Origin of the sequence: Bacillus sp. M6-12 (assembly GCF_002860285.1) — a bacterium.
GTDB lineage: Bacteria > Bacillota > Bacilli > Bacillales > DSM-1321 > Peribacillus.
In genome coordinates, this window is record NZ_PGVF01000006.1 from 230687 (window position 1) to 461372 (window position 230686).

The 230686-nt window shown below is 41.1% G+C and carries 217 protein-coding genes, 4 tRNA genes, 1 other RNA gene, 4 pseudogenes and 3 riboswitches (2 of these 229 cut by a window edge); of the genes and pseudogenes, 168 read left to right on the top strand and 58 right to left on the bottom strand.

The window, feature by feature from the left end; translation table 11 throughout:
• The 4 genes from CVD28_RS09405 to hpf all read left to right on the top strand — a co-directional run.
• Positions 1-14, top strand: partial view of a hypothetical protein gene (locus CVD28_RS09405; RefSeq protein ID WP_142384752.1) — the end only. The gene continues 1531 nt to the left of window position 1, outside the view; 14 of the gene's 1545 nt are visible here — the last part of the coding sequence; its start codon lies off the left edge, out of view; its stop codon occupies positions 12-14.
• A gap of 69 nt (positions 15-83) precedes the next feature.
• Positions 84-1529 carry an S-layer homology domain-containing protein gene (locus CVD28_RS09410; RefSeq protein WP_219621190.1) on the top strand — a complete coding sequence of 482 codons (1446 nt, stop codon included), beginning with the start codon at positions 84-86 and terminating at the stop codon, positions 1527-1529.
• Between the two features lie 65 nt (positions 1530-1594).
• Entirely contained in the window at positions 1595-3904 is a 2310-nt protein-coding gene (locus CVD28_RS09415; protein WP_180954089.1) for an S-layer homology domain-containing protein, read from the top strand.
• 219 nt (positions 3905-4123) lie between these two features.
• The gene (hpf, locus tag CVD28_RS09420) at positions 4124-4681 is read left to right on the top strand and encodes a ribosome hibernation-promoting factor, HPF/YfiA family (RefSeq protein ID WP_101592118.1); all 558 of its coding nucleotides are present in this window, start codon (positions 4124-4126) and stop codon (positions 4679-4681) included.
• Positions 4682-4823: 142 nt separating this feature from the next.
• On the opposite strand, the gene CVD28_RS29075 is transcribed toward hpf, so the two are convergent.
• Positions 4824-5837, bottom strand: a complete 1014-nt coding sequence (locus tag CVD28_RS29075) for an HD-GYP domain-containing protein (RefSeq protein WP_308315072.1) — start codon at positions 5835-5837, stop codon at positions 4824-4826.
• Positions 5838-6202: 365 nt separating this feature from the next.
• On the opposite strand from CVD28_RS29075, the gene CVD28_RS09430 reads away from it, so the two are divergent.
• Genes CVD28_RS09430 through CVD28_RS09440 form a run of 3 tightly spaced genes read left to right on the top strand, consistent with a single transcriptional unit; the run spans position 6203 to position 8157 of the window.
• Complete coding sequence (locus tag CVD28_RS09430) at positions 6203-6769, top strand: chromate transporter (protein WP_101592330.1); 567 nt, start codon at positions 6203-6205, stop codon at positions 6767-6769.
• Complete coding sequence (locus CVD28_RS09435) at positions 6766-7296, top strand: chromate transporter (protein ID WP_101592119.1); 531 nt, start codon at positions 6766-6768, stop codon at positions 7294-7296. Before CVD28_RS09430 ends, CVD28_RS09435 begins: the two co-directional genes overlap by 4 nt.
• 15 nt (positions 7297-7311) lie before the next feature.
• Positions 7312-8157, top strand: a complete 846-nt coding sequence (locus tag CVD28_RS09440; protein WP_101592120.1) for a DUF1028 domain-containing protein — start codon at positions 7312-7314, stop codon at positions 8155-8157.
• A gap of 33 nt (positions 8158-8190) precedes the next feature.
• Here CVD28_RS09440 and CVD28_RS09445 read toward each other — a convergent pair whose 3' ends face one another.
• A complete protein-coding gene (locus CVD28_RS09445; protein WP_101592121.1) occupies positions 8191-8505 on the bottom strand; it encodes a helix-turn-helix domain-containing protein in 315 nt (104 codons plus the stop codon).
• 233 nt (positions 8506-8738) lie between these two features.
• Between CVD28_RS09445 and secA the strand changes: the two genes are divergently transcribed.
• The 11 genes from secA to ltaE all read left to right on the top strand — a co-directional run bounded on the left by secA (position 8739) and on the right by ltaE (position 23782).
• Positions 8739-11252 (top strand): preprotein translocase subunit SecA, encoded by a 2514-nt coding sequence (secA, locus tag CVD28_RS09450; protein WP_101592122.1) that lies wholly within the window; start codon positions 8739-8741, stop codon positions 11250-11252.
• A 402-nt stretch (positions 11253-11654) separates the two neighbouring features.
• A protein-coding gene (prfB, locus tag CVD28_RS09455; RefSeq protein ID WP_101592123.1) for a peptide chain release factor 2 occupies positions 11655-12756 on the top strand; the annotation gives its coding sequence in 2 pieces (ribosomal slippage) (positions 11655-11726 and positions 11728-12756; 1101 coding nt in all).
• Between the two features lie 364 nt (positions 12757-13120).
• Entirely contained in the window at positions 13121-14422 is a 1302-nt protein-coding gene (locus CVD28_RS09460; protein ID WP_101592124.1) for a transcriptional regulator, read from the top strand.
• A 36-nt stretch (positions 14423-14458) separates the two neighbouring features.
• Complete coding sequence (locus CVD28_RS09465; RefSeq protein WP_101592125.1) at positions 14459-15946, top strand: M81 family metallopeptidase; 1488 nt, start codon at positions 14459-14461, stop codon at positions 15944-15946.
• Between the two features lie 17 nt (positions 15947-15963).
• On the top strand, positions 15964-17574 hold the full coding sequence (locus tag CVD28_RS09470; protein WP_101592126.1) for an N-acyl-D-amino-acid deacylase family protein: 1611 nt from the start codon (positions 15964-15966) through the stop codon (positions 17572-17574).
• Positions 17575-17634: 60 nt separating this feature from the next.
• Complete coding sequence (locus CVD28_RS09475; protein WP_180954090.1) at positions 17635-18858, top strand: MFS transporter; 1224 nt, start codon at positions 17635-17637, stop codon at positions 18856-18858.
• Positions 18859-18976: 118 nt separating this feature from the next.
• Positions 18977-20314: a D-serine ammonia-lyase gene (locus CVD28_RS09480; RefSeq protein ID WP_101592128.1), complete on the top strand. Its 1338-nt coding sequence runs from the start codon at positions 18977-18979 to the stop codon at positions 20312-20314.
• Positions 20315-20692: 378 nt separating this feature from the next.
• Positions 20693-21556, top strand: coding sequence for a YitT family protein (locus tag CVD28_RS09485; RefSeq protein WP_101592129.1), 864 nt, complete (start codon positions 20693-20695; stop codon positions 21554-21556).
• Between the two features lie 51 nt (positions 21557-21607).
• Entirely contained in the window at positions 21608-21961 is a 354-nt protein-coding gene (cccB, locus tag CVD28_RS09490) for a cytochrome c551 (protein WP_101592130.1), read from the top strand.
• 202 nt (positions 21962-22163) lie between these two features.
• Entirely contained in the window at positions 22164-22748 is a 585-nt protein-coding gene (locus CVD28_RS09495) for a DNA-3-methyladenine glycosylase I (RefSeq protein ID WP_101592131.1), read from the top strand.
• A complete protein-coding gene (gene ltaE, locus CVD28_RS09500; protein ID WP_101592331.1) occupies positions 22748-23782 on the top strand; it encodes a low-specificity L-threonine aldolase in 1035 nt (344 codons plus the stop codon). Before CVD28_RS09495 ends, ltaE begins: the two co-directional genes overlap by 1 nt.
• A gap of 199 nt (positions 23783-23981) precedes the next feature.
• On the opposite strand, the gene CVD28_RS09505 is transcribed toward ltaE, so the two are convergent.
• Positions 23982-24764, bottom strand: coding sequence for a GNAT family N-acetyltransferase (locus tag CVD28_RS09505; protein WP_101592132.1), 783 nt, complete (start codon positions 24762-24764; stop codon positions 23982-23984).
• 457 nt (positions 24765-25221) lie between these two features.
• On the opposite strand from CVD28_RS09505, the gene ftsE reads away from it, so the two are divergent.
• The 6 genes from ftsE (at position 25222) to CVD28_RS09535 (ending at position 32776) form a co-directional block, all read left to right on the top strand.
• Positions 25222-25908, top strand: coding sequence for a cell division ATP-binding protein FtsE (ftsE, locus tag CVD28_RS09510; protein ID WP_101592133.1), 687 nt, complete (start codon positions 25222-25224; stop codon positions 25906-25908).
• A complete protein-coding gene (gene ftsX, locus CVD28_RS09515) occupies positions 25898-26791 on the top strand; it encodes a permease-like cell division protein FtsX (protein WP_101592134.1) in 894 nt (297 codons plus the stop codon). The genes ftsE and ftsX overlap by 11 nt, the downstream gene beginning before the upstream one ends.
• Positions 26792-26910: 119 nt before the next feature.
• Positions 26911-28245 (top strand): murein hydrolase activator EnvC family protein, encoded by a 1335-nt coding sequence (locus CVD28_RS09520; protein WP_101592135.1) that lies wholly within the window; start codon positions 26911-26913, stop codon positions 28243-28245.
• 329 nt (positions 28246-28574) lie between these two features.
• Positions 28575-30032, top strand: coding sequence for a S41 family peptidase (locus tag CVD28_RS09525; RefSeq protein ID WP_101592136.1), 1458 nt, complete (start codon positions 28575-28577; stop codon positions 30030-30032).
• 290 nt (positions 30033-30322) lie between these two features.
• Positions 30323-31516, top strand: a complete 1194-nt coding sequence (locus tag CVD28_RS09530; RefSeq protein ID WP_101592137.1) for a PDZ domain-containing protein — start codon at positions 30323-30325, stop codon at positions 31514-31516.
• Between the two features lie 417 nt (positions 31517-31933).
• The gene (locus CVD28_RS09535; protein WP_101592332.1) at positions 31934-32776 is read left to right on the top strand and encodes a manganese catalase family protein; all 843 of its coding nucleotides are present in this window, start codon (positions 31934-31936) and stop codon (positions 32774-32776) included.
• Positions 32777-33157: 381 nt separating this feature from the next.
• Here CVD28_RS09535 and ypfJ read toward each other — a convergent pair whose 3' ends face one another.
• Positions 33158-34000: a KPN_02809 family neutral zinc metallopeptidase gene (ypfJ, locus tag CVD28_RS09540; protein ID WP_101592138.1), complete on the bottom strand. Its 843-nt coding sequence runs from the start codon at positions 33998-34000 to the stop codon at positions 33158-33160.
• 688 nt (positions 34001-34688) lie between these two features.
• On the opposite strand from ypfJ, the gene CVD28_RS09545 reads away from it, so the two are divergent.
• Positions 34689-34850: an aspartyl-phosphate phosphatase Spo0E family protein gene (locus tag CVD28_RS09545; RefSeq protein ID WP_101592139.1), complete on the top strand. Its 162-nt coding sequence runs from the start codon at positions 34689-34691 to the stop codon at positions 34848-34850.
• Between the two features lie 360 nt (positions 34851-35210).
• Positions 35211-36440, top strand: coding sequence for a benzoate/H(+) symporter BenE family transporter (locus tag CVD28_RS09550; RefSeq protein WP_257985816.1), 1230 nt, complete (start codon positions 35211-35213; stop codon positions 36438-36440).
• A gap of 92 nt (positions 36441-36532) precedes the next feature.
• Here the strand turns inward: CVD28_RS09550 and CVD28_RS09555 are convergent, their stop codons facing one another.
• On the bottom strand, positions 36533-37675 hold the full coding sequence (locus tag CVD28_RS09555; protein ID WP_101592140.1) for a zinc-dependent alcohol dehydrogenase: 1143 nt from the start codon (positions 37673-37675) through the stop codon (positions 36533-36535).
• A gap of 542 nt (positions 37676-38217) precedes the next feature.
• On the opposite strand from CVD28_RS09555, the gene CVD28_RS09560 reads away from it, so the two are divergent.
• Positions 38218-38667 carry an SRPBCC family protein gene (locus tag CVD28_RS09560; RefSeq protein ID WP_101592141.1) on the top strand — a complete coding sequence of 150 codons (450 nt, stop codon included), beginning with the start codon at positions 38218-38220 and terminating at the stop codon, positions 38665-38667.
• A gap of 90 nt (positions 38668-38757) precedes the next feature.
• Here the strand turns inward: CVD28_RS09560 and CVD28_RS09565 are convergent, their stop codons facing one another.
• Complete coding sequence (locus CVD28_RS09565) at positions 38758-39201, bottom strand: C40 family peptidase (RefSeq protein ID WP_101592142.1); 444 nt, start codon at positions 39199-39201, stop codon at positions 38758-38760.
• A 265-nt stretch (positions 39202-39466) separates the two neighbouring features.
• Here CVD28_RS09565 and CVD28_RS09570 point away from each other — a divergent pair, with 265 nt between their 5' ends.
• Both CVD28_RS09570 and CVD28_RS09575 read left to right on the top strand, forming a co-directional pair.
• Positions 39467-41932 (top strand): S8 family peptidase, encoded by a 2466-nt coding sequence (locus tag CVD28_RS09570; protein ID WP_101592143.1) that lies wholly within the window; start codon positions 39467-39469, stop codon positions 41930-41932.
• Between the two features lie 222 nt (positions 41933-42154).
• Positions 42155-42493, top strand: coding sequence for a hydrolase (locus tag CVD28_RS09575; RefSeq protein WP_101592144.1), 339 nt, complete (start codon positions 42155-42157; stop codon positions 42491-42493).
• A 90-nt stretch (positions 42494-42583) separates the two neighbouring features.
• On the opposite strand, the gene CVD28_RS09580 is transcribed toward CVD28_RS09575, so the two are convergent.
• A complete protein-coding gene (locus tag CVD28_RS09580; protein WP_101592145.1) occupies positions 42584-44131 on the bottom strand; it encodes an N-acetylmuramoyl-L-alanine amidase in 1548 nt (515 codons plus the stop codon).
• 409 nt (positions 44132-44540) lie between these two features.
• Between CVD28_RS09580 and CVD28_RS09585 the strand changes: the two genes are divergently transcribed.
• From CVD28_RS09585 to CVD28_RS09605, 5 genes are all read left to right on the top strand, one after another.
• Entirely contained in the window at positions 44541-44759 is a 219-nt protein-coding gene (locus CVD28_RS09585; RefSeq protein ID WP_101592146.1) for a CsbA family protein, read from the top strand.
• Between the two features lie 358 nt (positions 44760-45117).
• Complete coding sequence (gene uvrB, locus CVD28_RS09590) at positions 45118-47097, top strand: excinuclease ABC subunit UvrB (RefSeq protein WP_101592147.1); 1980 nt, start codon at positions 45118-45120, stop codon at positions 47095-47097.
• A gap of 7 nt (positions 47098-47104) precedes the next feature.
• Complete coding sequence (gene uvrA, locus CVD28_RS09595) at positions 47105-49978, top strand: excinuclease ABC subunit UvrA (protein WP_101592148.1); 2874 nt, start codon at positions 47105-47107, stop codon at positions 49976-49978.
• A gap of 357 nt (positions 49979-50335) precedes the next feature.
• Entirely contained in the window at positions 50336-50656 is a 321-nt protein-coding gene (locus CVD28_RS09600) for a DUF4870 domain-containing protein (protein ID WP_101592149.1), read from the top strand.
• A 23-nt stretch (positions 50657-50679) separates the two neighbouring features.
• Positions 50680-51783 (top strand): DUF4097 family beta strand repeat-containing protein, encoded by a 1104-nt coding sequence (locus CVD28_RS09605; protein ID WP_101592150.1) that lies wholly within the window; start codon positions 50680-50682, stop codon positions 51781-51783.
• Between the two features lie 159 nt (positions 51784-51942).
• Here CVD28_RS09605 and CVD28_RS09610 read toward each other — a convergent pair whose 3' ends face one another.
• The 4 genes from CVD28_RS09610 to nagA form a co-directional block, all read right to left on the bottom strand.
• On the bottom strand, positions 51943-52515 hold the full coding sequence (locus CVD28_RS09610; protein WP_101592151.1) for an N-acetylmuramoyl-L-alanine amidase family protein: 573 nt from the start codon (positions 52513-52515) through the stop codon (positions 51943-51945).
• A 74-nt stretch (positions 52516-52589) separates the two neighbouring features.
• Entirely contained in the window at positions 52590-53315 is a 726-nt protein-coding gene (locus tag CVD28_RS09615) for a GntR family transcriptional regulator (protein ID WP_101592152.1), read from the bottom strand.
• Complete coding sequence (gene nagB, locus CVD28_RS09620) at positions 53312-54061, bottom strand: glucosamine-6-phosphate deaminase (RefSeq protein ID WP_101592153.1); 750 nt, start codon at positions 54059-54061, stop codon at positions 53312-53314. The genes CVD28_RS09615 and nagB overlap by 4 nt, the downstream gene beginning before the upstream one ends.
• A 23-nt stretch (positions 54062-54084) precedes the next feature.
• Entirely contained in the window at positions 54085-55263 is a 1179-nt protein-coding gene (gene nagA, locus CVD28_RS09625; protein ID WP_101592154.1) for an N-acetylglucosamine-6-phosphate deacetylase, read from the bottom strand.
• A gap of 223 nt (positions 55264-55486) precedes the next feature.
• Here nagA and hprK point away from each other — a divergent pair, with 223 nt between their 5' ends.
• Genes hprK through CVD28_RS09650 form a run of 5 tightly spaced genes read left to right on the top strand, consistent with a single transcriptional unit; the run spans position 55487 to position 59418 of the window.
• Positions 55487-56425 carry an HPr(Ser) kinase/phosphatase gene (hprK, locus tag CVD28_RS09630; RefSeq protein ID WP_101592155.1) on the top strand — a complete coding sequence of 313 codons (939 nt, stop codon included), beginning with the start codon at positions 55487-55489 and terminating at the stop codon, positions 56423-56425.
• A gap of 47 nt (positions 56426-56472) precedes the next feature.
• Positions 56473-57282, top strand: coding sequence for a prolipoprotein diacylglyceryl transferase (gene lgt, locus CVD28_RS09635; protein WP_101592156.1), 810 nt, complete (start codon positions 56473-56475; stop codon positions 57280-57282).
• A 24-nt stretch (positions 57283-57306) separates the two neighbouring features.
• Positions 57307-58254: a nucleoside recognition domain-containing protein gene (locus tag CVD28_RS09640; protein WP_101592157.1), complete on the top strand. Its 948-nt coding sequence runs from the start codon at positions 57307-57309 to the stop codon at positions 58252-58254.
• Positions 58244-58897, top strand: coding sequence for a pyrophosphatase PpaX (gene ppaX, locus CVD28_RS09645; RefSeq protein WP_101592158.1), 654 nt, complete (start codon positions 58244-58246; stop codon positions 58895-58897). Before CVD28_RS09640 ends, ppaX begins: the two co-directional genes overlap by 11 nt.
• On the top strand, positions 58894-59418 hold the full coding sequence (locus tag CVD28_RS09650; protein WP_101592159.1) for an acyltransferase: 525 nt from the start codon (positions 58894-58896) through the stop codon (positions 59416-59418). Before ppaX ends, CVD28_RS09650 begins: the two co-directional genes overlap by 4 nt.
• A gap of 79 nt (positions 59419-59497) precedes the next feature.
• On the opposite strand, the gene CVD28_RS28710 is transcribed toward CVD28_RS09650, so the two are convergent.
• Entirely contained in the window at positions 59498-59632 is a 135-nt protein-coding gene (locus tag CVD28_RS28710) for a hypothetical protein (RefSeq protein WP_257985817.1), read from the bottom strand.
• A 302-nt stretch (positions 59633-59934) separates the two neighbouring features.
• Here CVD28_RS28710 and CVD28_RS09655 point away from each other — a divergent pair, with 302 nt between their 5' ends.
• The 15 genes from CVD28_RS09655 to CVD28_RS09725 all read left to right on the top strand — a co-directional run bounded on the left by CVD28_RS09655 (position 59935) and on the right by CVD28_RS09725 (position 73847).
• Entirely contained in the window at positions 59935-61110 is a 1176-nt protein-coding gene (locus CVD28_RS09655) for an ATP phosphoribosyltransferase regulatory subunit (RefSeq protein ID WP_101592160.1), read from the top strand.
• A complete protein-coding gene (gene hisG / locus CVD28_RS09660; RefSeq protein WP_101592161.1) occupies positions 61103-61756 on the top strand; it encodes an ATP phosphoribosyltransferase in 654 nt (217 codons plus the stop codon). Before CVD28_RS09655 ends, hisG begins: the two co-directional genes overlap by 8 nt.
• Before the next feature lie 44 nt (positions 61757-61800).
• Positions 61801-63066 carry a histidinol dehydrogenase gene (gene hisD, locus CVD28_RS09665; RefSeq protein WP_101592162.1) on the top strand — a complete coding sequence of 422 codons (1266 nt, stop codon included), beginning with the start codon at positions 61801-61803 and terminating at the stop codon, positions 63064-63066.
• 100 nt (positions 63067-63166) lie between these two features.
• Positions 63167-63754 (top strand): imidazoleglycerol-phosphate dehydratase HisB, encoded by a 588-nt coding sequence (hisB, locus tag CVD28_RS09670; RefSeq protein WP_101592163.1) that lies wholly within the window; start codon positions 63167-63169, stop codon positions 63752-63754.
• Positions 63755-64387: an imidazole glycerol phosphate synthase subunit HisH gene (gene hisH, locus CVD28_RS09675; RefSeq protein ID WP_101592164.1), complete on the top strand. Its 633-nt coding sequence runs from the start codon at positions 63755-63757 to the stop codon at positions 64385-64387. It abuts the gene before it with no gap.
• The gene (gene hisA, locus CVD28_RS09680) at positions 64387-65124 is read left to right on the top strand and encodes a 1-(5-phosphoribosyl)-5-[(5-phosphoribosylamino)methylideneamino]imidazole-4-carboxamide isomerase (protein ID WP_101592165.1); all 738 of its coding nucleotides are present in this window, start codon (positions 64387-64389) and stop codon (positions 65122-65124) included. The genes hisH and hisA overlap by 1 nt, the downstream gene beginning before the upstream one ends.
• On the top strand, positions 65121-65879 hold the full coding sequence (gene hisF, locus CVD28_RS09685) for an imidazole glycerol phosphate synthase subunit HisF (protein WP_101592166.1): 759 nt from the start codon (positions 65121-65123) through the stop codon (positions 65877-65879). Before hisA ends, hisF begins: the two co-directional genes overlap by 4 nt.
• Positions 65876-66511, top strand: coding sequence for a bifunctional phosphoribosyl-AMP cyclohydrolase/phosphoribosyl-ATP diphosphatase HisIE (hisIE, locus tag CVD28_RS09690; RefSeq protein WP_101592167.1), 636 nt, complete (start codon positions 65876-65878; stop codon positions 66509-66511). Before hisF ends, hisIE begins: the two co-directional genes overlap by 4 nt.
• A gap of 599 nt (positions 66512-67110) precedes the next feature.
• Positions 67111-68610 (top strand): tetratricopeptide repeat protein, encoded by a 1500-nt coding sequence (locus CVD28_RS09695; RefSeq protein WP_101592168.1) that lies wholly within the window; start codon positions 67111-67113, stop codon positions 68608-68610.
• Between the two features lie 112 nt (positions 68611-68722).
• Positions 68723-69673 carry a thioredoxin-disulfide reductase gene (trxB, locus tag CVD28_RS09700; protein WP_101592169.1) on the top strand — a complete coding sequence of 317 codons (951 nt, stop codon included), beginning with the start codon at positions 68723-68725 and terminating at the stop codon, positions 69671-69673.
• Between the two features lie 505 nt (positions 69674-70178).
• The gene (locus CVD28_RS09705; protein ID WP_101592170.1) at positions 70179-70637 is read left to right on the top strand and encodes an NUDIX hydrolase; all 459 of its coding nucleotides are present in this window, start codon (positions 70179-70181) and stop codon (positions 70635-70637) included.
• A gap of 42 nt (positions 70638-70679) precedes the next feature.
• On the top strand, positions 70680-71573 hold the full coding sequence (rapZ, locus tag CVD28_RS09710) for an RNase adapter RapZ (RefSeq protein WP_101592171.1): 894 nt from the start codon (positions 70680-70682) through the stop codon (positions 71571-71573).
• Complete coding sequence (locus CVD28_RS09715) at positions 71570-72550, top strand: gluconeogenesis factor YvcK family protein (RefSeq protein WP_101592172.1); 981 nt, start codon at positions 71570-71572, stop codon at positions 72548-72550. Before rapZ ends, CVD28_RS09715 begins: the two co-directional genes overlap by 4 nt.
• Positions 72551-72612: 62 nt before the next feature.
• Positions 72613-73551, top strand: coding sequence for a DNA-binding protein WhiA (gene whiA / locus CVD28_RS09720; RefSeq protein ID WP_101592173.1), 939 nt, complete (start codon positions 72613-72615; stop codon positions 73549-73551).
• Between the two features lie 38 nt (positions 73552-73589).
• Positions 73590-73847 (top strand): HPr family phosphocarrier protein, encoded by a 258-nt coding sequence (locus CVD28_RS09725; protein WP_101592174.1) that lies wholly within the window; start codon positions 73590-73592, stop codon positions 73845-73847.
• A gap of 142 nt (positions 73848-73989) precedes the next feature.
• Here the strand turns inward: CVD28_RS09725 and clpP are convergent, their stop codons facing one another.
• Positions 73990-74604 carry an ATP-dependent Clp endopeptidase proteolytic subunit ClpP gene (clpP, locus tag CVD28_RS09730; protein WP_101592175.1) on the bottom strand — a complete coding sequence of 205 codons (615 nt, stop codon included), beginning with the start codon at positions 74602-74604 and terminating at the stop codon, positions 73990-73992.
• A gap of 604 nt (positions 74605-75208) precedes the next feature.
• Here clpP and CVD28_RS09735 point away from each other — a divergent pair.
• The 16 genes from CVD28_RS09735 to ssrA all read left to right on the top strand — a co-directional run bounded on the left by CVD28_RS09735 (position 75209) and on the right by ssrA (position 90772).
• A tRNA-Arg gene (locus CVD28_RS09735) sits at positions 75209-75280 on the top strand.
• 216 nt (positions 75281-75496) lie between these two features.
• Complete coding sequence (locus CVD28_RS09740) at positions 75497-75715, top strand: hypothetical protein (RefSeq protein ID WP_101592176.1); 219 nt, start codon at positions 75497-75499, stop codon at positions 75713-75715.
• 42 nt (positions 75716-75757) lie between these two features.
• Complete coding sequence (locus CVD28_RS28000; RefSeq protein ID WP_180954091.1) at positions 75758-75928, top strand: hypothetical protein; 171 nt, start codon at positions 75758-75760, stop codon at positions 75926-75928.
• Positions 75929-76216: 288 nt separating this feature from the next.
• Complete coding sequence (gene rpoN, locus CVD28_RS09745) at positions 76217-77536, top strand: RNA polymerase factor sigma-54 (RefSeq protein WP_101592177.1); 1320 nt, start codon at positions 76217-76219, stop codon at positions 77534-77536.
• 192 nt (positions 77537-77728) lie between these two features.
• Positions 77729-77968 carry a glutaredoxin family protein gene (locus tag CVD28_RS09750; protein WP_101592178.1) on the top strand — a complete coding sequence of 80 codons (240 nt, stop codon included), beginning with the start codon at positions 77729-77731 and terminating at the stop codon, positions 77966-77968.
• Positions 77969-78139: 171 nt separating this feature from the next.
• Positions 78140-79162 (top strand): sugar-binding transcriptional regulator, encoded by a 1023-nt coding sequence (locus tag CVD28_RS09755; RefSeq protein WP_101592179.1) that lies wholly within the window; start codon positions 78140-78142, stop codon positions 79160-79162.
• Positions 79163-79213: 51 nt separating this feature from the next.
• The gene (gene gap, locus CVD28_RS09760) at positions 79214-80221 is read left to right on the top strand and encodes a type I glyceraldehyde-3-phosphate dehydrogenase (protein ID WP_101592180.1); all 1008 of its coding nucleotides are present in this window, start codon (positions 79214-79216) and stop codon (positions 80219-80221) included.
• Between the two features lie 202 nt (positions 80222-80423).
• Positions 80424-81608 carry a phosphoglycerate kinase gene (locus CVD28_RS09765; RefSeq protein ID WP_101592181.1) on the top strand — a complete coding sequence of 395 codons (1185 nt, stop codon included), beginning with the start codon at positions 80424-80426 and terminating at the stop codon, positions 81606-81608.
• 54 nt (positions 81609-81662) lie between these two features.
• Entirely contained in the window at positions 81663-82424 is a 762-nt protein-coding gene (gene tpiA / locus CVD28_RS09770) for a triose-phosphate isomerase (RefSeq protein ID WP_101592182.1), read from the top strand.
• Positions 82417-83949, top strand: a complete 1533-nt coding sequence (gene gpmI / locus CVD28_RS09775; protein ID WP_101592183.1) for a 2,3-bisphosphoglycerate-independent phosphoglycerate mutase — start codon at positions 82417-82419, stop codon at positions 83947-83949. The genes tpiA and gpmI overlap by 8 nt, the downstream gene beginning before the upstream one ends.
• Before the next feature lie 28 nt (positions 83950-83977).
• Positions 83978-85273, top strand: a complete 1296-nt coding sequence (gene eno, locus CVD28_RS09780) for a phosphopyruvate hydratase (RefSeq protein WP_101592184.1) — start codon at positions 83978-83980, stop codon at positions 85271-85273.
• Positions 85274-85667: 394 nt separating this feature from the next.
• Entirely contained in the window at positions 85668-85901 is a 234-nt protein-coding gene (gene secG, locus CVD28_RS09785; RefSeq protein ID WP_101592185.1) for a preprotein translocase subunit SecG, read from the top strand.
• A 508-nt stretch (positions 85902-86409) separates the two neighbouring features.
• Positions 86410-87150, top strand: coding sequence for an alpha/beta hydrolase (locus tag CVD28_RS09790; protein WP_101592186.1), 741 nt, complete (start codon positions 86410-86412; stop codon positions 87148-87150).
• 45 nt (positions 87151-87195) lie between these two features.
• A complete protein-coding gene (gene rnr, locus CVD28_RS09795; RefSeq protein WP_101592187.1) occupies positions 87196-89574 on the top strand; it encodes a ribonuclease R in 2379 nt (792 codons plus the stop codon).
• Between the two features lie 222 nt (positions 89575-89796).
• On the top strand, positions 89797-90264 hold the full coding sequence (gene smpB, locus CVD28_RS09800) for an SsrA-binding protein SmpB (protein ID WP_101592188.1): 468 nt from the start codon (positions 89797-89799) through the stop codon (positions 90262-90264).
• A gap of 146 nt (positions 90265-90410) precedes the next feature.
• Positions 90411-90772, top strand: a transfer-messenger RNA (tmRNA) gene (ssrA, locus tag CVD28_RS09805).
• Between the two features lie 500 nt (positions 90773-91272).
• Here ssrA and CVD28_RS09815 read toward each other — a convergent pair.
• Positions 91273-92157, bottom strand: a complete 885-nt coding sequence (locus CVD28_RS09815; protein WP_101592189.1) for a TIGR03943 family putative permease subunit — start codon at positions 92155-92157, stop codon at positions 91273-91275.
• A 12-nt stretch (positions 92158-92169) separates the two neighbouring features.
• Positions 92170-93039: a permease gene (locus tag CVD28_RS09820; RefSeq protein WP_101592190.1), complete on the bottom strand. Its 870-nt coding sequence runs from the start codon at positions 93037-93039 to the stop codon at positions 92170-92172.
• Between the two features lie 199 nt (positions 93040-93238).
• Between CVD28_RS09820 and CVD28_RS28715 the strand changes: the two genes are divergently transcribed.
• The 5 genes from CVD28_RS28715 (at position 93239) to CVD28_RS09840 (ending at position 97023) form a co-directional block, all read left to right on the top strand.
• The gene (locus CVD28_RS28715) at positions 93239-93373 is read left to right on the top strand and encodes a hypothetical protein (RefSeq protein WP_257985818.1); all 135 of its coding nucleotides are present in this window, start codon (positions 93239-93241) and stop codon (positions 93371-93373) included.
• 132 nt (positions 93374-93505) lie between these two features.
• Positions 93506-94438 (top strand): metal ABC transporter solute-binding protein, Zn/Mn family, encoded by a 933-nt coding sequence (locus tag CVD28_RS09825; protein ID WP_101592191.1) that lies wholly within the window; start codon positions 93506-93508, stop codon positions 94436-94438.
• 4 nt (positions 94439-94442) lie between these two features.
• Positions 94443-95204, top strand: coding sequence for a metal ABC transporter ATP-binding protein (locus tag CVD28_RS09830; protein WP_101592192.1), 762 nt, complete (start codon positions 94443-94445; stop codon positions 95202-95204).
• Between the two features lie 14 nt (positions 95205-95218).
• The gene (locus CVD28_RS09835) at positions 95219-96148 is read left to right on the top strand and encodes a metal ABC transporter permease (protein ID WP_101592193.1); all 930 of its coding nucleotides are present in this window, start codon (positions 95219-95221) and stop codon (positions 96146-96148) included.
• Complete coding sequence (locus CVD28_RS09840; RefSeq protein WP_101592194.1) at positions 96145-97023, top strand: metal ABC transporter permease; 879 nt, start codon at positions 96145-96147, stop codon at positions 97021-97023. Before CVD28_RS09835 ends, CVD28_RS09840 begins: the two co-directional genes overlap by 4 nt.
• A 669-nt stretch (positions 97024-97692) precedes the next feature.
• Here the strand turns inward: CVD28_RS09840 and CVD28_RS09845 are convergent.
• Positions 97693-99237 carry a sensor domain-containing diguanylate cyclase gene (locus CVD28_RS09845; RefSeq protein ID WP_101592195.1) on the bottom strand — a complete coding sequence of 515 codons (1545 nt, stop codon included), beginning with the start codon at positions 99235-99237 and terminating at the stop codon, positions 97693-97695.
• Positions 99238-99752: 515 nt separating this feature from the next.
• Between CVD28_RS09845 and CVD28_RS09850 the strand changes: the two genes are divergently transcribed.
• Positions 99753-100478 (top strand): PAS domain-containing transcriptional regulator, encoded by a 726-nt coding sequence (locus CVD28_RS09850; protein WP_142384753.1) that lies wholly within the window; start codon positions 99753-99755, stop codon positions 100476-100478.
• A gap of 526 nt (positions 100479-101004) precedes the next feature.
• Positions 101005-102705: a methyl-accepting chemotaxis protein gene (locus CVD28_RS09855; protein WP_101592196.1), complete on the top strand. Its 1701-nt coding sequence runs from the start codon at positions 101005-101007 to the stop codon at positions 102703-102705.
• 148 nt (positions 102706-102853) lie between these two features.
• On the opposite strand, the gene CVD28_RS09860 is transcribed toward CVD28_RS09855, so the two are convergent.
• Positions 102854-104128, bottom strand: coding sequence for an N-acetylmuramoyl-L-alanine amidase (locus CVD28_RS09860; RefSeq protein ID WP_101592197.1), 1275 nt, complete (start codon positions 104126-104128; stop codon positions 102854-102856).
• Between the two features lie 455 nt (positions 104129-104583).
• Between CVD28_RS09860 and CVD28_RS09865 the strand changes: the two genes are divergently transcribed.
• The 7 genes from CVD28_RS09865 to CVD28_RS09895 all read left to right on the top strand — a co-directional run bounded on the left by CVD28_RS09865 (position 104584) and on the right by CVD28_RS09895 (position 111374).
• Entirely contained in the window at positions 104584-105300 is a 717-nt protein-coding gene (locus CVD28_RS09865; RefSeq protein WP_101592198.1) for a YebC/PmpR family DNA-binding transcriptional regulator, read from the top strand.
• A gap of 264 nt (positions 105301-105564) precedes the next feature.
• A complete protein-coding gene (locus CVD28_RS09870; protein WP_101592199.1) occupies positions 105565-106635 on the top strand; it encodes a spore coat protein in 1071 nt (356 codons plus the stop codon).
• A 188-nt stretch (positions 106636-106823) separates the two neighbouring features.
• Positions 106824-107438 carry a PH domain-containing protein gene (locus CVD28_RS09875; RefSeq protein ID WP_101592200.1) on the top strand — a complete coding sequence of 205 codons (615 nt, stop codon included), beginning with the start codon at positions 106824-106826 and terminating at the stop codon, positions 107436-107438.
• Between the two features lie 262 nt (positions 107439-107700).
• Complete coding sequence (locus CVD28_RS09880; protein ID WP_101592201.1) at positions 107701-108636, top strand: nuclease-related domain-containing protein; 936 nt, start codon at positions 107701-107703, stop codon at positions 108634-108636.
• 75 nt (positions 108637-108711) lie between these two features.
• Positions 108712-109179 (top strand): DinB family protein, encoded by a 468-nt coding sequence (locus CVD28_RS09885; protein ID WP_101592202.1) that lies wholly within the window; start codon positions 108712-108714, stop codon positions 109177-109179.
• Between the two features lie 256 nt (positions 109180-109435).
• Positions 109436-110002: an RNA polymerase sigma factor gene (locus CVD28_RS09890; RefSeq protein WP_101592203.1), complete on the top strand. Its 567-nt coding sequence runs from the start codon at positions 109436-109438 to the stop codon at positions 110000-110002.
• A gap of 1 nt (position 110003) precedes the next feature.
• Positions 110004-111374, top strand: coding sequence for a DUF4179 domain-containing protein (locus CVD28_RS09895; protein ID WP_101592204.1), 1371 nt, complete (start codon positions 110004-110006; stop codon positions 111372-111374).
• 58 nt (positions 111375-111432) lie between these two features.
• Here CVD28_RS09895 and CVD28_RS28005 read toward each other — a convergent pair whose 3' ends face one another.
• Positions 111433-111588: a hypothetical protein gene (locus CVD28_RS28005; protein ID WP_180954092.1), complete on the bottom strand. Its 156-nt coding sequence runs from the start codon at positions 111586-111588 to the stop codon at positions 111433-111435.
• 193 nt (positions 111589-111781) lie between these two features.
• Between CVD28_RS28005 and CVD28_RS09900 the strand changes: the two genes are divergently transcribed.
• Together CVD28_RS09900 and CVD28_RS09905 are read left to right on the top strand one after the other, a co-directional pair.
• Positions 111782-112636, top strand: a complete 855-nt coding sequence (locus tag CVD28_RS09900) for a manganese catalase family protein (RefSeq protein ID WP_101592205.1) — start codon at positions 111782-111784, stop codon at positions 112634-112636.
• Between the two features lie 73 nt (positions 112637-112709).
• The gene (locus CVD28_RS09905) at positions 112710-112973 is read left to right on the top strand and encodes a hypothetical protein (protein WP_101592206.1); all 264 of its coding nucleotides are present in this window, start codon (positions 112710-112712) and stop codon (positions 112971-112973) included.
• A gap of 137 nt (positions 112974-113110) precedes the next feature.
• On the opposite strand, the gene CVD28_RS09910 is transcribed toward CVD28_RS09905, so the two are convergent.
• Both CVD28_RS09910 and CVD28_RS09915 read right to left on the bottom strand, forming a co-directional pair.
• On the bottom strand, positions 113111-113419 hold the full coding sequence (locus tag CVD28_RS09910) for an ArsR/SmtB family transcription factor (protein ID WP_101592207.1): 309 nt from the start codon (positions 113417-113419) through the stop codon (positions 113111-113113).
• Positions 113420-113442: 23 nt separating this feature from the next.
• Entirely contained in the window at positions 113443-114480 is a 1038-nt protein-coding gene (locus CVD28_RS09915) for a flavin-containing monooxygenase (RefSeq protein WP_374702516.1), read from the bottom strand.
• 278 nt (positions 114481-114758) lie between these two features.
• Between CVD28_RS09915 and CVD28_RS09920 the strand changes: the two genes are divergently transcribed.
• From CVD28_RS09920 to CVD28_RS09935, 4 genes are all read left to right on the top strand, one after another.
• Entirely contained in the window at positions 114759-115691 is a 933-nt protein-coding gene (locus tag CVD28_RS09920) for a cation diffusion facilitator family transporter (protein WP_101592209.1), read from the top strand.
• Positions 115692-115948: 257 nt separating this feature from the next.
• The gene (locus CVD28_RS09925) at positions 115949-117217 is read left to right on the top strand and encodes a cytochrome P450 (protein ID WP_101592210.1); all 1269 of its coding nucleotides are present in this window, start codon (positions 115949-115951) and stop codon (positions 117215-117217) included.
• 155 nt (positions 117218-117372) lie between these two features.
• Positions 117373-117741 (top strand): ArsR/SmtB family transcription factor, encoded by a 369-nt coding sequence (locus tag CVD28_RS09930; RefSeq protein ID WP_101592211.1) that lies wholly within the window; start codon positions 117373-117375, stop codon positions 117739-117741.
• Positions 117734-119866: a heavy metal translocating P-type ATPase gene (locus tag CVD28_RS09935; protein ID WP_101592212.1), complete on the top strand. Its 2133-nt coding sequence runs from the start codon at positions 117734-117736 to the stop codon at positions 119864-119866. The genes CVD28_RS09930 and CVD28_RS09935 overlap by 8 nt, the downstream gene beginning before the upstream one ends.
• A 68-nt stretch (positions 119867-119934) precedes the next feature.
• On the opposite strand, the gene CVD28_RS09940 is transcribed toward CVD28_RS09935, so the two are convergent.
• Positions 119935-121578, bottom strand: a complete 1644-nt coding sequence (locus CVD28_RS09940) for an alkaline phosphatase (protein WP_374702511.1) — start codon at positions 121576-121578, stop codon at positions 119935-119937.
• Between the two features lie 432 nt (positions 121579-122010).
• Between CVD28_RS09940 and gntK the strand changes: the two genes are divergently transcribed.
• From gntK to CVD28_RS09980, 7 genes are all read left to right on the top strand, one after another.
• Complete coding sequence (gntK, locus tag CVD28_RS09945) at positions 122011-123558, top strand: gluconokinase (RefSeq protein ID WP_142384754.1); 1548 nt, start codon at positions 122011-122013, stop codon at positions 123556-123558.
• Positions 123559-123679: 121 nt separating this feature from the next.
• Positions 123680-124114 (top strand): DMT family transporter, encoded by a 435-nt coding sequence (locus tag CVD28_RS09950; RefSeq protein WP_101592214.1) that lies wholly within the window; start codon positions 123680-123682, stop codon positions 124112-124114.
• Between the two features lie 160 nt (positions 124115-124274).
• Positions 124275-124383, top strand: a riboswitch (TPP riboswitch).
• A gap of 74 nt (positions 124384-124457) precedes the next feature.
• Complete coding sequence (locus CVD28_RS09955) at positions 124458-125219, top strand: 3-oxoacyl-ACP reductase (RefSeq protein WP_101592215.1); 762 nt, start codon at positions 124458-124460, stop codon at positions 125217-125219.
• Between the two features lie 13 nt (positions 125220-125232).
• Positions 125233-126039 (top strand): hydroxyethylthiazole kinase, encoded by an 807-nt coding sequence (gene thiM, locus CVD28_RS09960; protein ID WP_101592216.1) that lies wholly within the window; start codon positions 125233-125235, stop codon positions 126037-126039.
• 57 nt (positions 126040-126096) lie between these two features.
• Positions 126097-126903, top strand: a complete 807-nt coding sequence (gene thiD / locus CVD28_RS09965; RefSeq protein ID WP_101592217.1) for a bifunctional hydroxymethylpyrimidine kinase/phosphomethylpyrimidine kinase — start codon at positions 126097-126099, stop codon at positions 126901-126903.
• Between the two features lie 9 nt (positions 126904-126912).
• Positions 126913-127566, top strand: coding sequence for a thiamine phosphate synthase (thiE, locus tag CVD28_RS09970; RefSeq protein ID WP_374702517.1), 654 nt, complete (start codon positions 126913-126915; stop codon positions 127564-127566).
• A 405-nt stretch (positions 127567-127971) separates the two neighbouring features.
• Positions 127972-129168, top strand: a complete 1197-nt coding sequence (locus CVD28_RS09980; protein WP_101592220.1) for an acyltransferase family protein — start codon at positions 127972-127974, stop codon at positions 129166-129168.
• 185 nt (positions 129169-129353) lie between these two features.
• Here CVD28_RS09980 and CVD28_RS09985 read toward each other — a convergent pair whose 3' ends face one another.
• From CVD28_RS09985 to CVD28_RS10000, 4 genes are all read right to left on the bottom strand, one after another.
• A complete protein-coding gene (locus CVD28_RS09985) occupies positions 129354-129941 on the bottom strand; it encodes a TetR/AcrR family transcriptional regulator (RefSeq protein WP_180954093.1) in 588 nt (195 codons plus the stop codon).
• Positions 129942-130003: 62 nt separating this feature from the next.
• On the bottom strand, positions 130004-130846 hold the full coding sequence (locus CVD28_RS09990; RefSeq protein ID WP_180954094.1) for an ABC transporter permease subunit: 843 nt from the start codon (positions 130844-130846) through the stop codon (positions 130004-130006).
• Positions 130839-131750, bottom strand: coding sequence for an ABC transporter ATP-binding protein (locus CVD28_RS09995; protein WP_101592223.1), 912 nt, complete (start codon positions 131748-131750; stop codon positions 130839-130841). Before CVD28_RS09995 ends, CVD28_RS09990 begins: the two co-directional genes overlap by 8 nt.
• A gap of 137 nt (positions 131751-131887) precedes the next feature.
• Entirely contained in the window at positions 131888-132388 is a 501-nt protein-coding gene (locus CVD28_RS10000) for a GNAT family N-acetyltransferase (RefSeq protein ID WP_101592224.1), read from the bottom strand.
• Between the two features lie 243 nt (positions 132389-132631).
• On the opposite strand from CVD28_RS10000, the gene CVD28_RS10005 reads away from it, so the two are divergent.
• A complete protein-coding gene (locus CVD28_RS10005) occupies positions 132632-135691 on the top strand; it encodes an efflux RND transporter permease subunit (RefSeq protein WP_101592225.1) in 3060 nt (1019 codons plus the stop codon).
• Positions 135692-135794: 103 nt separating this feature from the next.
• Here CVD28_RS10005 and CVD28_RS10010 read toward each other — a convergent pair whose 3' ends face one another.
• Positions 135795-136433, bottom strand: coding sequence for a YczE/YyaS/YitT family protein (locus CVD28_RS10010; RefSeq protein WP_101592226.1), 639 nt, complete (start codon positions 136431-136433; stop codon positions 135795-135797).
• A gap of 157 nt (positions 136434-136590) precedes the next feature.
• On the opposite strand from CVD28_RS10010, the gene CVD28_RS10015 reads away from it, so the two are divergent.
• Positions 136591-137049, top strand: a complete 459-nt coding sequence (locus CVD28_RS10015; protein WP_257985819.1) for a GNAT family N-acetyltransferase — start codon at positions 136591-136593, stop codon at positions 137047-137049.
• Between the two features lie 170 nt (positions 137050-137219).
• Here the strand turns inward: CVD28_RS10015 and CVD28_RS10020 are convergent, their stop codons facing one another.
• Positions 137220-137579, bottom strand: a complete 360-nt coding sequence (locus tag CVD28_RS10020) for a hypothetical protein (RefSeq protein WP_180954095.1) — start codon at positions 137577-137579, stop codon at positions 137220-137222.
• Positions 137580-137946: 367 nt separating this feature from the next.
• On the opposite strand from CVD28_RS10020, the gene CVD28_RS10025 reads away from it, so the two are divergent.
• From CVD28_RS10025 to CVD28_RS10035, 3 genes are all read left to right on the top strand, one after another.
• A tRNA-Asn gene (locus tag CVD28_RS10025) sits at positions 137947-138021 on the top strand.
• Positions 138022-138031: 10 nt separating this feature from the next.
• Positions 138032-138122, top strand: a tRNA-Ser gene (locus CVD28_RS10030).
• Between the two features lie 10 nt (positions 138123-138132).
• Positions 138133-138206, top strand: a tRNA-Arg gene (locus CVD28_RS10035).
• Positions 138207-138394: 188 nt separating this feature from the next.
• Here CVD28_RS10035 and CVD28_RS10040 read toward each other — a convergent pair.
• Positions 138395-138958, bottom strand: coding sequence for a GNAT family N-acetyltransferase (locus CVD28_RS10040; RefSeq protein WP_101592228.1), 564 nt, complete (start codon positions 138956-138958; stop codon positions 138395-138397).
• Between the two features lie 308 nt (positions 138959-139266).
• Here CVD28_RS10040 and CVD28_RS10045 point away from each other — a divergent pair, with 308 nt between their 5' ends.
• From CVD28_RS10045 to CVD28_RS10055, 3 genes are all read left to right on the top strand, one after another.
• Entirely contained in the window at positions 139267-139890 is a 624-nt protein-coding gene (locus CVD28_RS10045) for a TetR/AcrR family transcriptional regulator (RefSeq protein ID WP_180954096.1), read from the top strand.
• Between the two features lie 223 nt (positions 139891-140113).
• Positions 140114-140893, top strand: coding sequence for a CPBP family glutamic-type intramembrane protease (locus tag CVD28_RS10050; RefSeq protein ID WP_101592230.1), 780 nt, complete (start codon positions 140114-140116; stop codon positions 140891-140893).
• 181 nt (positions 140894-141074) lie between these two features.
• Positions 141075-141869, top strand: coding sequence for a tyrosine-protein phosphatase (locus tag CVD28_RS10055; RefSeq protein WP_101592231.1), 795 nt, complete (start codon positions 141075-141077; stop codon positions 141867-141869).
• Positions 141870-142001: 132 nt separating this feature from the next.
• Here CVD28_RS10055 and CVD28_RS10060 read toward each other — a convergent pair whose 3' ends face one another.
• The gene (locus tag CVD28_RS10060) at positions 142002-142256 is read right to left on the bottom strand and encodes an alpha/beta-type small acid-soluble spore protein (RefSeq protein ID WP_101592232.1); all 255 of its coding nucleotides are present in this window, start codon (positions 142254-142256) and stop codon (positions 142002-142004) included.
• Between the two features lie 238 nt (positions 142257-142494).
• Here CVD28_RS10060 and CVD28_RS10065 point away from each other — a divergent pair, with 238 nt between their 5' ends.
• Complete coding sequence (locus CVD28_RS10065) at positions 142495-144636, top strand: ATP-dependent Clp protease ATP-binding subunit (RefSeq protein WP_101592233.1); 2142 nt, start codon at positions 142495-142497, stop codon at positions 144634-144636.
• Positions 144637-144690: 54 nt separating this feature from the next.
• On the opposite strand, the gene CVD28_RS10070 is transcribed toward CVD28_RS10065, so the two are convergent.
• A complete protein-coding gene (locus tag CVD28_RS10070; protein ID WP_101592234.1) occupies positions 144691-144999 on the bottom strand; it encodes a hypothetical protein in 309 nt (102 codons plus the stop codon).
• A 303-nt stretch (positions 145000-145302) separates the two neighbouring features.
• Here CVD28_RS10070 and CVD28_RS28010 point away from each other — a divergent pair, with 303 nt between their 5' ends.
• Positions 145303-146127 carry a hypothetical protein gene (locus tag CVD28_RS28010; RefSeq protein ID WP_180954097.1) on the top strand — a complete coding sequence of 275 codons (825 nt, stop codon included), beginning with the start codon at positions 145303-145305 and terminating at the stop codon, positions 146125-146127.
• 60 nt (positions 146128-146187) lie between these two features.
• On the opposite strand, the gene CVD28_RS10080 is transcribed toward CVD28_RS28010, so the two are convergent.
• Positions 146188-146454, bottom strand: a complete 267-nt coding sequence (locus tag CVD28_RS10080; RefSeq protein ID WP_101592235.1) for a DUF1450 domain-containing protein — start codon at positions 146452-146454, stop codon at positions 146188-146190.
• Between the two features lie 199 nt (positions 146455-146653).
• Between CVD28_RS10080 and CVD28_RS10085 the strand changes: the two genes are divergently transcribed.
• The 3 genes from CVD28_RS10085 to iadA all read left to right on the top strand — a co-directional run bounded on the left by CVD28_RS10085 (position 146654) and on the right by iadA (position 151244).
• The gene (locus CVD28_RS10085) at positions 146654-148183 is read left to right on the top strand and encodes an MDR family MFS transporter (RefSeq protein WP_101592236.1); all 1530 of its coding nucleotides are present in this window, start codon (positions 146654-146656) and stop codon (positions 148181-148183) included.
• Between the two features lie 440 nt (positions 148184-148623).
• Positions 148624-149829: a DHH family phosphoesterase gene (locus CVD28_RS10090; RefSeq protein ID WP_101592237.1), complete on the top strand. Its 1206-nt coding sequence runs from the start codon at positions 148624-148626 to the stop codon at positions 149827-149829.
• A 248-nt stretch (positions 149830-150077) separates the two neighbouring features.
• Entirely contained in the window at positions 150078-151244 is a 1167-nt protein-coding gene (iadA, locus tag CVD28_RS10095) for a beta-aspartyl-peptidase (RefSeq protein ID WP_101592238.1), read from the top strand.
• A 221-nt stretch (positions 151245-151465) separates the two neighbouring features.
• Here the strand turns inward: iadA and CVD28_RS10100 are convergent, their stop codons facing one another.
• Positions 151466-152335 (bottom strand): YihY/virulence factor BrkB family protein, encoded by an 870-nt coding sequence (locus CVD28_RS10100; RefSeq protein ID WP_101592337.1) that lies wholly within the window; start codon positions 152333-152335, stop codon positions 151466-151468.
• A 315-nt stretch (positions 152336-152650) separates the two neighbouring features.
• On the opposite strand from CVD28_RS10100, the gene gsiB reads away from it, so the two are divergent.
• The 3 genes from gsiB (at position 152651) to fosM (ending at position 154160) form a co-directional block, all read left to right on the top strand.
• A complete protein-coding gene (gene gsiB, locus CVD28_RS10105; RefSeq protein ID WP_101592239.1) occupies positions 152651-153040 on the top strand; it encodes a glucose starvation-inducible protein GsiB in 390 nt (129 codons plus the stop codon).
• Positions 153041-153200: 160 nt separating this feature from the next.
• A complete protein-coding gene (locus CVD28_RS10110) occupies positions 153201-153428 on the top strand; it encodes a hypothetical protein (RefSeq protein WP_101592240.1) in 228 nt (75 codons plus the stop codon).
• Positions 153429-153737: 309 nt separating this feature from the next.
• Entirely contained in the window at positions 153738-154160 is a 423-nt protein-coding gene (fosM, locus tag CVD28_RS10115) for a FosM family fosfomycin resistance protein (RefSeq protein WP_101592241.1), read from the top strand.
• Between the two features lie 711 nt (positions 154161-154871).
• Here fosM and CVD28_RS10125 read toward each other — a convergent pair.
• From CVD28_RS10125 to CVD28_RS10135, 3 genes are all read right to left on the bottom strand, one after another.
• Positions 154872-156065, bottom strand: coding sequence for a YhgE/Pip domain-containing protein (locus CVD28_RS10125; protein ID WP_101592338.1), 1194 nt, complete (start codon positions 156063-156065; stop codon positions 154872-154874).
• A 51-nt stretch (positions 156066-156116) separates the two neighbouring features.
• The gene (locus tag CVD28_RS10130; RefSeq protein WP_142384756.1) at positions 156117-156386 is read right to left on the bottom strand and encodes a hypothetical protein; all 270 of its coding nucleotides are present in this window, start codon (positions 156384-156386) and stop codon (positions 156117-156119) included.
• A 493-nt stretch (positions 156387-156879) separates the two neighbouring features.
• The gene (locus tag CVD28_RS10135) at positions 156880-157521 is read right to left on the bottom strand and encodes a cupin domain-containing protein (RefSeq protein ID WP_101592244.1); all 642 of its coding nucleotides are present in this window, start codon (positions 157519-157521) and stop codon (positions 156880-156882) included.
• Between the two features lie 471 nt (positions 157522-157992).
• On the opposite strand from CVD28_RS10135, the gene CVD28_RS10145 reads away from it, so the two are divergent.
• From CVD28_RS10145 to CVD28_RS10155, 3 genes are all read left to right on the top strand, one after another.
• Positions 157993-158586, top strand: coding sequence for a YdeI/OmpD-associated family protein (locus CVD28_RS10145; protein ID WP_101592246.1), 594 nt, complete (start codon positions 157993-157995; stop codon positions 158584-158586).
• 575 nt (positions 158587-159161) lie between these two features.
• Positions 159162-159557: a DoxX family protein gene (locus tag CVD28_RS10150; protein ID WP_101592247.1), complete on the top strand. Its 396-nt coding sequence runs from the start codon at positions 159162-159164 to the stop codon at positions 159555-159557.
• A 471-nt stretch (positions 159558-160028) separates the two neighbouring features.
• Positions 160029-160271 carry a hypothetical protein gene (locus CVD28_RS10155; RefSeq protein WP_101592248.1) on the top strand — a complete coding sequence of 81 codons (243 nt, stop codon included), beginning with the start codon at positions 160029-160031 and terminating at the stop codon, positions 160269-160271.
• A gap of 280 nt (positions 160272-160551) precedes the next feature.
• On the opposite strand, the pseudogene CVD28_RS28485 reads toward CVD28_RS10155, so the two are convergent.
• Both CVD28_RS28485 and CVD28_RS10165 read right to left on the bottom strand, forming a co-directional pair.
• Positions 160552-160909, bottom strand: a pseudogene (locus CVD28_RS28485) (alpha/beta fold hydrolase); the annotation flags it as partial.
• A 204-nt stretch (positions 160910-161113) separates the two neighbouring features.
• Positions 161114-161659, bottom strand: coding sequence for a multicopper oxidase domain-containing protein (locus CVD28_RS10165; protein ID WP_308315073.1), 546 nt, complete (start codon positions 161657-161659; stop codon positions 161114-161116).
• 567 nt (positions 161660-162226) lie between these two features.
• Here CVD28_RS10165 and CVD28_RS29260 point away from each other — a divergent pair.
• Both CVD28_RS29260 and CVD28_RS29265 read left to right on the top strand, forming a co-directional pair.
• Positions 162227-162622 (top strand): annotated as a pseudogene (locus CVD28_RS29260) (PAS domain-containing protein); the annotation flags it as partial.
• A 45-nt stretch (positions 162623-162667) separates the two neighbouring features.
• Complete coding sequence (locus CVD28_RS29265) at positions 162668-163159, top strand: methyl-accepting chemotaxis protein (protein ID WP_257985828.1); 492 nt, start codon at positions 162668-162670, stop codon at positions 163157-163159.
• A 125-nt stretch (positions 163160-163284) separates the two neighbouring features.
• Here the strand turns inward: CVD28_RS29265 and CVD28_RS29270 are convergent.
• Positions 163285-163422: pseudogene (locus CVD28_RS29270) on the bottom strand (hypothetical protein); the annotation flags it as partial.
• A gap of 134 nt (positions 163423-163556) precedes the next feature.
• Between CVD28_RS29270 and CVD28_RS10175 the strand changes: the two are divergent.
• The 6 genes and pseudogenes from CVD28_RS10175 to CVD28_RS10205 all read left to right on the top strand — a co-directional run bounded on the left by CVD28_RS10175 (position 163557) and on the right by CVD28_RS10205 (position 168668).
• Positions 163557-163955 carry a VOC family protein gene (locus tag CVD28_RS10175; RefSeq protein WP_101592250.1) on the top strand — a complete coding sequence of 133 codons (399 nt, stop codon included), beginning with the start codon at positions 163557-163559 and terminating at the stop codon, positions 163953-163955.
• A 308-nt stretch (positions 163956-164263) separates the two neighbouring features.
• Positions 164264-164692 (top strand): hypothetical protein, encoded by a 429-nt coding sequence (locus CVD28_RS10180; protein WP_101592251.1) that lies wholly within the window; start codon positions 164264-164266, stop codon positions 164690-164692.
• A gap of 121 nt (positions 164693-164813) precedes the next feature.
• The gene (locus CVD28_RS10185) at positions 164814-165593 is read left to right on the top strand and encodes a PAS domain S-box protein (RefSeq protein WP_101592252.1); all 780 of its coding nucleotides are present in this window, start codon (positions 164814-164816) and stop codon (positions 165591-165593) included.
• A gap of 348 nt (positions 165594-165941) precedes the next feature.
• A complete protein-coding gene (locus tag CVD28_RS10190) occupies positions 165942-166151 on the top strand; it encodes a hypothetical protein (RefSeq protein WP_101592253.1) in 210 nt (69 codons plus the stop codon).
• Positions 166152-167324: 1173 nt separating this feature from the next.
• A pseudogene (locus tag CVD28_RS10200) lies at positions 167325-167743 on the top strand (GNAT family N-acetyltransferase).
• A gap of 313 nt (positions 167744-168056) precedes the next feature.
• Positions 168057-168668 (top strand): hypothetical protein, encoded by a 612-nt coding sequence (locus CVD28_RS10205; protein ID WP_101592255.1) that lies wholly within the window; start codon positions 168057-168059, stop codon positions 168666-168668.
• Between the two features lie 1100 nt (positions 168669-169768).
• Here CVD28_RS10205 and CVD28_RS10210 read toward each other — a convergent pair.
• The gene (locus tag CVD28_RS10210) at positions 169769-170815 is read right to left on the bottom strand and encodes an alpha/beta hydrolase (protein ID WP_257985821.1); all 1047 of its coding nucleotides are present in this window, start codon (positions 170813-170815) and stop codon (positions 169769-169771) included.
• 482 nt (positions 170816-171297) lie between these two features.
• Entirely contained in the window at positions 171298-172572 is a 1275-nt protein-coding gene (locus tag CVD28_RS10215; protein WP_101592257.1) for an MFS transporter, read from the bottom strand.
• Between the two features lie 422 nt (positions 172573-172994).
• Here CVD28_RS10215 and CVD28_RS28015 point away from each other — a divergent pair, with 422 nt between their 5' ends.
• Positions 172995-173150 (top strand): hypothetical protein, encoded by a 156-nt coding sequence (locus tag CVD28_RS28015; protein ID WP_180954098.1) that lies wholly within the window; start codon positions 172995-172997, stop codon positions 173148-173150.
• A 262-nt stretch (positions 173151-173412) separates the two neighbouring features.
• On the opposite strand, the gene CVD28_RS10220 is transcribed toward CVD28_RS28015, so the two are convergent.
• From CVD28_RS10220 to CVD28_RS28730, 4 genes are all read right to left on the bottom strand, one after another.
• Complete coding sequence (locus CVD28_RS10220; RefSeq protein ID WP_101592258.1) at positions 173413-174717, bottom strand: alpha/beta hydrolase family protein; 1305 nt, start codon at positions 174715-174717, stop codon at positions 173413-173415.
• Positions 174718-174900: 183 nt separating this feature from the next.
• A complete protein-coding gene (locus CVD28_RS10225; protein ID WP_101592259.1) occupies positions 174901-175335 on the bottom strand; it encodes a DUF3021 family protein in 435 nt (144 codons plus the stop codon).
• A gap of 14 nt (positions 175336-175349) precedes the next feature.
• Positions 175350-175787 (bottom strand): LytTR family DNA-binding domain-containing protein, encoded by a 438-nt coding sequence (locus tag CVD28_RS10230; protein WP_101592260.1) that lies wholly within the window; start codon positions 175785-175787, stop codon positions 175350-175352.
• 84 nt (positions 175788-175871) lie between these two features.
• Positions 175872-176006, bottom strand: coding sequence for a hypothetical protein (locus CVD28_RS28730; RefSeq protein ID WP_257985822.1), 135 nt, complete (start codon positions 176004-176006; stop codon positions 175872-175874).
• 234 nt (positions 176007-176240) lie between these two features.
• Between CVD28_RS28730 and CVD28_RS10235 the strand changes: the two genes are divergently transcribed.
• The gene (locus CVD28_RS10235) at positions 176241-176564 is read left to right on the top strand and encodes a DUF948 domain-containing protein (protein WP_180954099.1); all 324 of its coding nucleotides are present in this window, start codon (positions 176241-176243) and stop codon (positions 176562-176564) included.
• A 71-nt stretch (positions 176565-176635) separates the two neighbouring features.
• On the opposite strand, the gene CVD28_RS28020 is transcribed toward CVD28_RS10235, so the two are convergent.
• Positions 176636-176800, bottom strand: a complete 165-nt coding sequence (locus tag CVD28_RS28020; protein ID WP_180954100.1) for a hypothetical protein — start codon at positions 176798-176800, stop codon at positions 176636-176638.
• Positions 176801-177148: 348 nt separating this feature from the next.
• Here CVD28_RS28020 and CVD28_RS10240 point away from each other — a divergent pair, with 348 nt between their 5' ends.
• Positions 177149-178210, top strand: coding sequence for an STAS domain-containing protein (locus CVD28_RS10240; RefSeq protein WP_257985823.1), 1062 nt, complete (start codon positions 177149-177151; stop codon positions 178208-178210).
• A 186-nt stretch (positions 178211-178396) separates the two neighbouring features.
• On the opposite strand, the gene CVD28_RS10245 is transcribed toward CVD28_RS10240, so the two are convergent.
• The 4 genes from CVD28_RS10245 to CVD28_RS10260 form a co-directional block, all read right to left on the bottom strand.
• Positions 178397-178720 carry an ArsR/SmtB family transcription factor gene (locus CVD28_RS10245; protein ID WP_101592262.1) on the bottom strand — a complete coding sequence of 108 codons (324 nt, stop codon included), beginning with the start codon at positions 178718-178720 and terminating at the stop codon, positions 178397-178399.
• A gap of 102 nt (positions 178721-178822) precedes the next feature.
• Entirely contained in the window at positions 178823-180241 is a 1419-nt protein-coding gene (locus CVD28_RS10250; RefSeq protein WP_101592263.1) for a sigma-54 interaction domain-containing protein, read from the bottom strand.
• 174 nt (positions 180242-180415) lie between these two features.
• Positions 180416-181201 carry a 3-hydroxybutyrate dehydrogenase gene (locus CVD28_RS10255; RefSeq protein WP_101592264.1) on the bottom strand — a complete coding sequence of 262 codons (786 nt, stop codon included), beginning with the start codon at positions 181199-181201 and terminating at the stop codon, positions 180416-180418.
• A 31-nt stretch (positions 181202-181232) separates the two neighbouring features.
• Positions 181233-182675 (bottom strand): GntP family permease, encoded by a 1443-nt coding sequence (locus tag CVD28_RS10260; RefSeq protein WP_101592265.1) that lies wholly within the window; start codon positions 182673-182675, stop codon positions 181233-181235.
• Between the two features lie 538 nt (positions 182676-183213).
• On the opposite strand from CVD28_RS10260, the gene CVD28_RS10270 reads away from it, so the two are divergent.
• From CVD28_RS10270 to CVD28_RS10285, 4 genes are all read left to right on the top strand, one after another.
• Positions 183214-184389: an FtsW/RodA/SpoVE family cell cycle protein gene (locus tag CVD28_RS10270; RefSeq protein ID WP_101592267.1), complete on the top strand. Its 1176-nt coding sequence runs from the start codon at positions 183214-183216 to the stop codon at positions 184387-184389.
• 166 nt (positions 184390-184555) lie between these two features.
• Complete coding sequence (locus tag CVD28_RS10275) at positions 184556-185287, top strand: GGDEF domain-containing protein (RefSeq protein WP_101592268.1); 732 nt, start codon at positions 184556-184558, stop codon at positions 185285-185287.
• A 177-nt stretch (positions 185288-185464) separates the two neighbouring features.
• Positions 185465-186253 (top strand): IucA/IucC family C-terminal-domain containing protein, encoded by a 789-nt coding sequence (locus tag CVD28_RS10280; protein WP_180954101.1) that lies wholly within the window; start codon positions 185465-185467, stop codon positions 186251-186253.
• An 85-nt stretch (positions 186254-186338) separates the two neighbouring features.
• The gene (locus CVD28_RS10285) at positions 186339-186494 is read left to right on the top strand and encodes a DUF1540 domain-containing protein (protein WP_101592340.1); all 156 of its coding nucleotides are present in this window, start codon (positions 186339-186341) and stop codon (positions 186492-186494) included.
• Positions 186495-186740: 246 nt separating this feature from the next.
• Here CVD28_RS10285 and CVD28_RS10290 read toward each other — a convergent pair whose 3' ends face one another.
• Positions 186741-187730, bottom strand: coding sequence for an ABC transporter substrate-binding protein (locus CVD28_RS10290; RefSeq protein ID WP_101592270.1), 990 nt, complete (start codon positions 187728-187730; stop codon positions 186741-186743).
• Positions 187731-187965: 235 nt separating this feature from the next.
• Here CVD28_RS10290 and CVD28_RS10295 point away from each other — a divergent pair, with 235 nt between their 5' ends.
• The 4 genes from CVD28_RS10295 to CVD28_RS10310 all read left to right on the top strand — a co-directional run bounded on the left by CVD28_RS10295 (position 187966) and on the right by CVD28_RS10310 (position 191938).
• A complete protein-coding gene (locus CVD28_RS10295; RefSeq protein WP_101592271.1) occupies positions 187966-188967 on the top strand; it encodes a FecCD family ABC transporter permease in 1002 nt (333 codons plus the stop codon).
• The gene (locus CVD28_RS10300) at positions 188967-190022 is read left to right on the top strand and encodes a FecCD family ABC transporter permease (RefSeq protein ID WP_101592272.1); all 1056 of its coding nucleotides are present in this window, start codon (positions 188967-188969) and stop codon (positions 190020-190022) included. Before CVD28_RS10295 ends, CVD28_RS10300 begins: the two co-directional genes overlap by 1 nt.
• A 34-nt stretch (positions 190023-190056) precedes the next feature.
• A complete protein-coding gene (locus tag CVD28_RS10305) occupies positions 190057-190860 on the top strand; it encodes an ABC transporter ATP-binding protein (protein WP_101592273.1) in 804 nt (267 codons plus the stop codon).
• 163 nt (positions 190861-191023) lie between these two features.
• On the top strand, positions 191024-191938 hold the full coding sequence (locus tag CVD28_RS10310) for a proline dehydrogenase family protein (RefSeq protein ID WP_101592274.1): 915 nt from the start codon (positions 191024-191026) through the stop codon (positions 191936-191938).
• An 85-nt stretch (positions 191939-192023) separates the two neighbouring features.
• Here CVD28_RS10310 and CVD28_RS10315 read toward each other — a convergent pair whose 3' ends face one another.
• Positions 192024-192155, bottom strand: coding sequence for a YuzL family protein (locus CVD28_RS10315; RefSeq protein WP_101592275.1), 132 nt, complete (start codon positions 192153-192155; stop codon positions 192024-192026).
• Positions 192156-192331: 176 nt separating this feature from the next.
• On the opposite strand from CVD28_RS10315, the gene CVD28_RS10320 reads away from it, so the two are divergent.
• The 19 genes from CVD28_RS10320 (at position 192332) to sufB (ending at position 212083) form a co-directional block, all read left to right on the top strand.
• A complete protein-coding gene (locus CVD28_RS10320; RefSeq protein WP_374702512.1) occupies positions 192332-194722 on the top strand; it encodes a 3-hydroxyacyl-CoA dehydrogenase/enoyl-CoA hydratase family protein in 2391 nt (796 codons plus the stop codon).
• 343 nt (positions 194723-195065) lie between these two features.
• The gene (locus tag CVD28_RS10330; protein ID WP_101592278.1) at positions 195066-196244 is read left to right on the top strand and encodes an acetyl-CoA C-acetyltransferase; all 1179 of its coding nucleotides are present in this window, start codon (positions 195066-195068) and stop codon (positions 196242-196244) included.
• Positions 196245-196313: 69 nt separating this feature from the next.
• On the top strand, positions 196314-198098 hold the full coding sequence (locus tag CVD28_RS10335) for an acyl-CoA dehydrogenase family protein (protein WP_101592279.1): 1785 nt from the start codon (positions 196314-196316) through the stop codon (positions 198096-198098).
• Between the two features lie 184 nt (positions 198099-198282).
• Positions 198283-198639 (top strand): arsenate reductase family protein, encoded by a 357-nt coding sequence (locus tag CVD28_RS10340; RefSeq protein ID WP_101592280.1) that lies wholly within the window; start codon positions 198283-198285, stop codon positions 198637-198639.
• 98 nt (positions 198640-198737) lie between these two features.
• Positions 198738-199121, top strand: a complete 384-nt coding sequence (gene gcvH, locus CVD28_RS10345) for a glycine cleavage system protein GcvH (protein ID WP_101592281.1) — start codon at positions 198738-198740, stop codon at positions 199119-199121.
• Between the two features lie 290 nt (positions 199122-199411).
• Positions 199412-199774, top strand: a complete 363-nt coding sequence (locus tag CVD28_RS10350) for a toprim domain-containing protein (RefSeq protein ID WP_101592282.1) — start codon at positions 199412-199414, stop codon at positions 199772-199774.
• A 5-nt stretch (positions 199775-199779) separates the two neighbouring features.
• Positions 199780-200088 carry a thioredoxin family protein gene (locus tag CVD28_RS10355; protein ID WP_101592283.1) on the top strand — a complete coding sequence of 103 codons (309 nt, stop codon included), beginning with the start codon at positions 199780-199782 and terminating at the stop codon, positions 200086-200088.
• Positions 200089-200373: 285 nt separating this feature from the next.
• Complete coding sequence (locus CVD28_RS10360) at positions 200374-200766, top strand: hypothetical protein (protein WP_101592284.1); 393 nt, start codon at positions 200374-200376, stop codon at positions 200764-200766.
• Positions 200767-200834: 68 nt separating this feature from the next.
• Positions 200835-200937: riboswitch (SAM riboswitch) on the top strand.
• Between the two features lie 87 nt (positions 200938-201024).
• Positions 201025-202341 (top strand): O-acetylhomoserine aminocarboxypropyltransferase/cysteine synthase family protein, encoded by a 1317-nt coding sequence (locus CVD28_RS10365; protein ID WP_101592341.1) that lies wholly within the window; start codon positions 201025-201027, stop codon positions 202339-202341.
• A gap of 427 nt (positions 202342-202768) precedes the next feature.
• A riboswitch (SAM riboswitch) is annotated at positions 202769-202883 on the top strand.
• A 112-nt stretch (positions 202884-202995) separates the two neighbouring features.
• The gene (locus CVD28_RS10370; RefSeq protein ID WP_101592285.1) at positions 202996-204030 is read left to right on the top strand and encodes a methionine ABC transporter ATP-binding protein; all 1035 of its coding nucleotides are present in this window, start codon (positions 202996-202998) and stop codon (positions 204028-204030) included.
• The gene (locus tag CVD28_RS10375) at positions 204023-204691 is read left to right on the top strand and encodes a methionine ABC transporter permease (protein WP_101592286.1); all 669 of its coding nucleotides are present in this window, start codon (positions 204023-204025) and stop codon (positions 204689-204691) included. Before CVD28_RS10370 ends, CVD28_RS10375 begins: the two co-directional genes overlap by 8 nt.
• 14 nt (positions 204692-204705) lie before the next feature.
• Positions 204706-205569 carry a MetQ/NlpA family ABC transporter substrate-binding protein gene (locus CVD28_RS10380; protein ID WP_101592287.1) on the top strand — a complete coding sequence of 288 codons (864 nt, stop codon included), beginning with the start codon at positions 204706-204708 and terminating at the stop codon, positions 205567-205569.
• Between the two features lie 313 nt (positions 205570-205882).
• The gene (locus tag CVD28_RS10385; RefSeq protein WP_101592288.1) at positions 205883-206248 is read left to right on the top strand and encodes a carboxymuconolactone decarboxylase family protein; all 366 of its coding nucleotides are present in this window, start codon (positions 205883-205885) and stop codon (positions 206246-206248) included.
• Positions 206249-206406: 158 nt separating this feature from the next.
• Entirely contained in the window at positions 206407-206547 is a 141-nt protein-coding gene (locus CVD28_RS28025) for a hypothetical protein (RefSeq protein WP_180954107.1), read from the top strand.
• 315 nt (positions 206548-206862) lie between these two features.
• A complete protein-coding gene (gene sufC / locus CVD28_RS10390; protein WP_101592289.1) occupies positions 206863-207648 on the top strand; it encodes a Fe-S cluster assembly ATPase SufC in 786 nt (261 codons plus the stop codon).
• 14 nt (positions 207649-207662) lie between these two features.
• Entirely contained in the window at positions 207663-208973 is a 1311-nt protein-coding gene (gene sufD / locus CVD28_RS10395) for a Fe-S cluster assembly protein SufD (RefSeq protein ID WP_101592290.1), read from the top strand.
• Positions 208973-210202, top strand: coding sequence for a cysteine desulfurase (locus tag CVD28_RS10400; RefSeq protein ID WP_101592291.1), 1230 nt, complete (start codon positions 208973-208975; stop codon positions 210200-210202). Before sufD ends, CVD28_RS10400 begins: the two co-directional genes overlap by 1 nt.
• Positions 210192-210626 (top strand): Fe-S cluster assembly sulfur transfer protein SufU, encoded by a 435-nt coding sequence (gene sufU, locus CVD28_RS10405; RefSeq protein WP_101592292.1) that lies wholly within the window; start codon positions 210192-210194, stop codon positions 210624-210626. Before CVD28_RS10400 ends, sufU begins: the two co-directional genes overlap by 11 nt.
• A gap of 59 nt (positions 210627-210685) precedes the next feature.
• Entirely contained in the window at positions 210686-212083 is a 1398-nt protein-coding gene (sufB, locus tag CVD28_RS10410) for a Fe-S cluster assembly protein SufB (protein ID WP_101592293.1), read from the top strand.
• A gap of 96 nt (positions 212084-212179) precedes the next feature.
• Here sufB and CVD28_RS10415 read toward each other — a convergent pair whose 3' ends face one another.
• The gene (locus tag CVD28_RS10415; RefSeq protein WP_101592294.1) at positions 212180-212326 is read right to left on the bottom strand and encodes a YpzI family protein; all 147 of its coding nucleotides are present in this window, start codon (positions 212324-212326) and stop codon (positions 212180-212182) included.
• A gap of 218 nt (positions 212327-212544) precedes the next feature.
• On the opposite strand from CVD28_RS10415, the gene CVD28_RS10420 reads away from it, so the two are divergent.
• From CVD28_RS10420 to CVD28_RS10435, 4 genes are all read left to right on the top strand, one after another.
• On the top strand, positions 212545-213390 hold the full coding sequence (locus tag CVD28_RS10420) for a DUF72 domain-containing protein (RefSeq protein WP_101592295.1): 846 nt from the start codon (positions 212545-212547) through the stop codon (positions 213388-213390).
• A gap of 43 nt (positions 213391-213433) precedes the next feature.
• Positions 213434-214804: a bifunctional metallophosphatase/5'-nucleotidase gene (locus CVD28_RS10425; protein ID WP_101592296.1), complete on the top strand. Its 1371-nt coding sequence runs from the start codon at positions 213434-213436 to the stop codon at positions 214802-214804.
• Between the two features lie 65 nt (positions 214805-214869).
• On the top strand, positions 214870-215172 hold the full coding sequence (locus CVD28_RS10430) for a YunC family protein (RefSeq protein WP_101592297.1): 303 nt from the start codon (positions 214870-214872) through the stop codon (positions 215170-215172).
• A gap of 324 nt (positions 215173-215496) precedes the next feature.
• The gene (locus CVD28_RS10435; RefSeq protein WP_101592298.1) at positions 215497-216600 is read left to right on the top strand and encodes an HD-GYP domain-containing protein; all 1104 of its coding nucleotides are present in this window, start codon (positions 215497-215499) and stop codon (positions 216598-216600) included.
• Between the two features lie 158 nt (positions 216601-216758).
• On the opposite strand, the gene CVD28_RS10440 is transcribed toward CVD28_RS10435, so the two are convergent.
• Positions 216759-217760: a M23 family metallopeptidase gene (locus CVD28_RS10440; protein ID WP_374702513.1), complete on the bottom strand. Its 1002-nt coding sequence runs from the start codon at positions 217758-217760 to the stop codon at positions 216759-216761.
• 267 nt (positions 217761-218027) lie between these two features.
• Here CVD28_RS10440 and lipA point away from each other — a divergent pair, with 267 nt between their 5' ends.
• A complete protein-coding gene (lipA, locus tag CVD28_RS10445) occupies positions 218028-218942 on the top strand; it encodes a lipoyl synthase (RefSeq protein WP_101592299.1) in 915 nt (304 codons plus the stop codon).
• Between the two features lie 124 nt (positions 218943-219066).
• Here the strand turns inward: lipA and CVD28_RS10450 are convergent, their stop codons facing one another.
• Complete coding sequence (locus CVD28_RS10450) at positions 219067-219753, bottom strand: YhcN/YlaJ family sporulation lipoprotein (protein WP_101592300.1); 687 nt, start codon at positions 219751-219753, stop codon at positions 219067-219069.
• 138 nt (positions 219754-219891) lie between these two features.
• Here CVD28_RS10450 and CVD28_RS10455 point away from each other — a divergent pair, with 138 nt between their 5' ends.
• Complete coding sequence (locus CVD28_RS10455) at positions 219892-220167, top strand: YutD family protein (protein WP_101592301.1); 276 nt, start codon at positions 219892-219894, stop codon at positions 220165-220167.
• 47 nt (positions 220168-220214) lie between these two features.
• On the opposite strand, the gene CVD28_RS10460 is transcribed toward CVD28_RS10455, so the two are convergent.
• Together CVD28_RS10460 and CVD28_RS10465 are read right to left on the bottom strand one after the other, a co-directional pair.
• Positions 220215-220433, bottom strand: coding sequence for a hypothetical protein (locus tag CVD28_RS10460; protein ID WP_101592302.1), 219 nt, complete (start codon positions 220431-220433; stop codon positions 220215-220217).
• A gap of 225 nt (positions 220434-220658) precedes the next feature.
• A complete protein-coding gene (locus CVD28_RS10465; protein WP_101592303.1) occupies positions 220659-220925 on the bottom strand; it encodes a DUF3055 domain-containing protein in 267 nt (88 codons plus the stop codon).
• A gap of 228 nt (positions 220926-221153) precedes the next feature.
• On the opposite strand from CVD28_RS10465, the gene CVD28_RS10470 reads away from it, so the two are divergent.
• From CVD28_RS10470 to CVD28_RS10485, 4 genes are all read left to right on the top strand, one after another.
• Positions 221154-222476 carry an EAL domain-containing protein gene (locus CVD28_RS10470; protein ID WP_101592304.1) on the top strand — a complete coding sequence of 441 codons (1323 nt, stop codon included), beginning with the start codon at positions 221154-221156 and terminating at the stop codon, positions 222474-222476.
• A gap of 1 nt (position 222477) precedes the next feature.
• Positions 222478-222915: a DUF86 domain-containing protein gene (locus CVD28_RS10475; RefSeq protein WP_101592305.1), complete on the top strand. Its 438-nt coding sequence runs from the start codon at positions 222478-222480 to the stop codon at positions 222913-222915.
• Positions 222916-223005: 90 nt separating this feature from the next.
• Entirely contained in the window at positions 223006-223773 is a 768-nt protein-coding gene (locus CVD28_RS10480; protein ID WP_101592306.1) for a TIGR01457 family HAD-type hydrolase, read from the top strand.
• 201 nt (positions 223774-223974) lie between these two features.
• Positions 223975-224739 carry an HAD family hydrolase gene (locus CVD28_RS10485; protein ID WP_101592307.1) on the top strand — a complete coding sequence of 255 codons (765 nt, stop codon included), beginning with the start codon at positions 223975-223977 and terminating at the stop codon, positions 224737-224739.
• A gap of 108 nt (positions 224740-224847) precedes the next feature.
• Here CVD28_RS10485 and CVD28_RS10490 read toward each other — a convergent pair whose 3' ends face one another.
• Complete coding sequence (locus tag CVD28_RS10490; protein WP_101592308.1) at positions 224848-225345, bottom strand: phosphatidylglycerophosphatase A family protein; 498 nt, start codon at positions 225343-225345, stop codon at positions 224848-224850.
• A 205-nt stretch (positions 225346-225550) separates the two neighbouring features.
• On the opposite strand from CVD28_RS10490, the gene yutH reads away from it, so the two are divergent.
• The 4 genes from yutH (at position 225551) to thrB (ending at position 230371) form a co-directional block, all read left to right on the top strand.
• Positions 225551-226555: a spore coat putative kinase YutH gene (gene yutH, locus CVD28_RS10495; protein WP_180954102.1), complete on the top strand. Its 1005-nt coding sequence runs from the start codon at positions 225551-225553 to the stop codon at positions 226553-226555.
• A gap of 509 nt (positions 226556-227064) precedes the next feature.
• The gene (locus CVD28_RS10500) at positions 227065-228363 is read left to right on the top strand and encodes a homoserine dehydrogenase (RefSeq protein WP_101592310.1); all 1299 of its coding nucleotides are present in this window, start codon (positions 227065-227067) and stop codon (positions 228361-228363) included.
• On the top strand, positions 228360-229421 hold the full coding sequence (gene thrC, locus CVD28_RS10505; RefSeq protein WP_101592311.1) for a threonine synthase: 1062 nt from the start codon (positions 228360-228362) through the stop codon (positions 229419-229421). The genes CVD28_RS10500 and thrC overlap by 4 nt, the downstream gene beginning before the upstream one ends.
• Positions 229418-230371 carry a homoserine kinase gene (gene thrB, locus CVD28_RS10510; protein WP_101592312.1) on the top strand — a complete coding sequence of 318 codons (954 nt, stop codon included), beginning with the start codon at positions 229418-229420 and terminating at the stop codon, positions 230369-230371. The genes thrC and thrB overlap by 4 nt, the downstream gene beginning before the upstream one ends.
• 94 nt (positions 230372-230465) lie before the next feature.
• Here the strand turns inward: thrB and CVD28_RS10515 are convergent, their stop codons facing one another.
• A protein-coding gene (locus CVD28_RS10515; RefSeq protein ID WP_257985825.1) for a NifU family protein crosses the window boundary here: on the bottom strand, positions 230466-230686 show its 3' portion. The gene runs 10 nt beyond the window's last position; the window shows 221 of its 231 coding nt (coding positions 11-231); its start codon lies off the right edge, out of view; its stop codon occupies positions 230466-230468.

Consider the following 230686-nt stretch of genomic DNA (forward strand, 5'->3'; position numbering starts at 1 on the left):
TATTGGTTAATTAGATTTCAGAATTGATCTGGTTTTTGAATATATTAAAACACCGGTTCCTAACGAATTTAGGAAGACACAAGATGAAAGGAACGAACATGACTAGACCTTTTGCATCCTTACCCAACAAACTCTATTTATCTTTTCTTGCTTTCATAATCGCCCTTTTAAGCCAAGTCACACCAGCAGGGGCGACTCCACCCGACTTGAATGGCGGAGTCAATAATGAATATACCTATGAAGAATATGTGTTTTTAAGAGGTACGCCAGAACGGTTCAGCGGAAAAGTTACCAAGACGGAAAGTGAACAAACAGACAAAAAAACAACAACATACCGTTTTACTTTAACAGGTCCAACGGCAAAGGATAAACTTACCCGTTCTGTAAGCTATGTTACCGATGTGAAGGAACGGCTGGATAAAGGACAGACAACCACCCAAACAACGGTAAAAAGCTATAGTGAAAAAATCACATTTGATAAAAAGACGTTTACTTTAGATGATTATCAATTATCTCATGGTGTTATAAGTGACAACCGTCCTGCTTCAGACTATTATTCTGGAAATATGGTGGGCAGGAAGATTTACAAAACAGATAATGATACGATTACAGTTCATTTTAGCGGCCGGAATGTAGGATATGAAAACTTTTGGGGGGCTACGGAAACCCAAATCATTGACTATGAGATGGTTTCAAGCCAAGGGACTGCCTTAATCACAAGTAAAGTATCGGACAGCAAGACAAAAACGATGAAGTATGAACCTCATGATCCGTCATTATCCAGCTTTACCGGCGGACATGCTGTGATTAGCCAGCGTAACATGATCGGTGAGTATACTTATGACATCCCTTATGCAGCCGGCACTGGAACTGTAAATGTCGGTCAGGAAATGGTTCCGAAAATTGAGCGTCTTATTGTGCCGAAATTCCGTGACCTGGCCAAGCATTGGGCAAAGGAAGATATTGAAAAGTTATACTCTTTAGGTATTTTTGATGAGAAAAGCAGCTTCTTCTCACCTAATACACCTATGAACCGCTATAAGTTTACAGTCGGCGTTTTAAAAGCTGCCGATGTACGGGTACTGGAACCGCCTAAAAATACACGTGCGCCGAGAAAACCGGTTTATGCAGATCTGGATGTTAAAGACCCTGACTATCTCTATATAGAAAGTGCGGTCCAAAAGGGAATCACAAAAGGTGTCACTGCAACTAAATTTATGCCAAAAGGTTCGTTAACAAGGGCGCAGGCCGTTACGATCCTTATCCGCGCTTTAGGATTGGAACATCGGGCACCTACTCCAGGCTATAAAACCAGCTATGCTGATAACAGCAGAATCCCGAATTGGGCAAAGGACAGCGTTTATGTAGGTACAGAAATCGGGCTGATTTACGGAGATACGAAGGGACGTTTCAATCCTAACCAGACGATGACCAGAGCAGAAGCATCTTTGCTGATTATCCGCTACCTTAATTTCCTTGAAAAAGACTTACAGCAGAATTACCGCGATGATATGTTGTTTTTTGAATAACAGAAGGCCCCCTTTATCCGGGGCTTTCTTTTTGACTAAGTTTTTTTAGAAAAAGGATGATTGAAATGAATGTAATCAGAAATAAAGCGCTCGTACGTGTACTTGTATTGCTAATCCTATTTTCTACTTTGGCCAGCCATGCCAGCGCAAACCAATTTAAGGATGTCAAGGCTGACCATTGGGCTTATCCATCCATTGAGTGGGCTGCCAAAAAAGGGCTGGTTAGTGGTTATAAAAATGGTACGTTCGGGCCCCAGAAGGTTTTAACCGAAGCAGAGTTTATTGCGATGCTTATACGCTACGACTGCAGTACGAACAAGGGGAGCCTAACGGCACGGCCTGGTGAGCATTGGTCTTCCGGCAATTATCGCTATTTTCAAAAGAAAAATATTCCATTAAGAGGTTATTCCAATAGTACACTGCGTGATAATGCCATCACCCGCGGACAGGTAGCGCGGATAGTCGCTGCCCTCGACGGCAAGGATTTAACTGAGCCTTATGCTGTGCAGTACATGTATACCAAAAATTTATCCAGCGGCATGACAGGCAAGAAGGATTTTAAGGATTATGGTGCTGGGAAGTATTTAACACGTGCCGAGGCAGCTGTATTTTTAAACAGGCTGTCAAAACGCGTTGCTTGCAGCTTCAGTGGTCTAAATGGACCGGCTGATGGAAGTGACAATAGCCTGTACACTCCATTACCGCCTAATTTTATGGGTGATGGCACAGTTTATTTTCCGGAGCCTCAAAGCCCTCCGGTAGTAAAGCAGCCACAGCCAACTAAAGATTCCCGACTGGCAGATCTGGATATTGAAAAAGGTACCCTGATTGCGAACGGAAAGGATAAGTCTTTTGTTACACTGATGCTCAAAGACTGTTATGGAAATCCGATTTCGAATGACGAATCTCTTTCATTTCAGGTGTCTTCAACCGCTGGAGCTGTCATAGAAGGAGACTGGGGAAATGATTACTATAAAGATGACTTTATCGGTTCGCAGATACGTGCATCCAGTTATTCGACAGCTGCTTACACAGATGGGCCGGAATTAACGGTTGAAATAACCGCTCCACAATCAAGCACGGTTCAACAAGATACGCTTTCGTTTCAGGTAAACCCGTATAGCGCGAATGTTAACATGTCTTGTTACCGAAATCCTGTAACCGTTCCGGTGAATTATGTTCCAAAGGCTGAACTTAGGATTGAAACGAGTGAAAAAATCTCTGCAGACGGAGTAACCACCACTCAGGTATATGCTACAATCGTGCGTCCAGGAGGACAGACAATCACCGATTATAATGGACGGGTACGTTTCCACTCAGCTTATGGAGCTTATTTTTATAACCTGGAAGCAAGCTTTTACAATGGAGTGGCAACAACAACTTTAAGATCTGTCCAGTCATCGCAGCCAATAACGGACCAAATTTCTGCTGAGTTTGTTCAAGCTGATCCCCGTTATAACGATATTGTGGCCCCGCTCCTGACTCAAGTTCACAGCACGGATATACTCTATGATTCAGGCTTGAATGCTTCGTGTCCAATCGGGGACACTGAAGTTGCATTCATCATTGACTCCTCAGGAAGCATGAGGAGAAACGACCCTGAAAGATTAAGGGTATCAAAGTCTCAGGAGTTAATTACTGAATTAAACGCAAATACTAATATTGCCTCACATTTTAATGGGAATGGAATGTGGCTTAGCGGACCGGGTTCCGCAGCAATTGTCAGCTCATCATTATATAATGTCTTCCAATCGGGCGGAACGAATATTGGGGAAGGACTAGAAGAAGCATTTAGCCGCTTTTCATCCACTTCAAATTCAAAAGTTGCAATTTTGATAACGGATGGCCGATCAAGTGAGAGTAAGATTGTTAATATGATTCGGGAAGCTCAAAATAAAAATATTAGAATCTTTACGATTGGACTTGGTGAGAAAAAGCAGCTAAATGAAGCTTTATTGCAAAGAATGGCTACAGAAACGGGCGGTGCATATTTTCATGCCCAAAAGAATACCGATATCGGTGGAGTTTATCAAATGATTCTAAATGAAATCGCCTGTGGTGTACCAAGTCCTGGCTGTTCACAATCAAGTTTGGTTTTTTCTTCACCTGCAATTGAAAAAACGAGCGAGGAATTCTTTATGCGTACATTCATTAATGACAATTGTGGCGATATAGCAAGAGTCGTTGTCCGGTTTAATGCACCTGACGGAGACGTGGATTATGATTTAATCCCTCGGGGACAAAACTTTTATGCAATAGAAAAAGGTAATTATGAAATATCTAATCTTACATTACAAGCGGGAGGAACATTCCTTGCCTATAATGACCAAGGAACATTGGTCGGGCAAATCCGGGTGCCCCTTCTAACACAATAATTTTCTGCCTTCAGATTTGTATTCAACCAAATCTGGAGGTTTTTTATTTGAGTGAATTGTTTTAGTTCACCATTGGACTCTTGTTTGTTAAACCAAATCTATCAAGTCCCTGCATAATCTCCACAATTTCGACAAATTTTTCCCCACGTTTATGAAGGAATTATAAAGGGAATGATAGAATATTATTAACATAGTCTTATTTAAAGGAGGACCCATTTTATGAATTACAACATTCGTGGTGAGAATATTGAGGTAACTCCAGCTCTTCGTGAATATGTGGAGAAGAAGATTGGAAAATTGGACAGATATTTTGCTAATACGCCAGATGCAAATGTACATGTTAATTTGAAGGTGTACAGCGATAAGACGTCCAAGGTGGAAGTGACTATCCCGATGTCTAATCTGGTTCTTCGTGCTGAAGAGAGAAAAGAAGATATGTATGCAGGGATTGATACCATTACTGATAAATTAGAGCGTCAAATTCGTAAGCATAAGACAAAGGTTAACCGTAAGTTCCGCTCAAATGGCAGCACATCAGATATGTTCGTAGCTGTTGCGGAGCCGGAAGCACCGCCGGTTGAAGAGGATGAAATGGAAGATTTAGAAGTTGTCCGTAATAAGCGCTTTGATTTAAAGCCTATGGACAGCGAAGAGGCCATCCTGCAAATGAACATGCTAGGCCATAATTTCTTTGTCTACACAAACGCTGATACCAATAGTACCAATGTCGTTTACCGCCGGAAAGACGGGCGTTACGGTTTAATCGAACCAAACTGAGCGGCACTCTTCAGTAAAACAGCTTAACAAATAGGCTAGCAGCAAAATAAACCCGCCACCTAGGTAGCGGGTTTTTACATTTATAGTGATTTAACTATTGTAATATTAATCTCTTTCCTTAAATCAAGCTCGTAAGGTGAACTTAATTCCAGTTTGGGTCTTTAATGACCCTTAGTACTGGACGAAGGGGCAAGTCTGAATGAATTTTAGCAACACCAGCTTCATATCCTGTATTCAAGATAACTCTTGAGGAAACTGGAAAAATCGCAATATATGCTAAAAAGTCCTTAATAATGGAGTAATCAAATAATATATTACCTGCAGCAGAAAGAAATTCAGCGGCTTCCTGTGCTGAATGACGTTTACGGTAATTCCTTGAGGACGTCAGAGCATCGTAAACATCTGCAATGGCAACAATCCGTGCATATTCATGAATGTTTCCGCCTTTAAGCTGTCTTGGATAGCCGCTGCCATCATATCGTTCGTGATGCTGCAGCGCACAGTGGGCCGAGAGCAATGAGATGTTCCGCTGCTTCCATAAGAGCTCAAATCCCAATACAGTATGGCTGTGCATTAAATTCCGTTCTTCTTCGGTAATGAAACCCTTTTTTTCCCATAGCCCGCTCGATACCTGGGTCATTCCAATATCGAATAGCAGTGCACCAACTCCCAAGTCGAGAAGCTGTTCAGAATTGTATCCTCTGGATATTCCTATGACTCCGGCCAGAGTAGCAACATTTACTGAATGATGGAAAAAGTAACCCTGTGCAATGACAAGGTCAGACAGGTTAACCATTATGTTATCATTGGCTAGCAAATGGTCCAATATTTCTTTAAAAACCTGTTGGTATTTCCCGAGATCCTGTGAGGAAGAAGTTTGAAGCAATGCTTTCTTGTCAAGGAGGGATGTCATCGTTTCATATACCTTCTGAACGGCTTGCTGCCGAACTGTTGGGCTAATCAGCGGTCTTGGTCTGATGCCATGGGTGATGCTGCTTTCGATATAGATATACTCGACACCTTTCTTTCGTAAGGAGGAAATATAGGGCCCGGTCAGTCTTGTGCCTCTAGCAAGCAATACTTTTCCTGTAGGTCCATATATGTGCAAGCCTAATGTATCCCCGATGTCCGCTTCTGATATATGGATTCTCTTCATCAAAAAACACCTCTAATAAAGTTTGGGTAATTTTGTAAAATACAGGAAATTAGACCACATATTTACTATTATTATAGTAATAAAGTCACATTAACATGTTAATTATGTTATAATTTGCAATAATTTTTCTGGTAAAAATATATTGTCATTTTAAATCATAAAGCGTAAAAACGTATCGCCTTATCTCGTTCTTTATTAATCTCTGAATTTATAGTAAATTAATTTAAAATATTACTATGAACGTTCTTATTCAAATGGGTAACATATTTTTCGTATAGATCTCTTTTTTGCCTATATACGTCTGGAAGGAAACCTGTTCATTTATGCAGAATAATGGATAAATCATGAAAATCGAAGGTGAGAAAATGAAGCAGGCAAATATTTTCATGGCCTTTTTTAGGGTAGGGGTCCTCGGTTACGGCGGAGGACCTTCCTCCATTCCGCTTGTCCATAAGGAAGCTGTGGAAAAGTATAAATGGATGGATTCTGATGAGTTTGGAGACACTTTAGCTCTTGCGAATGCTTTGCCTGGACCAATTGCAACGAAAATGGCTGGCTATATCGGGTATAAGGTTGGCGGAATCCTTGGGATGATTAATGGGCTGATTGCGACGATGGTTCCTACAATCATTTTGATGATTCTATTATTAAAGTTCTTGAACTCCTATAAGGATCAAGCGTGGGTAAGTGGAATGTCTGCAGCCGTGGTGCCGGTTGTTGCGGTTATGCTTGCTACTATGACCTGGGATTTCATTAAAAAATCAACAGGCTCCCAGCTAGGATGGGGCTGGACAATTTTGTTTGTGGCTGCCAGCTTGCTGCTGATGGAATTTATACATATCCATCCTGCTGTTATTATCTTTGCGCTTTTATTGGCCGCTCTTTTGAAAAAAAGTTCTTTATTACATGAGAAGGGGAAGGGCAGCTCATGATCTATTTTAAAATTTTCTGGGCATTCTTTCTGCCGGGTATCCTTGGCTATGGCGGCGGCCCATCATCGATTCCGTTAATCGAAAATGAAGTGGTGGACCGTTATGGCTGGCTGACTGTGCATGAGTTCAGTGAGGTGCTGGCGCTTGGGAATGCGCTTCCTGGACCGATTGCGACGAAAATGGCTGGATACATAGGATATGAACAGGCTGGCATCCTTGGAGCACTGGTCGCAGTTTTTGCCACTGTGGCTCCCTCGTTAATCCTGATGGTTGCTTTGATGAGCCTGCTGATGAAACATAAGGAGTCGCCGCGGGTAAAGCGGATGACAACATATGTTAGACCGGTGATTGCCGTTTTGCTTGGAATAATGACTTATGATTTTTTATTTTCATCATATAAAGGGATCGGCTGGCTTCAAACGTCTGTAATTGGGTTGATCAGCTTTGTTCTAATGGAAAAGGTGAAGGTGCATCCGGCATATGTGATAGCTGGAGCGCTGGTGTATGGCGGGATATTTTTAGGGTAAAGAGGAGCGGGAAAAATGACATTTTCAATAGTAGGATATGATCCAGCTGAAAAAGAATGGGGCATTGCTGTTCAGTCGAAGTTTCTTGGAGTAGGTGCTGTTGTTCCGTGGGCTAAAGCGGGTGCTGGAGCAGTGGCCACACAGTCATATGCAAATACGGCATACGGCCCAAAGGCGCTTGAGCTGATGGAGCAGGGCAAAAGTGCACAGGAAGCACTTGAAATCATCATCAAAGATGACCCGGATAAGGAAATGAGACAGGTAGGGCTTGTTGATGCCAATGGGAAGTCTGCAACATTTACAGGAAAAGAATGTTACTCTTGGGCTGGCGGGGTAGCCGGGGAGTATTTTGCCGCACAGGGGAATATTCTAGTTGATGAAAATACTGTCAAGAAGATGGCTGAGACATTCCTAGTGACAAAAGGAACGCTTGCCGAAAGATTGCTTGCTGCGCTTCTTGCCGGTCAGGCAGCGGGCGGTGACAGCAGGGGCCAGCAATCGGCAGCATTGACCGTCGTGAAAGAAAGAGGCGGATATGGCGGGTTCAACGACCGTTATATTGATTTGCGCGTAGAGGATCATCCGGAACCGATTAAGGAGCTCCAGCGTATTTTTAACCTGCAGCAGCTTTATTTCTCGCCTTCAAAGCCAGAGAACATAGCCAGGATTGAAGGCGATGTCCGGGAAACAGTAGTTGAGGCATTAACCCGATTAAAATATCTTGAAGACTCGGCGGCGGATGACAGGGGATTGGCCAAGGCTTTGACTGCCTATATCCATACTGAAAATTTTGAAGAGCGGGAACAGAAAGACGGATATATCGACCTTGAGGTCCTTGAATTTATGAAAAATCAAAGATAAGAGGGAAGCTGCCGAGAAAATCGGTGGCTTTTTTTAGATCTTTTCTTTCCTGTGACTGGCAATAAGTTCGCGGAACTGATCTTTTGTCACACCGGAATCTATAGCTTCATGAATCAGCCTAAGCCACTCCTCATCCATGCTTTCATTGTCTCTTTTATCTTGCAGAAGCATTTCAACAGGGATTTCGAGGACATGGGATATTTTTTCAAGGATTTGAATGGAAGGATTCTGCTGGAGGTTTCTTTCCAGGGAGCTTAAATAGGATTTGACAATACCTGCTTGATTTGCGAGCTGGCTAATGGATATGTTCTTTTCCAGCCTTTGTTTTTTAATCCGGTCGCCAATCATGGAATAACACATCCTCATAAATGACCTTTTGTTAATTTTATTCGGCGGTAAGGAGTTGTAAACACAGTTTTCGTTTTTAAAGACCCATGGTTATGCGAAGTTGTACCGATACCATATAAGTGGTAAAATTAATATTGTGTATTTTATAACGACTATGACTCTCTATGGCTTTTTTTAGAGAGTAATTATAGATAGATTTAACATGATTCTTTTTAAAAAGAGGAGCGTTTGCAATGCTTAATATTTTAAATAAAGTGTTTGACCAGAATAAACGTGAGCTTAAGCGACTGCAGAGGCTTGCTGACCAGGTAGAAGCATTGGCGCCGCAAATGGAGGGGCTTTCAGATGAAGGCCTTCGCGAGAAAACAGACGAGTTCAAGAAAAGGTATCAAGGCGGAGAGTCTCTTGACAGCATGCTGCCTGAAGCGTTCGCTGTTGTACGTGAAGCCGCGAAACGTTCACTTGGCATGTTCCCGTTTTATGTACAGCTAATGGGGGGGATTTCCCTTCATGACGGCAACATTTCCGAGATGAAAACCGGGGAAGGTAAAACGCTGACATCGACTATGCCGGTTTATTTAAACGCGATTACTGGTAAAGGCGTCCATGTTATTACTGTCAATGAGTACTTGGCGAGCCGTGACGCAGAAGAAATGGGCAAGCTGTTTGAATTTCTTGGCCTGACTGTTGGTTTAAACCTGAATGGTTTAACAAAAGAGGAAAAACAAGAAGCCTATAATGCGGATATCACATATGGTACCAACAATGAATTTGGTTTCGATTATTTGCGTGACAATATGGTTCTTTATAAGGAACAAATGGTTCAGCGCCCGCTGCATTATGCCGTTATTGATGAAGTTGACTCCATTTTGATTGATGAGGCGCGTACACCGCTGATTATTTCCGGTTCCGCCCAAAAATCAACTCAGCTTTATATCCAGGCAAATGCGTTTGTCCGTACGCTGAGAAAAGAAGAAGACTATACGTATGATGAAAAAACTAAGGGTGTTCAGCTGACTGAAGAAGGCATCAATAAAACAGAGCGGGCTTTTGGTATTGATAACCTGTTCGATATTACTCATGTGGTATTGAATCACCATATTAATCAAGCACTGAAGGCACATGTTACGATGCATCTTGATGTGGATTATGTTGTCCAGGATGGCGAAATCGTAATCGTTGACCAATTTACCGGCCGTTTGATGAAAGGGCGCCGCTACAGCGATGGCCTTCACCAGGCGATCGAGGCAAAAGAGGGCGTTGAAATTCAGAATGAAAGCATGACGCTTGCAACGATTACGTTCCAAAATTACTTTCGGATGTATGAAAAGCTTTCCGGGATGACCGGTACGGCGAAAACGGAAGAAGAAGAATTCCGCAACATTTATAATATGAACGTTATTGCAATTCCAACCAATCGGGAAATTGCCCGTGATGATAGAGCAGACTTAATCTATGCAAGCATGAATGGGAAATTCCTGGCTGTTGTAGAAGATATCGCAGAGAGACATGCAAAAGGACAGCCTATTCTTGTAGGTACTGTTGCGATTGAAACATCTGAATTGATTTCACAGCTGCTAACAAAAAAAGGAGTCCGCCACAATGTGCTGAATGCAAAGCAGCATGCAAGCGAGGCTGAAATTATCGCTGATGCCGGTAAACAGGGCGCTGTAACGATTGCGACCAACATGGCTGGACGTGGTACCGATATTAAGCTTGGAGAAGGCGTGAAAGAGCTAGGCGGTTTAGCTGTTATCGGAACAGAGCGCCATGAAAGCCGACGGATTGATAATCAGCTGCGCGGACGTTCCGGACGTCAGGGAGATCCAGGGGTAACCCAGTTCTATCTTTCTATGGAAGATGAATTAATGCGCCGTTTTGGCTCAGATAATATGAAGAATATGATGACTCGACTGGGCATGGACGATTCCCAGCCGATTCAGAGCAAAATTGTTACAAGAGCTGTGGAATCTGCGCAAAAACGGGTTGAAGGCAATAACTTTGATGCCCGTAAACAGCTGCTTCAATATGATGATGTATTGCGCCAGCAGCGTGAAATTATTTATAAACAGCGTTTTGAAGTTTTGGATAGTGAAAACCTTCGTGACATCGTTGAAAGAATGTTAGCTTCCACAATTGAACGAAATGTAGCTGCGTTTGCTCCTTCTCATGAGGATAGAGATAGTTGGAACCTTAATGGACTTGTGGATTTCATTAATGGCAATCTGCTTCATGAAGGCGATATTACCGAAGCAGACCTTTCCGGTAAAGATGCTGAGGAAATGTCTGAACTGATTCTTGCAAAAGTGAAGGCTCGCTATGATGAAAAGGAAGAGCAGCTTTCAGCTGAACAAATGCGTGAATTTGAAAAGGTAATTGTGCTTCGCGCTGTTGACAGCAAGTGGATGGACCATATTGATGCGATGGATCAGCTCCGTCAGGGTATCCACCTTCGTGCATATGGCCAGATAGATCCGCTTCGTGAATATCAGCAGGAAGGCTTTGCAATGTTTGAAGATATGATTTTGAGCATTGAAGAAGAAGTTGCGAAGTATATCATGAAAGCGGAAATCCTCAATAACCTGGAGCGCCAGGAAGTTGCGCAGGGCCAAGCTGTTAATCCAAAGGAAGATGGAGAAACAGTGAAGAAAAAGCCTGCCCGCAAAAAAGAAACAGCCGGGCGAAATGCTCCATGCCCATGCGGAAGCGGCAAGAAATATAAAAACTGCCACGGTGCATTAGAATAGAAAAGCAGCTGGACGATGTCAGCCGGGAGGGTAATTTGCCGGCAAAATCCAAAATGGCGAGATGCTGAATACTGATGCAAAACCTGCATTGTTACGGCTATAATTCCGTGAGTTAATTGGAGGAAAGCAGATTCGGGACTGCGGATTCAGACATCTGTCCGGGTTTCGGATTTATTCGACCAAAATTGATGATAATTCGTCCAGAATCTACGATAATTCATCCGGATTCCTGATTAATTCGTCCAAACCGGCCATTTATTTATCCGATTCAAAAATTGGCAGGTTCCGCTGGCAATTTTTACTTTTGAATGAGTATCATGGAAAAGAGGTCCGGCTGTGTGTGCCGCCTCTTTTCCTGTTTAGCAAGACTTAGCTGTGAAATAAAGTATGAGGTGAAGATAGATGGAATTAGCAGAAATCAGAAATGAGCTTGAGAAAACCGCTAAAACGTTAGCGAATTTTAGGGGGTCTCTTTGACTTAGAAGAGAAGGAAGCCCGAATTGCGGAATTTGATGAGATTATGACAGAGCCTGATTTTTGGAATGACCAGCAAAAGGCGCAGACGATTATCAATGAAGCCAATGCAATAAAGGATCAAGTGAACCAGTTTAAAGAGATGAATGATTCTTTTGAGGATCTGGAGGTTTCCTATGAGCTTGTTAAAGAGGAAGCGGACCCGGAACTGCAGGCTGAACTGGAAGAGGAGCTGGCGAGCCTGACGAAGAAGCTTGCTGATTTTGAGCTTCAAATGCTGTTAAGCGGTGAATACGACAGCAATAATGCGATTCTTGAATTGCATCCAGGTGCAGGCGGAACTGAATCCCAGGACTGGGGATCGATGCTGCTGCGCATGTATACTAGATGGGGCGAGAAAAAAGGCTTCAAGGTCGAAACGCTTGATTACCTTCCCGGCGACGAGGCTGGAATTAAAAGCGTAACCCTGCTTTTTAAGGGTCATAATGCTTATGGTTACTTGAAGGCTGAAAAAGGGGTACACCGGCTTGTCCGTATTTCGCCGTTTGACTCCTCGGGCCGCCGCCATACTTCCTTTGTGTCATGTGAAGTGATGCCTGAATTTAATGATGATATCGAAGTGGAAATCAGGACTGAGGATTTAAAAATTGATACGTACCGGGCAAGCGGAGCCGGCGGGCAGCATATCAATACGACCGATTCAGCGGTTCGGATTACCCACTTACCTACAGGTGTTGTAGTAACGTGCCAATCCGAACGTTCGCAAATTAAGAACCGCGCCCAGGCGATGACAATGCTGAAGGCGAAGCTTTATCAGCGTGAAATTGACGAGCAGCAGGCCCAGCTTGATGAAATCCGCGGGGAGCAGAAGGAGATCGGATGGGGAAGCCAGATCCGTTCTTATGTTTTCCATCCATACTCCATGGTCAAAGATCACAGGACCGGAACAGAATCGGGAAATGTGCAGGCCGTGATGGACGGGGAAATCGATCAGTTTATTGATGCGTATTTGCGGTCAAGGCTGCAGTAATTCTATAACAATGTTAAACAGACGACGGGATTATCCTGTCGTCTTTTTTTTGTTCTAAAGAAAATAATAAAAGGTAAGTGTTGTTGATCACTGACGTAGAGGGGCTATTTCTAGCTCCAGCGCCCAGCCCCTCGAGGTCATAAGCCAATCGCTTCGGAAGGCAAAAAGCGCCTTCTGTCAGCGCTTGTCTTATGCTTGTCGGGGCTACCCGGGCACTTCCGCTTTTTTTTGTTGCAGATTCATAACAGCTTATTTAAGGTCCATTTACAGACATTTACTTTTAATGCATCTAAAGTTAATATAGTGTTTAACTTAACAGAGAATTCAGTTTATAAAAATAATTCAAAATAAGGTGGTGGTATAAATGGAGATAAGGGTGGCTGTGATCGGCCCGGAGGATTTGATCAACCAAGTCTTCTCGCTCGGAAAATCCTATCCTGAAATTGTTATGATACCTGTTTCTTACAGTCATGAACAGGAAACATTGGAAGTAGTTCAGCCGATTCTTGATGCTGTTGATGTTTTGTTTTTTACCGGAATTATTCCCTACCAAATTACAAAAACCAGCCTAATGACGGACAAGCCAATGGTTTTTATTCCGCCTACAGGAACCGGTTTATATAGGACGCTTTTTAAAATTATTACAGAAACCACTTACAACCCTCTTCATGCACCATTAAAGATGAGTGTCGATACGATTGATAAGGCTGAAGTGGAGGAATGCCTTGAGGAACTTGAAATTATTCCGGAAAAGGTATTTCTCAATGTTGACCAGCAGGCCGATGCATTGGTGAATTTCCACCTGAAAATGTGGGAGGAAAACTCCACGCATGTAGCGATTACTTGTGTAAAATCAGTCTATGAAAGGCTAAAGGACCTTGGAATACTGGTGTATCGTGTCATACCAACCAAATCAGCCATCCGGATTTGTCTGCAAAATGTGCTGCTGGAAGGTAAGGCCTTGCTTCAAAGAAACACCCAGATTGCGATTGGGATCCTTCATTTCCACAATTTATTTGCAGCTGGCCAGCTTTCGGAATATGGCATTCAGCGGAGAAAGGCGGCACTGCAAAATCTGCTGATTGATTTCAGTGAGGAAGCTCAGGCGATTTTTGACTGGTCAGAGCGTGATGAGGTGAGATTTATTACGACTCGCGGAACTATGGAAAGGATGACTCAGAACTACAAGAAAGTACCGCTCATTAATGAAATTACAATGAAAGTAGAAATTGAGACATCGCTTGGAATTGGTTTTGGGCAGACCGCTAATGAAGCTGAACACAATGCGCATACCGCTTTAATAAAAGCGCAATCCAATAAACCGAGCTGCTTCATCGTTGATCTGGATGGAACTGTTGTCGGTCCTGTCGGTCAGAATCAGCAGCTGCAGTATTCATTGCGCAGCGACGACCCAATCCGGATGCAGCTTGTAAAAACCTCCGGGCTTAGTGTGGCGACCATTAATAAGCTGCTGTCCTTTTGTGAGAGCTTCGGGACGAAAAGTATTACGGCTCTTGATCTTGCTAATGGGCTTGGCGTGACGATCAGAAGCGCCAGGCGGATATTGGCCATACTCGAACGAAGTAATTTGGCAGTGATCGTGGGAGAAGAGCAGCCGATCCACAGGGGCAGGCCGAGGCAGCTGTATGAAATACAGCTTGCATAAAACAGCAATGTGAAAATTTTATAAAGGAGTGGGAAGATGAGAATTGCAATTGGGCAGTTAGGCCACGAAACGAATACTTTTTCTATTGTAAAAACAACGGTTGATTCCTTCAGGCTGTGGGAATGGGAGCGCGGTGCTGATGTTCTTAAGAAGCATGAAGGTGTGAAGGACTTTTTAGGGGGCATGATTGACCGGGGGAGAGAGCTTGAAATTGAAATTGCGCCAACCTTTTCTGCCTGGGCAAACCCATCTGGCCTTATTACAAGTGAAACGTATGAGGCTGGAAAACAGGAACTGCTTTCAGCCATTACGGAAGCGGGACCGGTTGATGCTATTTGTCTATTCCTCCATGGGGCAGGTGTTGCTGAAGGTGTGGATGATCTTGAGGGAGACCTCCTGACCGGTTTAAGGAAGCAGGTTGGTTATGAAATCCCGGTAGTAGTAGTTCTGGATTTACATGGCAACATTACAGAAACAATGGTCAGGGAGGCAGATGTGCTTCTAGGCAATATCGAGTACCCGCACACCGATTCATACGATAGAGGAATGGAAGCCATCACTTTGGCTGCAGACATCGCTAAAGGCACACTCCAGCCTGAGATGACTATCACAAAACTGCCTTTACTTATTCCTACAACTACTTCTTATCATTCTCCAGTAAAAGAGCTTAATGCATTGTGCCAGGAATGGGAGCAGCATCCTGATGTAATTGATTGTACGCTTTTCCATGGATTTCCTTATGCTGATATACCCGATGCCGGTGTATCGATTATAACCACAACCAATAACAACAAAGATTTAGCCCGCAAAGTTTCTCAGGAAGTCGCCCAGAAAGTTTGGGAAGAAAGAGAGAAGTTCTTTCCGCCATTGCCGTCAGCTAGTGAAGGCATTGCCCTTGCTTCAGCAAGACAGGAATTTCCTATTGTGATAAATGAGGCCTCGGATAACCCTGGAGCAGGAACGCCGGGGGATGGTACATATCTGCTTCGGGAAATGATTAAGGCCAATATAGAAAATAGCTGCTTTGGTTTTATTTATGATCCTGAAGTAGTGGAAATCGCCCATAAAGCTGGTGTCGGGGCTCAAATTGATATAGAGCTGGGAGGTAAAACCGATAGCCTCCACGGTGAACCGATTAAGATTTCCGCTTATGTTAAGTGTTTGACAGATGGGCAGTTTATCCAGTCATCGCCTATGTGGCAAGGAAGTAAGGTGAATCTGGGGAAAAGCACAAGGATTCAGGCTGGGAATGTAGATATCATCGTTTGCTCTGTAGTATCTCAAACATTCGATGAGCAGGTCTTTCTTCTCCACGGGATTGATGTTCATAAAAGCAGAATTGTTGCTTTAAAGTCATCACATCATTTCCGCGCAGCGTTCACGCCGATTGCTAAAGAAATTATTACGGTTGATTCGCCCGGGTTAGGGTCAGCGAATCTATCATTATTCCAGCATAAAAAAGTAGCACGGCCTATTTATCCGTTTGACTCAGTTTCATTGCAGCCATTGGTTCCGCAAGCTTAATAGAGGGAGTGGTTTATATGTTTGATGTAATCATTAAAAATGGACAGGTTTTTGACGGCAGCGGCAATCCGTGGACAAAGCTGGATATTGGGATTAAGGATGAAAAAATCGCTAGTCTTGGAGACTTGAGCCAGGAACAGGCAGACCAAATTATCGATGCGTCAGGAATGGCAGTATCACCGGGATTTATTGATACACATGTTCACTCAGATTTAATCTGTACGATTCCTGACCTCCATAAAATTAAGGTGCTCCAAGGAGTGACCACCGAATTATTCGGACAGGATGGCATATCTGTTGCACCAGTTTCAGAAGAAACGAAACCCTTATGGAAAAAACAGTTAAGCGGTCTTAATGGCGGTATTGATGAATGGCCATGGAACAGCGTTGAGGAATATCTGGCCTTTCTCGAAGAATCAAGGATGATTGGCAATGCTGCCTATCTAGTGCCGCATGGAGCTGTTAGAACTCTTGTTATGGGTTTTGACGGCAGGCAGGCAACCCCAGCTGAAATGGATGAAATGAGGGAGCTGGTGGAAGAAGGCATGCGCCAGGGAGCAATTGGAGTATCTTCAGGCCTGGTTTATCCTCCAAACGTTTTCTCCGATAAACAGGAGTTAATTGAAATTTGCAAAGGAGCCGCAAAGTATGGCGGAAGCTTCGTTGTCCATATCCGCAATGAAAGCATCCATTCAATCGCAGCCCTTGATGAAGTAATTGATGTGGCGAGGCAATCAGGTGTGAGGCTGCATATCTCCCATTTTAAAGTGATTGGCATAAGCAATCGAGATAAGTTTAAGACCGCACTTGAAAGAATGGAAGCTGCGAGACAGGAAGGAATTGAAGTTACATTTGACCAATATCCGTATTCCGCAGCGTCAACTGTCTTTCATGCAATCCTGCCACCTTGGATGCATTCCGGCGGCACAGAAGAATTGCTTGCGAGACTGAAAAATCCTGAGGATAGAAGCAGGATCTGCAGTGATTTTAAAAATAATACTGAATATGAGAATTGGGTGCTGAATTGCGGCTGGGAAAATATCGTAGTCACCTCCGTCCAGACACAGGCAAATAAAGCTCTTGAGGGAAAGAGTGTCATAGAAATTGCGGAAATAAGAAAGCAAACACCCGAGGATGCCGCCTTTGATTTACTGATCGAAGAAGGCGGAAGTGTTACGATGGCTATCCATTGGGGGCTGGATGAAGATGTGCTGCTAGGCATGCGCCACCCGCTGCAAATGGTTGGCTCCGATGGCATTTTTGGGGGGAAACCTCATCCGCGCCTTACCGGAACTTTTCCGAGAGTGCTAGGTAAATATGTCAGGGAGGAGGGCGCACTGACACTTGAACAGGCGATCCGGCAAATGACCGGTGCACCGGCACAGTTTATGAGACTAGCAAACCGTGGCCTAATAAAAGAAGGCTACCAGGCGGATATTGTCGTATTCGATCCGGAGACTGTTGCGGAACGGGGATCATTTGAAAATCCAATGGTAAAGCCGGACGGTATTTTGGAGGTTCTCGTAAATGGCAAACTAGCTGTCCATAAAGGAGAGTACACAGGAGAAAGAGCGGGCCAGGTATTAAGAGCAAGCCGACAATCTCAAATAAGCGTTGCCAATCTCTAACTCAATTGATCGCAGGTGTTATGACGGTTTCGAAAAAAGAAGATATAGAGGAGGAGTATGATGGGAACTTTCGCTGGGTCTCAAAACAAGCATTTTATTCTGGGTCTATTATTCGTAGGGTATCTGGTTGATTATCTTGACCGGATGGTAATGAGTGTTGCTGTTGTGTATATCAAAGATGAATTCAGTCTAGACCCTGCAGCGGTCGGAGCAATTCTTAGCGCCTTCTTTATCTCATATGCGGTTATGCAAATTCCCGGGGGCTGGATGACAGATAAGTTTGGCTCAAGAAAGGTTTTGATATGGTCGATTATCATTTGGTCCGTGTTTACGGTATTGACGGGATTCGCCTGGTCACTCGTTTCCTTATTGGTTATCCGCTTCCTGTTTGGAGTTGGCCAGGGGGGGTATCCTTCAGCATCTCAAAAGGGGATTGCAGACTACTACCCTCGTGATGAAAGGCCAAAGGCTTCGGCTTTTCTGATGTCCTCCAACTATTTTGGAATGGCGCTTGCCCCGCTGGCAGCGGCTCCGATGATTTTATGGATGGGCTGGAGAAATATGTTTGTCGTTATCGGTATGCTTGGGGTTATCCTGACTGTAGCCTTCTGGGTTTATTTTAAGCCGAAAAGTGAAATGTCACCAAATGCAGAGGCAAAGAATAAAGTGCCGGTAAAAGAGCTTTTGGCGAACGCTGAACTTTGGAAAATAACTGTTATGTGGTTCGCCGCGGGTATCGTAAACTGGGGATTGGCTTCGTGGATTCCTTCCTATTTAATGGAAGCAAGGGGAATGGATATTATGGCAATGGGCTTCTATGCTGCCCTGCCAGGTATCTCTACGGGTATCGCTATGCTGTTTAGCGGCTGGCTATTAGACAAGTTCTTTGTAAATCGTGAAAAATACTATGCTGCATTTGGGATGCTGATCTCGGGGATTTTCCTTTATCTTATGTTCACAACAAGCTCCGTTCCTTTAGCGATGCTGTATCTAAATATTTGCATGGTCTTTAAGAGCTTTGCTTTTACTGTAGCTTTCTCGCTGCCGCATAAGATGATGTCCAAGAAAATCATTGGCTCGGCTATGGGTATCATTAATATGGGGGCGCAGGGTGCAGGATTCCTTGCTCCTTTAGTAATGGGCTTCATGATCTCTTTCACAGGGTCTTACAACGCTGCATTTTATTTCCTGATCGCATGTACCGTGGTGTCCATCATTGCCGCTCTTTCTATTAAAAAACGGGACAACACCGTTCAGGCGAAAAAGATTGAAATCATTGCCTAATAAAGGAGTTTGCGGGATATATCAAGAATACATTTGAAAAAGAGAGAGGAATGCTCTGTGCGGAAACTATCCGTCAGGGCAGCCTCTTTCTTTATGTATTTGGGAAAGAGGTGCAGGGATGACAATAAAGAGTTTTCAGGAAAAAACAATAGAACAATGGAAGAAGGAGTATCCTGTATTAAAAGCAGTGGCTGATGCAAATGAAGTGTTTTGGGCAAATCCTGATTACGGGGAAAATGTGGGAGCAAGCCCATTGAAGGCCGAAAATATTGCTGATGCGGCTGAACGGCTTCAGCGTTTTGCACCGTATATTGCAAAGGTTTTTCCCGAAACAGCTGAAACAAACGGAATCATTGAATCGCCCCTGATTTCAATACCAAACATGCAGAACCATTTAGAGAATAAATATGAAGTGAAAATAGAGGGCAGCATGCTGCTGAAATGTGACAGTCACCTTCCGATTTCCGGCTCGATAAAGGCAAGAGGAGGAATATACGAGGTGCTGAAGCATGCAGAGGGACTGGCTGTTCAGGCTGGAATGTTATCTTATAGCGATGACTATACCATTCTTGATAGTGAAAAGTTTAAATCGTTTTTCTCGGAATATTCCATTGCCGTTGGCTCGACTGGGAATTTAGGCTTGAGTATTGGCATCATGAGTGCCCAGCTTGGATTCAAAGTTTCGGTCCATATGTCTGCTGATGCAAAGAAGTGGAAAAAGGATTTGCTCTGTGAAAAAGGGGTCATGGTGATTGAGTATCAGTCTGATTACAGTAAGGCAGTTGAAGAGGGCCGGCGTCAGGCAGGAGAAGATCCTAATTGCCATTTTATTGATGACGAAAAAAGCTGTGATCTTTTTTTAGGCTACGCGGTGGCAGCATCACGATTGAAAAAGCAGCTGGATAAACAGGGCATTGCCGTTGATAAGGACCATCCGTTGTTTGTCTATCTTCCATGCGGCGTTGGCGGCGGGCCAGGGGGGATAACTTTTGGACTTAAAGAGGAATTTGGGGAGTATGTTCATTGTTTTTTTGCTGAACCGACCCATTCACCATGCTTTTTGATTGGGCAGGCAACGGGCTTGCACGATCAGATTTCGGTCCAGGATTTTGGGCTGGATAACCGCACAGATGCTGATGGACTTGCAGTCGGGCGGGCTTCAGGTTTCGTCGGTAAAACGATAGGGCATATGCTCAGTGGGTGTTATACAGTAGAAGACGGGCGGCTTTATTCACTATTGCGGGAGGCGGCGGATACAGAAAATATTTTTCTTGAACCTTCAGCTGTTGCCGGGTTCTATGGTCCGGTCCAATTATGTGGCCAGCCTGCAGGACAAGAGTACCTGCAAAAACAAAATCTGCAGCAGAGTGTGAAAAATGGCACTCATATCATTTGGGCAACAGGCGGCAGTATGGTTCCTAAGGATATAATGGAAGAGTATTATCAAAAAGGGTAGGCTAACACGAAAAAAATGCTTAAATATCCAAACATAATAGTAAAACGCAAGGCATTTCACAAAGAAATTTGCCTTGCGTTTTTTTATTTTGAAAATTACTTAGGTATGCGCTAATAGCCCTGCTGAACGCGGGTGGTTATTTAATAGAGCCCAATCTTTTTAGTTATTTCATCAAAAACAAAAACAAATAATCGCAGGTACGCAGCTCCCAGGATTGAATGTATTCGGCAGGAAAGTGTGTGTAATAACGCTTTACTGCTTTATCTTGATGGCGTTTACAGCATGGCCCCCTGATGCTATACTACTTTCGGCAAATCTGGATAAAAAATTATGCTATGAATAAGATGATAGATAGTAAGAATTAATGGAGGTTAAGAGATGAAAAAGAGGTACCGGCAGCCTAAGCATCCATTTTTGGAAAAGGTAACGGAATATGGGGCTGTGCTGATTGGATCGGCTATTGTGGCTATAGCGTTTAACGTGTTCCTGCTTCCGAACCGGATTGCTTCCGGCGGGGTAAGCGGAATCAGTACGATTTTGGATGCGTTATTTAACCTCGAGCCAGCATATGTTCAATGGGCTTTTAACATCCCGTTGTTTATTATGGGTTTAATATTACTGGGAATGCAGTTTGGGGCCAAGACGCTTGCGGGAACAGTATTTCTTCCGTTTGTAGTATTTTTAACAAATGAGTGGGACGCCTGGACACTAGACCCTCTGCTGGGGGCGATTTGCGGCGGTCTCGGTGTAGGGCTTGGACTGGGCATCGTGTTTAGAGGAAAGGCTTCGACAGGAGGAACAGACCTGGCCGCTCAGGTAATCCACAAGTATACAAACCTGCCGCTCGGAACGTGTGTTATGCTAATTGACGGACTAATCGTCTTAAGTGCGGCCGTCGTCTTTGATATAGAACGCGGACTGTATGCTTTAATTGGTCTTTATGTAACAAGCAAAACTATTGATCTGGTGCAGGTCGGTTTTGGGCGCTCGAAAATGGCGATGATTATCACGAATGATGTGCTGGAAGTAAAACAGGCTATTTTAACTGAAATTGATCGTGGAGTAACAAGACTATCCGGTCATGGGGGCTATACCGATGACGAAAGACCTATTTTAATGTGTGTTGTGGATCAAACCGAATTCACAAAGTTGAAACAAGTAGTCAAAAGTATTGATCCAAAAGCATTTGTTGTCGTTATGGATGCCTCGGAGGTTCTTGGTGAGGGTTTTAAACGGGCTTAACAATGGTATAATGTAGATGTGTATGTAAATTTTGTGTAGGGGGAAATCAAAGTGAAAAAGAAGCTACTAGCTTTATTAATGGGAACTTCACTTGTACTTGCAGCTTGCGGCGGCGATGACAGCGCAGATAAAGAGCCTGCAGAAGACAAGGGATCTGAAACTACAACTGAAACTTCAGATGCTGGGGATGGCAATGAAGCGAAAATCTTTGAAAACAAATGTGCCAGCTGCCACGGTATGAACCTGGAAGGCGGAGTGGGGCCGAAGTTAGCAGATGCCGGAAGCCGTCTTTCTAAGGAAGACATCGAGAAAATCATTGCTGAAGGTAAAGGAGCAATGCCTCCTGGTTTGCTTGAAGGCGAAGAAGCTTCTTCTGTAGCTGCTTGGCTGGCTGCAAAGAAATAAATTATCATCAAAGCTAGCATTGATGATACGGGAAACCTTGTCTATGGACAAGGTTTTTTTCTTTTTCGGCGGCGAATATAACTGAAAATATCATGTATTCAACGGTTTTAAGGGAATATACATTTCGTTAAGGAAAAGGTCTTTTTTGTACCACTCTATTATGCTAGTCTGATAAAGAATAGAGAAAAAAGGGGGGCTTCCACTGGAACGGTGCGGATGGGTAAATCAGGATCCGCTATACATCACTTATCATGATAAGGAATGGGGAAGGCCGGTATATGAGGACAGGCTGCTCTTCGAATACTTGAATCTGGAAGGGGCACAGGCCGGACTCAGCTGGTATACGATCCTGAAAAAAAGAGAGAATTACCGAGAAGCTTTTGATCAGTTTGACCCGGAAAAAATACTGTCATATGATCAGAAGAAAATAGATGAATTGATACAAAATGCAGGAATTGTCAGGAATAAGCTTAAGATTAATGCAGTTATTTCCAATGCTCAGGCCTATTTCAAAGTAGCAGAGGAATTTGGAAGTTTTAGTACATATATATGGTCATTTGTTGATGGCAAACCAATTAATAACCAATTTCGAACGCTGGACGAAGTACCCGCCACTACACCCATTAGTGACAGGATGAGCAAGGATATGAAAAAACGCGGTTTTAAGTTTGTTGGTTCAACTATCTGTTATGCGTTTATGCAGGCAACAGGCATGGTTAATGATCATTTAGTTACTTGCTGCTGCTATAATAGCCAAACAGCGAAGAATGAGAGGGTTGTTTTATGATAGTTGATTTAAGAAGCGATACTGTAACAAAGCCGACGGAAGAAATGCGAAAAGCCATGTACACAGCTGAGGTCGGGGATGATGTATATGGTGAAGATCCGACTATTGGAAAGCTCGAGGAAGCGGCTGCTGATCTTCTTGGAAAAGAAGCAGCATTGTTTGTTACAAGTGGAACTCAGGGAAATCAAATTGCCGTTCTGACACACTGCCGTCCGGGCAATGAAATTCTGCTGGAGGCTGACTCCCACATTTTTTATTACGAATCAGGGGCAGTATCCGCTTTTGCAGGTGTGCAGACAAGAACCATTGCGGGGTACCGCGGGGCTATGGATCCAGCTTTAGTTGAAGCAGCAATTCGCCCTGAAGACCAGCACTATCCTGAAACCGGCTTGATTTGCCTGGAGAATACCCATAACCGGGCTGGCGGTGCAGTAATCCCGGTTTCAAATATGAAAGAGATTTATAGTGTGGCCAATCGCTATAATGTTCCGGTCCATGTTGACGGTGCCAGGCTTTTTAACTCTGCGGCTGCATTAAATATTCCAGTTTCAGAATTTACTCAATATGCGGATACTGTGCAAATTTGTTTATCAAAGGGACTGGGAGCGCCAATTGGTTCACTGCTGGCTGGAAGCAGGCAATTTATCCAGTCGGCCCGAAAATGGCGGAAGAGGCTCGGCGGCGGTATGAGGCAGGCGGGAGTTATTGCTGCACCAGGTCTTATTGCATTAACAAAAATGAAAGACAGACTTTGGGAAGATCATGAAAATGCGAGAATTCTCGAAGCAGGAATAAATGAAATTAAAGGCTTGAAGGTTATAAACAAAGTAGAAACAAATATCGTTGTGGTGGATGTTTCCGGCTTACATATTAACTCCGAACAATTTGTGGCCAGCCTGATTGCAGAAGGTATTTTGTCTGGAACCTTCGGACCAAGCTCTGTCAGGTTTGTTACCCATTTTGATGTAACCCGTTCCCAGATTGAAGATGCCATTGGGGCGATTGCACGAGCGGCTGATAGTGTAACTGTATAAAGTTAACCTTAATTACAGTTGGCAGCAAGAGGGAAACAGCTTGCTGCCAGTTATTTTTACAGGACAAGGAATGCTACGACAGCGATAAATCGCACGAAACAAAGCGTTAGCTTTGTGAGGATTTGCTGAGGTCGACGTTTGGCACAGGACGTGCCAGAAATTAGTCGACGTTCCTTTTTAGGGCGCGCTTTCGCTTTTCTTATCTGTACATCGTCCACATTCCAATGTCCTCAAAGCCCAGCCGCTTATAAATTCTTCCTGCTGCGGGGTTGTCGTAAAACAGGCAAAGTGTCTTCCCTTCAGCGAGGACATCTCTTGCAAGTTTTTGTGTAACAGCGGTCGCCAGCCCCTTTTTTCGGTATTCTGCCCGGGAGCATACACCAACAATCATAGCTGAAATGGAATTTTCCGCTGTGGTTGAAGCGGTTGCAATCATTCTGCCGTTTTCTTCTATGTAATAATTTCTGCCAGTGTTGGTTTCCATTGCTTTTAAGATCATATCACGGGCATCAGCCCGGGGAGGAAATTCTGCGATTGTTTCGCGAATGGCAACAATTCTGTCGATATCACTAATATCTGCTTTTTTGACATCTAATTTATCAGTCCCTAGATTCTGGGCTGTCCGGCACTCTGCAAAATACGTTACCTGTTTTTTGCCAAGTTTTAGTCCTTCTAGCTTTTCAAACCTCTCTACTATTTCTTTTTTTCCTGACAAGGCAGCGGTGTCTCCATATGAGCGGATGATATCAGCGAAGCCTTCTGCATCAAAGTCTCCTTTTGCATACGGAATAAAAGAGTTATAGAATTTTAAAAGCACTGCGGTAATCTCATCTTCTTCACTGAATTGAGCCCAAAGCTCCTGAAAGTCGGATTCATAGCCAAACGCTTCAATATCTCCAATGATAAAAAGATTAATAGAAGGTTCCTCGCTAAGAAAAGCCATAACCATTTCATTGTCTTCTTTACTAAGTTTCCGAATCATACCATGACACCCTTTCACCAAACATTTAGAATATACTAAGCGAAAATGCCAAATATTTCAATATAATTATTCCGCCTGAATTCCTTTGTATAGGAAAGTAGTTCGACAATGTGTCCTATTTTATGTAAAAATATCACTCTCTTTTTAGTTTGACTTATTATATAATAGATTCAACCACGTTAATTACTTCATTCCCCTTTCAAAATTTTTGGAGTTATTGTAAAAAATCCCACTTTAGTCCCTTGAATGTTCAGAAAATTCCTTGGTAAATGAAATGAAACTGTAATATTATTTAACCGTTTTTGACAAATTTTGATGATATAATGGGTCTGTGATGAAAACAGGGCTATCCTGTTATTTTTTCGCGCTTTTTGTCAAAAAACAGCTTATGTACAAGCTCTTAACTCGGTTAAAAGAAGGATGTACTTTATTAAAATGCTGATTTAGGTGGTTATATATGATTGAAATGTCTGATGTGTCCAAAACATACCCGAATGGGGTAGTGGCGGTTAGTAATATAAGCGTTCAAATTAAGCAGGGCGAATTTGTGTACGTAGTCGGGCCCAGTGGTGCAGGGAAATCTACTTTCATAAAAATGATGTACAGGGAAGAGAAACCTACTAAAGGAAATCTCCTTGTAAATGGCATCAGCATCCCGAAGCTTCGCAATTCAAAGGTGCCGATTTTTCGAAGAAATATAGGCGTAGTATTTCAGGATTTTAAACTCCTGCCAACCTTAACAGTCTTCGAAAATGTTGCATTTGCTATGGAAGTAATTGAAACGCATCCTAAGGAAATAAAGCGCAGGGTGATGGAAGTACTTGAACTTGTCGGACTCAAGCATAAAGCAAGGATGCTTCCTACTGAATTGTCGGGAGGAGAACAGCAGCGGGTTTCGATTGCCAGATCAATCGTAAATTCTCCCAAGGTTGTCATTGCAGATGAACCGACTGGAAACCTGGATCCGGAAACGTCCTGGGAGATTATGAATATTTTCGAAGAAATCCATCATCGCGGTACTACTGTTGTGATGGCTACTCATAATAAAGATATTGTTAATAATTTAAAGCATCGTGTAATTGCCATTGAAAATGGGAAAATTGTCCGCGATGAGCAGCGGGGTGATTACGGCTATGAATATTAGAACGATTGGCCGCCATTTTCGCGAAAGTGGAAAAAACCTGAGCCGGAATGGCTGGATGACTTTTGCATCAATAAGTGCGGTAACCGTTACGCTCTTACTGGTCGGAGTGTTCTTCGTTATTATGATGAACTTAAACAACTTTGCCAGCAATATCGAGAAGGATGTCGAAATAAGGGCACATCTTGATCCGGCAGCAACTCAGCAGGATCAAGAGCTGATAGAAACTCAAATTAAACAGATTTCCGGGGTAGATAGTGTTGTTTTTTCCCCGAAGGAAAAAGAACTTACCAATTTAATAAAAGACCTTGGTGAGGATGGACAGGCGTTCAGGCCATTTGAGCAGGACAATCCGCTTAACGATGTTTATATCGTCAAAACAAAGTCACCCAAGGACGTCATAAAAACAGCAAAAAAAATAGAGTCTTTCAATTATATTCAGCAAGTTAAATATGGCCAGGGATATGTAGAAAAGCTTTTTGATATAGTTGAAACATCCAGAAATATCGGAATAGTGCTGATTCTTGGCTTACTTTTTACAGCTATGTTTCTGATTTCCAATACTATTAAAATAACTATTATGGCAAGGCGGCATGAAATTGAGATTATGAGGCTGGTAGGGGCAACCAATTCCTTTATCCGCTGGCCGTTTTTCCTTGAAGGCCTTTGGCTCGGAGTACTGGGTTCTGTTATCCCGATCGTTTTAATTGGGGTATCCTACCGATACTTTTATAAATTAGCAGCTCCTAAAATAGATATTAAATTCGTTGAGCTGCTGCCGTTTACACCGTTTGTCTATCAAATATCAAGCATTATGCTTTTACTGGGAGCGCTAATTGGCGTTTGGGGAAGCCTAATGTCTGTCAGGAAATTCTTGAAGATATAAAAGATATAAAAGCCAGCGTGCTTTGCACCAATTCTTTTAATTTCGATTGCAGAAAAATATAGATTACTATCCATCGGTTATTTCGTCTGACGGGAAGAGAAAGAAAGGGGAAAAGGATTTTGAAAAGAAAAGTACTAGTTTTAAATGCAACAATAATGCTGGGGGTGGGAAGCTTATTCTCTGCTCCTGCAGCAAATGCAACAAACCTGCATGATATGGAGACAAAAAAACAGAACTTAGAGGAAAAACGCTCTACAGTTCAATCCGGCATTAATAAGGCGGATCAGACAATTGATCAGCTTCAGTCGCAGCAGGCAAAACTGGATGAACAAGTTAAGGCTCTTGATTTGGCTATCGGAGACACCAATCAAAAGATTCGTGAAAAGGAAGAGCAAATTGAGCAGACTAAAGATGATATCCAGGCACTTGAGAAAGAGATAATAGTGTTAAAAAAACGGATTGCAAAACGCAATGAATTGTTAAAGGAACGGGCGCGTTCTTTCCAGCAAAGCGGCGGAGATGTAAGCTATCTGGAAGTAATCCTTGGGTCTTCAAGCTTCAGCGACTTTGTCGACCGGGTCAATGCAGTGGCAACTATCGTTGAAGCCGACCAGGACATATTAGAGCAGCATGAAGCAGATATGAAGAGCCTTGAAGAAAAACAGGCATCTGTTGAAGAAAAGCTTAAGTCCCTTGAAAACATGCTTACTGAGCTTACCGAGATGAAAACTAAGCTGACTGGCCAGAAGCGCGAAAAGGATAAGCTTATGGCTCAGCTTAAATTGAAGGAAGAAGAAACAGAACATTTAAAGATGAGCTTGCAGGAAGAAGAAGAAATTCTTGCTGGCCAGCAGGCAGCAATCCAGAAAGCAATCGAACTTGAGAAAGACCGTCTGGAAGAATTGGAAGCTGCCAGAGAACGTGCGGCTCAAGAAGCTAAAGATAGAGCTGCCAGGGAAAAAAGAGCTGCCTCCCGCAAAAGCAATGCTGGGGGTTCATCCACTGGAGGAGGAACTTCGTCTTCAGAAGATAACAGCCCAGCACCAGCAGTTTCTTCCGGCAATTTCACCAGACCGTCAGCTGGTGCAATCACTTCCCGCATGGGATCGCGCTGGAATAAATTCCACGCTGGGATTGATATCGCACAGTCCGGGTCTGTACCAATCGTAGCTGCGGCAGATGGAGTAGTTATGCGTTCATACTATTCTTCAACATATGGAAACTGTGTAATGATATCCCATTCCATTGGCGGCCAGCTTTATACAACCGTGTATGCACACATGGAATCCAAGAGTGCCGCTACAGGCCAGGTAGTTGCAAAAGGCCAGCAAATCGGATACATGGGCAATACAGGCCGTTCATTTGGCCAGCACTTGCATTTTGAATTGCACAAAGGACCTTGGAACGTATCTAAATCCAATGCAGTTAACCCATTAAGCTATATCAATTTCTAGTTATAAATTTACTATTCTTATAACCTTTTCTTCTCTCTTTGAAACCTGTAAAAATGCGGCAGTCATATTCTGTACAAGCCATTCATATAGTGAAAGTAGACAAAAGACATCGCACAGATTGTGTGGTGTCTTTTTTAGAAGTTCTGAAGAAGTACAGATGTCTGGCTCGAGCGCCTGTTTTCACCAGGTAAAAGCCGGACGCACAACAGGACATGGCATTCAAAGCCGGCCTCTAGTGTTGTGATCAATTTGTTGCCGCTAAGCAATGAGGCAATCCTAGTCGGGCTTACCAGGGCGCTTTCGCATTTCTAATATGAGAGGGGATTCAAATGAGAAGGAAATGGGTGCTTCCAGCAGTGGCTGCCGTAACACTGACAGCCGGTGTAACAGGCGGTATATATCTTGGCGGCAGTGAGAATGGACCATTTAAGAAATGGACAGCAAAAATGGAAATGAATGCTGAAACGGACAAGCAGGGAAATGAGGCTGGCCATAAAGAGCTAGGGAAGGTTGAGCAGGCGTATGATCTTATCTTAAACAGCTATGTAGAAGAAGTGGAAAGTGAACAGCTGGTGGAGGGAGCTATCCAAGGTATGCTTACCACCCTGGATGATCCTTATTCCGTATATATGAATAAGGAAACTGCCAAACAGTTCGAGGAAACTCTGGATTCTTCTTTTGAGGGGATTGGTACAGAAATTGGAATAGAAGAGGGCAAGATCATCATCATTTCTCCTTATAAAAACTCCCCCGCTGAGAAAGCTGGTCTTAAACCAAAGGATCAAATCCTTAAGGTGAATGGTGAAAGTGTCGAAGGACAAGACCTTTACGAAACTCGTTTGAAAATCCGCGGCAAAAAAGGAACACCGGTAACTCTGGAAATTAAGCGAGATGGTGTCGCTAATCCCATTACAATTAAAATGGTGCGAGCAGAAATTCCGTTAGAAACCGTGTTTTCTGAGGTGAAGGAAGAAAAAGGGAGAAAGATGGGCTACATTGAACTTTCTTCATTCTCTAACAATACAGCAGCAGACTTCAAAACCCATTTGCAGAAGCTGGAGGAGCGGCATATTAAAGGGCTGGTCATTGATGTGCGGGGAAATCCGGGGGGGCTATTATCAAGTGTGGAAGAGATTGTTGGCAATCTGATTCCGAATGACAAGCCTTACCTGCAAATTGAAGAAAGAAATGGGGATACCCGATCCTATTTTACGAATCTAAAAGAGAAGAAGGAATATCCGATTGCGGTGCTGATGGACAAGGGCAGCGCATCCGCCTCGGAAATCCTGGCTAGCGCCCTTCAGGAGGCAGGAGGATATGCATTAATCGGCGACAGGTCATTTGGAAAAGGCACCGTTCAGCAGCCTGTGCCAATGGGCGACGGAAGCAATATTAAGCTGACTCTTTTTAAATGGCTGACGCCTGACGGGAACTGGATTCATAAAAAAGGGATAGAGCCGACTGTGGAGGTCCATCAGCCTGAGTATTTCAATCTTCAGCCATTAGCAATCGAAAATACATTAAAACGAGATGACAACAGCGAACAAATCAAGCACGCCCAGCAAATGCTAAGCGGCCTTGGGTTTGAAAGCAGCCGGGACGATGGCTACTTTGATTTGAGAACGGAAATCGCCGTTAAAGCATTCCAGCAGCAAAATGATATCGAGGCAACTGGAAAGCTAGATCGAAAAACGGCCGAGGCAATTGAAAAAGCGCTTGCTGAACAAATTAAAGATGAACAGAATGATATTCAGCTAAAAACAGCATTAAAATACTTAGCAAAATAATACCGTTCAAGAGTATGCGTATTAACTGCGCATACTTTTTTGCGGAAAAGGGGTGGAGCTGCTCCAATTGTTTGGCGGAAGATGTATGGTTTAACTTCGCTCTCACTTTATTGTGTAAACGTATGCTAACTTTTTATTCCTGTATCCAAATGGGTACTGAGTTACAACTCATGAAGGTTTATTGTTGGCAAACGGTGTACGGTGATAGGCAGAAAAGTATAGTTTTGTTACAATAGAAGCTGGTATACATAGAATAGTAGATAGCCCGGTTAGGAAAGGCTGGTGGAAGTGTGGCACAACAATGGCTGTTTAATGGTTTACTGGGATTGGGAAAGTTCCTTTTGCATCCGTTATTTTATTATTCTTTTTTTCTTTGTTTGGTTATGGGGTATCTCAGAGTAAAACGGGAAAGACGAGATTTTCATATTCGTACCTATGACGGATATCAGGAATTAAGGTTTTTGCTGCCCGGCGGATTGTTTTTCGGACTGGTTTTGTCCCTTCTTATTCTTGGAGCAGGACTTGTTATTCCTTCTGCTGCATTGCTGGCGGCCGCAGCGATTACTTTTTTATTATCATTGACCCTTAAAGTTCGCCTTTTATCGCCGGCTTATATTATGGGAGCTACCTTTTTTCTGCTGACATTTCTGACAGGAAGGGATATAAGCATCCCTTTTTTTCAGCGGGCACTGGACGAGCTTGACCAGCCGATTTATCCATCTGTCGCCATTTTGCTGGGCCTTCTCTTAATTGTTGAAGGGCTGTTAATCAGCCGGAACGGATATGTCAGGACTTCACCTGCATTAATGAGATCCAAGCGGGGACTTACTGTAGGTTCGCATATTTCAAGAAGGCTTTGGCTCGTTCCGCTTTTCATTTTGGTGCCAGGCGGAAATTTGCCTGCACTGGCTGAGTGGTGGCCGGTGTTTACATTTGGAGAAGTACATGTAACCCCCCTTATGGTACCCTTTTTAATCGGCTTTTCACAGCGAGTCCATGGACTGCTCCCTAGAGAATCGATTCAACTGAATGGACGCAGGGTATTAATGCTGGGCGTTCTTATAACAGCGATTGCAATTGCTGGAAATTGGTATCCACTGGCGGGGATTGCAGCTGTTTCACTTGCACTAATTGGCCGTGAAGGTCTGCACTATTATCAAAAGCACTCAGAGGAAAGGCTGCCATTCTATTTTTCCCGCCGCCAGCACGGAGTCATGGTTTTGGGAATTATCCCTAAATCCCCAGCGTTTAAAATGGCACTCCAGGTCGGTGAAATCGTCACAAAAGTCAACGGAATCTATATCCGAGATGAAAAGGAATTTTACGAGGCACTTCAAAAAAATGCTGCACACTGCAAGCTGGAGGTGCTGGATACGAATGGCCAAATCAGGTTTGTCCAGCGGGCGCTGTTCGAAGGCGAACACCATGAACTTGGAATATTATTTGTTCAGGATCCGAGAAGATGGGACGTTGAAGCAGGGTAGTTGCAGTTTTCAATTAAAACTATTTAGTTAGTATTAATTTATAGTTACTATTGAGAAGGACAGAGAGAGGCAGCTTGCTTCTCTCTGTTTTTTTATATGGGCAAGTGTAATGGGACTATCATCCAAAGTTCTTACCTTTGAATTGCAGTGGCTGCAGGGGAATATTTCTACCATAAATGGCTGCTTAAAAGAGATGATATGCTAGACCGTCACCATCATGATAGAGCATAATTAGAAGTCTTTAGAAGATCCTGCCTGGTTTTTGGGCAGGGTTTTTCTATGGAAAAGGGGAGGAGCCAGTTTTTAGCAGGACATGGATTATGGTCAAAAGTTTTCTTTTTTAGGGGACGGATGGTTAATAGAGAAATATCTGGGGTAACAAAGTATAGAGTTTTGAAAAATAAAGGAGGAAGAGTAATGTTTCGACATCAAAAGCAAATGCAGTTTGAGGTCAAAGTTGACCGGCCTGATCCGATGCTGGCTCGTCAAGTCCAGGAAGTTCTAGGTGGACAATTTGGAGAAATGACTGTTATGATGCAGTATCTCTTCCAGGGTTTTAACTGTCGTGGAGAAGAAAAGTATAAAGACATGCTAATGGATATTGGTACAGAGGAAATTGGCCATGTGGAAATGCTTTGTTCTCTTATCAGCCAATTGCTGGATGGCGCGTCACCGGAGGACCAGGCAGAAGCTGCAAAAGATCCTGCTACTGCTGCAATTATGGGAGGAATCAATCCCCAGCATTTGATTGTCAGCGGCCTTGGAGCCATGCCGACTAACTCCAATGGGGTACCTTGGAATGGTGCTTTTATTGTAGCAAGCGGAAACTTACTGGCTGATATGCGTTCAAACCTTCATGCAGAAACGCAGGGCCGACTTCAAGTTGCCCGCTTATATCATATGACAAAAGATGAAGGAGTACGGGCTACATTCCGCAAAATGATTGCCCGTGACCGTTATCACCAGTATCAATGGATGGCTGCCATTGCAGAGCTGGAAGAGAAAAAAGGGGTAGTAGTTCCCGCTTCATTCCCTCCTGAGGCTGAAATGGAAGCCCAGCCGCATGCTTATGAATTTTGGAACCTTTCGGAGGGCAGTGAATCCTCCGAAGGCCTTTGGGCAACAGGCAGCGCCCCAGATGGATCAGGAGACTTTGTTTATTTAAAAGAACCGGTAGCAAAAGGACAAGTTCCACAACCGCCTGTTCCTTCTGAAACATTACACCATGACCTGGATGATATAAAATTATCTGCCAAATAAAGCGAAAAAAATTGGATAATAAAAAAGATAAAGGAACGCATTCAATTTACGAATGCGTTCCTTTTACAATGATATAAAATGTGAAGGATTCCCCGTTTATTCAAACAGTGCCAGGATCTCCCCATAAAAACTAGAACTCCACCAGTATTTTCACCGGTGGGACTGAATTTTATTGATTACTGAGTTTGTCCATCATCAGTAACAATTTTCTTTGTACTTTCATCCTCCAGCTGATAAAGCTGTGATTTACGGCGTCAGAGTTGATTGTATGGCTTTTATTTTCCTTTTGCAGCCACCATTCCTCCTATTTCCCGAAAGATAGTTCCTGATAATCATAAGGAAATGGCTTCAATTTGATAAAAAACTTAGAAGCAGCTATCTTTACAAATCCTTAACTTTAAATGTATCTCCCTTGTCCAAGGTGCCTGACTGTAACCCTTTATAGAACCATCGTTTTCGCTGCTCTGAGGTTCCGTGCGTGAAGCTTTCGGGTACGACATATCCTCGGGCTCTTTTTTGAATGGTGTCATCACCGACAGCACTCGCTGCAGTTAGGGCTTCGTCAACGTCCCCTTCTTCAAGCAAGTCCATCCCCTGAGCATGGTGTGCCCAAACCCCGGCCAGATAGTCGGCCTGCAATTCAAATCGGACCTGATACTTATTGTATTCTTCTTCACTCAATTTTTGGCGGAGAGGTGCGAGTTTTTCAGTCGTCCCCAGAAGTGTCTGAACATGGTGACCAACTTCGTGTGCGATCACATAGGCCATTGCAAAGTCGCCGGGAGCCTTAAACTCACGCTGGAGTTCATCATAGAAGCTTAGGTCAATATAAAGTTTTTGGTCACCGGGACAATAAAATGGTCCCACTGATGATGAGGCTGACCCGCAGGCGGACTGAACGCTGCCCGTATATAAAACAAGGGTAGGTTCTTTATAATCCATGCCTTCCTTCTTGAAGACATCGGACCATACTTCCTCGGTATCGGCAAGGACTACAGAAACAAATTCTGAGAGCTCCTTTTCCTGCTCTGTTTCTTCATAAGGAGCAGCTGGATCTGAACCTGTACCTCCCATATTATTCAGCAGTGCCCCTGGATCGCCGCCAAGCAATGTTACAATGAGGAGGATGACTATTCCGCCAATTCCGCCACCGACAATCGTCTTTCCTCCCATACCTCTCCTATCTTCCACATTAGAACTTGCCCGTCTTCCTCTCCATCGCATGATATTTCCTCCTAGCTGAAATCTGAAGTTTTACACTGACATGATAAATGCTAGCTTTATAAGTGTTATACCCGAGTTTAGTGATATAATGCTTCAAATTGTTTTTTTGAAAAGATTTGAACGGTTATGGTTTTACACCACTCTACCTTGGGGTTGCCTTTAAAACCGGTTGAAGTATACCGGCAAAAATCGTCCTGATATGGCAAATGGCTTTAAAGGAAAAATCGAAGGAAAACTAGGCAATTTTAATAATAACGACATACTCAAGCCGAGAAGAGAGAATGTGAAAAAAGACCCATTTTCCAATCAAGCCGTTAAAACCAGCTAGCAGGAAATAAAGGTTTTGGAAGATATAACTTGTTAATAGGAATTGTGACTAAAGTACTGCAAAAAAATTTAGTGAAGCATCTATACAAATGCTTCCGAACATGTAAAAATATATACTAAAATATGCGTAAATAATAGATTTTGATTTACTTTCGGGAGATATGATTCAATAAACTGGGAATCTGTGTTCCGGCTTTTATTTTGAGTAAAAAGTCCCGATCTGAATCGGTGTACAACTAGCGGCAGTTTTTCAAAAAACGTAACACTTCTGTAACAAATATTTGGTAATCTCTATATATTTACCTATTGCAACCTTGTAATATTAAATTATTCTTTTAAATGATAGAAAGGGGCTTTTCAAATGACAATCAAATTACTGGCAACATTAATTGAATCACATCGAATAAAAATGATGGAAGCTGGATTAAAATACGGGTTATCTTCACCTATCACAATAAAACTAAGCCAGGAGCTAGATGAGTTGCTCAATTTGGAAAGAAATTTACATAACTTAGCTTGTTAACAGTCTTAAAAATATTTCTTCGATAGCTTTCCTTTGATATCTCCTATAGTCGTCTATATTATTGTTTGGAACTAATGTAAGGATACTTTCTCCATCAGCATAAAACTCTGCTTTTCTCCATAAACCCCTATATTTCTGTTCAGCAATGGGCAGGAATCCTTATACACAGCATTATATGAAATACTCTACTTGTCATTTCCCTCTGTGTTTTAAAGAGACTCCATATTATCTTCCCCATCGATTGGTAGTTTTTCGATATGAAATAAAAAATTAAATATCAGTGAATTGACTGAATATTATTGACAATCGGCCTCTCTTATTCCAATTATTATATTAATTGCAAGAGGGAGGAAGGCAGATATGGTTCAAATGGGAATGCCAAATAAAATTGAAGAGCTTCCAGGCGGAAATATTTCTAAAAGGAAGTTAAATAGCAATCCATTAAGAGATATAACAGGACAAAATTTTTCCTCAGGGCTGATTGCCAGTACCCTTGTTATGACAGGGCCAGCGCTCATCGTTTTAGAAGCTGCAGCGTCAGGTCACTTTACTCCAGAACAAACGATTAATTGGATGTTTGCAGTGTATTTTTTTGGGGGTCTTTTCGGGATACTTATGCCGCTCTGGTTTCGGATACCGATTACAGGCGGTCATTCCATTTCGGGGGTAGCCTTTTTGGCAACCATGACTTCCCAGTTTACATACTCCCAGCTAATTGGCGGGTATGTAATTTCGGGTATTTTTATATTGCTGGTCGGTTTGACTGGAGTATTTACTAAAATCATTAAATGGGTGCCTAAAGAGGTTATTGCTTCGATGCTGGCGGGGTTGGTTACCGGTTATGTGGTTAAGCTTGTTCCAGCCATTAAGGAAATGCCGCTCGTTGGGGGCTTGGCACTTGTCAGTTTTTTTCTGGTGACAAAATACAGTAAACGGATACCTGCTGTAATGGCAGCTGTGGCAGTTGCTTTTCTCGCTTTGATATTTACTCAAAATCTGGATATTGCGTCTGGGGAAATCCCTTTCTTTTTTCCTTCATTGCAAACACCTGAATTCACCTGGATGGGAATGCTGACAATTGGTATCCCGCTTGCTATGCTTATCTTAAGTAACGATGCTGCTCCAGGCATCGGGGCGTTAGAGAGCTCAGATTTTGATCCTCCCATACGTAAAATCGTTTCATTCAGCGGCGTTTTTTCCGTGATTTCGAGTTTTTTTGGAGGGCAAAGTGCAAATATCGCCGGAATGATGACCGCCATTTGTGCTGGACTGGATTCAGGCCCAAAGGCGAAGCGGTATATGGGATCCTTCGTGTCTGGGGCGGTTACCTTAGTATTTGGGATATTTGCCTGGAAGGTGGTGCCGTTCATTCAGTCACTGCCGCAGGCCTTCGTTTCCCTGTTAGCCGGCTTTGCTTTAATTGGTGTTCTGCATTCAAGTTTGCAGCAGGGCTTTTCGGAAAATCGGTACCGATTAAGTGCACTCACAGCGTTTATTGTAGCCTTATCTAATGTATCTCTTCTCCATATAAGCGCTCCTGTATGGGCTCTTGTGCTGGGCGCTGTTGTTGCACGTACGGTGGAGAGATAATGGGGATTTGACTATGAACCCTGATCCCTGAAAATTATGGCCCGTACCACTAATTTAGACGGTACGGGCCGTTGTACTTGTTATAAAAAGGATTACGGTTTTAATACAACCTTTATGCATTCATCTTCGTGATCATTAAATGTTTTGTACGCCTCACTGGCCTGATCAAGAGGTATCCGATGCGTTATGATTTCTGTCGGGTCGAATTCACCCTTTGTAATTTTATCAAATAGCATCGGCATATAATGGATAACTGGTGCTTGTCCCATTTTCAAGGTTACGTTCCGTTCAAAGATATTTCCAAGCGGGAACATGTTGTACATTGAGCCGTATACTCCGGTCAATTGGATAGTCCCGAATTTCCTTACAGCATTTAGCGCAATTTCGATTGCACTTAAAGTTCCGCCTTGAAGCTTCAGTTTTTGTTCAACAGCCTCAACCACAGATTTTTTTCCATCCATACCGACACAGTCAATGACAATATCAGCACCGCCTTGTGTCAAATGTTTAATATATTCTCCTGCATTATCATAGTCATCAAAGTTTACTGTTTCAACATTATTCATTTTTATTGCATGATTCAGCCTGTATGGGAGATTATCAACGGCTATTACCCGTTTGGCACCTTTCATCCAGGCAAATTTTTGTGCCATTAACCCTACTGGCCCGCATCCAAGAACTACAACTGTATCCCCAGCTTTCATACCCGAGTTCTCTACACTCCAATATGCGGTCGGCAGGACATCCGACATAAATAGCAGAGCTTCGTCCTCAAGTTCACATGAAGCTGGGATTACAAATGGCATAAAGTTACCGTACGGTACACGCAAAAATTCAGCTTGTCCGCCCGGATGGTTCCCGTATCTTTCGGTAAAACCAAAGTATCCTCCAGTATCTGCTATTTCTTTATTAGGATTGGAATTATCACATTGACTTTCCATTTCATGCTGACAATAAAAGCATTGGCCGCAAGAAATATTAAAAGGCAAAACTACTCTGTCTCCTTTTTTCACCTTTGTTACTTCTGGTCCAACTTCTTCCACGATTCCCATTGGTTCATGGCCTATTACATAGTCTTTTCGGGTGGGCAGTGCGCCCTGATAAATGTGAAGGTCGGAACCGCAAATGGCTGTTGAAGTGATACGGACAATAATATCTTCATTATGCTTCAGGGTTGGATCTTCCACCTGTTTTACTTGGATATCCTTCGCGCCTTGAAATGTAACTGCCTTCATAATCAGCCTCCTAAAATGTAGAATCATATGAACTATACCCATTATTTCTGTATTTATCCCTTGGATTGCACTTCTTGCTAAAAAGGAAAGTTCGTAACCGCCATTTTGCGCCAAAAAAAGACCGTCCCGTTTATTAATATTTAGGGATGGTCCTTACAAACTTGATAAGAAAGTGTTACTTTTTAACAAATACAGATGTCTAGCTCCAGCGGCCGCGACACACAGGACAGGGAACACTGCGGCTGCGATACATCGCACGAAACAAAGCGTTAGCTTTCTGAGGGTGTGCTGGTGCCGACGTTGTCAGAGGGCGTGGCGAAATTAGTCGGCCTCGAGTTGCTAGCCGAAAGGAGGAAGGAATTAATAGACTTCAAATCGGTCCTTGAGCATAATTCAGATTCCTTTTATATAAAATCTAATAATGATTGTCCCGGGCATATAGATTCATTCCTTATTGGATCTTCTAAAATAATCAAAAAGGTTTTTCCCTGCTAGTTGGAGAAATGAAAAGCATAGATACCTTTATTAGGGGGGATAACACCGTGAAGTCATGGACGAAAGAAATTGAAATAAATGCTCCCATTGAACGGGTGTGGAAACTGTTCAACGATGTAGAAAATATGCAAAAAATCATGCCCAATGTAGTGGAACATAAACCAATAAAGATTACAGAGGAGGGGGTTGGGAGCGTTTATCGCCAGAAATATAAAGAAGGAAAGCGGATTGAGGAATACGATGTTGAAACGTTGGAATATCTGGATTCTGCTGATCAAAAAAAGCTGAAGGTCGGTTTTACGCTTGCAAAAATGTTTGAAATCACCGCCGATTATCAATTGATGCGAATAGATGATAACCGGACCTTTTTCGCATATACAGTTACAAATAAGGCTTTAAAGTGGTTTGTAAAAATTTTTCTATTACTAGCAAATGATAAAGTGGTTATTACCTTTGTTGAACAAGTTAAAAGAATTGCGGAATCTGAAAATAACTAGCCAAAAAAGAGAAAGCCATTTACTGCGGCTTTCTCTTTTTTATTTATAACCAAGGCTGAACAGGGCGCTTCCGCATTTCTTATTATATACTTATATACGTTTTGCGCCGATATATTTTGGCTTCCAGTACGTATTGCTAGTGCTGGCAATAGATACACCTTTAGAAGAAGCTGCATGGATCATTTTTCCGCTTCCCATGTAAATTGAAACATGTGTCGGTCTTGCTGCTTTGCTTGGTGCAAAAAACATTAAATCTCCCGGTACCAATTTGCTTACGCGAGTGCCTTTTTTATACATTTCAGCTGCTGTGCGCGGCAAAGTCTTTCCTGCCTTACTATATGAGAACTTTACAAGTCCAGAGCAATCGAATCCTTTTGATGTCATGCCGCCCCATTTATACGGAACTCCAAGTTGAGTTTTAGCGGTTGTAATAGCTTTTGATTGTGGTGTTGTAACGGCTGCCTCACCCATAGATGGTGCAACAGTGCTTATGATGGCTGCGAGTGACAGAGCGGCGAGTAATTTCTTTAACATAATTGTTTACCCCCTGGTGTGATTTGCTAAACCTAATATTAATAGAAAAGCATAACATTACCATCACAGGAAGATTACAGTTGTGTTACAAAGGAGAGGGAAGGTGCTAATGTTCAAAAAATCATCATAATTCTACAGAAAATAAAAAGGAAAAAGATGTTTCTATAAAAATCTATCGAAATTTCAGCATAAAGTTCGATATTAATAGAGGGAAGTATTTGTTTTCCGGGAGATAAGAAAACTTTTAGAAAGAAGGATTGCAACCATGCTGCTCACAACTACAGGAAGTAAATTCCTTGCTGCTGCCCTATCTCTTAGTCTTGGAATGTTAAATATTACTTTGCCAGTGAATGCTGAAAGCCAAAAGGAATCAGAAGTCATTGTTGTTTATAAAAATCAGGAGGGAAGGGAAGATGCACTTGATCTCAGCAAACAAGTTGATCATCAATTTAAAACCGTCCCTGCTGTTGCTGTAACAGTAGAAAATAAGGAAATCGACAAACTAGAGAATAATCCTGATATTGCATATGTGGAGGAAAATATTAAATTTTCAGCTCTTAAGGGTTTTACCCGTCTTTTATCTGAAAAGCAGGTGAAAGCAAATGCATCATCGTATTCCTTCCCAAGGGAGGAGTCCCGATGGAATTTACAGGCTGTTAAAGCCGCATCAGCCTGGAGCCGCGGCTATACAGGTGAAGGAGTAAAGGTTGCCGTAATAGATTCTGGAATCGCGCCTCATCCTGAATTAGAGATTGCTGGAGGAATCTCCACTGTAGGGTATACCAATTCTTATTATGATGATAATGGCCATGGAACACATGTTGCCGGCACTATAGCAGCTAGAAGAAACGGCTCTGGCCTGGTGGGTGTTGCTCCAAATGCCCAAATCTATGCTGTAAAGGCTATGGATTCTGAAGGGAATGGGTATCTGCAGGATTTGCTTGAGGCAATTGACTGGGCAATCGTTAATAAAATGGACATTCTAAATATGAGCCTGTCACTGACAGAAGACTCAAAGCTTTTAAGATCCATGATCGACAAAGCCAATAATTATGGAATACTTGTAGTCGCTGCAGGGGGAAATAACGGCACTTCAGAAGGAAGCGGTAATACAGTAGAATATCCTGCTAAATACAGCAGTGCCATTGCAGTTGCTGCCGTGGACAGCCGGCTGAATAGGGGGGCATTCTCAGCTTCAGGGGAGGAAATTCAGTTCTCAGCTCCAGGTGTTGATGTAATAAGTACATTCCTAAACGGCGGCTATGCGGAAGCTAGTGGGACTTCTATGGCTGCTCCCCATATCGCCGGGCTATTAGCTTTATTAAAAGAGAAATATCCGAGCAAAACCAATGGGGAGCTTAAAGAGCATTTAAAAAAACATACTTTTGATCTTGGTTCAGCAGGAAAAGATACGTTTTATGGTTATGGTTTTGCTTTCTTTAATACCGAAGTTGAGAATGCCGCTCAGCTTCTTGCAGAAACAGAAAAGGCGGTTGCTTTGGCAGAGACTTCGCTTGCCATGGCTGATATTACAGATGCTCAGTCGAAGATTGATAGATTAGCAGATGGGCCAGAAAAGGATCGTTTTAATCAGCGGATCAGTACTGTAAAGAATTTTGCTGCAGAACTAGAAAAACAACCAAAACTTAAATTTGCCAAAAACGCAGTAGAAGCAGCCGAAGCATATCGAACTGAGCCATATTTAAAAAATGCCCAGGATGCGGTCCAAGATTTACCGCCCGGTTCCGAGAGAGATGCACTTGAAAGCCGGATAGATACCTTACGGTCAGCGGTTAGCAATAAAACTTTATTGGATATAGCTTCTAAAAGTGTAGCAGATGCGGAAAATTTTAAAACAAAATTATATGCAGAAAAAGCGCAAAATGCTGTAAATAGTTTGCCGGATAATGCTGAAAAAGCTGTTTTACAAAACAGATTAAAGGAAGTCCAAAGCTATTTGTATGATAAAGCATCGGCTATGGTTGCAAATGCCGAAAAAAGTCTGAAAAAAGTTGATGTAACAATTGCAGAGCAGGCGATAAGCGGTATCCCGGCAGGAATTAATACCACAATGCTCCAGAAACGTCTATATGCGGTTAAAGCTTTAATTCTGAACAACGCTAAAGCTAAAATTGCAGCAGCTGAGAAAAGCAAGAAAAAATCACTGGCAGACTCTGCTCAAGCAGCAATCAATGAGGTTATTAACGCAGGAGATAAAACTAGTCTTCAGAAGCGTCTTGATGCAGTACGTGCTTCGATTTTGTCTAACGCCAAATACAAAGTAGCAAATGCAGAAAAGTATAAGAAAAAAAGTTATCTTATAGCTGCCCAGGCTGCAGTAAATGAACTGCCTGCAGGTTCTTCGAGGACATCCCTGCAAAAAAAAGTTGATGCTGTCAGCCGTTTTATTCAGCAGGAGGCTATAAATAAGGTTACATCCGCGGAAAAAAACCTGAGCCAGAATTATGTTGATAAAGCACAATATGCAGTGAGTGAACTTCCAAATGGAAGCTTAAAGAATTCATTGCAGAAACGACTTGATGTTGTCAAAAAGAAAGTTGCTGAATTATATAAGAAGCAAGTTTCTGCAGCAGAAGGAAAAGTAAGGCAGGCAGAAAGAATTAAAACCAATAAATATAAAACAGCGGCCCAAATGGCAGTTAACGGTCTGAGAACTTCTTCTCAAAAAAACGCATTCCAAAAAAGGCTGAACGCTATAAAGACAAGATAAAGAATTAAAGTGTTAGGCCGGACCTTGCCGCTTATACTCAATGCGGTAAGGTCCTCTTTCTTTATATATAAATAGCATAACCGTAAAAATAATAGAAAAAATAGAGCTATTTTTACCGTTGCTAACAATCAATCAGAAGCAGTTTTACATTTATTAATCATAAAAATTGATTAAAGCCCGATGATTGGTGGTAGATAGTAACAAAAAGGTGGGAGGTTAACTATGGAACAGGAAAAGCGAGTGTTTTATGTGGATATTGAAAATGGAGAGGTGCTGGAGAACCCTGTAGAAACTGAGACTCAATTTAGGGTTTTCGCAACCGATGATGAAATCGCGAGGCTGAAGGGTTTGTTTGATGATAATAATGACGCTGATTTATTGACTTTCGGGGAAGCGCATATTCCCTTTCAACAATATAGTGAGCAAAAGGGGAATATTGAATACGATAAAACCATAATTGAAATTTATGGACAAATTTATCAATTGGGTGACGAGAAAGCGAAACGGCATATTGAAACCATGGGAATCAGTCCGGGAATCATAGGGAATAATGCACCATAAAAAAGAGGGCTGGTTTGAATCAGCCCTCTTCCTGCTTAATTATGAGTTTATCTTTCTTATACTATTTCAAAAATAGTGCTGGGTGTCTTGTTATGACTCAAAATATCTTACCAGTCCCTTATAGACCCCTTGAGCTACCTTTTCCTGGTATTCTGGCGATTTAACAAGTTTTGCCTCTTTAGGGTTTGAAAGGAAGCCTAACTCTAGAAGAATCGCAGGCTTTTTATTTTCCCGGATTACTTGGAAATTCCCCTCTTTTACTCCGCGGTTTGCCATTGCGGTGTGCTTGATTAATTCTTCCTGCATATAAGTGGCAAGTTTTTGCTCATTAACATTTGTCGGATAAAAGAATGTATCAATGCCGGTACTGGAACTGCCGGGAGCATTATAATGAACGCTGATGAAAACATCGGCATTGTAAGCATGGCTCACATTTACACGCTGGGAAAGTGTCAGATATGTATCAGTTGTACGTGTATGTATGACTTTTGCTCCGGCTTGCTGCAGCACTGCAGAGATTTTTTGGACCGTCTGAAGGTTTACCGTCTTTTCTAAAGTTGAAACTTCTTCCCCCGTTGCTTTTCCGCTTGTTCCCGGATCCTTTCCGCCATGCCCGGCATCAAGAACGATTACTTTTCCAGCTAAGGTTTTTACACTCTCTGGAATGTCAGGATTCTCAGGGGATGGAGCAGTTAGCTTGCTGGATACCCAGACGATGTCACCGGCAGCCGTTTTTACTTCAGCCCATTCTCCTGCTGTTGATAATCTCTCCAGCTTTGAGCCCTTTTTTTCTATTTTGATAATTTCATATTCTGTCCCTGGTCCAATTCGAAGGTTGCTATCAGTTAGCAGTGTTATAAATTTTCCTTCTGCCGGTTTCGTTTCAGCCGGTGCGGGAGCGGGTTTTGGAACAGAAGGCGCCTTGTCAGTCAAGTATGAAAGTGAAACCCAGCCTGATTTACCGCTTGGTGTCTTTACTTTTCCCCATTCTGATGTTTTTTCGGATAATTGAACAGCCGTTCCCTTTGGCAGTTTTTCGAGCACTTTTGCCTGTGTGTTGGACTGCTCCCGAAGATTAAGAGCAGGGTTTGCTGTGGTATACATTTTTACAACAATCGCTGGAACAGAAGCCGGCGGTTTAACAGCAGAAATTGGTTTAAATGAAATATATGTTTTTGAAATCCATCCAGTCAGTTTTTTTGTCGGCACAGTTACCTTTAACCAGCTGCCTTGCTGGGAGAGTACGTTAACAGCTGTTCCTTTAGTTAATATTCCTAAAGATTTACTGCTTTCGGACGCGGACTGCCGAACATTAAGCGAATTAATAGTTGTGTAGCCCGTTTGGACTTTGATAGCTGGCTCTGACGTTAACTGTTTCAGGTAATCTGAAGAAACCCAGCCGTATTTACCGCTAAATGAAATCTTAGACCATCCAGTTTTTTGTTCCAGAATGGTTACAGTCTGGCCATTAATCAATTTGCCTATAGCTTTCGATGAAATAACAGGTTTCTCTCTAATATTTAGTTTTGCAGCATTCACTTTAGCCTGGACAGCAGCGAATGCTAGGCTGCTAGAAAAAGGGACACAAATGAGTGCCAAAAGTATACAAATGAGAAGAAGTCCGCAAATCCTTTTCATGAAGCATTGCCACCTTTACGATTTATTCGCAGCTTAATAACATATGATAAACGGAGCAGGGACTTTGGCCGCGTAGTCTATGTAATATGTATTTTAGAGCCCTGCCTCCTTTCGTGCGTAACTTTTGTACTTAACTGGATAAAAATCATTGTCTTAACAGCTAATTCTGGGCGTCAAGCTAAGTCGGGCAATTAAAAATTTAAATCTATTTGTCCTTAAGCAGACAAAATGACATTTATCGTATATATCGTCAAAATGTACCGTTTTTTTCATAGGAAAATAGACTTATATTTTTGTTATGGAGCTGCAGGGTGATAATAATTAGATTTCAGAGAACGGAATGTTTATAATATGAAAAGATTCAAAAAGTATATTACCGTTCTTTCACCCTTCAAAAAGGAGAAACGATATGATAAAAATCTTGTCGGCACTGGTATTGCCTGCATTGCTGGTTATGTTATTCGCGAGAGTTACGTTTAACCAATTTGTCGGGCTGGCTCTGACTGTGGCCTTAATTGCCGCTTCTGTCTATAAGGGATATACAGACAGCTGGCTATTAATCATCCTTGATGCATTTTCACTGACATTTGGATTTTGGGTTTCAGTGAGGATTTTAAAGAGATCATAGTATAGGGACTTTTTCTAGGTGGATCTAATAAGCGGATCCATCTTTTTCTTTTTCTGATTCTATTTTTTCACTCAGCTTAAAGAGTTCATTTGCCGAAAATATCCGCGAATGAGTGTTCGCTTATTATTGGTTTCTTATACTGTATATATGGTAGAATGAGTATATAGTCTCTGGTTCAAGGGCTATAAATAAACTATGGTTCCCTTCCGCCTGTTTGTGGTGGGAGTTCGCCGTATGTTTTTCTTGCAGCAAGCATTTATGCGGCATCGACCGTTTGATATAGAAAGAAAAACAATCTTTGATGTAAAATCATTACAGAAAAATTTTTATACATTTTTTAACTTAGGAGGCTTGCCCGGTGAAAAACGAATTTGAACTGGTTTCAAAATATTCCCCCTCAGGGGATCAACCGGAAGCTATTCATAAAATAGTAGAAGGGATAAGAGAGGGGAAAAGGCACCAAACCTTGCTCGGGGCAACTGGAACCGGCAAAACCTTTACCATGTCCAATGTAATTAAGGAAATTAACAAGCCTACGCTTGTAATTGCCCACAATAAAACACTGGCCGGACAGCTTTACAGCGAGTTTAAAGAATTCTTCCCGAATAATGCTGTAGAGTATTTTGTCAGCTATTATGATTATTTCCAGCCGGAGGCGTATGTTCCTTCCACGGATACCTTTATCGAAAAGGATTCAAGCGTAAATGATGAAATCGATAAGCTGCGCCACTCTGCTACATCTTCTTTATTTGAGAGGAATGATGTCATCATCATCGCGAGCGTTTCGTGCATCTATGGTCTCGGCTCTCCGGAAGAATACCGGGAAATGGTAGTTTCGCTTAGAACGGGAATGGAAATAGAACGGAATGCACTGCTCCATAGGCTGGTGGATGTCCAGTATGAACGGAATGACATTGATTTTCAGCGGGGGACTTTCCGTGTCCGCGGAGATGTAGTGGAGATTTTCCCTGTTTCCCGCGATGAACGCTGTCTCCGGGTTGAATTTTTTGGTGATGAAATTGATCGTATCCGTGAAGTCGACGCTCTGACTGGCGAAATTATAGGCGAACGTGACCATGTGGCTATTTTCCCGGCATCCCACTTCGTAACCCGTGAAGAGAAGATGCGCAAAGCAATTGAAAATATCGAAAAGGAACTGGAGGAGCGGCTGGCAGAGCTCAGGGAAGATGAGAAGCTGCTGGAAGCCCAGCGCCTTGAACAGCGAACCCGCTATGATCTCGAAATGATGAGGGAAATGGGCTTTTGCTCTGGAATTGAAAATTACTCCCGCCATCTGACGCTCAGACCTCCGGGTTCTACACCGTATACCCTAATAGATTATTTTCCGGAAGACTTTTTGCTGGTTGTAGACGAATCCCATGTAACGCTTCCTCAAATTCGCGGAATGTTTAATGGCGACCAGGCCAGGAAACAGGTGCTGGTTGACCATGGTTTCCGTTTGCCATCAGCGCTCGATAACAGGCCGCTTCGTTTTGGGGAATTTGAAGAAAAAGTAAAGCAGGCTGTATATGTTTCAGCAACTCCAGGTCCTTATGAGCTGGAGCATACGCCTGAAATGGTCGAGCAAATTATCCGTCCTACCGGGTTGCTTGATCCGAATATAGAAGTCCGCCCTATTCAGGGCCAAATTGATGACCTTATCGGAGAAATCCAAGACCGCATTAAGAAAAATGAACGTGTTTTAGTCACAACCCTTACGAAAAAAATGTCGGAGGATTTGACTGATTATCTGAAGGATATCGGAATTAAGGTTCAATACCTTCATTCTGAGGTAAAAACATTAGAAAGAATTGAAATTATCCGTGAATTACGGATGGGGAAATATGATGTTCTGGTTGGGATAAACCTTCTAAGAGAAGGTCTGGATATACCCGAGGTTTCGCTAGTTACCATTCTGGATGCAGATAAGGAAGGGTTCCTCCGTTCTGAAAGGTCACTTATCCAAACCATTGGGCGGGCTGCCCGTAATGCAAATGGCCATGTAATCATGTATGCCGATAAAATAACAAATTCCATGGAAATTGCAATCAATGAAACAAAGCGCCGCCGGGAAACACAGGAGGCGTACAACCTCGAGCATGGAATTGTTCCGCAGACTATTCAAAAGGATATTCGCGAGTCCATCCGGGCCACCCATGCCGCAGAAGAAACTGAGGAGTATACAGCAGCTCCAAAGTTTGCTGCTATGACGAAGAAGGAACGCGAAAAAGTAATTGCAGACATGGAGAAAGAAATGAAGGAAGCGGCCAAGGCGCTGAATTTCGAACGCGCCGCAGAGCTTCGTGATTTATTGCTGGAGTTAAAAGCGGAAGGATGACGAAAACATGGCAATGGATAAAATAGTTGTTAAAGGAGCCAGAGCCCATAATTTAAAAAATATAGACGTCACAATTCCAAGAGATCAGCTTGTCGTATTAACGGGCTTGTCCGGTTCGGGCAAGTCCTCGCTTGCTTTCGATACGATTTATGCGGAAGGGCAGAGGCGGTACGTGGAGTCTTTGTCTGCCTATGCGCGCCAATTTTTAGGGCAGATGGACAAACCGGATGTTGATGCGATTGAAGGGCTTTCTCCAGCCATTTCAATCGACCAAAAAACAACGAGCAGAAACCCGCGTTCAACAGTTGGGACAGTGACGGAGATTTATGATTATCTAAGATTATTATTTGCGCGTATTGGAAGGCCGACCTGCCCGATACACAATATTGAAATTACGTCCCAGACAATTGAGCAAATGGTTGACCGGATTATGGAGTACCCGGAGCGGACAAAGCTTCAGGTGCTGGCGCCGATTGTATCCGGAAGGAAAGGCACGCATGCTAAAATCCTGGAAGATATTAAGAAGCAAGGCTACGTGCGAGTCCGGGTTAACGGTGAAGCCCTTGACCTGGGTGAGGAAATTACACTTGAGAAGAATAAAAAGCACTCAATAGAGGTCATCGTCGACCGGATTGTTATTAAGGAAGGTGTCATGGCGCGGCTAGCCGACTCAATGGAAGCCGCACTAAAGCTGGGAGAAGGAAAGGTCATAATTGATGTAATTGGGGAGGAAGAACTTTTGTTCAGCGAGCATCATGCCTGCCCTCATTGCGGTTTTTCTGTAGGGGATCTGGAGCCGAGGATGTTTTCTTTCAATAGCCCATTTGGCGCCTGCCCGGATTGTGACGGACTTGGATCAAAGCTGGAAGTAGATAAGGATCTTGTCATTCCGAATCCTGAACTTTCTCTCCGCCAGCACGCTGTGGCACCATGGGAACCAACAAGCTCCCAGTATTATCCGCAGCTGCTGGAAGCTGTCGCAAATCATTACGGAATTGACATGGATATACCTGTAAAAGATTTCACTCCCTCACAATTAGAGAAAATTTTATACGGTTCAAAGGGCGATAAAATTTATTTCCGTTATGAAAATGATTTTGGACAGATTCGAGAAAATTATATACAGTTTGAAGGCGTCCTGAAAAACGTCGAGAGGCGATATACGGAAACCAGCTCTGACTGGATTCGTGAGCAAATGGAAAAATATATGGGGCAGCATTCCTGTCCATCATGCAAGGGCTACCGATTAAAAAAGGAGACTCTTGCCGTTTTGATTCAAGGCCGGCATATTGGTGAAACAACAGCACTTTCCATCGAGGAAGCAGTACAATTTTTTCAAAGCCTTGAATTAACAGCAAAAGAAAAGCAGATTGCAAATCTGATCATGCGCGAAATTCAGGAAAGGCTAGGCTTCCTGTCAAACGTCGGTCTTGAATATTTAACGCTGAGCCGTGCAGCTGGAACCCTTTCCGGTGGGGAAGCGCAGCGCATCCGGCTGGCTACACAAATCGGTTCAAGGCTGACAGGAGTTCTCTATATTCTGGATGAACCATCGATTGGACTGCACCAGCGGGACAATGACAGATTAATTGATACGCTAAAAAGTATGCGTGAAATCGGCAATACGCTAATTGTTGTCGAGCATGACGAAGATACAATGCTTGCAGCGGATTATCTTATTGATGTAGGTCCGGGAGCAGGTGTCCATGGAGGAGCAATCGTGTCTGCCGGAACACCTGAAGAAGTTATGAATGATCCTAAATCGCTAACAGGACAATACCTCGCCGGGAAGAAGTTCATTCCGCTCCCTGGAGAAAGGCGGAAGAATGATGGCCGCTTTATTGAAATTAAGGGGGCTAAGGAAAATAACCTGAAGAATGTAAATGTGAAATTCCCTTTGGGGACGTTCATTTCTGTAACAGGTGTATCAGGCTCTGGCAAAAGTACGCTGATTAATGAAATTCTCCACAAATCCCTTGCGCAAAAGCTGAATAAAGCAAAAGCAAAACCGGGGAATCACCGGGAAATTAAAGGCATAGAGCATCTGGAGAAGGTTATAGACATTGACCAGTCTCCTATCGGCAGAACACCACGTTCCAATCCGGCAACCTATACAGGAGTGTTTGATGACATTCGCGATGTGTTTGCTGCTACGAATGAATCAAAGATTCGAGGATATAAAAAGGGCCGGTTCAGCTTCAATATAAAGGGCGGCCGCTGTGAGGCATGCCGCGGAGACGGGATTATAAAAATCGAGATGCACTTCCTGCCGGATGTATATGTCCCTTGTGAGGTATGTCATGGTAAGCGATATAACAGGGAAACTCTTGAAGTGAAATATAAAGGTAAAAATATTTCCGATATCCTGGATATGACGGTGGAGGATGCAGTCGCGTTTTTTGAAAATCATCCAAAGATCCGCAGAAAGCTGCAGACCATTTTTGATGTTGGTTTAGGATATATAACACTGGGCCAGCCGGCCACTACATTGTCAGGCGGAGAGGCGCAGCGGGTAAAGCTGGCTTCCGAGCTTCATAGAAGGTCAAATGGCCGTTCATTATATATTCTCGATGAACCGACGACGGGCCTTCATGTGGATGATATATCCCGCTTACTTATCGTGCTGCAGCGCCTTGTTGATAATGGTGATACAGTATTGGTGATTGAACATAACCTTGATGTGATTAAAACTGCGGATTATATTGTTGACATGGGGCCAGAAGGCGGAGACAAAGGCGGTACTGTTATTGCCTCTGGCACACCGGAACAAATAATGGAAGTAAGTGAATCGTATACTGGCAAATATTTAAGGCCGGTGATTACACGGGATCAAGCCAGAATGGAAAAGCTAATTGAAGAAAAAGAGCGTGAGCATGTTTAATCAAAACTAAATTGCAGAGAGAACCTTGTCATAAACGGCAAGGTTTTTTTCGTGCAGTTCATATAATGGGTTAAAATGTTTTTCTTTTAGGACAGATCTGTCCTATCCGAAATTTTTTTGTCGAATCCTTGGAATATTAGAACTAAATTTCCTGTTCAATCGTTTAATTAAAAGGGAAAGGTTTTCGGTATTTCCGGGGAAATAGGCTGGTTTGTTTATGCGGATTTTGTCTGCAGAAAATGTCGTATTGAAACGTAGCATTTGAACGAAGTAGCCTAAAAATTTGCTTGAATGAATAAGATTAAATGAAACCTTTTACAGCTATATCCGTAAGCAATGTAACAGGAGAGTGAAAAAATGGATTCAAGAAAAGTAATGGCAGGTATTAGTTATTTAAGTGTTCTGTTTGCGCCGTTTGTTGTTCCTATCATTATATTTTTCGTAGCACAGGAGGAATTTGTGAGGAATCACGCCAAAAAGGCTTTTTTGTCTCATTTAATTCCTTGGCTGGCTTTTCCGATTATCGGGTTTGCTGTTTATGCGGATTTTGCCCGCTTGAACAGTGATGGAGAAATTCCTATTTTCTTAATGATTGGGATTATAGTTTCCGGGTTGATTGGTTTTGCTGTAACAATCTGGAATCTTGTAAAAGGTATAAAGATACTTATCTCTAAATAAAATGATAAACCGGAGGCCATGCCATGAATGAAGAAAAAAAGAAAATTCTCCAGATGGTGCAGGATGGAAAGCTGACTGCAGATGAAGCGATGAAGGTTCTCGAAGAGTTGGAGCAATCAGAAATACATAGCTCCAAGAAAGAAAAAGAACTAGTAACTCAGCTTTCAGCCTATGTTCACCCGGGTGAAAATAATAATACAAATACTCAAAGCCATAAGAAAATAGTTTCAGCGAAAGAAAAGATTTTTGGGTTTGTGGATGAAGCGGTAAAGAAGTTAAAAGAAATAGATTTAGATTTTAATTTTGGTCAATCGGCAGTTGTATCCCATATCTTCCAGCATAGTGACGCCGAACTGAGGGATATAGATATTGATATCGTGAATGGAAGCATTAAAGTTTTTCCATGGGACCAAAAGGATGTCAGAGTAGAATGTGCCGGTAAGGTTTACCGGCTGAAAGAGCATGAAAATGTGAGAGATGCCTTTTTAAAGGAAGTTCACTTCTCCATAAATGATGAAAGACTAAGATTTGCAGTTCAGCAAAAGTGGATTAAGGTTGATGCGAGGATTTTTATCCCTGCTTCTGAATATAGGCGGATGAGGCTTCGCTTGTTTAACGGAAATATTGATGGGGAGAATCTGTCTGTAAAAGATTTTGAAGCAAAAACTGCAAATGGCACTGTGCAAATAAACGGACTGTCCGGAATGCAAGCTGAGGTTGAAACAGCAAACGGGACTATTGCCGTTAACAATGCAGTTCTTGGAAAGATAGAATCAGAAACAATCAATGGGTCAGTTTCCCTGACAGGTATCTTTAAGAAAATTGATGCTCAGGCGCTTAACGGCAGTATATCCTGCAATATTACAAATCGCGACTGCGACTATATCCATGTAAAAGGAGTGACTGGCGGTATTGAACTGACTGTTCCCGAAGGTGTGGCGGCTGATGGGGAATTGAAGTCCAATATAGGGAGCTTTAATGTTATACTGGACGACATTCATATAACAGAAGAAAAGAATGAGGTAGTCCAGAAGCTGCTTAAATTTAAGCCTAGTGGACTTCCGGAACATACACTTCATATATTTGCTGAATCCAAAACAGGCGGTATATCAATAAGCAGGAAATAGGGTTAGAGAAGCGGTAGCACCCTGGCGCTGGAGCTGGAGATCTATACTTCTAAAACAGATACTTTCTCACCTTTTCAAAAAGCCCTGTCATTTGAATGAATGACAGGACTTTTTCCGTTGAATGGAGATATCGTGTTTAGAATAACACCTTCAGATAAATTACTTTAAGGATGAAAAAGTATGGAGCCTCTCACTATAGTCCAGTATTCCGCCAGCAATCGCAGCTGCGCAAATTTGGCGATAGGAATCTGATTGCAGCAGTCCGGCTTCATGACGATTGGTCATGAAACCGCATTCCAATAAGACTGCTGGACAATTTGTGGCCCGCAAAACATGGAAATTGGCCTCCTTTATTCCTCTGTCCCGCAGCTTTGTGGCAGCAATTAGCCGGCCATGGATGCTGTTTGCCAGCATCACCGATTGGCGAGGAAGTGTTTTGAAAATAAATGTCTCAATTCCATGAGCGTCATCCCAGCTGCCGTTACCGTTTGCGTTGGCATGGATGCTGACAAATAAGTCAGCACCCCAGGAATTTGCAAGGCTTGCCCGCTCAGAAAGAGGCACGTCCCTATTGTTGGAATGGGAGAACAATACTTGAGCCGTTTTGTCTGTCTCTAAAAGGATCCTAACCAAGCCGGCAACTGCCCTGTTAAACTCATATTCCTTCATTCCATCAGGTGTTCTTTTTCCGGGTGTGGTAAGGCCATGCCCCGCATCCAATACAACTTTCATCCCTGATCACTCCTTTGTGAAATAGATTCATGGGATTTATATAAAAAATTAAGGGGAAAGACTCGTCCTTCACCTTAATTTCTTTGGAGTGTATGGGTAAATCGGTAACGGTCAGCCCGAAATGTGGATTTAACATACTCAAATGGTGTCCCGTCATCAAGAAAAGATATTCTTGTCATTTTCAGTACAGGGGAGCCGGGCTTTATCTGCAATACCTGGGCCTCTTCCTCATTGGCGGCAAGAGCCTCTATTTCCTGCTTTGCTTCATATATGTGAAGTCCTAATTTTTTCTCTATATAGCTATAAAAAGAGCCTATAGCCTGTTCCTCGGTGATGTCACCAGCCAATTCCGCAGGTAAATATGCCGTTTCGAGTGCCATGGGAAGCTGATCGGCAAGCCGGATCCGCTGGATAATCAGAACTTTGTTTAGTTCTGTAAGCTTTAAGATGCTTGCTATTTGTTTATTGGCTGGTTCCTTTTTAAAATAAAGGACGACGTTCTCGGGGTTCATTCCTTTTTTTAGCATTTCCTCTGAAAAACTTGTCAGGCCATGCAGTGTTTGTTCTACCTTCTTTTTGCTGACAAAGGTGCCTTTTCCTTTTTGCCGGCAGAGATAGCCATCATTAACCAGGTTCGTCAATGCCTGTCTTACTGTCATGCGGCTGATTTGATAACAATCGGCGTATTCCCGTTCAGAAGGGATGGCGGTATCCTCTTTCAGAACACCTTCCTCAATTTGCTGTCTGATCAATTCCTCTAACTGATGATAAATAGGTATAGGAGACTTTTTATCAATCATTCAAAAACCATTCCCTCGCATAATTTAAAGGCATCGCTGTCTGCTATAATTGTCACGTTTTTATGCAGTTTTAGTGCGGAAGCAGGAAAATTCTCTGAAACCTCTTCGGTGAGCAGCCGCTTTATCGCTGGAGCTTTTGCTGAACCGGATGCCAGCAGAATAATTTCTTTGCTGTCCAATATGCTTGAGATACCCATTGTGATGGCCTGTGAGGGCACCTCATCCATATTGCTGAAAAAACGGGAGTTAGCCATCCTGGTGCTGTTTTCCAGCCTGACAATACGGGTTCTGCTTGAAAAGGGGGTTCCGGGTTCATTAAATCCAATATGGCCATTTTGCCCGATTCCTAATATTTGCATATCAACTCCGCCGAGCTGCTCGATTAGTTTATCATAACGTTTGGCTTCCAGGTCAGGGTCATCCGTTATACCATTCGGGATATGAGAATGTTCAGGATGTATGTCTATATAACGGAAAAGCTTTTCATACATAAAGCTGTGGTAGCTGTTGGGATTGTTTTTCTTAAGGCCGATATACTCATCCAGATTCACAGTCTTAATTCCCCGGTAGCTGGTTCCGTTTTTTCTGTGATCTTCAATTAATGCACAGTATAGTCCTTCAGGTGAGCTGCCTGTTGCCAATCCAAGTACCATGTCAGGCTGTTCCTTTATTTTTTCAATTACCTTATTTGCTCCTAGCCGGCTCATTGAATCATAGTTTTCAGTTTTAATAATGGTAAATCTCATTTATGTCACCTCACATACTATTTTTATGAAGTTTCACACAGCTTTCCGCGGCAGAAGGTCATGTATACTTCTAGTTCGGGAGTGAGAATTACCAGATCGGCATCCTTCCCGGCCGCTATGCTTCCTTTGCGGGAAAAAACTCCAAGCTGTTTTGCAGGGTTGGAGGAAGCCATTTGGATAATCTCCATCAAACTTAAGCCAGTGAAGGAGATCATGTTTTTTATTGAATCTATCATTCTTAAAACACTTCCTGCCAGGGTACCATCCTTTAGGAGGGCCTTGCCGCAGGAAACGGAAACATCCTGTCCGCCCAAATCATACACTCCGTTCTTCAGGCATTTTGCGCGCATCGCATCGGTAATTAAGATAATGTTTTCGATTCCTTTGGCTTTTACTGCAAGCTCTACCATTTCAGGACGTACATGGATACCGTCCGAAATGATTTCTGCTTTCAGTTCGTCGAATAGAAGTGCAGCTCCAGCTGTTCCGGGCTCCCGATGATGAAGGCCGCGCATGCCGTTAAACAGGTGGGTCACATGAGTAGCCCCTGCTTGCACAGCCGCTTTCACATCTTCATAAGTAGCATCAGAATGGCCAATGGAGGCGAGTACTCCAGTTTCGTATAGAAACTGTATTAGCTCAATTCCGTTTTGCTGCTCAGGAGCCAGTGTCACAAGCCTGATGTTATGACCGGACATCTGCTGCCATTTATAGAACAATTCGATGTCAGGAGGGAGGATATACTCTGCGGGCTGAGCTCCTTTCCTGCTTTCATTGATAAAGGGACCTTCCAAATGGATGCCCAGTACTTCTGCACAACCCGGAGCATTATGATTTTTCATATATTCACCCGCATTCTCAAGAGCGGCCTCTATTTCTGCTTTCCCTTGGGTAATGGTTGTTGCAAGAAAGCTGGTCGTTCCCTCCAGGGGCAGATGTGAAGCAATAGTCCTCAGAGTTTCAGGAGTTCCATCCATTGTATCGGCACCAGCAGCACCATGAATATGGACATCGATAAAACCCGGGACAATCTTTGACCCTTTCGGCAAAGTAATAGTAACTTCTCCATTATTCCGGGGCGCATGCTCCATCGGTCCTGCCTTGCTGATTTTTCCCTCTTCTATAAGCAAAAATCCATTTGGGATGATTTCGTTTTCAAAATAGACCTCGCCATGGGTTAAAAGTATTTTTGAATCCGCCATTTGAGTAACTCCTTTTTTATTTATAAACTTGTTCTATTGTTAGAAAAAGGAATAGTTTTTCTAATTATATTGGAGTCGACATCTAGTTGTCTAGACCACCTTTTTCTCATAGCAAACTAGATAAGTTTCAGCTGTGTATGTTTGGTTCTTTCTAAAAAAGTGCTAAAATAAAGAAAGCGTAAAAAATTCTAACTGGCGATGACTCCAAAAGGGGGAACTATATATGGCAAAGGTTCGTACGAAGGATCTGATTGAAGAGTTTAAATTGGAGCTAATCAGTGGTGAAGAAGGCATCAACAAGCCAATTGTAACAAGCGATCTTTCCCGGCCCGGGCTTGAGATGGCCGGTTTTTTCGATTATTATCCTGCTGAGCGGATTCAGCTGCTTGGAAAATCAGAAATGACTTTCTTTGAAAAGCTGAATGAAAATGAACAACGGATTCGCATGGAAGAGCTTTGCCGCGACATAACCCCAGGCATCATTATTACCCGTGACCAGGAGGTTCCCCGTGAATTGATAGAAGCATCTGAACGGGAATCAGTTCCTGTGATGCGGTCAAGAATGAAAACAACCAGATTGTTCAGCCGTTTGACGAATTACCTGGAAAGCAAACTGGCGCCAACAACAGCCATTCATGGCGTTTTAGTAGATATTTACGGAGTTGGTGTATTGATAACAGGTAAAAGCGGCGTTGGTAAAAGTGAAACTGCCCTTGAACTTGTGAAAAGGGGTCACCGGCTGGTAGCTGACGATTGTGTAGAAATTCGCCAAGAAGACCAGGACACACTGGTCGGTAATGCTCCAAAGCTGATTGAGCACCTGCTCGAAATCCGCGGGCTGGGCATCATCAATGTGATGACGCTATTCGGAGCTGGAGCTGTCCGCAGCTTTAAAAGGATTTCACTAATCATTAATTTGGAGCTATGGGAAAAAAACAAACAATATGACAGGGTAGGGCTTGATGAAGAAAAATCGAAAATTATCGATACGGAAATTACCAAGCTGACTGTTCCTGTACGTCCAGGAAGAAACCTTGCCGTAATTATTGAAGTCGCCTCGATGAATTTCCGCCTGAAGCGGATGGGTGTCAATGCAGCGCAGCAATTTTCTGACCGTCTGACTGATGCAATCGGTGAAGAAGGCCAAGAAGACTCTTTTTAGATATAGAGATAAAAAAGTGAAGTAAACAGTAAAGAGAGGGAGATAGAATGGGTGCAGGAAGTAAGGCAATAGATCCAATTGCGTTTTCACTTGGACCGCTTCAAGTACACTGGTATGGGCTGATTATCGGTTCAGCTGTACTGCTGGCTTTATGGCTTGCGATGCGGGAATCTGAGAAAAGAGGTTTGGGTAAAGATACCTTTGTTGATTTAATTTTGTTTGCCGTTCCAATCGCAATCATTTGCGCAAGGATCTATTATGTTCTTTTTAAATGGGACTTTTATTCGCAAAATCCGGGCGAAATCATTAAAATATGGCATGGCGGAATTGCCATTCATGGCGCCTTGATAGGGTCTGTTCTGACAGCGATTATCTTTGCGAAAGTAAGGAATATTTCTTTCTGGAAGCTGGCGGATATAGCTGCTCCCAGTATTCTGCTCGGCCAGGCTATCGGGAGATGGGGGAATTTCATCAACCAGGAAGCACATGGCGGGGAAGTATCCAGAAGCTTTTTGGAAGGAATTCATTTGCCGCAGTTTATTATCAATCAAATGCAGATTGACGGAACCTATTATCATCCAACCTTTTTGTATGAGTCGCTATGGAGCCTGTTGGGTGTAGTCATCCTGATAGCATTGAGAAGGGCGAACCTGCTGCGCGGGGAAATGTTTTTAATTTATGTGATCTGGTATTCTATCGGCCGTTTCTTTATCGAAGGGCTTCGGACTGATAGCCTTATGCTTACAGAAAGCCTTAGGATTGCCCAGGTCATTTCTATTGTGCTGATAGCCTTGGCTGTGATCCTGATCGTCTTCAGAAGAGTAAAAGGGATAAATAAAAGATATGTAGACGCGTAGCTGCTGCTCGGGAGGGGAAATGGCATGCTGAAAAACTCTGCCAGAAAGGGGCTGGAGGTTGGCCTTAAAACAACCTGGACACTCGGAAAGGTTATATTTCCTATTACTTTAATTGTTTTTATATTGCAGTTTACCCCTGTTCTGGAGTGGGTGATTTCCGTAATCTCTCCTTTTATGAAAGTGCTGGGTTTGTCTGGTGACGCTGCTATACCGCTTGTGATCGGCAATTTTCTGAACCTGTACGCTGCAATCGGGGCTATTTTAACACTGGAACTGCCGGTAAAAGAAGTATTTATCATTGCGGTCATGCTTTCTTTTTCACATAATATGCTGGTTGAATCAAGCGTTGCCTTGAAGGTTGGAGTCAAACTGTGGGTAATTGTGGCTGTCCGCATAGGGCTTGCTATCCTGTCAGCCATAATCATAAACATTGTCTGGCAGGGAGGCTCCGAAATAGCTCAGTACGGCCTTGTCAGCTCTCAGACTCCTGAACTGTCAGGCTGGAGTTCGATTCTTTTGGCTGGCCTGCAAAAAGCAGCATTCGGAATTCTCCAGCTGGCGTTAATTGTTATTCCGCTTATGATTATTATTCAAATTATGAAGGATCTAAATTGGCTAACGGTTTTTTCAAAGAAAATTGCTCCATTTACTAGGATGCTTGGAATGAAGGAAAATACGTCAATGACGATGGTTGCCGGTTTGACGATTGGCCTGGCGTATGGGGCTGGGGTCATGATACAGGCTGTTAAAGAGGATAATGTCAGCAAAAAGGATATGACGCTGGCGTTTATCTTTCTGGTGGCCTGCCACGCTGTTGTAGAGGACACTCTAATTTTTATCCCGCTTGGCATCCCGGTTTTACCATTGTTTTTAATAAGGATTACCGTAGCAATCCTGCTGACGGTGACAATCTCTTTTATATGGAACCGTGCAGAATTGACAAGAAGGAAGGAAGCTTCATATGAGCACTGATATTACAACCTTATTATTTGATTTAGATGGAACACTAATCAATACAAATGATTTAATTATCGCTTCTTTTACAGCAACATTGAATCATTACTATCCTGATAAATATCAGCGGGAAGACATCCTGCCATTCATGGGACCGCCTTTATATGACACGTTTGTCTCCTTAGACCCGGAGCGGGTGGAAGAAATGATCGCCCGATATCGCGAGCATAATCTGGCAAACCACGATTTGATGGTGAAAGAGTTTGACGGTGTTTATGACACGGTTAAAGCATTGAAGGAAGCTGGCTATAAGCTGGCGATTGTGTCGACAAAAATTCATGATACGGTGGTAAGAGGCCTGCGCGTGGCACGGCTGGAGGAATTTTTTGATGTAGTGATCGGGCTGGATGACGTTGAAAATGCCAAACCCGATCCGGAGCCGGTGCTAAAGGCTTTAAGGCTCCTTAATTCAGAGCCGGAGGAGTCCATAATGGTCGGTGACAATCACCATGATGTGCTTGCTGGGAAAAATGCGGGGACAAAAACCGCGGGAGTGGCCTGGACGGCAAAAGGCCGTGAGTATTTAGATCAATTTGAGCCTGACTTTATGCTGAACAGCATGGAGGACTTGCTTGACATTTTAAAGGTAGCTGAAAAATGAGGCGTACTACCAGGCATCCAGTCAGCGGAGCGAATTCCCTCTGGCATGTTTATAAAACAGTTCCGTTTTTTAAGGTCGTAAAAAATTTCGCTGTGATCCAGATGGCCAGGTACACTCCTTTCCTAGGTGTGAAAAATTGGCTGTACCGCACCTTTTTGAACATGAAGGTCGGGGATCAGACGTCATTTGCCCTGATGGTGATGCTTGATGTGATGTTTCCCGAAAAAATATCGGTAGGGCGCAATTCGGTAATCGGCTATAATACAACGATACTGGCCCATGAGTATTTAATCGAGGAATACCGTCTGGGAGAGGTTGAAATCGGCAGCGAGGTTATGATTGGGGCCAATTCAACCATCCTTCCAGGAGTGAAAATTGGCGACCGGGCAATTGTTTCTGCGGGAACCCTTGTTCATAAAGATGTGCCGGCAGGCTGCTTTGTCGGCGGCAATCCAATGAGAGTAATATATACAATGGAAGAAATGGAAGAGCGGAAAAAAGCGGATCTTGCTAAAGTATGAGAACCATAGAGCGGGCTGTTTTTATGTAATTAACAATGAATCTGATTAGGGAATTGCCCGTAAAAAGGCTAATTCCCTATTATTTTTCCAGTAAAATGGATAATTCATCTTCAAGATGTTTCATGACATCCTGATACGTAATATTTTGCTCTTTTTGAGCGGTTTCATATGTTGATTTTAAGATTTCTACAAAGTATTCATATTTCGTGTCCATAATTATTGTTTTCCATGTTGTATTAGACGTTCATTTCCTATACCCGTAAAAAAGCCCGCTAAACTTGCTTAATAACTTTACATTTATAAAAACAATACCGATAAGCTGGGAAAAAGCTGCTTACATAATTTTCTGTTTTTTCTCTGGTTTTTTGGGCTCTTTTCCTTGACGCGATTCTTAAGTGGCGGTACACTACTATTAACTTCACTATATTAGCATATTAGCGAACTAAAGGATTTGTAAAATATATCGTTTTTGGAATAATATATAGATTAGATATTTCAGGTATAGGATGTGCTGTCATGACCAAGCTGTTTATGTTTGAGAAGCCACTAGGTATGAGGGACACGCTTCCGTTGTTGTATGAAGCGAAGTCAGCAGTAAGAAAAAAAATGACCGATGAAATAAAGCTGTGGGGCTATCAATTTATTGAAACGCCTGCACTTGAATATTATGAAACAGTAGGCGAGGCTTCAGCTATATTAGATCAGCAGCTGTTTAAACTGCTTGACCAGCAAGGTCATACGCTGGTTCTTCGGCCTGATATGACTGCTCCAATTGCCCGTGTAGCAGCCTCCAGGCTCTTAAATCAGCAAATTCCAGTTCGCCTGGCTTATGATGCGAATGTATACCGCGCCCAGCAGCGGGAAGGCGGCCGGCCGGCGGAATTTGAACAGATTGGCATCGAGTGCATTGGAAATGACACTGTCAGCGCTGAAACGGAAAGCATCGCTCTGATGGTGTCGGCACTTAAAACGGCAGGTTTGGCAGAATTTCAAGTGTCGATCGGCCATATTGGATTTGTCCAGGCGCTTTTCTTAAATATTCTAGGTACAGAAGAGCGGGCAAGTGTTTTGAGGAAGTTTTTATATGATAAAAATTATGTAGGTTATCGGGAGCATGTAAAATCGCTTTCGTTATCCTCCATTGATAAACAGAGGCTTCTGGATTTTCTCAGCTTAAGGGGCGGGGTTGATACCTTGCAAAAAGCGGAAACACTTATGGAAAATGCTGCAGGAGCAGCTGCGCTTTCGGAATTAAGGGAAATCATGGAGCAATTAAACGACCATGATGCGGCACATATGGTCCATATAGATTTAACTCTTATCAGTCATATGAGTTATTATACTGGCCCGTTATTTGAAGTGTATGCCGGAAATATCGGTTCTCCGGTCGGAAATGGCGGCCGTTACAGTAATTTGCTCAAAAAGTTTGGCCGCGATGTACCTGCTACCGGTTTTGCGGTCCATGTAGATAAATTGGTGGAAGCACTGGGCGAGCCTGAGTCTGCTGAACAGGTGTCCTGTATTCTCTTTAGCCAGGAAAGAAGAAAAGAAGCGCTGGAATGTGCCCAGGAAAAAAGACGGAATGGAATAAGGGCAGTTGTTCAGGATATTAATTCGGTCCAGGATGTAGACAGATTTACGGCTGCTTACCAAGAGGTTGAATTATTTATAGGGGGGAAGCGGGATGAATGAGTATGTAACAATTGCCATGCCAAAGGGGCGGATTTTTGAAGAAGCCCTGGAATTATTGCGCAAGGCAGGCTTCGTCCTTCCGCCTGAATTCGATGATTCCCGCAAGCTGATTTTAGAAGTGGAAGAAGAAAAGCTTCGCTTCTTTCTGGCTAAACCGATGGATGTTGTTACATATGTTGAACATGGTGTGGCCGATATTGGCATTGCAGGCAAGGACGTTATGCTTGAAGAGGAAAGAGTCGTATACGAACTGCTGGATTTGAAGATTAGTGCTTGTTATCTTGCAGTGGCTGGCTTGCCGGATACAAAGATGAGTGATGTTGCTCCAAAGGTTGCCAGCAAATACCCAAACATTGCCTCCAGCTATTTTCGAGAGCAGGGAGAACAGGTTGAAATTATCAAGCTGAATGGGTCCATTGAGCTGGCTCCCATGATTGGGCTTGCTGAAAGGATCGTTGATATTGTTTCAACAGGGCAAACATTAAAGGAAAATGGATTGGTTGAGTATTCGAGGATTGCTTCTGTTACTTCTCGTCTGATTGCCAATCCCGTCAGCTTCCGGCTTAAGGAAGAGCGGATATCTGAAATTGTCGATCGTCTTGCAGCAGTTATTGATAGATTAGAATCCGGAGAATCAGTATTTTAAACTTTTCTCAGATGACAGTAATAACGCAGAAAAGAGGCACAGAAATGGAAATAGAACAATTAGCCGAAGGTCTCTCTTTAAAGCGGTCGGTTGAAACCGGAACAGAAGAGCAGCGCGAGGCAGTGAAAGAGATCATTCTTAAGGTAAGGAATGAAGGAGACAGTGCTCTGTATGAATTAACGCGCAGATTTGATGGAGTCGATCTTAATAGTTTAAAAATTACCGAGAATGAAATAAATGATGCATTGAAGGAATTAAGTAAGGAGCACGTGGCAATCATTCGCGAGGCGGCAGAGAACATCCAGGGCTTTCACGGAAAACAACTGCGTAATTCCTGGATTTCAACGGATGAAAACGGCACGATGCTCGGACAAAAAATTACGCCCCTGGATTCTGTTGGTGTCTACGTGCCCGGGGGAACAGCTGCTTATCCTTCGTCTGTTCTGATGAATGTATTGCCTGCCAAAGCTGCTGGAGTAAAACGGATTGTGATGGTTACCCCGCCTTCCAAGAATGGGGGCATATCGCCAGCTGTGCTGGCGGCAGCCAATATCGCCGGCGTCACTGAAATTTACAGTATAGGCGGAGCTCAGGCGGTAGCGGCTCTGGCATATGGCACGGAAACGATTGAAAGAGTCGATAAAATTGTCGGTCCTGGAAATATTTTTGTCGCCCTTGCAAAGCGTGAAGTATTCGGGGATGTGGACATTGACATGATTGCCGGACCGAGCGAGATTGCGGTTCTGGCAGATGATACGGCGATACCTGCAGAAGTGGCAGCAGACCTGTTATCTCAGGCTGAGCATGATACCCGTGCCTGCAGTGTGCTGGTTACCACTTCAATGGAGCTTGCTGAAGGTGTTGCAGCCGAAGTCGAAAAACAGCTTGCCGGCCTCCCGCGTGAGGAAATTGCAAGGGCAGCCATTAAGGAGTTTGGCCGGATTTTTGTAACGGATACCATGGATTCGGCGATTTCAGCAGTGAACGAGCTGGCGCCCGAGCATTTGGAAATCATCACCCGGGACCCCATGAATGTAATGGCAAAAGTCCGCCATGCCGGAGCGATTTTTCTTGGAAGGTACAGTTCAGAGCCTGTGGGCGACTATTTTGCCGGACCTAACCATGTACTGCCGACAAACGGAACAGCCCGGTTTTCCAGTCCGTTGAATGTCGATGATTTCCAAAAGAAATCAAGCATCATTATGTACAGCGAGGAAACATTTAAAGCCAATTCTGAGAAAATAGCAGCATTTGCAAGGCTGGAAGGGCTTGAAGCGCATGCGCGGGCTATTGAGGCTCGCACAAAATAATTGGAATGTTGATGGTCCTCTATAACAAGCAGAAATAATATTAAGGACCTTGTCCAATGAAGAGTGGAATAGTGATTACTAACCGAGGGGGTTTTTGCGGATGGAACGTACAGCCAGAATCGAACGGAAGACAAATGAGACAAATGTTAAGCTTGATTTATCAATCGATGGCGAGGGACAGTCTTCCATTGAAACGGGCGTGCCTTTTATGACACATATGCTGGATTTGTTTACGAAACACGGTCACTTTAATATGACTGTCGATGCCAAAGGTGATATCGAGGTGGACGACCATCATACGACCGAGGATATCGGAATTTGCCTTGGACAAGCACTGGTTCAGGCGCTGGGCGACAAGCGTGGAATTAAACGATACGGTAATGCGTTTGTTCCTATGGATGAAACATTGGCACAGGTTGTGGTTGATTTAAGCAACAGGCCCCATCTGGAGCTGCGGGCAAATTTCCCGTCCCAAAAGGTGGGAACCTTCGATACAGAACTGGTACACGAGTTTTTATGGAAGCTGGCACTTGAAGCAAGAATGAACCTCCATGTGATCGTCCATTACGGGCAAAACACTCACCATATTATCGAGGCGATTTTTAAAGCGCTGGGCCGTGCTTTGGATGAAGCAACCTCCATAGATCCCCGGGTAAAAGGGATTCCATCCACGAAGGGAATGTTGTAAATGATCGGCATTGTCGATTACGGCATGGGCAATCTTTTTAGCGTCAGTAAAGCCCTTGAGCGTTTACAGGTGGATAGTTTTATCTCTGATGAGCCGGCAAAGCTTGAGAAGGCAGACGGAATCCTTCTTCCGGGAGTTGGTTCCTTTAAGGATGCTATGCATTTGCTTCATTCATTAAAACTGAATGATTTCCTGCACAGTTATGCCGAAAGCGGCAGGCCTTTGCTGGGAATTTGTCTTGGAATGCAGCTTTTGTTTGAGGAAAGCGTAGAAAACGGACTAACACAGGGCCTTTCCCTGCTCCCGGGCAAGGTAATCCGATTGCCTGAATCAGGTGAGGACGGGATCAGCTATAAGGTGCCTCATATGGGCTGGAACAGGCTTCATTTCGTCAATCCTTCCCCTGTATTAAAGGGAACCAAAGAAGACTTTGTGTATTTTGTCCACTCTTATTATGTGGCTGCAGAAGACAGAAACGTTATTCTTGCCTCAGCGAATTATGGAGTAGAAGTTCCGGCGGTTGTCGGCAAAGGAAATGTCTATGGCATGCAGTTCCATCCTGAGAAGAGCAGTGATATGGGAATGTCGCTGCTGAAAAATTTCATCGAGCTAGCAGAAGGGAAGAAAGAATAGTGGAGAATTTCGCCATTTACCCGGCAATAGATATGCGCGGAGGAAAATGTGTCCGTCTAATTCAGGGAGACTACAATCGGGAAACGATTTACGGGGATTCCCCTTTTGATATGGCAAAATCCTTCTCAGAGCAGGGAGCTGCATGGATTCATATGGTCGACCTCGACGGGGCAAAGGCTGGCCAGATTGTAAACGGGCAGTTTGTCATCCAGGCTGCCAAAGAGCTTTCGGCGAACATTCAAATCGGAGGCGGTATCCGCTCTGAAAAGGACATTGCAAACTACCTGGAGAACGGGATTGAAAGAGTCATCCTCGGAAGCGCAGCCGTTTCCGATCCGAATTTTACAAAAGAAATGCTGAAAAAATACGGCAGACATATTGCAATCGGCATCGATGCAAAAGATGGCATGGTTGCCACTCATGGCTGGCTGAATACTTCTGAAACGGAGGCAGTAGAGCTGGGCAAGGCACTTGCTGATGCCGGAGCGGAAACGTTTATCGTCACTGATATCGCCACAGATGGCATGCTGTCAGGCCCGAATGTCGAAGGTGTTCTGCGGATGGCTGAAGAAACGGGCCGGAATGTCATTGCTTCCGGCGGTATTAGCTCACTGGGAGATTTGCAAAAGCTGAAAGCCTATTATTCACAGGGGATAGTAGGCGCCATCGTCGGAAAAGCCTTATATGAAAATAGATTTACGTTAAAAGAGGCGCTTGAAGAGGTGAAATCCTCATGATAACAAAACGGATCATTCCTTGCCTTGATGTGAAGGAGGGCAGGGTTGTGAAAGGCGTTCAGTTCGTTTCACTGCGTGATGCCGGAGATCCTGTGGAGCTGGCTGAATTCTACGATCGTGAAGGCGCGGATGAACTAGTGTTTCTTGATATTTCTGCCTCCCACGAAGGCCGCGAGACGATGGCTGAGGTAGTCAAAGAAGTGGCTGCCAGACTGGCCATTCCATTTACAGTTGGAGGGGGCATTAATTCCTTAGATGATATGAAACGGATTCTAAGGGCCGGGGCAGATAAAGTTTCACTGAATACTGCGGCTGTCCTCCGTCCTGAATTAATTAATGAGGGTGCTGCCTACTTTGGGACGCAATGCATCGTTCTTGCCATAGATGCAAAATATGACCCGGAACTTGGATCTTGGAGAGTATATACACACGGCGGTCGAAAGCCGGCAGATAAAGAAGTTATTGCCTGGGCACGAGAAGCTGTGGAACGTGGTGCAGGTGAAATCCTGCTGACAAGTATGGATAATGACGGCGAAAAAAAGGGGTTCAACCTGGAATTGACCCGGGCTGTCAGTGAAGCGGTCTCTGTCCCTGTCATTGCTTCCGGCGGTGCCGGAAATGCAGAGCATTTTGAGGAAGCGTTTAAATCCGGAAAAGCAGACGCCGCTTTGGCGGCATCGATTTTTCACTATAAAGAAACCTCCGTACATGAAGTGAAACGATTTCTAAAGAGCCAAGGAGTGTTGGTCAGATGAATATAGAACAACTGAAGTTCGATGAAAAGGGACTGGTCCCTGCCATCGTCCAGGATGCAAAAACGAAAGAAGTTTTAACTCTTGCTTATATGAATGAAGAATCTTTGAAACTTTCATTGGAAACAGGCGAAACCTGGTTTTACAGCCGATCAAGACAGGAGCTGTGGCATAAAGGAGCTACAAGCGGCAACACTCAGAAAATCGTAGAAATGAAGGCGGATTGTGATCAGGATGCAATCATTGTGTTAGTAGCTCCTGAAGGGCCTGCCTGCCATACGGGTGCTGTCAGCTGCTTTGGAGAGGGAGACGAGGTAAATGCGTTGGCAGCAGAAACAAGTCCAGGCGTACCTTCGGCAGACTTTTTGCTCGAGCTGGAGCAGCTGATTGGGGAAAGAAAAGCTGCCATGCCAGAGGGATCTTATACAAAGTATCTGTTTAATGAAGGCGTAGATAAGATTTTAAAAAAGGTTGGGGAAGAAGCAGCTGAGGTTATCATCGCAGCCAAAAACCGGAGCCATGAAGAGCTGAAATGGGAGTCAGCTGATCTTCTTTACCATTTACTCGTCCTGCTGCAAGAACAAAACCTTCCTTTCCAGACTGTACTGGATGCACTTAAGGAAAGGCATAGATAAGAAAATCCCTGCAAGGGGGTTTTTTATTTGCGTTTTAAAAAATGTGTATATAAATCCGTTCACGATTTAGATGAATTGATTATAGTTAATCAGCTGAGTTTGTCATTTTTTGTCGAGAAATCGATATATACCAAAAAGCGACGATAAAATCTGAAATTTGATGATAAAATCCAGAAATTGACGATAAATTCTCGAGATCGCTGATAAAATAGCGAAGTTGACGATATTTAGATATTATAGAGGTACAGGGTATGGGTATATCGCCCCCTGAAAGCACAGAAATACCTGTTATTAACCCGAAGATCTCCCCAATTTATGGCAGCGGGATGTTTGATTTACACCTTTACGGGAAAAACAGTCATAAAACTTGTTTGTTTTTCTCCATAACGTCGCTAGATCATAGGCGTAAACATAGTTTATGTTCCATATACCCCAGTCCAAAAGTCGAAGCCGCTGAAATTTTAGTTTAATGGAATAAGTCTGGTGATATGGCATTATATCCCGCTGTTCTTTTCCTGGATAACTTCTATCCTTCTGCTTCAAATCAGCAATAGTATGCTATAATAGTAGAGTTAATCTGCTTTAAGATGGAGGACTTCATGGGGAACGATTCAAAAGGCGGCCAACAGGCCAAAATTTTACCCTTTCACCCTACAGGGGAATATTATTTTTCAAAAGGTTTAAAAGCATATCACAGACGTGATTTATATAAAGCTAAGAAATTTCTGGAACGGGCGATGGAGCTTGAGCCTAACGAGCCGATGATTGCCTGCCAGCTTGCAATTACCTGCACGGAAATGGGCGAGTATTCGTACTCAAACAATTTGCTCGAAAATATATTAAATGTTTTAGATCCATTCATGGCCGAATGCCATTACTTTTTGGCAAACAATTATGCTCATCTCGGAATGTTTAAGGAAGCTTACCGCCATGCGAATGCCTATCTTGATAAGGAAGAGGACGGAGAATTTTCAGAGGATGCTGAAGATCTTCTTGATCTCATTACTTTTGAAACTGATGAGGGCGAGGAAGGCTACAACCAGGAAGATGGCCTCATTTTTAAACAGGAAAAAGCAAGAGAGTATCTTGAATCCGGAGATTTTACACAGGCCATAGAGGTATTGTTGGAAACAATAGAGGAATACCCCGATTTTTGGTCGGCCTATAACAATTTGGCGCTGGCCTATTATTATGTTGGCCAAACCGAAGATGCATACGGGACGCTGGACACCGTTCTTGAAAAAAGTCCGGGAAATCTTCATGCACTTTGCAATATGGCTGTGTTTCATTTTTACCAGCAGAAGGATGATAAGCTGGATAAACTTGTTCAATCTCTTGCCAAGATCCGTCCAATCGTTATGGAGCAAAGATTCAAGCTTGGCGCAACATTTGCTTTGGTTGGCAAATACGACCTTGCTTATCAGTGGCTTAAACAGCTGCAGAAGAATGGATTTGAAGGGGATGCCACTTTTTATTATTGGCTTGCCCTTTCTGCCCATTATCAGGGCTATGAACATACAGCAAAGCAAGCTTGGAAACGAGTGCTTGATATAAGTCCAGACAAGGCTGGCATGGAGCCGTGGGCCGAAGGGAATACACAAACAGCAGGTTTCAGGACTCAAATGCCTTCCATTCTGAAGCGAATGGAAAGTGAATATACGGAAGAAAGACTGTTTGCTATTTTCCTTGCTAAGCATTCTTTGGAAAAAGACAAGCTTATCCAGCATTCGCTATTCATGGAAAATGAGAATCTAACAGAGCCTGAGCAAGGTTACATTATGCTGCTGGGCGGAAAAAACCAAAGCGTTAATAGCGGGATTGAATTTGCTGACCGCACTGCTGAGCTGCTCTATAAACATTACAGCATAATTCAAGCTTCAGAAGCTGGTTTATTTCTTATGTGGTTTTCCTTATTTGCGGAAGCAGTTAATGAGAACATCAAGCTGACAAACCCGGCAGCCTGGGCTGCAGCCACGGAATATACTTGGAACAAGCTTAGGGATGAGAAGAAAAGCCAGCAGGAAATCGCAAAAAAATACTATATTTCCACCTCCACATTAGCTAAATATGTAAAATTAGTGAATTCGCTCCTTCATTGAGCAAATATTTGGACTGTAAATTATTTGTTATATAGGATATGAGTAGGGAAATGCTAAAGAGTAATAAAAACAAGTCTTTGGCCACTGTATTTTTTTGAGGGAGTGAAATAAGGTGTCAGAAGAAAAAATCTATGATGTGCTGGTAATTGGTGCAGGACCGGCAGGAATGACTGCTGCTGTTTATACATCCCGTGCCAATCTATCGACATTAATGCTTGAACGCGGTATACCTGGCGGGCAAATGGCGAACACGGAAGAAGTCGAAAACTATCCAGGCTTTGACCATATTCTTGGCCCTGAATTATCGACAAAAATGTTCGAACACGCAAAAAAATTCGGAGCAGAATATGCATACGGTGATGTGAAAGAAATCATCGATGGCGAAGAATATAAAACAGTTAAAGCTGGCTCTAAAGAATTCAAAGCGCGTTCAGTAATCATTTCTGCCGGTGCGGAATATAAAAAATTAGGCGTTCCTGGCGAGAACGAGCTAGGCGGACGGGGCGTTTCGTATTGTGCTGTCTGTGATGGAGCGTTCTTTAAAAAGAAGGAACTAGTAGTTGTTGGAGGCGGAGACTCGGCCGTCGAGGAAGGTGTTTATTTAACGCGCTTCGCTTCAAAGGTAACGATTGTTCACCGCCGCGAAGAGCTGCGTGCCCAAAAAATCCTTCAGGATCGAGCATTCGATAATGATAAAATTGATTTCATCTGGAATCATACAGTGAAACAAGTTAATGATAAAAACGGAAAAGTTGGAAGTGTGACTCTTGTTTCCACAGAGAACGGTGAGGAAAAGGAATTCCCTGCTGACGGAGTATTTATTTATATTGGAATGCTGCCGTTGACAAAACCGTTTGAAAACCTGGGAATTACAAATGAAGCAGGTTATATTGAAACAAATGAACGGATGGAAACAAAGGTTCCTGGAATCTTTGCAGCGGGGGATATCCGTGAAAAAACACTGCGTCAGATCGTTACAGCTACCGGCGATGGAAGCATAGCAGCCCAGAGTGCCCAGCATTTTGTGGAAGAGCTTGCAGAACAAATGAAATTAAAAGGGTAATCTTTACAATTCGTAATTCTGTTTTAATTATTCTGTAACATATATGCAACAATGTTCGGGTATAGTTAGAGTAGTAATTGACCCCCTTTTATATTTATAAATCCTTTGGATGGCACAGTTTATGTAAACTGTGTCTTTTTTTTGTTTCCACGTGCAACTTGCGCGTAGCGGCTTTTTTTGCAGGAAATTAAAAATGCATCACACGGAACTAAGCGCATGCTTTGTGAGAATGAGGAAAGTACTGGCGTCGACATAGGACGTGCCAGACCTTAGTTGACGTGGGCACTTCCGCTTTTCTTTGATTTCCAGATATCTGTTCATTGTGGGCAGTTTTGAAAAATAGTATAATAAAAGGAATACGTTTTCATCTAAATATAGAAAAAATGCAAACAATATTAATTAAAACAATGTCTGCTTTTCTCTGTAATAGAACCATTGTCCTGAAAGTTATTGACTTTCATAAAAGTGGGACAGATGCAGAGCAAAAAGCTCCGAGGTGAAAATAGTGCAGCGTGTCACAAACTGTGTATTAGTTAAGGATAATAAAGCTTTGTTATTGCAAAAGCCTCGCCGCGGATGGTGGGTTGCTCCAGGCGGAAAGATGGAGCCTGGTGAATCGGTGAGAGATGCATGCATAAGAGAATACCGGGAAGAAACAGGTGTTTATCTGAAAAATCCTTCCCTCAAAGGTATTTTCACCTTCATTATGAAGGAAGGAGATAAGGTGCTCTCTGAGTGGATGATGTTCACTTTTTATGCCGTAGATTCCGATGGTGTCAATGTAGATGAATGTGAAGAGGGCAAGCTGGAATGGCATGCTCTTGATCAGATAAAAAACCTTCCTATGGCAGAGGGAGACACACATATATTGGAATATATGATTCAAGGGACAGGGATTATTTACGGAACCTTTACCTATACACCGGATTTTCAGCTCTTATCTTACAGGCTTGATCCAGGCTGATGAGAAAATATAGATAAATAAGTTAGCGGGGGGAAGAAGAAGTTGAGTACAGGATCTGTAAGTGAGACACAATTGGTAGTGATTACAGGTATGTCGGGAGCCGGGAAAACGGTTGCGATTCAAAGCTTTGAGGACTTAGGCTTTTTTTGCGTGGATAATCTGCCGCCAACTCTGCTTCCAAAATTTCTTGAACTGATGAAGGAATCGGGCAGCAAAATGAATAAAGTGGCCTTAGTAATGGACTTAAGGGGCAGGGAGTTTTTCGACCATTTATTCCGCGCTCTGGATGATCTTGCGGAGACCTCATGGGTTACTCCAAATATCTTATTTTTGGATGCGGATGATTCAGCGCTGGTACGCCGTTATAAAGAAACACGCCGGACTCACCCGCTTGCGCCTTCAGGGCTGCCGCTTGAGGGAATAAAAGCAGAGCGGAGCTTGCTGGAGGAATTAAAGGGCAGAGCACAGGTTATTTACAATACATCAGAGCTGAAGCCCAGAGAACTTCGGGAAAAAATTCTTACCGAATTTTCGGTTGATAAAAAACCTGTATTTACCGTGAATGTCATGTCCTTTGGATTTAAACATGGCCTGCCGATTGATGCTGATCTCGTTTTTGATGTCCGATTTCTTCCTAACCCGCACTACATTGACCATATGAGACCAAAAACCGGATTGGAAGAAGAAGTGTCAAGCTATGTTCTGAAATGGAACGAAACGCAAAAGTTCCTTGAAAAGGTAACCGACCTGCTAGGTTTTATGCTTCCCCATTATAAACGGGAAGGAAAGGCGCAGCTGGTTATAGCCATTGGATGTACGGGCGGCCAGCACCGTTCTGTCGCTCTTGCAGAATATATCGGGCACTTCTTTCAGGATGGGTATGTCACCCGCATCTCACACCGGGATATTGCAAAGAGGAAGGAAAAAAAGGAATGACCAAGAACCCAAAGCAGCCTAAAATCGTGATTATCGGCGGAGGTACTGGGCTGTCTGTCTTGCTGAGGGGATTGAAAAATCTCCCTGTTGATATCACTGCCATTGTGACGGTCGCCGATGACGGCGGCAGTTCAGGAAGATTGCGAAAAGAAATGCATATCCCCCCGCCGGGCGATATCCGCAATGTACTTGCTGCTCTTTCTGATGTCGAACCGCTTGTTGAGCAGATGTTCCAGCACAGGTTCGGCAGTACCAATGAATTGGCAGGGCATTCGCTTGGGAATTTGATTCTCGCTGCCATGACTTCCATTACCGGTGATTTTGTCCATGCCATTCAGGAAATGAGCAAGGTGTTAAATGTACGGGGAAAAGTGCTCCCTGCAGCTAACCAAAGTGTTGTGCTGCACGCTGAAATGGAGGATGGCACTATCGTTTCCGGAGAATCAAAAATTCCTTATTCAGGAAAAAGGATTAAAAAGGTATTTTTGACACCAAGGAAAATTACTCCTCTTGCAGAAACGATTCAGGAAATAAGAAGGGCGGATTTAATTGTTATTGGTCCTGGAAGCTTATACACCAGCATCCTTCCTAATCTGCTGGTCCCGACGCTCGGGAAGGAAGTTTGCAGGTCGAAAGCAAAGAAGGTCTATATATGCAATTTAATGACCCAGGCAGGAGAAACGCTCGACTATACAGCAAGTGATCATGTTGAAGCAATCTATAAGCATATGGGATGTGCGTTCATGACCACTATTCTCGTTAACAATGAACCTATTCCGGAAGATATCCAGCTCAAATATAAAGAAGAATACGCAAAACCGGTTGAATTTGATTTGGAACGGCTCAAGGAACTTGGCCTGGATATTGTCCAGGAGAAAATTATTTCTTATGAAGGAAGCGCCATTCGACATGATACAAAAAAGGTCGCGGCTTTATTATATGAGCTGCTGCCGAATGAAACCAAACCCTTGGTTTAACGTATAAAGAATATGGGCATCGGTTTTTGGATTTAGTGTAAGTGGTTTGGAGGTTGGATCGAATGTCATTCGCATCAGAAACAAAAAAAGAGCTGACAACCTTGGAAGGGAAGGATTGCTGCGCAAAAGCAGAGCTATGCGCACTTATTCGGATGAACGGGTCCCTATCGTTTTCCAATCGGAAGCTTATTGTTGATATTCAGACAGAAAACGCAGCTATCGCACGCCGAATCTATACGCTGCTGAAAAAAGTGTACCAAGTACAGGTTGAACTTCTCGTCCGAAAAAAAATGAAGCTCAAAAAGAATAATGTCTATATTGTCCGAATATCATCGGAAGCGCAAAGAATTCTTGAAAACTTAGAGATTCTTGGCGCGGGCTTTGAGATCCAGCATACTATCTCAGACAGCATTGCAGGTAAAAAATGCTGCAAGCGTTCCTATTTAAGAGGAGCTTTCCTTGCGGGGGGATCAGTAAATAATCCGGAAACTTCGTCCTATCACCTGGAAATTTTTTCACTGTATAAGGAACACAACGACGAGCTTTGTGAACTGATGAATTCCTTTGGTTTAAAGGCAAAAACGCATGAACGGAAAAAAGGGTACATAACGTATCTAAAGGAAGCAGAAAAAATTGCCGACTTTTTTAACCTGGTAGGTGCCCATCAAGCGCTGCTGCGTTTTGAAGATGTACGAATCGTCCGGGATATGAGGAATTCAGTGAACCGTCTGGTGAATTGTGAAACTGCGAATCTCAATAAAACAATAGGGGCTTCTTTAAGGCAAGTAGAGAATATACGTTTTATCGATCAAACAGTTGGCCTTGGCGTCTTGCCGGATAAGCTTCGGGAAATTGCGGAACTGCGGGTGGCGTATCAGGATGTCACCCTTAAGGAATTGGGAGAAATGGTTTCTGGAGGAGCAGTCAGCAAGTCAGGCATCAACCATCGTTTGCGAAAAATTGATGAAATAGCAGAGAAGATTAGAGCCGGGGAAGCGTAGAAATTTGGAAAGCAAAAATTGAAGGGAGAGGGAAATGAATGGTGGAGAAACAAGTGGAAGTCCGCTTGAAGTCCGGACTGCAGGCACGTCCTGCTGCACTTTTTGTTCAGGAGGCAACCAGGTTCAGCTCGGAAGTCTTTCTTGAGAAGGATGGCAAGAAAGTGAATGCTAAGAGCATTATGGGCTTGATGAGCCTGGCTGTCAGTTCGGGAGCCAGCATTATACTGAGCGCCGATGGAAGAGATGAAGAAGAAGCAGTTTCAGCTCTTGCTGCTTTTATTGAGCAGGAAATATAAAAAAAAACACCCGGCTGGGTGTTTTTTTTATAATGTATAACTTTTTTTCGTGTACAGATAACTGCTTCAGCGCCCCGCCCTGATGCATATGATGTGCTGACGCCGACGCTCTATTTTACAGGGTGCTTGCGCTTTTCTTATATTATTCTTTATCTTTTTTATTGTCAGTTGCCATTTCATTGCGAGTTATTAGCTTATCGATCAATCCGTACTCTAATGCTTTTTCAGCAGGCATGAAATTGTCACGCTCTGTATCGCGTTCGATAACATCAAGAGGCTGGCCTGTACGCTCAGCAAGGATTTTGTTTAACTTATCACGCAGATACAGGATACGGCGAGCTGCGATCTCAATTTCAGTTGCCTGGCCTTGTGCACCGCCCAATGGCTGGTGAATCATTACTTCAGAATTAGGAAGGGCAAAGCGCTTTCCTTTTTCCCCTGCAGCAAGGAGGAATGCCCCCATTGAAGCAGCCATTCCGATACAAACTGTAGATACTTTAGGTTTAATGAACTGCATAGTATCATAAATCGCCATACCGGCAGTGATGCTTCCGCCCGGGCTGTTGATGTATAGTGTAATATCCTTTTCCGGGTTTTCTGCTTCAAGGAATAACAGTTGAGCTACAATGGAGTTAGCCACATTATCGTCAATTGCGCTTCCAAGCATGATGATGCGGTCTTTCAGCAAGCGGGAATAAATGTCATATGCACGTTCACCGCGGTTTGTCTGTTCAATAACTGTAGGAATTAAATTCAAGTTATTCTCCTCCTTTTATAAGAGAGCAAATTTATATATTCCGGATAAGGGAATACTTAGTAATGTTAATGATACACCTTTTGGTCAATTTAGGTCAAACGAAAGGCCTGCCGATCGGTATTATTCGTTCGACAACACTTATACATATTTCATTGTTATGTTATTTTTGGATATTCTTTGCTTTCTAAAGAAATATGAGATTATACTTCCAATCCATGCATGGAAAAAAGAGTAAACAGTTAGCACATGCTGACCTGATAAAGGCTGTGTGAGGAAAGCTGAAGTATTCCTAAGTGATTTTACATTTACGTTTCCTTTAGTTTTTCTTAGACCGAACAACCGGCGAGGCGCAGCCCTTGTTCACTGAAAAATATGTATTAACAGCCTTTAACCATAATACCCAATGTTAGGCAAAATAAACATGAACCAATGCGAAGAATTAATTTAGGCATATATGAATTTTGAAATGAAAATATCCTTTCTGGGAAAAAGTGACCCTAAAGAAGTTTATGCCCAAAGGGTTGCAAAGATGATGGAAATGTCATATAATAATATTTGTCGGCTCAAGATTTATCGGCTGATATTGATAAAAAAATTCAAACATGCCCTCGTGGTGCAACGGATAGCACGTAAGATTCCGGTTCTTGAGATGTGGGTTCGATTCCTGCCGAGGGCGCTACTATTTACCTGATACCATTGTGTTTTAATTACACGATGGTATTTTTTTATGATCATTTTTATTTAATTAAATGGGTACATAATAAACATCAAAGATTGAGATAATGTTAAGATAGAGGTTAAGGATAATCCTTGCTAAAAATTAATAAAAAGTGGTTTGGAGGACAGGAGTCACGTTTTGTCTAAATAATAGAACAAAAAGGAGTATGCGTAAATGACTACAATGACCACAATCACTTTTGCTAATAACCAAAAAGAGTTGGATCGTAAAATTGAACAAATTATACAAGACCATGAACGACGAAATCCTGCAAGTATAGTTGAGATTTCTTACTTAGATCCGAAAATAAATGATATTCATTTTCTACCGCACCAAATCATGCAATTATTAATTGGAATACGAATAGTAGACCAAGCGAATGACAACAAATAAGCACCGTTAAGGGTGCTTGTTTTTTTGAAAAGGGGAGTAAAGGTGGCAGATCGAAACAAATACAATAATGGCGAAAAAGTAAAATTAAAAACAACAGATGAATTAGTAACAATAAAAAAATGGCAGTATATAAAAAACATGAAGGCGTACTCTTATACCGTAAAAGAGCATCCCTCAACTTTTTATTTTGAAGATGAACTTTACAAAGAATAAACGGTACTGAGACTTGCAGATACTCAGGAAAGCCATTGAAGAAGCTCAAGAATTAGCCAGGAATTTTATTAAAATAACAGTTACAGCTTAAGAAACCTTGAAGCCAGCATAGACTATGCTGGTTTTTTAGTCCTCAGTAAGACCAGGTGTTCAATTTTAGAGACAACTCAGAAAAGGGCCGTGTTCCATGTCTGCTTCCATTCATAAAATAAAAAAGTAAGCGTTTCCACTATCTTTCATTCCGCATTTTAAATAAATCATGTAAAATGAAAAAAGGGGGTGAGATGGATGAATATGAAAGCAGGGCTTTTTCAGCAACAGTCGTTAAAGCTGGCAATGACACAGGAATTAAGCCAGGCAATTGCGCTTTTGCAGTATTCTACACAAGAGCTTTCTTCTTTTTTAGAAGGCAAATCACTGGAAAATCCCCTCATAGCAATTGACCACACTATACACCATTCTTATAAACCGAGAGTTAATAAACGAAATTACGGGCATGGAAACGATCATAAAGCCTGGATTGAACAAATAAGTGATGAGCAGGAAACACTTGAAAACTATCTTTTATCACAATTGAATTTTAAGCAGCTGTCCAAAACTCTGTTAAAGGCTGTACAGCATTTAATCCATAGCTTGGATGAAAACGGGTATCTTCGTATTCCGATATCGGATATCGCAATAGAAAAAAATTTTCCTGAGGAACTGGTTCATTCAGCTCTGTCTATCTTGCAGAGTCTTCAGCCTGCAGGCATAGGAGCGAGAAGCCTTCAGGAATGTTTGCTTATCCAGGCAAGGGGAAGCTGCTGGCACGATACAGCTGAGCGGATACTCTCTGGACATTTCATCTTATTTGCTGAAAAGAAATGGAAAGAACTTTCGAAGCTAACGGGACTTTCGTTAACAGCCATCCAGGAGGTTTTTGATTATATACAGTCTTTGAATCCCCGTCCGGGCTCAGCTTTCGTTTCAGAAAAGCCGGGATATATTATTCCTGACGTTATTGTAGAATATATAAATGGGGAATATTCTATTGGGACCTTTGACGGAACAGGTTCCAAGCTAACATTTAATCAAGAATATTATCAAGAAATGAAAAACCATAAAGATCAGCAGGTTAACCAATTTATCTCCGAAAAAATGCAAGAGTTTCAGTGGATTGCCAGAAGCATTAAGCAGCGTAAAGAGACAATAATAAAAGTGATGGGTAAAATAGTCGAAAAACAGCCAGACTGCTTTTCAAAAGGCCTTACTCATTTAAAGCCAATGACGATGAAGGAGATTGCTGAGGATCTGGGGATCCACGAATCAACCGTCAGCAGGGCAGTTAAGGAGAAATTTGTCCAGGCGCCGTTTGGGACGGTTGAGATGAGAGCCTTCTTCTCAGCCAATCTGCAAACAGTTTCAGAAGACGATATTTCAGTGCTCCAGGCAAAGAAAGAGCTGCAATGTGTGATTGATAATGAAAACAAAACAAAACCACTATCTGACCAGGATATCTCTGATATACTAAAAGGAAAATGCGGAATTGTACTATCAAGAAGAACGGTGGCTAAATACCGTGATCAGCTTGGAATTCCATCATCCACAAAGCGAAAACGGTATACTTGAATTGGCAAGACAATAGAATTTAAGTGTGTGTACTTCCTGGCCTTTTTATATGAAAATCCACTTAAATTGGGCTATTTTAAAGGTAATTATTGTTTTTGGCATTAAGTTGAGTGGAGCTGAAAGCGAGCGCCTGGAGCGGCAATCAACAGCCAAGTATATCAGAACTTAATTTTTTAAAAAGGACTGACTGTTTTGACTGAACTAATTCTTTATACTAGAGATAAGTGCCCGCTATGTGACAAAGCAAAAGACCAGCTTAATGAATTTAAAAATGAAACAAGGCTATCATTTCAGGAAGTCGATATATACAGTGATGATGCCCTTATCGAAAAGTATGGGTTAATGATTCCTGTTCTTGAATGGCGCGGTGAGGTTATCCAATACGGAAACCTGGATATGGAGGATCTCCGGAAACGATTGATAAAATCCTGAGCGGAGAAACCGGTTTCGAAAAATTAACAATCGTATCAGTTGAAGTACGAAATCATTCCTGTTAGTATAAGTTGTGTAGCAGGGGTGATTTTTTTTGGAGGTTCTGGGACAAAATATGTCACAGCGGGACTAAAAAAGTCCAGCTACTCTACATATTAAGGAGAGTTGCCTGTGCGCTGGTTACTAGACATACAACAAAGATTATTGCCCGACTTCTTAAACGTTATGCAAAAGCGGTACCATATTCTCCGTTATATCCGCTCAATGCAGCCGGTTGGACGCAGGAGCCTGGCACTAAGCCTGAATCTTACTGAAAGGACGCTGCGCAGCGAGGTTGAGTTCCTAAAGGAACAAAATCTGATTGAGGTATTCAGTTCAGGAATGCGCCTGTCCGGAGAAGGTGAGGATATCCTTCAAAAATTAGAGGGAATAATGAGAGAAGTAATGGGTATAGACATAATGGAAAAAAAGTTGAGGGATGCGCTCAATCTGAGAGAGATAGTGATTGTTCCAGGCAATAGCGATGAGTCTCCATGGGTGAAAAGCGAACTTGGCAAAGCTGCAGCCGCCCGTATGAAAAGAGAGTGGCAAGGGAAAAATATCATAGCTGTGACTGGCGGTTCAACTATTGCAGAAGTTGCTAATATGCTTACACCGGTAACAAACGGACAAGAATTGCTGTTCGTGCCTGCTCGCGGCGGGCTTGGAGAGAATGTCCATAATCAGGCTAACACGATTGCAGCCCAAATGGCTCACAAAACGAATGCTTCATATAAGGTGCTATATGTTCCCGATCAGGTAAGCGATGAAGCGTATCAATCATTTTTGAAGGATCCAGGCATAAAAGAAGTGTTTTCGCTGATCAAAACGGCTAATATGGTAATCCATGGGATCGGTGATGCGATCAAGATGGCGGAAAGGCGAAAAACCAGCCTGGAAAATTTAAAGGTCATTGAAGAGGGGCAAGCTGTTGGAGAAGCGTTTGGTTATTATTTTAATGAAAATGGTGAAATTGTCTATAAAGTTCGGACAGTTGGAATCCAGCTAAATGACCTAAGGCATATTAACAGTGTTATTGCGGTTGCAGGCGGTACTTCTAAAGCAAAAGCAATTCGTTCCTATATGAAGGCAGCGCCTGCCTCGACCATTTTAATTACAGATGAAGCGGCAGCAATCGAGTTAATAAAGGGGTAATCCCTTTTTATATAAAATATTATTTCCGAATGACTAGGAGGAATTTTTCTTATGACAGTAAAAGTTGGTATTAACGGGTTTGGACGTATTGGACGTAACGTATTCCGCGCAGCAATGAACAACCCTGAAGTGGAAATCATTGCAATTAACGACTTGACTGATGCAAATATGCTTGCACACCTATTACAATATGACACTGTTCACGGTAAGTTAGGCGAAAAAGTTACTGTTGACGGTGATTCCCTTGTTGTTGCAGGTAAAAAGATAAAAGTTCTTGCAGAGCGCGATCCAGCTCAACTTGGCTGGGGCGATCTTGGTGTAGAAGTTGTTGTTGAATCCACAGGCCGTTTTACAAAGCGTGCTGACGCAGCGAAGCATCTTGAGGCTGGTGCGAAAAAAGTAATTATTTCTGCACCTGCATCTGATGAAGATATTACGATCGTAATGGGTGTTAACCATGACAAGTATGATGCAGCAAGCCATGACGTCATTTCTAACGCATCTTGTACTACAAACTGCCTTGCTCCATTTGCAAAGGTACTTAACGACAAGTTCGGCATCAAGCGCGGTATGATGACAACTGTTCACTCTTACACAAATGACCAGCAAATCCTTGACCTTCCGCATAAGGATTATCGCCGTGCCCGTGCAGCAGCTGAAAATATTATCCCTACAACAACTGGAGCTGCAAAAGCGGTTGCCCTTGTATTGCCTGAGTTGAAAGGCAAATTAAACGGTATGGCAATGCGTGTACCTACACCAAACGTTTCTGTAGTTGACCTTGTGGCAGAGCTTGAGAAAGATACAACTGCTGAAGAAGTTAATGCAGCACTTAAAGAAGCAGCTGAAGGCGAATTGAAAGGCATTCTGGAGTTCAATGAACTTCCATTAGTTTCAACTGACTATAACGGAAGCCCTTATTCTTCTTCTGTAGATGGCTTGTCTACAATGGTAATGGAAGGAAACATGGTTAAGGTTCTTTCTTGGTATGATAACGAAACTGGCTACTCAACTCGTGTTGTTGATCTAATCGACTTCATCGCAAAAAAAGGCCTGTAATATTCTTAGTTAGAAAACCGGATAATTCGTCATTAATTTGCCAATATTAGCAGATATACAAATCATGGTTATTTTGGCTGATTATGACTATAATGAAAAAGGGATAAAGGGGAGCGGGGATGTATGCCCTCTCCTCTTTCTTACTGATAAAGCTAAACAAGGGTTAATTCGCAGTCCCTAATTAAGAGGAGGTCCTTTGTCAATGAATAAGAAGTCGATCAAGGATATTGATGTAAACGGAAAACGGGTTTTTTGCCGGGTGGATTTCAACGTTCCAATGGAAAATGGAAATGTAACAGATGATACGAGAATCCGAGCAGCGATCCCGACCATTCAGTATCTATCCGAACAAGGAGCAAAAGTAATCCTTGCAAGCCACCTTGGCCGTCCAAAGGGAAAAGTTGTCGAGGAATTGAGATTGACTCCTGTGGCCAAACGATTAAGTGAACTGCTTAACAAAAATATTGCGAAATCGAATGAGGCATATGGTGACATTGCTAAAGCTGAGGTTGAAAAACTAAATAATGGTGATGTGCTGCTTCTTGAGAATGTTCGTTTTTATCCGGGCGAAGAGAAAAACGACCCGGAATTAGCAAAAGCTTTTGCTGAACTTGCGGATGTATATGTGAATGATGCATTCGGGGCAGCTCACCGTGCTCATGCTTCAACTGAGGGAATTGCTAAGCATCTTCCTGCAGTGTCCGGTTTGTTAATGGAGAAGGAATTGGAAGTTTTGGGAAAAGCCCTTTCTAATCCAGAACGGCCTTTCACTGCCATTATTGGAGGAGCTAAGGTAAAGGACAAAATCGGAGTAATTGAAAATCTTCTTGAAAAAGTGGACACCTTGATTATTGGCGGGGGACTTGCTTACACATTTGTTAAGGCCCAGGGACATGAAGTTGGAAAATCATTGCTTGAAGAAGATAAGATTGAGCTTGCTCAATCATTTATGAATAAAGCACAGGAAAAAGGCGTTCAGTTTCTTATGCCTGTAGATGTGATTGTTGCAGACGATTTCTCTCCTGATGCTAATACAAGAGAAGTAGCTATCGATGCCATTCCAGCAGAATGGGAAGCACTCGATATTGGGCCGAAAACAGCAGCTCTTTATGCGGATGCAATTAAAAAATCAAAGCTTGTTATCTGGAATGGGCCAATGGGTGTATTTGAATTTGACAAGTTTGCCGGCGGCACAAAAGCAGTGGCAGAAGCTCTTGCAGATTCAACTGATACTTATAGTGTTATTGGCGGCGGAGATTCAGCGGCTGCTGTTGAAAAGTTTAATCTTGCTGAGAAAATGTCCCATATTTCAACCGGTGGCGGAGCTTCCCTTGAGTTTATGGAAGGCAAGGAATTGCCGGGCGTAACAGCACTGAATGATAAATAAAAACAGCAACCCCTTTTAAATTACCGTCTTACTACAGAAAGGATGGTCTGCCTTATGCGTAAACCAATTATCGCTGGAAACTGGAAAATGAATAAAACGATGTCTGAGGCTAAAAGTTTTATAGAGGAAATTAAATCGCTTGTTCCTGCCAATGAGAAGATGGAGGCAGTCGTATGTGCTCCTGCCCTTTTCCTTGATCAGCTTGTACAGATAACAGAAGGAAGCGATGTAAAAATAGGTGCACAAAATATGCACTTTGAAGAGAATGGAGCTTTTACAGGAGAGATCAGCCCAGCTGCACTTGCAGATCTAGGGGTCCAATATGTGATCATTGGCCATTCAGAGCGCCGGGAAATGTTCAATGAAACCGACGAATCGGTAAACAAAAAGACAGCGGCTGCTTTTAAATACAACCTGATTCCAATTGTGTGCTGCGGAGAAACACTTGAAGAACGTGAAAGCGGACAAACGAATGAACTTGTAGGAAACCAGGTTAAAAAGGCTCTTGAAGGGCTCTCAGAAGACCAAGTTAAAAATATGGTGATTGCTTACGAGCCTATCTGGGCTATTGGAACAGGCAAGTCTTCAACTTCTGAAGATGCCAATGCTGTTTGCTCGCATATCCGCTCTGCAGTTGCTTCCCAATTTTCACAGGATGCTGCCGATGCAGTCCGCATTCAGTATGGCGGCAGTGTGAAGCCGGAAAATATCAAAGAGTATATGGCACAGTCTGATATCGACGGTGCCCTTGTAGGAGGAGCAAGCCTTCAAAGCCAGTCTTTCCTGCAATTATTGGAGGCAGGCCAGTATGAGTAAAGCACCTGTTGCATTGATCATCTTAGATGGTTTCGCGATTCGCGGAGAGCGCAAAGGAAATGCAGTAGCACAGGCAAAGAAACCTAATTTTGAGCGATTCTGGAATGAATATCCGCATGCGCAGCTTACTGCTTCAGGAGAGGCGGTCGGGCTTCCCGAAGGCCAGATGGGCAATTCAGAGGTAGGCCACTTGAATATTGGTGCGGGACGGATAGTGTATCAAAGCTTAACTCGTGTAAACGTAGCAATCCGCGACGGTGAATTCCAGGAAAATGAAACATTCAAGGGTGCTATTGATCATGCTAAAAAGAATGGTACCGACCTTCATTTATTCGGATTGCTTTCTAACGGCGGCGTTCACAGCCATATTAATCATATGTATGCGCTGCTGAAGCTTGCTGCAAAGGAAGGCATAGAAAAAGTATATGTACATGCTTTCCTTGATGGACGCGACGTAGGGCCCCAGACTGCTGAAGGATTTATCCGGGAAGCAGAGGAGCAAATGAAAGAAATCGGTGTTGGACAGTTTGCAACAATATCCGGCCGTTATTATTCAATGGACCGCGATAAACGCTGGGACCGGGTAGAAAAGTCATACCGGTCAATGGTTTACGGTGACGGTCCGACGTATTCCTCAGCGATGGAAGTTGTGGAAGACTCTTACCGGAACGGAATTTTTGATGAGTTTGTTCTTCCGTCCGTTATTACTGATGAAAAGGGACAGCCGATCGCTACAATTAAGGATAATGATGCTGTAATCTTTTATAATTTCCGTCCTGACCGGGCTATTCAAATCTCCAACACGTTTACAAATGAAGATTTTCGGGCGTTTGACCGTGGAGAAAAGCATCCGAAGAGTCTTTATTTCGTATGTCTGACTCATTTTTCGGAAACAGTAAACGGGTATGTTGCATTTAAACCGACAAATTTAGACAATACCTTGGGTGAAGTGCTGTCGCAAAATAATTTAACACAGCTCCGAATTGCGGAAACCGAAAAATATCCACATGTCACGTTCTTTATGAGCGGCGGCCGTGAAGACAAGTTTCCGGGGGAAGAACGCATCCTCATAAATTCCCCAAAGGTTGCTACTTATGATTTAAAGCCAGAAATGAGCGCATATGAAGTGACGGAAGCATTACTCGACCAAATCGAGAATGATCGTTTCGATGCGATTATTTTAAACTTTGCTAATCCAGATATGGTAGGGCATTCTGGAATGCTGGAGCCAACCATAAAAGCGGTTGAGACAGTGGATGAATGTCTGGGCAAGGTGGTAGATGCCATTATTGCCAAGGGCGGTGCCGCTATTATTACCGCTGACCATGGAAATGCGGACGAAGTAGTAACGATAGAAGGCAATCCGATGACTGCCCATACTACCAACCCTGTTCCGGTCATTGTTACCAAAAAGGGCCGGGAACTGCGCGAAGATGGTATTCTTGGTGATCTTGCTCCGACTGTGTTAGACTTGCTTGGAGTAAAGGCACCAGTTGAAATGACAGGAACATCACTTTTAAAATAACTTTTACTATCGAAGGAGAGAGTTTAATATGCCATTTATTTCTTATGTATACGCACGTGAAGTTTTGGATTCCCGCGGTAATCCGACAGTTGAAGTTGAAGTAATGACTGAATCAGGATTTTTCGGCCGAGCAATTGTTCCATCCGGTGCTTCTACTGGTGAATATGAAGCAGTAGAGCTTCGTGACGGAGATAAATCCCGTTACCTCGGCAAAGGTGTGTTACAAGCGGTAGAAAACGTTAATGAAGAAATCGCTGAAGCCATCATTGGCATGGACGTAACTGACCAGGTAGGAATTGACCGTACGATGATAGAATTGGACGGAACTGAAAACAAGGGCAAGCTAGGAGCTAACGCAATTCTTGGTGTTTCCATGGCATGTGCCCATGCTGCGGCAGAATCAGTTGGCCTTCCTTTGTACCGTTACCTTGGCGGAGCAAATGCAAAGCAGCTTCCAACTCCAATGATGAATATCATCAACGGCGGATCACATGCTGATAACAATGTGGACTTCCAAGAATTCATGATCCTTCCTGTAGGAGCACCTACATTTAAAGAAGCAATCCGCATGGGTGCCGAAGTATTCCATTCATTGAAATCCGTTCTTTCTTCAAAAGGACTTAACACAGCTGTAGGTGACGAAGGCGGATTCGCTCCAAACCTTGGCTCTAACCGTGAAGCATTGGAAGTTATCATTGAAGCGATCAAGAAGGCTGGCTATGAGCCTGGAAACGACGTCCTTCTTGGCATGGACGTTGCTTCTTCTGAGTTCTTTAACAAAGAAACAGGTAAATACGACCTTGCTGGTGAAGGCCGCACTGGCTTAAGCTCTGAAGAAATGGTCAGCTTCTATGAGGAATTGGTGAATGAATTTCCGATTATCTCAATTGAAGATGGTCTTGATGAAAACGACTGGGATGGCCACAAGCTATTAACTGACCGCCTTGGCGACCGTGTTCAATTAGTTGGTGATGATCTGTTCGTTACAAACACAAAGAAACTTTCTGAAGGTATTGAAAAAGGAATTGCTAACTCAATCCTAATCAAGGTTAACCAAATCGGTACACTTACAGAAACTTTTGATGCGATCGAAATGGCTAAGCGCGCAGGCTACACTGCAGTTGTTTCCCACCGTTCAGGTGAAACAGAAGATGCCACAATCGCTGACATCGCTGTTGCCCTTAATGCAGGCCAAATCAAAACAGGCTCTATGTCCCGTACAGACCGTATTGCTAAATACAACCAATTGCTTCGCATTGAAGATGAGCTTGGTGAATTAGCGGTATATGATGGACTAAAGTCATTCTATAACTTGAAGAAGTAATATCTTATAAAAAATCTGCCGTCAGACGTGATGGCAGATTTTTTTATACCTAGGCTTTCTTTCTAAAAAGAGCTCTGAAACTGCCTGTTGATTCCCGCTCTAGTGTCGGTCGGGAGCCTCCTCGGCATCCACGCTTGCGGTCTCCCTTGGTCCGCTTTCCCCGGGTACACTAATACTGGGAGAACACCGCCTGAAGGAAATGCGAAACATTTTCGAGGAGTCTCGCGCTTTTTGCTCCTATCAACACCAAAATCAACAATGAACTTTATCATAGCCTTAAATAATTTTTAACTTTTATAAAGGCGAATTACTGCGATGCAAATCTCCATTGTAGTCTGGCTCTATGTATGGTAAAGTTAGAGTAATGTTTATTTGTTTCGGGAGGTGGAACTTCGTGCACGCAGTTCTGGTTACACTTTTAGTTATTGTTTGTATCGCACTTATTGTAGTGGTATTGCTTCAATCCGGAAAAAGCGCGGGGCTTTCAGGTGCTATTGCTGGAGGTGCTGAACAGCTTTTTGGCAAGCAAAAAGCTCGAGGCATTGATTTGGTGCTTCATCGTATCACTGTTGTTTTAGCTGTTTTATTCTTTGTTTTAACGTTGGCTGTAACATATCTAAAACTATAATCCTAAAACAGGGATATATACATCATGGAAGTACCCGGCATCTGCCGGGTTTTTTGCATACTGTTGAATTTTTCTCTCTCTATCATGGTGTTCAAATTAAATTGAAAAAGATAGGTTTTGACATGATTAAGAGTGCTGATAACAACTGTTTTAATTTATTTATGAGGTTATAAGCCAATCACTTCCGAAGGCAAAAAGCGCCTTCTGTCAGGGCTTGTCTTGTGCTTAGGCCCACAGGATGTGGGTCAGAACGGCGTTGCCCCAGGACGGGGCGAACTTAGCCGTTCATCCTTAGAAGGGATGTGCTGGCGTCGACGTTCCTTTTGTCCGGGCACTTACGCTTTTCTGTATGCGTTGAATTAGCATCCAATGAAAATCTTTGCTTAAATAGAAGAAGGAGGATCGAAGCTTAATCAATCGTTTGATTAAACTGTTGCTTCAGTGGGATTCTATATAGAATCTGAAATCACCTGAAAACTTAACAACAAGAATAAAGGGAGTTATATATATGAGAGTTAAAATGCCGCAGCCATTCACATTTGAAGGAGGCAAGCGGGCTATTCTGCTTCTCCACGGTTTTACCGGGAATTCTGCAGATGTCCGGATGCTTGGCCGCTATTTGGAAAGCCGGGGATATACATGCCATGCACCTCAATATAAAGGACATGGAGTACCGCCAGAGGAATTGGTTCATTCTGGGCCGCGTGATTGGTGGAAGGATGTCATGATGGCTTATGACTTTTTGAAAAGCAAAGGTCATCAGGAAATTGCTGTAGCCGGCCTGTCACTTGGAGGGGTTTTTTCCCTGAAATTAGGTTACACTGTACCTGTAAAGGGTATCGTACCAATGTGTGCACCAATGTATATAAAAAGTGAAGAAACGATGTATAAAGGAGTTTTGGAGTACGCGAGAGAATTTAAAAAAAGAGAAGGAAAAAGCGAGGAACAAGTTGAGAGTGAAATGAAGGCTTTTGCGCCGATGGATACTCTTAAGGCCCTTCAGGAACTCATCGCTGATGTACGCGCTCATGTCGATGAAATATATACGCCCACTTTTGTTGTACAGGGGCGCCATGACCGTATGATTAATATAGACAGTGCGAATATTATTTATAACGAAGTAGAAGCAGAAAATAAGAAAATAAAATGGTATGAAGAATCGGGCCATGTTATCACCTTAGATAAGGAACGTGACCAGCTTCATGAGGATGTCTATCAGTTTTTGGAATCGCTTGATTGGCAGGAATAAGGAGCGTCCTCTCGTGAATTCATACCTTTAAAAGGAGGTTTTTATATGGAGGATAGTATCCGCCAGCATGTTGACAGGCTTCTTTCCTATATGAAGGAGGAAGCATATAAGCCATTGACAGTCCAGGAACTTGAACAGGCATTGGAAGTTCAGGATTCAATTGATTTTAAGGATTTTGTTAAAGCATTAGTGCATATGGAGGAAAAGGGACTCGTTGTCCGCACGCGCAGCAATCGTTACGGGCTCCCGGAAAAAATGAATCTAATCCGCGGCAAGATTACAGGACATGCAAAGGGATTTGCCTTTGTGGTGCCTGAAGAGCCAGGAATGGATGACATTTTTATCCCGCCAAATGAAACGAAGAATGCAATGCATGGCGATATCGTGCTCGTCAGGGTTTCAACAGAGTCAAATGGTACAAGAAAAGAAGGAACAATAGAAAAAATAGTCGAACGTGGCATTTCTGAAGTGGTCGGTACATACGTAGAGAGCAAGCACTTTGGCTTTGTTGTTCCTGATGATAAAAAAATTGCCAATGATATATTTATTCCAAAAAATGCTTCCGGCGGCGCCGTAGAAGGCCATAAGGTAGTCGTCCGGCTTACCGCTTATCCTGAAGGGCGTACAAGTGCAGAAGGAGAAGTTATCGAGATCCTAGGCCATAAAAATGACCCTGGGGTCGATATCCTTTCGGTTATTTACAAGCATGGGCTGCCGCTTGAATTTCCTGATGATGTGCTGCAGCAGGCAATTGATACACCTGATACAATTGATGAAAGCGAACTGGAGAACAGGCGTGACCTGCGTGATCAAACGCTTGTAACTATCGATGGCGCGGACGCAAAGGATCTGGATGATGCCGTTACCGTTAAGCGGCTGGATAATGGCAATTATAAGCTTGGCGTTTCGATTGCCGATGTTTCCTATTATGTTACCGAAAACTCGCCGATTGACAGAGAAGCGTTTGAACGCGGAACAAGTGTATATTTAGTGGACCGTGTTATTCCGATGATCCCGCACCGTCTTTCCAATGGAATCTGTTCCTTAAATCCACAGGTAGACAGGCTGACATTAACTTGTGAAATGGAAATTACGCCTCAGGGTGAAGTCGTGAATCATGAAATATTCCAGAGTGTCATTAAGACTGTGGAACGTATGACTTATGGCGATGTGAATAAGATTTTGGTCGAAAATGATGAAGAATTGCTGAAACGGTATGAGCCGATCGTTCCAATGTTCCGTGAAATGGAAGAGCTTGCTCAGATTCTCCGGGATAAGCGCATGCGCCGCGGTGCCATCGATTTCGACTTTAAGGAAGCAAAAGTGCTTGTCGATGAGGAAGGACAACCGACAGATGTGGTTCTCCGCGAGCGTTCAGTGGCTGAGCGGCTAATTGAGGAATTCATGCTGGCGGCAAACGAAACGGTGGCTGAGCATTTTCACTGGATGGAAGTGCCGTTTATTTACCGTATCCATGAAGATCCTAAGGAAGAAAAACTCCACCGCTTCTTTGAGTTCATTACGAATTTTGGATATTTAGTGAGGGGAACAGCGAACTCTGTCCATCCACGAGCGCTTCAGGAAATTATTGAAGCGGTTGAAGGAAAACCGGAAGAAATGGTAATCTCAACGGTTATGCTTCGTTCCATGCAGCAGGCGAAATACGATCCGGAGAGCCTTGGACACTTTGGATTGTCAACCGACTATTATACACATTTTACATCACCAATCCGGCGCTATCCCGATCTGATTGTACACAGATTAATCCGTACCTATCTGATTGAGGGGAAGATTGATGAATCAACCCAGGCGAAGTGGGATGCCAGGCTGCCGGAAATTGCTGATCATACTTCCAATCGGGAGCGGCGCGCAGTAGATGCTGAACGGGAAACAGACGACCTGAAGAAGTCGGAATATATGCTTGATAAAATTGGTGAAGAATATGATGGCATTATCTCTTCTGTAACCAACTTTGGCATGTTCGTGGAATTGCCTAATACCATTGAAGGTCTTATCCATGTAAGCGCGATGTCCGACGATTACTACCGTTTCGATGAGCGGCATTTGGCCATGATTGGTGAGCGTTCAGGCAAGGTGTTCCGTATTGGGGACGAAATTTCAATTCGTGTTGTCAATGTTAATAAAGATGAACGCGCGATTGATTTTGAAATCGCCGGCATGAAAGATAACAGAAGGCGTGAGGATACGGAGAAACGAATCTTCCGGGCGGCTCCAAGCGACCGGAAGCGGCGAAAGGATGACCGAGGCGGTAAAAGCGAAGGAAGAGGAAGTGGCGGCGGCAGAAATAACGGCGGAGGGCGTACTGGAAGCGGATCTGCTTCTGATAAGCCTAAGCGCACAAAGAAATACTATGAAAATGCTCCTGCTGCCAAACGGAAAAGCAAGCGTCCAAAGAAAAGATAAGATGATATTTTAAAAAAGGTAAGAGCCTGTCCTCCAGCAGGCTCTTCTCCTTTTGCAGAACTCGCTTAAATTGCCGATATCCTTAAAATTTGATATCATGTTTAAAAGAAAAACAGTACCTTTTTACAAAAGGATGTTTAGCTGCAGCGCCGAACGAATATTCTATGATTGTTGCAACAAAATACAGTTTCACAAGGCGCTTTCGATGTAGGGGGAGTTTAGATGCCAAAGGGTGAGGGCAAGCAAGTAGCACAAAATAAAAAAGCATACCATGATTATTTTATAGAAGAGACCTATGAAGCTGGAATTGTACTTCAGGGAACCGAGATTAAAGCAATCCGGGCAGGAAGATTAAACCTTAAGGACGCCTTTGCGAGAATCGAGCGCGGGGAACTGTTTCTCCATAACATGCATATAAGCCCTTATGAACAGGGTAACAGGTTCAACCACGATCCGTTAAGGACGAGGAAGCTGTTATTGCACCGAAAGCAGATTAACCAGCTGATTGGCGAAACAAAGGAAGCTGGCTATACAATCGTTCCATTAAAGGTCTATTTAAAAAACGGATTTGCTAAAGTTCTAATTGGCCTTGGTAAAGGGAAAAAGAATTTCGATAAACGGGAAACACTGAAGAAAAAGGATGCGAACCGTGAAATCGAGAGGGCTTTGCGTGAACGGCAGAAGATGTAGCTGTTTACAGGACCTTACAATTGAAAAATAACGAAAATATGTTATAATAATAAATGTAAGACATAATTGAATATCAGCAAACAAGCTGGCTATTCATTCTTCGTAAACTCCATTCGTTGTTGCCTAAGACGCAGCAGCCATATCATGGGGACGCTACGGATTCGACAGGGATAGTTCGAGCTTAGGTTGCGAGTCGAGGGGATCGGCCTCGTTAAAACGTCAAAGCCTATAACTGGCAAACAAAACAACAACTTCGCTTTCGCTGCTTAATAACAGTTGATTGCGGTTCCTCCCTCCATTGCCCATGTGGTAGGGTAAGGGACTCACTCTAAGTGGGCTACGCCGGATTCCACCGTCTGAGGATGAAGGAAGAGAACAACCAGACTAGCTGCCCCAAAGCCTGTCGATAGGCCGCCGGGTAAGCGAAATGCCAATATGTCGACTACACTCGTAGAAGCTTAGGTGCCGTTATGTCTGGACGTGGGTTCGACTCCCACCGTCTCCACCATACATAAATTTGGTGGCATGAATTTTAATGTAACTTTAAGCATATCTTTGCAACAATGACAAACTTATGCTTAAAAACGCTTTGACAATATTATGTTTAAAATTATTTTGAAAGTTTGAATGGATACAAAAATGCTCAGAGTTTTAATGGCTCTGAGCATTTCTTTTATTATTATGGACAAAGGTATTAGTTTCAGCAGGATAAAGAAGAACTATACAGAATAAAAATATCATAAAATGACAAACGGTGATCCAGGGGGATGACCGCCTTGTTTTGTTGAATGCCTTATTCAACAGGGGTGCGTTGTTTGAACCCCTTATTGAAAATTGCATGTAGTCCTATTCTACACAAAACCCTCGGAAACCCCTACTGGAGTCACCGAGGGCTTAACAGACTATATTTTCGTTATGAATCACTGCTTCAATCTTAATGGAACCGCCATTTGCCCAACGGTACGTACGGTGGTGTGAGAGGTTGGGGGTTAGTCACACCCTCCTACTCTAATAAGTTCGATAGACATAGGTATCTTCCGGCTCTTTTATTTTGGACCAATCTTTAATGTTAAGGGCAGGGATCGTTGTTTTAAATGGCTGGTAATAAACGGTCGATAATGTGCCTTTTACTCGGATCCAGTCATCATCCTTTAAGTCCATTTCTTCAGGAAATTCCACGAGCATTCCGTATACCCCCGAATCTGCGATGCAGTGAATAATCCCAAATCGCAGGACAAATAGTTGATTCTTATTCGAGGTTTCCCCATGAAAGACGAATCCTTCCAACTGCAGCGTTTTGCCCATAAATTCACCAGGGAAGTTATAAAGAGTTTCCATCCCGTTCAAATAATTTTTGTCATTTAATACAACGGAGGAACCTGAACTGAATTTTTTTAAATCTTCATCCATCAGTTTTCTATAACCATCAGCCCCATAATAAACACTTGTATCAGGCCTTAGGTATTGAGTTTGGGAATACTGGTCAGGATTTTCAAAACCGGGAAAGTGAAAACCTTTCGCCTTCACAATATTTGAATCCAATTTGGCCACCGGGAAGAATAATCCAGTGATCAGCGGGACAAAAAAGACCGCATAAATTAATCCTTTTACCCATTTAGGTTTATCCTCATCGTGGCTATGGTCATGCCCGCAGCAAGAGTGGTCGTGTTCGTGCGCATGGCTGTGTGCACAGCTCCCCTGGTCTAATCCATCTTCTTCCTTTGAGTCCTTCAGCAAATTAATAAACTCGACAATTAACAGCAAAATAAAGATGAAGATTGCGATAAAGGAAAGATAGGAGTACTTCATATTAATATATTGTGATAATTGACCTGTTGCGTGCAGATGAAAAAACAGGAAAGCGTATCCCATTAAAATGATTGACCTTAGCATTTTTCTACCCTCCTAAAAAAATAGAGATCCTATGAAAACAAGCATTGATATATACAGAATGATAAGGAATACGGATTTCTTCTTAAATGCACTTAGCATCATTAAAGTGTTTTTAATATCCACCATTGGGCCGAATACTAGGAATGCAACCAGGGAGCCGGTGGAAAAGGTTGTTCGGAACGAGGAAGCAATAAATGCATCAGCTTCCGAACAGAGGGAAAGGACAAACGCAAGGCCCATCATAACCAAAGAGCCGGAAGCTTCATTCTGTCCAATTGCCAGCAGGGTCGATGTTTTCACATAGGTCTGCATGGCAGCGGCGACAAAAGCGCCAAGAATAAGATATTTCCCAACAGAGAAGAATTCCTCGACAGCATGGTTGAGAGTCCCTTTGATTTTTCCCATGACTGAAACATCCTCATCGGTCAAAATGGCCGGATTAAGCAAAATGGAATCATCCTTGTAATGCCAGAATAAAAGGAGGCCGACAATAAAAGCCACAACGACTGCAAGCCCTCCGCGGTAAAGCATGATTTCCCAGCTGTTTCCAAAGGCGATATATGATGAAAATAAAACAATCGGATTAATGACAGGCGCTGTAAGCATAAAAGCAATACCCGCATAGGAAGGAACTCCTTTTCCAATCAGTCTTCGCACAACCGGAACAATCCCGCATTCACAGGCTGGAAAGAGCGCGCCAATCAGAATCGAGAACAAAATGGCCAAAATGGGGTTTTTCGGCATCATCCTGGCAATCATTTGTTCAGATACAAACATTTGAATAATGCCAGCCAATAATACCCCAATTAGAACAAAGGGAAAAGCTTCTATTAGAATACTGATAAAAATTGTATTTAATTGCAAGAATGATTGTGTCATCATTTTTAGCTTCCTCCAAAAAACCAAACTAATTTAATGATTGTAGCACAATTTAGAGAGACGTGGTGACCAATTTACTCCCTATACAAGAAATACCTTCCTGCCCGCATAAAAAAATTTCCTTAAATAATTTATTTTGGATAAAGGAAACTTTTTGGCGGTTGGCGAATATAGTTAAAAATAAAGCGGGGAGGATACAAACATGAAGGGATCGATTCGTATAAAAAAGAAAATCTTTACTTATTCTTTTCTCTGCAAGCTTTTGGGAGTATTAAGTGAAGAGGATTTTAACCGGATTAACCCAAATCATTTTCAGATTGAGGAGGTGGTGAGATGAAGTGCTAGCGTGAATGGCGACATTAAAATTGCAGTAATGTTTTCTGGGGAAAGACCATTTTTTTTGGGAAAAAAGTTGCCTTAAGTAAAATTTAGTGGTTAAAGACAAAAATTTAGAAAAGAGGAAAGGCCCATGTTTAAGAAAATCAAGGCTACAGTATTGATGTTTGCGGCAATTGGATTAGTGCTTGCTGGCTGTTCTGGCACAAAAGCAAACAAGGATGATGACGGCAAAATCAAAGTAACAGTCACAATCGGAATGATTGCAGATATTGTGAAAAATGTTGGAGGTGAGCATGTTGAAGCTGTCGGTTTAATGAAATCCGGGGTTGACCCTCATCTTTACAAGGCATCTCAGGGCGACATCAAAAAGCTTGATGAAGCGGACATGATTTTTTACAACGGGCTCCACCTTGAAGGGAAAATGGTTGATATTTTTGAAAAAATGGAAGCCGAGAAGCCAACTATTGCGGTAACAAAGGATATACCAGAATCTGAATTGCGCGGGTGGGGGGATGATGCAAACGCACATGACCCGCATGTCTGGTTCAATGTCAGGCATTGGATTTCAGCTACCAAAACGGTTAGGGACGAATTGGCCAATTTTGACCCCGACAATAAACAGGAGTACCAACAGAATGCCAATGAGTATATCAAAAAGCTGGAGGAGCTTGACGAGTATGCAAGAGAACAAATCGCAACCATCCCGGAAGAAGCAAGGGTCCTTGTAACAGCCCACGATGCATTTGGTTATTTCGGGGATGCCTATGACATTAAAGTAATGGGACTTCAGGGAATCAGCACAGCATCGGAGTATGGATCAAAGGATGTCAGCAGTCTGAGAGATTATCTGGTTGAAAATAAAGTTAAAGCAGTCTTTGTTGAATCAAGTGTCCCCAAGAAAGCCATCGAAGCTGTTATTGAAGGAGCAAAAGAAAAAGGCCATGATGTAAAAATCGGCGGGGAACTGTTCTCTGACGCAATGGGAGAAGAAGGCACAGTGGAAGGCACCTATATAGGCATGGTAAGGCACAATGTTGATACCATAGTCCAATCATTAAAGTAAGGAGATGAAGAAGATGATTTCACCCGTAAAAGTAAGCAATCTGACGGTTGCCTATCAAAAGAAGGCTGTGTTGACGGATATTTCTTTTACTGTCCCCGAAGGAAAGCTGATTGGAATTATCGGCCCCAATGGCGCCGGGAAATCAACCTTGATCAAAGCAATTCTGGAATTGATCCCGTCCATATCCGGCACGGTTGAGATTTTTGGAGATTCATACAAAAAGAACCGGAAGAAAGTAGGATATGTCCCGCAACGGGAATCGGTTGACTGGGATTTTCCTACAGATGCACTTGATGTAGTGACTATGGGACGCTATGGCCATTTAGGCTGGTTTAAACGGCCAGGAAGAAATGACACCACTATTGCCATGCAATGTCTTGAAAAAGTAGGAATGGGAGAATTTGCACAAAGGCAAATCAGCCAGCTTTCTGGAGGTCAGCAGCAGCGCGTCTTTTTGGCTCGGGCACTTGCACAGGATGCAGAACTTTACTTTATGGATGAACCATTTGTTGGAGTGGATGCAGCAACAGAAAAGGCAATTATCACTTTGCTAAACAACTTAAAAAATCAGGGAAAAACCGTTTTGGTGGTCCATCATGATTTGAATACGGTAAAAGAGTATTTTGACTGGATTATGCTCTTGAACAAAGAGCTGATTGGAATCGGGCCTACTGCAGAACTATTTACAAAAGAGATGCTTCAGGAAACATATGGAGGCAAGCTGACAATGCTTGAAAAAGAAGAAGCGCCCATTATTATCAGCTGAGGAGTGTGAAAATAATGAACTGGATTGAACTATTTCAGGATCCAAATACACAATGGATTTTGCTTGGGTCGATGCTTCTGGGGCTAAGCAGCGGCATGATTGGGAGTTTTGCCTATTTGCGGAAGCAGTCGCTGATGGGGGATGCCCTGTCCCATGCATCCCTCCCTGGTGTATGCATTGCCTTTATGTTGACAGGGACCAAATCGATTTTCTTTTTCTTGATCGGAGCAGCAGTCGCTGGGGTCATTGCCACTTTTCTGATTGGCTATATCACAAGGAATTCCCGGATCAAACAAGACTCGGCACTGGGGATTATATTAACAGTGTTTTTTGGTTTCGGAATTGTCCTCTTGACACAAATCCAGCACGGCGACAGCGGGAATCAAAGCGGGCTTGACAAATTTTTATTCGGGCAGGCTGCATCCATGGTCCAATCGGATGTACACACGATGGCCAGCATCAGCATCATTCTGGCTGCTTTATCCTTCCTGTTCTTCAAGGAATTTAAGCTTTTGTCCTTCGACCCCGGGTTTGCAAAAGGAATTGGGCTGCCAACCATGCTCCTGGACCAATTTATCATGCTCCTTATCGTGACTGCAGTGGTTGTGGGTATTCAGGCAGTTGGCGTCGTCCTGATGGCAGCGCTATTGATAACACCAGCAGTAGCAGCACGATATTGGACAGAAAAACTGCATGTCATGGTTCTTCTGTCTGGATTGTTTGGAGCACTGAGCGGCTTTGCGGGTACGGTGATAAGCACAATGGCCAATAATCTGCCAACCGGGCCCCTTGCAGTACTGTCTGCAACTATCATCTTTATATTTTCAGTTGTCTTTGCACCGCGGCGGGGAATAATTACAAAAAGCCTGATGCAGGCAGCGGCGAAAAAGGACTATGAAGAGAAGAAACTGTACCGGAAAAAAGTGAAGGAGGGGTCTTTATGAATGACTTGTGGATTATTCTAATTGGAATATTGGTAGCCTGGTCCTGCAGTATCCTGGGATGCTTCCTCGTCTTAAGAAAAATGTCGATGATTGGAGACGCCATTAGTCATTCCGTCCTGCCTGGCATTGCTCTGGCTTTTCTTGTCAGCGGTACAAGGGATTCTTTCGTCATGATGATGGGAGCAGCGGCCATTGGCCTTGTCACCGTCTTCCTGATTCAAATGTTCACAAATTCAGGTGTTCAATCGGATGCTTCCATCGGTGTTGTATTTACAGCTTTATTTGCGGTGGGGGTTGTCCTGGTCAGCACTTTTACCAGGCAGGTGGATTTGGACCTTGACTGTGTCCTTTATGGCGAAATTGCCTATGCCCCCTGGGATACATTCATGATTAATGGCTATAATCTCGGACCCAGGGCTGTATGGGGAATTGGTTCCAGCTTCCTTTTAAATGTGCTGGCAGTCGGGCTGTTTTACAAGCAGTTTAAAATCTGCTCCTTCGACCCTGCTCTGGCAGCAGCGCTCGGAATACCAGTAGCATTATTCCATTACTTGCTGATGGGCCTGGTATCGATTTCAACGGTTGCTTCATTTGAAAGTGTTGGTGCCATTCTTGTGGTAGGTATGATCATTGTTCCTGCTGCAACTGCCTATTTGCTTACAGAAAGCCTGGGAAAAATGATTGGCATCAGTATGGGAGTCGGAGCTGTTAGTTCAATAGCTGGTTATTATATTGCCTATCTGTTGGATGCTTCTATTGCCGGGTCCATGATTAGCGTGGCTGGCGGAATCTTTTTTCTCGTATTCCTTCTTTCCCCGAAACATGGAATCCTTTCGAAAAAGTGGGCAAGAAGAAAAATAGTTTCAGAACATTAAGGAGGTGAGCAGGATTATTGATGCCATCCCCAAGTGAAGGAATGTATTTGGATGAGATTTATCGGTCTAAGGAAGGAATTTTAATATGTGATAAAATTAATTACTTATCTAAAGGCAGCGTTGGTCCAAAAGGGATTAACGCTATTTTTTTGTACTTCTTCAACACGGGAGCAGGGTAGAATTCCTGTAATTGTTAAAGGATATCGCACTCAAAGCTATAAACCATGAAGGGGATTTTTATGGAATTTGACCTTGTTGAAACAGGAGAAGTTTATTTACAAAGTACAACTCTTTACAATATTGAACCATTAGAGATAAGCAGATAAAAAAATGAAGTAATGTGTCAATGGAGGACACAAACTTAATTTAGACCATAAAATCGTCATGAGTAAAATGCTTGTCATAGGTAGAAAAAAGACCTTCGATTAATACATGAGGCCTTTTTTTCTGTGCAAGTAATATTGCCAATGGGCAAAAAAGTCAGTAAGGACGGGGCTTGGCAATTATTTAATTAAATTTTGGCAAACTTATGCTTAAAGTTACATTTAATTGTTTAACATAAAACATAAGTTTTCCACATAGAAAACTTATGTATGAAGATTGCTATTCGATAATACTCACCATTAGGTGGGTATTTTTGCTTTTTAAAAGCTCTTTTTTCATTACTCCCTATTCGTTATTTGCAATGACAATTTTGTTTCTTCCCTCTTGCTTTGCTTTATAGAGAGCTTGGTCAGTTAAGTTAAATAAATCCGAAAAATTGTTAGCTGTTTTAGGTAAATTTCCTATTCCAATAGAGACTGTAACGCAATATCCTGTAGGGCTAGGTGTCGTTTCAGCCTTTATTCTTATTCGTTCTGCAATTGTTTGAGCAATTTTAATATTGGTCTCTGGCAGTACAATCAAAAACTCTTCCCCGCCAATACGGAAACATAAATCCTTTTTCCTGGTTTCTTCTTTAACCATTTTGGCAATATACTTTAATACTTCATCACCCATTTGGTGTCCATATTGGTCGTTCACTTTTTTAAAACGGTCAATATCAAATAAAATGATGGAGTACATTTCTAAATATTCAAGTGTCTTTTCTAAAGACCTGCGATTATAGTAACCAGTTAAGGGGTCCAGATTTGATTCATTTTCTGCATATTGAAGTTGTTTTTGATAAAAATCAACTGTTAATAAAATCGTTCGTTTTAATTCTTTTAACTCAAAATACCATGCGGGTATACGGGGTACTGGGACGGAATTATTTTCTGAGATTTTTTGTGCATACACGGCTAAATCCCTTACAGGTTTTATAATTTTTTTTAACATGATAATGGACAGTAGAAATACAAATATCATAAACGGAATCGCAGTTAGGCTTACTTGTTTGGCCATTTCCAAAGTAGGTTCCATCACGGACTTTTTAGGAGTTTGAGATATAATCCCCCAGTTGCTGGCAGAAAACGCGTACCCGGCGAGCATTGGTATCCCCCTTGTATTCATAACCTCTTGATTTCCATTTTCTCCTTTTAAAGCTTGCTGTACGGCTTTGTTTTCTATTGCGTTTGTATTAATTCTTTTTTCATCAGGGTGATAAATGATATTCCCCGCAGAATCCACTACATATACATATGAATCATTTTGATGTTTTGGATGCTGACCAAGAACTCTTTTTAGGCTATTTTTTTCCTGTAGATGAATGGTTCCAGCAAGAAACCCTTTATATGTCCCATTGTCATCAAAAACAGGGACAGAAATAAGCAATATGAGATTCCCCGTCACACCAACATACGGCTTAGATATTAAGGGTGCTTTTTGATTCAAGGCTTCCTTTACTCCAATGGTATTCAGCTGTTTACCCATTACAGACATATCTGGAGCTGATGCAACAATGTGTCCTGTTTGATTGATAAACAATATAGAATTAAAAAAAGTAGTAGAATCTAACGTATGCTTTAATTCTTTATATATCGTTTTTGAATCAATTGATAAATATTCCTTGTCATGTGACTCCATAGTTAGACTTTTAAACATATTACTAAAAAGAGCATCCGTCGTAATGGCCAATTTTTGTGCATAATATTGATTTTCTATTAAATAATTCTTCTCCAAGTTTTGTTTACTTACTAACAATCCAGAAATAGCAGTTCCAATCCATGTCCCCACCATGGCAAAAGCTAATAATGAAAGACTAAGAAATTGCATATTCAATTTAAAAGGTTTCATTTCATACCCCAATTATTCCTATATTTTCTATGTTAACTATATCGGTAGGCACTAATTGATTATATATAAAAAATTACGAAATAGTGAATTTTCTCTAGAGATAACTAGTCATAAAAATACACTTATGATGATAGGTGCTTATTTAACGGTAGAGTCAAATAGATACAATATTTATGTTTACTTTTTTCCTTAGCTGTCCCTCTTTGAAAAGGAGATTTCGTAAATAATCACTGATAATAACATAGAGCCTTAGAATGATATAGCTCTTAAGTTAGAATTTTCCAGTAGACAATCCATGTGTATTCTCTAATAATTTATAATATTAATTATTCTACTGACATCATAACTTACTTAATATTTACTGGAATGTATTTTAAAAAACACCAATACATCATACTTAATTGAAATAAAATTTAATGACCTGGTGAAAATTGCTTTGGTGTTTTTATATATATTAGCTACTAGTGAATAAGTAAAATTAACAAATCTTTTTTTAAAAGTAATGGAGATATAGAATGAGTGATTTTGGATATATTAAACAAATAAATGCAAATAAAACTGGTATGGTTTATAAGTTTATAAAACAGGGTGATGTTTTTATTCATACGATGTGTGAGGGAAAATTACTTTATAATCTAGGCTTTACTCCGGGCGATATTATTGGGAAAACATTACATGATTTTTTTCCGGATGATTATGCGGCCACTAAACATCAATACTACCTTAAGGCATGGGACGGTAATTATGTTCATTATGAAAGTAAGATTGAAGGAGTTTATCATGTGGGTTCTTTACGGCCAGTCCTAAGTAACGGAGAAGTAGTGGAGGTAATAGGGTCGTCTATTAACGTGACGGAACAATTACCGGGTTCAACACATGAGATCAGTCAAACTATAGAGAGCGCCCGTCCGTCAGTAAAAAGGGATTTAATGATTAAACAGTCTAATAATATTATCTTCATCCCATTAATGGAGATCATCTTTATTGAGAGGATTGGCAGAAAGTCAGTTATTCATACGACTAGTAAAAAATTCGAAACTTATGAAGCCCTTACTAGTTTATGTCAAGTTCTTGATGAAAGGTTTATTGGCTGCCACAGGTCATACATAATAAATATGGATTATTTAGAAGTCATCAAACTCAATAAACAAAGCTATATTGGATATTTTAAAAATTACACTAAAAATGCAAAGATATCCAAAAACAAGTTAATCGAATTACAAAAGTATAAATCCTATTGAAAACTCAGCAAATGCTGGGTTTTTATATTTTATAAAAAAGAGTATAACATTACAGCGTCCAGCAGTTTTTCCCATTTAAACCCTGGAGAACAGACAAGGAACACTGCGGCAGCTTCAAAAGAGATAGGTATATTTCAGTATGAATATTTTACGGTTTTTGTTCAAAAGCATCCATTTAATGATTGAAAAAGGTTCAGTTGGTATCGAAAGATGAGGTTTTATGATTGAAAGCAGTTAGACAACAGGAGAATTATTCCATATGATACTTCAGTAGAATTGATAGTATTTCCCGCATATTATGGTTGCTCATTAATTAGTCCATGTACTTACATTATGAAACAAAGTTCATTTTTTTAAAGTCAGCAATTGAACAGTCAGAGGGAGTGTTAGTTCTAATAACCTAGATTAATTCAATAATCATAAGTTTGGTACATTAATTGAGATAAAGTTTATACGGCTGGGTAACACAATAAGAGAATCAACTGGATAGATAAAAATTTTTGCCAAAAGGCTGGGAGAACTATTTATGAATACAAGTAAACTTAAACTTACATTAGGGACGAAAATAAACATTATCGTTTTGACAATAATATTATCTTTATCTGTAGCAGTAGGCATGGTTGTCTTTAGTGAAGTAACAGAGGCGATCAAAAATTTCGCCGTTCAAAAAGCAAAAGGCGATTTGCATTTAGCTTATCGTTATATAAACCATAAATACGCTGGAGATTGGAGAATTCAAAACGGAAAGTTATATAAAGGATCTACGGCGTTAAACAAAAATTTTGAGGTTACAGATAAAATTGGCGAGGATACAGGAGATACCGTAACAATTTTTCTAGGTGATACTCGTATCGCTACCAACGTATTTAAGGACGGGGAACGTGCGATTGGCACACAAGTTTCTTCAGGGGTCGCCCAAACTGTTCTAAAGGAAGGAAAAAATTATTATGGGGAAGCAGAAGTAGCTGGAAATACTTATCAAACAGCTTATATGCCAATAAGGGATAGTAAGGGAGAAGCAATTGGGATTTTTTATGTAGGGGCACCTGAGAAAATAATTGAGGAGACGATATCTTCTTTTTTGAAGAAATTTGTGATTGTTTTAGTAGTGATTATCATTATAGCATCCTTTGTTGTTTATCTATTCACTCGTAATCTTAGAAAAAGATTACATAATATCGCAGATGCCTTACATAAAGCAGGTAATGGAGACTTTACAAAAGGAGTTGTCGATGAAAAAGGGGATGAGCTTAGTGAGTTAACGAATAGCTACAATAGTATGAGAGATAATCTAAGCACTATGATTAAGAAAGTAATAGAAACCTCCGAACAAGTAGCTGCCTCATCTGAGGAGTTAACGGCTAGTTCAGAACTAACGAGTAAAGCCTCGGAACAAATAACAGAGGCTATTCAACAAGTTGCGGCAGGTGCGGAATTGCAAACCGCGAATGTTCTAGAAAGTGCAAAAGCAATGGAGGAAGTAACTTTGGGAATTAGTAATATTGCTGCAAATTCTTCCTTGGTTGCAGACTCAGGTGCGCAAACAAGCAGGCTGGCGAAAAAAGGCGGAACCCATGTTGAAGAAACTGTAAAACAAATTAACGCCATTCATTCGTCTGTAGATGAGAGTGGAAAAGTTATCATGCTTTTAGAGGACCGTTCAAAACAAATTGGTGAAATTACAAAGGTGATTACTGAAATTTCAGACCAAACGAATTTATTAGCACTTAATGCAGCAATTGAAGCTGCTCGCGCAGGCGAACATGGTAAAGGGTTTGCAGTAGTAGCTGATGAAGTTCGAAAATTAGCTGAGAAATCACAGCAATCTGCTACCCGCATTACGGAATTAATTCAGTTGATTCAAAAGGATATGGTGCGTTCTAATGAATCCATGAGTCGTGTAAAGGCAGAGGTTCATGAAGGCTTAGGAATTGTCGAAAAAACGCAAGTTAGCTTTTCTGAAATTATAGAGTCAATGGAAAGAATGAGTATACAAATCGATGATATGGCAGCCACAGCAGAAGAAATGTCAGCAAGCGTTGAAGAGGTTTCAGTTTCAGCTTCAGGAATAACGTCGATTTCAAAAGAAACGTCAACTCATTCACAAATTGTTGCGTCATCGACTCAAGAGCAATTAGCTTCTATGGAAGAAATAACTGCATCTGCAGCTTCTCTTTCACAAATGGCCATTGATTTACAAGAAATGGTAGGAGAATTCAAGGTCTAATACTTACCCATTATGGAAGGTTTGTGATTTACGATTTATTAGTGGCAGCATACCAGTTTGTTTTCACTGAAATTTCGGTTTACTTCACTTAAGATTGCTTTCACTTGTTATGGCTAATACTCTAATAAAAACAACCGCCGATATTTTATCAGCGGTTGTTTTTAAAGTATTCGTTTATTCCGTTAAAGATCCCCTTTGATACCTGGGATTGAAATGCAGCAGAAGCTACAATTTTTTCTTCAGTTGGATTAGACAAAAATCCTAACTCGAGCAGTGTTGCGGGCTGGCTGTTTTCCCGAATAACATGGAAATTACCGAATTTAACTCCCAGATCCTTCATGCGTGTTTCTTTGATCATCCCATCCTGTATTTCTTCGGCGAGTTTATAGTCTTTTGATGACGTATAATAAAACGACATGATACCGCTGCTTTTTGAACCTGCTGCATTATAGTGGATGCTGATAAAAGCATTAGCCTTATTTTTTTCGCTAATTGCTACGCGCTGCTGGAGGGTTAGGTAATAATCACTTTCTCTTGTTTTTATAACCTTTGCTCCTGCATTCGTTAATAAAGCCGATACAGCATTCATTGTTTTAAATGATAGCGTTTTTTCTAAATTTTCTTTACCGCTTGTTCCCGGATCTTTTCCTCCATGTCCTGCATCCATAACAATTACTTTTCCTTTTACATAGGAGGTGCCAGGCATTGGAATAGGGGCAGGAACGGCTGTCATTTTGTTTTTGCTTAAATAAGTAAGCAAAGCCCATCCTGTACCATTGGCTGTTTTAATTTTTCCCCATGAGCCATTTTTCTCAATTAATTGTACACTTGTATTTTTAGTCATAGTAAATAGTACTTTACCTGACATTGATGGCAGGGATCGGACATTTAAGGAATCCACGGTTGCGTAATAAGTATTTGCGTTAGAGCTTGTAGCTGGCGGAGCTGTAACAGCTGTTTTTGAAACATAAGCAGAAGATACCCAGCCAGTAAGTTTTTTGCTTGGTACATAGACCATCATCCAGCTTCCTTGCTGAATTTGAACAGTTAGGGGCGTTCCCTTAGCCATAGAAGCTAATTTCGTGCCGGTTAGGCTGGCTGTTTTTCTTAAAACTAAAGATGATGCATTTACATAACCAGTCCAGGTTTTAGGTTTAATATATTGAGATGATACCCAGCCATACCCTTTTCCATAAGAGATCTTTGACCAGTCTTTTTGCTGCTGTAAAACCGTCACAGTTTGATTTCGTTTCAGTTTGCCGATTGACTTATATTGTGTACCAGGCATTGACCTTACATTTAGGTTATCCGCAGTTACTGTAAATGTCCTTCCTGCAGCTTCCGTTGGCATGACTAAACCCGATATGCTTAAGGATAGGACTAAGATTAATGCAATGCTTAGCCTTCCTATAGTCTTAATCATTTAAGACACCATCCTTCTAGTAATTTCCAGAGACGAGGGGGACATTCTTTATTTCGGAATAATTTCCTTATTATTTATGGTTCTTTTTACCTGTTAGACATAAAGTGGGAATAATGGAATAATCCGTACACTAATAAAAGAGAGCCAAATAGCTCTCTTTAGTCTTGATTAAAAAAATGCAGCACATTTGTATCATTAAGGTTATATCCAATTAAGAGGGTTCGGGTTTCCTGATTTAACTCCAAATTTCGGCTTGCGTATCTCGTTAAATTTGTAAATCTATAACAGATGGGGTTAAATATCGTGTTATTCTTTATTTCATAAGTTAATGAAAACTCTCATCCTATGTGTTGAGGTTTTTTTATAAAAACGTTATTATGTAAAGTGTTAAAGTAGCATAATTATTTATTTTATTTACCATTATTCTGATTCAAAGCTGAAAGCGAGTGTTCAATATGGGCCGTAAATGGAACAATATTAAGGAAAAGAAAGCGTCAAAGGATGCAAATACGAGCCGTATTTATGCTAAATTTGGACGTGAAATTTATGTGGCAGCAAAGCAGGGTGAACCGGATCCTGAGTTAAACCAATCTTTACGATTCGTACTTGAGCGTGCAAAGACATATAACGTGCCGAGAGCAATCATCGACCGGGCGATTGAAAAAGCAAAAGGCGGTTCAGAGGAAAACTATGATGAGCTCCGTTATGAAGGCTTCGGACCAAATGGTTCGATGGTAATTGTAGATGCACTAACCAATAACGTAAACCGTACAGCATCAGATGTACGTGCGGCATTTGGCAAGAATGGCGGAAACATGGGAGTAAGCGGATCTGTAGCTTATATGTTTGATGCAACGGCTGTTATTGGAATCGAAGGCAAAACAGCAGATGAAGCGCTTGAACTTCTAATGGAAGCGGATGTGGACGTCCGGGACATAATCGAAGAAGAAGAGTCGGTCATCGTTTATGCAGAGCCTGAACAGTTCCACGCAGTTCAAGAAGCATTTAGAAATGCCGGCATAACTGATTTTACAGTAGCGGAATTAACGATGCTTGCACAAAATGATGTAGAGCTTCCAGAGGATTCACTGGCAAAATTCGAAAAATTGATTGATGCATTAGAAGATTTAGAAGATGTAAGACAAGTGTACCACAATGTCGAATTAGGCTAATAATTCATGAAAGAGCAGACCTTTGGTCTGCTCTTTTTTGCTAGATAAGAAAGCAGCTTTTTTTTACAAGTATAATGTCTAGCTCCAGCCCCCAGCCCCGACGCAGAGGGCTTGGCGCACTTTTGCCGTTCTTTCTTCATCAGGACGCTAGCGCAATTCCTTTTATTCTTGAGATATTTTTAATGTTCTCATAAAAAAGTATAATCACTTGGTATGTGGGGATATTAACCTTTGAAGTGAAAAATTTAAAAGGAGTGATCCCCCATGCCGTTTGGCGCCCATGAAGCAATGGAAGTACACGAGATTTTGATGGAAAAAATAAATATGATCACGCACTTTAACATTTATGCGAATGAAACAAACAACCCGCAATTATTAGACATAATCATTCGCCATCAGCAAGAGGAAATCAGGTCTTATAATGAATTTGTTGCATACACACATGATTACAAAACTTTTGTCCCGATTCCTCCTAATACAGAAGTAAGAGGAATAAGCCCGCAGCAAATTCAATACGGAATGAATACACAGGCGGAGTTCACTCCACAGTATGGAACAGTCAACAGCGACCGTGAAATCACAACTGCCATGCTGCTTTGCCACAAAAATGCAGCCAGAAATGGAATGTGGGCTGCGCTTGAGTGTGCTGATCCTAACCTGCGTAAAATGTTAATAAACAGTGCGACAAACTGTGCGAATCAAGCTTATGAAGTTTTTCTGTTCATGAATGAGCAAGGTCTTTACCCAGTGCCTACATTGAATGATAATACAGCAAAAACCCTTCTGCACAGATATCAGCCGGCTGACCGTGCACTTGAGGTTCAGTATTTTGGACAAAATACTGGTTACACAGGACAAAATTATGGAAATGCAGGCCAAGGGACTGGAAGTGCTGGTCAATTTTCTGGATACCCTGGACAAACCATGGCTAATGGCGTGCAGCCGGCTTATGGAACATCACCTTCCTACCCGTTTGCTTACGGAAATCCAGTAGCTGGTACTTTTGGAACGTCAGCTTCTGCTTCACAGGGTACATACAGGACTCAAACGGGAACATATGGAGCATCAGCCTCCACTTTATCGGACACGTATGGAACTCAAGCGGGTACATACGGAGTATCAGCTTCCGTCTCGCCGGCTTCTTACGGAACAGCCGGGTATGCTTCTGGAGATGTTTCCGGAGCAGGCGGCCAGGCTGCATCTAACGATATTAATGTTAGTAATTCAGAAAGTGTGATCTACGGCAACGGAACTCAGGAAATGGGGAGCTCAGCAACTGATTCGGCCGCAGAACAGGAAGGGACAGCATCCCAGGATAACAACACTGCCCGCTGAAGAACGGGTCGAAAACTCTATATATTGATTTCCAAACCATCCACTGCCGGTAGTCGGCTGGGTGGTTTTTTTATATAATTTTAAATATTTAATTTGTAAGAAGGAAAACAAATTTTGGAAAAAGGTTCTATTAATCTCTGTCTATTGTTAAAATAAAAAAGAAATATGGATTTGAAAGGATGATACAGATGTTTAAAAAGATTGCTTCTGATGCATTGGGTTTATCTGATATCGGAAAAATTATCCACCCGTCAGACTACGATAAGACGGATGCTGACGATTATGTCATGCATGAAGATAACGAAAAGATCTACTTTTTAATTAAAACAAAAGCTGATGAATACTGCTTTACTAATCTGGCTATCATCCATGTAGATGGACAAAGTGCCGTTTCTTCCAAAAGAACGCTCAAACGTTATCCTTACGCACAGCATAAGATATCCAGTGTGTTTTTGGAGACAGCCGGTAAACTTGATATGGATGTTGAGATCAAATTCATGGTCGGCAAAGAGCAATTTGATATTGATGTGAAAAAAGAACAAATTGAGCAATTAAAAGATCTTTATAAATCACTGCTGAGAATCTCTGAAATCACATATGAAAATGATATCTACATTAAAATGGCGTCTCAAAGCTTAGATAAAGCTGTAAATGTTCTGCAAAATTCCCGAACTGAAGATATTAAACTAGCTGATACATACAGGGACTTAACAGACTTCGGCTTCACCTGGCTAACCTCCGTCCGCGAACAGTACCACTTAAAGGACTTTGGCGAGGTATATGAAAAATATATTAATAACTAACTAGAACTAGATGAGATGGACTTCTGGGGGCACGGTAAATCCGTGCCTTTTATGCGGTTAGGCTCGCTTCTCTTTGGTTTGATTAAATAAAATGAAAAACGGCTTAATTATTTAGTGCTTTGGACGGATTATTTTGAATTCGGATAGAATATTGTTCATTTTGGATAAATTACTATAAAAAGTACATTCAGTATCATTTTTCAAAGCAGGAAACACGCCTTGCCAGGTAGAACTATTACTAAAACCGACAGGGAGTGATGAAATGATCGTTAAGAACTTAGAAATTTCTATATATCAGAAGAAATTGAGGGCTCTTTTACGAAGATTGCCCAGAACCCATTCAAAACGCGATAAGATTGAAGAGGCATTAGCAAGGAGTATGGCAGGCTATAATGGTGAAAAAGCGGTAGATTTTTACCTTAGGGAACTTCCAGAACAAGAATACTTTATTCTTCATGATCTGCGGCTGGCCGATAAAGACCAACTCTTTCAGCTCGATTTATTAATTCTTTCCGCAAAATTCTTCCTGATTATTGAGGTAAAAAATATTTCAGGCTCTGTTTACTTCGATTCTCTCTTCAACCAATTCATCCGCAAAACAAAGGGATCGGAAAAAGCATTTCCAAATCCTCTTTTACAGATCCGGCGCCAACAAGAACATTTGGGAAACTGGTTAGAAAAGCTAGGCCAAACCAAAATACCGATTGAAACACTAGTGGTGATCAGCAACCCATACACTGTCATAAAAAGCGATATTCGCCACCACAGTGCTATAAACAAGGTCATTAATTGCGAGAACCTCACTGATAAAATAAAGTTAATCCAGACCAAGTTCACGAAGGATATTCTTACAATAAAGGAACTAAGGCGGATTTCACGTCAGGCAGTAAAACAAGATACTCCATTTTCCCCTGATATATTGGAAAAGTTTCATATCTCCGCGACAGAGCTTCTAACAGGTGTTCACTGTCCAAGCTGCCAGTCCCTGCCCATGGTAAAGAAAGCCTCTAACTGGATTTGTCCGGAATGCAAACATATTTCCAAGGAAGCCCATTTAGAAGCATTAAGTGACTATTGTCTTTTACGTGGCAGTACCATTACTAATAACGAAATAAAACACTTCTTAAAACTTTCCTCAGCCTCAACAGCCACAAAAATGTTGTCCTCTCTCGATTTATTTTTTACCGGAAATACATAAGGAAGAAAATACGATTTACTAAGTTTGTCGGATAAATAACAAAAATGATTAAATAGAATAAAAACGAGGTAAACCATGGATATTTATTTAAAATCTGTTTTTAATCAGCTGGAGGTAGCAAATAGAACGATAATAAGCATGATCGATCTTTTGAGAGATGATGTCCTTGATATTGAAATTTGTGGGAATAAGAGGACATTCCGGCAATTACTCTCCCACATGGCGGTAATTTATAAAGCAGACTGGCTGATTATGAACGGGGCATCTCAGGAAGAGATGGATAAGTTTTATGCGGCGAATCAGCCAATGGACAAAGATAAGCTTAAAGAAGCGCTTCTGATTAATTTTGATTATTTAACATCAAAGGTAAAGTCCCAGCGACAGGATGACCTTGATACTGTCATTGCTTCATGGTGGGGAGCCGCCTGCCCAAAATATGAATGGCTGCTGCAAATCATCTCGCATATGTATCATCACCGGGCCCAATTGCATACTGCACTTGTTCAAAAGGGATTAGACCCAAAGATTCAGCTGTTTGAGTAGAAGTTCCTTACGAAAAAAGCTGATTTCCATGCATCGAGTATGAAATTTGTTCTTTCCATTGTTCTTACACTATCGTCTATCGGCAAATAACCGAATCCTGAGTGTTTAGAAATGAAAAACTTTATACAGCTTAAACAGTCTTGCTTTACCGTAAGGCTGTTTTTTATTAAAAAATCACCCGAAAATTGTAACCAATTGGCAATCCTGTTCGCCTTAATTATGAAAAACAAAAATAGCAGTAAATGAGGTGACGGCAATGGATCTTGTCCAAGATCTGATCCAACAGTGCCAGAGCGGAGATAAAGAAGCGTTTGGCAAACTGGTGAATCCATACATAAAAAAGGCTTATGCAACTGCGTTCAGCATTCTGAAATCAAAAGAATCAGCGGAGGATGCTGTGCAGAACTCTTTGCTCGAGGCTTATAAAAATATCATGGCTGGAAAAGAAATACGTATGTTTCCAAGCTGGTTCTTTACCCTAGTTACGTCAAGGTCACTTGATATCGTTAGGCGCACCAGTAAGGAAAAAGCAAACTGTGAATCGAGCGGGACATATGAAATAGCCGATCAGGCTGCTTTGCCGCTAGAAACTGTCCTGGAAAAAGAAGATAGGCTGAACCTGCTTGAAAAAATCCTGGAGCTGCCGGAAAAAGATAGAATCCTGATAATTCTTTATTACTATCAGGAATTAACGATCAGGGAAATTGCAAGTCAATTAGTTAAAAAAGAGGGAGCTGTAAAAACCGAATTGTGTCGGGCCAGACACAAGCTTCAGTCAAAAATAAAAAGCAATTTAATCACTTTTCAAAGGCTGGTGAACTAAATTGAAAACATTAGAAGAACAAATTAAAGACTCCCTTGATTCAATCGAAGTACCTGATTCATTGTATCAATTTGCCCAAAATGTATCTTTCATAGCAGAAGAGCAGAAGGCGAGGGTGCCTGTAAATGAACAGCCTAAAAAACATAAAAATTATCGGTGGGCAAAATCAGCCATTGCCACTGCTGCAGCATTTGGTATTGTTATCGGTTCCGGCTATGTCTCTCCAGCTATGGCGGCCGTGTTAAAGGAAGTCCCGCTGGTCGGTTCTCTTTTTGAAGAGTCAAAGTCGGAGATTACTAAAGTTGCTGTCCAAAAGGGATATGTTAACGAAGTTCAAAAAAGCGCTAAAGCCAATGGCATACTGGTGAACATTTCAGATGTTTATTTTGACGGGCTGAACATGTCTGTCGGTTATACTATTCAATCAGAAAAAAGCCTGGGAGAAATGAAAAAAGCAGATGCGGACCCTTTTACCCCTGTAATCAAGCTGGATGGGAAACAAGAAAGTTATATGTGGTCCTTTGAGGAAATCGAGAAGAAAGGTAATAAAATAAGCGGTATAATGCATATTAACTTTAATTCCAATAATGCCAAAACCCTTCAAATGACTCTTAATGAAGTATATGGAAACAAAGGGGAATGGAAGTTTAACACACCGATTGAAAACCAGAAGCTGCAAGAGGATACAGTTGTTCTGAAGCCTAATATTCAAAAGAAATGGGAAAAAGGAAATACCGTGGTTTCCATTGAGGAAATTCAAGTAAAGCCTGGCCATACAGATCTTGTTTTTTCTCAGAAGAACGATCCAGGAAAAAATTCTATTTCATTAGCGAATACATGTGTGGCGATATATGACTCTAAAGGGACACTTCTTGGGCTTGGATACGGTATTCTTAATCCAGCTGGGAACGGCAAGTATTCAGTGTCATTTCCTGAAATTAAAAGCCTTCCGGAAAAAATCATCTTAAGCCTTGCTCAAACCGGACAATTGAAATTTGATAATGATCCTTTGGTTAAGCATTATGAATTCAGCAATAAGAGCAAATTTCCAGTAAATGTACCTGTAGATAAAGACAACCACATAAATATAAACTCGATTACAGAAACAGATAAAACGGTAAAAGTGAACTTTGAAATTAAAGGCGATATTTCGCTGCAGCAGCAATTTATGGTGATTACTGATAAAAACGGAATCTCAGGAGTGCCTTTAGACAAAAAAAGGGTAGAAACTGGTGATAGCCGGATGGTCTTTGAACAGGAATTTAAGAAAGAACCAAACTTCTCGGGTGAGATTTTATTGAAAATGAGTGTGGATAAAGATGAATTTATAAGGGATTATTTAAGAGTGGAAGTGCCGATTAAAACGCAATAATCTTCAAAAACGGACCTGCTGATTATTTTAGGCTTGTCCGTTTTTTTGTACTGCAATGCTATTCTTTTGAACTTCTTTCATTGTTATCATCCTCTACTGCATTATCCACCGCTTGAAATATTACATTGGTAAATTGATCGACACTCTGCATAGGGTCTTCGCTGCTTTTGCCTTTTGATCGGTTATTACTATTCGTCTTTTCTGAACTAGGCATGAAATCACCCCTTTTTGTTAAGATGTGCCGGTTTTCAAAATCCAATACCCACAAACGACCCTATAAGAAGTGAACTCTTCAGTACGAACCTTGCCAACAATAAATAGAAGCAGTCATCGGTAATAAGAGAATAAAATTTATTTCCTAATCAAAAAATAAATCCAAGACATAAATTCAAGAGGGAGGATGGAATATGTATTTTTACAAAGAAGATTTAATTAATATAATTGTACCTGACAAGCCGGATCCGGCTGCTGCCAAAGTTATGCAGGAGATATTAGGCGGACATTTTGGTGAAATGAGAACGATGATGCAATATTTTTTCCAAGGCTCAAACTTCCGGGGAGAGAAAAAGCAATTCCGCGACCTGCTGCGCGGGATATTTCTCGAGGAAATTGCTCATGTTGAACTTGTACAAACAACGATTAATATGCTTCTGAATGGTGCCGGAGAAAGGGAAGCAGGAAATGCGGGGGCAGACAATGCACCTCTTGATGAAGCTGTCAAGCATTCGAACCCCCACCACTTTATCATCGGAGCCCAAAGTTCAGTGCCTGAGGATGCTGCAGGAAATCCTTGGAATGGGTCATGGGTTTACAGCCACGGAAATTTAATCGGCGACCTTCTCGACAACTTAGTCCTTGAGTCGACTGGTGTGCTGCAAAAATCCCGTATTTATGAGATGAGCTCGAATAAAACGTTTAGAGAGACACTTGCTTTTTTGATTGTTCGTGATAATGCCCACCAAAACGCATTTGCTAAAGCGCTGGAGACATTGGGTGTAGATTGGGGCAAGCTTTTCCCTGTACCGAATTATGATATAAACAAGTATCCGGAGTGCAGAAAATATGTAGACATGGGATTCCATAATGCCCAGTTTAATTTCAGACTGGATGCGACACAAATAGGGGAGATTTTCCAGGGGCAATCACCAAGCCGAAATGGCGGACAACTGCAGGTTGTGCCGCCGCCTGAAGGGTTCCCGGTTCCTCAATTGCCTGAATTGCCAAACGAGCACAGCCCTGGGCTGGATGATTTATCTTTATGATTGTAAAGTACTAACAGGTCATGTTAGCTTCTTTCTACTTCCTAAATTACTTGTTGTGTAAGGAGGCTCACAAATGATATTAGAAGGCCATATTATTTCAGGTGATTTTGATCAGGCCAATAATGAATTTTCATTGCAGAGAGTGAAAAATTTATCTACCGAATCCGTTTTAAATCAGGCGCAGATTAACAACATCTATTCTTATCTTAAGCAGAATCAGAATGATAGCAGCGGGCAAATCCTTACATTATACGATCAAATGCCGGTTCATTTGTCACAGGATGAGATAAATCAATTAATTTTGGATCTTGAACAGGTTCAGTCTATGTACGAATAAATTTTGATCTCTTGTTCTATTTTGTGAAAAAAGCCCCCGTTCCGCATATTGGAACAGGGGCTTTCAAAGGTAAGAAAGTATAAACTTTTTTGACAAGTACAGATTTCTGGCTCCAGGGTCCAGCGCTTGCGCGTTTCTTACTTGCATTCGATATGGGATAAAACCTGATTAATTAAATTAATAACATGCTCATCATCATAAGTGTAAAAGAAGGTATTGCCCTCGCGCCGGTATTTAACAAGCCTAAGATTGCGCAAATAACTTAATTGATGAGAAACTGCCGATTGGGTCATTTCGAGTACCTCGGTGATGTGGCTGACTGAACATTCTTCTTGCGACAACAAATATAATATTTTAATCCTGGTTGGATCAGCTAGCGCCTTAAAGATGCGCGATGCTTCATCTGCCGTATCCGGTGATAAAAAGCTATGATCTTCTTGTTTCATTTTGCACCCTCACCTTCAAAAACTCAATTAGATATTATGTATTTATACAGATATCTCGCATCATCTCCGACTCCCAAAATAAGAGCAGAGCCTCGATTATGCTGCCATGGAAGGCCCAGAAAATATAGTCCCTCAACTTTTGAGATTCCCCGTTCATGATTTATTTTACCATTTGAATAAAAAGTCTGCGGTATTTCCAGCCAAGTGTAACTTTGAATAAAACCAGTAGCCCATATAATATTGTTAACCTGGATGGAGGATTGGTCTTCAAACACCACTTTGTTTTCATAGAAATGAGACGTTCTGTCCTTTACTTTGATTTTACCATTCTTTAGAACTTCCCGGAGTTCATATCCAAAAATAGGATCGCCTTGCTTTTGAATTTTTTTACCTATAAAAGTATTCTGGCTGGCCTTTAAGATGCCTAGTTTATCGGCCCACCAAAAGATGCTTTTGCTTCCGAGGGTTAATGGAAAAAAACGGATATCCTGGCCGGCGGATAAATAGGTTTCCTTTTCTTCAGATAATTCCGCCGCGATTTGTGCACCGGAGTTACCGGCCCCGACGACCAAAACAGGGCCATCCTGAAGCTGTGCAGGATTTTTGTATTGAGAAGAATGCAATTGAACAATATCAATGGAAAGCTGATCTGAAAACGAAGGGATTCTGAGAGTATGAAAGGGACCTGTTGCGATCACAACTTTTTTTGCCTTAAAGACAGAATCGTGCGTATGGATATGGAATAGGGTATTTTCTTTAATAACTCGTTTAACATTCACATTTAATTGGACTGGCAGATTAAAGGTGAGGGCGTATTGCTCCATGTAGTCAGCCATTTCATCCTTAGAGGGAAAACCTGAAGGATCCCCATTCAGCATGAGGCCAGGCAAAGAACTATAGGAGCGGGGAGTAAATAAAACGAGTGAATCGTATTTTTTCCTCCACACATCACCTATTCGTTCATTATTATCAATAATTAAAAAAGATAAAGAAGTTTTCCTTAAAAAATAACCCATTGACAAACCTGCTTGACCCGCCCCGATTATCAATACATCATAAATCACTAATATTCACCCTTTAAAATAAGTGTATGAGCATATGTTCATATATAGGATATTTTAAATGGATTTATATGTCAATTAGTAATTTAAAATAGAGTGTTTTTTTCTTAACCAATAGTACAGATGTCTAGTTCCAACACCCGGCTTTTCTTTTTGCCGGTGTATAAAGTTTAAACAGCTTCCTCGAAGTTAAAATTAAAAATAAAACTTGAACATATGGGATAGCTCTTGCATAATGTATATGAGCATATACTCATATGTTAGAGGGAGAGATATTTATGGGACATCATCACGGCCATTCTCATGGACACCACAGCCATGGACATAGCCATGCACATACTGGAAATAAGAAAGCTTTATTTTGGTCATTTCTTCTGATAGCGGGATTTATGATAGTAGAAGTGGCGGGAGGGCTGATAACGAACAGCCTTGCCTTATTATCGGATGCGGGCCATATGTTAAGCGATGCAGCCGCACTGGGACTCAGCCTTTTTGCGATAAAATTAGGAGAACGGAATGCGTCACAAACAAAAACATACGGCTATAAACGATTTGAAATTATCGCTGCTTTTATCAATGGGATAACTTTGATTGTCATTTCGCTATATATCTTTTATGAGGCGTACCATAGATTTACCAATCCGCCTGAAGTACAAAGCTTGGGGATGCTATTGATCTCTATAACTGGTTTATTGGTTAATATATTGGCCGCATGGCTTCTTATGAGAGGTGACAAAGAGGAAAACTTAAACGTAAGAAGCGCTTTCCTGCATGTTTTAGGAGATATGCTGGGTTCAGCGGGAGCCATTGCAGCTGCCTTGCTGATCATGTTCTTTGGGTGGGGAATCGCGGATCCAGTCGCAAGCGTGATAGTAGCATTCCTTGTTATCATCAGCGGCTGGAGAGTCACGAAGCAATCTATCCATATCTTGATGGAGGGTACTCCTATACAAGTCGATATGGAGAAGTTGAAACAGTCATTATCGGCTATTCCGTATGTAAAAAACATTCACGATTTGCATATATGGTCGATAACCTCCGAGTTTCCAACCTTAAGCTGCCATATTGCCATTGCAGGGGAAGGTGACCATGATACTGTTCTCCATCAGGCCCAGAATATCCTTCATGATGATTATGGAATTGAGCACAGCACAATTCAGGTTGAATACGAGGACAATGGATGTCCAAGCCACCATGGTGTATGTAATTAGTCTGGCAGACATAATCTCAGGCGGAGGATCAAAAAGCAGCATTTCAAAGTGCTGTTTTTTTTGCTATCCAGGAAGTTGCAGAAGCGCGATCTTTGCCTTCTTTCTCTAAACCGGGAGCATGATTTATTATTCATGTTCAAACCCAGGCAGCATGCTGTTTGAATAATATTTTACCGGGAAAAATACTCTTAACAATAATCTGTTACATAAAAGAATTGCTTGAGATGAAACAAATTTATGTGAGGAGCTTGGATCCTATGAAAACGACCAGTGAAATACCACGTGAAAAAGGCCTGGATAATAGCCTTTCCCTGTTGAAGGAAGGCTATCTCTTTATTCAAAACAGGTGCCGCCAATTCCAGACAGATATTTTTCAAACACGCCTGATGGGTGAAAAGGTAATCTGCATGAGCGGAGAGGAAGCTGCAAGAGTTTTTTATGATAATGAGAGATTCCAGCGCAAGGGAGCGGCTCCAAAACGGGTACAGAAAACGCTATTTGGAGAAAATGCAATCCAAGCAATGGATGGTGAGGCACACAAACATCGCAAGCTGCTCTTTATGTCTCTAATGACCCCTGACAGCATAAAAAAGCTGGGCGAACTAACCGGCAAGCATTGGCAGGCGAGAGTAAACAATTGGGAACAAATGGAGCGGGTAGTGCTTTTTGATGAAGCCCAGGAGATTCTGTGCAGGGTTGCGTGTGAATGGGCTGGTGTTCCTTTGAAAGAAGGAGAAGTAAAGCAAAGAGCTCGTGATTTTGGAGCTATGGTAGACGCTTTTGGGGCTGTTGGGCCGAGGCACTGGGCAGGAAGGAGAGCCAGAAAAAGGGCAGAAATGTGGATTGAAGAAATTATTGAACAAATCCGGGATGGCAAGCTGGATGCATCCGAGGGGACGGCTGCTTATGCTATGGCCCGGCATCGGGGACTGGACGGGAATCCACTGGATTCCCGCATGGCAGCGGTTGAACTCATCAATGTATTGAGGCCAATTGTTGCCATCGCCACATATATCACTTTTGGTGCTCTTGCTTTACACGATCAACCCCAATACCGCAAAATGATGACAGATGCTAACGAGCATGATATTGCAGCGATGGTACAGGAAATCCGCCGCTTTTATCCATTCGGCCCGTTCCTGGGTGCCAGAGTCCGCAATGAGTTTACATGGCGCGAAAACCAATTCAGAAAAGGCGAATTAGTGCTGCTTGATATATATGGAACCAACCATGATCCCATGCTTTGGGAAAATCCTGATGAATTCCGTCCTGATCGGTTCAGCGATTGGAAGGGCGGCTTATTCGACCTCATTCCGCAGGGAGGGGGAGATTATTACAAGACGCACCGCTGCCCGGGAGAATGGGTTACGATAGAGGCGATGAAACAAAGCATGTCCTTTCTGACAAGCGAAATTGAGTATGATGTACCGGAATCCGAACAGGATTTAAGTTATAGCCTTGTGCGGATGCCTGCCCTTCCTAAAAGCGGATTCATTATCAGCAATGTCCGGCGCCGAAAAAACTGATTCATTAGAAAATGTAAAAGAGTGATTTAATGAGAGAGAATCTCTATATTCACTCTTTTTTTATTTTGCTTTTTACTATAGTTTTCTTTGACAATCAAATGGTTATTTGAATAAAATACAATCAAATAACTGTTTGAATAAAAGGTGGCGGATTTATGGAAGAACAGGATGCTTGTGAGATAATCTGTATAGATAGTGAAAAGGTTAATCGGATAGCTTCGGTTTTACAGAAACAAAATACTGCTGCAGCTGCCAAGATGTTTAAAGCATTGTCCGATGACACAAGAATTAAAATTGCGTATATACTGTCTTTGGAAGAAGAGTTATGCGTATGTGATATTGCAAATATTGCCGGGGTAACAACAGCTGCAGCCTCCCATCACTTAAGGCTGCTAAAAAGCCTTGGGCTTGCTAAGCATAAGAAGGTGGGAAAGCTCGTTTATTATTCTCTGGACGACCAGCATGTGAAACACTTAATTCAATTAGCAGTTGCCCATCAAGAGGAGGTGATGCACCGTGTCTGAGGCCGTTAACCAATCTGCGGAAAAACATGTGTACCGCATCCATGGATTTTCCTGAGCTGGCTGTGCCAATACGTTCGAGAAGAACGTGAAACGCCTGGATGGTGTTTTAGATGCAAATGTAAACTTCGGTGCCTCCAAGATAACAGTTTATGGACAGACAAGTGTTGCGGAACTGGAAGGAGCAGGCGCCTTTGAAAATTTGAAAATCATGCCCGAAAAAGGCCCGCAGGAACCCCTGGAAAAAGTTCCCTTTATTAAGCAGCATGCTTCCCTAATTGTTTCTCTTTTCTTTTTACTGATGGGATATGTTTCATTAGCGATAAACGGAGAGGACGGCTCCTCAACAATCATTGCTTTCGCAGCGGCGATCATCATTGGAGGGTATGGTTTATTTAAAACAGGATTGAAGAATCTTTTTCGCTTAGAGTTCGATATGAGGACACTGATGACCGTTGCAATCATCGGGGCTGCCCTAATTGGCGAGTGGAGTGAAGGGGCAGTTGTGGTTATTCTTTTTGCTATCAGTGAAGCACTGGAAAAGTATTCGATGGATAAGGCCCGTAAATCTATCCGGACACTCATGGAAATTGCTCCAAACGATGCGCTGATTCGAAGAAATGACACCGAGATGATAATTGATGTAGATGACATAGAGGTCAATGACATCATGATCGTGAAACCCGGCCAAAAAATTGCGATGGACGGTGTGGTGGTTAAGGGAAGCTCATCCGTTAACCAGGCTGCGATTACAGGAGAGTCTGTTCCTGCAGAAAAGAACACTGATGACGAAGTGTTTGCAGGCACCTTGAATGAAGAAGGCTTATTGGAAGTCAGAGTTACGAAGCGGGTCGAAGATACTACAATCGCTAAAATCATTCATTTAGTGGAAGAAGCCCAGGCAGAGAAAGCCCCTTCCCAGGCCTTTGTTGACCGATTTGCTAAATACTATACACCGGTTATCATTCTCGTTGCACTCCTAGTAGCAATTGTGCCCCCTTTTTTAATGGGTGCAAATTGGAATGAATGGATCTATCAAGGGCTTGCGGTTCTGGTTGTTGGCTGTCCGTGCGCGCTCGTCATTTCCACCCCGGTATCCATTGTGACGGCAATTGGAAATGCCGCACGGAATGGTGTCCTCATTAAGGGCGGAATTCATTTAGAGGAAATGGGTGCGATAAAAGCTTTTGCCTTTGATAAAACGGGTACGCTGACGCAAGGGATTCCAGAGGTAACCGATTTTGAGGTTTTTGAGTCTGAGGAAAAGAAAAAATTATTATCCATTATTGCTGCCCTGGAGGATCGGTCCCGGCATCCGCTCGCTTCAGCCATTATCAAAAAGGCCGAAAGGGAGCATGTTGCTTTCAAAAATATGGCCGTTGATCAGTTCGTATCGATAACTGGAAAAGGGGTAAAAGGGACTGTAGACGGAACTGACTATTATATAGGCAGTCCTGCCTTTTTCAATGAGATAACCGAGAATTGCATAGTGTCTTCAGTGAAGGAAAGAACTCTCCTGCTGCAAGAACAAGGAAAAACGGTCATGGTTTTTGGGACTAAAAAAGCTATACTTGCCCTTATTGCCGTTGCGGATGCTGTTCGGGAAAGCAGCCGGGAAGTAATTGAACGTCTGCATGCTCAAGGTATTGCTAAAACAATCATGCTTACCGGTGATAATTATGGAACTGCAAAAGCAATTGGAAAAACAACAGGTGTTACGGAAATAAAGGCGGAGCTGCTGCCGCAGGATAAGCTGGATTATATAAAAGCGATGAGAAACAAGTTTGGAAAGGTTGCTATGGTAGGTGACGGTATAAACGATGCCCCAGCTCTAGCCTCCGCCACAGTCGGTGTGGCGATGGGAGGAGCAGGAACGGACGCTGCACTTGAAACCGCAGACATTGCCCTTATGGGTGATGACTTAAGAAAGCTTCCTTTCACGGTCAAACTGAGCCGGAAAGCTTTAGGGATTATCAAGCAGAACATAACTTTTGCTCTTCTTATAAAATTAATTGCCCTGCTGCTTGTCATTCCGGGGTGGTTAACACTTTGGATAGCAATATTTGCGGATATGGGTGCGACACTGCTTGTTACATTAAATGGGCTGCGTTTACTGAAAGTAAAATAGATCCGGGATTTGTCGATTGCGTTGGAAAAAGCCAGTCATTTTGAACTGGCTTTTTCGTATTTATCCCATTATTTAACAAACTTCAGTGCACTCTCAGAAATATAGAAGTCTTTTCCGTTGTATACATTGAGGCCTTTCACTTCTTTTGTAACGCCTGTTCCCTGGATTACGATATTTTTATTAGCAGGGAACTGTACTATTTGGCTGCCTTTTTGTGCTACAAGTACAGGATTAGCCATGTCTGCGGCATCAACACGAACTGAATATCCTTTTTTCGTTAGAGCATCTTTAGCATTGATAAATAACTTGTTCGTTAACTGGCCTAATTCGAAGCCCATGAAACTGGCCATCTTTTTAGCAATGTCAGTGTTTTCAACCAAGCCAAATGGTCTGGACGGACCGTAAGAATAAAGGAATACATCTTCCCCGGTATGGCCGCCGGTTGTAAAGCCAATATTAGCGCGGGCTGCGAGCATCTTTGTCATATCTGAACCGATGTTTTTCGAAGCTTTTAATGTTTTCAGTTCCTCGGCTGTTAAGTTATCAAGACCATACAGTGCCGCTGCGTCTGCCAGGTTCGATTTATCTTCCTTAAGCTGGCTCAATGCACCTTCAACTGTCATTTTCGCTTTCTTTAACGGATCAATGTAAGCAGAAACTGGAGTATTCGGATAGCTTGAACTAGTATTTACGTTACCCATAGTTATTCCGCTGTTTCCGTGGTCACTAACTGCGATAACCATGGTGTTTCCATCTTTCTTAGCGAAGTCAAGAGCTTTTTTAACTGCATCATCAAATGCTAAAACATCACTGATGATCCCGACTGTATCGTTTGCGTGTGCAGCCCAGTCCACCTTGCTTCCTTCTACAAATAAGAAAAAGCCGTCCTTATCCTTATTTAATGTATTGATTGCTTTATCTGTCATTTCAGCAAGTGTCGGTTCACTTGGCTTAGTAGTTTTGCGGTCAAAATCGTATGCAAGCGCACTTGGGGCAAAGCTGCCCCAGATTTTACTGGATTTAGAATTCAGGAGCTCGGTACGGTTTACAACTATATCATATTTCTTGCTCTCTAATACCTTTACAAGATTTTCGCCATCCTGCCTCGCGTTTTTTGTTGATCCTGGGGTTAGAGATTCCTTGCCCCCGCCTAAGACTACATCAATATTTTGATAGACTTGCTGTTCAGCAATATCGCCATAATTAGATCTGTGTGTGACATGGGAAGAAAATCCGGCCGGTGTGGCATGCTGAATTTCCGATGTGGAGATGATTCCTGTTGCTTTACCTTGCTGCTTGGCTCCCTCGAGAACATTTGCAACCGGTCTTTGAGAGTCCTTGGATTCTACTGGTTTAACGCCAGGTGAGTTAACTGCGGATGGAAGCACGCCTATGTATTTATCGTTTGATTTATTGCCTGTAGCAAGAGCAGTTGCCGCAGGAGCTGAATCAGTAATTGCGGATTCTGCAGAATATGTTCTAACGCCGCCTGCCGCCATTTGGTCCAATGCCAGATTTCCGCCTTTATACCATCTTGAAAGGGTAGTAGCACCAGCACTTGTTCCGTCCATTACCATCATAATTACATTGGTTGGTTCCTTTTTAGTATCTTTTGCTTTAATGCTATCATTCTTAGCATTGATTCCTAAGGCAGAAAAAGCGACTGCTCCAGCAAGTGTCATACCTGCAACCCTTTTGCTCAGTTTACTCAATGTTTTTCCCTCCAAGTATATAGTAACTATTAACAAGATTTACTATATAGGAGGAATATTAAGTTAATATTTTAGTAAGGTAAAGGGTCTGTGTAGTAATATTACAGTTTTGTGACCAAATATATAGCTCCTGTATAATTTCCCCGTAAATGCTGCCAAATCGCCGTTTTGCCTCCGTGATTAATCGTTGTTTTTGTCGACTATTCACTCTGTTTACCGCGCTTCCAGGATTTCTAATGTTTGGCCTGCGTTTTTAAGCTGCAGGGATCAGTGCTTGGGTTATATAAATGGCGATGATGGCCAAGAATTCGTTATTTACTCCTGCGCTTACTAAAGCTTATTATGGGACTAACCGTTATCAACAAGGAAATTAGAAACGTTTATAATAATATAAATATATATAAGTTTAAACTGCGGAAGGGGAGAGGTTTTGTGAGCCAAAAGTATGTCATTGGGGTAGATATCGGAACAACCAGCACAAAAACGGTACTTTTTTCTGCAGCTGGAACTGTTATAGCATATTCAGCTGCGGAATATACATTGTCAACACCTACGCCCGCCATTGCTGAGCAGGATCCGGACGTGATTTTTAATGCAGTCATAAACACTATTAAACAATCTGTTAAAAATAGCAATGTTTCCCCAAGCAGCATTGTTTGTGTGTCATTCAGTTCGGCGATGCACAGTGTTATAGCCGTTGATAAGGAAGGAATGCCGTTAACAAAATGCATCACCTGGGCGGACAACAGAAGCGCCATATGGACTGAAAAAATAAAAAATGAAATGAACGGGCATGAGATTTATCTTCGGACCGGCACCCCTATCCATCCAATGTCACCACTGTCAAAGCTGGTTTGGCTCAGGCATGAACAGACAGAACTTTTTTCGAGAACCCATAAATTTATCTCCATTAAGGAATATGTTTTTTTAAAGCTTTTTAACGAATATATTATTGATTTTTCCATTGCCTCTGCAACAGGAATGTTTAACCTTGCTTCATTAACCTGGGATCAGGAAGCGCTGGCGGTGGCTGGGATTTCCGAGCAGCAGCTTTCTAAGCCGGTGCCAACAACATATTGCTTATCCGGGATGGACCCGGCATACGCAAGAGAAATGGGCTTGCCGAAGGATATTCCTTTTGTTGTGGGAGCAAGCGATGGCGTTTTATCAAATTTAGGTGTAAATGCCATCGGACCAGGAGAAGTGGCGGTCACAATCGGAACAAGCGGTGCTATAAGGGCTGTTACCGACCAGCCAGTTACGGACCCAAAAGGAAGGATCTTTTGCTATGCATTAACTGAGAAGCATTGGGTAATTGGCGGGGCTGTTAATAATGGGGGAATGGTATTCAGGTGGGTACGCGACCAGCTGGGAACTGCCGAAGTGGAAGCCGCATCGAAGCTGGGAAGAGACCCGTACGAAATGCTGACGGAAATCGCAGCAGGAGTTAACCCTGGCTCTGACGGTTTGTTATTTCATCCCTACTTGGCTGGAGAACGGGCTCCTATATGGGATGCCAATGCGAGAGGCTCGTTCTTTGGATTAGGGCTGCATCATAGGAGAGAGCATATGATACGGGCTGTCCTCGAAGGGGTAATTTATAACTTATATTCTGTTATGCTCGCGCTGGAAGAGCTAATTGGTACTCCAAAGAAAATCCAGGCAACCGGCGGCTTTGCCAGATCAGAGCTTTGGAGACAGATGATGGCGGATATCTTTAACCAGGAAGTATACATACCTGAAAGCTTTGAAAGCTCCTGCCTTGGTGCCGCAATTCTTGGTTTATACAGTCTTGGTGAGGTCGAAACATTAAACAGCGTATCGGATATGGTAGGTGCCACTCACCATCATGAGCCAAATCAGGCAAATGTCGAAATCTATCAAGAATTAATTCCTATTTATTTGCGGATTTCAAGAATGTTAACAGAAGAATATAAAGACGTCGCTGTATTCCAAAGGAAAAGAGTTACAAATGTATAGCTTTTGAATAAGAAGGGGCATTTAGTATATTGTTCCTTCTTGTTTATGATTTAATATAATTGAATGATTTTTAGGTTCTTTTACAAACCTATTAAAACTTAAGCGGTTAAGGAGTTTACCTGTGAAAATATTATTTTCGTTACTGGCTGTTCTCGGCGGTATCGCAGTTGCCGTCCAGGCCCAAATAAATGGGGGGCTTGGCAAAAAGACCGGAGCAATTGAAGGATCATTTGTTTCCTTTGCAATTGGAACTCTTGCTTTGCTATTTATCGTACTGTTCTTTGGCAAAGGACACGTTTCTGCAGCTATGACCGTTCCAAAGTGGCAATTAATCGGCGGCCTATTGGGTGCATTTTATGTGTTTGTTATGGTCTTTGTAGTTCCAAAGATCGGTGTAGCCCCGGCTTTAATCGCCGTTATCGCAGGACAGATCGTAGTCGGAGCCATTATTGATCATTTTGGCCTTTTTGGAGGACTGAAGATACCAATAGATTGGAAAAAGGTTACTGCAATTGCTTTGCTGTTTCTATCTCTTTATTTGTTTAATCATAAATGAGCCGCTTGCAGGCATCCTGCTTATACGAGATGATTTCTGTTTTTTCGGTCTGATTCTAACTATTACAAAAAAATCCGCACAATTTACAAAACCGATATTTCGAAATTTTCCGTCTTTACATATCGATTTTCCAGGGATATTATTAATTATGAAAATTTAATTATGCTACTAGGGGTGCCCAAATACGGGCTGAGAGAAAAACAAATGTTTTTTAACCCTTTGGACCTGATCTGGGTGATGCCAGCGTAGGAAAGTAGTGAAAGTGAAATATGTTATTTCACTTACATACTTTACCAGGTCCTTATATGGATCTGGTTTTTTATTTTTAAGGAGGTTAATAGTCATGCGTTTAAATGAACAAGTTGTACTGGTAACCGGAGGCAGCCGCGGTTTGGGCAGTGAGACAGTTAAGGCTTTTGCCCGAGAGGGAGCGAAAGTGGTCATTAATTATTTTAATAGTGAGGCCAAGGCCTTGGAGCTGAAAAAGCAAATCGGCGGGAATGCGATTGCGATTCAGGCCGATGTCCGAAATGCTGGGCAAGTTCAGGCAATGTTCCAGCAAGCAAAAGACTATTTTGGAAAGCCGATTACTACGGTCGTAAATAACGCACTAGTAAACTTCCGTTTTGATCCTGCTGCAAAAAAGGATGCAGCGAGTATTGCCTGGGAGGATTTCAATGTGCAGCTGGAAAGTGCTGTAGGAGGGGCACTAAATACAGTACAGGCCGGACTTCCTGGCTTTAAAGAAATTGAATTTGGGCGGATTATCAACATTGGAACAAATCTATTCCAAAATCCGGTCGTAGCCTATCATGATTACACAACCAGCAAAGCTGCTCTTTTAGGCTTTACACGCAATATGGCCAATGAATTAGGGCAATATGGCATTACGGTTAACATGGTTTCTGGCGGTCTTCTGAAAATGACAGATGCAAGCTCCGCTACATCAGCGGAAGTGTTTCAATTAATTAAGTCTTCCACCCCGCTGCGAAAGGTTACAGACCCCTCAGAGGTAGCAGATGCCATAGTTTTCTTTGCTTCCCCATGGGGAAGAGCGGTAACAGGACAGAATCTTGTAGTCGACGGCGGATTGGTAATGGATTAAAGGGGGGAAGAGGATGGATAAAATTTTGATTTGCGAAGCATTAGAAAGAGTGAGAGAAGTAAATCCGCTCGTACATAATATTACAAATGTTGTTGTTGCCAATTTTACTGCAAATGGTCTGCTTTCCTTAGGCGCATCGCCTGTTATGGCTTACGCTGCAGAGGAAGTAGCTGATATGGCAAGCATAGCCGGTGCTCTTGTTTTAAATATAGGAACACTCAGCGCTTCAGAAGTAGAATCCATGATTAAAGCTGGGAAAGCGGCAAACGAACATGGAGTGCCAGTCATTTTTGACCCGGTGGGAGCAGGAGCAACAGCTTACCGGACCGAAACCGCGCAGAGAATCATCAGTGAAGTAAACATTGCTGTCATTAGGGGAAATGCAGCCGAAATTGCCAACGTGGCCGGTGAACAGAGCCAGATTAAGGGTGTGGACGCAGGAAGTATGCAAGGAGACTTTGCAGAGCTTGCAGCAGCTGCAGCTAAGAAATTCAAAACAGTAGTCGTGATTACAGGAAAAGAGGATATCGTTTCCGATGGAGAATTGACCTATGCTGTAAGCAATGGGCACCCAATTCTTACAAAAGTCACTGGAACCGGATGTCTGTTAACTTCTGTCATAGGTGCGTTTGCTGCTGTAGAAAAAGATGCGGTTCGGGCTTCTGCAGCCGCATTGGCTTCCTATGGAGTTGCTGCTGAGATGGCGGCGAAAAAAACGGATGAACTTGGGCCCGGAAGCTTTCAAATTGAATTTCTGAATCAATTATCCCTTGTTTCAAGCGAAAATATAGCACAGTTTGGATCCGTTAGAAAATTATAACGATCGTTTAATTTTGGTATAGATACTAGAAAAAGCGTGAAAGAGGTGGAAACTGCCATGAACAAAGCTTTAACAATTGCTGGTTCCGACAGTGGGGGCGGTGCTGGAATCCAAGCGGATATCAAGACATTTCAAGAGCTTGGCGTCTTCGGAATGTCAGCAATTACCGCTGTGACGGCGCAGAATACGCTCGGTGTCCAGGCAGTATATCCGATGACGGCTGAAGCAGTCGCTAGACAGATAGATTCTATTGGGGAGGACATAGGCGCAGATGCCGTTAAAACCGGTATGCTGTTTAATGCTGAAATCATTGAAGCTGTATCAGTGAAAATTAGACAATACCAATGGAAAAATGTTGTGGTGGATCCTGTGATGATTGCAAAGGGAGGGGCATCTTTACTGCAGAATGAAGCCGTATACTCATTGAAAAAGTATTTGCTGCCTCTAATCATGATAATTACTCCAAACATCCCTGAAGCCGAAGTGCTGACAGAAATGCATATCCACTCAGATCGGGATAAAAGAGAAGCCGCTAAAAAGCTTTACGATCTTGGTGCCAGGAATATAGTAATTAAAGGCGGTCATGATGATGATCCAAATGAATCGGTCGATCTGCTCTATGATGGTTCAGATTTCTTCACGTTCAGGAGCAAAAGGATCAATACGAAAAATACTCATGGAACAGGCTGCACCTTCTCTGCTGCTGTTACAGCCGAGCTGGCAAAAGGAAGCAATGTCCATGAATCTATTACTATAGCAAAAGACTTTATCCAGGCAGCCATCGAGGATCAGCTATCGATTGGCCAAGGGCATGGTCCAACCAATCATGGTGCTTTGAGAAGAAAAGCCGCCCTGAAGGAGTAGAGCATGAGCATAGGGAGAACCAGCAAGGAAACTTTAAAAGATGCCTTAAAAGTTTATTTTATAATGGGAAGTGTGAATTGTACGAATTACCCGGCAGAGGTGCTGAGAGAGGCGATAGCAGGCGGGATCACAATGTTTCAATATCGTGAAAAAGGAAAAGGAGCTTTAATCGGAGACGAAAAGTACAAGCTCGCAAAAGAATTACAAACAATCTGCAGGGAACATGGAATTCCTTTCCTTGTTAATGATGATATTGAGCTGGCAATGTCTATTAATGCTGATGGTGTCCATATTGGCCAGGAGGATGAGCCTGCTGACTATGTACGGAAGCAGATTGGTGATAAAATCCTTGGCATATCCGTCCATACGCTGGAGCAAGCAACCGATGCAATTCAGTCTGGCGCCGATTATTTTGGCGTTGGACCGATTTTTCCGACTAGAACAAAAGAAGATGCCAAGCCTGTTCAGGGAACGACAGTTATAGAAGAATTCCGCGCGGAGGGATTTACTGTACCTATCGTAGGAATTGGAGGGATAACAGCAGAAAATGCCGCTGCGGTCATTGAAGCCGGTGCAGATGGTATTTCGGTAATTACGGCAATAAGCCAGGCAAAATCCATTCCTGCTACTGTCCAGGAATTAAGAAGAAGTATATTATTTTGATGGCAGTCGGGCGTCCAAATAGGGCGCCCTTTTATAATTTATGACACCAAAGCAAATCCTTTCCCAGTCTGATTTTTTATAAAGCCCCCAAAATTGCATAAAGTTTAGTTGACGTTTGGGAAACAATTAAAAAAGATACTACCACATTTTTTTGTTAAAAATTTTTTTCAGCCGCTTTAAACTCTCCAATTTCCTATGGTTAAAACGTACTCTCATGATAAGCAATCCCTGCGTTATAAAATATCTTCTCTTTACCTGGACAATTCCAATTAATTTAAAATACAGCAGAAGTTTATGTGGTGGTTCAACGGATCTTTGTAAATAAAAGTTGACCGATAGTTCAAAAATATTTATCATTAATAGTATAAATATGGAAAAATAACATTTAAAAGGAAAGGTGTCCATATGAATCGGCCTTCGCGAATTGATTTTATCGACAACTTAAAGATCTTTTTATCGCTTACTGTTATCGCCCACCATGCAGGACAGCCCTATGGCGGATCGGATGGTTTCTGGTATGTAAAAGACCAGTTAATGCCTGCAAATCTGGGACCCTTTTTCGGGGTGAATGCTGGTTTTAACATGAGTTTGTACTTCCTGATTTCGGCTTTCTTTATCCCTGTTGTTTTTCAAAAGCGGGGAGGAGCAGCTTATTTGAAGGATCGATTAAGGCGACTAGGAATTCCTTTATTGGTTGGCTTTTTTGTCATGATACCTTTCATGATGTTCTTCTATTACAACCATTTCCGGGGATATGAGACAATGTCGTTTTTTGATTACTATCTCAAAATTTATTTCGGATTGAGCGGTGAACCCTCTGACTGGACCGGTCCTTCCTGGCCTGATTTGAACTTTGGCCACCTCTGGTTTATTGAACATTTATTGATATACTCTGTTCTTTATGTTTTATGGAAGCAGATAGTAAAAAAAGGGATTATTAGAGAGGGAAAGATTCAGTTTACAGCATCCCATGCTTCGATTCTGTCTCTCGTGTTTCTTGCTGCTATTGCCACTTTTATTATTCGTATTTGGTATCCTATTGATCATTGGATCGGTCTGTTTGGATTTGTTCAGACAGAATTAGCCCATATTCCTCAATACGTGACCTTTGTGATACTTGGAATCGGTGCAGCTAAAAACGGGTGGATTCGGAATATACCAAAGCAGGTTGGGAAAACGTGGTTTGGGATAGGTTGTATACTTGCAATCCTGCGCTTTGCAGGCGTTGTCCATTCAACAGACGGGGGGATGAGCGGGGCTAGTTTATTTTATTCTTTTTATGAAACTATCCTGTGCTTCGGCCTTGGAATCGGACTTCTGGAGTTGTTCAATCGAAAGCTTAATATTTCAAGTTCCTTTTCTAAAAAGCTGGCCGGAAATACATTTACTGTTTATATCATCCATATGCCAGTCCTTATGGTCCTTCAGTATTGCCTTATCAAGGTTCCGCTCTCAGGTTACATCAAATTTGGTATTGTCTTTGTGCTCGGTACGATTCTCGGTCATTTGATATCCTTTTTCGTTATCAGGCGTATCAATTTTCTGAGCATCCTGTTTACTGGTGTGGATATTCCGAAGAAAACAATAAAACAAACTGTTTAGCCGGTGATAATATCTTCCCCGCCAACTGTTATACCGGTTACTGTCCAAAACGTAAGATTTACTTTCCGAAACATATTTACGTGCAAAACCTAAAGATATTGCTTGCTCAAAGTGGCAGCTTGCCGTTTTTTAAAAAAAATGCCCTTATATAAAGCGAAATCCCCGCTAACGCAGTGTACTGCAGATTAGTGGGGATTTTTTGAAATAGATGCTAAAAATAATTCCAGACTTAATGCCGCTTGTTTTATCAGGTCGTCATCGCCGCCTCCCATGCACCAATGCGTGAGAATGCCGATGTAGGTTTGAATCAGCAAATCGGCAAGGAGCTCAGGGGGATAATCTTTACTGAATTCACCGCGCTCCTGTCCGATCACAAAAAAAGGAATCGCAATTTCAGCAAGATTTTTCATGTTTTGCCTATGTTCCGCAAGAGAGTCTTCACCGGCGAGTGTGGCCATAACAGTGGCTCTTCTTAAGGACCGGGTATAATTCATTTTTTGCAGTACGTTTATGAGAGCCATTATTATGGCTGGGGAAATGGGACCGTCCAGCTGCATAGCCCCTTCAGCTTCGGTAAACAATGAAACTCTTTCATACTCATCAAGGACGCTTTCTTTTGATTTAAAATAATTGAAAAACGTACCTTTGGCGACTCCTGCTTCCTTCGCAATTATTTCTACAGTTGTTGCCGCATATCCATTTTCTGAAATAAGCCGAATGGCCGTATCGAAAATTTTTTGCCTTGTGATTCTCTTTTTTTCTTCGCGATTCAATGGGCCCACCTCAACACCAGTATAGCAAAAAAACAGTGTTGATTTAGCTGTATCAATCTGATTTAGTGAATTTGGCTTTCAAAAAGGGAATTGCGGTCGTTTAATTTTGTCATGACCTTAAGCAGGAGTGCGTTGCCCAGCAGGAATCCGGCGCCAATCAGAAACAAAATAAAAGGGCTTAGGAAGAAAAGTCCTGTCACCTGGCTGATGAGGATGCCCACAATTGGAAGAACCATCATTCCCCCGAACTGCTGTGCTTCCTGAAAGGACTTTACCTTTGATGAAACAAGCACATTTAAAAGAATATTAAACAGCACCAAGGCTGGAATCACCCAGAATATCAAGAGCAGCCAGGTGGCATTAATAAACAAGATCTGATTAAAAAACGGGTAGGTAATCAAATTAATGACAATCAAATTTAGTATAAAGGTACTGAATACAATCAATAGTGTTGGAATGAAGGAGGCAAGCACCTTCCCTAAAAACAGGTCCTTTATTGATAGGGGCGAGAATAATAAGCTTTCAAGCGTCTTTCGTTCCTTTTCTCCGGCAAAGCTGTTGGATGAAGTGACCATCGAGTTGACAATGGCCGCCATGAGAAAGAATGGTGTAAGCATGAAGTTTAAAAAGTAATAGACTACTTTTTCACCCATAGTCGGGAGGCTTGCCAGAGTGTTTTTCATTTCTTCTGCTGGGAAGTTTTGGATTACCTTTTCAATTGGTTTTTTCAAATCATCTGATGATTGATTGAGAAGTTCTGTATGCAGCCCGATATAAGAGAAGACCGCGGGAAATATGATACAGAGAACGACTGCTAGGATAACCATAGGCATCCATACTTTCTTGGATGAAAATGTGGCTCTAATGTCCTTTTCCGCTATAGCTATAATTGTCGTTTTATTCATCGCCATTACCTCTAATCTTAAAATATATTGATTCCAGGCTTCTGTTTGTAATCTCGCTGGAATGTATCCATGACTCGTTAAGAATTTGCCTTAGCAATGGGGCTATCTCTTCTTTTGAAGCGAGCAGGAACTCCAATTTATCAGTCCCCTTAACCTCATAAGCAAATCCATTGTAATGGCTGTGGTCTTTCGGCCTTAATCCGGTTTCTACAAGCAGTCGTATGTCAGTTAAATATTTATCCTCAAGATCATGCAATAGCCCATTTTCTATTATTCTTCCATCCTTTAAAAAGAGGTAGGAATCACATAAATCCTCCAGCTGATGAAGCACGTGGGAGCAGATAAGGATGGTGACATTTTCTTCCTCGTTCACTTTGCGCAAATAGTGTATTACTGAGCTGATGCCTTCTGGGTCTAACCCGTTGGTCGGCTCATCGAGAAACAGGATTTCTGGTTTATGCAGCAACGCTTTTGCCAGTGAAATTCTTTTCTTCATTCCGGTTGAAAATAATCCAACTGCCTGGTCTTTAAACGGAAGCATGTCAAACTGCTCAAGAAGATGGGTTATCCTTTTAGGATCATACGCGTCATAAATTTTTGAATAGAATACAAGATTATCCCAAGCGCTCATATCATGGTAAAGGGAGGCGCTCTCTGTCACGATCCCTACCCTTTTCCTGATTTCATCACCATCTTTGCGGGGATCTAAGCGCATTACCCTCATATTTCCGGACGTTGCATCTATTACGCCATTGAGCAGGCGGATGATCGTTGTTTTACCAGCCCCGTTCGGACCAAGCAGCCCATTGATGCTTCCTTCCTTAATGGTAAAAGAAATGTCCCTTAATATAGGCTTGCTGTTAAATTCCTTTTGTACATTTTCCACTTCAATTATATTGGCCATATTGGCACCTCTTTTTATTTGCTAGGTTTGTTTTTTATGTATGACGGTTATAAGAACCATTTCGTTCAGTGCCTAATTAAATTTCTTTTTAAAAAATAAGACTGCCGAAAATTCGGCAGCCTTTTGTATGGCTATAATTAGGAAATTCGTTTTCCGAGGATATCCAGATCCCTTTCAGTCCCATCCAGTTCGGCGATACGAGGGAGGTGTGCCCAGGTTTCGAACCCGAAAGCCTGAAACAGCTTTAAGCTTGGCAGGTTATGATGAAAAATAAAACCAAGTATTGTCTTGAGTCCGAGGTCAGGGGCACTCTCAATTGCTTTTGAAAGGGCGATCCGGCCAAGGCCTTGTCCTCTGAAGGCTTCATCTATATAGATGCTGATTTCTGCCGTTGCCTGATAAGCAGGCCTTCCATAGAAAGATTGGAAACTTAACCATCCGGCGACTTTTTCATCTTTTATGATGACCCATAAAGGACGGGCTTCCGGAGTGTGTTCGTTAAACCAGTTTAATCGGCTCTCAACGGATACAGGAACCGTATCGGCCGTTACCATTCTGGAAGCAACCGTGCTGTTATAAATTTCAATAATTTTTGAAAGGTCGTTATATGTTGCGTCTCTGAAAATTATATTTTCCATCCGATTGACTCCCCTGAGCTTTTTCTTCATATTTTACACTCATCAAGCAAGGGTTTCTATAAAATTTACGTTTAACGAAATTAATGATTTTCGAGGCAGAGAAAGTATTAAATGCCATACATTTTATAATATCTAAGTCTCTGGACCTAGTAAAAAATAACTCTGGAGTTTATTATATAGAAGGAAATAAATGTATAAGATGGGAACTGAGGTCAAATTTGGAAAATAATAAGGAGATAAAAGATGAAATCAATTATTCGTTTTAGTATGAACAATGCGGTTGCCCTTTTTTTAATGATTGTTTTAATCATTGGCGGGGGAGTATATTCGTTTCAAAAAATAAACATAGAAAAATACCCGAATATCAATATTCCGTATATGACTGTTGTCATTCCGTATCCGGGTGCGTCACCAGAGCAAGCAATAAAGGAAGTGGGGGAACCTCTTGAAAAAGAACTGATGAACATTGATGGTGTTAAAAATGTTTATACAGATGGGGTTGCCAATGTTGTTTACTCCACAATGGAGTACGATATGTCAGTGGATATGAAAGATGCCGAACAGCTTGTACGTTCTAGCGTTGATAAGGTAAACCTTCCAGAAGGCACGGAAAACCCGGAGATCATATTGCAGGGGCCAGAGCCTGATCCGACTGTATTTTCAATGGGGATATACGCAGATGAATCAAGTAATAAAGTCCAGCACTTTGTAAAAAATAAAATTGTACCTCAGCTGGAAGCTATTGAGGGCGTCAATAAAGTGGAGGTTGGCGGAATTGATGAAAAGCAAGTGTTCATCCGCTTGCTGCCGGAAAAGCTAAAGGAAAAAGGACTCACACTAGAGGATGTAAAGAACGCTATTACAGCAAATAATCTTTCGATTCCAACAGGTGATGTTGCAATATCCAATCAAGTGTTTCCTGTTCGCGTGGGTAAAGAACTGGAATCTGTAGACGCCATCAAAGATATAACTTTGTTTGCAAAAGGAATGGCCGGTTCGCCTCAAGGACAGATGCCAGTACTGCAGAACCTTAAATTAAAGGACATTGCCGATGTTACTTATGAGTCAGTAAACAATACTGATTTCACTAGGATTAACGGAGAACCTGGAGTAAGATTTGGTATTATCGTTGAAGGCGGCGCAAATGTTGTCTCTATCGTTGAAGAGGCTAAAGAACTAATGAAAGAAACTGATTTTCCAGAAGGGTACAGTGTAAAAACGCTGCGTGACCAATCAATCGAAATTAAAGATTCTGTGTATTCGATGCTGCGTGAAGCACTTCTTGGCGCTGCTATGGCAGTGGTCGTTACCCTATTATTCTTGCGTAATATTCGTTCTACTATTATTGCGATTATATCCATTCCTCTTTCCATCCTGGCATCGTTTACTGTCATTAACATGCTTGGCTATACATTGAACATCATGACGCTTGCTGGAATCGCCGTTGCTGTTGGGCGTGTAGTAGATGATTCAATCGTGGTAATCGAAAATGTGTTCAGGCGAGTCCGCGCCGCTAAGGAAAGAAATGCAAGGCTTGTAGAACAATCAACAAAAGAGGTTGCATCAGCAATTACATCATCGACGATCACTACGGTTGCTGTATTTTTGCCTATGGCTTTTGTTCCGGGTATTATCGGAAAATTTTTTGCTCCGCTTGCCTGGACTATCGTCATCTCGCTGCTGTTTTCACTGCTTGTCGCGGTTACGGTTGTTCCGCTTCTTTCAAGAATCTTTTTACTCAATATTTCTCCGAAAGAGCATCAGGAAAGCGGGCTTCAAAAAATATACCGCAAAAGCCTGGGATGGTCGCTTAACCACCGTTTGCTGACGCTTGTAATGGCCATTGTCCTGCTTGCGGCATCCGTGGGCTTCATTGCCCCGCAGCTTGGCACAACATTTTTGCCGCAGGAAAAGGTCAGCAATTATGATGTAAGCATTACAATGGAAAAGGGTACCGCTCCTGAAGAAACGAGCAATCTTGCGACCAAGGTCGAAGATATTCTTCTGGATGCAAAAGAAGTAGAACTGGTAAGCACCAGTGTGGATGGCGAGTACGAACATGCATCGATAAACTTCGTTTTAAAGGATTCAACGGAGAATGTAGATGCTGTTATTAAACGATTGCGGGCTGATTTCAAAGAAGTGAAGGAAGCCGAGGAAATTTCCGTTTCCGGTGTAGGAAGTTTTGCCGGCGGCAGTCAGTCACAGTATGTTCTGGTTGTAAAGGGCCCGGATTTTGAAGACATTAAGACTGCCAGCAAGCAAATTGAAAGTACGTTAAAGGAAGTAAAAGGAATGGCGGATGTCCACTCGTCTCTTGAAGGAGACGAACCGGAAATCGAAATTCAGATGGATGAAGCGAAGCTTGCACAGCATGGTTTGATGCCAGCAATGGTCGGCAAGAGCCTTCGGGAGTTAATTAATGGAGATACAGTCACAACAGTCAACATTGAGAATGAGAAAAAAGATGTGACATTGAGCCTGAAGATGGATTCAATCCAAACTCTTGCAGATTTAGAAGAGCAGCAAATCCCCAATATGATGGGTGCTCCTGTTGCACTTAAGGATATCGGTGAGTTAAAGGAAGTAAAAAATCAAACGGTTATTACTCATTTAAATGGAAATGAATATGTAATGGTGGTTGGGCAGATCACTGATTCCAAAACAGGTGAAGTTACGAAAAAAGCTGATGAGTTAATCAAGAATCTTGATCTTCCAAAAAGCGTCACCTACTACAAGGAAGGCGCGTCAGCGGCGATGGAAGAAGGCTTTGCCAACATGGCAATTGCAATTGGTATCAGCATTCTTCTTGTGTACATGGTAATGGTAATTGCTTTTGGTGAAGGAAAAGCGCCGTTTGTTATTCTGTTTGCGATTCCTTTCTCCGCAATCGGTGCATTGCTTGGACTTTTCATCGTTGATGAACCGATTGGAATGCCTGCGATGATTGGGATGCTGATGTTAAATGGAATCGTTGTAACGAACGCGATTGTCCTGGTTGACCGGGTTAAACAAAACGAGAAGCGAGGAATGGAAACACATGATTCCTTGATCGATGCCGGAGTTGTCCGTTTGCGCCCAATTCTGATGACCGCGATTGCGACAGTCGGAGCGCTCATTCCAATGGCCATTTCAAACCATGCCGGTATAGTATCAGCTTCACTTGCCGTTGTTGTAATCGGCGGATTAATCACATCAACACTGCTTACACTCTTCATTGTTCCAGTTCTATACAGCCTGATACATCCTAAACGAAAAGTAAAACCAATGAAGGAAAAAGTAATAACTCCACAGGCTGGTTAATAAAAAAGCAAAAATCTCTGCCTATTTGATCGGGCAGAGATTTTTATTGAGCAGATGATTTAAGGAAACAGTCTTAAGCGGAATAAGCATCAGGTCAGCAGCATTAAAGTGCTTTTTTCTGAAGCTGATTCTCCGGCATTTTAGGAACTGCAATGACCTGTTTAAAAAATGACAATGATCTTTGGAAGATGGGGCTCTGGATAAATGTATAAATGAAAGAAACAATAAATACCGGACCGCCGATAAGGAAACCAATCAGCAATACAAAGCTTTCGACGAGAATACGCGCTTTGCTGACAGACAAACCGGTTGTGTCCGAAATAGAAAGCATGAAACCGTCACGCGGCCCTGCTCCAAGTCCTGCCGCTACATACATTCCCCCGCCAATGCCGGTAAGTACGATTCCGCTTAGGATAATGAGATAGTCAACCCATGTATGAGTGGCGGATGGCAATAAATCGAGCCATAAGTAAAAATCCATAAACGGACCGATCAGTGCTGCGTTTAAAAAGGTTCCAATGCTGATATATTGGCGCGCTTTTTTCCACGAAACTGTAAGCAGAAACAATCCGCATAGTACTGACCATGACCCGATCGTAAGCCCAAATCGTTCATATAGCCCAACATTTAGCACATCCCAAGGATGCAGACCCAAATGTTTAACCTTAACCGTAATCGCGGCTCCTAAAGCAAAAATCATCAGACCAACAAAAAACAGGATAATTCGTATGTATTGCCTCAAAACAGGTCTCTCCCTTTGATATACTTTTATAGTAATTACTTATTAACTATTTAGATAATATACTCCCCATTGTCAGGAAATGCCAGTGGGAATCTCGTTATCACGGATGCTGAGTCTAAAAGTTAGGATAATTTAAATAAAATCGAGGGGGATTTTTTTGGCACCGGTCAAAGTTATTAAGATATCAAGCCTGCTGGACAACGATATAGCCCATTTAATATTAGAGAGCAAACAGGAGGGCTTCCGGTTTGTACAAAGATTAAAGGATGAATATTACAGTGGTGAAAATATATTCAATAAGCCGGGTGAGGCCCTCTATGGGGTAGTGGATGCTGAAGGTACTTTGATAGCTGTTGGCGGCCTTAATATAGATCCGCTTTCCAGTGAACATGGGGTCTGCCGGCTAAGAAGATTCTACGTTGCGAGGGCCTGCAGAAGAAATGGAATAGGAAGACTCTTACTGGAAGAAATTATCAAACACGCACGTGAGCATTTTCAAGTGATGGTGCTTAATACAGATACAGAGCAGGCAGACAGTTTTTACAGCCGAAGGGGTTTTACAAAAGAAAAGGTAACCCCAAAGTCAAGCCATTATTTACGGTTATCCAATGGCTGAATGGAGAATGCGTGTAGGATAAAGCAATTTTTTACAAAGAGCGGTATCGCAGTGCTTTTTTCAATGCTATCAATGAATGATTATTTCTTAATGCCTGGAGCCCTTTAAGTTTAACCTAAAGGGCTAAGTGGTAATTTTTACTCTGTGTTGAACCAAAGTTGCAGTAGATCTTAATCCTCGAACTTTATAAACTCATGAGGACTTTTCCTGATATGTTCACCAATCCCCTTTAAAATGGCTGATGAGATTTCATGCAGACGGGTGTTGAGCGGACTAATGGAGGAAAGAAGCTCTGGGTCGTTATCCAGGTCCTTGTAAGTAACGTCGAATCCTTGAAAACTTCGCGGGTGGTTCCACGCTTTCAAAGTTCCTTCCAATTCCTCAAGCAGCTGCAGCATTGCATTTGCCCTGAAATGCCGCAGCCCTATTTTAATTTCTGACCATGTTTTCGGCTGTGCCAAAAAGTAAGCAGTCCACCAATAAAACTCTGCCATGGATTTGCTGGCGTGGTTGTAATAAGCGCTGAACATAAACAATGCTTGCTGACCTTTCGTAAGATGTTTATAAACATCTTCCTTTACCACGGATCAATGGGATTATTGGTTCAAAACAATAAGCTCCCAGTACCAAATCATCCAGCGAATCAAAATCTTCTCTCCGTATTGTTACCAGCAAAAAATCACTCCCTGTTTACCATTATAATCCAGATCCTAATCCCTGTAACATAAAATGATTATTCGGCTCCAAAAGTATAAAAATTAGCTGATAAGTGAAAAAACAAGAAAAGGGTACCATACTCGATCCTGAAAAAGCAAAAACCTTCAGGAAAAAAATTCTAGATTTATTAATTTATTAATTTAATTGACTAAATACTATAGGAGGGTATAGTATAAAAACACCGCAGTAGCTCAGTGGTAGAGCATTCGGCTGTTAACCGAACGGTCGTAGGTTCGAGTCCTACCTGCGGAGCCATTTTTTTTATGGGGAAGTACTCAAGAGACTGAAGAGGCGCCCCTGCTAAGGGTGTAGGTCGGGTAACCGGTGCGAGGGTTCAAATCCCTCCTTCTCCGCCATATATATAATACGCCTTTAGCTCAGCAGGATAGAGCAACAGCCTTCTAAGCTGTCGGTCAGAGGTTCGAATCCTCTAAGGCGTGTAAAAACTAGTCCAAATTGCGGATTAGTTTTTTTGTGTTTTTTTTGCATAAGTTTTTTTAACTGCAAAATACTATTACATATAAGGCAGATCAAATGAAAACCTTGCTACTTGAAAAAAGCTACCCCCATCAGGTGAGGATAGCTCTTGAAAGCTTTATAGAAGGTTATTAATTAAGAATGATTGAGCTTATAATTCGGTTGCTGTGTGAATGTCTTCCCACTCAGGCCTTAATACTCCCATAACGATAATATCGTATCGCTTTCCGTCACGGTAAACCACTGATCTTTTTCTGCCTTCCTGCTGAAAACCTGCTTTTTCATATGCCCTTATTCCACCCTTGTTATATTCAATTACTTCCAAACCGACCCGATCTAAATTTAACTCATTGAAGGCATAACGAAGGATGAGCCTCAGAGCTTCTGATCCATAACCTTTATTCCGATTAGAAGAATCACCAATTCCCATAGCCAGGAGTCCCGCCCGGTTATTCCATTCAATGCTGTGAATGGCTGCAAATCCGATCAATTGATCATCCTTAATGGTTCTAAGCCGGAAATAGGCCACATTGGGGGCCGCTTTTCCTTCTGCTTCGAATTCTTCTTTATTCTTAGGGAAAGCTATTTCAGTATCCACATTACGAAGATATTCAGTATCTTCTCCCCACTTCACCATAATGGCAGCATCTTCTTCCCTCGATGCTGAGAGTTTAATTCTGTCACCGTAAAAAAGGTTATTATTGATTGTTGTCATGATTTTCTCCTTATAATTGTTAAGATTTATACACCTCACTGCTATTAGGTAAAACATTAACCGTACGCAATACCTCATCCCCTTTGATTTTCATTTATATAATCATATATTTTTCTGAAATTATTGACAATGAAATTTACCCTCATCACCTAAAGGAATCGTAAATTTATTTATTGATTAACTAACGTTTGTTAGTTATAATAAAATGTATCTTACCTTAGACAAAGTATTAGTTAGTGGATGTCTTGAGAATTTTGGAATGGGATCCATTCTACAATAGTAAGTATGATCAGATAGGAGTTTATAAATTGACACCAAAAAAGACCAACGTTACTAAAGATAAAATTTTAGATGCAGCAATAGACCTTTTTTCGCAAAAGGGTTTTAGTGGAGTGTCAATCAGAGAGATAACGAAAGAGGTGGGAATTAAAGAAAGTTCGTTATATAACCATTACAAAAATAAAGACGAGATTCTTGAACAAATCCTTTCTGCTTTTCGAAAAGAATTTGCTAAAACTCTCCCCCCTGTATCTTTATTAGATGACATTTTAGAAAATTCTACTCTTGAAGGATTCTTTGAAAGAGGATTCGAGCGATTCAGGGAGCATATAGATAATGAAACGAATGAGAAGTGCTGGAGGATTCTTTTCATGGAACAATTTCGTTCTGCGGCTGCAAGGGAAATATTCTTGAATGATCTAATTAAAGATACATTGGATTTCTTGGAAGTGGTCTTCGAAAAACTGATAGAACTTGGAAAGATCAAAGACACTTATAGTCCTGCAGTACTGGCCTCAGAATATCAATATCCGACGTTCTCCATGCTGGTTGAATATAATATGCTTCGATTTGATCAAAAGGACACATCGGTAATTGAAGCAAAAATGAAAAATCATATTCGTTTTTTTCTTGAAAACGTTAGTGAAAAATAATGGAACAAAAGTACTGGGTGATGCAAATCACTCATTTTTTACCGAATAAATATGAACGAGTGTTAGTTAGCAGATAAATACGAAAGAATTAGTACACAATCCTTTTGTAATGGAGAGGCTTTTGTAACATTTCAGTTAATGACTTGTGTAGAGTTGCGGGCAGATTTGGAAAACAGGTATTTAATTAAAGTTAAACTAAATAACAGATGTGAGGTAGATTTTAATGAATAATGTAAAAGAGACTATTCACCAGCCAGTTTTTTTGCACAACAATATTAATAAAAAAGCAAATACGATAGATATTTATTTTTCCCTAATAATGAGGTCACTTTTTTTTATTATTTTTGGTACCGTCTTTGTCGCTATACTTTCTGTTAACGGGGCTGAACAGCCATTGAAAGAAGCAGAAAAATGGTGGCCCTTTCAAGTTGTTCTTGCTAATATTATATCGTTTATTATGCTTACGCATTTTCTTCGAAAAGAAAAGAAGTCATACATCAGCTTATTTAAAACAAAAAGAATAGGACTGAAGAAGTCGTTGAAAGAATTTTTCTTGCTGGTAATAGTTGCAGTTGTTAGCGGCGCGGTTCCTCTCTATGTTTTTTCTTACTTATTTTTAGGTTCCATCATACCCCCGGATAATATGTTTCAGCCATTGCCGGTTTGGGCTGCGCTTATTGCATTAATTATCTTTCCGGTTTCAAATGCTTTGGTTGAGCTGCCAACGTATATAGGATACGCCTTGCCACGGCTGGAACAGCATTACGGAAGCAAGTGGAAGCCGATCATTTTCGCTGGTATGGCATTGGCTTTGCAGCATGTTTTTCTGCCGCTGATCTTTGATCCATCCTATATGCTATGGCGATTTTTCTCGTTTATCCCCATGGCGATTATCCTTGGAGCGATCTTCTTAAAGACCAGGCGTTTGTCGACTATAATAATGGTTCATTACTTGCTGGACCTTCAGCTTATTATCCAAACCTTTATGTATTCTATTAAGTAATTTTCAGTTTTAAAAAAATTACGCCTCTCTGCAAGAAGTTTGTTAGTTTGAATATTCGGCGCATAGCCCACAGTATGAAGTATTCGATAGATTCCGAGTTATATTAGTAAATATTAAAAGAGACCTAAAAATAGATTATTAATTTTGCAGTTGAGCCTGTTATTAATAAAGGGGAAAAAGCATGAAAAATTTTACACAAAAACAAGAATATGAGTTCGACGGATTATATAACTTTCGGGATATAGGAGGATTCACTACTGAAAGTGGCTTAAAAATGAAGAAAGGGGTTCTATTTCGTTCTGATGAATTATCGCGTTTATCAAAAGCTGATTTACAGAGATTCTCTGAATTAGGTATTAAATTAATATGCGATTTGAGAACATCCCAGGAACAAAAATCAAAGCCGAGCCGAATAGGGCTGTATCAGAACGTTTTGGTTAAAAACATTTCCATTCATGATAAAAGTCAGGAATTCACACGTTTTGAGTTTTTTAAATTTTTGGTGGGCAGGTCAGGAAATATAGATTTTGAACAGATTATGAGAGCTATCTATGCTAATATGGCAAACAACTGCAGCCAGCAAATTCAAGAAATCATTATGTTATTATCAGATGAAGAAAACCTGCCTGCCCTGATCCATTGTACTGGCGGAAAGGATAGAACCGGGTTTATTGCTGCTTTGATTCAGCTCCTTGCTGGAGTACCATACCAAACTGTTTTAGATGAATATCTGTTTTCCAATGAATTAATCGGCCCACGGATGCGAAAAGTGGAACGATTTGTTAGATGGGTAAGCCTGTTTCAAATTTCACCGGATCGGTTAAAGCCGATATTAGAAGTACGCCATGAGTATCTTGATGATATTTTCATGGATATATTAAAAAGCCATGGAAGCATTGAAACATATCTATGTCAGTTTTGTAATATATCAGAAGAGATGTTAGCCAGTTTCAGGAACTTATTACTGGAAAAGTAGTCCTGAAAGAGTTTTTTGGGTGCAGATTTTAAAGCCTTGTATGTACAAAAAGGATAGGAAAGCCAGATAATTTTTTCAGTTTCCTATCCTTCCCCATTGAAATGTGGCGATTAAACAAAAAAAATAGCTGTGCTATTTTTTCTTATTCAGATTTTCCTGTGCCATTTTCACTAACTCCCGAACCATATCGCCGCCCAGCCTTCCGCCGACTTTTCCGGCCTGCTTCGGAGTAAGCTGTCCATTATAGCCTTTTTGAAGTGGAACTCCAACTTCAGCAGCAGCTTCAAATTTAGCATCCTCAGGATTTTGTGTTCCGGCCACTTTTGCTTTCAATTGATCCATCTGCTGTCTTGCTTCCGGCACAAGTATATTCCTTCTTCGAGCCATTATTATCACTCCTTTTTTGTAGATTTTCCTGAAAGAGCTAGTCTTATTAGTTTCATTTTTTTATGATTAAATAAAACAAATTTTTTTGATAAAAGGGTTGAAAGTCAGAAAAGGTCAGAGTATAATGGGTATAGTAAGTCAAAGATAGTCAAAGTCAATTTGACCAGGCAAACTGTCCATCAACTACGCTTATTAAATAATTAATGAAAAAATGTATAAAATCAAGGAGGAGTCACATATGCATTGTCAAAAATGTCAAAGTAATCAAGCGAATATTCAATTGCGTGTAAGTATTAATGGCAGCCAGCAAAATTTTCATTTGTGCTCCGATTGCTATAAAGAAGAACAAAATAAACTAGGAGCAGCCATGGGGGGAAAAGGATACATGGGTAATTTCCCATTTGATGATTTCTTTAAAGGATTTAGCCATAACCCTGGGCAAGCTGATATAGATGAACAAGAACAGCCGCAGCCAGCAAAAGGGGGACGGGGCGGCGGATTGCTTGACCAATATGGCCGCAATCTGACTCATAATGCTAAAGCTGGCCTTATCGATCCGGTCATTGGACGTGATGAGGAAGTAAAGCGTGTGATTGAAATTTTAAATAGAAGAAATAAAAATAACCCTGTTCTGATTGGGGAACCTGGTGTCGGTAAAACAGCAATTGCTGAAGGACTTGCGCTGAAAATTGCTGACGGGGATGTACCAGTAAAACTGCGAACAAAAGAGGTTTACCTTCTCGATGTTGCTTCACTTGTTTCGAATACAGGAATCCGCGGCCAATTTGAAGAGCGGATGAAACAGCTTATTTCCGAGCTTCAGCAGCGTAAGAACGTAATTCTATTCATTGATGAAATACATCAAATTGTTGGGGCCGGATCTGCTGAAGGGTCTATGGATGCAGGTAATATCCTAAAACCTGCATTAGCACGAGGCGAAATGCAGCTTGTTGGTGCGACTACCCTAAAGGAATACAGAAAGATTGAAAAGGACGCTGCACTCGAACGCCGCTTCCAGCCTGTTCAAGTTAATGAGCCGACTCCTGCAGAAGCGCTGGAAATTCTAACAGGCCTTAAAGACCGTTATGAAGCATTCCATGCAGTAGGATACAGCGACCAAGCCCTTCAGGCTGCGGTTGAACTTTCCCACCGCTATATCCAGGACCGCTTCCTTCCTGACAAAGCGATTGACCTTATGGATGAAGCTGGTTCAAAATTGAATCTCACAATAGAAGATGGACAAGAAGAAAATGTAAAAGAACGCCTTGCTCAAATTCACGAGGAAAAGAAACAGGCTTTAAAGCAAGAAGCTTATGAAGAAGCTGCAAAGCTTAGAGATGAGGAAGCAAAACTCGAAAAAATCCTTGAAGCTGGAGAAAATGCTAAACGCCCGACAGTGACTGTTGAGCATATTCAGGAAATCATTGAACAAAAAACTGGGATTCCCGTAGGTAAATTGCAGGAGGATGAACAATCGAAAATGATCCGCCTTCAAGAGGAGCTTTCTAAGAAGGTGATTGGTCAGGAAGAAGCGGTACGCAAAGTAGCTAAAGCAATCCGCAGAAGCCGTGCCGGTCTGAAATCTAAAACTCGCCCAATCGGTTCCTTCCTCTTTGTCGGCCCGACAGGTGTCGGTAAAACAGAACTATCAAAAACATTGGCTGAAGAATTATTTGGTGCTAAGGATGCCATGATTCGCCTTGATATGAGTGAATTTATGGAGAAGCACAGTGTATCTAAGCTTATCGGTTCACCTCCAGGATATGTAGGCCATGAGGAAGCAGGGCAGCTTACTGAGAAAGTCCGCCGCAAGCCTTACAGCATTATCCTCCTGGATGAAATTGAAAAAGCTCACCCGGATGTTATGCACATGTTCCTGCAAATTCTTGAAGATGGGCGTCTAACTGACAGCCAGGGCCGGACTGTTAACTTTAAGGACACAGTAATCATTATGACAAGTAATGCAGGTGTAGGGGAAAAGAGAAAAACAATGGGCTTTGGAACAAACACTGCCGTGGAAGAAGCATCTATCCTTCAATCATTAGGCAGCTACTTTAAGCCTGAATTCCTGAACCGTTTTGACAGTATTATTGAATTCTCTGCCTTACAGAAGGAAGATCTGCTGAAGATTGTTGATATAATGCTGAACGATCTTTATGAAACTCTTGAGGAACAGGGACTTTCACTTACTGTAACGGCAGAAGCAAAAGAAAAGCTTGCTGAGCTTGGTTATCACCCTTCATTCGGTGCTAGACCGCTCCGCCGTGTACTTCAGGAACACCTCGAAGATGGAATCACTGATTTCATTTTTGAAAAGCCGGAAGTGAAGAGCTTTACTGCACTTGTAGAAGAAGGCAGTTTGAAAATAAAAGAAGCATAATTAATGTTTTGCAGAAATACAAAATGCCTCCCGGCTAATGACTGGGAGGCATTTTTATTCTTGGTTTATCTTGTAGCGAAGGGATGAAAAGTTACCGGTCGGTACAGTCTTGGTTATCATACCGTTTTTGTTTCTATATACCTCATACTCCTGGTAGGTCTCTACAAGATAACCGTCCACTTGTTCACTGTTATCAAGGATATTTTCCAAAGAAGGCATATCCTCATTGGTTTCAAATCCTGAGACCGGCCTGGCAACTTTAACATTTTCATCAAAAGTTGAAAATTCCGTTTCTAAATATGCGACTAAACCTATTAACAATATCAAGCCAAACAAAGAAATCCGTCTTATACTCTGTTTCATATACTCCATCTCCCATGTAAAACACCTATTGTAAAATATGCATGTCCTAATCGCTTTATGCTAAGTTTTTTGCTGAAAATATAGATGAATTACTGGATTTAAGCCATTTTATCTGTCACTCAAGAAGCAGCATATATTACCCGCATAACAGATTTGATTTGAAAATTCCTCCGTGAACTGATAATCCGGATTGGAGATGGAAAACCCGTTGTGTAATTTTTTGTTACCTTTTTTTTGTTTAAACAATAAAATAATCGGGAATTAAGTGGACAAGCAGTAAAACAAATAGAGGAGGAACATTACATGGCACAAAATATGAATAGCAATAACAAAACAAACAATTATGATGCAAACAGAATGAGTGAAAACAACAGAGTTAACAACTATGCAGGATCCAGGCAGAACGATACTGGCAGTGTGAATAACTCCGAAACTAACCGAATGACAGCAACCAGCAATGTGAATAATACCTATGGTTCCAACGGAATCAATTCTTACCAAACCAATACAAACGACTTCCAGCATGATAGAGTAACGACAAATGTCAAGCACACGATGACTTCTGAGAGTGACAAAAACAGTAAATTACTGAGAGGCTTATTAATTGGCGGGCTGATTGGAGTTGGCCTTGCGATGCTAGATACAAATACACGCCGAAAGGTTAAAGAAACCGCTGTAGGCCTTAAGGACAATTCCATGGGAGTAATTAACGAAGCCAAGGAAAATCCTATGACCATGATGGCACGCTTTAAAGAAGCGTCTAACACATTAAAAGAAGCAATCAGCAATGCACAGCATTTATACGATGTTGTGAATGAAGATATATTCGGAAAAGTAAATGAAGTGAAAAGCATCTCAAGTGATGCATTGGCAACTGCAAAGGAAGCTACAAGCGAATTAAAGGAGATTGGCTCAAAAGTAGCTGAGGCAACAAGCAAGATTACGGAAGGCACTGGATCCTCTTCTGAAACTGCAAATACATCAGGGGACGCTGCTGTACAGAGCTCTGGCACCGTTACAAGCACAAGTTCAATGACTACTGCCGACACCCCAACAACTGAAGGAACAAAAACCGCAGGATCAACTACTGCAGGATCAACAACAGGATCAAGTACATCAAAGCTTTAATAACAATAATATAAGGAGCCCCTTGTCAGCTGGCAAGGGGCCTTCTGCTTGTTTATGCGGCTACATTTTATTTTCTACTTGTTTAATTAAACTTTCCATTGAATCGGCCGTTAGCATTTCGCCGTTCAGTATGGCATATGGCGATTGCTTGCATTCTTTGCAATGGCTTAAACACTCAAATTCTTTATATTGGATAGCCTGGTCCCTTAAAAGGTGTCCAAGGGATGCTTGAGTGCCTTTATTTAAAAACCGGTCAAGATTATTCTGGCAAAATTCTATTGAAAGCTTTTTTTTCTTAGAAAATATATTTGATAGCAAGGATTTCATTTTATTTTGACATCCCTCAGTTCATAAAAATAAATAACCTGTATAACTAGTTTACATAATTATTTTTAATATTGTAAAGGGATTTATCCGATAGCAGTTTTTTGTATGAGATTTTGTGTACACATTGTGAATAATGGGAAAACGTGGTAGTCTGACCTTTGAAGAAACTTATAGAGGGAATTATACTAGGGGGAGTAAAATGAGTACGGAAACCAATATTAAGCCGGTCGTCACCGCTCTGTTATTGGGAATTTTAATGAGTGCGATGGACAATACGATAGTGGCTACAGCCATGGGTACTATCGTTGCAGATATGGGGGGCTTCAGTAAGTTTGTTTGGGTAACAGCCTCTTATATGGTAGCTGTTATGGCAGGTATGCCGATTTTCGGAAAGCTGTCCGATATGTATGGCAGAAAACGTTTTTTTATTTTTGGACTCGTTGTGTTCCTGATTGGTTCTGCATTGTGCGGGATAGCTCAGACAATGGATCAATTGATTATTTACCGCGCGATTCAGGGGATTGGCGGCGGAGCTTTAATGCCGATTGCCTTTACGATTGTTTTTGATGTGTTTCCGCCTGAAAAACGGGGGAAAATGACTGGACTTCTGGGAGCCGTGTTTGGCATATCGAGCGTGGCGGGGCCTCTTCTTGGCGCCTTTATTACTGATACCTTCAGCTGGCACTGGGTTTTTTACATAAACGTCCCAATCGGCATTATTTCATTACTTTTAATTACACGTTATTATCACGAAACTCTTGAGCATTCAAAACAGAAAATAGATTATATGGGTGCGGTTACCCTTGTAATTGCTGTCGTTAGCTTAATGTTTGCGCTGGAACTGGGCGGAAAGGAATATGCTTGGGATTCGATGCAAATTCTTGGATTGTTTGCTGCGTTTGCTGTCTTTTTTATCGTATTTTTTTTCGTCGAAAGACAAGCAGAAGAACCGATCATTTCCTTTTGGATGTTTAAAAACAGGCTTTTTGCTGCATCACAGATTTTGGCCTTCTTATATGGAGGAACATTTATCATACTTGCGGTATTCATTCCTATTTTTGTCCAGGCGGTATATGGAGGCTCTGCAACCAACGCCGGATTGATTCTAACGCCAATGATGCTTGGTTCTGTAGTCGGCAGCATGATAGGCGGTATATTTCAAGCTAAAACCACGTTCCGGAATTTGATGGTTATATCAGTAATCTCATATTTTATCGGAATGTTTTTGCTCGGAGGATTGACGCCTGGGACTTCAAGGGGGATGCTGACTTTCTTCATGGTCATCGTTGGTTTTGGAGTAGGTTTTTCATTTTCATTATTGCCTACAGCTTCACTTCATAATTTAGACCCGCGCTATCGCGGTACGGCGAACTCTACTAATTCTTTTCTTCGTTCCTTTGGTATGACATTGGGCATCGCAGTTTTTGGCACAATTCAAAATAATGTTTTTACTGAAAAACTGAAGGATGCTTTTAAAGGGATAGAAGGAGCCGGCGTCAGTACGGGGCATATGGGGGATTCGAGTAATCTTCAGGAAATATTTCAGTCTAGCGAGCGGGCAAAAATTCCGGAAATGATTCTTAAACCAATCATTGAATCCCTGTCAGATTCCATTTCCCTCATCTTTATGCTAGCCTTGATTCCGATTGGGGCCGCTGCCATTACGATTATGTTTATGGGTAATGCGAGAATAAAAAAGAAAGAAGAACCAAAGCAGGTATCTAGTTGAATTTTCAATGAAAAAGCGAAGAAATATGTACTGTGATGCCTAAAAATCGGATGGCGGATAGAGAAATGGAATTCTGTGAAAACGAAAGCGAATCCCGTGATAAAGGAATTTATCTGTGAAAATACAATAATCCCCTGAAAACGAGCCTCATTTACATGGAAATAAGATTAATTCTGTGAAACCTGTTTTTGCTGTGATGTCTTCCGTATTGTTTTAAACTAATTTTACCCTGTCGAGCGGTTATACTGCCGACAGGGTTTTTCAATGGCAGAAAACAATTTGGCGTAAGTTATTCATGCCGCGGTTTCTGGGATCCTTTAAATAATTATTATTGTGTTAATACCGTTTTTGGTCTGACGAAAACACCTGCGTCTTTCTTGCCTGTTACATTAATAATACGCCCGCCCATGGGCATGATAAATGGGGTAAGGAGGGTGTTTATGTTACGACTGTTAACGCATAATGACCTTGATGGAGTGGGCTGCGGCATTCTTGCAAAAGCAGCTTTTGGAAAAGAAGTGGATGTCAGCTATAACTCTATTGACAGTATTAATCATCAAACTGCAATTTTTCTTGATAAAAATAATACCAATGTTGAACTGCTGATCACAGACTTATCCGTTAATGAAGAAAATGAGAAAAAAATAGAGGAATTTGTACATTCCGGAGGAAATGCAATTCTCATTGACCACCATAAGTCTGCAGAGCATTTTAACCGTCATCCGTGGGCAAGGGTGGATATTACACATGCTGATGGGAGTCCGGCTTCAGCAACATCGCTGCTCTATGGGTACTTGCAGGAAAACGGTTACCTTGAGCCGGCACCTGCAATGGACCAATTTGTCGAGCTGGTCCGACAATATGATACATGGGAATGGGACAAGCTTAATAATATACAAGCAAAGAGGCTTAATGATCTTTTTTTCATGTTTTCAATTGAGGATTTTGAAGAAAAAATGCTTCGGAAACTTGCTGAAGCAAATGAGTTTGCCTTTGATGAACTGGAAACGAAGCTTTTGGAAATAGAAGAAGAGCGAGTAGAGCGATACATACGCAGAAAAAAACGAGAGGTTTACCAGGCGCAAATCAATGGCTATTTTGTTGGAATTGTCCATGCCGAATCATATCATTCGGAACTTGGAAATGAACTATCAAAGGAGTTCCCATATCTCGATTACATTTCCATCGTGATGGTTGGCCGCAAACGAATGAGCTTAAGGACTATTCATGATAATGTGGATGTTTCAGCCATAGCTGCAGACTATGATGGAGGCGGCCATCAAAAGGCTGCCGGGTGCAATCTTACATTAGAGGCCTATCTTCAATTTGTTGAACAAACGTTTCATTCAGAACCTATTCAGCAGGACGCCCACAGAAACAGATACAATCTTAAGGATAACCCTTCAGGAAGTTTATTTATGAATTCAAATGATGACTTTTTCTTTATTTTTAAAGAAAAAGACTACTGGAATTTGCATATCAATCATAGCCATCATCCAGAACAGTTCGATTCCTTTGCTGAAGCAGAAAAATTTGTGAAAAGGAATTATGCTTCATCGCTAGTCCGGGATGACAGGTTTGTGAAGTACCTGCTGAAATCGCATTTGGACTCCGAATTGATTAAAGAGACGCCTGAAGGGTATTAAATGTAAAAGGTGAGTATAAAACCTAAAACATATCTGGAGGGTTGATAATGGATTTCTCTTTATCACAGACGTTCCTGTCATTCTTGCCCCTTATCATCATTGTCCTTATAGTAGGTGCTTATTTCTTATATAAGAGGAAAAGCAGAAGCAGAAGGTAGCTGAAAATCTTAAAAGAAAAGCCTTGTCATTTATTGTTTTCTGGCAGGGTTTTTTCATTGCATGTACTTTAATGAAAAGGCGGTTTATGAATGCTCACTCTTATTAAAAATGGATTGGTATACGGCCCTGATTTTATCGGGAAAAAGGACATCCTAATAACTGGGGATAAAATTGGCTATATAATGGATACCATAGAGACGCCAGCTGTCGAGACTACAGTTATTGACGCCGAGGGGAAGCTTGTCTTTCCAGGCTTCATAGATTCCCATATTCACATAATTGGTGCTGGAGGAGAAGAGGGGTACCATACAAGGACTCCGGAGCTTCGGATGACAGATGCTACAACTGCTGGAATTACAGCCGTAGTGGGTGTAATTGGCACGGACGGCACAACAAGAACAATGGAAACACTGCTTGCCAAGGCCTTTTCACTTGAGAATGAAGGGATTAGTACGTATATACATACAGGATCCTACCAGATCCCTGTTAAAACTCTTACGGGAAAAATAGAGAATGATATCATTCTTATTGACAAAATTATCGGTGTTGGCGAAGTGGCTATTGCGGATGCCCGATCTTCCCAGCCCACAGCAAGGGAAATTGCCCGTATTGCTTCACTGGCCATGATTTCAGGTAAAGCATGCGGAAAAAAAGGAATTGTGAATGTGCATGTCGGTGAGGGGCCGGACAGACTATCGGTGCTCGAAGAGGTTGTTTCCACAACCAATGTGAGCATTAGCCAATTTCATTGTACACATATTAATCGGACAAGGGATTTGTTTGAAGCGGGAGTTGAGTATGCTAAAAAGGGCGGGTTTGTTGATTTCACTACTTGTACGGATCCAAAGTCAAGACAAAAAGAAGTGAAATGCTCAAAAGCCTTAAAGGAAATGCTTGAACGCGATGTTTCCATTGAGCAGATAACTTTTACGTCAGACGGCCAAATCTCATTGCCGGTTTTTGACGACAATCTAAAACAAATAGGCTTTAAAGTCGGCAAGCCAGCGTCATTATATCGGGAAGTGAAGGATGCAATCCTGGATGAACAGATTCCAATTGAAACAGCAATTCGCGTAATCACCTCAAACCCTGCGGAAATATTGGGGCTTAAAAGAAAAGGATACATAAAGGAAGACCACTATGGAGATATAGTTATTGTTGAAAAGGAGACTTTGGATATTGATACTGTAATCGCAAAAGGAAGAATAATGGTTCAAGGCGGCAAAGCGGTTGTAAAGGATGTTTTTGAACGGTAGGAGCAATTTATCTGATATAGCAGGGCTCTCTTTATACAGAGACTTGTCCGATGAGGTAATTATAATCCGATTGGAGTTCTGTATACAGGAGCTTATTTTCATCTTTATAAATATTTTTTAACGTCATTTGACTATTCACCCAAAAAACTGCACCTCCAATGGTAAGCTGTCTCTAACCATTGAGGTGCAGTTTTCACTGTTACAATTATGCGGTTATATAATTATGTGGTAAGCGCAGAGCCTCTGTCCGAACTTCTTTTTCCGCTCTGGGAAGGCGGCGTATTCTCCCGATGGTAAACAGCATTGATTTCCCCTCCAAGCACAAGGGCCAGTCCTGTTAAATACAGCCATAGCATAAGGACAATGACGCCGCCGAGACTGCCGTATGTGGAGGCGTAATTTCCAAAGTGACTCACATAGAAAGAAAAACCAAGTGAAATCAGCTGCCATACCAATGTAGCGATAAGGGCTCCCGGAATAACATGTTTGAACGGAAAATGTTTATTGGGAGCCAGACGGTATAAAAGAGCTAACACTATAACCATTACCGATATGGAAATCGCCCACCGCAGCACACGGAATAAAATTTCCATGCTGTCCGGAAGGAATAATATTTTTCTAATGAGATCAATTATTACATCGCCAAAGACGGGAAGAACCAAAGCCACAAGAAATGCAACTATCATTCCTAGTGTTAACCCGATTGAAAGAAGGCGTGTTTTAATGAAGGATCTGGTCTCTTCCACATCAAAGGCGAAATTCATGGCCCGTATAAAAGCGTTCATGCCATTTGAGGCAGACCAGATAGTGCCCAGAATACCAAAGGTGAGCAAGCCGCCGTTCCGCTCACTTACTATATCCACGACCGTATCCTCCACAAGGGAAGCCGTGTCAGATGGCAAATAGCTATTAATGAAGCCTATCACTTTTTGCAGGTCAATATTCAAATATGGAACAATCGAAAGCAGCAAAATTAAGATGGGAAATAGAGCTAGCATATAGTAGTAAGCCTGCTCTGCCGCCAGCCCAGTAGCCCTGTCATCTTTAAGCTCCTTTCCCACTTTCTTTCCAATCCTCAGCCATCGCTTTATCATTCGCATCAGCTCCTATAGCTTACAAGTAATGTTTTAGTCCTTTTCCCGCTTAGAAGGCAGATTAACCGCGGAAGCAGGAAATAAAAGCTGTAAAAGTTTACAAATGAGCTTGGGACGGCACAGAACACAGGAAAAATTTAATCATGGCTGTTTCAGTAAGCTGAGAATCTGGGTAAAATTACCCTTACTATTACTAAAAGATTACATTTTGATAAAAAGAAAATTATTTCTTTAAAACTAGTTTCAAAAGTTCAAAAGTAGGCTATTTAACACAAGTGTACACCCCAAAAAATAACAGAAGGAGTGATTTTCATGGCAAAGAACAATGATGGAAAAATGTCTCGAGAAGAAGCAGGACGTATGGGTGGAGAAGCAACTTCAAAAAATCATGACAAAGAGTTTTACCAGGAAATCGGCCGCAAAGGCGGAGAAGCAACTTCTGAGAATCATGACAAAGAATTCTATCAGGAAATCGGGAAAAAGGGCGGGGAAACAACCGCCGAAAACCATGGTGAGGAATTCTATCAGGAAATCGGCCGTAAAGGCGGAGAGGCTACTTCTGATAATCATGATAAGGAATTCTACCAGGAGATTGGCCGCAAAGGCGGAGAAGCAACTTCTGAAAACCATGATAAAGATTTCTATCGTGAAATCGGTGAAAAGGGCGGCAATGCCCGTGCCAAACAGCGTGATAATGACTAACCTGCAATCTATTTAAATAATGGCTATGTTAAAGTTCAAGTTGTTTTTGGCATGATGTTGATGTAAAGCTGCAGCGCCCAGCCCCGACGCAAAGAACAAGGAACGCTACGGCAGCGATACATCGCACGAAACAAAGCGTTAGCTTTGTGAGGACGTGCTAGTGCCGATGTCGCCACAGGACGAAGGTTGGAACACGAATTTAGTTACAACACTGGCGACTTTAGCCGTTCTTCCTCTGACCAGGGCGCTTTCGCTTTTATTTATTGGAGTGGAAGGCGCGAGACTGCTCGGAAATGCTCCGCATTTCCTTCGTGCGGTGTTTGTTCAAGGCAGTCAATTCAATGTCCAGCGGGAGAAGCGAATCAAGGGGGACCCCCGCAGCGTATAACGCCGAGGAGACTCCCGGATCGCCCCTATAGCGGAAATCAACAAGCAAGTTTAACAGAGCTTAAATGATAAATTACAAGCCCCGGTGGTCCTCTCGGACTGCCGGGGTTTCCATTTGATTCGGTAAATTCGCAATATGGAGTAAAAAAACATTCGAGCCTCCAGTACTCAGTAGAGTAAAATATAAAAGGGGTGTTGTTTTAATCTCTCCGCAACCTTATGGTTTATTAGTCACAGAACTAATGGTTCTTGTTTAGGATAAATTATTCCGCAATGAGTCGCGATTAAAATCAAATATTGAGGTGATATAGTGTCTATAAAAGGTTTGAATCATTTTTTATTTTCAGTTTCTAATTTAGAGAATTCTATTGAGTTTTATCAAAATGTGTTAGATGCCAAATTGTTAGTAAAGGGGAGAAATACTGCCTATTTTGATTTGAATGGAATGTGGCTTGCCCTGAATGTAGAAAAAGATATTCCCCGTACAGAAATAAGCCATTCATACACACATATAGCTTTTACAATAGATGTAGCAGACTTTGAAAAAATGTACAAGAAACTTATGGAATTGAATGTTAACATCCTTCCAGGACGTCCAAGGCATGAAAAAGACGAAAAATCAATTTACTTTACAGACCCAGATGGTCATAAATTCGAATTTCATACCGGTACATTGAAAAATAGATTAGAGTATTATAAACAGGAAAAATTACATATGGAGTTTTTTAATTAGTAAAGTTTTCTTCGTAAACTATAGTGCTTTACTTTACATCCAGCTGCCATTTCAGGCGGCTTTTTCTTTTGAACTAGCGAGTTTAGTTCAACAAGAACCAAATAAAATATCCAATTTCCTAATGATGATAATATAAGGTCTAAGGGGGGATATGAACGTAAAAAATGTGCCTTAACTTTATCTTTTTTGTTGCTATATTAAGTTCAATTTTATATCCGAACAATACTTTAGCTAACTGGGCATATAAGTTTTTGTTATTAATGATGAAGAATTTGTAACAGAAATCGATAAAGAAATAGGGTATGTCACAAAGTATTCAGATTATGAAGGCACCTATTATGGCAACTTTTCCAATGTTTATAAGAAAGGTACCGAATTAAGATCCAGCTGCCTCAATCAAGCACTTTTTCTTTATTCACTAAAGAAGCAGGTTATTTCACTAAGTCAACTTACAATTACCGGTTTAAATGGTATAGTTTGTAAATAAATAATTTTCATGCCAAAAGGGGGAGTTATAATAAAAAAGGTAATTGTTTTTATCTAAGCCGTCCTCGTTTGGAGTACCCGCAGGTATAAAAACACGTATAAAAACATCTATAAAAGCAGTGGATTTGGCAATCGAAAACACACTGCTTTTAGCACATTATATAGCATACGCCGTGAAATCCTGGAAAAACAAAAAAGCAGCCACAAAAGCTGCTTCAGTATTTATTAGCTTTCTAAATTTGGTTGAGATTGTTGTTCATGTGTCGATTTAAGCTTTAAGGTAGAAACCAGTATTAGTACAATGCTCACTAATCCAATCCAAACAAGGGTAGATAAAGACGAACTCCAAGTTAAACCTTTTCCAAAGAAGAACAATTCACGTAATCCCTCTACCATAAATCGCATTGGCAACCAAGAATATACCCAATCTCGATAAAATGAAGACATCAATTCCGGAGCCATTGCAAGTAATGGTCCACCGAAGAATAGCATTAAGATAAAAATAGGCATACCTTTAAGCCCTAATAGTGAAAGTACAGCTAATATCATTAGGAAAAAGCTAAAGGAAGTAATTGATAAAAATAACGCTGTATCTGTGAATTCTGGAATGTGTAATCCTAGCATTCCATCTGCCAGCCAAGTTAACCCAAATCCAGCGATGAGAGCAACAATTGCTCCCATTAGAACTTGAATTATCTTTGCGACAAAGTTCTCTTTGCGATTAGCAATCGATAATTTACTAACAGCGGCAAAAATAATAGCGGCACCCACCAGACTTGCCATCCATAGTGGCTGGAATAAGGAAACAGGAGCATTACCGTTTGCACTATTTGTGCCAATTTCATTAACATTAGTGACCTTTTTTGTAATAGGGGTTGCTAGACTTGCAGCTTGCTTTGCTGTTAATGTTGCTCCTTGCTTTTCAATTCCATCTAGTAGTTGAGTGCGAACATTGTTGTTCATATTGTCCACTACTCCGTTCAACATTTGTCCTGCCATTGTTGAAGCCATCGTATTCATACCTTGATTAATAAATATTTCAACTTCAGGCGAGGAAGGTGTTTGAGTTCGTAAAGAAGCCTGCTTTGCACTGAAATCGTTCGGAATTACTAATGCTGCGTAATATTCTTGATTATCTAATCCTTTTTGTACTTCTTCTGTGCTTTTTACCTCAACCCATTTAACAGCATGGTCTTTATCTGTAGTTGTTTTTGAATTTTTTTGTATCATCACAACGATTGTTTGACCCATATTCATTTTTGGCTGATTAGGAATTTGCACTCCTTGGTCTTCGTTAACAATAGCGATAGGTAAATTTTTCGGTTGTGGTTGGACCGATGGAAAAAGTGTTAGTGAAAAAATAAATATGACTGCCAATGCAATTATCGGTGATAATAACACCAGTTTATTTTTAAAAATATTCATGTGTTTAAAGCCTCCATTTAATGAAAATTTAAAACGTTTAAATGTTTATACAGGTTTTCTTAAGCCATCCATTATAAAACGTACAATTTCATCTAGTTCTGCTTCTTCATCCATTACAAAGTTGTCAGTTATTAACACGAAACGTGAAGAAAAATAGCCATAAAGGAAAGTTAATAACATTCTAAGAAGAATGGGAGTAGGTTTATCAATTAAATCCCCACGCTCTTTAAATGTTTCAATAACTTTTATGAAATGATGAATTATCATCTCAGAAACTATAGGTTTGAGTTCTTGTTTAAACTCCTCACTATACATTATTTCTTTTGCAAAGATTTGAAATAGTTTTCTATTATCACTTATAAAATCAATTCGGTTTTTAATAAGTGCTCTTAGGAACTGTTCAAACGATTACTTTTTTCTGTGGAGATATTCTTTTTCCTTTTATTTTTAATACTTTATGCATAATAAAACAACGACAATACAGAATGCCGTTGTTTTATTGCATGTAAATAATATTACATCTTGATTATTATTAAGATGGGACGGAACATAAAAAAAAATTGCAGAAACAGATGGACACGGTAAATTGTTTGAATGGCTGCTCAATAGTGAATTACTAATAAAATAAATTTATATTGTCCTTGAACCTATTTGCAGAGGCTGATCTTCTTCAATTAAATGGCTTTCTTAAAGTTTAACAAGCTGAGTGAATGCCATTTCATTATATGTCTTTTTTGAAGGAAATTAAAAACAAAAAAGACATGGATTTTCCATGCCAATTGTTGTATTTTGTATACATTTTTTAACCCTAATATTGCCGATACTGATGTACGTATGGAGTCTGTGGGTATTGTTGAATATATTGTGGTTGCTGATATTGTTGATTTATATTTTGATGTGATATATTTTCCTTTACTCTGTCGCAATCCTTGTATGGACCTATATATGTTGAGGGTTTAACAGGTGCAATTGCTTGTTTCCATTGATTTTCATCAAGACAATAGGTATGTGACATGATATTTGCAGGAGTAAATTTTAGAATATCAGAACCTAAAATCACTTCTGGAGTTGGTGCATTAAAAATCGCCAAAAGATGAGTGTTATCAACATTAGCTAATTCATAATGCCACCAACCATGAGGAACATTTACCACTTGTCCGGGTGTGATCGAGTAATTGAGTATTTGTTTTGTAAAGGGATTCAGCATCGAAACAGTCACAGAACCAGAAATACAATAGACGAGTTCGGCTGCATTTTGGTGATAGTGAGGTTCCACAACATTATTTGTACTAAGGAAAATATCTAGCAGAGAGACATTTTCAAGTGTATTCAACTGTTTTATACCTAATACATTAATATAGTTTTGGTTATCTTTTTTGAATAAGGAGCTTTTATTTACGTCAAAAGTGTATTGAGTCGATGGAGATGTATAATCCAGATATGAAACCATAAATTTTTCTTCACCTCTTTTATATAAAAATAAACTTATAGGCATGTTATGCACTTAAATTTAGTTCGGTGTGAAGAGTTATTAAAAATAATTTGTTCCCTTTTCAACGAGTTAAAAGGTACTTGTTCAACTGCCATGAAAATAACTTTCCTCTAAACTTGCAAAAGGCTGTACTTAAGAAGAACTGCTTACGTCAAAAAAAAGAGGAGGGCATGATTGGATTAAGGATAGTATCAGTATTAAAATCGCATTGGGGCGTTGAAGAAGAAGAAACCGCATGTAGGAAGAAGAATGAGTTTCGGTTTGGTCTGAATTGACCGATTCAAGCAGGCTTGCCAAGTGGGTCATGAAAAAGATTAAAGGTAAATGAATATTCAAGTGAAATCAAAAAGTAATGAAAGAATTGGAGAGAATTGAGAATGAAGATTCTTGACTGTCAGCTGATTGAAAAATTTATGTGGGGTGTTCTTTATGACAAATAGTAGAAGGAATCACAAGGTTGATGAATTTTTAATTAATGCTAAAAAGTGGAAGGAAGAATATGAGAAGTTGAGAAATATCGTTCTTGACTGTGAGCTGACCGAAGAATTTAAGTGGATGCATCCTTGTTACACGTTTGAGAAAAAGAACATAGTTTTAATACATGGATTTAAAGAATACTGTGCGCTTCTGTTTCACAAAGGTGCCTTGTTACAGGATGCCCATGGGATTCTAATACAACAAACGGAGAATGTACAGGCGGCGCGCCAGATTCGGTTCACCAATGTTCAAGAAATAGTTGAAATGGAAAACATCTTGAAAGCCTATATTTATGAAGCCATTGAAGTTGAAAAAGCCGGTTTGGAAGTGAATTTGAAGAAGACGGCAGAATTTATAATTCCTGAAGAATTTCAAAATAAGCTCGACGACATCCCTGCCTTGAAAACTGCTTTTGAAGCATTGACACCGGGACGGCAAAGAGCATACATTCTTTATTTTTCTGCACCCAAACAATCCAGAACTCGTGAGTCAAGGGTTGAAAAATGTATTCAGCAAATTCTTAATGGAAAGGGATTAAATGATTAGTATATTCGATGATGCAAGTAAAACGTAAAAAAACAAAAGGAGAAGACAATGTTCTATTGACAGTAGAATCACTAAATTTCGAATTCGTTAAGGATCTTGATGAGAATGACCCTGCTGGTATCAACTCATCATGTATGGGGGTGGACACACGCAAAGTGATACATTCGTGTATCTGCCTAAAGAAAAAATTGCCGTAATAATAGATCTGGTGCTCTCGAAGCATCACCTTATGCTAGTTGAAAGAAATCACTAGAACTTGTTACATATTTTGGAGAGAGTCGAACTATTGGACATAAGAAACTATTGTACCGGGGCCTGGCGAAGTCTGTTTATGGTAAACACAGTCTAAAAAACAGCAATAACTAACTGCGTCCTAATTGCTTAGATATATAACCGGCAATAAGGATGCAGTACTTGTCTATTAAATCGAGTTTATATAAACAGATAAGGGGCGAATATTTTTTTGAAAATAGTTGCATACATAACTATTTTGATTTAAATAAAATGTCTTCATAAAGTTGTTATAGCAACTATACACATTATTTAGGAGGTATTATAAAATGGCATAATTTTGTATTTTAATTATTCGAGTTATCATTGGTCTATACTTTGCTGCACACGGAGCTCAGAAAGCATTTGGATGGTTTGGAGGGGGTGGACCTGCAGGAACAGGTGCATTCTTCGAGCAAATCGGGATAAAACCCGGTAAACCTATGGCCCTATTTGCCGGATTAGGTGAATTCATTGGAGGAATACTGTTCTTGCTGGGATTCCTTACGCCATTGGCTGCCCTATTAATCATTGTTCCGATGATTGTAGCTATTAAAACAGTACACGGCAAAAATGGCCTGTTTGCTGATAAAGGCGGCATTGAATATAACGTAGTATTAATCGCAGTCGCATTAGGAATCGCATTGACTGGTTCTGGTTCTTTATCGCTAGATTCACTGTATAATATCAAGTTTTGGTAAAGGGAGACTCCCTGTTTTCACTGGAATCCGTTAGAATGAGCATTAATCCCGTGAAAAGATGCATTAATTCAGTGAGAATATGGATTAATCCCGTGAAAAAAGACAGGAATCCCGCAAAAGTCAACATCCCAACAGTGAAGATTCCATGTCTTAACTGAAATCCCGCGAGAATGAGCATTAATCCCGTGAAAAGATGCGTTAATTCCGTGAGAATATGGAATAATCCCGCGAAAAAAGACAGGAATCCCGCAAAAGTCAATTTTCTAACAGCAACCCTTCAAACAGGATAGGGGAAGAATTTCTTTTCCTGTCTTGTTTTGTGGCTAATCGGTAAAATAAAATTAGAATAATCGTAGATTCGTTTTAGTAAAAAGATATGTTAAGTAAAAATCCGTCTTACACAAACTAACGCTAGTGTATTAGAAAATTAGAGTATACGATGGCGCCCGATTGTGGAATAAGGAAATGATTATGATCACTATTCTAGTAGCTATTACAGAACAAACGGAAATTGATAGTGAGTCAATAGCAATAATGTTAGGTGGTAGTCCCGTTAATGGAATTTTTGATGCATCAGTAAGTTTCCCGAAGGATGTAAAAGGTGATGATACGATGATTCAACAAATAGTTGAAGATTCTATTAAGAATGTTTATAAAAAAGAAAACGTAGCAATTAGCGAAGAAAATATAACGATAATAATTGAGAAATACTAACGGAGTAGTTCTTAAAGGATACAATCAACCCTATAAGTACAGTTGATTTATAAAATTTTGAAAAAATGAACATAAGAATTAATTGAGTTATTCCATTAAAGAGCGCGATTATTGAGAAAGCGACTCTCTTCTTCTTTAACTAACAAGGCTTTAGTTGAAGATCATCTTACTGCTTATGCTACTCTTTCTTATTGAACTAATAGGGAAGGCTCTGTTTTCATTCATTGTTGATTTTGACCAAAGAAAAGACCGCACATGATATGAGCGGTAAATTGAACTATCATCCAATAAATTGTATTAGTAGCTGGTTGAATTTGTCACGTTCTTCATAGAAAGGAGCATGGCCGCTGTATTGAAAATGGGACGAGCTGTGAATTTCTTATTAATTTGTTTGTTTCTTGTGCATTTTTAAAAGGAACAACTTTATCATGGATGCCGTGAATAATTAGCGTAGGAACTAATATTTTGCCAAGATCATTATACACATTTTCATCTCTCAATGACATCATGACTGCAGCAGTCGACCAACCCGCAGCTTGTAAGCATATCTGAAAGAACCAGTCAGAAAATGGCACAGTAATATATTGGAAGAAGAAAGTGTCCGTTAGTTTCCGCAACATATTAGGACGATCCGCCAACCGTGAATAAATAGAATGGTTTTACTTCTCGCCGGGTTTACATCCTCTACGTATATTCTTACACCATGTTCCACTGTAACAAAGTATCCCAAGTGGTTCCCTCCGTTTAATTATAGTGTTTCAACAATAAGATACTCAACTAGGGGAACATAGGTGAAAATCTAGCCGAAACGATAACAATGTTATCTTTTTCCCTTCCGATTTTCACAAGTTTGATGGTTTATAAATCTCAAAAGGACGCATCATTTCATGATCTTCATGTTCTAGCATATGACAATGCCACACATAACGCCCGGCGAAGGGTCCAAAACGGGCAATAATGGATGTGACGTAACCAAAGGGGGTCCGAACTGTATCTTTAAATCCTGTTTCATAAGGTTTAGGAGGAGTAGGAGGCCCCGTAAAAATAAGGTTTCCGGTTTTTTGATATTGAGAAACATCAAATGGCTGACGTTCAAGAATTTGAAAGTCCACCAAATGAATATGGATAGGATGAGGGACATCATCAATTAGATTAATGATCCGCCAGATTTCAACGGTATCCACTTCAATTCTTTCAGATATTCGATCTATCCACATCTTTCCATCCAATAAATTTGAATTTCGACCATATTGACCCTTGATCCTAACGAGCGTTAAATCTCTCGTTCTTTTTGCCATACTTCTTTGGAGGTGGTTGATGGGTCCTAAGTAAAATGGAAGGGAACTAGTATCAGTACTTTTTAATGGAACAGTTACTCTAAATTGCATGATCTCTGTTGTTTCGGGACTGGTAGTATTGGTGACATTTTTGAGTATAATATTTGACCGAAGAATTTGTTCTTTATGTCTTAATGTCTTTATGTATCCTGGAGTAACACTATTAAGCTATTTTAAAACTGGATATGCGTATGGTGTCACTATGTTTCTTTTAATTATTGCTCTTTTGGTGGCATTGGGAGGATTTTTCACATGGGGTACACGACAAGAAGTTCGGAGTTAGTAGATACTATGCTTAAATCAAAGCGTTTTTAATTCATTTAGTAGATGAATTTAATATATGATAACGGAAAAAAAGGTGAAATTAAGTCAGATATTGCGGTTTTATAGGAAATCTTCCACAAGTAAAATGAAGTTAATCAAATGTGTTTTTAAGAACAACAAACATGGGTCCAATAGTCTTATGGTGCCTTTTTTATATCGACTATTTGTGTGTAATAAATTACTAATTATTTAAATAGTGTTAATAGTTAAATTATTTGTAAAATAAGTATTATTGCTGTACAATTTGGGTATAATGTCCTATTTTTTAAAGAATATATTAGAAAGAGGTTATTCATGCCTATTGCATCTAATTTTACAAAGATACCTATAACTACACAGGTTTTGGACAAAGAATCTGTACTGGCTGCTATAGAAGATTCAGTTGCAATGATTGAATTCGATCCAAATGGAAAAGTACTTTGGGCTAATGAAAATTTTGCGAAGACAATGGGCTATAGTGTTTCGGAATTGCCGGGGATAATGCATAAACAATTTTGTACTAAGGAGTATTCGAATAGCAAGGAATATTTAGAACTCTGGAAAAACCTTAGAAGTGGTGTCAGTTTTCAGGAAAAGATACAGCGTGTTACAAAATCGGGACGAATTATTTGGTTGGAAGCAACTTATACACCAGTGTTAGAAGAAACAGGCAGGATACTGGCTGTTGTAAAAATAGCAACCGATATTACTTTACGGGAAAATAATACAATTAATGTTGCAGCTGAATTACAAAGAATGGCCGGGGAATTACTTGATCGTGCTAACCAAGGAACTAAAAAGAATAAAGAAGTCTCTAGCTCTTCAGAAAAACTAGTAGCAGACTCTAAAGAAAATATAGAAATACTGGGTTCTTTAGAAAAAAAAGCTCTTTCAATAGATGATATTGCAAAGACAATACGGGAAATTGCAACGCAAACCAACCTTTTGGCTCTAAATGCTGCTATCGAAGCGGCTCGTGCGGGAGAACATGGCAAGGGATTTAATGTTGTTGCAAGTGAGGTAAGGAAGCTGGCCACCCGTGCTCAAGAATCCATTCAGGAAGTCAACTCTCGAATTGAGGGAATTAAAGCTGAAATAAAAAAAATTGGTGAGGTTATTCAAAGGTCGCAAACTGGAGTATTGAACAGTAAAACACTTATAGAGGAAGTACAAAAAGAATTTTCAGAAATAGGCCTTGCCGCTGACCAACTGGATTCACATGCAAAAACCTTTCGAGAGATACTCTAATTAAACTTCCCACCCTCTAAGGCCGGGTATGGATAAAGGGACAATAGTTCAAAGACCTTCTTTGCCTTAAGACTGAATAGACTGCATATTCCTTTTTCATTCTCTGTGTGCAGCGCTTATTTTGCTCAGCATGGGTGGCTAACCGGTGAGTTAGTTAAATATTTACAGCTAATAAAGTAGGTTTTTTTAACATGGCAAATAAAAAGCTTAATTAATTCAGAGAAATCTCTGATTACACGGCTATTTAAATTAAGAAAATAAGTACAATAAAGAAATTACTCCAGTGCTGCAATTGCAGCATTTTTTAATAGATTAAAGGGGAAGGTGAGTTAAGAAGGGGAAAATTATTGTTTATAGAACAAATATTTAGGAAGCATTTCTGGGGAGGAATATTGCTATGTTTTTTGAAATGACTTATCAGGTTCGAGTTACTGATATAGTTGAAGGTCACAAATGGTATAAAACACTTTTAAAAAAGACACCTGATTTTATGCCGCACGTGGGGTTTATGGAATGGGAGCTTATACCTGGATGTTGGTTACAAGTAGCTCAAGGAGTACCGTCTGTAGGAAGTGGTCCTCTTCGTCTTGGGGTCAAAGATTTAGAAACAGAAAAGTATAGGTTAATTCGAAAATTAAATGTTGAAGACTTTGAGATTTTTTCTCGACAAGAAGTTCCAGCGAAGTGGGGTACCTTTTCTGACCCTTGGGGAAATCGTATTGGTTTATTTGAATACATAGACAAGACCGAAGAAAATCAAAGGATTGAAACCATACTAGGTAGAATTGAAAATTAGCTTTTGATACTGAATTCTTGAACTAATGAAGGATCAGCGTTCATTAGGTGGCCCCTTTCTTAGTTGCTAAAAGGGCAGCATTAGTTTAAGAAGAAAATGATTAGGATTTACAGAAGAAAGAAAATTAAGGTAAGCGTGGGATATAATGATCAACTGTTCATTTACATTATCGTAGAATAAATAAAGGAAGGTTAGTTTAACAAGAGAATTTAATAATCACCAAGAACTAATTGGAAATAATTTGTTACAGTTTTTTTTAAGTTAACGATGGATGGGATAGGAGAACAGAACAATGGGGATTATTTCTATTGAGTATAATTCAACTAGGTACAGGTATTTCTATGTTTTTTTCAGTGAATAAAAAACGTATTTTCGGAATTGACACTTTGCCAAAACAGCTTTCAACATATCGTTATATGTTAACTGCACTTTGGATTTCTGTAGGTTTGGTTTATTTTTTCGGTTTTAATAATCCTGTATTTACTATGGGAACTGCACTATTAGCTATAATAAATACCATGTTAGAAATCCTGGGTTACTGGTTAAGTAAACTTCCTAGATGGTATCAAGTATGTGGCACAATAATAATGGCGTTAGTGGTTTTTTGTGTGGTAGTGCTTTCTTGTAGAATTAAGTTTAAATGTCGGAGTCAACAGTATATGTTGGCTTTTTTATGTCGCATTCGGACCATACTGTTCATTACTATTGTTTTCTTGTTAACTATAGGGGGAGGTTAGCTGAAGAAGGATTTTTAATCTTAAGCACAGATAAGGGGCGTAAAATACAATAATTATTCACTTATTGTATACTGTTCTTAGTTGAAAACTTATAGATTTTGGTAAGGAGTGATGGATTTTCATGGAAAATAATACGGATGAAAAATTGTATCGTCAAATCGTTGAATCGTCCACGGAGGCAATTGTTATTCAACAAGATGGGAAATTTAAGTATATAAACCCTGCAGGAGTAGACTTTTTACGGGCCGCTTCCCGTGAGGAAGTTATAGGTAAATCTGTATTGGATATCGTACCCGAGGAGTATAGAGAGCTGACAGTAAGGCACGCAAAATCGATTCTTGATGAAAATAAACCAACTGGAAGTATTGAAAAACAATTAAGACGGTTTGATGGTTCAATAGTTGATATAGAAACAAATTGTACTCCTGTTTTGTATGAGGATAAAAAAGCGATTCAATCTGTCGTCAGAGATATAACAAAGCGTAAAGAAATCGAAAGAACACTCGAAAAAGTGTCCAAAGAAATTAACACACTATCAGCTCCAGTCGTCCCTATATCGGAAGGGGTCGCTGTGTTACCCCTAGTAGGTTCTATCAATTCTGAAAGAGCGAATTATATTTTAGAACATGTGCCTTTAAAGGTACAGGAACAGAATGTCCATACTTTGATTAGCGATTTTTCAGGCATCTATGAACTTGACGCAATGGTAATCCAATGTTTATTTGAAACTAGTGCCGTTCTTGGTTTGCTTGGTGTTCGTTCTATTGTAACGGGACTAAGACCCGAAATTGCCCAAAGTGTTGTTCAGCTCGGAGCCGATTTATCCCTAATACAGATATTTGGAACTTTACAGCAGGCAGTACGTGAATTGGTGTTAAAGGATAGCTTCGTAAGTATTTGAATAGGATATCAACTATATTCCGTTATATATTGTTATCCTTCTTCACTGCAGGTTCGTTCTCTGGAGTAAGAGCCGTCATGAGACGGCTTTTTCTTATTGTGCTAATGGAGCAGATTAGTTCAATAGGAAAATGGATATATATGTTAAACCGTTAATGGAAGTGTCAGGCGAAATGGAGATGTGACATTTCATATTACACGGAGATAATATACTTTCAGTTGAAGTAACGATAGATGCAAGGGATTATAGGTTCGGTGTCCAATGGAAAGTACCAGAAAATCCTTATGACGAAACTTGGGTATTAAAATCCTATGATAATAAGTTAAACGTAACGCAGATTGGGGTGTAATGTTTAACTCTGAAGAACGACAGGAACTAATAAAGGCATCAGATGATGCTGAAGAAATCATGATAAATCAAAACATCTTTGAAAGTTATCATCTTTATGGACCCTTAATGGGCTATGGTTCATTGTCTATTGATGAGGCGATGAATTCAGAGAATATAATTATTAAGGCATATTCAATGTTGGATAGAAGGTTAGTAAAAGAAGATTAGAAAAAAAGATTTTACCGAAAAAACACATCCATTGATTGTGGACTTTTACAAAATAAGATGTGATGTTGAAGGAATAACACTTAATGAATAAGTTTTTTATTGAAGTAACGGGTGCTTTACTTCAATAAGGAGTAAGGCTTTTTCTTCTTCAACTAAAGGGTGCGTTAGTTCAACAACATATGGTTACATAGATAGGAATAGTTAAAAATTGTGAAAATAAAAAACCTCTAATAATCAGAGGTTTATTTGTAATTTAATTTCTATTGCATTGTCAATGGCTGTGATTGTAGATTCTATAGTTTCAAATGTGTCAACAACAAGTGTCTGGGCATTTATTACTTCAAATAAATTTTTGTAACAAACCAACAATAACGGCTGTTGGTTGTTGTCATTAAAAGTTAATGAAATTTCACAGTTGGAATACTGTTTTAAGGTATTTAACATTGTTCTCATATGGTCTAAGGACATAACGTCGTAGCTTCCCTTCCTCAATGGGGGAGGTGACTAAGCAAAGTCTTTAGTTCCCAACATTATTTATATTGTGCATAACGAGTATAACATACATCCTGATTGTATTATATAGAAGGTTTTGTCGGAATATGGGACATTGGTTAACATTTATGTGGAAATATTCAAAGGAAGTGAAAAGTATTATTTCACTCCCATGAAAATAAAAACTGAAAAAAGGCATATAAAAATAGACCCAGAAAAACCAATTTTTAAAAAGAGGCTGGGCCTCGTGATAGTTAGATAAAAAATTGGCGGTACATGTCTTGAATTCAGGCCCTTCTCGTTGAAATAAAATGAGTCCAGCTGGAGCAACAACCAGTATAAGGATTAATCTCCCATGAGTGCTACCCATTAGGGTGCGAAAGTCGGTGGTACCCGTGGTCGTTGGAGTCAGACTAACGGATGGGCTCTAAGCACCATAGTTCAAAGACCTTCTTCTCCAGCATTAAAACAGCATAGTCTGCCCTGCCTATTTTCATTCTCTGTGATGAATCGCTGATCTGTGCGATTCATGGGTGGCTAACGGGTGCTTTACCTTGAGTCTAGCTGCCGTTTAATGGAAGTTTTTCTTATTGCACAAAAGGGGCAGGTTAGCACAGAAGAGGAGTAAATAAAATGATGTGAATATATCTTTATGAAATTTGAAGTATTGAAGGAAACATTTTGAAAGAATATAAGATTGAAAATAATATTCCCACATTGAAGAATATAAATATTTGTGTGAGTCTGCGGGATGGACCAATTATATGAATTTTGAAGTAGCGGAAACATCACTAAGAAATTCTATTCACTGCATCACAGTCAAGGATAATGAACAAATTGTGGGTATGGGAAGAATTGTTGGCGATGGGGCTATTTATTTCTATATCCAAGATATAGTGGTTCATCCAGATTATCGGAAAAATGGTATTGGAAATGAAATAATGAATCTTTTGGTTAAATACTTAAATATTAATGCCCCAGATAAGGCGTTTATTGGTTTGTTTGCATCACAAGGCAAAGAATCGTTTTATGAGAGATATGCATTTAAAGACTTCTCACCCAATATGACAGGGATGTTTACTGTAATTTTAAAAAAATAAATATAATAGATTTAAAATTAGGTTGGTCTGTTAAGTGGAATTAATATTGCTAAATTAACACAAGCAAGAGTTGACAAGGAGTAACTTCTGCAACTCTTTTTCTTGTGTCTATTTAAAAGATATTCAGACAAACTGCTTTACAAATATGTGAAAAGATACACTTAAACTAATGGGGGCAAGAGTTTAATATCCAGCTGCCGTAATGGTGGCTTTTTTTCCTTATGCAACTAAATGGGCAGGGTAGTTCAACAAGGAATTCTAATTTTTTGTATCGAATAGATAATAAAAATATTTTTTTAAAAAAGGAGACCTTATGCTTTTTCATTTTCATTTTTGGACCCCTTATGTAGAAGAAACAGAAAGATTTTATTTGGAAAATGGATTCCGTATTTCTCAACGCATAGGAAAATACAATGGCGATTTTCAAACCTTTAATCCTCCATTAACGTGGGATGATTTTCGTGAAAAAAAGATTCTTTTTCGTATTATTGAGGCAAGAAAAGGGGCAGTAAATATTACTTTTGGTTTTGGAAAGAAGATTATGTTTGACCATATTGGCTTTTTAGTTTCAGAAGAAGAACAAGGTGATATATGTGAAAATGCAGCAAAAATGAATTGGGAAGTTGATAAAGGGGATCGTAGAACCTTTATTGCAACACCATACAATTTTAGAATTGAACTTCAAACCAATGAAGATGCAGTAGATTCCTTTAATCACCAGGTAAAAATCCAGGAATTAAAATTAAAAACAAAAAAACCAGGATTAGAAAGCGACCTTTTTCCTTTGTTCGGTAATTCTGCATATAACATTAGTTCAGAAGTTGGAGATGTGGTTACAATCAAACAAGCGGTAATAAAAAACCTCATTTCATCATCTATTGTAGACCCTAATGGCGTTGAAATTACAAGTGACCAAGGTTTTTAGTTTTTGAAAAGAAGCACTTAAAGTAACGGGTGCGTTAGCACCACAACATTATATTTTTATTGTAGTTAATGAGGTCATTAGTAGTACAAAAAAGGATAGATAAGCATATTTTTTTCTGCTCATCTATCCTTTTTAATTTTTCCCTTATTAATTCCGACATAAAATAAAATTTTTCTATGTTGTTAAGGGTTTCTATAAATACCTGACTTTAAATAAAAAAGAAACTGGGAACTTTTTGATTTTGTCCATCTAAATAACGTAAAAATATTCTTCAAAAATAAGTCATTCTTGCGTTAAATATCAAAAATTCAAGACCCTAAATCCTCGGTTTTCGTAAATAAACCTTTTTTCCAAAATCTATTTTTCATAGGCTTATGATTATAGGAATATATACAATCAGAAGGGATAGCTGAATTAAATTATAATTATAAAAATCTTAAAGAGTTAAAAAAAGATGCAGATATTATAGCGAAAGTTGAAGTAATTGAAACCAAAACTATTGTACAAGGTGATGTGATGTACCCTTCACCATTTCAAAAGTTAAAGTATTAGAGAAACAAAAAGGTTCTGTTAAAAAGGATGAAATGATTCAGGTAATAGAAACAGGCGGAATTTATTCTCCAAAAGGGAAAACGGGCAGGCAACCGAGCCTTAGATTTTAAGTTGAATGGAGTTACTGTCCTTCAGGAGAGCGAAATACAGTATTTAATGTTATCAAAATTTGAAGGCCCTCAGGTTACGAAACAACATATGTTCCTTTAGGAGCATGCCAAGGAAAATTTAAAATAAAGGATAACAAGATTTATCAACAAGCTAAAAAGGAAAGTCACTATGGAAGTGACTTGAAAGATACTGAGTACGCACCTGAAAAAGAATTTAAGCAGATGCTTAATGATCTTTGTATATAAAATTAGGATTATAGTCAAAGCGGTGGTGAAAACAAACTTCAAGACGAATGTTATTAACACATAATGCTATTAAAATAACAATAGTTGCTAGTTCAATAGCAGTTGTGTTTCATATTAGATACCATGAGCAATATATCATAATACCAAACTGCAAATAAAAAAATTATTCTTAACCTAAACTTAAAGGCATATTTAAGCAAGCTCTTTCTTCACATCTATTAATATTTCTTCAATTAAGATTTTTTCAATTAACGCCGTATCATCCGGGTGAAAAATATGAGATGATTTCTCTGACCAAATCACTCTTGGCTTTTGATTCATCTCAAGACTATGAATGTATTCTAATAGTAGCTCATCATGAACATGGACATCCTTTCGGCCATGAATAAAGGTTACAGGTACTTTTAGCCCCCTAATATCCTTTTTTGCATTATAAGTGGGAATATCCTTAATAAATTCATCGGTATAAATAAGCTTATGTCCTTTATAAAAGGCATTTATAGCATCCTTAAATCGATAATCCTTTGATATTAGCATATCCAGGGTAATCTTAAACAGTCCTGGATGTTTCACTTTATTATCTGAGTAAATCATTGAGCTATACTTAATTTGATATTTACGTAATACACCCCATTGCTTATAGCTATTCACATATGGTGGTTCCCCAATAGAATCCAATTCTTTCAATGCTTTAACATCATTTCGTCTATTAGCCTCATCTTTAGCCCACTTATAGCATAATTTATCGTTTTCTGTCCAACTAATAATCTGAGATATCCCCACATATGAATGTAATTTTTCTGGACACTGATGAGCTAAGTAAATTCCAATTAGCGAGCCATATGAATGACCAACAAGATAAATCTTATCTTGGTTAAATTTACTTCTTAAATAGTCTATGAGCTCATCAGCATCATGAACATATTGCCAAAAATTCATTGTTTCCTTTGGAATATCATCATGATAAGACTTTCCTGTTCCTCTTTGATCCCAAAATACAACCGTATAATGCTGAACTAATTTTTTCGTATTTGTAACAATTGTATAGTCCTTACCTCTCGATGATACACCAGGCAATGGCATGGAAGGACCACCATGTAAAAACAAAATAACAGGATTGTTCTTATTGTAAGACTGTATTAGGATTTGCTGTTTCACACCACCAATTGTAACTTTATCAATCTGGTCAATCCCCTCTGCAGGAATTTTATAATCAGGCTTATAAAAAAAATGAAACAACATGAACACCCCTTATTTAAAATATACGACTTTAAAAATCGATCTATGTCTACTATACTTTGACTATACTTAATTGGGTAACAAAATTTTCCTATAAGTGATTCTGTGAGCGGGCTCCTGTGTGATTTAATAGAAGGGAATTTAAGGGCAACAATAATGTTGGCTTTTTTTGCCGAGACTGAACCATACTGTTCATTACTATCATTTTCTTATTAAAATATAGGGAAGGGTGGAAGAAAGGAAAAGATAATTACAGAAACCGTTAGGAAAATGCAGAATAGAATTTAAGTGAATCCAAATAAAAACTGCCAAATTTCTTGTTGCAGCACATAGAAATTTGGCTTTAGTACTTCAAACTGTATCTAAAATATAAATTCTCTTGAATACACGCTGCATGTCAGAATCTATAAACACTTTGTCAGATAACATATCTTGTACTGTGAGAGTAAAGTAATACCTCAGTTGTAACTTTCTTCAAATTGCTATATATTCATTATTCCTTCTTTAGTTAGTTGACTTGAATGTTGTTTTTTAATAATAATGACAAATGAGCTTGCTAATAAACAGAAAATTCCTGCCAGGAAGAACGCCCAAGTATAAGTGTTGAAAAATTTATAGATTAGACCCCCTCCATATGCAGCTACTGCAGCACCTGCCTGATGAGATGCGAAAATCCAGCCGTAAATTATTCCACTTTTATTAGTCCCAAAGATTTGTCTTGAGATACTAATAGTAGGTGGAACCGTTGCAATCCAATCTAATCCATAAAACACAGTAAAGATAACAAGCATAGTAATCGAACCTTCAGTTAATGCATAAGGAAGTAACACAAGAGAAGCGCCTCTTAAACCGTAGTACCAAAATAATAGCCACCGATTATCGAAGCGATCTGACAGCCAACCGGATAGGGTTGTTCCTACTAGATTAAAAATTCCCATAAACGAAAGAAACGAAGCGGCTGTAACTAAAGGTACTCCAAAACTTATACAGTAAGAAACAAAATGGGTACCAATTAAACCGCTCGTTGAAAGCCCGCAAATAAAGAAACTGCCAGCTAATAACCAAAATTCTTTCACTTTCACAGCTTCTAATAAGCCATTGAAGGCTAAAACAATAGGATTTTCCTTTTCTCCTTTATTTCTCTCTTGTATTTCTTCTTCAAGTCCATATGGAAGAATACCAGCATCTTTTGGTGTGTTTTTCATAAATAAAAGGATTATTATAAGCATAATGAAACTAAGGATCATAATTAAACCAATCGCTAGGCGCCACGAATAATTAGCGATTACAGCCGCTAAGACAGGAAGCAGAATTAACTGACCTGTCGCTGTACTTGCCGTTAATATTCCTACTGCAAGACCTCTTCTTTTCTCAAACCAATGATTCGCCACATAGGGGCTTACTACCGTTAAAAAAAGACTTGCGCCCAGTCCCATAATAACGCCCCAAATAATGATCAGCTGCCATAACTGGTTCATAATTAAAGTAAGCATGATACCTGTCAGCAAAGTTGACATTGAAACTAGCATCATTTTTTTTAACCCAACCACTTCTAATAATGCTGCCATGAACGGTCCTGATATACCATATAAAAAAAGACTAATTGCAAAAGCAAGTGCAATAATAGATCGATCCCAGCCAAATTCGTTTTCTAAGGGGTCTATAAAAACCCCTGATGATGATAAGACAATTCCTGCAACAATAATTGATAAGAATGTAATGGAAAGAATAAACCAGCTATAGTGAATACGTTTCATAACCTCACCCATAATCTTTATATTTTTTCTTAATATTCTGTATTATTAGTGTAGAATACATTCTTTTAAAGGGAAACACAAATTTTAATTCATTCAAGGAATTGATTTGAGCCTTATAAGGAATTTTATTATGAACATAGTCCTGCATAGAAAATCCTCCTTCATTCATTTATATGTTTATGCATATATTGAACACGTTATAAAAAGAAATACTTATCTCGTCTAGTTTCATTACATTTTCTAAGTTGGTATGAAGACTAATAAAATTGCCTTCGAAAGACTTAATATTCCTTGTTCAAGTCCATGGTCGTACACAACAGGGGTTGACAAACGCACTATACCCTTTTTCTCCATCACTTCTATGTCATGGCATGGGCGACTACAATTGCATCACTGAAGGGGGATTTTTCAGGAGTAATCCTATGATAGCATTAGCAGCCGCTCACTTATCACCGCTTGCAGCCTTACCAAGTGCTTTTGCATCTGTATGGCAGGTTCTAATTGGTACATTCTTAGCTCTATTCTGGAGCAAACGTACACACCATATGATCAAGCCAAGAGATAAAATAATTAAATAATGTGCTATTAATAATAAAAACTGATTTATATCCAAAAGATACTATTTATTAAGATTATTATCTGTGTGAAGTATTACACTTATTTATTACTGAATAATGAATGTGTTAAAGCAAAACCCCTTCAACCGTATATGAAGGGGTTTTTAAATACTGAAAGGAGAAATGATAACAATCCATCCAAATGTGAAACATTTGATTGAAGCCGAAGTAACAGATTTTTTGATTTTTGGAGTAATTAAAAAGTATAGCTGCTAGATAAAAATCAATACGTCTCTTCGGAAGTGAAATGGCCAATGCCCTTTAATTCATAGTCAAAAAATTTAAGAATTAGTTCATTTTCAGTTTCAATACTGTAATATTTATCAATGTCGGCTTTTCCACCCTGCAGAATATTTGCAAGTATAGGAGAGAAAAGCGGTAAATCGGTTAAGCTTAAATGTTTTGCCCCTTTAAAATGAACAGTATATGCTTCTTTGAAGTGTTCATTATTGGGTTTGTTCGCTGCATAAGTGGAGTTGCTTTCTAGCTGCCCCCAAACATCGTCAGAATAAATGTTAAAAAGTGGGGTCGTATAGGCATCGCTGCTTGCTACAAAATCATCAATGTCTTTCTTATAAACAAGCTCACTAAAGAACGGGGCATCAATATTTACAACTGCACTAATATCGTCACGTTCTTTGCCTAGCCAAACACTTGCTGCTCCGCCCATTGAGTGCCCGAACACACCAATTTTCTCTGTATTGATATGTTGATAGATAGAGTTACTGTCACTTTCGGCTTTTTGTAGTATCGTATCAATGACAAAATTCATATCATCTGTTCGCAGTTTCATCCATTTTTGTATGGCTTCATAGAGTTCTTCCTTTGTGTAAATGCCTTCTTTATTCATATCGCTGATTTCACGGTTATAATCTGTATTGATGAAAGCCTTAGATCCATCCTCTGAAGCAGTATAAAAGGAATGATAGGGATGATCGATTGAAGCGACTACATAACCGTGGCTTGCAAGCTCTGTATAGGTAGAGGTATTGCTTGCCTTAGTACCGTAGGCTCCATGTGAAAACACCAATAGAGGGTAAGTTCCTTCTGCATTTTCTGGATACCAAAATTCCACATTCACAAATCTGTTGTCCCCCTTATCGGTAAATTCTTCAATACGGTTTTTATCAATATATGTATAAGTAGTGGTTGCGACTTCATATTCACCTGTTACTTTTGGTGATTTATGCTGCGGGAACACAATTGCAGGTGCAAGTGCAAATACCGTTGCGAATATCATAATAATGGAATTCCACACAAATGAAGAAGTTTTGTATTTTTGGTTATTTGTTTTGTTACGGATAAGAGAAGCCGTTCCCTTTACCGCTAATATGAAAAGCAGCATTGCAAGCATTACCCAGCGGAAACTCCACACAATGACCGATGAAAGTGTGAGAATTACAAATGCTATAAATACAGCAATCCTAATCCAATTCTTTAATTTTTTATGGTTTTGCTTCGTGATCATACAGTAGACCGCAAAAGCAATCTCGAAAATCAAAGCGATAAATAATATTAAAGTTCCCATAGTAGTTACTCCTTCTTTTCGAATGTTTTTTATGAACTCATCATAAAAAACTGCTGAAAGGAAGTATATAGAAAAACGGTAAGTTGTATCCACAAGCAAACAAGATGCAAAAAAAGCGGTAAGCACTAAAGCTTACCGCATAATAATCCGCTGCAGACAACAGCTGATTAATGATTTTATTGACTACTCATAAACATCTTTCTTAAATGCCTTTAATTTTTCGTTGATTTTTTGGGCTTCTTTTTTATCTTTTTGCCATGACAGCAGACGAACTAGGATATAGATTACTGCAATTTGCAGTGCTAAAATGATTACATCTATTGCACTGTTCACAATACCAAAAACGCTGCTAAGGGCAATCATTACAATCTCCAAAAAGAAAAAATGAATGGCGATTCTTATTCGCATCTTCTTCTCACTTATATCATTAGGAGAGTACAAAATAAATCCCAATAATGCACTTATAAATGAAAATGCCATTATTATATAAATCGACTTCAAATCAAATGCCATATTGGGATAATACATTTGCCGCAAAATCGTAATAATAATAATTATTGCTGCGAAGATGATCAAGTAATCCTTAATAATCTTTTGTACAAATTCGGAAAGCTTCATATTTATCCCTCCTTTTACAATCCAAGCATATTTTTAAGGACAGGCACATACTGCCTTGATACAACAGCACGTTCCCCGTTATCAAGTACCGCTTCGAATCGGCCGCTTATGGACGGATAAATAGATGAAATCTTAGCTATGTTTAATATAGTTGACTTGGATGCACGAAAACAGTTCTTTCCTTTGCATAATTCCTCTAACTCATAAAGCTTTTGTTTTACCTCAAAAACGTTGTCCTTGCAGTAAATAAAAACCTTTCCGTCAACTGCCTCGAAATAATAGATATCCCTAAGATTAATACGATGAACTCTATCATTTTGATATCCGAGTACAATGAGGTTTTCAGTTTTCAGCTTGTTTACGATTTCGTATATTTCGTCATCTACTTCATGACACCTAATGAGGATTTCTTCTCCCAGTTCTTTGCTTATTTCTTCTATTGAAATTTTCATATTATCACCCAGGAAAATTCAAATTATTTCAGGCCGGCTACGGATTCTGTTTTCGTTGATTTCAAGTTGTACGGTTTAATAAATTTAAAACTGGCGTATGGCTAAATAAGCTTGTTTAACCACGAAATTAGAGATAGTGGACATTTCTCCAATTTTGAGTGTTGTCATTGAGGTTGTTGTTCGTGCTTCTTCTTGCACAATCTGATCTAGATTCTGCATCCTTTTTCAGACTCCTTTGTTACATTTTATCAGATTATTGTTTGGAATTTATACTTTGTTATTAGATAATTAAACAAACGAATAAAGAAGGAAAACAAATTTGGGGATGCTCGTATTACCCAAAGTGTTGTTAAATGGATAAGGAGCAGCTCTGGCTTCTTTCCGCAATTCACCGTTTTCTCAATAGCCTAGATGGGTAAAAGAAATAAAACAGCTATAGGAGGTAGGATCTGCATGATCATTGTTTATTTAAGTATATTGATTGTAGTGGGGAGCCTCGTGTACCTTGCAATTTCGGCAGTAAAGACTTTTAAGGCTACAAAACCCATTTTACAGGATGTAACAGATACCACAGCCCGAATTCAGGCAAAAACGGATAGTATAATGCAAGAAAAAGATAGGCTTCTGCAAAACCAGCAGCAGATCACCGAAGATATTCAGCAAAAGAAAGATGTTGTTATGGGTGCAGTTGAAAAGGCCAAGGAGACTCCTAAGCCGTTAAAACAGTTTTGGAAAGAGGCGAAACGTAAGCCCGCAACAGCAGGCAGCAGACAATAACCATGAAAAAACCCTTGTCAGTATACTGTTACAGGACAAGGGATTTTCTTTTGCTATTTTGACATCTTTGTTTATTGCAGATTGTTTCCGTTCTCTACAGTTTTAATAATATCCTGCAAGAAACAAATGTCTTCGGAAATTTCTTTTCTCACGCTGCTTAATGGACACCGGTTAAAGTCAGTTATCAGACGGCTAAGTTCTTTTTTGAAAATATTCACTTCATCTTGGTCGTACAATTTCGATCACTCCTATAGCTACTGTGCATATTCTAGGCTCAGTATGCTTTGATCGCCGAAAAATATACACTCATGCTGTTCATTAGATATTTTTATGTCATCCATAACTACATGAAGTGGAAAAACGGCAAATTAAAGCTGTTCCAGTATGGAAACGTCACATAAAGAGCAACGATAAAGTTGTACAGGAATAAAGTTAACGAATGTTCATCAATTGTGAAACTATTCATTTTATACCCGCTAAGAAAAACGTGTCAAACATAGAGCAGGAAATTCTGCATATCCATTAACTGGGAATTTGCCGGGAGATTTGCATATTTATAACACTTATTTGGGAACTCTAGTAAAATGGAAAAGAGCAGCTTTAAAGAAAGGGATGGGTTTGTGAACGCAAATGAGACAAACACAATAGAGGTTGGCGGTGCTCTTTTTAGATGGAATAGAGAAGAAGGCACATTCTTATTTGAAGAACAGGATGCAATTTTGTTTTGGATAAATTCTGCTTTTAAAACCTTCCTCGACACTATTGAAGAAGTATCCGGTGATGAAAATGCAAGTATTGTGCTTGAAATAACTGGATTCAGGCAGGGCCTTATCGTTGGGGAATTCTTTCAGAAGGAAGGCCTTGTACCAGAGCAGGTTTTACAAATGCTGCCGGGCATTTACGCTTCTGCAGGCTGGGGCCAGCTTGAAATAGTGGATTATGATAATGATAAGAAAACTGCGGTAATGAGGATGACAAATAGCTGGGAATACAGAATTAATAAATTACAAGCTAAGACGGGGCATGGCACCTTTGTTCCTGGTCATTGGGCAGGAGTCCTAAGCGGTCTATGGAAGGATCATGCAGGGTACCGGGTTACAAAGAGCCAGCTTGCAGGCGATGAGTATTGCGAATTTGAATACTTTCTCTCCGATAAGGAAGTAACTCAAAATATTCATGATCTTGCCAGAAAAAGAGAGCAGGAAGAAATTACAAAGCTGGAGAAGCTTGTGGAGAAAAGGACGGAAGAGCTTAGCCAGCTGATACGGGAAATTTCCTCACCAATTATTCCAGTTTTGGAAAATATTGTAGTCGTACCGCTGCTTGGGACATTCCATGAAAAACGTTCAAAAGAACTTCTGGAAAAAATTATTTCCCGGCTTCCAGAGTATCAATCGGAATATGTTCTATTGGATGTAACAGGTTTGAATGAAAACATTAGTGAATATACCCTGTTTTTATTCCAGCAATTAATTTCGGCTACGTCTCTTTTAGGTATGAATACCATTATTGTTGGCTTATCCCCCGCAATTAGCGTTGCTATAACCACTTCAAAGCATCATAATTTATCAGGTGCAAAATGCTTTGCAAACCTGAAACACGGTATACATTATGCCCTTCAACAGGAAGGGAAGCGGATTGTTTAAAGAAAAATCATCATCATCGTAACAAAGCCCCGTACCAGACTAAACTCCGGTACGGGGCTTTTTCTTTTTTATCAACGCAATGCACCTTCTGCCTCTCAAAGATAGTTATAAGTAAAAAACGCATGAACAAATTCATGCTTTTCGATGGTTACAATTAGAATTGACAGCAGGCGTATAAAACTTGTATCAGCTGCTGGCAGGTTTAAAGAAGCGGCGGAGCTCAAGTGAAAGCAATTGATTCAATTCTGATTCATTAATATGGTAATAACTCCAGGTACCTTTTGTTTCCTTAGAGATAAGATCAGCATCCAAAAGGATTTTTAAGTGATACGAAAGCTTTGATTGGGTTAGCCCCATAATCTCTGTAAGATCGTAAACACAAATGGATCCTTTTGCGCAAAGCAAATGTAAAATATGCAGCCTTTTTTCATCTGCCAATGCTTTGAAGCTTCGTTCATAGCCTTGGAACTGAGTCAAAAGAGAGTCATTTTCCATAATATCCCGTCCCATTTTTTTCTTCACCCTATTTTAATCAAAATAAAATGATTTACATCAATATTATATAGCAGCCCGGAGAATGAAGACAATAGGGGGAAGAAATTGGACCTATCCTTATAGACCGTAAAGCTTGCACTTTTCGTAAAGACTCGTTTTACTAATATGCAAAAGCTTGGCAGCTTCCAGTTTATTTCCGTTTACAAGATTGAGCGCCTGCAGGATGGCTTGTTTTTCAGCAATTGCAATTGTGTCCCTTAACGGCTGGACTGGCATGCTTTCTCTGCCAGGTTCCGACAGGATCCCGGTTAGCGGACTAACAATATACCCCTCATTAATTCCCTGATCGCGAAGGTAAAGAGGAAGATGCTGTATTTTAATTTCTTTCCCATCTAAAACATTTATTGCCCGCTCCAGCACATTTTCAAGCTCACGGATATTGCCTGGCCAAGAATGCTGCCTGAGCTTTTCAATAACTTCGGCCGAAAGTTTAATGCCATTCCGGTGAAACTTCCGCTCCAGTTTTTTTAACAGGCTGGAGGCAACCTGATGAATGTCCTCTTTTCTCTCTCGAAGTGGCGGAATATCAATTTTTATCACATTTAGGCGATAGTATAAATCCTGACGAAAAGTTCTTTCCTCCACCATTTTCTCTAAATCCCGATGGGTAGCAGCAATCACACGGACATCTACAGGAATTGTACTGTTCCCGCCGATCTGCTGTAATTCTTTTTCCTGTAAAACCCGTAAAAGCTTACTTTGCATAGAGAGCGGCATGTCGCCGATCTCATCAAGGAAGAGAGTGCCGAAATTTGCAAGCTGGAATTTGCCTTTTTTTCCGCCCTTTTTCGCACCCGTGAAAGCTCCTTCTTCATATCCAAATAATTCGGATTCCAATAAATGTTCAGGTATGGAAGCACAGTTGATTGGCACAAAAGGAAAGGCTGAGCGTGTACTGTTATTATGGATGGCATGGGCGAATAATTCCTTGCCTGTACCGGATTCACCCAATAATAATACGGCTGACTGGCTTCCGGAAATTCTTTCTGCTAGCTGCTTTGCGGAATAGAATAGTGGGCTGCTGCCGATTAAATCGATAAAACCATACTTGCTTTTTAGTTCCTTTTCGAACCGTGTTTTATAGTAGGATAGCTCCTCAAGAAGCGGCTGAATTTTTCGTTTATACTCCCACCAATCCTCAGGGTTGCGAAAAATAACTGTCCCAACTGCTCCGACCAGTTCTCCGTCAATAACCAGCGGAAAGCGGTTCGCAATCATCTCGCTCCCATTGATGGGCTGGACAGAAGCCAGCTCTGCCACCCCTGTTTTAGCTACTATGTGCATGCGTGTATTTTCAATAACATCTTGCACATGGCGCCCAATTGCATAATCAACATTCGTTTTCAAAAAATCACAATAGGCCGGATTAATGTAGGTAATGATGCCGTTACAATCTACCACCACAATTCGTTCGGCTGCAAGATTGATAATCTCCTCGAGCCATTTATGAGGGATGTGGTCAATTAGAGAACTCATTGCTTTCCCCCTATGTAAAACGTTTACACTATTATAACAAAATATATTAATTTGTCAGAAACCTCTAACAAATTAGGGAGTTGATATATATGAATATCATAGCGAAGCATGGCCATTTATTTTATTGAACAAAAAAACCTATCCGGGCCTTCGCCGGATAGGTTTCTAACAGAGTTATTGAACAGTATATCCGCCATCGAGTACGACAGCCTGGCCAGTGACTCCTTTTGCTTTTTCGCTGGCTAAAAAAACAGCATAGTCTGCAATTTCAGAAACAGCCAAAAGTCTTTTTTGCGGGACAAGCGGGTAGATGACTTCCTCAATGACCCGGTCAAGCGGTACGTTTCTTGTAGCAGCAAGGTCCTTCAACTGGTTTTGCACCAGCGGCGTATCTACATATCCAGGACATAATGCATTAACAGTGATTCCATGGGCCGCTCCTTCAAGGGCAGCCACCTTTGTTAAGCCGATCACTCCATGCTTTGCGCTATTGTATGCAGCTTTTCCAGCAAAACCAATTAGCCCGTTGATAGATGCTATATTAATGATTCGGCCATTGCCTTGTTGTTTCATAAAAGGGAAAACATTTTTAATCCCGATAAATGGAGCGGTTAGCATTACTTTGATAAGCAGCTCGAATTTTTCAGTTGGAAATTCTTCGATAGGCGAGACATACTGCAGTCCGGCATTATTTACCAGAATGTCGATGCTTCCGAAGGTTTCGTAAGCATTTTTAATGCTTGTTTGGAAGGCAGCTTCGTCGGTTACGTCACAGGCAGCAGAGATAGCTTCATAACCCTGATCAGCTAAATTTTCAGCAGCAAGTTCACTGTTTTCCCTATTTAAATCAGATATAACGATTTTCGCACCTTCCTGCGCGAAGCTAGTTGCAATTTGTAATCCAATCCCGCTTGCAGATCCAGTAATAAAAGCGGTTTTTCCCTCTAAAGGCTTTCCCATACCTTTTTCCTCCCAGTATAATTGTCAGTGATTAAGCGATGCCGATTAAAGCATAAAGAGCAATGATAAAGAAAACAGCTAATGTCTTAATAATAGTGATGGCGAAAATGTCGCGGTAAGATTGCTTGTGTGTTAATCCTGTAACAGCCAGCAGTGTAATAACTGCTCCGTTATGCGGAAGAGTATCCATACCGCCAGAGGCCATTGAAATAACCCGGTGCATTACTTCTGGAGGGATATTGGCTGCCGTAATTGCCTGGTTATACTTTTCACTCATGGCGCTTAAGGCAATCCCCATCCCGCCGGATGCTGAACCAGTAATACCTGCAAGGGTTGTGGTTGTTACGGCACCGTTGACAAGCGGGTTTGTAAATGTTCCGGAAATCCCATTGCTGATAAGTGCAAAGCCTGGAAGAGCTGCAATCACACCGCCAAAACCATATTCAGCAGCCGTATTCATCGTAGCCAGGAGGGAACCCCCGATACTTGTATTCAATCCTTCTTTTAAGTTTTGAGTAACACGGTTCCAGTCATAAGCTATTGTGGCAATGATCCCGACAATTAAGGCCATTTCAACAGCCCATATTGCCGCAAAAGTAGAAACATCGACAACTCCAAGTGCATCTAAACCTACCTTCTTGAAATCAAAACCCTCGGGATACCATTTAGGTATGGCCGTAACAAACACTTTATTCATGACGCCGACTAGAATCAGCGGCACAAAAGCAAGAATCTGGCGTGCCAACGGCTGGTTCGTAGATAAATCAGGCACTGGATCTTCCTTTTTCGCTTCATTCAGGCTTTCAACTGCAGCCGCTGTTTCCGCTGAAAAGCCGTAGTATCCTTCACCCGCTTTTTCCGCCTTTCTCCTCCTTGACTCTAGATAAAGAAGACCCAAGATAAGTACAAATACTCCACCTAAGATCCCGAGAATCGGGGCAGCGTAAATATCAGTTTTAAAGAAAGTAGTAGGAATAACATTTTGGATTTGCGGTGTTCCTGGCAAGGCATCCATTGTAAACGTAAAGGCACCCAGCGCAATTGTTCCAGGAATCAGGCGCTTTGGAATGTTCGCTTCCCTGAAAAGGTGAGCCGCAAAAGGGTAGATAGCGAAAACAGCAACAAACAAGCTAACTCCGCTATATGTCAAAATTGCTCCGAGAAGCACGATGGCTAAAATGGCGCGCTTTGCTCCAATCATGCGGACAATCGTTTTAGCGATTGATTCTGCAAGCCCGGACATTTCTACAACTTTTCCGAAAATGGCACCTAACAAGAATACAGGGAAGTAATTTTTAATGAATCCGACCATCTTATCCATAAATACGCTGGAGAAGAATGGCAGCACATGGCTGGGTTCTGTCAATAAAACAGCAAAAAGTGCACAAATCGGAGCAAATAGAATAACTGAAAAGCCGCGGTAAGCTACAAACATAAGAAGTCCGAGTGCCAATAAAATGACGATTAAATCCATGAGAATCCCCCTTATAAATAGTTTTTTTTGCCAAAGTAAGCGTTTTCAATTTTGGTTTGAAAATCATTTGGCTCTTAGTAAATTTGCAAGTATTGTGCCATGTTTACTTTATATTCTAAATTATTAAAGATCAGTAAGGTGAAATGGCTATAAAATCACAGTTTTTATGCTTTTAACTATCCAAAACATAAAAATCCTGGCCGGTAAAAACGTATATTTTTCCGTTTTTCCGGAATTACACGAAGGATGAATTTCCGAAATATCGGAAAATTCCGGTTTTCCGGAAAAGGTACTGCTTTAAAGAATTTTGAAACATATAAAATAGGAGGAAAGAAAGTATTCACAATCGGAATTCGCTTTGACTTTATGTATAATGATATGTATAGAAATAATATCCAGCTTAGTATTGAGCGTTGTGATTTTATGTTGATGAAGTATAATGAGAAAGTATGATTATCGGTTATTATCGTAAGCGGACATGAGAGGATATGTTCGGCGTTCCTATGGAGCTTGCGCTTTTCTTATAAGGAGAGTTAACATGCAATCGGAAAAAAATTTTTCTTCACGTATTGATTATGGACTTGCACTAATTTTATTTCTTTTATTTCTAACAAGCTGCATATCCATTTATAGTGCCCAGACAACAGGGCAGTATGGGAGTACAAATTTCCTGTTAAAGCAGGTAATATTTTATACGGTCGGAACGGGCCTAATCCTTGGAGTTATTACTCTAGACTCGGACCAGCTTAGAAAATTATCCTGGTATGCTTATGGATTCGGAATAATACTTCTGGTTATATTAATTGCTGCACCGGAAAGCATTGTTCCAAAAATTAACGGAGCCCGGAGCTGGTTTAGAGTACCGCTGATTGGTTCACTTCAGCCCTCAGAGTTTATGAAGATTTTTCTCATTTTGGCATTGGCCAATGCGGTTTCAGCCCATAATCAGAACAATCGGATAAAAACTCTGCAAACCGATTTATGGCTTCTGGCTAAGATTGGGTTAATTACATTGCTTCCAATTGGGCTAGTTATGAAACAGCCTGATTTAGGGACATCACTTGTATTGATATCAATTATGCTCGGAATGATCTTTATTTCAGGGATATCATGGAAAATACTCTTCCCTATCTTTGCTTTTGGAGTTTCCTTAGTTTCAGTTATTTTTTATTTTGTTCTTTGGCAGCCCGAATTGCTTGAGAAGTACCTTGGTGTCGAACAATATAAATTTGACCGTATCTACTCCTGGCTTGATCCTTACAATAACGCCGGTTCAACTGGATATCAGTTAACCAGGTCGCTTCTGGCAATTGGTTCGGGACAAACAATGGGAAAGGGAGTTGGGTCCCGGGAAGTTTATTTGCCAGAAAGTCAGACGGATTTTATTTTTAGTATCATTGGGGAAGAATTTGGATTTATTGGTTCAAGTATAGTCATTTCAATGTTTTTCCTTCTGATTTACCATATTACCAAAATTGGTATGGAAACGAAGAATGATTTTTATACGTATTTATGCGTTGGCGTCATCAGTATGATTACTTTCCACGTCTTCCAAAATGTTGGGATGACCATTGGTGTTCTTCCCATTACAGGAATACCGCTTCCATTTATCAGTTATGGCGGCAGCTCGCTTTTGGGCAATATGCTGGGGATCGGGCTGATTTTCAGTATCCGTTACCATTATAAAAAGTATATGTTCTCTACTGATACTTAAATAAAAATGATTTTGTAAAACAGGTGCTTTCTTTGTCCAAGGCACCTGTTTTTTTAATTCAAAAATCACAATGGATGAGAAGAAAGTCCTATTACAAGGTTTCTACAGGTCTTAACTGGGTATTTATAAGTAAGAGGAATGGGTTAGGAGTTATGGAGGGCTATCTGTGAAAAAGTCAAAAGAGAAAAAAAGTGCCAAATACTTGTACATATTAATCGTTCTGATTGCCGGAGTTCTAGTAATAGATATTGCAGGATTACTACTTGGAGTGAATGGTATCCCGCAAAGTCTTTTCTATACAGCCATACATATAGGTTTAATCGTAATACTCATTTTGGCATATCGAAATGTTTGCTTACTTCAGAAAAGAAATGAGAAGTTAAAACAGCTTTCCTATACAGATGGATTAACAGGTATTCCTAATAGGAGATTTTTTGATGCTTATTATGAAGAGGTCTGGAACGAAATGGCGGAGGAAAACCTGCCTTTAACTGTTATGATACTCGATCTGGATTATTTCAAATCATACAACGATACGTATGGCCATCTAGCGGGGGATGATTGTATAAAACTAGTGGCCCGCACCCTTGAAGCGGCTCTATCGTATCCGGGTATGGTTTTCCGTTTTGGCGGGGAAGAATTTGTAGTCATACTCCCCCGTACAGGTTATACAGAGGGAAAAGAAATAGCGGAAAAATTAAAGAGTAGAATTGAACAGCTTGGCATCGTACATGAAAAGTCCCCCAAGTCTCCATTATTAACTGCTAGTCATGGAATATCTGCTGCAGTTCCAAATCTTCAGGAGGAAGCAAAAGATCTGCTCCAGCTGGCGGATGATATGCTATATGAGGTAAAGAAGGGAAGGATGGACCGTTCAGAATTGATGCAAAAGGGATAAAAAAGGCGCCAGTTTATCCTTATTCTATGGATTATAAGTAAAAGCATTATAAGGGAACTTGTGTGTTTTATATTTCCGGATGATGCTTTTTTTGATTGAATTGATAATGAAAATCATTTACAATTGTATGTAAATCAAATGAGCATAACTCATCAGCCAATGGAGGGAGTTAAACAGATGAAGCCCGCATTGGAAATTTCTGAAATCGGTCATCTAACAAGGAATTTTCGTTTTACCACACGAGAATCATCAAATCATAAAGGTTCAATAAACGCAGCGGCATTATCAAATAGTGAAAAATGCCTTGCTTATATAAAGGATATAGAAGAAGTTTTCGATTCTCCTTCTGCAATTGTTACGGCTTCTCAATTTTCCAAAAGGTACAGTTTCTTAACGGCAGCACCATGTTTATATGCAATGTCTGTCTTTTCGAAAGGGATGGATTTATCAATAGAGAATACCTATATTGAAGCAGATTTTTTATGTGATCAGTGGGTACCCGATCTCCGTTTATCGGACCTAAGAGTAAGCATGCCTAACCAAAATCGTTTCGAATGGAGAGAAAGAGTCCTTACCTCCCTTTTTTCTGGAAATATTACAAAAATTTGGGATTCTCTTTCGGCTGCAACAAGAGTTCCCAAGGCTATTTTGTGGGAAAATACAGCGGTTTATGTATTTTGGCTATATGAAAAGAAAATAGGAGAAAAATTAGAACTAGAAGCGATTAGCCGGGCTGAAGAGGATTTCCATTATTTGATTAACGAAGCTCCCGGATGGGTATTTGGTGAAAGCGAAAACCCGCTTAAAAAGTATTACACCTCAGTTGGGAATGAACAATCAGTCCGGATCCGGAAAACATGCTGCTTATACCATAAGCTTAAGAACAGCACGGACTTCTGTTCAAATTGTCCAACAGGTAACTGTGTGTTTCGAAATAAAAAGTCAGCCAATACAAAATGGAAATAACTATTTGACTGCAAAAAGCCCTTTTAGCCGGAAAGGCAGTATCTTTCCTCAGGCAATGCTAAAAATAGTAGCAGGGGGTGGAAACATGGCTAAAGATGTTCTTTGTGAAGTAAATAACTGCACGTATTGGGCTTCCGGAAACAAATGCAGCGCTGATTCCATTTATGTGGTAAGCCATAAAGGGAAACAGGCGTCTACGATAGAAGAAACGGATTGCAAAACGTTTGAAGCACAAAGTTAATAAGGTGAGTGCCTGTTGATAATGGGCAACACTAAAAAGGATACAAAATAACCCGGCCAGTGGTTCTGGCCGGGTTTCTTATATTTACTGTGAGTATATTTTTTAACCAGTAAGATACCTAGCTCCATAGCCCCGCCTCGACACACAAGACAAGGAATGCTGCGACAGAGATACATCGCACGAAACAAAGCGTTAGCTTTTTGAGGGTGTGCTGGTCTCTACGTTCCTTTTACCGGGGCGCTTTTCTTATTTCACCATGATTTTTTCTAAATCATCCAGCATAAGGTTTGCTGCGATAACTCCGCCAGCAGTGTTCCATGTCGCATCACTTACCTCATAGGCATTACCATTTTTCACAACATTTAAATTTTTCCATAGCGGATCATTGGTCCATTCTTTTGCTGTATTTAAGGCTTCTTTATCTCCTTGTGGAGCATATGTGAAGTAGAAAAGGACATCTCCATCCATTTTAGGTGTTACTTCTTTTCCAACATCAATAGCTAATTTACCAAGTTTATTGTCTGGAGTAAACAACTCCTCCTGCTCTTTAACACGTTTAAATCCAAGCTGGTTAAAAATAATGCCGGAGAAAGAATCAGTATAGTAAATTCTAGTTTTGCCAGCCATAAACCGGACAATTGACACTTCTTGATTAACCTTATCGCCCAGTTTTTGTTTCACTTCTTCTACATGTGCATCAAAGTCGCTTAACACTTTAGTTCCCTCATCTTCGAGGTTAAGAGCCTTAGAGTATAATGTAAAGTTCTCTTTCCAATCTCCTCTTAAGGTTTCTGAAAAAACTGTAGGGGCAATCGTATTTAATTGTTCGTAAACAGCTTCTTGCCTTAATTTATTACCAATAATTAAATCTGGTTTTAATGAGGCAATCTTCTCCAGATTTACTTCACCCTCAACACCAACAACTTCGACCCCATCCATATCCTCTTTTATATGGTCATACCAAGGATCGCCAAGCCAGGATTGAACAGCTCCGACCGGTTTCACTCCCATAGCGAGCAATGCCTCTGTGCCTTCGTTTGTGAGAACGACAACTTTCTCAGGCTTCTTTTTCAAAGTGGCAGTTCCCATTGCGTGCTCTACACTATAACTGGTATCTTCCGTTTTTTTAGCTGCTTCTTTTGTAGCCGCGGGCTTTTCTGAAGTGTTGCCGCAGGCTGCAAGCAGGAAAATCGCGAACAAAGAGATAATACCAAAAATCTGTTTTAAACCTTTCATACTATGGATCCTCCTAAATGATAATCATTTTCATTGATATTTTTTATCTTAAAATGCCAATAGAGCAATGTCAACAAATAATTGATAATGATTTTCATATTCATTTAAAATTATGAATATTTATTGACTCTAATTGAAAATGAATTTCAAAGTCATTGACATAAATTCCGCCGTACCCTAGACTGAAAACTGAAAAAGATCATTTAATTATATGGGTGGAAGGATTAATTAAAATATGCTTTTAAAATATACAGGACAGAGATGGAATGGACTCCTTTTTGCTTTCATTATTTTACTGTTGTTAATGTGCGGCAGTATTGTTTACGGATATACAGATACCACATGGGGAATGGCAATTGATGCGTTTACTGATTTCAATGGTTCAAATGAGCATATTATCATTCAAGATGTAAGATTGCCCCGGTCGTTGATTGCTGCTGCGGTAGGGGCTAGTTTAGGCGTTTCAGGAGTGTTGATGCAGACTCTGACAAAAAATCCGCTGGCTTCACCTGATATTATTGGGATAAATGCCGGAGCTGGTCTGGCTGTGGTTATTGCTGTGACGATTTTCAGTGTTGCGAATCTGTCAATATTTACTTGGATATCTTTCGCCGGAGCTGCTGTGGCCGCAATAAGTGTTTATTTTATTGGATCTTACGGGAGAGAAGGGCTGACCCCCATGAAGCTTACTCTTGCGGGAGCAGCTATGACAGCCTTTTTCGCCTCATTTACCCAAGGACTTCTAGTTCTTAATGACGCTGCTCTGGAGCAGGTGTTATTTTGGCTGGCTGGTTCAGTTTCAGGCCGAAAGCTGGAGAATTTAACGGTTGTCCTTCCTTATTTGGCGGTTGGCTGGGCGGGGGCTTTTATGATATCTGCAAAGCTTAATATTCTATCTATGGGAGAAGATGTTGCGAAGGGGCTCGGAATAAATACTGGCATTTTAAAATTAATGATAGGGCTAATTGTTATCGTTCTTTCAGGCGGAGCAGTTGCCGTAGCAGGCCCTATCGGTTTTATTGGAATAGTAGTACCGCATCTTACCCGCTTTATTGTAGGCATAGACCATCGCTGGGTTCTACCTTTTTCCGGAATAATTGGAGCAGTATTGCTTCTTATCGCAGATATTGTTTCCCGGTACGTTCTAATGCCTCAGGAAGTTCCAGTGGGAGTAATGACAGCGATAATTGGAACCCCTTTCTTTATTTACATCGCAAGAAAGGGGTTCAACGGATAATGGGCCAATATAAAATTTTTAGGGCATTTAAAGGAAACATCTCCTTTCTAATTGATAAAAAGGCATTATTTATTTTCTTGGCATTACTGGCCGGTGCAATGGCAGTATTTCTTATCAGCACAGGAATGGGAGAGATGAAGCTAAGCCCCTTAGCGGTTCTTCAGGTATTTTTTGGCGGAGGATCAGAAATGGATCGCCTTGTTATCCATTCATTCCGTTTGCCCAGAATCCTCGTTGCTGCCATGGCTGGAATAGGATTGTCTGTGGCCGGGGGATTACTGCAGGGAATGATCCGGAATCCGCTTGCTTCTCCAGATATCTTGGGGATAACTGGTGGTGCGGCAGTTGCGGTTGTCGGGTTTTTAGCCATTTTTAGTGATAGCAATCATGTCTTAACAGTGAGTATTAAATGGTTGCCTGTTGCAGCTTTTATAGGGGCAACAATTATTTCGGTTCTTATTTATGTGTTCGCGTGGAACAAAGGGGTTTCACCGGTCCGCCTTGTTCTTATAGGAATTGGGATGATGGGTTTGACCAAGGCATTGACTACATTAATGATGATCTTGGGGCCTATTTACCAAACCAGCCAGGCAAACATGTGGATTACAGGAACTGTTTATGGTGCTTCGTGGAATAATGTAGCGGTTATAGTTCCTTGGATTCTTGTACTCACAGCATTCGCTTTCATATACTCACGTAATGTCAATGTTCAGGAACTTGGTGATGAGGTTGCGACTGGGCTAGGAGGAAAGGTGCAGCAACAGAGGTTCATATTAATAATGCTCAGTACAGGGCTGATTGCCGGATCCGTTGCATTTGCCGGGGGAATCGGTTTTGTAGGACTGATGGCACCCCACATAGCAAGACGGATGGTTGGATCTGCTTTTGGAGCATTATTGCCTGTTTCAGCATTAATCGGCGGAATTATAGTGATGTTAGCCGATTTGGCAGGCAGAATAGTATTTTCTCCATTAGAAATACCTGCCGGTGTGTTTACAGCGAGTATCGGTGCACCATATTTTATCTACTTGTTATTCAAAACTAGAAACTCATAGAAAGTCTGAAACAGCTGGAAAAGGAGAGGACAAGATGGGGCATGCGATTGAGACAAATAAACTGACGCTATCATACGGTGATGCCGTAATTATTAAAGAACTTAATATTGAAATTCCAAAAGGAGAAATTACTGTCTTTATCGGCGGAAATGGCTGCGGAAAATCCACTCTTTTGCGTTCCATTGCCAGACTTCTTAAGCCCAGCTCAGGGGCAGTTTTACTGGAAGGTCAAGAGATTGCCAGGCTTTCTACAAAAGATGTAGCTCAAAAAATGGCGATATTGCCGCAATCCCCGGCGGCTCCGGAAGGCCTTACAGTGCTTCAGCTGGTAAAGCAGGGGCGATACCCGTATCAGTCATGGCTGAAACAATGGTCGATGGAAGACGAGAAAAAGGTAAGAGATGCTTTACAGGCAACTGGGCTTGAAGATTTAAAAGAAAGGACTGTGGATTCATTGTCTGGAGGTCAAAGGCAGCGTGCGTGGATCGCGATGACCCTTGCCCAGGACACGGAAATTCTTTTATTAGATGAACCGACTACTTATTTGGATATGACTCATCAGATTGAAATCCTTGATTTGCTTTTTGAACTGAATGAGAAGGAGCAAAGAACGATTGTTATGGTTCTTCATGATCTGAACCTGGCCTGCCGGTATGCCCATAATATTGTAGCGATAAAAGACCAGACAATTTATGCACAGGGAAAGCCTGAGCATGTGATCAACTGCAGTCTAGTGAAAAAGGTTTTTAGCATGGATTGTGAAGTGACAGTGGATCCTTTGTTTGGAACTCCGCTGTGTATACCTTATGGAAAAGGACGACGGATCCTAAAAAGTTAATTACAAATAGAAAATCACTAGTAATAATGTAAACAAGACCTGTTATTGATGGGTCTTTTTCATTTTTTCATATTCAAATAAAAAGAAAAATGCTAAAATATAGCTGTCGAATTTTCGAATTTTTTGTATAGTAAAATAATAAAGCGTTTTCAGGGGGCAGTTTATGGAGCAGGCAATGAGAGACTTTTTTCTCTTCCTTTCTAAGAATAAAAGCTTAACAAAAATGGCCAGAAAATATGGCCTTAAGTTTGGCGCAGCCAGATTTGTAGCAGGAGAAACCATTGATAAGGCAGCCGCAGTGATACAAAATCTGAATCAGCAGGGCCTTGCAGTGACAATTGACTATTTAGGGGAATTTGTTGATAACGAACACGAAGCCAATGAAATGGCTGACAATTCAATCCAGGCCATTGAAGCAATTGGCAGGCAAAACCTAAATTCTCAGCTGTCATTGAAAATGACCTCAATGGGTCTTGATATTTCCGATGAAGTTGTTATGAGGAATATGCGCCGTATCCTGGAAGCAGCGAAAAGAAATAATGTATTTGTCACTATTGATATGGAAGATTTCTCAAGGTGCCAGAAAAGCATCGATATTTTTAAGAGGCTGAAATCAGAATATGATAATGTGGGAACTGTAATTCAGGCTTATCTATACAGGACGGTACAGGATATTACTGATCTTAACGAATACCATCCAAATTTAAGGCTAGTAAAGGGAGCCTATAAAGAATCTCCTGAAGTGGCCTTCCCGGAAAAAAAGGATGTTGACGAGAATTTTAAAACTATTATTAAAATGCATCTGCAGAATGGAAATTACACAGCAGTAGCAACACATGATGATGCAATGATTGAATATACAAAGCAGCTGGTTAAAGAACACAATATTCCTAATGACCAATTTGAGTTTCAGATGCTTTATGGAATCCGGACAGAAAGACAGCTGGAATTGGTCAAGGAAGGCTATAAAATGCGAGTCTATGTACCATACGGAACCGATTGGTATGGTTACTTTATGCGCCGTCTGGCTGAAAGGCCGGCAAACGTGGCATTCGTCCTTAAGGGGATGTTTAAGTAAAAATATTTCTCTTGTTAATTCATTGGAAATTAAGGAGGCCCGTATCAGTTTTTAACTGTATACGGGTCTTTATAGTGAACGAAGCTTATTTTTTAAACTGGTTATTCTGGCTGTTCCTTTTTTTCGGCCCTTCACGCTCCACAGTTGGACCTGCATTTCCTTTTACACTCGCAGCGCTGACGCCTGCCGTTGAAGGATTCTTTTTTAATCTAGCCATCAGTTCACCTCCCCATGTTTATGTTTCCCTGGATAATCAAAAAAAGTTTAAAAAACAGGATATTAATGATTGCGGAATTTTCCAACTTCTTTTATAGTTAATATATCGGGAAATGTTTGAAATTTTTTTGAAAATAAAATGAATGAGTGTTCATTCAACTATTATGTCAGGGGGATATGAACTTGGTGCGACAAATTCAAAGGGCTGCTGTTTTAGGTTCAGGGGTTATGGGATCAGGAATTGCTGCACACCTTGCGAACATCGGCATACCTACATTGTTATTAGATATAGTGCCTCGGGAATTGTCTGAGGATGAAAAGAAAAGAGGATTGTCTCTTGAGGATAAATCGGTTAGAAACCGAATCAGCCAGGGAGCTATACAAAAGCTTTTAAAACAAAAGCCGGCCCCATTGACTTCAAAGAAAAACCTCGCATTGATTGAAGCAGGGAACTTTGAGGATGATATGAATCGCCTTAGCGAAGTCGATTGGGTAATTGAAGTGGTTGTTGAAAATCTTGCAGTTAAGAAAACGGTCTTTGAACAGGTGGACAAATACCGAAAGCAAGGAAGCATCATTTCTTCTAATACATCCGGAATCTCTATAGAAGCAATGGCAGAGGGGCGATCTGAGGATTTCAGAAAAAATTTCCTTGGCACTCATTTCTTTAACCCTCCTCGGTATTTAAAACTTCTTGAGGTCATACCGACTAAGGAAACTGATCCTCAAGTGTTTTCTTTCATGAAGCTTTTTGGGGAAGATGTCCTTGGTAAAGGTGTAGTTGAAGCAAAGGATACGCCAAACTTCATTGCAAACCGGATCGGAACCTATGGTCTGCTGGTTACTGTGAGAGAAATGCTGAAGGGCGGCTACAGTGTTGGTGAAGTCGACTCAGTAACAGGGCCGCTTATCGGCCGTGCCAAAAGTGCAACCTTCCGCACTTTGGATGTTGTAGGTCTTGATACATTCGCCCATGTAGCTAAGAACGTATATGACCAAGTGGAAGGTGCGGAAAAAGAAGTATTTGAAATTCCAGAGTTTTTGAAAAAGATGATTGAAAATGGATGGCTTGGAAGCAAATCCGGTCAAGGCTTTTTCTTGAAAAAAGGTAAAGAGATTCTTGAATTGAATCCACAGACTCTTGAATATGAAGAAAGAAAAAAATTAAAAGCGGCTTCGATTGAGTTAAGCAAACAGGAAAAAGGCTTAGCCAATAAAATGAAAGCGCTTGTATATAGCAATGACCGGGCCGGAGAACTGCTGTGGAATATTTTCAGCCCTGTAATGGTGTATTCAGCAGATCTGCTAGGCAAAATTGCTGATGATATCGTCGCGATTGACCAGGCAATGAAATGGGGTTTCGGATGGTCTCAGGGTCCTTTTGAGACATGGGATGCAATCGGCCTTGAAAAATCAGTACTCAGGATGGGAGAACAAGGACTGCAGGTGCCTGAATGGATCAAGCAAATGCTTGCAAACGGAAACACCTCCTTCTACAAAGAAGAAGACGGAAAAGTTCTATATTATTCAAACGGTGAATATAAAGAATTGGTTGAGAATCCAAAGGTTATCAATCTGAAAGCAATCAAAAAACAAAAAGGCGTTATCAAAAAGAACACTGGCGCCAGCCTGATTGACATAGGTGATGGAGTTGCTTTATTGGAATTCCATTCTCAAAGCAATGCCATTGGTTTAGATATCGTTCAAATGATCAATTTCGCTATAGATGAAGTTGAAAAGCATTATAAAGGTCTGGTTATCGGAAATCAGGGCAAAAACTTCTGCGTAGGCGCAAACCTGGCGATGATGCTAATGGAAGCGCAGGATGATAATATTTTTGAACTAGATATGGTTGTCCGCCATTTCCAGCAAGCCATGATGAAGATCAAATATAGCACTAAGCCGGTAGTAGCTGCTCCATTTGGAATGGCGCTTGGCGGAGGTGCGGAAGTCTGCCTGCCTGCTGCACATATCCAAGCATCTTCTGAAACATATATGGGACTTGTTGAAGTCGGCGTTGGCCTCATTCCAGGTGGCGGCGGAAATAAAGAATTATACATCAAGCACTTGAACAGCATGCCAAAGGGTGTGGAATTTGACCTTCAAAAAGTAGCGAATAAAGTTTTTGAATCAATTGCAATGGCAAAGGTCTCCACTTCAGCTGCAGAAGCCCGGGAAAACAATTTCCTTAACTTCGCAGATGGCATCAGCGTTAATGGGGATCATTTGCTTTACGATGCAAAGCAAGCTGTTCTTGCTTTGTATGAAAGCGGTTATACTGCTCCAATTCGCCAAAAAGTTCCGGTTGTCGGTGAATCGGGCTACGCAGCTTTGCTTCTGGGAGCAGAAGCTATGAGGCTATCGGGTTTCATTTCTGACCATGATATGCAAATTGCCAAGAAGCTCGCTTATGTAATCGCAGGCGGTAAGGTTCCATACGGCACCGAAGTCGATGAGCAGTACTTGCTTGATTTAGAGCGTGAAGCTTTCTTAAGCCTGATTGCACTTCCCAAATCGCAGCAAAGAATGCAGCACATGCTGTTGAAGGGCAAGCCCCTTCGCAACTAAATTTATATCAATAATAACAGGCTAAATAATAAAAATTTGCACGGGGCTAGTTTAAGATGTCTAGCTCCAGCGCCCAGCCCCGACGCACACGACGTGCTAGTGCCGACGTCGCCACAGGACGTGGCGGTTTAAGTCGGCCTTGAGTGTTGTAACCAAGTGCCGTTACAACCTTGGTCATAAGCCAATCACTTCTGAAGGCAAAAAGCGCCTTCTTAGCGTTTGTCTTATTCTTGTCGGGGGCCAACAGGATGTGGGTCAGGACGGCGTTGCCACAGGACGTGGCGAACTTAGCCGTTCTTCGTCTGCTAGGGCGCTTGCGCATTTCAAATTAAGGGGGATCCTCATGAGAGAAGCGGTAATTGTTGCAGGGGCCAGGACTCCTGTAGGTAAAGCGAAAAAAGGTTCTCTTGCCACTGTAAGGCCGGATGATTTAGGAGCTCTTGTTGTAAAAGAGACATTAAAGCGTGCGGGAAATTATGAGGGCAATATCGATGATTTAATAATTGGCTGCGCAATGCCGGAAGCTGAGCAAGGACTGAACATGGCGAGAAATATCGGCGCACTGGCAGGACTTCCTCACACAGTTCCAGCCATTACTATAAACCGCTACTGTTCAAGCGGCCTTCAAAGCATAGCCTATGGAGCAGAACGGATTATGCTTGGACAGAGCGACACAATCATTGCTGGCGGAGCTGAGTCAATGAGCCTTGTGCCAATGATGGGCCATGTTACCCGCCCGAATGCAAAGCTTGCAGAAACGGCTCCTGAATACTACATGGGCATGGGCCATACTGCAGAAGAGGTTGCAAAGAAATATGGCATTTCCCGTGAAGATCAGGATGCGTTCGCAGTCCGAAGCCATCTAAAAGCGGCAAAAGCCATTGCAGAAGGAAGATTCGCGGATGAAATCGTTCCGGTTGATGTAACAATTCGTTCAGTTGGTGCGGACAACAAACTAAAGGAAAAGTCCTTCCAATTTTCACAGGACGAGGGTGTCCGTGAAGGCACTACCACTGAGGTTCTTGGGAAGTTAAGACCAGCATTTTCCGTAACAGGCTCAGTTACAGCAGGAAACGCTTCACAAACAAGCGATGGAGCAGCAGCAGTAATGGTTATGGACAGTGAAAAAGCATCCTCTCTTGGTTTAAAGCCAATGGGCAAATTCCGCTCCTTTGCGGTAGCCGGAGTGCCGCCGGAAATTATGGGAGTAGGACCGGTGGCTGCTATTCCTAAGGCATTAAAGCTGGCAGGTCTAGAACTGTCCGATATAGGTTTGTTTGAATTAAATGAAGCTTTTGCTTCTCAATCAATCCAAATTATCAGGGAACTTGGACTGGATGAGGAAATCGTCAATGTGAACGGAGGGGCAATTGCACTTGGCCATCCTCTTGGGTGTACAGGGGCGAAACTGACACTTTCCCTGCTGCACGAAATGAAGCGCAGAAATACCCAATTTGGTATTGTGACAATGTGTATCGGTGGCGGCATGGGCGCTGCAGGAGTATTTGAACTTTTAGCTTAATAAAATAGAGTTATTTAGACTTTTTTAAGATTCAAAGTATATAACCCCATTTTTAAGGAGGAAAAAAGGATGTCTAATCAAACAGAGAGCATTATTAAAGGCGGCAGCTTCCTAATTGAAGATGTTGCATATGAAAACGTATTTACACCGGAGGACTATTCAGACGAACAAAAGATGATCGCCAAAACAGCAGATGACTTCGTTACAAATGAAGTTCTCCCTGTTGTAGAAAAGCTTGAGAACCATGAATTTGAGCATTCAGTAAGATTGCTGAAAGAAGCCGGAGAACTTGGTCTGCTTGGAGCTGATGTACCTGAGGAATATGGCGGCCTGGGTCTTGATAAGATCAGTTCAGCTTTGATTTCAGAAAAAATGTCCCAGGCAGGGGGATTCTCCATCACTCATGGAGCCCATGTTGGTATTGGTTCACTTCCAATTGTCCTGTTCGGCAACGAAGAACAAAAGCACAAATATCTTCCTCTTTTGGCCACCGGCGAAAAAATTGCGGCGTACGCATTGACTGAACCAGGGTCCGGCTCTGACGCTTTAGGGGCAAAAACTACAGCTAAATTGAATGCTGAGGGAACTCACTTTGTATTGAATGGTGAAAAGCAATGGATCACCAATGCCGGTTTCGCTGACGTTTTCGTCGTATATGCAAAAATTGATGGTGAACATTTTTCAGCCTTTATCGTGGAGCGCGAATACTCAGGCGTATCAGTCGGGCCTGAAGAAAAGAAAATGGGTATCAAGAGTTCTTCTACCCGTACATTAATTCTTGAGGATGCTATGGTACCAAAAGAAAACTTGCTTGGCGAAGCCGGAAAAGGTCATGTTATTGCGTTTAACATCCTTAATATTGGCCGCTACAAGCTTGGAGTGGGAGCTGTAGGCGGATCAAAACGTGCATTCCAAATCGCTGCTGCCTACACGAACCAGCGCCAGCAGTTTAAGACGCCGATTTCTTCTTTTAACCTGACAAGAGAAAAGCTGGCTACAATGGCTTCTAAAATCTACGCAGCAGAAAGCTCAGTTTACCGTACTGTAGGTCTATTCGAGGACCACATGGGCAAACTGACGATTGAAGAAGCAAAAGACCGTAAAAAGGTAGCAGCGTCCGTTGCAGAATATGCTATCGAGTGTTCTTTAAACAAGTTCTTCGCGTCTGAAGTGCTGGATTATGTAGTCGATGAGGGCGTACAGCTCCATGGCGGCTATGGATTTATGGCAGAGTATGAAATTGAGAGAGCGTACCGCGATTCAAGAATTAACCGTATTTTTGAAGGGACAAATGAAATTAATCGTCTATTAGTGCCAGGCACCTTCATCCGTAAAGCAATGAAGGGCGAGCTGCCGTTATTCCAAAAAGCTCAGGCTTTACAGGAAGAATTGATGATGATGATGCCTGAAGAACCAGGCGACGAGCCGCTTGCAGCTCAAAAGCATTTAGTGAAAAATGCCAAAAAAATCGGCTTGCTTTCAGCAGGATTGGCAGTTCAGAAATTCGGTAAAGCGCTTGAAAAGGAGCAAGAGGTGCTTGTAAATATAGCTGATATCGTGTCCCTGGCTTATGCAATGGAATCAGCCGTATTGCGCACAGAAAAAGCAATTGCGAAATCTGGCCTCGAAAAGAATCAGCAAAAACTGCTTTATACTGAAATTTTCTGCCAGGAAGCGTTCAACTTAATTGAACAGCATGCAAAAGAAACCCTATTGGCTGTTGAAAGCGGAGACACTCTTCGAATGATGCTTTCCGCACTGCGCAAATTTACTAGACATACACCGATCAATGTAATCGGCAAAAAGCGTGAAGCAGCTGAGAAGCTAGTTGAAGCTGAAAGGTTTGTTTTATAAAAGGATTATAAGTCTGCAGCCTGACAGATAAAGCCTTTTTGCCATACAATTCATTATGACGGGAATATCCAGCTGGATATTCTCGTTTTCCTATTGTCCATTCGGAGCATATTATGGGAAATCCACAGCATATTTTTTGTATTCAGGAAACAGAACGGTTATGCTAACGATAGGTGGTGAAATTATGACTGTAACGTTTTATTGGTATCCGAAATGCGGAACCTGCCGTAATGCAAAAAAATGGCTTGATAGCCATAATATTCAGTATGAGGCCATACATATCGCTGAAAATCCGCCTTCCAGACAGCAAATTGAAGAACTTTATAAAAAGAGCGGGTTAGACATAAAAACGTTTTTTAATACCAGTGGCCAGAAGTATAGGGAACTGGGAATAAAGGATAGGATAAAGGAAGCGTCAATTGGTGAACTTCTCGATATCCTTTCAAGTGATGGAATGCTGATAAAAAGGCCAATTGTTACCGATGGATCTTCGGTTTCAGTCGGGTTTAAGGAAGAAGAATTTACCGAAAAATGGCTGTAGATGCAAAAAACAGCAAATTTCGAAGCGCTCAGCTTTAAAAAAACAAAAAATCTATTATACTAAAATAGATCTATTATTATGAATTTGGAGGGATTGTAATGAGTACACCTAAAGAGCTTCGCTACTCAGAAGAGCACGAATGGGTAAAAACCGAGGGGGAAAACTTCCGCGTGGGGATTACACATTTTGCACAATCAGAGCTAGGAGATATCGTTTTCGTTGAGCTTCCTGAAGTTGGAGATACAGTAACTGCCGATGAGCCATTTGGCAGCGTTGAATCTGTAAAAACTGTTTCTGAGCTTTATGCGCCAATCAGCGGAAAAGTAATTGAAGTGAATGAAGATTTGAATGATAATCCTGAATTCGTAAACGAGTCTCCTTATGAAAAGGCTTGGATGATTGTTATTGAACCTTCTGATACTAGTGAACTGGACAACCTGATGACAGCGGAGCAATACGAAGAGATGACAAAAGAAGACTAATTGTTAGGGGGAGAGGCATTTGGCCTTTCCTTTTTTTGACGGATTAGTAAAGATAATGTTCTAATTTTTCAATTTGAATAAAGCAGAATAAAGATTAAGGCACTCCAGAATTCTTATATTATCTGGGGTAAATGTGTCACCGTCAAGCTGGTGTTGTAAAGCGATGGCTTTGAATTTCATTTGGCCGTTAGGGGTTCTTCAGTGTACCCTTTACGCAGCGGGTCCCAGCTAATTTGCCGCCCTTATGGCACTGCTCACCATCCGTTTTTTCTTGTCAGGAGGATAAGGCTATGGAAAGTGTTTATTCTGAAAAGGTAATCATTGTCGAAGGATCTTCGGATAAGCGCAAGGTAAAAAGTGTAGTGAAAGAAGATGTCGAAATAATCTGTACTAATGGAACAATTTCTTTAACGCGCCTGGACGAGCTTGTGGAAGAACTTTATAACAAGGATGTATTTATTCTGGTAGATGCAGACGAATCCGGGGAAAAGCTGAGAAAACAATTAAAAAGGGAAATGCCTGACGCGGTCCACCTTTTTATCGATAAGATGTACCGTGAAGTGGCTACTGCTCCAAAATATCATATCGCAACAGTACTGCTGACAGCGAATATTGATGTATATGCAGAATATTTAGAACAAAGGATGAATTAACACATATGAAGGAATGGGAAGAGGAAGAATTAAACCTTTCAATTCAGTGGAAACAGTCGTTCTGTTTGTTTTTATATACTCCTATGTGCGGTACCTGCCAGGTTGCCACCAAGATGCTTTCGGTAACTCTGGAGGCACAGCCTGGAATCAGATGCGGGAAAATGAACCTTAATTATATGAAGCATATTGCCTCTCAATATGAAATAGAAAGTGTGCCATGTTTATTAATTTTTAAAAATGGGCAGCTGGAAAAGAAAATCTATGCGTTTCAGTCCGTCCCATACTTATTTGACGAATTAAAGGGTATCTCATAAAAAACGCTGGCTATCATAAACCCCGTATTATCCCCTAAAACAATTCCTAATAGGAAATCATTGTCTTAATGAACTGCACCCCAATTGTTAGATACCATCTAACAGTTTGGGGTGTAGTTTTTTTATGGGGAAATCCAATTTTCCCCCCCCCCGTGTGCCTAACTGACGCAACTCTACATAACAAATTTTGACAGGAAACATATTTTCCGGGAAATATGACAATCATTTCTTTCAAATTGTCTCTTTATCCCATTAAATGTCGATAGTTTAGGAAAGGGTTTTTGCTTGCTGCTGTGGAAAATATTTACTAAAGATATTATGAAATGGGGGATTTTCATAGAAGAGCTATTGGCAGTCCTTATTAACAATATTAAAGACAGAAAACATTTGAAATCTCTTATGCAGCAAAAGAATATTCGGCTGCATTTTATATCCGGAGAAGAACGAGGAAGCGTTACCCTGAATGAAAATGAGAGAAACAGTCTTGAAGGTGACTTTGGGAGAGAGGTTTTCATTTACGGGAGCCTTCAGGCCATCGGTACCATTCTGAATGGAAAAACAAGACTGCAGACCATGATAAAAAGAGGTGACATTAAAGTCGAAGGAAGATTCAGAGAAATCCTGCTTTTAGAATCGTTATTTATCCTCTGTAAGCCTTATGCAATCAATCAATTTTGAATATTCAATTAAATATATTGACTGGGCTATCAGCGCCATGTTATATTTCCGTTAATAAGATTAATAAATACTTATCAAGAGAGGCGGAGGGACTGGCCCGACGAAGCCCGGCAACCGGTATAAACATACACGGTGCTAATTCCAGCAGAGTGTAACTCTGAAAGATAGGGAGAGATAAACCAGCCTCTTCTTTGAAGAGGTTTTTTGTTGTATTTTCTCCTTGCAGCTTTTACAAAATATCAGTTAGGAGATGGGAGTATGTCAGAAAGTAAAAATTACCGCTTTGAAACTTTAAGCATTCATGGAGGAGTCCGTCCAGATCCAGTTACAGGTGCACGGGCGGTTCCGATATACCAAAGTAATGCGTATCTTTTTAAAGATACCGATCATGCAGCTAATTTATTTGGTTTAAAAGAAGAAGGTTACATTTATACACGTATCCACAACCCTACAGTCACAGTTTTTGAGGAAAGGACTGCAATGCTTGAAGGAGGAATCGGAGCATTAGCGGTCTCGAGCGGTATGGCAGCCATTATGCTTTCTGTTCTAAACATTGCTGGAGCAGGGGATGAAATTGTATCATCTTCTACGTTGTATGGGGGTACATACAACTTATTTGCCAATACTTTGCCGAAATACGGAATAAAGGTTCATTTTGTTGATCCAAAGGATCCGGAGAACTTCCGAAATGCCATTACTTCAAGAACAAAGGCCATCTTTGGGGAAACAATTGGCAATCCGAGTCTGGATGTGCTGGATATTGAAGAAGTTGCAAAAATTGCTCATGAAGAAGGGATACCTCTCATTATCGATAATACCTTTGCCACGCCATATCTTTGCCGCCCAATTGAACATGGAGCGGATATAGTCATCCATTCTGCGACAAAATGGCTGCTTGGCAACGGCACCACTATGGGCGGGATAATCATCGATGGAGGCAGGTTCAACTGGGACTCTCCGAGATTCCCTGGATTCACCGAGCCTGATCCAAGCTATAATAACTTAGTTTACAGTGAGGCGCTTGGAGCTGCAGCTTTTATAGCTAAAGCACGGGTACAACTGCTAAGGGATTTAGGCCCGGCTATGAGTCCCGCCAGCGCGTTTCAATTCACACTAGGACTGGAAACACTGCATGTTAGGATGAAAGAACATATTTCCAATACCAAGATTATTCTGGATTACCTAAAAAACCATCCTGCAGTTAAATGGGTTTCTTACCCGGGGGATGAAAGCCATCCTGCAAAGGCACTTGCTGAAAAATATCTTCCAAAGGGGGCGGGTGCAGTATTAACTTTTGGCATTGAGGGAGGACGTGAAGCTGGAGCGAAACTGATCAATAACATTGTCCTATGGTCGCATGTTGCCAATGTAGGCGATGCAAAGAGCCTGATTATTCATCCTGCCAGTACAACACATCAGCAGCTGCTTCCGGAGGATTTGAAAAAGTCTGGTGTTACTGAAGATTTGGTTCGATTATCCATAGGGATTGAAAACGCTGATGACCTTATCGATGATCTGGAACAGGCAATTGAAAAGGCAACAGGTATAGCCTCACGGGCAGCCAAAACCGTTTAAGCATAAAGGAAATACGTAAGCGCCCTGGTCAGAGGAAGAACGGCTAAGACCACCGATTTTTGCAACTAAATTCGTGTTACAGCCTTAGTCCTGCAGCGACGCCGGCATTAGCACGTCCTTCACAAAGCTCGTGCGATGTATCGCTGCCGCAGCGTTCCTTGTCCTGTACGTCGGGGCATTATTTTCCTGTGGAAAAAGGTTACTGGCTGAAGCTAGCCATCTGTACTCTTTTAAAAAAAGTATACTCTTCTTAACCTTATGAAAAAGGGCAGTCATTTGGGTTGGCTTTAAGATTTTCTCTCTTCCCCGGATACAAATATTGGCGGATAGCTTTTAAATTTTTTCCGTTGACACTTATTTTTCACCGTGATAAAATCACACTCGTACCTGAAAATAAAATATATTTGATTAACAATAAAATAGATAGCTCTTATCACGAGAGGTGGAGGGATGTGCCCGATGAAGCCCGGCAACCGGCAAGGATTTTTCCTTGAAAAGGTGCCAATTCACACAGAGTCTTTAATGGCTCTGAAAGATGAGAGAAAGGTGAAACGTAAAGCCTTTCTGCTCATGTGCAGAAAGGCTTTTACTATTTCAGGATATATGAGGAACAGTATAAATAAGAGTAAATAACGGGAAGAGGGGGGAAAAGCATTGATTACACTTTCAAAGGTAAGCAAGGTATTTAAATCGAGTTTTAAAGCAAAGGAACCGATTGTAGCTGTCGATGATATCAGCCTTACCATTAATGAGGGCGAGATATTTGGAGTTATTGGATACAGCGGTGCCGGGAAGAGTACACTTATCCGGATGCTTAATGGGCTCGAAACGCCATCATCCGGTTCTGTAGTTGTGGCTGGAAACGAGGTTTCCAAGATCAAAGGATCGGGCCTCAGAAAAGCGCGCCACGAAATTAGCATGATTTTTCAGCATTTTAACCTTCTTTGGTCGAGAACGGTACGGGAGAACATCGCTTTTCCGCTTGAGATTACAGGGGTGACGAAAGAAGAAAGAAGGAAGCGCGTAGATGATCTGATTAAGCTGGTAGGTCTTGAAGGAAGAGAAGATGCCTATCCTTCTCAGCTTAGCGGAGGCCAGAAGCAGAGAGTAGGAATTGCTAGGGCTCTTGCCAACAATCCGAAAGTCCTTCTTTGTGATGAAGCAACTTCGGCTCTTGACCCCCAAACTACAGATTCCATTCTGGAGCTGTTGGTTGATATCAATAAAAGGCTAGGATTAACAATTGTGCTGATTACGCATGAGATGCATGTCATCCGAAAAATCTGCCACCGTGTTGCTGTAATGGAAGCGGGGAAAATAGTGGAAATCGGACCGGTGCTTGATGTATTTAAAAATCCCGAACAGCCAATTACAAAGCGGTTTGTGCAGCAGGTAACCGAGCCGGAAGAAACGAAGGAAACACTTGAACATCTTCTTGACCGTTACCCTAACGGCAAAGTGATTCAGCTGACATTTGTTGGAGAGAGTGCTGAGAACCCGTTAATTACAAAGCTTATTCGCAGTTTTAAATTAGATGTCAATATTGTCCAAGGGAAAATTTCTCAAACAAGAGATGGCAGCTATGGAACATTATTCATCCATATCGATGGGCCTGCCGAAGAAATTGCCCGCGCTCTAGAATTTATCCAAGAGCAGCAGGTAGGGGTGGAGGTCATTTCAAATGGTTGAAACTATGTTTCCCAATGTTAAATGGGATAGAATACTCGAAGCAACAAATGAAACATTATATATGACTGCTATTTCAGTTGCTGTAACTTTTATTCTTGGAATCGTTCTGGGATTATTGCTGTTCCTGACGTCCAAGGGTAATGTTTGGGAGAATAAATTCATCAACGTGATTGTAAGTGCGTTTGTCAATATTTTCCGTTCCATCCCTTTTATTATCCTAATTGTTCTGCTTATTCCATTTACCATGTTTATCATGCAGACAATGATTGGTGAGAATGCAGCATTGCCTGCACTAATAATCGGTTCTGCACCATTTTATGCTCGGATGGTAGAAATTGGACTAAGAGAAATAGACAAAGGTGTTATCGAAGCGGCTAGGTCAATGGGTGCTAAGACGAGTACAATTATTTGGAAAGTCCTTCTTCCAGAATCTATGCCTGCTCTTATTTCGGGAATAACTGTTACCGCTATTGCGCTTGTTGGGTATACAGCAATGGCTGGGGTTATTGGTGCCGGCGGACTGGGTAATCTTGCCTACCTTGAAGGTTTTCAGCGAAACCGCAACGATGTGACGCTTGTTGCTACAATTGTTGTTTTATTAATTGTATTTATCATCCAATTTATTGGAGATTTAATAACATCTAAATTAGATAAACGTTAGAAGGAGATGGGATTATGAAAAAGTTAACAGGCTTTATTTTATTGTTAGTTCTTGCACTGGCACTTGCTGCTTGCGGGACAAAGAAAGAAGAAAGCGGCAATGGCAGCACTGCAGATAACGGAGACAAAGAAAAAACTGAAGAAACAAAAAAGCTAGTAGTTGGTGCATCAAATGTTCCTCATGCAGTTATTTTGGAAGAAGCACAGCCTATTCTTGAAGAAAAGGGAATTGAATTGGAAATCGTACCTTTCCAGGACTATATCTTGCCTAATAAGAACTTAGATCAAGGACAGCTTGATGCAAACTACTTCCAGCACATTCCTTACTTAGAAGCACAAAAGAAAGAATTTGGATATGATTTTGTAAATGCTGGTGGAATTCATATAGAACCAATTGGTATTTACTCAAAGAAACACAAAAAGCTTGAAAACCTTCCACAAGGTGCTGAAATCATCATGAGCAGCTCCGTTGCGGATCATGGACGTGCTCTTTCTATGCTTGAAGCAAAAGGATTAATCAAGCTAAAAGAGGGAATCGACAAGACTACTGCAACAGTGGATGATATTACAGAAAACAGCAAAAAGCTAAAGTTCAAAACTGATATTGAAGCAGCATTATTAACACAGGTTTATGAAAAAAATGAAGGCGATGCAGTATTAATCAACAGCAACTATGCTATTGACGCTGGCTTGAATCCGATGGAAGACGCAATTGAAATTGAGGACTCTGAATCTCCATATGTCAATGTTATTGCTGTAAATGCTGGAGACGAAAACCGTGAAGAAATCAAAACTCTAGTTGAGGTTCTTCGCTCAGAAAAAATCCAGGACTTCATTAAATCTGAATACAAAGGCGCGGTTGTACCTGTATCAGAATAATAAAAACGTTAAGAAAGTCCCGTATCACTGTTAAAGTGGTACGGGTTTTTTATTCTAGAGAATGTATATATGTAAAAGGGGCGGACCTGCGCAGAGTATTCAAAATAACAGTAGTTAATGAAAATGTAAACCCTCCAGGAATTAATATCGTTTATTATGTTATTCTTTGCTTACTTCTCAATTCCTTTTCCATGTATGGTTTGGGAGTATAAACTTCGCTTGTTTCTATCATATAAAACATCTTACAGATGGCATAGAACACTGATATGCGTTTCATACTAATCCAGATACTATTTAGTGAGGAGTGACTGGAATGACTGTTGAACCGAGAAATGCTACAGAAGCTGCCATTTACGACTATAAAGCTGGACTAGGCGAGTTCATGGAAAAAATGCCCGAAATCGCCCAGCACTATAATGCCTTTACGGAGGCGTGTTTTAAAGAGGGCGTGCTGTCTCAAAGAGAAAAACAGCTGATTGCATTAGGGATCAGCCTGTACGCGCAAGATGAATACTGCATTCTTTATCATGTGAAGGGATGCCTGGATCATGGAGCTACTGAGGAAGCCATCATGGAAGCAATTGGGGTAACTGCAGCGTTTGGCGGGGGAACAGCTATGAGCCAGGCAGTGACCCTTGTTCAAGAAGCCATTCAAGACCTTAAGGGAATACAGCAGTAAAAGGTTATTTGTAATAAATGGAAACCAATGATTGAACCTTAACCGTTTAATCAGTTTTTGATAGGGTAAATAATAATTGTAATTGTATTTTTAATAGGAAAGGATGATTCATTATTTACCCGCTAGAAATAAAAGCGACCAGCGAGATGGAAAAGGCGATGCAGCAATGTCACGGGATTGGTTATAATGAATATGCCCTTAAGCTGGAAAAACGAATACAGGTTGAGAAGCGAAGAGAAATAGACTATGTTAAAAGTGCTCAAATTGTTAATGATTTACAGCGAAGAGTTCATTTTTAAATAATAATGAAGAAAAAAGACATCGTTCTAAATTGGCGATGTCTTTTTACATTCTCTGCTGCTTTAAAAGAATGAATCAGCGGCATAATAGAGAAACTATCGGAGACTCTGAAGAGGTTAAACGGAAGCAGCTCATGATTTCTTTCGGAAAAAAAGCAACCACTATATAGATAGGAGAAACATTTCTTTATTAGTTGCTTACAGATTTCATTTGTTATAAGATTGGAATGAGAATAAAATGAGAATGGTAGGTTTTTAACCATTACAAAAATGCTTTCTAAACAATCACACAGGATTTAAGACGGAGGTTATACTATGGCAGGTTCAACTTTAACAATTAAGGATCTTCATGTTTCTATTGAAGGTAAAGAGATATTAAAGGGTGTTAATCTAGAGATTAAAGGCGGCGAGATCCATGCGGTAATGGGACCAAATGGAACAGGGAAATCTACTCTTTCCTCAGCGATTATGGGCCACCCTAAATATGAAGTAACAAGCGGAAGCATTACTTTCGACGGCGAGGATGTATTGGAAATGGAAGTGGACGAGCGTGCCCGCGTCGGCTTATTTCTTGCAATGCAATATCCAAGTGAAATCAGCGGAGTTACAAATGCGGACTTCCTTCGATCAGCGATTAATTCCCGCCGTGAAGAAGGCGAAGAAATATCACTAATGAAATTCATCCGCGAAATGGATAAGCAAATGGACTTCCTTGAAATGGACCAGGATATGGCCCAGCGTTATTTAAATGAAGGCTTTTCCGGCGGTGAGAAAAAGCGCAATGAAATTCTTCAGTTAATGATGCTGCAGCCAAAAATTGCGATTTTGGATGAAATCGATTCAGGTTTGGATATTGATGCATTGAAAGTTGTTTCAAAAGGAATTAATGAAATGCGCAGTGAGGATTTTGGATGCCTTATTATCACTCACTATCAGCGCCTGCTGAATTATATCACTCCTGACTATGTACATGTTATGATGCAAGGCCGCGTCGTGAAATCTGGCGGTCCTGAGCTTGCACAGCGTTTGGAAGCTGAAGGATATGACTGGATTAAAAAAGAATTAGGCATTGAAGACGAAACTGTCGGCCAAGAAGCGTAGTAAGGAGGATTGCCATGACAACGGAAACGAAATTCCCAATGGATTTGGAGTCTATTAGCTCCTATTCAAAACAAAATAATGAACCTGCCTGGCTGTCAAAGCTCCGCGGAGAAGCTCTTGCCGGATTTGAAACACTTCCGATGCCAAGGCCGGACAAAACAAAGATTGATAAATGGAACTTTACATCTTTTAGCCAGCATACTGTACAGAGTGAAGTGTTTAGCAGCCTGCAGGATCTTCCGGAAGATGTTAAAACGCTTATCAATATTGATAATGAATCACAAAATTTATATATCCAAAGAAACAATACGCCTGCTTACTTCGCAGTTTCCCAGGAATTAAAGGATAAAGGTGTAATTTTTACGGATATTTTCACTGCTGCACGAGAGCATAGCGAACTGCTTGAATCATTCTTTATGAGAAACGGAGTCAAGGCGGATGAGCACCGTTTAACTGCTCTTCATGCGGCGTTGATGAATGGGGGAGCATTCTTATATGTTCCGAAAAATATCGAAATCAAGGAGCCTATCCAGGCTATTTACATGATCGATACAGCGGAAACAGCCCTCTTCAATCATGTTTTAGTTGTAGCAGATGAAAACAGTTCAGTAACTTACGTTGAGAACTACTTTTCAACTGGAGCGTCTGAGAATGGAATTGTAAACATCATTTCAGAGGTAATTGCGAACAACAATGCAAAAATCACGTACGGAGCGGTAGATACACTGGCAAAGGGAATTACAGCTTATGTAAACCGCCGCGGTGTTGCAATGAGGGACGCCCGTGTTGACTGGGCACTTGGTTTAATGAATGACGGAGATACAATTTCAGAGAATATTACCTACTTGTTGGGTGATGGATCCATTGGTGATACAAAGTCAGTAGTCGTAGGACGCGGAGAACAAAAGCAGAACTTTACAACCAGTATCATCCATCATGGGAAACGCTCAGAAGGATATATCTTAAAGCATGGTGTAATGAAAGACAGTGCTTCTTCCATATTTAACGGTATCGGTAAAATTGAGCATGGTGCAACTAAGTCAAATGCGGAACAGGAATCGCGTGTGCTGATGCTAAGTGAAAAAGCACGCGGAGACGCTAATCCAATTTTGCTTATCGATGAGGATGATGTAACAGCAGGGCATGCAGCGTCTGTTGGACGTGTAGATCCAGTTCAGCTTTACTATTTAATGAGCCGCGGGATTTCAAAAACAGAAGCAGAGCGCTTAATTATTCATGGATTCCTTGCACCGGTTGTCAATGAACTACCAATTGAAGGAGTTAAAAAGCAGCTGGTAGAGGTAATCGAAAGGAAAGTGCAATAATGATTGGAGCAGAAATTCGCAGCCAATTTCCTATCCTTAATCAGGAAGTGAACGGACATCCTTTGGTTTATCTTGACAGTGCTGCTACTTCTCAAAAGCCTATTCAAGTTATTGATGCGTTATCCGAGTATTATCGCGGGTACAATTCGAATGTTCATCGAGGCGTCCATACTCTGGGTACAAAGGCGACTGATGGCTATGAAGGTGCCCGGGAAAAGGTCCGCAGATTTATAAATGCGAAATCAACCCAGGAAGTTATTTTCACAAGAGGAACAACTACCTCATTAAATATGGTAGCCAAAAGCTATGGAAGCGCCAATTTATCTGAAGGTGACGAAATTGTTATCTCTTATATGGAGCATCACAGCAATATTATTCCTTGGCAGCAGGTGGCCAAACAAACTGGGGCGACTCTTAAATATCTGCCGCTCCAGGAAGATGGCACCATCTCACTTGAGGATGCAAGAAAAAACATTACCAGCAATACAAAAATTGTTTCCATTATGCATGTTTCCAATGTGCTTGGAGTAATAAATCCAATTAAGGAACTTGCGAAAATTGCTCATGAAAACGGAGCAATAATGGTGGTCGACGGAGCACAGAGCGCACCGCATATTAAAGTGGATGTTCAGGATCTGGATTGCGATTTCTTTGCTCTCTCTGGACATAAAATGTGCGGGCCAACAGGCATCGGTGTTCTATACGGGAAAAAGGAGCACCTGGAAATGATGGAGCCGGTGGAATTTGGCGGTGAAATGATCGATTTTGTAGAGCTATATGATTCTACATGGAAGGAGCTTCCTTGGAAGTTTGAAGGAGGAACACCGATCATAGCAGGTGCCATCGGACTCGGAGCCGCTATTGATTTCCTTGAACAAATTGGCTTGGAGCATATTGAAAAGCATGAACACAAACTGGCAGCATATGCCCTTGATAAAATGTCTGCTGTCGAAGGCCTTATCATTTATGGGCCAAAAAATGCAGAACAGCGTGCAGGAGTTGTAACGTTCAATATAGCAGATGTTCACCCTCATGATGTGGCTACCGTACTTGACGCCGAGGGAATCGCAGTCAGGGCAGGCCATCATTGTGCTCAGCCGCTAATGCGATGGCTTAAGGCTTCTGCTACAGCACGGGCCAGTTTTTACCTGTACAACACAGAGGAAGATATTGATAAGCTAGTTGCAGGGCTTATCAGAACAAAGGAGTATTTTGGCGATGTCTTCTAATAACTTAGATACACTTTACCGGCAGGTTATTATGGATCATTATAAGAACCCGAGAAACAAGGGTGCGCTTGAGGATGGCAGCTTGGTTATCGATATGAATAATCCAACGTGCGGAGACCGGATCAGGTTAACACTTAAAGTGGAAGACGGCACAGTTACTGACGCTAAATTCGACGGTGAAGGATGTTCCATATCCATGTCTTCTGCCTCCATGATGACTCAGGCGATTAAGGGAAAAGATATTGAAACAGCATTAAAATTTTCCCGAATCTTTTCAGACATGATTCAAGGAAAAGAATATGACGATGAAGGCTTGGACCTTGGCGATATCGAAGCTCTTCAGGGAGTTTCCAAATTCCCTGCGAGAATTAAATGTGCAACGTTGGCATGGAAAGCAATGGAGAAGGGCCTGAACGACAAATAAATGATAATAGCTTCTGTGGGCTCTAAGTCCCGGCTATTTACGAATGGAGGAAACGACCAATGGCTAAGAAAATGCCAGAGATCGGTGACTATAAATATGGGTTTTCTGATAAAGACGTCTCTATTTTCCGGTCAAAGCGCGGTCTGACACGGGAGATCGTTGAAGAAATTTCCCGAATGAAAAGCGAGCCGCAATGGATGCTTGATTTCCGCTTAAAATCGTTGGAGCATTTCTATGAAATGGCTATGCCGCAATGGGGCGGGGACTTGGCTAGCCTTAACTTTGACGAAATAACATACTATGTTAAGCCTTCTGAGAAATCAGAACGTTCATGGGACGAGGTTCCAGAGGAAATTAAACAAACATTTGATAAATTAGGTATCCCTGAAGCAGAACAAAAGTATTTGGCTGGGGTTTCCGCACAATATGAGTCAGAAGTTGTTTATCACAACATGAAGGAAGACCTTGAAGAGCTGGGAATCGTGTTTAAGGATACAGATTCCGCTCTTAAGGAAAATGAAGATATTTTCCGTGAGCACTGGGCAAAGGTTATTCCTCCAACTGATAACAAGTTTGCTGCATTGAACTCAGCTGTTTGGTCCGGGGGATCGTTCATTTACGTTCCTAAAGGAATTAAGGTGGATACTCCGCTGCAGGCATATTTCCGAATTAATTCAGAAAACATGGGGCAGTTTGAACGTACACTTATTATTGTTGATGAAGGCGCATCCGTACATTATGTAGAGGGCTGTACAGCACCTGTTTATACTACCAATTCCCTTCACAGTGCGGTTGTTGAAATCATCATTAAGAAAGATGCCTACTGCCGTTACACAACAATCCAAAACTGGGCAAATAACGTGTTCAACCTGGTTACAAAACGTGCGGTTTGTGAAGCGAACGCCACGATGGAGTGGATTGACGGTAATATCGGGTCTAAGCTGACAATGAAGTACCCTGCTGTAATCCTTAAAGGAGAAGGCGCACGCGGACTTACATTGTCCATAGCGATTGCAGGAAAAGGTCAGCACCAGGATGCAGGTGCAAAAATGATCCATCTTGCACCAAATACTTCTTCGACAATTGTTTCCAAATCAATTTCGAAGCATGGCGGCAAAGTAACCTACCGCGGAATTGTCCACTTTGGGAGAAAAGCGGATGGAGCCCGATCTAATATTGAGTGTGATACGCTCATTATGGATAATAAATCAACATCTGATACAATTCCATACAATGAAATTCTGAACGATAACATTTCACTGGAGCACGAAGCAAAAGTTTCCAAGGTATCTGAGGAGCAGTTATTCTACCTTATGAGCCGCGGGGTATCAGAGCAGGAAGCAACTGAAATGATCGTAATGGGCTTCATCGAACCATTCACAAAAGAACTTCCAATGGAATATGCCGTTGAAATGAACCGCCTGATCAAGTTTGAAATGGAAGGTTCTATCGGATAAAATAAATACAATTAACCCCGCCCTGAAAACGGCGGGGTTAATTGTATTTAGACTTTATATTAAGATGTGCACAGGCCTTGTTAAGCCATGATGCAATTAATAACTCTGTTTGTTGTCATTTAGTTTTCTTGCTTCTTCCGGACTCGACATTTTGGTAGCTCCCGGATAATCCAGGCTGTGGTCTCGGTCGGATTCTACTCTTCCGCTATTCCTGAGCTTTTTTTCCTGGCGGTCTCTTCCCATGGTTAAACACCTCCCCTTATTAAGTTGGCCGTAGGGTGATAGATTATTCAAGTATACTGGGCAGTTTTAACGTATAGAATTTCTCGGTATTCATGACTTCTTTTTTTAAGTTAAAAAAGCAATGCTTCTCATGAGTTACAAGGCATAGGAAACAGGGTAATATTTATAATATATGCTGGGGCCTGCACCCTTAAATATTTTGTAAAGTAGAGGATACTATGATATATATCGGTGTAACAGGATGGGGAGACCATGATAGCCTCTATCAAGAGGGGATTTCTCCAAGAGATAAGCTTAAGGTATATGCATCCCATTTCCCGGTTGTTGAGGTGGATGCTTCATTTTATGCAATTCAGCCGAAACGTAATAATGATAAATGGGTATCAGATACACCGAATAATTTTGAGTTTATTATTAAAGCATATCAGGGAATGACCGGGCATCAGCGCGGGGAGATTCCTTTTTCGAGCAAAGAGGAAATGTTCAAGGCATACCGAGATTCGCTTCTATCGTACCAGGAGGCAGATAAATTGGCCATGTGTTTGTTTCAATTTCCTCCATGGTTTGATTGTACAAAGGAAAATGTTGATTATCTGCGCTGGTGCAAACAACAGCTTGGAAATATTCCGGCTGCGCTCGAATTTCGGAATCAGTCCTGGTTTTCGCCGAAGTTTTACGAAAAAACGCTGGCTTTCATGCGCTCGGAGGGATGGATTCACAGTGTCTGTGATGAACCGCAGGCAGGGGAAGGGTCTATACCTATTGTTTTAAAGGCTACGGATAATGAGAAAACGCTCGTCCGTTTTCACGGGCGTAACCAGCATGGATGGCAGAAGCCTGGAGGCAAAAACTGGAGGGAAGTAAGATATTTATACCGCTATAATCAAAAAGAGCTGGAGGAATGGGCAGAAATGCTGATCCAGCTTTCAAATGAAAGTAAAGATATCTATGTTATGTTCAATAATAATTCCGGGGGAGACGCGGCAGAAAATGCAAAGCAACTGATCAGTATCCTTGGCATAGAATATAAAGGGCTGGCTCCCCGGCAGCTTGATTTCTTTTAAGATACAGCAGGTAATTAATTGAGCAAGCAGAGAGGGTTGGACGATGTCTGAAATCATACATTTTTACCATATAAATGATTTGCACAGCCATTTTGAGAACTGGCCCCGGATCTGCGAATTCCTTGAGAAGCGTAGGGAGCTCCATTCCGATACCGGAGAAGAGTTTGTGCTGGCAGATCTCGGCGACCATATGGACCGCTGGCATCCTTATACGGAAGCTACTTTAGGAAAAGGAAATGTAAAGCTGTTAAACGAAGCCGGCTTCCATTATGCTGCCATTGGTAATAATGAAGGGATTACCTTACCATTTAAAGCTTTGGATTCCTTATATAAAGGTGCCAATTTTCAAGTCCTTGCAGCAAATTTATATAAGGAGGACGGCATCAGGCCTCAATGGTCGCTTCCGTACGCTATACATAGTACGAAAAAAGGCACCCGAATCGGTTTGATTGGCCTAACCGCTTATTATCATGCCTTTTATGGTGAACTAGGCTGGCAATTGTCTGATCCAATTGAGGAACTAAAACACCAGCTTCAGATTCTTAAGGGAGAAACAGATATGATCGTCCTTTTATCTCATCTGGGTCTCCATGAAGATGAAAGAATGGCTTTAGAATTCCCCGAAATCGATATCATTTTGGGGGCACATACACACCATATCCTGCATGAGGGAAAGCTAATTAACCAGACTTTATTATGCTGTGCAGGCAAATATGGAGAGTTTGTGGGTCATGTTCAGGTTGTTATAGGTGAAAATCAGGCTATAGAAAAAGAAGCCCAGTTATACGATACAAACAAGTTTGCTTATTGTAATGGTGAAAAGGAATGGGAGGATAACCTCTTTCAAAAGGGAAAATCGATGCTCGGAGAAGAAGTAACAGTATTGCCGGAAAATCTCTCAAATGATTGGTTTGGGCCTTCTGATCTCTCCAGGCTATTATGTGAGGCCCTTAGGGAATGGTGCCATGCCGATTGTTCTTTTTTAAACGCTGGACTGCTCTTGTCCAGCCTTAACAAAGGCCCGGTAACCAAAGCTGCTCTCCATAGTATCTGTCCTCATCCTATTAATCCGTGTGCCGTAATGCTTACTGGTGCAGAATTAAAAGAAATTTTGCAGGAGTCCAGAAACAAAGATTGGCCCCATCTGCAAATAAAAGGATTTGGTTTTAGAGGGAAAATAATGGGCTCCATGATATATGACGGGGTTGAATTTATCGCCAGTAATGCAGGGTGCCATCAGCAGCTTATTACCATTGATGGCTGTCCGATAATCCATAATAAGCTTTATCGTCTTGCTATTCCGGATATGTTTACTTTTGGAAATTTCTTTCCGGAAATACGGCGCTCGCCAAATAAAAAGTATTATATGCCGGAATTTCTTCGGGATCTATTGGCCTGGAAGCTAAAAAAATAATGAACGTAACCGTTTCTTTTCCTATTACATAAATTAACATTGAGAAAGGAAAGGAGCGGTTATTCATGGTTACCATTGAGCCTATCGTAGTGAATGGTTACACATTTATTGGTGTTTCAGTTCAGCTCCCCAAAACCAATCTTCTATCAATTTCTTCTGAGAAGGGATATATTATGTGCGGCGCATTGGATGTAGCATTATTGAATGAGAAACTCAGCAGCAGGGAAATCATTGCCGGCAGGGCAGTGGGCGTCAGAACGCTTGGAGAACTACTGGAGGCGCCGTTGGAATCTGTTACAACCTATGCTGAAAAACTAGGAATCACAAAAGGCATGATAGGTAAGGATGCGCTGCTGAAAATGGTATAGCGTTAGTATTAATGATAAAAGTGCATGAAAATACAAAAACATTTACAGCCCTTGCCATTGGCAGGGTTTTTTTGATGGCTATGTTAAAGCTCATTGTGGATTTTGCCACTATGTTGATTAGAGCGGAATTAAAAGCCAAGTTTATCCGAAAAATATGTATAAAAATTCAAAAAAACTAAGAATAATTACCTAATTATGATTATCTTTCTTCATTTTTTTTGTAAATATCCGATAATGGAAAAAGAGATTGTATTGTAGATAATTGGACTTTTTATCATCATTTTCCATTGGGAAACTATTAAATAGAGAATCAGGGGTTAAAAAATGAGGTTAATTAATACAAACACGCTTATCCCCGGTTTGAAGCTAGGGAGAAGCCTATATAATGAGCGCGGTCAAATACTGCTTAATGAGAGCGTCGAATTAACTGAACGAATGATACAGCGGCTAAGGGAGCTTGAAATCCCCTTCGTTTATATCCAGGAACCGAGGACAGAGCATATCGAGCCTGCTAAGTCTATTTCAGAAGAACTGAAGCGCGAAGCTGTAAAAACGATCGTGGACACCTTTGCTCAAATAGAGAAAGAAGACTTAAAAGCGTCGTTTGTTATTGAAAAAGCCGCGAAACGTTTCAATTCGCTGATTCGCCACATCCTGCAGGAAATCAACAACAATAAGGAACTGCTTACACTTTTGGCGGATGTTTTTATCCATGATAATTATATTTTCACCCATTCTTTAAATGTAACCCTATATTCTCTGGCAATTGGGATAGAAATGAAACTGAATCAAAAACAAATTGAAATGCTGGGAATGGGCGCGATATTACATGATGTCGGGAAAATGCTCGTTCCAGCAGAAATATTGATGAAGCCTGATAAGCTGTCTGTTGAGGAGTTCGAAGAAATTAAGAAACATTCGGACCTCGGGTTTCATCTGCTGCGAAATGCAGTTACAGTGCCGCTGATCGTTGCCCATTGCGCTTATCAGCATCACGAAAGGCTTGATGGTTCGGGTTATCCAAGGGGAATCAAGGGCGGGGAGATTCACCTCTTTGGACGGATTATTGCAGTGGCAGATGTATTTGACGCGGTAACTTCTAACCGGGTATACCGTAAAGCAATGCTGCCGCACGAAGGGCTGGAAATTTTATATGCGGGTTCGGGCATCCAATTTGAATCTAAAATCATTGAGGCCTTCCGGAGAGCTGTTGCTATCTATCCAGTGGGGCTTATGGTGGAACTAAGCGATGGGCGGAAAGGTATTGTTTCCAAGCAGAATACCGGATTAAGCGATAGGCCGGTTATTGAAGTTCTTGAAGAAAACGATAAGGAGGTTGATCCTTACGAGGTGAATTTAAAGGATCGTATCGACCTAATGATTGTTGGCTGTGATACAGCCATTTCGGCGGCCTCGATCGCCAGATAAGTTTTGAGTAAAATCCTGCCTGCTGAGGGTTGTGTACCAGAAATACAAAAACCTTGTCTTATGTCGGAAGCCCACAGACAAGGTTTTTTACGGAAAAATTTATACAAGGTGGAAACGCAATGCACGGGATCTAAGAGAAATCTCGCTCCAGGACGCCTTTACCGTTTTTTCTTCTTTGCAATGTCTTTGCGCTCCCAAAGCTTCAAGTGAGGATAGGGGTCAAAGCTCCATTCAGTTGTACCGTTATCTTTATAAAGGCCATAATGAAGATGCGGAGGGAATTTACCGGAAGTACCTGGCGGGCCATATCCAGTGCTGCCGACTCCGCCAATCAGCATGCCAGGTTCTACAATCTGCCCTGACTGCAGGCCTTTTGCAAAACCGCTAAGATGAGCGAAGTAGTGGTAAGTATTGTTGATATCCCTTATCCCGACACGCCATCCTCCAAACCTGTTCCAGCCTTTCATTTCAATAATTCCATAACAAGTTGATCTAACAGGCAATCCGTAATCAGCGAATACGTCTGTACCCTCATGCGATCTCCTGCCGCCCCAGCCGCGGGCCACTCCCCATGTGCTCCTATAGCTATAGTGAGTCCTGACTGGTACAGGGAAAGCTTTTTCCTGCAAATCTAATCGTCCAAAATGCTTGTATAATTTAGCGTTTCCCATAATGATACCTACGGTTTTATCTCTTTTATAATAATCCCATAAGGCCATTCTGATATGGTCTTCGTCACTTCCGAATGCCAGCAGGTAATTTGTAAAGCTAATTAAAATGTCCTCGTCAGTTTTTGCTGATGCTTTCCCATCTGCATTACCGTCCAGCCCCATCCCGCCAAAATACTTAATGGTCTTCGGGTTTTCATCTTCCTTATCTGGATTGATGGCACCGGTCCATTTTTCAGGAGGGATATTGATTCCGATAGCGCCTTTTGCCGGCTCTACATTCCTTCGTGTGCTCCTTACAGTATGTTCAAATTGATCAACTGCAGCAAGATAATACCACGGAATATGGAAGGAAGATTCCATTCTTTGATAAAGGTCCATCCTTTGCTTCAGAACTTCATCAGGATTAGTAGCCGCAGCTGCTTCATTTATTTTGAGCGGGCAAAGTGCTATCACAAGCATGACAGAAAAAAGGGCCCCTTTATAGCGCATACCTATTCTCCTTTCCAAATTTCAGCATAATGTTATTTTGTAACCGAGATTGTATTTTCATATGCTCAAAATTATGGTAATGAATGCGGTAAACTTGTCTCCACTGGATTTTATATGATAAAGTGACAAAGAAGCAGAAGGTAAAAGCCTTCCGAAAACTTCCATTGATCAAGGCTGGGTCCGCTTCATTCTGGTGAACGGCTTGCGCCTAGCAGCATAAAAACGCGAATTTTTTTTATAATACAAGGAAATGGAGTTGTTATCTTCATGAGCACAAGGGAAGATCATCTTCGTAAACCGGAATGGTTGAAGATTAAATTAAATACAAATGAAAATTATACCGGCCTCAAGAAAATGATGCGGGAAAAAAGTTTACATACAGTTTGTGAAGAAGCAAAATGCCCAAACATCCATGAATGCTGGGCTGTGAGGCGTACAGCTACCTTTATGATTCTTGGGGACGTCTGCACGAGGGCTTGCCGCTTTTGTGCTGTAAAAACCGGGCTGCCAACAGAGCTTGATTTAGCTGAACCGGAAAGGGTTGCTGATTCAGTGGCTCTAATGAACCTAAAGCATGCTGTAATTACGGCTGTTGCCCGGGACGACCTAAAAGACGGGGGAGCGGCAGTATTCGCTGAAACAGTCAGGGCGATCAGAAGGAAAAATCCATTTACGACAATTGAAGTTCTCCCTTCTGATATGGGCGGAGTATATGAAAACCTGAAATTACTGATGGATAGTCGGCCTGATATCCTGAACCATAATATTGAAACAGTAAACCGCCTTTCTGACCGTGTCCGTGCACGTGCCAAATATAATCGTTCTCTTGAATTGCTGCAAAGAGCTAAAGAAATGCAGCCTGATATCCCAACTAAATCCAGTTTAATGGTAGGACTTGGTGAAACGAGGGATGAAATTATTCAAACAATGGATGACCTTCGTGCGCATAATGTTGATATCATGACAATTGGCCAATATTTACAGCCTTCCAAGAAACATTTGAAGGTGGAGAAATACTATAGCCCTGAAGAATTCGCAGAGTTTAAGGAAATTGCAATCCAAAAAGGGTTTAGCCATTGTGAAGCGGGTCCGCTCGTACGCTCATCTTATCATGCAGATGAACAGGTAAGCTCAGCGGCTAAACAGCTGCAAAAAGAAGGAGATCATGCTCTGGAAGCATAGTAAGAACAGAAATGATCTGCTTTATGTAAAACAAAGAGAAAGAACCGATATGGTCTTTCTCTTTTTTAAGGATAAGCTGCGGCGGCGCCTTGTGCATTTAGTGAGCCCATATTGTGGCTGCCATTTATCTTTGATTTTTTATTTCTTTAACTTTTTGGCTTATATTATCATCTTCATCCGCATTGCCAGTTGTTTCATTTTCCATTTCTCCATTGGCATTCTCGCCGTTGCTAAGCTTTCTTCCCTGAGGGGATTTAAGCATCTCGCGTATCGTTGCTTCAATGCTTTCATCTGTGCCCCTGCTTTTCGAATCAAGCGTCGCAAAGTTTTCTATATCAGGCATTAAAGCTTTGTTGTCGCTAACGTACACGTGATAATATCTGGGGACAACTGAAATGGCAGTTCTTTTAACCTGGTCCGCTGTCTCTGACCGATTTTTGGAATCGGTTCCATAAACAACTAAAACCTCTTCATCTGTAACCAGAGTGGCCACATCTTTTATATTTGGAACCTGCAGGTTTAACCGGGTAATAATATCAGAAAGCTGCTCCCTATCGATGCTCGGAATTTCTTCGCTTCCAAGGTTTCGTCCGTTGATAGTTGCATTATCAGTCCGGGTATATCCAAAATCATCTTTATTATTATTCCGGTCCCGATAATCCTCATCGTAAACCCTAGTTGGATTATTTACCCTGGAAGGGCTCGTCGTATCATTAAATGAATTCCGGTCACCATTTCCGCCAGCGTTAAAATTACAAGCCGATAGTGCAAAGATAGAGCATAATCCAAGAGTTAAAAAAGATTTTTTCATTATATATAACCCCCTCAATAGTAATATGAGCAAATTTCTGTTAAATTCGCCTAGAAATTGATGGGGAATCAGTTATAATTTAAGGAAGCAGGCAGAATATATTTAACCAGGACGAGAAGGCAATGTGAGGTGAAACGGATGATCAGCATTAATAATATTATGTATGAAGTAATAGAAGAACGCAGGGATGGTTTTAACGAAGAAGCCTTCCGTGCTCGATATAGTGAAATATTAACCAAGTATGATTATATTGTAGGGGATTGGGGCTACGGCCAGCTTAGACTGAGGGGCTTTTTCGATGATCAAAGCCAAAAAGCTACATTCGATACAAAGATTAGTACTTTAACCGAATACCTGTATGAATACTGCAATTTTGGTTGTCCCTATTTTGTGGTGAAAAAAATTAAGAAATAAGAAAGGTGCCTGAACCCTAATTTATATATGGGTTCAAGCACCTCGTTTTATTTGTCGACCTTTCCATGTTCCTGTGGACTTGGAAAATCATTTTTAAAGGCGCTGTAAAAGTGCTGGCCTTTGCGCCATTCCGAGGACTTATTTCGAACAGGCTCGTCTTTCCCGAAAGGAGAGCCGTAAGGGCCTTCCGGCAGATCCTCAATCGCTAGCATATCCCGCTGGCTTTGGACGTTTGAAAAATCGCAATATTCCTCGTTTTTCTCCATAACATCCTCCCCTTAATCATGTTCGAAGTCCATAACCTGTAAAAGGGAATCTTATCAATACCCTACAAATAGTCTTCCTTACAGAGATAATGGTATTCGGATCAAATGGAGGGGAAATACAGTGTATTTTGCTTTCTGAGAGAATTCAATTCTGTTTAAATTTAATACCAACGCGGAAATCGGCCTTTCGCGGAATTTTATAGTACAGGCAAAAAAAATATCGGCTTACACTAACTCAGATAAAAAGGAACGTAACTCAGCGGCATCTTCCTCACTGAGCTTAAATACATGCTCAAGATATCCTTCTTCCTCTAAATCATCCTGCCCAATAATAGCAAAACGGCTGCTTTGAAGGTCAAGCACCAGTTTCTTGCCATAAAATCGGTCAGTCATCGTAATGGCCAGATCAAATCTTACATTTTCACCCATGAAGCTGACAAAGCGTGTTTTAGTATCCATTAAATCGTTATATAAGAAAAAACGTTCTTCCATTTTTCGTCTCCTTCTTCTCCTCATTTTCTTTGTGTATATAGATAACATCATACCAATTAATACGGTTTTTGAGAACTTATTCCCTGCTTTAAGCATTGTTTATCCAAATGGGAAAAATCAACAAATATAATAACTCCTATTTATATATAAATTATGGAAATATCAACAGAATTCGACATTATTGTGATAAGATAGACCTATATAGATTGCCAGGAAGGGTTGGAACCTATGGCTCATAATAATGATAATATACATGGATTTCTGGACAAATGGCTCAGGTTCTTTTACCCGGATACTAAGATCCGGTTTTACCCACCGCAATTCATCATCAGGAACCCAATGGTATCCTCAGTGAAAAAAGCGGTAAATGAAGGCTTTGAAGTGGCAGTTATTGCGTACCATCTTAAAAACATGAGAGAGCTTGCAGAAAACCTGGGAAATAATAGCTATAACCAATATATACGGAATTTAAAATCCTTTTTTATGGAAGTTGTTAAAAGTACTGTCCCTGAGGATGACATTTTAATCGTCCATGATTATTACAGTGACGGGCTGACCTTGCTGCTTAAGGTTAATCCTAATAAGCAGCAACTAGCTGAGTTGGATGGACTTACATCAAAAGTTGCTGAAGATACAGTAAAACAACTTAAAACTTTGTTTCCAGGCTTAGCCCCTGTGCTGCAGCCAGGATACATGTTTATTGAAAAAAAGCATTATTCCCTGGAAGGTGCTTTAAATAAGGCGCACCATCAAGCGGTTGCTATGGCCGAGAAAAGGGTTCATTCAGGTTTCAACCAGATGCTGTATTCCATGAATAAAATTGTGGCTGGAAGGAATATCCGCCTTCTGGCACAGCCGATTTTCGATGTGGCTACAAGGGAGATAAGGGCTTATGAAGTCCTGACGAGAGGCCCTGCAGGTACCGAACTTGAAAGTCCTTTGACGCTTTTCTCAGTGGCAAGGCAGACGAATATGCTTTATGAGCTTGAATTGATTGTCGTTCAAAAAACACTGGAGCAAATCAGTTTAAATGGCTCTGCCCAGAATGTCTTTATAAATTTAACGCCTATAACAGTTGGCAGCCAGCGGTTTCTCGAAGATCTAAAAAAAGTCCTAAGCCTTTACCCGGAAGTCTCTCCACGGCAAATTGTGATTGAGCTTACGGAGCGGGATTCGTTTGAAGATATTGAATTGCTTTCAGTCAATATTAAAATGCTGCGCCAGATGGGTTTTAGAATTGCCATTGATGATACCGGGGCAGGCTATGCCAGCCTTCATACGATCAGTGAAATCATGCCGGATATTATTAAAATTGACCGTTCTGTCATTCAAAATATAGACAGCAATTCAGTAAAGGAGTCCATGCTTAAGGGTTTGCTTCTTATTGCAAACGAGGCCGGTGCCGCTGTTGTGGCCGAAGGAATTGAGAGTGAAAAGGAAGCTATGGTATTATCAAGGAATAAGGTAGATTTGGCCCAAGGCTACTATTATGCCAAACCGGCTAAAATTGAAAAAATCCGGAAATCCTGGCATATGGAAAGGACATCCTAAAATGTATTTTGTTGACCGTGACCGAATAGAATTAACTTTGCAGTATCTGGAGCGTCAGATCCGCACTTTTCAGGGGCAGTCCCATTGGGAGAGTGAATTGGAGCTGCTTGCTCTTGAGAGGATTATACAGACGTCTATTGAGGCGGTACTGGATGTAGGCAATGCTATGATCGATGGTTTTATCATGCGTGACCCGGGCAGCTATGATGATATTATTGACATAATGCTTGACGAAAAAGTAATTTCAGAAGAAATGGAGCTAATGTTCAAGCAGGTTTTACCGCTTAGAAAGGCTCTTGTTCAAAACTATATCAGCGTCGAACATTCCGCTATAGCTCAAACCTTTAAAGACTACAGCCGGGCTTTTGAAATATTTCCAGAAGCAGTTAGGAACTACTTATTAAATGAGCTTGGCCCTGTGTCTGCTTTTAAAAACTGACCGTTAGCTAAGGTTTAATTCCTGGATATCTGGCAGGGAAGTATGCATAATAGCTGTATGTGCAGTTTTTAATAGTAGGAGTGATATTCATTGAAGCAATACAAAGGTTATTTAATTGATCTGGATGGAACGATGTATAAAGGTTCGGAAAAAATAGAAGAGGCTGGCGACTTCATCAAGGAGCTTATAAAGCGTAAAATCCCCTACCTGTTTGTAACTAATAACTCATCCCGTACAGCGGCCCAGGTAGCCGAAAAGCTCCGCGGATTTGATATTGCTGCTGAAGAAGGCCAGGTCTTCACGACAAGCCAGGCAACAGCAAACTTTATCGCTGAACGCAAAAGCGATGCGTCAATATACGTAATTGGTGAGGAAGGGATCAGAACAGCCCTTGAGGAAAAGGGCTTTACTTTTGAAGATGAAGCTCCTGATTTTGTTGTAATGGGAATTGACCGGAGCATTAATTATGAAAAGCTGACGAAGGCATGTCTTGCGGTGAGGAATGGCGCAGTATTCATTTCAACCAATGGCGACATCGCATTGCCCACTGAAAGAGGCCTGCTGCCGGGTAACGGTTCTATAACCTCCGTTGTAGCGGTATCAACACAGGTCCAGCCGATATTTATCGGAAAACCTGAATCAGTCATAATGGAACAAGCCTTAAAGGTGCTTGGCACTGCCAAGGAGGAAACGCTGATGGTAGGCGATTACTTTGATACTGATATCCTGGCCGGCATCCGGGCAGGAATGGACACATTGCTGGTTCATACGGGAGTCACAACAAAGGAACACCTAAAAAATTATAAGGACCAGCCTACTTACACATTGGACAGCCTTGACCAATGGAGTTTTGAATAGGCGGCGAATAGTAACCCCTGTCAATACGACGGGGTTTTATTTTTTGGGATGGAATGAAGAAACGAGTATTTTTCAGATATCCGCTCCAATTTACAAAGCAGGTATCAGGAGAATTTACCATAATATATTCAGTGTTTACCAAACGGGGAAATGTCATTTTTACATATAATAATGACATCACTGTTTAAAGGAGTTTAAATTATGAAGCCGCAAACACTAATATTCGATCTGGATGATACGCTTATTGAATGCAATAAATATTTCAGGGACGCCACCAGCGAGTTCGCAGAACAGATGCACGAATGGTTCCCTAATGTAACGAAAGAAGAAATTAAAGAAAAACAACTTGAAATAGATATAAAGAGTATTGAAAAGTACGGTTTAAATTCCTCCCGGTTTCCAGAATCCCTTGTTAACACATATAAATATTATTGTGAGAAACAGGGCAGGGAAGTCAAAGACAGCGAAATTGAAAGTGTTCGGATAATCGGTCTTAAGGTTTTTCAAATAGAAGTACAGGCTTTTCCCTATATGTATGAAGTACTAAATGAGCTGAGGGAAGATGGACATCACCTCTATTTATTCACAGGAGGAGACAAGGCAAACCAAAGCAGAAAGATTATACAGCTGGAGCTGGAAACATACTTTGAAGATAGAGTTTTTATCTCTAATCATAAAAATGCAGATGCTTTGAAAAAAGTGTTAGAAAAAGTAAAGTGCAGCCGGGAATCGACATGGATGATCGGAAACTCATTGAAAACGGATATTTCTCCCGCTCTGGAGCTGGGGATCAATACGATCCATATTCCTTCTGACATAGAATGGAGCTACAACAATAAGCTGGACGCAAATGTTCAGCAGCTTGGGCGGATTAAAACCATTAAAAAACTAACAGACCTGCCAAAGTTTATACGTGAAAACTCCTTGGAAAGCTGTAACAACGTGCAAAGCCATCAGGTCAATTAGCAAGCACATAATGCACTATAACAAGGAGCAATACCTCCATATAATTACTTTTAAATTAAAAAGCCCCGGTTTCATAACGGGGCAAGCATTGATATAAATGAGGTATGCTCATTCTGTATTTTCCGCACGGTGGGCGAGCCTGCTTGATGCAGCTGCAGCAATGGCACCGACAATATCATCCAAAAACGTATGGCATTTTCCTGAACTTTTGTCGTTCAAATCCTTTAATATCCCAGGTTTTTGTTTATCAATAAATCCGTAGTTCGTAAACCCGATCGATCCATATACGTTTACGATTGAGAAGGCCAGGATTTCATCTACTCCATAAAGACCTTCGTCCGCTTCAACGATCGATTGAAGTGGTTCCTCAAGCATCTTCTTCTCCGCAAGCATATCAAGCTGTATCCCGGTAAGGATCGCATTTTGAACTTCTCTTTTAGAGAGGACCCGCTCAACATTTTTAATGCAATCTTCCATTTGCAAATTATTGTGATAGCGTTGTTGCAGATACATTACCAGCTCAGCAATATCCTGTACAGCGATTCCGCGTTCGCCAAGCCATCTTCTTGCCGTTTGTTCCGATAAGCTTATCTTTTTTTCACCCATCCATATCACCTTTTTCACTAGGCTTTTCTAATATTTATGAGAGCCTTATAAAGAAAATGCCATATCCCGAATCAGAATAATCATTTTAAGGTACTGTTAAAAGTTCTTTTTTTCATATAGTATATAGAGCCCCCAATTAAGTACTTTTTTTGGAAGGAAAGGGCCGGAAATGCCTAGAAACTTGGTATTTAGAAGGAGGATCTATATGCAGCTTCAAGAGGCATTATTGAAAAATTACAGCATTAATGTTGAAAGCGGGCTTGTACCTGGAAAGAATCAGGTGTTCCAATCAGGGAACAGCCTATTTACTATTGAATATGTTGACGGAGCAAAACCGGAAGAATTGCTTGAAAGGCAGCAAATGTCGGCTCATCTGCTCCAGCAGGGAGACCGGTATGTATCCAGGTTTGTAATGGCTGCAAATCAAACATACATATCTGAAGCGGATGGCAAAGCCTTTATATTATTAGAAAACAACTTTCTTGCTGAGCCACGAACATATAAGCTCGGGAGGAAGCTTGCTAAGTTTCACCATCGTGCACGCTCGCTTTTACATCCGATTAAAGAATGCAGCCGGATTGGGAAGTGGAACGAGTTCTGGGAAAATCGGATCGACCAGCTTGAAAAAGTGTGGCAGGAAAAGGTTCAGTCCCATCCAGGTAATGAATTTGAAGAGCTCTTTGTCGATACATTCCCATATTTTTTGGCGCTTGGTGAAAATGCAATTCAGTATTTAGTTGATACTGAAATTGATGATGACCCATCTGCCCAGGATGCAGGAACCGTATGCTATGACAGATTTTCAAATCTTACATGGAGCGGCAGCTATTGTATTAAAAATCCATTTGACTGGGTATTTGACCATGGCTGCAGGGATATATCCGAATGGATCCGCCAGCATTTCTTTGACAACCCTCACACCTTTCAGCCTGGGATCAGGAATTTCCTGCAGGAATACCAAAGCGTTCAACCGCTGTCGCGTTTTTCTTTCAGGCTACTGTATGCCCGCCTGTTGTTTCCTATTCATTACTATGAGACGGTAGAAGAACTTTTACTGAATCCTATAGAATCAAGAAGGAAATTACTCGAAGAAAAACTTCAGGCTGTTGTTGACCAATCAGGGGACTATGAAGAGTTCTTGGGCAGATTTTTTGATACTGCTGAAGTGCCTGCCAAAAAACTTCAAATTCCAGCTATAGAATGGTTATAGGGCTTTTTCCTTATTATTCAATTTTTCGTTATGCTATGATAGATTCAAATTATTCCTGCTTAAAATTGAGGCTGTATGAAGAAATTGCGTATTGGGAGAATTATTCTCCTTTTTATTTTTGATATTTGTCGCCCAAAAGCCGTCGCATAAGGTAAGAAACAAGGATGCAGCCTGACCGATTTTCAGATTGTCTTCAAACAGCCCGTTTCATTAAAGGACAAACCGTTGGCAGCTGATTGGATTAAGGCTGCTCCTGCCTTATCCAATCAGGATCCTTTCTGCCAAATTTGGTTAATGTCCTGTCATCTGCGTGACGGGGTTTTATAATAGTCAAAAAGCTGTAAAATATTAAAATATATTTTCTCTACATATAACGGGCTATTAAGCGCTTACAATTAAGTTCATAAACTGTTGGACTATTGAAATAATATGAAGGAACACTTATAATGTCTACTATACAAAAACAGTTGTCTTTTCTATATAAACAACAAAAATAGGGGGAAATCCATGTGAAGGCAATATCTATCGGTTTGCTCGGACTCGGCACAGTCGGGTCAGGTGTGGTTAAAATCATTGAAAACCATCAGGATAAGCTAATGCATCAAATCGGCTGTCCCGTTACGATAAAAAAAATATTAGTTAAAGATGAAAGTAAAGAGCGTGCCGTACATATTGAGCGGTCATTGCTGACAACAAATCCGGATGAAATACTGCAAAACCCTGAGATTGATATTGTTATAGAAGTGATGGGCGGAGTGGAGGAAACTAGAGAATATCTTCTAAAAGCTCTGCGATCCAGGAAGCATATAGTTACTGCAAATAAAGATCTGATGGCTGTTTATGGATCGGAATTATTGGCCGTTGCAACAGAAAACAGCTGTGACCTGTTCTATGAAGCCAGCGTTGCGGGAGGTATCCCCATTTTAAGAAGCCTGGTTGATGGACTTGCATCTGACAGGATTACAAAGATGATGGGGATCGTCAATGGAACAACAAACTATATATTAACGAAGATGAGCAAACATGGAAGCCGGTATGAGGATGTTCTAAAAGAAGCCCAGGAACTGGGTTATGCAGAAGCCGACCCAACTTCAGATGTTGGCGGCCTGGATGCCGCGAGGAAAATGGCTATTCTGGCCACACTTGGATTTTCAATGAATATTGACCTGGACGATGTGAAGGTAAAAGGAATTACAGAGATTTCTGAGGAAGATTTAAGTTATAGCAAAAAGCTTGGATATACTATGAAATTGATCGGTATTGCTTCCAGAACGGAAAATAAGGCAGAAGTCAGCGTCCAGCCGACATTGCTTCCTGAATCTCATCCGCTTGCCTCGGTTAATGATGAGTATAATGCGGTCTATGTATACGGAGAGGCAGTCGGCGAAACGATGTTTTACGGTCCCGGTGCAGGGAGTCTCCCTACAGCGACAGCAGTCGTTTCTGATCTGGTGGGAGTAATGAAGAACATGAGATTGGGCGTCAATGGCAGGAGTGCCGTGTCACCGCAATTTGAGAAATCTCTTAAGCAGCCAGGAGAAATATATTCAAAGTATTTTGTCCGCTTGCATGTAAAGGATGAGGTTGGGGTATTTGCCGCCATTACTTCCATTTTCTCAGAGCATGGAGCCAGCTTCGAGAAGATCCTTCAGATGCCGCTGAAACAAAATGAGCTGGCTGAGATTGTCCTGGTTACGCACCGGACTTCGTTACAGGATTATGAAGAGATACTGCAAAAGCTGAACGACTATGAAATGGTTAAAGAGATTAAGAGCACCTACAGGGTTGAAGGAGAGGGAGTAATATGAGCTGGAAAGGCCTGCTAAGCGAATATCAACAATATCTGCCGATAAATGATCAAACACCAAAGCTGACGCTCTTAGAAGGGAACACTCCACTTGTGAAATGTGAACGGCTTTCTGAAGAATTGGGCATCGAGCTTTATGTAAAATATGAAGGAGCAAACCCGACCGGTTCATTTAAGGACAGAGGCATGGTTATGGCTGTAGCAAAAGCGGCGGAGGAAGGATCCAAGGCCATAATCTGTGCATCAACAGGCAATACTTCTGCTGCGGCTGCGGCATATGCAGCCAGAGCAGGGCTGCGCTGCATTGTTATCATTCCGAATGGAAAGATTGCTATGGGAAAAATGGCGCAGGCTGTTATGTATGGAGCTGAAATCGTGTCGATAGACGGCAATTTTGACCAAGCATTAAAAATTGTCCGCAATATCAGCGAAAATTCACCTATTGCACTTGTAAACTCTGTTAATCCATATCGGATAGAAGGCCAAAAGACTGCCGCTTTTGAGATCTGTGATGTGCTGGGTGCTGCGCCTGACGTACTTGCACTGCCAGTAGGGAATGCTGGGAATATTACGGCCTATTGGAAGGGATTCAAAGAATATAATGAAGCTAAGGGAACCGGACTGCCAGAAATGAGAGGCTTTGAGGCTGAAGGTTCAGCAGCGATTGTCCATGATAAGGTGTTTGAAAATCCTGAAACAATTGCAACGGCCATACGGATCGGCAACCCGGCAAGCTGGCAATTTGCGGTGAATGCCGCTAAAGAATCCAATGGAAAAATTGATGAAGTAAGTGATGAAGAAATTCTGTCTGCCTATAAATTGCTTGCACGTAAGGAAGGTATCTTTGCAGAGCCGGCTTCCTGTGCTTCCATTGCCGGTATCATCAAACAGCTGGAAAGCGGGGAAATATCAAAAGGCAGCCGTGTGGTTGCTGTGCTCACAGGAAATGGACTTAAGGATCCAAATGTGGCGGTTGACCATAGCGAAATTAAGCCGGTTCTTCTACCGATGGATGAGGAAGTCATTATCAAACACCTGCAGGGCGCGATTACGGTATGATTGCGGAGGAGAAGATGTTTTCCATAAGGGTTCCGGCCAGTACAGCGAATCTTGGACCGGGTTTCGATTCTGTCGGTTTGGCACTTGGACTGTACTTGCATTTGGATGCAGCACCCTCACCAAAATGGGAAGTTATTGCACTCTCGGATGAGCTAAAGCAATTCCCGAATGATGAACAGAACTATATTGTAAAAGTAGCTAAAAAAACAGCGGCCTATTACGGCAAAAACCTGCCGCCTCACGTTATATACGTGTCCAGTGATATTCCGCTTGCTAGAGGGCTGGGCAGCAGCGCCTCCGCAATCGTTGCAGGCATAGAGCTTGCTGATGCGGCATGCGGCTTAGGATTGACCATTCAGGAGAAGACCCACCATGCTTCATTGTTGGAAGGGCATCCGGATAATGCGGGTGCATCCGTTCTCGGAGGCTTAGTGGTAGGGAAGCATACTGAAAAACATACTGACATTCTTTCCTTCACGCTCGAGGAAGTTAAGGTCATTGCGGTGATTCCCGACTACGAGCTGTTAACTGAGAAATCCCGGGATGTTCTGCCAGCTGGAGTTGCTTTCGGGGAAGCAGTCAGTGCAAGTGCAGTTTCTAATGTGCTAGTAGCTGCGCTTCTGTCAAAAAATTGGCAGCTGGCCGGGAAAATGATGAAAGAGGATCGTTTTCATCAGCCATACCGTACAGCTTTGATTCCCCACTTTCCTGAAATTGAAAAGGCCGCAGAACAAGCAGGAGCTTTTGGTGTTGCGATCAGCGGAGCTGGACCTACTGTCGTCTGCTTTACTAAAAGTGAATTGGCAGTCCAAGCCTGTGAACACCTGTCGTCTGTGTTTCCCCAGTTTACCGTTAAGATAGTAGATATCGACTATCAGGGAAGCGTAGTTACACACCATAAAGGTGATACTGGCAAAGAGAAATCAACTGCCAAGGGCATGGCTGAATAATACTGGAGGTATAAACCTTCGGACGAGTAATGTTGATTTTCCATACAAAAAGCGATTCTGGCTGTCCAGAATCGCTTATTTTATGAGTGGGTTATTAGAATACCTGTTCAACTTCCACAACGCCAGGAACTTCCTCAAGAAGAGCGCGTTCAATACCGGCTTTTAACGTGATTGTAGAACTTGGGCAGCTTCCGCAAGCTCCAAGCAAACGCAGTTTAACGATACCATCCTCTACGTCTACCAATTCACAATCCCCGCCGTCACGAAGAAGAAATGGGCGAAGCTTATCCAATACTTCTTGAACTTGTTCATGCA

Bases quoted from the DNA above. Each gene is read 5' to 3' on its own strand.
- CVD28_RS10460 (WP_101592302.1), bottom strand. From the start codon at position 220,433: ATGGAGAAAAACGAGGAATATTGCGATTTTTCAAACGTCCAAAGCCAG.
- hisF (WP_101592166.1), top strand. From the start codon at position 65,121: ATGATAACAAAACGGATCATTCCTTGCCTTGATGTGAAGGAGGGCAGG.
- CVD28_RS09860 (WP_101592197.1), bottom strand. From the start codon at position 104,128: ATGATTAAGACTATAGGAAGGCTAAGCATTGCATTAATCTTAGTCCTA.
- CVD28_RS10300 (WP_101592272.1), top strand. From the start codon at position 188,967: ATGGGCCAATATAAAATTTTTAGGGCATTTAAAGGAAACATCTCCTTT.
- CVD28_RS09920 (WP_101592209.1), top strand. From the start codon at position 114,759: ATGGGACATCATCACGGCCATTCTCATGGACACCACAGCCATGGACAT.
- CVD28_RS09790 (WP_101592186.1), top strand. From the start codon at position 86,410: ATGAGAGTTAAAATGCCGCAGCCATTCACATTTGAAGGAGGCAAGCGG.
- smpB (WP_101592188.1), top strand. From the start codon at position 89,797: ATGCCAAAGGGTGAGGGCAAGCAAGTAGCACAAAATAAAAAAGCATAC.
- CVD28_RS29075 (WP_308315072.1), bottom strand. From the start codon at position 5,837: ATGAAGAGAATCCATATATCAGAAGCGGACATCGGGGATACATTAGGC.
- secA (WP_101592122.1), top strand. From the start codon at position 8,739: ATGCTTAATATTTTAAATAAAGTGTTTGACCAGAATAAACGTGAGCTT.
- CVD28_RS28010 (WP_180954097.1), top strand. From the start codon at position 145,303: ATGGCACAAAATATGAATAGCAATAACAAAACAAACAATTATGATGCA.
- CVD28_RS10190 (WP_101592253.1), top strand. From the start codon at position 165,942: ATGTTTAACTCTGAAGAACGACAGGAACTAATAAAGGCATCAGATGAT.
- lgt (WP_101592156.1), top strand. From the start codon at position 56,473: ATGGGTGCAGGAAGTAAGGCAATAGATCCAATTGCGTTTTCACTTGGA.
- hisH (WP_101592164.1), top strand. From the start codon at position 63,755: ATGATCGGCATTGTCGATTACGGCATGGGCAATCTTTTTAGCGTCAGT.
- CVD28_RS10290 (WP_101592270.1), bottom strand. From the start codon at position 187,730: ATGAAAGGTTTAAAACAGATTTTTGGTATTATCTCTTTGTTCGCGATT.
- CVD28_RS10055 (WP_101592231.1), top strand. From the start codon at position 141,075: ATGAAAAATTTTACACAAAAACAAGAATATGAGTTCGACGGATTATAT.
- CVD28_RS09570 (WP_101592143.1), top strand. From the start codon at position 39,467: ATGCTGCTCACAACTACAGGAAGTAAATTCCTTGCTGCTGCCCTATCT.
- CVD28_RS09475 (WP_180954090.1), top strand. From the start codon at position 17,635: ATGGGAACTTTCGCTGGGTCTCAAAACAAGCATTTTATTCTGGGTCTA.
- CVD28_RS10485 (WP_101592307.1), top strand. From the start codon at position 223,975: ATGAAGCCGCAAACACTAATATTCGATCTGGATGATACGCTTATTGAA.
- CVD28_RS09905 (WP_101592206.1), top strand. From the start codon at position 112,710: ATGATATTAGAAGGCCATATTATTTCAGGTGATTTTGATCAGGCCAAT.
- CVD28_RS09445 (WP_101592121.1), bottom strand. From the start codon at position 8,505: ATGATTGGCGACCGGATTAAAAAACAAAGGCTGGAAAAGAACATATCC.
- CVD28_RS09440 (WP_101592120.1), top strand. From the start codon at position 7,312: ATGACATTTTCAATAGTAGGATATGATCCAGCTGAAAAAGAATGGGGC.
- CVD28_RS09955 (WP_101592215.1), top strand. From the start codon at position 124,458: ATGCGTTTAAATGAACAAGTTGTACTGGTAACCGGAGGCAGCCGCGGT.
- CVD28_RS10375 (WP_101592286.1), top strand. From the start codon at position 204,023: ATGGTTGAAACTATGTTTCCCAATGTTAAATGGGATAGAATACTCGAA.
- CVD28_RS09925 (WP_101592210.1), top strand. From the start codon at position 115,949: ATGAAAACGACCAGTGAAATACCACGTGAAAAAGGCCTGGATAATAGC.
- CVD28_RS09545 (WP_101592139.1), top strand. From the start codon at position 34,689: ATGACAATCAAATTACTGGCAACATTAATTGAATCACATCGAATAAAA.
- nagB (WP_101592153.1), bottom strand. From the start codon at position 54,061: ATGAGATTTACCATTATTAAAACTGAAAACTATGATTCAATGAGCCGG.
- CVD28_RS10165 (WP_308315073.1), bottom strand. From the start codon at position 161,659: ATGCAATTTAGAGTAACTGTTCCATTAAAAAGTACTGATACTAGTTCC.
- CVD28_RS10455 (WP_101592301.1), top strand. From the start codon at position 219,892: ATGATCAGCATTAATAATATTATGTATGAAGTAATAGAAGAACGCAGG.
- CVD28_RS09435 (WP_101592119.1), top strand. From the start codon at position 6,766: ATGATCTATTTTAAAATTTTCTGGGCATTCTTTCTGCCGGGTATCCTT.
- CVD28_RS10080 (WP_101592235.1), bottom strand. From the start codon at position 146,454: ATGAAATCCTTGCTATCAAATATATTTTCTAAGAAAAAAAAGCTTTCA.
- CVD28_RS10280 (WP_180954101.1), top strand. From the start codon at position 185,465: ATGAAGCCCGCATTGGAAATTTCTGAAATCGGTCATCTAACAAGGAAT.
- thiD (WP_101592217.1), top strand. From the start codon at position 126,097: ATGAACAAAGCTTTAACAATTGCTGGTTCCGACAGTGGGGGCGGTGCT.
- rnr (WP_101592187.1), top strand. From the start codon at position 87,196: ATGGAGGATAGTATCCGCCAGCATGTTGACAGGCTTCTTTCCTATATG.
- CVD28_RS10060 (WP_101592232.1), bottom strand. From the start codon at position 142,256: ATGGCTCGAAGAAGGAATATACTTGTGCCGGAAGCAAGACAGCAGATG.
- CVD28_RS09565 (WP_101592142.1), bottom strand. From the start codon at position 39,201: ATGTTAAAGAAATTACTCGCCGCTCTGTCACTCGCAGCCATCATAAGC.
- thrB (WP_101592312.1), top strand. From the start codon at position 229,418: ATGATTGCGGAGGAGAAGATGTTTTCCATAAGGGTTCCGGCCAGTACA.
- CVD28_RS10130 (WP_142384756.1), bottom strand. From the start codon at position 156,386: ATGTATAGTGAGGAGTTTAAACAAGAACTCAAACCTATAGTTTCTGAG.
- CVD28_RS28715 (WP_257985818.1), top strand. From the start codon at position 93,239: ATGAAGGGATCGATTCGTATAAAAAAGAAAATCTTTACTTATTCTTTT.
- CVD28_RS09640 (WP_101592157.1), top strand. From the start codon at position 57,307: ATGCTGAAAAACTCTGCCAGAAAGGGGCTGGAGGTTGGCCTTAAAACA.
- iadA (WP_101592238.1), top strand. From the start codon at position 150,078: ATGCTCACTCTTATTAAAAATGGATTGGTATACGGCCCTGATTTTATC.
- CVD28_RS09605 (WP_101592150.1), top strand. From the start codon at position 50,680: ATGAATGAAGAAAAAAAGAAAATTCTCCAGATGGTGCAGGATGGAAAG.
- CVD28_RS09995 (WP_101592223.1), bottom strand. From the start codon at position 131,750: ATGGCCAATATAATTGAAGTGGAAAATGTACAAAAGGAATTTAACAGC.
- CVD28_RS28015 (WP_180954098.1), top strand. From the start codon at position 172,995: ATGATAGCATTAGCAGCCGCTCACTTATCACCGCTTGCAGCCTTACCA.
- ftsE (WP_101592133.1), top strand. From the start codon at position 25,222: ATGATTGAAATGTCTGATGTGTCCAAAACATACCCGAATGGGGTAGTG.
- CVD28_RS09830 (WP_101592192.1), top strand. From the start codon at position 94,443: ATGAAGAAGATGATTTCACCCGTAAAAGTAAGCAATCTGACGGTTGCC.
- thiM (WP_101592216.1), top strand. From the start codon at position 125,233: ATGGATAAAATTTTGATTTGCGAAGCATTAGAAAGAGTGAGAGAAGTA.
- CVD28_RS09580 (WP_101592145.1), bottom strand. From the start codon at position 44,131: ATGAAAAGGATTTGCGGACTTCTTCTCATTTGTATACTTTTGGCACTC.
- CVD28_RS28730 (WP_257985822.1), bottom strand. From the start codon at position 176,006: ATGCAGAATCTAGATCAGATTGTGCAAGAAGAAGCACGAACAACAACC.
- ftsX (WP_101592134.1), top strand. From the start codon at position 25,898: ATGAATATTAGAACGATTGGCCGCCATTTTCGCGAAAGTGGAAAAAAC.
- CVD28_RS10250 (WP_101592263.1), bottom strand. From the start codon at position 180,241: ATGAGTTCTCTAATTGACCACATCCCTCATAAATGGCTCGAGGAGATT.
- CVD28_RS09900 (WP_101592205.1), top strand. From the start codon at position 111,782: ATGTATTTTTACAAAGAAGATTTAATTAATATAATTGTACCTGACAAG.
- CVD28_RS09870 (WP_101592199.1), top strand. From the start codon at position 105,565: ATGCCGTTTGGCGCCCATGAAGCAATGGAAGTACACGAGATTTTGATG.
- CVD28_RS09875 (WP_101592200.1), top strand. From the start codon at position 106,824: ATGTTTAAAAAGATTGCTTCTGATGCATTGGGTTTATCTGATATCGGA.
- CVD28_RS10000 (WP_101592224.1), bottom strand. From the start codon at position 132,388: ATGGAAAATATAATTTTCAGAGACGCAACATATAACGACCTTTCAAAA.
- CVD28_RS10065 (WP_101592233.1), top strand. From the start codon at position 142,495: ATGCATTGTCAAAAATGTCAAAGTAATCAAGCGAATATTCAATTGCGT.
- CVD28_RS10340 (WP_101592280.1), top strand. From the start codon at position 198,283: ATGACTGTAACGTTTTATTGGTATCCGAAATGCGGAACCTGCCGTAAT.
- CVD28_RS10240 (WP_257985823.1), top strand. From the start codon at position 177,149: ATGGAAAAGAGCAGCTTTAAAGAAAGGGATGGGTTTGTGAACGCAAAT.
- CVD28_RS10310 (WP_101592274.1), top strand. From the start codon at position 191,024: ATGGAGCAGGCAATGAGAGACTTTTTTCTCTTCCTTTCTAAGAATAAA.
- sufD (WP_101592290.1), top strand. From the start codon at position 207,663: ATGACAACGGAAACGAAATTCCCAATGGATTTGGAGTCTATTAGCTCC.
- CVD28_RS09650 (WP_101592159.1), top strand. From the start codon at position 58,894: ATGAGGCGTACTACCAGGCATCCAGTCAGCGGAGCGAATTCCCTCTGG.
- CVD28_RS10365 (WP_101592341.1), top strand. From the start codon at position 201,025: ATGTCAGAAAGTAAAAATTACCGCTTTGAAACTTTAAGCATTCATGGA.
- CVD28_RS09725 (WP_101592174.1), top strand. From the start codon at position 73,590: ATGGTGGAGAAACAAGTGGAAGTCCGCTTGAAGTCCGGACTGCAGGCA.
- rpoN (WP_101592177.1), top strand. From the start codon at position 76,217: ATGAATATGAAAGCAGGGCTTTTTCAGCAACAGTCGTTAAAGCTGGCA.
- CVD28_RS10420 (WP_101592295.1), top strand. From the start codon at position 212,545: ATGATATATATCGGTGTAACAGGATGGGGAGACCATGATAGCCTCTAT.
- hpf (WP_101592118.1), top strand. From the start codon at position 4,124: ATGAATTACAACATTCGTGGTGAGAATATTGAGGTAACTCCAGCTCTT.
- CVD28_RS10355 (WP_101592283.1), top strand. From the start codon at position 199,780: ATGAAGGAATGGGAAGAGGAAGAATTAAACCTTTCAATTCAGTGGAAA.
- CVD28_RS09535 (WP_101592332.1), top strand. From the start codon at position 31,934: ATGTTTCGACATCAAAAGCAAATGCAGTTTGAGGTCAAAGTTGACCGG.
- CVD28_RS10205 (WP_101592255.1), top strand. From the start codon at position 168,057: ATGCTTTTTCATTTTCATTTTTGGACCCCTTATGTAGAAGAAACAGAA.
- CVD28_RS10245 (WP_101592262.1), bottom strand. From the start codon at position 178,720: ATGGGACGGGATATTATGGAAAATGACTCTCTTTTGACTCAGTTCCAA.
- nagA (WP_101592154.1), bottom strand. From the start codon at position 55,263: ATGGCGGATTCAAAAATACTTTTAACCCATGGCGAGGTCTATTTTGAA.
- CVD28_RS10465 (WP_101592303.1), bottom strand. From the start codon at position 220,925: ATGGAAGAACGTTTTTTCTTATATAACGATTTAATGGATACTAAAACA.
- CVD28_RS10490 (WP_101592308.1), bottom strand. From the start codon at position 225,345: ATGGGTGAAAAAAAGATAAGCTTATCGGAACAAACGGCAAGAAGATGG.
- CVD28_RS09840 (WP_101592194.1), top strand. From the start codon at position 96,145: ATGAATGACTTGTGGATTATTCTAATTGGAATATTGGTAGCCTGGTCC.
- CVD28_RS09815 (WP_101592189.1), bottom strand. From the start codon at position 92,157: ATGCTAAGGTCAATCATTTTAATGGGATACGCTTTCCTGTTTTTTCAT.
- CVD28_RS09585 (WP_101592146.1), top strand. From the start codon at position 44,541: ATGATAAAAATCTTGTCGGCACTGGTATTGCCTGCATTGCTGGTTATG.
- CVD28_RS09430 (WP_101592330.1), top strand. From the start codon at position 6,203: ATGAAGCAGGCAAATATTTTCATGGCCTTTTTTAGGGTAGGGGTCCTC.
- CVD28_RS10475 (WP_101592305.1), top strand. From the start codon at position 222,478: ATGTATTTTGTTGACCGTGACCGAATAGAATTAACTTTGCAGTATCTG.
- gcvH (WP_101592281.1), top strand. From the start codon at position 198,738: ATGAGTACACCTAAAGAGCTTCGCTACTCAGAAGAGCACGAATGGGTA.
- CVD28_RS10260 (WP_101592265.1), bottom strand. From the start codon at position 182,675: ATGGATTTAATCGTCATTTTATTGGCACTCGGACTTCTTATGTTTGTA.
- CVD28_RS09575 (WP_101592144.1), top strand. From the start codon at position 42,155: ATGGAACAGGAAAAGCGAGTGTTTTATGTGGATATTGAAAATGGAGAG.
- CVD28_RS10215 (WP_101592257.1), bottom strand. From the start codon at position 172,572: ATGAAACGTATTCACTATAGCTGGTTTATTCTTTCCATTACATTCTTA.
- CVD28_RS10270 (WP_101592267.1), top strand. From the start codon at position 183,214: ATGCAATCGGAAAAAAATTTTTCTTCACGTATTGATTATGGACTTGCA.
- CVD28_RS10400 (WP_101592291.1), top strand. From the start codon at position 208,973: ATGATTGGAGCAGAAATTCGCAGCCAATTTCCTATCCTTAATCAGGAA.
- hisG (WP_101592161.1), top strand. From the start codon at position 61,103: ATGAATGAGTATGTAACAATTGCCATGCCAAAGGGGCGGATTTTTGAA.
- CVD28_RS10155 (WP_101592248.1), top strand. From the start codon at position 160,029: ATGATCACTATTCTAGTAGCTATTACAGAACAAACGGAAATTGATAGT.
- CVD28_RS10285 (WP_101592340.1), top strand. From the start codon at position 186,339: ATGGCTAAAGATGTTCTTTGTGAAGTAAATAACTGCACGTATTGGGCT.
- CVD28_RS10220 (WP_101592258.1), bottom strand. From the start codon at position 174,717: ATGGGAACTTTAATATTATTTATCGCTTTGATTTTCGAGATTGCTTTT.
- eno (WP_101592184.1), top strand. From the start codon at position 83,978: ATGCCATTTATTTCTTATGTATACGCACGTGAAGTTTTGGATTCCCGC.
- CVD28_RS09880 (WP_101592201.1), top strand. From the start codon at position 107,701: ATGATCGTTAAGAACTTAGAAATTTCTATATATCAGAAGAAATTGAGG.
- CVD28_RS10070 (WP_101592234.1), bottom strand. From the start codon at position 144,999: ATGAAACAGAGTATAAGACGGATTTCTTTGTTTGGCTTGATATTGTTA.
- CVD28_RS10330 (WP_101592278.1), top strand. From the start codon at position 195,066: ATGAGAGAAGCGGTAATTGTTGCAGGGGCCAGGACTCCTGTAGGTAAA.
- CVD28_RS09655 (WP_101592160.1), top strand. From the start codon at position 59,935: ATGACCAAGCTGTTTATGTTTGAGAAGCCACTAGGTATGAGGGACACG.
- CVD28_RS10145 (WP_101592246.1), top strand. From the start codon at position 157,993: ATGACAAATAGTAGAAGGAATCACAAGGTTGATGAATTTTTAATTAAT.
- uvrA (WP_101592148.1), top strand. From the start codon at position 47,105: ATGGCAATGGATAAAATAGTTGTTAAAGGAGCCAGAGCCCATAATTTA.
- CVD28_RS09555 (WP_101592140.1), bottom strand. From the start codon at position 37,675: ATGAAGGCAGTTACATTTCAAGGCGCGAAGGATATCCAAGTAAAACAG.
- whiA (WP_101592173.1), top strand. From the start codon at position 72,613: ATGTCATTCGCATCAGAAACAAAAAAAGAGCTGACAACCTTGGAAGGG.
- CVD28_RS10450 (WP_101592300.1), bottom strand. From the start codon at position 219,753: ATGAAAAAATCTTTTTTAACTCTTGGATTATGCTCTATCTTTGCACTA.
- CVD28_RS09615 (WP_101592152.1), bottom strand. From the start codon at position 53,315: ATGATTGATAAAAAGTCTCCTATACCTATTTATCATCAGTTAGAGGAA.
- CVD28_RS10090 (WP_101592237.1), top strand. From the start codon at position 148,624: ATGTTACGACTGTTAACGCATAATGACCTTGATGGAGTGGGCTGCGGC.
- CVD28_RS09610 (WP_101592151.1), bottom strand. From the start codon at position 52,515: ATGAAAGTTGTATTGGATGCGGGGCATGGCCTTACCACACCCGGAAAA.
- CVD28_RS09820 (WP_101592190.1), bottom strand. From the start codon at position 93,039: ATGATGACACAATCATTCTTGCAATTAAATACAATTTTTATCAGTATT.
- hisD (WP_101592162.1), top strand. From the start codon at position 61,801: ATGGAAATAGAACAATTAGCCGAAGGTCTCTCTTTAAAGCGGTCGGTT.
- CVD28_RS09825 (WP_101592191.1), top strand. From the start codon at position 93,506: ATGTTTAAGAAAATCAAGGCTACAGTATTGATGTTTGCGGCAATTGGA.
- CVD28_RS09485 (WP_101592129.1), top strand. From the start codon at position 20,693: ATGAAAAAGAGGTACCGGCAGCCTAAGCATCCATTTTTGGAAAAGGTA.
- CVD28_RS10295 (WP_101592271.1), top strand. From the start codon at position 187,966: ATGCTTTTAAAATATACAGGACAGAGATGGAATGGACTCCTTTTTGCT.
- CVD28_RS09525 (WP_101592136.1), top strand. From the start codon at position 28,575: ATGAGAAGGAAATGGGTGCTTCCAGCAGTGGCTGCCGTAACACTGACA.
- CVD28_RS10335 (WP_101592279.1), top strand. From the start codon at position 196,314: ATGTCTAATCAAACAGAGAGCATTATTAAAGGCGGCAGCTTCCTAATT.
- CVD28_RS09885 (WP_101592202.1), top strand. From the start codon at position 108,712: ATGGATATTTATTTAAAATCTGTTTTTAATCAGCTGGAGGTAGCAAAT.
- ppaX (WP_101592158.1), top strand. From the start codon at position 58,244: ATGAGCACTGATATTACAACCTTATTATTTGATTTAGATGGAACACTA.
- CVD28_RS10185 (WP_101592252.1), top strand. From the start codon at position 164,814: ATGGAAAATAATACGGATGAAAAATTGTATCGTCAAATCGTTGAATCG.
- CVD28_RS10385 (WP_101592288.1), top strand. From the start codon at position 205,883: ATGACTGTTGAACCGAGAAATGCTACAGAAGCTGCCATTTACGACTAT.
- gsiB (WP_101592239.1), top strand. From the start codon at position 152,651: ATGGCAAAGAACAATGATGGAAAAATGTCTCGAGAAGAAGCAGGACGT.
- CVD28_RS09470 (WP_101592126.1), top strand. From the start codon at position 15,964: ATGTTTGATGTAATCATTAAAAATGGACAGGTTTTTGACGGCAGCGGC.
- ypfJ (WP_101592138.1), bottom strand. From the start codon at position 34,000: ATGCGATGGAGAGGAAGACGGGCAAGTTCTAATGTGGAAGATAGGAGA.
- sufC (WP_101592289.1), top strand. From the start codon at position 206,863: ATGGCAGGTTCAACTTTAACAATTAAGGATCTTCATGTTTCTATTGAA.
- CVD28_RS10225 (WP_101592259.1), bottom strand. From the start codon at position 175,335: ATGAAGCTTTCCGAATTTGTACAAAAGATTATTAAGGATTACTTGATC.
- lipA (WP_101592299.1), top strand. From the start codon at position 218,028: ATGAGCACAAGGGAAGATCATCTTCGTAAACCGGAATGGTTGAAGATT.
- CVD28_RS09850 (WP_142384753.1), top strand. From the start codon at position 99,753: ATGAGTGATTTTGGATATATTAAACAAATAAATGCAAATAAAACTGGT.
- CVD28_RS10415 (WP_101592294.1), bottom strand. From the start codon at position 212,326: ATGGGAAGAGACCGCCAGGAAAAAAAGCTCAGGAATAGCGGAAGAGTA.
- CVD28_RS10380 (WP_101592287.1), top strand. From the start codon at position 204,706: ATGAAAAAGTTAACAGGCTTTATTTTATTGTTAGTTCTTGCACTGGCA.
- CVD28_RS09415 (WP_180954089.1), top strand. From the start codon at position 1,595: ATGAATGTAATCAGAAATAAAGCGCTCGTACGTGTACTTGTATTGCTA.
- CVD28_RS09505 (WP_101592132.1), bottom strand. From the start codon at position 24,764: ATGATTCGGAAACTTAGTAAAGAAGACAATGAAATGGTTATGGCTTTT.
- gap (WP_101592180.1), top strand. From the start codon at position 79,214: ATGACAGTAAAAGTTGGTATTAACGGGTTTGGACGTATTGGACGTAAC.
- CVD28_RS09550 (WP_257985816.1), top strand. From the start codon at position 35,211: ATGGTTCAAATGGGAATGCCAAATAAAATTGAAGAGCTTCCAGGCGGA.
- CVD28_RS09765 (WP_101592181.1), top strand. From the start codon at position 80,424: ATGAATAAGAAGTCGATCAAGGATATTGATGTAAACGGAAAACGGGTT.
- CVD28_RS10085 (WP_101592236.1), top strand. From the start codon at position 146,654: ATGAGTACGGAAACCAATATTAAGCCGGTCGTCACCGCTCTGTTATTG.
- hisIE (WP_101592167.1), top strand. From the start codon at position 65,876: ATGAATATAGAACAACTGAAGTTCGATGAAAAGGGACTGGTCCCTGCC.
- CVD28_RS09910 (WP_101592207.1), bottom strand. From the start codon at position 113,419: ATGAAACAAGAAGATCATAGCTTTTTATCACCGGATACGGCAGATGAA.
- CVD28_RS10175 (WP_101592250.1), top strand. From the start codon at position 163,557: ATGTTTTTTGAAATGACTTATCAGGTTCGAGTTACTGATATAGTTGAA.
- CVD28_RS09480 (WP_101592128.1), top strand. From the start codon at position 18,977: ATGACAATAAAGAGTTTTCAGGAAAAAACAATAGAACAATGGAAGAAG.
- CVD28_RS09990 (WP_180954094.1), bottom strand. From the start codon at position 130,846: ATGAATAAAACGACAATTATAGCTATAGCGGAAAAGGACATTAGAGCC.
- CVD28_RS10440 (WP_374702513.1), bottom strand. From the start codon at position 217,760: ATGCGCTATAAAGGGGCCCTTTTTTCTGTCATGCTTGTGATAGCACTT.
- CVD28_RS09600 (WP_101592149.1), top strand. From the start codon at position 50,336: ATGGATTCAAGAAAAGTAATGGCAGGTATTAGTTATTTAAGTGTTCTG.
- CVD28_RS10005 (WP_101592225.1), top strand. From the start codon at position 132,632: ATGAAATCAATTATTCGTTTTAGTATGAACAATGCGGTTGCCCTTTTT.
- CVD28_RS10230 (WP_101592260.1), bottom strand. From the start codon at position 175,787: ATGAAAATTTCAATAGAAGAAATAAGCAAAGAACTGGGAGAAGAAATC.
- yutH (WP_180954102.1), top strand. From the start codon at position 225,551: ATGCAGCTTCAAGAGGCATTATTGAAAAATTACAGCATTAATGTTGAA.
- tpiA (WP_101592182.1), top strand. From the start codon at position 81,663: ATGCGTAAACCAATTATCGCTGGAAACTGGAAAATGAATAAAACGATG.
- CVD28_RS09460 (WP_101592124.1), top strand. From the start codon at position 13,121: ATGGAGATAAGGGTGGCTGTGATCGGCCCGGAGGATTTGATCAACCAA.
- CVD28_RS09465 (WP_101592125.1), top strand. From the start codon at position 14,459: ATGAGAATTGCAATTGGGCAGTTAGGCCACGAAACGAATACTTTTTCT.
- CVD28_RS29265 (WP_257985828.1), top strand. From the start codon at position 162,668: ATGGCCGGGGAATTACTTGATCGTGCTAACCAAGGAACTAAAAAGAAT.
- CVD28_RS10435 (WP_101592298.1), top strand. From the start codon at position 215,497: ATGAGGTTAATTAATACAAACACGCTTATCCCCGGTTTGAAGCTAGGG.
- sufU (WP_101592292.1), top strand. From the start codon at position 210,192: ATGTCTTCTAATAACTTAGATACACTTTACCGGCAGGTTATTATGGAT.
- CVD28_RS28710 (WP_257985817.1), bottom strand. From the start codon at position 59,632: ATGGACACGAAATATGAATACTTTGTAGAAATCTTAAAATCAACATAT.
- sufB (WP_101592293.1), top strand. From the start codon at position 210,686: ATGGCTAAGAAAATGCCAGAGATCGGTGACTATAAATATGGGTTTTCT.
- CVD28_RS10320 (WP_374702512.1), top strand. From the start codon at position 192,332: ATGAACTTGGTGCGACAAATTCAAAGGGCTGCTGTTTTAGGTTCAGGG.
- CVD28_RS10135 (WP_101592244.1), bottom strand. From the start codon at position 157,521: ATGGTTTCATATCTGGATTATACATCTCCATCGACTCAATACACTTTT.
- CVD28_RS09695 (WP_101592168.1), top strand. From the start codon at position 67,111: ATGGGGAACGATTCAAAAGGCGGCCAACAGGCCAAAATTTTACCCTTT.
- hprK (WP_101592155.1), top strand. From the start codon at position 55,487: ATGGCAAAGGTTCGTACGAAGGATCTGATTGAAGAGTTTAAATTGGAG.
- CVD28_RS10020 (WP_180954095.1), bottom strand. From the start codon at position 137,579: ATGTTCAGCGCTTATTACAACCACGCCAGCAAATCCATGGCAGAGTTT.
- CVD28_RS09930 (WP_101592211.1), top strand. From the start codon at position 117,373: ATGGAAGAACAGGATGCTTGTGAGATAATCTGTATAGATAGTGAAAAG.
- CVD28_RS10470 (WP_101592304.1), top strand. From the start codon at position 221,154: ATGGCTCATAATAATGATAATATACATGGATTTCTGGACAAATGGCTC.
- CVD28_RS10425 (WP_101592296.1), top strand. From the start codon at position 213,434: ATGTCTGAAATCATACATTTTTACCATATAAATGATTTGCACAGCCAT.
- CVD28_RS09845 (WP_101592195.1), bottom strand. From the start codon at position 99,237: ATGAAACCTTTTAAATTGAATATGCAATTTCTTAGTCTTTCATTATTA.
- CVD28_RS09980 (WP_101592220.1), top strand. From the start codon at position 127,972: ATGAATCGGCCTTCGCGAATTGATTTTATCGACAACTTAAAGATCTTT.
- CVD28_RS10315 (WP_101592275.1), bottom strand. From the start codon at position 192,155: ATGGCTAGATTAAAAAAGAATCCTTCAACGGCAGGCGTCAGCGCTGCG.
- CVD28_RS09865 (WP_101592198.1), top strand. From the start codon at position 104,584: ATGGGCCGTAAATGGAACAATATTAAGGAAAAGAAAGCGTCAAAGGAT.
- CVD28_RS28005 (WP_180954092.1), bottom strand. From the start codon at position 111,588: ATGCCTAGTTCAGAAAAGACGAATAGTAATAACCGATCAAAAGGCAAA.
- CVD28_RS10430 (WP_101592297.1), top strand. From the start codon at position 214,870: ATGGTTACCATTGAGCCTATCGTAGTGAATGGTTACACATTTATTGGT.
- CVD28_RS09740 (WP_101592176.1), top strand. From the start codon at position 75,497: ATGACTACAATGACCACAATCACTTTTGCTAATAACCAAAAAGAGTTG.
- CVD28_RS28025 (WP_180954107.1), top strand. From the start codon at position 206,407: ATGCAGCAATGTCACGGGATTGGTTATAATGAATATGCCCTTAAGCTG.
- hisB (WP_101592163.1), top strand. From the start codon at position 63,167: ATGGAACGTACAGCCAGAATCGAACGGAAGACAAATGAGACAAATGTT.
- CVD28_RS10050 (WP_101592230.1), top strand. From the start codon at position 140,114: ATGAATAATGTAAAAGAGACTATTCACCAGCCAGTTTTTTTGCACAAC.
- CVD28_RS09410 (WP_219621190.1), top strand. From the start codon at position 84: ATGAAAGGAACGAACATGACTAGACCTTTTGCATCCTTACCCAACAAA.
- CVD28_RS09835 (WP_101592193.1), top strand. From the start codon at position 95,219: ATGAACTGGATTGAACTATTTCAGGATCCAAATACACAATGGATTTTG.
- thrC (WP_101592311.1), top strand. From the start codon at position 228,360: ATGAGCTGGAAAGGCCTGCTAAGCGAATATCAACAATATCTGCCGATA.
- CVD28_RS09855 (WP_101592196.1), top strand. From the start codon at position 101,005: ATGAATACAAGTAAACTTAAACTTACATTAGGGACGAAAATAAACATT.
- CVD28_RS10305 (WP_101592273.1), top strand. From the start codon at position 190,057: ATGGGGCATGCGATTGAGACAAATAAACTGACGCTATCATACGGTGAT.
- CVD28_RS09890 (WP_101592203.1), top strand. From the start codon at position 109,436: ATGGATCTTGTCCAAGATCTGATCCAACAGTGCCAGAGCGGAGATAAA.
- CVD28_RS10350 (WP_101592282.1), top strand. From the start codon at position 199,412: ATGGAAAGTGTTTATTCTGAAAAGGTAATCATTGTCGAAGGATCTTCG.
- CVD28_RS09715 (WP_101592172.1), top strand. From the start codon at position 71,570: ATGACCAAGAACCCAAAGCAGCCTAAAATCGTGATTATCGGCGGAGGT.
- CVD28_RS10235 (WP_180954099.1), top strand. From the start codon at position 176,241: ATGATCATTGTTTATTTAAGTATATTGATTGTAGTGGGGAGCCTCGTG.
- CVD28_RS10040 (WP_101592228.1), bottom strand. From the start codon at position 138,958: ATGACAACAATCAATAATAACCTTTTTTACGGTGACAGAATTAAACTC.
- gpmI (WP_101592183.1), top strand. From the start codon at position 82,417: ATGAGTAAAGCACCTGTTGCATTGATCATCTTAGATGGTTTCGCGATT.
- CVD28_RS10255 (WP_101592264.1), bottom strand. From the start codon at position 181,201: ATGGGAAAGCCTTTAGAGGGAAAAACCGCTTTTATTACTGGATCTGCA.